The organism is Pontibacter russatus (assembly GCF_009931655.1).
Classification (GTDB): domain Bacteria; phylum Bacteroidota; class Bacteroidia; order Cytophagales; family Hymenobacteraceae; genus Pontibacter; species Pontibacter russatus.
In genome coordinates, this window is the sequence record NZ_CP047984.1 from 2,665,196 (window position 1) to 2,895,881 (window position 230,686).

Below are 230,686 nucleotides of genomic sequence, written 5' to 3' on the forward strand. Positions count from 1 at the left end.
CACTTCGTCTACAAATGGCTTTCTGTCGCTGAGGGCGCGCAAGGCGTACTCCCGCATGTCCTCCTCCTGCGTCAGCTGCACGAGTTTGTCAGTGGCGTCTTCTCCGGCGGCCTGCGCATAGGCATACATCCCCGCTATACGGGCATAGAGCGGCAGGCTTTTGTCGGCGGCCACTTTCCAGGCTGCTTTCGAGGCCTTCTTCACCGGGCGGGTAATCAGCTCCTGCTGGGCGTGCAGGCGCGCCACGGCACTCTCTGACTTCAGCAGGTTCGCCAGTTTCTTTTCTGAGAGTTTGTCGAGGTCGGGGAATGGCTTATACGCCCAGTTCTCCGGCACCACCCGCACCACGAAGCCCTTGTCCGGGTTGCCTGAGTAGCCCGCTCCGTCCCAGGCCGACATATAGAGCCTGCCGGAGGCGTCCACATCCAGGTCCGTGATCTGCGGCAGCTCAATAAACTCCTCCTCTTTCTGCTTGAAGCTCGCGCCGTCCGGCGTTACCCGGTGTATATATAACTGGCTTCTTCCCCAGTCGGCCATCATCGGCACCTTGTTGTACTTCTCCGGCCAGGTGGGCTCGTCCATATATAAGGAACCGGTGCCGGAGCCGCCGCCCACGTCTATCAGGGCAGGGATGATCTCATCCGTGAAGTTCTTGAACAGGACAGGGTAGCCGTACTCGCCGGACTGGATCTGGTGGCTGAAGCGGATGTTCCAGCCGCCCCCGTCGTTGGTGTTTCCGCGCGTGAAGATGTTCATGTAGGGGTCGATGGCCACATCATATATGTTGCGCATGCCGTGCGTGTACACTTCCATCTCGGTGCCGTCGGGCCGCACCCGCACGATTCCGCCCCCGAGCATGGTCAGCTTTTTTCCGGAGCGGTCCACCGCGTTGTGGAAGCCAAAGTCGCCCACGGCTATATATACCCAGCCGTCGATGCCCATCCGGATGCCGTTGGTCGCGTGGTCGGTGCCCCGGCTCTGCAGAAACTTGGGGGAGCTGATGTTCTGGATGAGCGGCTTGGAAGGGCCGTCCGCCACGCCGTCCTGGTCTGCATCCTCAAACACGACGAGATCCATGCCTGACGCTGCCCCGGTTTCCTCGGAGAAGGTGGTGTGCAGCACGAAAACCTGGTCGCCGAGCGAGATGATACCGCGCGGGTTGTCGACCCTGGCAAATACCGTGTGCTGGTCTGCCTTGCCGTCGTTGTCTGTGTCCACCAGCTTCACGATGCTTCCTTTCCCCGGTTCTTTTCCCAGCGAGCCCATCATGTCGACCCCCACATACACCTCCCCGGTTGGGGCAACGGCGAGGGCGGCCGGGCTAGGCACAATATCAGGCCCGGCGAAGGTGGTCATTTTCAGTCCGTCCGGCACCTGCTGGGCCATGGCTTTCCTGGCTTGCCGTATCTCAGGACTGTGCGGCTCTGGCAGCATGCCGCTCAGCATCAGAAACACGAAGAACAGGCTTAGTTGTATTTTCAGCATTTTAATTGATGTTAATTGTTACTCTTTCTGTGACCTATATATGATGACGGCTTAAACCCCTAAGGCTCCGGGCTTACCCACGGTGTGCCTGAACTGCTTCAGAGCCGCGCAGGGCGGGCCAATTATATCTCCTGGCGCACTTCGCGCGGATAGCCTCAAAATAAAGCCCTAATGTAGGTAATTTTCTTCTTTTCTGCTGGCTTGCCGCAATTTTATGCCCGATAAAGGCCTGCCCTGTTTTGCCCGGCCCACGTGTGCAGGCTGTGCGGCATGCTCTGGTTTAGGCTGTTACCGGGGATTCGGGGAGCAGGCAGACACGATAGCTTCTTGCCGCGCCATCGCGCAACAGGTTAGGGCAGACCCGTGCTGCTGCTGGGCAGTCGCTGACTCAAGGTTTGAGATGCGACAGCACGGGCTACCTATGTTACTTACAAGCCCTGTTGAACCCGTATTTTCTCATTTGAGGTTGACATATACCCTTAAGCGGACTTATATATTCCCTTTATCGCGGCCTTACGATGTTACTTTTCTGGATTTTCATTATATATCAATTTGCTTATATATGCAGATATCACAATATCAACCGCGAAAAGTAAGCTTGGAACGCGTTTTTAATTCAATGTATATATCATAGTTAATACAAAAATTGCTGTCGTTTACTAAATATTAATGTTACTCTACCCATATATATTTCCTGTTTTCTTGTATAGCTCGGGCGTATCATTGTACCATATAAAACCTACACACCCTGTCATATGAACATCTCAGCCACCTCTCTTCGCCCTGCTGCCCTGGATAGTTTTGGAGGAAATTTTGCTATGGCCTCTTTCCCATCAAAGCCGGATAATGCCTTCGATGACAGCCATTTCAACTTCACGACCATAGATGGCAACATGATGCCTTACAACGCAGGCACAAATGCCGTAAGCAGCGGGGCAGGGATATTCATCGGCGACTATTTCGTGGGCCTCACGGACGACAGCATGTTCTCCGGCAACAGCATGCCCTGTATCAAATACTAACTGCGGCTACGCAACGCTTCTGCAACCAATACCCCCGCGAATAAAGTAGCTGCTGGTTTTGCAGGGCACCAATCTGGCGTCCGTTTATATAGGTGGCTCTGGCAGCAGCATACCTATATGGCACCTGCCACGGCTTCTGTTTACTTCTCCGGAGAAGCACGCTGTTTTCCTGACATCCTTCTCCTGCTCGCCCTCGGGCACAGGACCATGTTCCTGGTGCAGGCTGAGCAGGTCAGCATCTTTACCGGGGCGCTGCGCTTATGAACGCGGCCGGCTTCTGCAGCAAAGCTGGTCGTAGCAAGCCATGCCACTCACGCCGCCTTGCCTACCTCCCTGCAGCGGCAATTGTCTCTTATATAATGTTTCGCCCCGCTGCCTTATATACTCCCCTATCCTGCATTGCAGGCCATCTCCGCTTTTCATATTTTTGCCGGGTATCTGATTTTCGTGATGAGCAGCGACACCCTCAACCGTTTCGACCGCATCGTGGCCATGCTCGTTCACCTGCAATCGGGGCGGGTGGTAAAGGCACAGGATATGGCTGCCCGTTTTCAGGTGAGCCAGCGCACCATCTATCGGGACATCCGCACCCTAGAAGCCTCCGGCGTGCCCATAGCCGGAGAGGCTGGCGTGGGCTATTCCCTGATGGAAGGGTACCGCCTGCCCCCGGTCATGTTTACCCGGGAAGAGGCTGCCAGCTTTGTTGCCGCCGAAAAACTGATGCAGAAGTTCAGCGACAAAGCCCTGGGCGCCCACTACGAATCGGCGATGTATAAAGTGAAGTCTGTGCTTAGAGGCAGCGCGAAGGACTGGGTAGCCGCCCTGGAGTCGCAGATATGGATAAACTCCTCCCAGGAGATCTTTAGCGAGCAGGCACCCGATGCCCTGAACGTGCTGCTCGACAGCATCGCAGCAAAAAGGCGGGTCGCCCTGCAGTATCAATCCCTCCAATCAGATGAGCCCACCAACCGTATCATTGAGCCTGTGGGGCTGTTCAACGAAAACAACTACTGGTATGTGATGGCCTACTGCCACCTGCGGGAGGATTACCGCCAGTTCCGCACCGACAGGATGCAGGCGATAACGCGGACAAGCCTCCCCTTCACAAAAGAGCACGGCAACACAGACGACTACAGAAACACAGGCGGGCCAGCCCAAAAAACCAGGGTGGTGATACGGGTGGACAAAGCAGTGGCCAGGTACATCAAAACCGGGCGCAAGTACTATGGGTTTGTGTCGGAAAGAACGGTAGGCGACATGGTGGAAATGGTATTTCTGGCCCCGGACGTGCTGCATGGCTTCGCCCGCTGGTTTATGATGTTTGGCGACTGCGCCAGGGTAGTAGAGCCCGAGAGCCTACGGGAGCGGGTGGGCGAACTGCTGGAAAAAACGAGGGCCAACCTGAAGCCGGGAGGCTAAGCCAGCGTTTTTCAGTCTTCCAGCTCGACACAGGCAAAGCCGGCGCGCCGCATGTTTTTGATGATGGCAGCGGGCTGCACCGAAACGGCCTCGACCCGGAGGATGTGGTCGCAATCCTCCAGGTCAAAGTTCCATTTCTCGCTTTCATCCATCAGCCTGTCCAGCAGGGGCCTCACCTTGCTGACGCTGCGGTTTGTCGTGACCGATGTTTTGAATACAAGCACTGTTCCCATGATACATGCTTCGTTTTTTACCTTTCCCAAAAATAAGGCGGTTCTATACCCAGCGACCGCAGATACACATAGCCCTGCGCCCTGTGGTGAATTTCGTTGTCGATAAAATAAAAGACGGTTGACCACACCGTTCCCTCGTATTTCCCGAAGGCGACGATGTGCTCCTGGAACCTTTCGTCGGGAACCTGCGCCCAGTACCGGTTGATTTCAGCTGTGGCCTCATCCCAAAGGGCAAGTATTTTCGCTTTGCTGTCAGCCTGACCGAGCTGTTCATTCAGTTCCTCCGCTGCCCCGCCAGCAATCTCCCGTACGCCCGGGGCGGCAATAGCCAGAAGTTCCTTTGCCATGGCAGCGAAAGGCCGCATGCCGGCCACAGCATATCCGAAGAGCTCCTTTTCCGGGAAAGCCTCGATGACCTTTCGGGTAAGGCGCCTGTGTCCCTGCCAGTGCTGCAGCAGGTCGGCTGAGGTGATAAGCGGGGCAGTCTGCATTTTTGTTTCTTTCAAGTCCATAGTCTATTTTTTTATGGTGAACTGATTGTACAGGCAAAACTAAGCCCCCGGTATGACAACAGCTTGTCAGTAGGAATCAGAAATTTTTCAGTTCAGCTCAAAAATTATGCTGCCATATATGGCAGCGCGAAAATGGGAGTAGTAGGTTACCCGTTCAAAGCTGCGGCAATCAGGCCTCACCTCCCGGCGGCCACATGGCCCATTGTTTGGTGGAACAGAACAAAGATACTGCCTTACACTGAGCGCTATGGTAGGCAAAAGCGACAATTAGGAGGGGCGTTTGCGGCGTTTGGCGCGAAGCAGGGAGCGCGGGGAATTAAAAACCCGGCGCATCGGATATACAGGCGCCTGAGAAACAGCAAAATAACACAATCCGTTCACCCACAACATTCTACATCAACCTAAGGCAGGCCAAAGCCTCCCGACATCCACTAATATCTTTGATGACTTAGCCGCCACCGCTGAGTTCTTTAGGTTTTACCAGAGCAATACTTTCCCATTCAGAAGGATTGCTACTGTAGATCCTGTTTTGTTAGAGTAGTGTTGGCCGGTAAGCATGCTTTGAAACCATAACCCACCCGCTGCTTTTTATACTGCAAGCTCAGGTGAGCACCTTCCAAACGCCTGCCCCATCATACAGGCAAGTAAAAAACAAAGCAGCTCCACACCCGGTGGAACTGCTTTGTTGTTAGCCAGCTTTTCGACCTTTACAGCAGGTTGGACAGGCTTGCCACAAAGATCTCGTGCAACTCCTGCGGCGACATGATATGACCCTGCTTCTGGGCCTGGTTGGCTGTCTCGTAACCCAACTGGGCGGCGGCCATACGCTGTAATGGCGTGCCATGGTGCCCATCACTGTCGAAGCCACAGTCCCCGATCTGGAAGAAGAGGGTGAAGAACTGCTCCACGCGTTTCCAGTTATAGGTAGCGCCCCGCTTGTGGGTCATGTAGTAGGCAGCCATAAAGTCCGCCTCCAGCTCTGTGTAGCGGGTGGATTCAGCAGGGTCCTCGGCGGCCCCATTCGGGTACCAGGCAGTATAGTTGTCGAACTGGATCTGATGCGCCCACTCGTGGGCCAGCACGCCTGTCCAGACGATGCCTGGCTCTACCCCGGCCTCTGACACCATCTGCACCAGGCCGTCACCGATCACGATCAGGTCGCCGCTGGTGGCGAAACCATCCACGGAAAAGAATGGGGACTCCGGAAGCGTTGAAAAAGCTTCATTCAGCGACATCAGATAGTCCGTGTAAGCGTATGCGTCCTCCAGGGTTGGGAGACCAGAGAAATAGGTATATAAGATATAAGCCACCTTATCCCGGTCATTTAGCGTAGCGCTGTGTTGCCCGTTTACCCGGATTTGCCCCGGCATGTCCCAGAACTTCTCGAGTTCGCGCTGGCGCTTGGTCATGAAGTTAGTGTACTCTCCTTTCTCACCGAAATACTGCTGCTCCGACTCATCCACATAGGCTGCTACAAAATTTATATCCATATACAACCCAAACAGGTAATTGGCATTACTCCCCCCAAGGGCTGGCACAAGCTCCTGTCCGAGCAGACTGATATACTTGTTCTGTACGGCCACAAACTCGGTAGGCCCGCACTCGCTTTCCTCCACAGCGTTCTTAGTCACCAGGTAATTCCGAAGGTTCTCACCTATGAGTTTCAGGTCCGAGGGCGCTTTGAGGGTTATAAGCGTGTCCGGCATGGCAGGCTGCAGCGCGACCGCCGCGTTCTGGGTGACAGCACTCACTGCCATGTCCATCTCCTCCATCTCCTTCTCGCAGGACACAGTTATGATCCCCAATGCGAGGCAGCTCAAGGCTATTTTCAATGACTTCATGTAAAATGAGTTTAAAAGGTTTGTAAAAATTTTCGAATAGGCATATAAATAAATACATGATAAGGTAGGAGGAAATAGTGACAATCCCTAACATGATTCTCCTGCAAAGCTTCCACTCAGAAGAGATGGAATGGGAGCAGGCGGCACAGTTAAGAAAGGAGAGGGGTTCAGGATCTAATGAGGCTGAATATCAGTTTAAATATGAGCCTTATATAGCTTTTCATGGCTGAGAGCACACTGTAGAAAGGCACAACGCACAACAGCGCTGCCGGTTAAATAGCCAAAGGTTTTATTACGTTTAGATAGGAGCGAATGGAGTGAGCGCCTCCATCCAGGCAGTGAATCTTAGCTGGTGATACGCAGTGACTTCCGCCGGCAAGGCAACTTTAACAGGCAGCATGCAAAAGGCGCTGGCCTTTACTTGATAAGTGCTATATATAACCGGTTTATTTCTTATTCCGGGACAATCTGCGGTTACCCTTGGGCAAGTTGGAGTCCTTACACTCCCGGATGGTGACCTTCCTGCGGGAGCAGGATGCCTTAAAGAGATATACACGGAAAAAGAATGCAGGGCAATCACCCGAATCACCTAAAAGCAGTAAAAGGCTTTATAGCCCTACCGCTATTAAACAGTAAACACAAAATCAAATTCTATATATGACAACCAAAACTCTACTTTCCGCTTTCCTGTCCTTGTTCTTGCTAAGCGCCTTCAACCCTGGCTATGCGCAGCGGCCGTCTACCTCCGCATTAACTGCGTCAAGAGTAGTGGAAGACGGTGGAACTGGGCCATATAGCACCATCATGCTCACCGAAAGCACCCTGCCCACGCATACCGTCTTCCGCCCCAAGGACCTGAGCGCTTTCAGTAAAAAGAACAAGCTGCCCATTATTGCCTGGGGTAACGGTGCCTGCGCCAATTCTCCCTGGGAACACGTAAACTTTTTGTCCGAGGTTTCTTCTTATGGTTTTTTAGTGGTCGCTATTGGCCCCATGCCGCAGGAAGGTGAAAAAGGAACCGGGAAATCATCCTCCTCCCAGCTTCTTGATGCCATTGACTGGGCGGTTGCTCAGAATAACGACAAGAAGAGCCCTTATTACAATAAAATTGATGTAACCAAGGTGGCGGTAAGCGGCATGTCTTGTGGCGGTTTACAAACGCTTGAGGTGGCCTCTGACCCACGCGTAAGCACCGTAGTGGTTTGTAACAGCGGTATTTTTAATACCCCCGGAAACGGCAGGAGTGCCATGCCGAACCTTACGAAAGAAAACCTAAAGCAAATTCATACACCGACGCTCTATATGCTTGGAGGTGAGAAGGACATTGCCTACGCCAATGGCATGGACGATTACGGGCGGATTAACCATGTGCCGGTTTTTATGGCTAACATGGATGTTGGACATGGCGGAACTTACGGCCAGCCGCATGGCGGGGAGTTTGCGAAGGTGGCCACTGCCTGGTACCAATGGCAACTGAAGGGCGACAAAGCGGCAGGCAAAATGTTTACAGGTGAACCTGCCGGTCTTTCGAAGAACCCCATCTGGAGGGTTGAGAAAAAGAACATGCCTTAAAGGGAGGCAGTGAGGGCGGAGGGGTGAACAGCGGCTCAAAGCTCAGACAGAATCTTTCAAAAATCCATGTTTAAGCGGTATAACCGTTGTTATGGCACAAGGCAGACTCTCCTACATGGGAGCCTGCCTTTATTTGTAGCCAATAAGCCAGGCTAGGTCAATACTGTAGGACAGAAGCCTGTATAGCAACTATTCCCTCCGATTAAAAACGCCTGCCAAACAACGCCCTGCTGTTCTTACGGTTTTTGGAAGCTGCCTTCAAGGGAAGGATCAACCCTGAAAAAGTCAAAGTCCGCGTAGCCGCCAGGCGTTTCAGTTGCATAGTTGAACAGCCCAAAGCGGTATCCCATGAAGTGTGGCAAGGTGTAAGCCATCTTCAGCTGTGAGCCTATCTTCTTCCACGTTTTGCCATCAAGGCTATAAAAGAAAGTAGCCACATCCCTGCGGTCATTGAAGTCTGCTTCTGCTTTCAGGTATACCTTTTTCTGTTTAAGGGGCACACTTTCCGCTACAACCGGACTACCCGATTCGGCATTTACCATCACAATGGATTTAGCGCCGTTCGAATATCTGACCCCAACCAGGCCGTACTGTCGCTGCAGAAGGGCAAGACCGGCAAAATCACCCGCTTTCATGTTCGATACATCGATAGCTGTTGACCCAGCGCTTTCCGGCCCAAGTGTTCGCTGCGTTAAGGTGTTCCTGGCCTGCAAAAAGTCCTTGTCGACGCGCCCGGTTTTCAGTCGCAGATAGCCTTTCCGCTGGGTAACCGACCAAAGCTCATTGACAGGATTGTGGTTCCACTGCCATACCAGCGGCAATGCGGGTTCTCCTTTTTTGCGTGTAAATTCATCGGATGCCACAATACCAGGTATTAGGCCCTTGCTGGCCGGAAGGTTTAATTCATCGGGCACCTTGCCGTCAATACCCAACACGGGCCAGCCGTCCTCCCATTTTACCGGAACCAGGTAGGGGATGCGGCCTACTGCTCCATAATCGCGGAACAGGTATGCATACCAGTCGCCATCCGGTGTATCGATTAGCCCTCCCTGCGCCACACCTTTATCCTGAAAGGCCACTCTGCCTTCGTAAGGGCCTGTTATCCTGTCCGCCCGGTGAACGATAACGGTGCGCATGCCGCCTTTGGGCCAGGCAATGTTGAACAGGTAGTATTTGCCGTTTACCTTAAAAAGCTGGGAACCTTCGGCAGGCAGCCCTACATTGGGCCCGGCAGGTGCGGTTGCGTTTCCTATCAGCACGCTTTCCGTACCGGGCTTTATACCTGAAAGATCGTCCTTCAACTCAACCATCTTTAGCTGCCCGCCACCCCAGATCATATATACCTTTCCGTCATCATCGAAAAACAGCGTATGGTCATGCAGGGAGGGCTCGAAGGATTGAGCTTTCCAGGGGCCATGTTCTATATCTTTCGTCGAAAAAATGTAGGTCTTCCCGGTCGTTTGAGCGAAGGTGGTTACGTAATAGGTGCCGTCGTGAAACCGAAGGCTACTGGCCCAGGAGCCCTTCCCATAGGCATTTTTCCCATTAGCCAAATTCAAGGCGTCCACGTCGCCCAGCGTGTCGTAGGCATAGTTAACGAGTTGCCAGTTCACCAGGTCCTTTGATTTCATGATGGGCAGCCCCGGGCTCATGTGCATGGTGGTGCTGCTCATATAGTACGTGTCACCCACGCGTATCATGGCCATGTCGGGGACATCGGCATGAATGAGAGGGTTTTGTGCGCCCTGCCCTTGCGAAGTAAGTGCAATGAACAGGCAGACAAGGGTAAGAAAAACTGATTGCAAAAGCTTTTTTATCATTGGTGTTATTCGCTTTCTTTAAAGTAAGACCCCTTAAAGAAATGTCGTTCTCTTTACGGCAGCCTGAATGTGTTTAATGGTGTCAGGTTATTGGTTATTCCATTGGCCCGATGAGTTCTACAAAAGTACCGTCAGGGTCCTGCACCAAAACGAAGGAGGCGTCCTTATTCAATGGTACAGGCGTACTCCCCAGGAAAGGGACGTTCATCTTCTTCAGTCTCTCGATTACCGGCTTTAGTGCTTTTACATTGATGGTAATGTATTGCACCCCTGTATCATCCTGGATAAACTTTTGTTTGGGGTGAGAGGCTTTTTTGCCAAAGCTCATAAGCTTCCATTCATTGGCCTCAGGACTATTCTCCAATTTCAGAACTGTCACAGCAGTCGGAACACCATTCGAAAGGCCGGAACGCTTTGAAAAATCGCCTTCGATTGTGAATCCATAGGCTTTCACCATACCAATCCCATTCATATAGAAATCCAGCGAACGGTCCATGTCAGACACCACCACACCCAGGCCGATTAACTTGCTGCTAAAGTTGGATTGCGCATGAGAAGCAAAAGCCATCAACAGTGCGGCAATCAGGAAAGAGTATTTTGTTAGAGATTTTTTCATGTAAGTTGATTTATAAAAGATTCAAGAGGCTATATAGCTAACAAACATCATCTTACCTGCCCTTCCCGTTTGTCTGCAGCAGAGAATAAAATGACTTACGCTGAAAGCCTGCACACATCACCTGAACAGCAGTTGGGAAAACTGGTACAAGTCGTTTTTCCATACATTGAAGTCGTGCCCGCCAGGCTCCACGTAAAAGACATGGTCAACGCCGTTGCTTTCCAGATAATCGTGCGTGCGCTTACTGAAGTTCATGAGGCGGTCCTCAGTGCCACAGGAAATCCATAGCAACTTTAGTTTCTTTTTTGCTTCTTCCGGGTCGGGGAGCAGTTTCTCCGGCTCCCTTGTATTTGGCGCAGACGAGAAGCCTCCCACCCAGGCGAAGGTATCCAGGTTGCCCAAGCCAAAGTTTAGAGACTGGCCACCCCCCATGGATAAACCGGCGAGGGCCCGGCTTTCCCGGTCTTTTCGTACCGGATACTTTTTCTCTACATAAGGAATCAAATCGTGCAGCAGGTCTTTCTCAAAAGTCGCGAACGCCTGTACCTTCACGCTGTCAAAGACGTTTCCCGTTGCCCGGTCGTCTTTCATGGCCCGGCCGTTCGGCATGACCACAATCATGGGCTGTGCTTTTTTCCGGGCATACAAATTATCCAGAATTACCTGAGGTTGGCCGCCATTCAGCCATTCTTTCTCGTCGCCGCCAATGCCGTGCAACAGGTACAGCACCGGGTATTTCTTACTTTTGGAAAAACCGGGAGGAGTATATACCAAAGCGCGGCGTTTGGTGCCAACGGTTTTGGAATCATATATAATGGTATCTATCTTGCCATGCGCTATATTGGGCTGCACCACATCGAACCCTTCGGGGGCTTCTTTTTCAATGTCCTGGGCTTTGGCCGCCACATTAATCAGCATAAACGCTGCGAATAGTATATACAACTGTTTCATATGCTGCTATTCATTAATCTTTCAGAGGTAGTTGGGAAAAGAATTGATGCACTGGAATACTGCTTACCTATATATGCTGCGTTAGTTCCTGAAGAGCAGTGGGGCAAGTTCCCGGAGGCTGCGGCGCCAGGTTTGAAACTCGTGTGCAGTACCCTCCGAAACATAAGAAACAGCATTGAATCCGGCTGCTTTGAGGTCTGCCGCGGCTTTTTTCACCCTGTCCGGATTCTCCTTGCTGCCGCTGCTCAGGAAAATGAGTTTCACTTTGGACTTGTCCTTGATTTCCTCAGGCGTATATACGCCTCCGCTCATCAGGCCATAGTAACCAAAAACATCAGGCTTGTTAAGCGTGATAGCGTGTGTTTCAAACCCACCCATCGAAAGGCCAGCCATGGCACGGTTGGACGGATTAGCGAGTGTGCGGAAGTTGGCGTCAATGTAAGGTATCAGTTCATCTACCAGCACGGTTTGAAAGGGCTCGATTTTAAAACTTTTCAAACCGCCCGGCGCGCCTGGCTTGATATCGTTGGTCATGCCGTAGGTCATCACGATGATAAAAGGCTTTGTCTTGCCTTCGGCAATCATATTATCCATAATCAGATTGGCGCGGCCCTGGTTACTCCAGGCGGTTTCATCCTCGCCCCAACCATGCTGCAGATACAATACAGGATATTTGGTCTTTGTGTTTTTCTCGTAACCCGGTGGCGTATAGACATATGCGCGGCGTGAGGTATTGGTGCTTTTGGAAGGGAACAGCACTTGCTGCACATGGCCATGCGGCACATTTTTCAGCGCGTAAAAGTCCTGGTCTTGGGCAGGTATCTCGATGCCGCTCTCCCAGCGGGTCGAGCCATAATAATTCAGGGTGCCGGGGTCATTGAATTTCCCGCCGTCCACGGTAAGATGGTAATAATGAAAGCCCTCATCCATTGGCCCGGCGGTGGTGCCGGTGAAGAAACCGTCCGCCGATTTAGTAAGCAATGTTCCCCCTCTTCCACCCAAGCCCAGGCTCACCCTGACGCTGTCTGCCTGTGGCGCCTCTATCCGAAACCGCGCATACCCCTGCGAATTGACCTGCGGGTATTCCTGACCCGGCTGATTTAGTACGGAGGGCTTGAAATCCTCCACTACGGCAGGCTGGTTCGCTTGCGCTAACGCAATACCGCTCGTTAAAGCAGCGGCAAACAGGGTTGCTAAAAACTTCGTTTTCATTGGCTTATATGTTATGGTGAAAGGTTTCTAATTCCATCAATCAGGCAGGTATCCTTAAAAAAGGATTTGCGCTTTGCTAAGGCCGTATGTCATTGGCGGAGGTGGCATATAAGCCGATCAGTGCTCCGGTAAAACCACCTGCCACGTTGGTAGAGAGAATGTCACCGGAAACAGTTCCGCCAATGTTTTTAAAGTTCTGGTTATCGGTTGCGTAATTGAACCTGTAGTCGTCTCCCTGCGCTGCAACTTGTAACTGCACAGGCTTACGGGCATCTATTTTCTCACTGGCTAAAATCTTAGTGTCGCCTTTTTCTGTTCTGGCCAGCACCAGGTAGCTGTCTTTTCCTTTTTTTGTTATCCCAAACACGTAATTAAACTTTTCGCTCTGGTAACACGCAATGCCTGCCAGGTCCTTTTCTGATTTCGGCATATAGCTTAGGGTAACGGTGGCAGCAAAGGAGTTGTGCTGCTGCCGGTGGAACAAGGCAGATATGGGCGCTACCTCTTTGATGTTTTTTGAAAAAGGCGTGATTTGCAGGCCTTTTTTGTCTGTGCTGATGAACTCTTCACGCGGCCCTCTCATCCCCATCCACCGGTAATCCAAAGTCTTTGCGGTAAAGTCGTCGGTGAAGGTGAAGTTGCCGTTCGGGAAGAAACCGTTCTGGCCGGTTTGGTTTTTCACGCCGTCTGGGGTTTTCAGCTTAGGCTTCAGGGGCACAAGTCCGTTTTCAAATACCGGGATCTCCCCGCTCCAATCCACCGGCAGTATAAATGTTTCGCGCCCGGTGTTTACGCGGTCCTTCTCGTTGGGGCGGATACCTAAAAACACGGCGTAGTATTTACCGTCAGGGCCTTCCGTTAAATCCGCATGCCCGGTCCAGTCCATTTTATTGGGCCTGTCCTCAGGAAAATACCGCTGGGTCAGAATCGGGTTGTTATTAGCGGGTATATAGGGCCCCGTCGCCTTGTCGCTGACAAAAATCACTTCACTGTGATTGTCGCCGGTGCCGCCTTCGGCGCACATCAGGTAGTAGCGCCCGTCTTTCTTATATATATGCGGGGCCTCAATCCAGATGGGCTTTTGCGAAATGTCGGTGCCCCCATTCACAATGATTTCGTCGGTACCTGGCACCACTTTGTCGTTCTGAACGTCATACTCCCAGATTTTAATTACCCGATGCCCCTCGTAAAGTGCCTTGCCTTCTGGCGGTGCATCATTGTGTACCACATAGGCTTTCCCGTTGTCATCGAAAAACAGCGACGGGTCTATGCCGTTGAACTGCAGTTTTATCGGATCGCTCCACCCCTTGGCCGGGTCTTTCGTCTTCACCACGATATTACCCATCCCCCCGGAAAACTGGGTGGTAATCATATAGAAGGTGTCATTATTTTTGTTGTATTCAATGGCAGGTGCATAAACGCCAGCCGATATACCTGAGTCCTGCACCTTCAACTGGGAAGGTCTGTCCAGCACATGCCCGATTTGTTTCCAGTTCACCAGATCGTTGGAGTGGAAAATCGGCACTCCCGGAAACATGGCAAAGGAAGAGTTTACCAGATAATAATCATTGCCCTTGCGCGTAATGCTGGGGTCAGGATAGCAGCCTTGCAGAATGGGTGTATAGAACTCGCCTGGTTGTAGTGGATTCTCCTTATATATACGATCATCGCCCTGATAACTGAACCGGGTAAAAGCCGGGGCGTCTTTCGATGGCTTTTTTGCCCCTTGCGCCCATGTGTAAGAAGAGAGCAGCACGGTGACAAGGGCCAGCAATACGTGTCGCTTTGGCAGCAAAGAGAAATTGAACTTGTGTTTTTTCATTATTTAGTTTTGGCTGATACTCTATGAATGCAGTTAATATAATCAAAGCACAGGGTTGACCTACGAGATTTTACAAGTCAGTTGTACCACCCATGCCGGCGAAGCCTATATGCCTTGCTTGTGCTTTAGCTTTACAACGCAGCAAGATAGATGCACTCCGCTTATGCTTCCGGCGCCACAAAGCACCCGCTCCCTCCACGGCTGCTCACGCTGGCGGCCGAGAGTATTTTACTGAAGCCGGAAATATGATATCCATGAAGCAGTGATTCCAACTTGTTTATAACTGTACGAAATACACTTTTAAACTTAAATAAAATAGCGTATATAGCAAACATTTGCCTCTTAAAATTTTATTATATGTTTCTTCGCGCTTCTTGAGCAACTGTGTTTTGTGGGGGGCTTCCTTCCTGTAGCAGAAGTGCCTTGGCTTTTCCCTATAATGTGCTCCGGAGTGGGCAAAATGTGGATTCTGGGGATCACCACACGAAGCAAAAGCTGTAAAAATCAGCCTTTCTTAAGGGTTTGGCTATGACAAGGAAAACAACGATTACTGAACTGAAAAAGCAAATCCTGTATTCTGTCTAATTTACTCGTTTCAAGCACCTGGCGTAACTAAAAGCAAAAGGCTGATTAGCAGAAAAGCTAATCAGCCCGGCTCGGTAGACCAAAGCCCTCAATACCCGGACAAACCTTTCGATGTTTTAACTGCCACCGCTAATTTTTACCGCACCCATCAATAGTATGTGGATTCAGGAGGAGGAGCTACAGTTCAGTTACTACAGCCCCTATTTATATTAGCCTGTATTTGGTTGATCAGTAGGCTTATGCATAGTAGGGAGAGCAGAATAAGATATAATATTTCTCCTCCGTCTGTGTCCACTCTAAGCAAGCATTTAGAGTGGACACAGACGGAGGGGCACCTCAATTTCATTGTACCCTAATTATTTTTTCCTGCATTCCATACATTTTAAAATACAGTACGTATAAATAAACACGTAATCATCTGCACTTTAATTAGTTGGAACAGCCTCAATTGTGGTTCACTGACTTTTTTACGCCTCACAATATAAAGTTATTTCCCTAAGCTGTTTTTAATATGAACTTCTCAAAAATTTAAGGAAGAGGCCGTAGCATATGCGGTGAACATACAATTTCTGGGGGAGCCGGTCAGAGGGTGAGCCGCGCTTAAATGGACATATGCATTCTCAAGCTAATCCGTCCCGTGTGCAACGGGTGAAGTCTACATTAATTTTCTTATGTAGGAACAGACAGACCAGCCATTGTAATCTATTGAGGCTATTCAATGATCGTCTGGTAGAGTTGCTGTAAAGGTATAAACTAAAATTACCTTATTCGCTTGAGCCAGAGTTTCAGCTATTGGAAGAGCTTCTGTTATTGCATTCCTCTAAAAGTACCACTATGAATGTATCTTTCTTTCTATCTGCTACTTACAGGCTTAATTCTCAAAACAGAGTAAGGATTGGCATATATATTCTATTTCTGTTTTGTAGCTTCTTTTCTCCTGTAGCAGAAGGTCAGACTAAACTTTGGGATGTAACCTTGGGGGGTACTAAGTATGATCAGCTTTCAGCTTTGATTAGTACGACGGATGGGGGATGTCTACTCGGAGGAAGATCCTACTCAGGTATAGGAGGAAATAAAAGTGCAGCTAGTAAAGGGTGGCAGGATTACTGGGTGGTGAAAGTCGATAAGAATGGTACGAAGGTGTGGGACAAGACATTGGGAGGAAATGCCGGAGACTATCTACAGGATGTTGTGGCCACAACAGATGGTGGTTATCTTTTAGGAGGCTTTTCCTTATCGGGTACGGGGAAGGATAAGACTGCGCCTAATCGGGGAGGGAATGACTATTGGGTCGTAAAATTAGATCGTAATGGCGTTAAACTTTGGGATAAAACTTTTGGCGGCACGTCTGATGACAGGCTTTATACCCTCGTTGCTACAGCGGATGGAGGCTTCCTGCTGGGAGGCTATTCCAATTCAGGTAAAAATGGCGATAAAAGCGTAGTCGGTAAAGGGGGCTATGACTTTTGGATAATTAAGATTAATGGGAATGGGGATAAGCAATGGGATAAAGTGTTTGGCGGTACTAGCAATGATCAGTTTCAGGCTTTGATTTCTACAGTGGATGGCGGCTTCCTGTTAGGAGGCACTTCCAGTTCCAGTATTGGAGGTGACAAGAGCCAAGCCAGCAGGCAACAAGACTATTGGATAGTCAAAATAAGCAGCAGTGGGGCGAAGCAGTGGGACAAAACCTTTAGCGGAAACAAAAATGACGCCCTTACAGCTCTTGTTGCTACGCAGGACGGAGGTTATCTGGTAGGAGGCTCTTCCGACTCCAATTCCGGATATGATAAGAGCGCAGCTAACAGAGGAAATCTTACTACTGATTATTGGGTACTAAAGGTCAATCGCAGTGGTGTGAAGCAATGGGACAAGACCTTAGGTGGAAGTGAACATGATTTCCTGAGTAGTATCCTGACGACTCCGGATGGTGGTTACCTATTGGGAGGTTATTCCTATTCGGGTAAGGGAGGCGATAAAAGTGAAGCCAGTAAAGGTAAAACCGACTTCTGGTTAATAAAAATCAATAGCAGTGGAAGTAAGGGTTGGGATAAAACCTGGGGAGGCAATAATTATGACTATAACACAGCTATGGTGGCTGCTACAAACAGCAGTTATCTTCTTGGGGGTTTCTCCTTTTCAGGTAGAGGATTTGATAAGAGTGAAGCCATTAAGGGCGGTGCGGATTATTGGCTAATGAACGTGGCAGTTAGCGCCGGTCCCCAAACCATCACGCGCCTTAATGCAGGCGGCCCCACATACACCGACAGCCAGGCAGGCATGTGGAGTGCAGACGCCCACTTCACCAGTGGAGTCACCTCATCTAAGTCTTTTGATGTGGCAGGCACCGCGGATGACGGGCTGTACCTCACCTACAGGTACGCCGCTTCGGGGGCACCCTTCAGCTACAGCGTCCCCCTGGGCGGGAGCGGCACCTACCGGGTGCGGCTCCATTTCCTGGAACCGTACTTTGGGGTTCCGGGCGGCGCTGCAGGAGGTGCTGGCAAGCGCGTTTTCCATGTGACGCTGGAGGGAGGGCGGGTGCTGAGCAACTTTGACATCTACGGGCAACATGGGGCGGGAAATGCTGTGGTGAAGACATTCGAGAATGTGTCGGTGACGGATGGCACCCTGGATGTCGGCTTTACGTCTGTGGCCAATAATGCGATTATATCGGCCATAGAAATACTAAAGGTTTCTGCGCAAGCAATGTCCATGAAAGGTTTAGAGGAGGATGCAAGTAGCGCACGGCAGCTGATTGTGTATCCTAACCCGGGCACAGGAGACAGGTTTTATGTGGAGGCAAGGAACTTCGGCAAGAACGAGACTGTCGCCCTCACCATGTCTGATGGACTAGGTCGCCTTATCAAATCCATCACACTTGCCACCGACGGCCAGGGAGCCTTCAGCACGGAGGTGCTATTAGGTGGCCTTGTGAGCCGCGGTGTATATATCCTCAAAGCCAGCGCCGCGTCAGGCGCCGTACAGTCGAGGCTGGTAATCGAGTAAAAGGGCTTCATAAAGAAACAAAAGCTCAATTGCCTGCAATAAGCTCTCAAGAATTTCCGGGTATATAAATTTTATCATAAGTAACTCCGACTACTTGATTAGAATAACCATATTAAATAATAGAGATGAAGTTTATATTGATAATCTTGTTGTCCTGTCTTGCGCTGGGCTCTGATGCCCAGACACCAGATGCAATTCCTGCGCAGAAAGTAATCAAACTGGCCGAACTGCAATATCAGGCGTATATCGAAAAGTATACTAACAGCAATCAGTATCCCCGAAGCACAAATCCCGATGGGTCTTTATACACCACTGGTTCAGGTCAATGGACTAGTGGGTTCTTCCCGGGCAGTTTATGGTACTTATACCGGATCACCAATAAAACGCAATGGCGGCAGGCGGCTGAAAAATGGACCCAAGGCATTGAATCGCAAAAAAGCAACACCAGCACCCACGACTTGGGTTTCATGCTGTACAACTCTTTTGGGAATGGATTAAAGCTTACTAATAACCAGACATATAAAAATATTCTGTTGCAGGGAGCCAACTCATTAGCTACTCGCTTTCATCCGGAAGTCGGCGCTATCAAGTCCTGGGATTTCGGATCATACTCTTACCCGGTAATTGTTGATAATTTAATGAACCTGGAGTACTTGTTCTGGGCCGCAAAAGCCAGTGGTAATGCTGCATTTTATAAGATAGCCGAAGCCCATGCTAATACTGATTTGAAAGACCGTTTCCGGGCAGACAATAGCAGCTATCATGTGCTGGATTATGACCCGGTAGCAGGTATAGTGTTAAGGAAGCTAACGGCCCAAGGGTATGCTAACTCCTCGTGCTGGGCAAGAGGCCAGGCATGGGGTATTTACGGGTATACGGTTCTGTATCGGGAAACTAAAAACATAAAATATTTGGAACAGGCAAAAAAAGCTGCGGATTACTTTCTGAGCCAGACTGACAAAATAGCTGACCATATTCCATATTGGGATTTTCAGGCACCGGATATTCCCAGCGCTCCACGGGATGCCTCTTCAGCAGCCATTGCGGCATCGGCCTTAATTGAGTTGAGTAAATACGCCGGAACAAATAACCCATACCTGAGTAAAGCCGCCCAATTGATCAATAGTCTTTGCTCCGATAAATATTTAGCCAAGGCTGGCGCCAATAACTACTTCCTTTTAATGCACAGTACCGGCAATATGCCTAGTAAATCAGAAGTAGATGTACCGGAAGTGTATGCTGATTACTATTTACTGGAGGCAATTTGGCGTTATCAGAACTATGCTACTTTATCATTTTAAGATTTCCAGGTTAGCTTAACGTGAACTCGGTAAGTATTCTAATATCCACTAAGAGACTATTTTAAAACCAGTTCAATCGGAAAATTTTAATTTTGTAAAAGTGGTTAAATGCTGTAAAAATGGCCTCTATGGCTATAGCCTCTGTTCGTTAATAGCTCTTTAGGTTTTAAAACAGCTACTAAACTCTATCCCACCTAATAGTTTTTATTTCTCCAGCTAAAGGACAGCTTAAAACAGCGAACTATAGTACGCAAGGGAATTGGTCACCTCAGATTAAGATAAAGGCCTGCAAGTCATTTATTTTAATCTGAGGTGACCAATTCCCTCAATTATCGAACAATCTCTTTGATGATTTAACTGCCATCGCTGATTTTTGTCGTAATTAATAAGTGACTGAGGAATTAGTAAAAGAGGGGCTATAGTCAACTAAACTGTAGCTCCTCTTTTACTAGTTTAGCCTTGGCCGATAAGTAATTTTATGTTCGGTAAGCAGGAACTTGCGGCATGCTATAGCTTATTATAAAAACTGCGATAAGTCAAACAACAGATTTTATATCCGAGTTCTGTTTTGGCCCAAGCCACTTCGCCCCGGCACTAAGAATGATGGCACCCGCCCTCTTGAATTGCAACGTTTTACCGGAGGCTCTCCCAGGCAGTAACCGCTGTAAAGAAGTAAAGCACCCTGTGCTGGCCAGGCGTTTGCGACCGTCTTTAGCCCACCTTGGCCTGTGCTTCGGGTAAGCGAAGGTGGCCGGTGTTTGCGGCTATTTCATCCAACCTTTATGCAGTGCAGCGCCTTTTCTTATATTTATCATATGATAGACTTAAAAAGGGCCTTGCTGCTGCTGTTGCACGCTTCCATGCTGGTGCTCTCCGGCTCTTCACAGGGTGTGGCGCAGGGCAAAGAGCCAAAGCCGAACGTGCTGATAATATTGACAGACGACCAGGGCTGGGGGGATTTAGGCTCTCATGGAAACAAGCTCCTGGAAACGCCCCATCTGGACGGGCTGGCCAAAATTTCAACGGAGCTCGAAAGATTCTACGTATCACCTGTCTGTGCGCCCAGTAGGGCCAGCCTGCTCACAGGGCGGTACAACCTTAGAACCGGCACAAGCTGGGTAACCCACCGGAAGGAGGTGATGAGAAGCCGGGAGGTCACCATCGCAGAACTCCTTGGTTCCCACAACTACAGAACCGGCTACTATGGAAAATGGCACAACGGCCAGCAGTACCCCACTGACCCGATAGGGCAGGGGTTTGAGCGGTTCTTCGGATTCAAAGAAGGGCATTTGAACAACTACTTCAACACCAGTCTGACAAGTGGTTTTCAGGAGGTGGAGACAAGCGGTTATGTTCCGGACTTGCTGGCCGACAGCGCTATCTCATTCATCAGGAAGGAAGCGCCTTTTTTCTGCTACCTGGCGTTCAACACGCCCCACAGCCCTTTTCAGGTGCCGGAGGCGTATTTCAGGAAATACAAGGCCAAAGGGCTCGACGATAGAAACGCGGCGGTGTATGCCATGGTGGAGAACATCGACATGAACGTGGGGAGAGTCCTGCGGGCCCTCAGGGAATCCGGGAAGGAGGAGGAGACCATTCTCATATTTCTTTCCGACAATGGCCCCAATGGGCGGCGCTACAATGGAGGATTGAAAGGGATCAAGGGCTATGTAGACGAAGGGGGAGTGCGGGTCCCTTTCTTTATCCGGTACCCGGCAGGTGGAATAGAGAGCGGGAGGGTCAGCCGGCAGTTTGGCGCCCATATAGATATTCTGCCGACCATCGCCGAACTCACTGGCATAAAGGTGCCCGACAGCCTGCAAATAGACGGCAGAAGCCTGTTGCCCATCATCAAAGGGAAGGGAGTCGCCTATCCGGGACGCGCGTTCTACACCCACCATGTTGACCGGGAGTTCGATGCCATACCGGGTGCGGTAAGAACACACCAATACCTGCTTACGCTGATGCCGGAGGACACCTCCTTCTATGACCTCCTCAAGGACCCTTCCCAGGAGCATGACCTGGCGGACCGGCATCCGGAGCTGGTAAGGGAGTACATCCGGAAGTACCGGGCATGGTTTGGCGAGGTAACCGGAATGGGAGTGGAGCCTCCTCTTGTTCAGCTGGGAGATTCCCCGGCCCCGCTCACCTGGCTTCCGGCACCCGAGGCCAGCATATATGGGCGGGTGGATTTCAAGGGGGGAGAAGGCTGGGCGAACGACTGGCTTGTTAACTGGATAGGCCCTGCCGATTCAGCTGTGTGGGAGGTGGTGGCGAAGCGGCCGGGACAATACAGGGTAAGTGTGCAGCTCTCATCGGAAAAGCCGCTTGTGATTGCCTTGGAGCTGGATGGCAAGACCCACTATACAAAAATTGAAAGCCCGCAACAGGCGGTGCAGGTGCCTAACCGAGACCGCGTGCCAAGAGGCGAAGTGGAGGAAATGCGGTGGCCTGAAGTGACCCTGGCGACTGTTCAGATTCCGGCAGGTGTTCACCGGCTGAAAATAAGCCCGGCAGGGGAGGTGGAGGGGGAACTGGCCATCAAAGCATTGAAATTAACCACGCTGTAAGGGTGCCTCGTCCTGAAATAGATTGACACTTTTTCTACCCTAATCCTCTGCCGATAGCACTACGACCCTTGGGGACTGAATTTAGTGGGCATCGAAAAGCAAGGTTTGCCGGACCATAGGTTCCAGTACAACGGCAAGGAGAAGCAGACCGAGCTGGGGCTGGGTTGGATGGACTACGGGGCCAGGATGTACGACGCGCAGATCGGCAGGTGGCACGTGGTGGACCCGATGGCGGATAATCATCATGGCTTTGCTCCTTATATCTACACCTTAAATAACCCGCTCAGATTCACGGATCCCTTTGGGATGGACACGCTCAGCGCCAATACATCGCAGCTTCCCAAGAAGAGTGATGTAATGTTCACTGATGATGGGTCTACTGCCACTATGAGCTTTGATGCTCCAGAGATAACTACTCAGGGACAAACTGAAGTAACTCAAGACCAGGAATCAGGTGTCGATAAGGTTGAAGTAGTCGGAGATGCTAATGACTATATTGGGGGTGTTATTGCTTTGTTCGATCAAGCAGCAAAAATTGGGTTAAAGGAGGTTCAGACTCTGAAAGGTATAAATGCTGCTAACATGCTTAGTCAGGCTAAACAATGGACAAAGTATACAGGGAGAGCTGGTATGGTAAGTAATTTTGTCGCTGTTACGGTAAGTGGCGCAGAAATGTATAATAGTGGGATGACAGTAGAAAGTACCGTAGAATTTGGAGTTGATGTAAGTATATTAGCTGTAGGCGCTATACCTTATGTCGGGCCTATAGCTTCAACAGCATTAGGTGCTATGAATTCAGGTGGGGCTTTTAATAATTACAAAAAGGATTTTTCTAATTATATCAAAGAAAAAATAGAATAGATATGTTGAACTATAAATTTATGTATTATAAATTTTATATTTCCTTCTTAAAAATAGGTAAAGGAGATAATCCAGAGTTTAAAGCTTTAATATTTTTTACATTTTGGATATTTCTGTATATATTAAATATATATGGTATCATAGTGTATTATTTTGATAATATTCATGTTCCTGGATGGATAGGCGGAGCTTTAGGTTTGTTACTTCTTATTTGTGAGATCAAGTCAATTTAAAGATAATATTGACCAAAGTCATAAAATTCAGAGGAGGGGCAGCGTTTTAAATTTGGTAATTACTATAATGTTTTTATCAGCTCCATTCATAGGGATGGCTGTTATGTTTCTTCTATATAATTAGTGCTATATTGAAGAATATATCCTCTTAAGAGGCTGCTCTGCTTTTATACACAATGGCGCTAGCTTGCAGCCCGTGCTTTTATTATTAGCTGCCTAGTATTACGACATGTTATATAAGAACCGCTGGGGTTGCAAGTAGAGTTATTGAGTTGAAAATAAGAGGTCCGTCTGTTAAGGACGGACTTCTATTATTTAATAGAATTAACGAAAAATCCTTATATTTCATTAGTATAATATTTGCAAAACCTGTCTTACTGTTTTGTCCTGATATAGCTTGACACCAGCCGTCCCATAAACCCCCCGTTTTACGGGATCCGCGGACGCCCGGAGGAGCAGAGTGCACCGGCCGATTCCCGAATTGCCGTCTCACAAATCAAAAGGGATTTGGTATAATTGAGACGAGTAAATGAGACATAGCATGAAGATAGGATACGCCCGGGTCTCGGCTCAGGACCAGCGGCTGGAGCTGCAGACCGACGCCCTCGCCCAGTGCGGCTGCCAGCAGATCTACAAAGAGAGAAAGTTGTGCAAGATCAGGGAGCGCCCGGAGCTGGAGAATATGATAAGCCAGCTCCGCCCCGGTGACACGGTGGTGGTATGGAAGCTCGACCGGCTGGGCCGCTCGCTCCGGGACCTAATAGAGCTGGTGGCCGAGTTCAGGGAGCGGGGGGTGGAGTTCGTGAGCCTGCAGGACGGCATCAACACGGCCACGCCCACCGGCCGCTTCACCTTCAACGTCTTCGCCTCCCTGGCCGAGTTCGAGCTCATCCGCGAGCGCACCAACGCCGGGCTGACCTCGGCCAGGGCCAGGGGGAAAAAGGGCGGCAGACCGGCTGGGCTTTCCAAGACTGCGATGGAGAAGGCCAGGTCGGCCAGGATTCTCTATAACTCCAAGACCAAGACGGTGGAGGAGATAGCCAGCATCCTGGGCATCGGCCGGGCCACCTGCTACCGCTACCTCAGCCAAACGGCCTCCCTGGGCTGAGCTACTCCGCGTCCCCTGTCCCTGCTGTCCCACCCGGAGTGGTTTTGTGTGGTCGGGCACCAGGAGAATAAGATAAGATGGCAGCAAATGACACCACATGACAGCGGCGACCGAAGCGGGCGTCTGGCACCCAGCCGGTATAGAACCAGTAAAAAGCCGCCTTTCCAACCGGCAACAAACCGGCAAAAGTCACCTCTTGTAGACAGCCCCAAGCCGGTGCCTTTGACAAAAAAACTGTCATTGTAGCAAATAAGGCTGTTCCAAGGGCTTCTCCTGTGAAAAAGGCCTCTGAGACAGCCTTCGCTGCCGGGTCCGGAAACAACCGCGCCTGGCCCAGGCGGTGCAAATAAAAGAGAGAAGCGTTTGCGTACCATATATTATTATATATATTTACATATATAATAACAGATTGTTAAACAGTCAATTCCTACAACATGGTGGTAGCTGTCATCTTAACCGGCGTAATATTGCTGCTGGGTATCGCTTGCAGCGCCCTGGCGCTGCTTATGAGCAATGGAGAAGAGACGGGAGTAAAGCGCAGGGTGAGGTCAAGTCCTAACCCTGAGCCCTGCAGCCCTTCTGTCCCTGTGCCGGGCGCGCCGCGGCGGGTCAGACACCAGCCCCACCGCCTTTTCCCGGAGCCTGTTGCCATGGAGGCAGCAGCGGAAAAACCGGAAAGAAAGTTAGCGGTGTGAGCCCTGTTCCGGGCGATTTGGGATTTCATCTCTCCGCGTATCAGAATTCGGCCGATTTAAGGGATGAGTACAGGACTGACCCGTCCTGGAAAAGTTGACGATTTTGAGTTGATAATAAATTTAAAGAATTAATACGGCTATAGCTTGTCAACTGTATTGATTTTGTCTTCGAATGTCTAGTTGAGTACTCAACTAGCTTGACGCTTTTTTATTCGGCAACCACTGTTATCGTAGCAGTGGACTTGTGGGTAACTCTGCAGGCGTTACCCACAAGTCCACTGCTTTTTTAGCTTATATGGCATCCCCCTCACTCACGGAAGACTTATTCTTCCACTGCTTCGCCAAAGGCTCTTCCTCCTGGTGAGCTTGTGAGGGAGTCAAGCAACTACAGCTCATGTGAGGGCGAAGCGTGTTGTAATTGCGGATACCCTTTTCTACAGCCCATAGAGCCTCCACATGTGTCTTGAACACCTGGTTGACCCTGGACTCATGCTTTAAGATACCATTCACCCTTTCGGCTATCTGATCCTCGTGCGCCTCTCCACTGTCTGTCATGCTGATGGCAATATCTGCTGCTTTTAGCTTCTTCACATATCCAAAGCTGCAGTACTGCACGCCCCGGTCAGAGTGGTGAATAAGCTTGCCGCCTTGTTTCCTGCGTGTGGCGAGCGCCATTTCTAAAGCTTTCAGACAACCTTCTGTGCTTAGAAACTGATGCAGGCAGTAGCCTACGATCTTCTTGGAATAAGCATCAGAACCAGAGACAGGTAGTTGAAGTCAAAGCCCGCATAGATGTAGGTCATGTCACACACCCAGACTTGCTCGGTCTCCAGAACTGGAAGCTGTTTGATCAGGTTAGGATACTCTCTTAAACGATGGTTAGAATGTGTGGTCTTGGGCGCAGATCTTTTATGGCGGATGAGCAGACGGTGTCCCCGGAGCAACTCATGCAGCCGGTCCCTGCCCATGGCAATCCCGCTTTTCTGCAGGGGTTCCCGCAGCAGTAGACACAGCCTCTTTGTCCCCAGCCCAGGAATCTCCCTCCTGATGGCAGTGACCAGATCCAACGCCAGCATAGCCTGGGCTGCGCGTTGATCCAGGAATACCCTTCGCTGATGAAACGCTTGACGGCTTTTACCAAACAGTCGGCAAAGGTTACCGACACCTACCTTTGCTGTTCCCTTATACTGTAGGGTCAGGACCGTTTGGCGCCAGGCTTTTTTCGAATCGAAATCTTGGGGCCCTTTTCCGCCACCCCAATCATCGTGTGCAGGGCCAAAATCATGAGATTAGCCTCCTCCAGGGCTTTCTCCAGCTGTTTGTTTCGCTGCTTTAGGGCTTCCAGGTTTTGCCTTTGCTTCTCAGTCATGGGAGGTAAAGATATAAGCCCCTGCTCAATTTTTTGCTGGTAGCCAGCCACCCAATGATGGATAGTTTTGACACTGTCAATGCCAAGTTCCTGCATAATTTGCCTGGCATCTTCGCCGCCGAAAAGCACGCGAAAGGCAGCGGCCTCTTTGACTTCCTCGCCATACTGATAGCGGTAAAGTAGTTCTCGACTGTGTTCTTCCATAGGGATAGTTCGTTTGAAAAACTGTCAACCTATAGCAGGATAAGACCAAGTGGGCATGGATAGCTACCTGGCCAACGTGCTGCCCCACCAAAAACAGGAAAAGGTGAAGGAACTGCAGGCCAAAGGGGAGTTTGTGGCCATGACGGGCGACGGCGTGAACGACGCCCCTGCCCTGGCCCAGGCCGATGTGGGTATCGCCGTGGGCTCCGGCACGGACGTGGCCGCCGAGACAGCCGACATCATCCTGGTCAACAGCAACCCGCAGGATATCGCCTCCCTCATCCTCTTCGGCAAGGCCACCTACCGCAAGATGATCCAGAACCTGGTCTGGGCCACCGCCTACAACGTCATCGCGCTCCCGCTGGCTGCTGGTGTGCTTTACCAGCAGGGCATCATGGCCCCCCCCCGCCGTGGGTGCCGCTTTGATGAGCCTGAGCACCGTGATCGTGGCCATCAATGCGCAACTGCTGCGCAGGCAGCTCAAATAACTCATCGCTCACATGGTAGCTGCTCATGGAGAAAAGGCACACTTCCGGTTTTCGGGGCACCCAACGGGTAAGTGGCCTTGTGTATGTCGTTGGGTTTCTGCCGAACCTGATCTGGGAGAATGCGCAGACCCCGCTGTACTTCGGGTACAATGGGTTTTACAGCCATTTTACAGCATGCCTTGTTGCCGCTGTGGTGGATGCGCTGGCCATCCTGCAGCTTTACCTGCTGCTGGCGGTTTACCACCGGAGCCTGTACTGGCCAATGGGCGCCGGGCCGTGGCAGTACTTATTCCTCGCGTTTCTCGGCGGGCTGCTGGCCGCTTGGTTTGAGAAATGGGCATTACACGTGGGCCATGCCCCTTGTACCTGTTCTCCGTGTCGGGCTTCTCCCCCTGCTGCAACTCATGGTGCTCCCGCTTATTGCCTGCTGGGTTAGCTCCTTTGTTGCCCGGAGGGCACGCACCTAAAAACTGTTTCTGTTACATCGCTGAAAATCTAACGTACAAACACATACGATCTTGAAGAAAACAAATTTATATTTTGAGCTATGAAAAACTTTATGTCAGTAGTTGCCGCACTCTTCCTGTTTACAACAGCCGGCTGCCAGCGCGAGGCAACCGTGCAGGAGGTAATGAACACGGAGGAGCGGCGCAAGGAAGTATACGCCATGATCATGGACAACCCTGAAATGCGACAGGAAATGATGCAGACCATGCGCCAACACCCAGAGGGAGGCATGATGATGGGCCGGGGACGTATGATGTCGGAGGATACCACAGGCATGATGATGGGTGACACGGCCATGATGGGTGGCATGAACCGCGAAAAAATGCATCAAATGGTGCAACAGATGATGGCCGCCTGCGCCCAGGACTCCGCCAACTGTAGCATGATGTCGCGGATGATCATGAACCACCGCCAGATGATGCAGGGCATGATGCGGCAGATGCGCCAGAGAGGCATGATGGATGAGGCCTGCTACCAACAGATGAGGCGCAGGATAAACCCGTAACGCCCTATAGTTTCCAGCGGCCTCCAACAAGGTCAGGTTTCATTTGTTCTATCATGACCCACGGCATTTTAAACTATAGCTATGAAACATAACTTTTACCTATTGTGGCTGCTTCTAACGGCTGCAACAGCGTCGCCCGCCGCCGCACAGCACGAGCAGCACCAAAAGCAGAAACAAGTACAGGACACCACCCGCCAGATGCAGCACATGCAACACCAGCAGCAGGGCATGCAGCAGATGGATCATCAGGCGCATATGCAGCACACGGGCATGCAGCATGAAAGCACGCCCATGTCGCATGCTTTCTCCCGCAACCTGCCCATGACCCGCAACGCCTCGGGCACAGGCTGGCTGCCCGATGAGTCGCCGATGTACGGCAACATGTACCACCGCGGCAACTGGATGCTGATGCTGCACTACAACCTGTTTTTGCGCTACAACAGGCAGGATGTCTTTGAAGCCGGCAACCGTGGTGACAGCCAGTTTGATGCGCCCAATTGGCTGATGCTCATGGGTCAGCGGCCGGTGGGCGAAAAAGGCCTCTTCCGGTTCAGTGGCATGATCTCCCTAGACCCACTGACGGTAGGCGGCAATGGCTACCCGCTGCTCTTCCAGACAGGCGAGACGTACAATGATCAGCCGCTGATTGACCGCCAGCACCCCCACGACCTGTTCAGCGAGCTCTCTATCGGGTACACGCACATGCTCTCAGAAGAGGCCGATGTGTTTGCTTACCTGGGTTATCCCGGTGAGCCTGCCCTGAGCAACGTTGCCTTTATGCACCGCCCTTCGGCGCTCAACAACCCCGATTCGCCGCTGGGCCACCACTGGCAGGACGCGACCCACATTACTTTTGGGGTGGCTACGCTGGGCTTCCGTTACCGGAACATCAAACTGGAGGGATCGTCTTTTACCGGCCGTGAGCCGGATGAGGCACGTTATGGTTTCGACAAGCCCCGCTTCGACTCCCGTGCCGTGCGCTTTACCTATAACCCAACCGCCAACTGGAGCCTGCAGGCATCGCATGCCTATGTCAAAAGCCCGGAAGTGGGAGAGCCGGAGGAGGACGTCTACCGCACCACCGCATCCGCCCTTTATGGCAGGGAACTACCCGGCCATAACCGCTTCCTTACCACCACTCTGAACTGGGGATATAATTACGTGGATGCGCACCATAAGGAGCATTCGGTGCTGCTGGAGTCGAACCTGCAGAACGACAGGTTCGCCGTGTACGGGCGCTATGAATATATTCAGAAATCGGCAGAAGAACTGGGTTTCGAAGAGGATGAGTTTGGCCATGATGCGCTGTTCGGCGTCAATGCCCTGACAGTGGGGGCGAACAGGCAACTGGTGGAATTGGGAACGGTGAACCTGCACCTGGGGGCGCAGGCCAGCGTGTTCCGGGGCAGCAGCGAGCTGCATGCTGAATATGGGGAACTGCCAGTAAGCGCACAGGTCTATCTGCGCGTGTTCCCGAAGGTGATGGTGCCGTAGTGTCCGGGGCCGCAAGTGAGGGCTCTTAAACCGGAGCGGCCTGTGAGATTCACAGGCCGCTCCGGTTTAAAGTGTAGACAGGTGCTTTTAGGCGGGCTGGTACTGCTCACAGGCCTCCGCGCACTTGAAGCAGGCCTCCGCGCACTCTTTGCAGTGCTGTGCCTCGTGCTTCTGGCACTCCTGGCCGCAGTCCCTGCAGATCCTGGCGCACTGCTGCAGGATATCCCCGGCGTAGCGTGAGTCGCGGGAGACATAGTCCAGAGCCTCTTTACAGATGGCAGCGCAATCCAGGTCCATCCGGATGCAGGACACCATCATCTTAATATCATCCTCCTGCAGGCAGGAAACAGCGCAGTGGTTACAGGCGGCGGCGCACTCGGCCAGTGTTCTGATCAAGTCCTTGTTCATAGTCTTTGGTTTTGCAGTGTGATAAAATACTTGAGCTCTTGAGCTATAGTTATACCTGACCAGGGGCCGGGGGTTTTATACAATTTATGATAAAGGTTACATAATTTCTGCCCAGGCTACGGCTAAAGGCTCTCAGCGCCTGCTCCTGCCACATTCCCGTCAGCGGCCTTAACCCATCTATTCCTATTCCGTTTAGCAGACAGGGTTAATGCTGATACATCCACCTTATGAAGGTTTTTTACTTGTGCCTTGGCGTTTTTCTTTATGCGGTCACCGCCCTGGATATCATCAAGACCACGTTTTCCTCTAACGGAGGCGGCATGGTCACCAATGCAGTGTCCCGGACCGTGTGGAGCGCCTTTTTATCAGCGGCAGGAAAGAGCGGCAGGTCCAGGTTGCTGTCCTATGCCGGACCTGCCGTCCTCGTCTCTGTTCTTTTGACTTGGATCCTGGGGCTTTGGTCCGGCTTGTTTTTGCTGCTGATGAGTGAGGCTAACTCCGTTGTGAACAGTAAGGACATGGCCAGTGCCAGCGCCCTGGAGAAACTCTACTACGCGGGCTTTTCCCTCTCTACCCTGGGCGTGGGAGATTTTATTGCATCTGATAGCCTTTGGCGCATTGTCACGAGTGTCGCCGCTTTCTCCGGCTTGGTCTTCATCACTGCCTCCATCACCTACTTTGTGCCGGTGCTTTCGGCGGTGAACCTGCAGAGCAGGCTGAGCCTCTACATCAGCAGCATGGGGAAGACACCTCAGGAAATCCTCTCCAAAAGCTGGAACGGGAAGGACTTCTCCGCCTTTTTCGACAACGTCTCTGATATTTGCCAGATGCTGATGCAGCATACCCTCAACCACCACTCCTACCCTGTGGTCCACTACTTTCACAACAACCAGCCAAAACTGTCCATCGCCCCGGCCATCGTTTTGCTGCACGAGGCGCTCCTGCTTCTCAAGCATGCCGTGCCAAAGGAGGCCAGAGGAAACAAGATGAAAACGGCCATGCTCCAAACGGCACTTGACTCTTACCTGGAAATGGTAAGAGGGAACTTCCTCAAAAATCCTTCACCAAAAGAGAAAGCCCCTGTACCTGACGTGGGATTACTCGAAGAGCAGCATATACCGCTTCTGGACAAAGAAGAGATAAGGCAGGCGTTCTGTCATACGCTCCATGACCGGCGTATGCTGCTGACTGCAGCCTTAGAAATGGATGGTTGGTCGTGGCGGGAAGTGTATGGTTCATAAGGGAGCACCAGCTCTTACTCCCAGGTGGGACCCTTGTCTTTTTCCTGTTGCCGGTTTATCATGTCCATCACCAGCCCGGACCAGGTAAAATCCTCGCCCCCATTCCCCTTGCCTGTGAAAGGGTTGTAGTACTCCCGGAAGCCGTTCTGGGTGATGAGCCGCTTAACGCTGAGCAGCAGCTTGCTTGCCTCCTCCCGGTTCCCCTTTTCCAGCAGGTAGCCCTGCATGAACCAGTTGAACACCACCCAGGTGGGGCCGCGCCAGATGTAGAGGGAACCGTCCGGGTTGAAGGCAGGCTCGTCTGTGGCCAGTGAGTGAACCGAGTAGGGTACATGAAAGCCATCCTTCTGCAGCAGGTGCCTCTCGAGCACTTCCCTGCAAACCCCGTCCGGCACGCTTTGGAGCGTCACCGGAAAAAAATGGTAGCCGTTCGCACACGCAGCTTTTCAAAATAATACCCCTGTGCTCTGAAATGAGTAAAATGTGGGTTTCGGGGGATTTTCACGCCAAGCAAAAACTGCAGAAATTCGTGTTCCCGGAGGGAGTGGCTTATGACAAGGAAAACAACGATTATCGAACCGAAAAAGTCAACTCCGTATTCGACCTAATTAGCTATTTTTCAGCCTCTTGTGGGCCTAAAAACAAAAGACCGATTAGCGTTTCTGCTAATCGGTCCGGTTTGGTAGCGGGGACAGGACTCGAACCTGTGACCTTTGGGTTATGAGCCCAACGAGCTACCAACTGCTCCACCCCGCACTGTTATGTTGATGCAAAAGTATACTATTAATGTTTACCATGCAAGCTATACCTACCTAAAACCCATAAAAAAGTTACTCCCGGCTAAAATTTACTTGTTACCCCAAAGTGTATCTTCGAATACTTAAACGACAGCGGCTGCTGCTCTGACTTCCCCAGCGAGTATACCAACTGAAAGATGCCCGCCCCGGTGCTGAAACTGATGCCGCCGCCCACGCCAAAAGGGAAATCCGTCTCCCTGGACTGCTCCAGGTTGCTGCGGTAATAGCCTTGGTCATAGAAGAGCAGCACGTACGAATCGGCAGCGGTGAATAGGCGGTACTCCAGCGTGCCGACGGCATAGGAGGAGGCGTAGAAGAAGAAATCGTCGAAGCCGCGCAGCGAGGAGAGGCCACCCAGTCGGTACATGTCGTTCAGGAAAATCTGGTCGTTGAGCAGGGCCTCGCCCCGCAGGCGCGCAAGCAGCGCACTGTTCCTGCCTACCCTGAAAAAGTTTTCCAGCCGCAGCGCCAGGCCCAGTTGGGTCGTTTTTATATCTACCGTGTCGTAAAAGCTTTTCTCCAAGCTGGGATTGCGGAGCAGCTTCTTCGCGCCTGCCGACAGTTGCATCTCCACCAGGCGGCCCCGCCTCGGAAAGTAAAAATCGTCGAGGTTGTTCCAGAGGTAGTTCAGTCCGTAGGTAGTGGTTTGGGCGTCGGCCAGGTTTAGTTGCCGCAGGCTTTGAGTGCTGACGTCGGAGAGGATGCGGGAGTTGCGCCACTCCGTGAACACGCTGAACTTGCCGTACTTCAGGGTATAATACGCCAGTTGCAGGCGCGGCTGCACGGTTATAAAAGAAGAGTCCTGCTTGAGCAGGTTAAACTTAGCGCCCACCTCGAAAGGCGTCCCGAACAGGTTGGGGTGCAGGTACTCGCCGTCCAGTATCACAGAGCCTTTGTTCACGCGCCGCCACTGCAGGCCCAGTTGCTTGCCGGAGCCTTTTATGTTCCGGATATGCAGGTTGGCCTCGCCCGTTATCAGCAGCTTGTCCGGCCGCGTCGGGTCCGGCAGAAAGCCAACCACGCCGTCTACTTGGTTTGCCTGCCTGTCGTCTATAAAATAATATACCTTGGCTTTGTCGCGGGCGAAGCGCACCTGCGGCGGCTTGGACACCTTTATATACGGCAGCGCCGAGAGCATGCGCTGCGAGGCGTTTATCTGGTCCTGGTTGTAGGGCTGGCCCGGCAACAGTTGCAGGTAGCGCATCAGGAACTTCGGCTGCGTCTTCGTATCGCCCACTATGGCCAGCGTGTCATAGGTCACCACAAAAGCCTTCTCCACCATCAGCGCCGCTTCCACCTTGTTTCCTTCTATATGAATGGAGTCGAGCCAGACGGAGGCGAAAGGGTAGCCGTTGCGCTCGGCATAATCGAGGATGCGTTGCTGCAACTTCACATACTCGGCAGGCTTGAAAGGGGCGTTGTGATAAAACTTCTCCCGGAAGCCGGACTCCACCAGGATCCCTTCGCTCAGGTTGCCGTTGCGCAGCTGCGCCCACGTAAAGGGTTGGCCTATATATAGTTTCACGTGGAGCGTGTCGTGGCGGATATAGGACGTGTCGGCGGAGGCCAGCAGGTACGCATCCTGCTGCAGCCTATATACCAGTTCCCTCACTTCCTTGCGGGCTTCCACCGAGTCTGGGAGAGCGTTGCGGTAATTGTACTGCCGCAGCACCTGTCTGCCCTGCGGTCCGGACGCCTTCACTGAAAGGAAAACCTTCGGCTGCACCTTTACCAACTTCGGCTGTGGGGCCTGCTGCTGCACTGGCGGCTGCACCTTCGGAGGCGTCTGCCCGCTCTGCGCCTGCGCCAGCGGCAGCCACAGCACGAAGCAGAAGAGTAAGGCCGCTATTTTGTACATTTGTAACGTGAACTGCTAAATGGTTGAATTGTTAAATGGTTAGCTTTATAAACTCCTCCTAATTATATATGGAGGGATATGGCAGCCCTGGCACCAAGCTCCAAACAATTAAACCATGCAGCAATTTAACAATTAAACAATTAAACCTTGTCCGGCATATACCTTCACATACCGTTCTGCAGGCAGGCCTGCCATTACTGCGATTTCCACTTCAGTACCTCCATGGGGCTAAAGGAGCAGACTGTGCAGGCCATTGCCCGCGAACTGGAACTGCGCCAGGAATATCTGCAGGGGCAGCCGGTACACACCATTTACTTCGGCGGCGGCACGCCTTCACTGCTGAACCAACAGGAACTGCAACTGCTGCTGGCAACAATCAAAAAGCTCTATATAGTTTCGGAGGATACTGAAATTACATTGGAGGCCAACCCCGACGACCTGACGCCAGCCAAGCTACAGGAACTGCGCGCAGCAGGCATGAACCGGCTGAGCATCGGCCTGCAGTCGTTTCATGAGCCGCACCTGCGTCTGATGAACCGCGCCCACAGCGCCACAGAAAGTCTGCAGTGCGTGAAAGACGCCCAGGCCGCCGGCTTCGACAGCATCACCGTGGACCTCATATATGGCATCCCGGCGACTGACCACCATATATGGCAACAGGATTTAGAGACGCTGTTTGCGTTGCGGGTGCCCCACGTTTCCTGCTACGCCCTCACCATCGAGCCGGACACGGCCCTGGGGCGCTGGAGCAAAAAAGGGAAATTCAAGCCCGCGGAGGACGACTTTACGGCGCAGCAATTTGAAATACTGCTCGCGCAGATGGCGAAGCATGGCTATATCCAGTACGAGATTTCCAACTTCTGCCTGCCCGGCCACGAGTCGAGGCACAACAGCAATTACTGGCGCGGCGTGCATTACCTCGGCGTCGGCCCCAGCGCCCATTCCTTCAATGGCCGCTCGCGGCAGCACAATGTGGCGCACAACAAAAAATATGTCGACGCCGTCATGCAGGGCCATATACCTTTTGAGCTGGAGGAACTCACCATGGCCGACCAGGTCAACGACTACCTGCTCACCAGCCTCCGCACCATCTGGGGCTGCGACCTCCGGAAAATCAACCACGATTACGGCTACAATCTCCGCGTGAGCCATGCCGGATACCTGCAGCAACTACAGGACAAGGGCCTGGCCAGCATAGCGGAAGAAGTGCTGTACCTGACAGATAAAGGCAAGCTGCTGGCCGACCAGATAACACTGGATTTACTTATCGAATAGCCTCAGCCTACCTGCTGAGGCGCAGCGGGTTGTACCCGCCAAAATACAAAATGAACTAATTGGGCATATCTTCCGGTTAAGCAGCAGGCTCCCTTATATCTGCCAGAAATCAATGCGCCCATCGGTTATATATAAAATACTTGATAATGAGTATTCTATATATAAATATAAACACTCATATTTGATAAATCTTATTATATGAAAGCACTTTTTACACTTGTCTTACTCACAGTCACTCTAAACTTATTTGCCCAAACGGTGGGTACCAAGGCAGGCCCGCCACAGGCAGCCGCCGTGGCATTACCGGACACTGCCGGGCAGGAGGCCTTCCGGGAGAACATTGTCAAGATGAACCTTTCCTCCCTGGCCTTTAACAATTACAGCCTCAGCTACGAGCGCTCCCTTACCCGCAAGATTTCGTTTGTGGCCGGATACCGGTTTATGCCAGAAACCAGTGTTTCCTCCTTTCCTTTGGCAGAAAGTACAATAGACAGGTTCCTGACAGACGAGGAGGATGTGGTGGACGTGATGGACCGGGCTACCCTGGCGAACAACACCTATACCGGCGAAATCAGGTTTTATACCGGCCGCAAGCCGGGGGCCAGCGGCTTTTACCTGTCGTTGTATGGGCGCTATATGAACATGAGGCCCGCCTACACGCATGACTATGACACAGGCAGCAGAACCTATACCCTTCCCTTCGACGGCACGCTGAGAGGGCTCGGGGGTGGCGTGATGATTGGCTCCCAGTGGCTGATTGCCAAAAGAGTAGCACTTGATTGGTATATACTTGGCGGCCATTATGGCAAGCTGAAAGGCAATTTGTCTGCCACAGCGGACCTTAGCACCATGACGGAGACTGAAAAAAGGGGCCTGCAAGAGGATATAGAATTAGCGAATAATAAACTGAATGGCAATGTGGATGTAGAGGCCACGGTTACAGACAGGGGAGTGGATGTGAAGGGAACGGCACCCTTTGCAGGCATCCGGGGCCTTGGCCTTAGCCTGGGCATCGCCTTCTGATAGCGTCCTGTTGCCGCGCCTGTGTATACTGGCTGCATAAACAGGAGCGCCACCGCTGTTCAGGCGGTGGCGCTCCTGTGATACAACTCTATATGTTCTCGCTTCTAAAACAACGCCTCCGCCACTTTTCTAACTGAGCCTGACTTGCCCATGGAGTAGTAGTGCAGGCACGGCACCCCAAACTGCATCAGTTCCTTCGACTGCTTGATGGCCCACTCCACGCCCACCTGCGCAGCAGCCTTGTTGTCGGCACAGTTTTCTATCGCATCCGCCAGGTCGCTGGGGATATCGATGTGGAAGATGCTGGGCAGAATGGTGAGCTGTGCTTTCGTTGTCAGGGGTTTCAGACCGGGTATAATCGGCACGTTGATGCCTTCCTCGCGGCAAAGCCGCACAAAATCGAAATACTTCTGGTTGTCGAAAAACATCTGCGTCACGACATAATCCGCCCCCAGGTCAATCTTTTTCTTCAGCCAGCGCACATCTGCCTTCATGTTCGGTGCCTCGGAGTGCTTCTCGGGGTAGCCGGCCACCCCAATGCAGAAGTCTGTCCCGCTGGTGTTCAGTTGCTCATCATCCAGGTAGCACCCGTTGTTCATGCCCACCACCTGCTGTATCAGTTCGGTGGCATAATGATGCCCTCCCGGCTCCGGCACAAACCGCGACTCGTTTTTCACGCAGTCGCCGCGCAGCACCAGTACGTTGTCGATGCCCAAGAAGTGCAGGTCGATGAGGGCGTTCTCTGTTTCCTCCTTGTTGAAGCCGCCGCAGATCAGGTGCGGCACCGTGTCCACCTTGTAATGGTTCTGGATGGCGGCGCATATGCCTACCGTGCCTGGGCGCTTGCGTGTGCTGATTTTCTCGAGCAGGCCGTTCTCCCGCTGCTTGTACACATACTCCTCCCGGTGGTAGGTCACGTCGATGAACGGCGGCTTGAACTCCATGAGCGGATCGATGTGCTCGTACAGCATCTGCAGGTTCTCTCCCTTCAGGGGCGGCAGTATTTCAAAGGTAAACTGGGTCTTGTCTGTATTGCTGAAATGCTCTGTTACTTTCAACTTGTATATTGTTAAATGGCTTTATTGTTAAATGGTTACCTCGCACCAGCCCTCTCCTAAAAACAGGAGAGAGCTGGGGTGAGGTAAATCTACACCGCCTGCTGTGCCAGCGGCGTCGGCTCGTAGTTGAGGTTCGGGGAGAGCCAGCGCTCCAGTTCCTCCTGCGGCATGCCCTTGCGGCGGGCCATATCGGCCACCTGGTCTTCCCCTATCTTGCCGAGGCCGAAGTAGCGCGACTCCGGGTGTGAGAAGTACAGGCCGCTTACTGCCGCCGTCGGGTACATGGCCAGGTTCTCCGTCAGGGTTACGCCAGACTGCTCCTCCGCATTCAGCAGGTTGAACAGCGTGATTTTCTCGGTGTGGTCGGGGCAGCCGGGGTAGCCCGGCGCCGGACGGATGCCCTGATACTGCTCCTTGATGAGCTCCTCGTTGCCCAGGTTCTCCTGCGGTGCATACCCCCACAGCTCTTTGCGCACTTTGGCGTGCATCAGCTCCGCAAAGGCCTCGGCCAAGCGGTCGGCCAGCGCTTTCACCATAATGGAATGGTAGTCGTCGTGATCCGCCTCGTACTTTTCGATGAGTTTCTCGATGCCAAAGCCTGTGGACACCACAAAGCCACCTATATAATCGGGTATGCCTGTTTCCTTCGGAGCCACAAAATCGGAGAAAGCCATGTTCGGTACGTTGCCGCCTTTCTTGCCCTGCTGCCGCAGCGTGTGGAACTCTGTTAGCACGTTGGCACGGGCATCGTCGCTATATACTTCAATGGTATCATCGTCCTCCACATTGGCCGGGTATAAACCCACCACCGCACGCGCCTCCAGCAATTGGTTATTTACAATCTCCTGCAGCATTTGCTGCGCGTCGGCAAATAGCTTGCGCGCCTCCACGCCCAGATCCGCATCCTCCAGAATCTTCGGATACTGGCGCTTCAGTTCCCAGGTATGGAAGAAAGGCGTCCAGTCGATATAGGGCACAATCTCGGAAAGCGGGTAATTATTGAAAGCCTTGCTGCCCAGGAAGCTAGGTTTGACAGGCTGCGTGGCCGCCCAGTCTACCTTAAACTTGTTGGCGCGCGCCTCTTCGATGGTGGCAAAAGCGCGGTCTTTGGTACGGCTCAGGTGATCTTCGCGCAGCTTCTGGTACTCTGCTTTTATCTCGGCTATATAGGCATCGCGGTTGCTGCCCAGCAGGCTGCCCACCACCGTCACGCTGCGGGAGGCGTCGTGTACGTGTACCACCGGCCCGCTATACTGCGGCGCTATTTTCACGGCCGTGTGTACGCGGGAGGTTGTAGCGCCGCCAATCAGAAGCGGAATCTTCAGCCCGCGCCGCTCCATCTCCTGCGCCACATAGGTCATCTCATCCAGCGAGGGCGTAATCAGTCCGCTCAGGCCAATCATATCCACTTTCTGCGCCTCGGCCTCCGCCAGAATCTTGTCCAGCGGCACCATCACACCCAGGTCTATCACCTCATAATTGTTACAGGCCAGCACCACGCCCACAATGTTTTTGCCGATGTCGTGCACGTCGCCTTTCACGGTGGCCATCAGAATGGTGCCCGCCGTTGACTTGGACGTGTCGGAGGCCAGTTTCTCCTTCTCCATAAAGGGCAGCAGGTACGCCACCGACTTCTTCATCACGCGCGCGCTCTTCACCACCTGCGGCAGGAACATTTTGCCCGCACCGAACAAGTCTCCCACCACCGTCATACCGGCCATCAGCGGCCCTTCAATCACATCCAGCGTTTTTACGGCTCTCTGGCGGGCTTCCTCGGTGTCTTCCTCGATGTAATCTACAATACCCTTTACGAGCGCGTGCTTCAGGCGCTCTTCCACCGGGGCCTCGCGCCAGGCAGTATCAGCCTGCGCCGCCGCTTTTCCTTTGCCCTTGATGGTATCGGCATAGTTAACCAGCCGCTCCGTGGCATCCGGGTGGCGGTTAAAAATCACATCTTCAATCAGGTCGCGCAGGTCTTTGGGAATCTCGTCATATACGCCCATCATACCGGCGTTCACGATGCCCATATCCATCCCGGCCTGCACCGCATAGTACAGGAACACCGTGTGCATGGCTTCGCGCACCAGGTCGTTGCCCCGGAACGAGAACGACAGGTTGCTCACGCCACCGCTCACCAGGGCGTGCGGCAGGTTGGCCTTTATCCACTTCACTGCCTCCAGGTACTCTACCGCATAGTTGTTGTGCTCTTCTATACCAGTGGCAATGGCCAGTATATTCGGGTCGAAGATGATGTCCTGGGGCGGGAAACCCAGTTCCTCCGTTAAAATGCGGTAGGCGCGCCCGCATATCTCTATTCTGCGCTCGAGGGTGTCGGCCTGGCCTTCCTCGTCAAAGGCCATCACCACGGCGGCGGCACCGTACTGGCGCACTTTGCGGGCCTGTGCTTTAAAGTTCTCTTCGCCCTCTTTCAGGCTGATGGAGTTGACGATGGACTTGCCCTGCACACATTTCAGGCCCGCTTCCAGCACCGTCCACTTCGAGGAGTCGATCATGATGGGCAGCTTGGCGATGTCCGGCTCGGAGGCGATCAGGTGCAGGAAGTTGGTCATGGCCTCCTCGGAGTCCAACATGCCCTCGTCCATGTTCACGTCAATGATCTGGGCACCGCCCTCTACCTGCTGCCGTGCCACCGACAGGGCCTCTTCGAACTTGCTATCTACGATCAAGCGCGCGAATTTCTTGGAGCCGGTTACATTGGTGCGTTCCCCCACATTCACGAACAGCGTTTCTGGTGTGATGGTAAGTGGCTCCAGGCCGCTGAAGCGCGAATAAGCCGGCAGTTCCGGAACGACACGCGGTTTGTGCTGGGCAGAAAGCTCCGCGATGCGGCGGATATGATCGGGTGTGGTGCCGCAACAGCCACCCAGTATGTTCACCAAACCCTCCTGCAGGTATTCTTCCACCACAGCCCCCATTTCATCCGCAGACTCATCGTAGCCGCCAAAGGCGTTCGGCAAACCGGCATTTGGGTAGGCGCTGATGTGGACATCCGCGATGCGGGAAAGTTCCTGGATATGGGTTTTCAACTGACGCGCTCCCAAGGCACAGTTAAACCCGATGCTGATGATGGGCGCGTGGGAGATGGAATTCCAGAAGGCCTCCACCGTCTGGCCGGATAAGGTGCGGCCGCTGGCATCGGTAATCGTGCCGGATACCATGATGGGCAGTTCCTTGCCGCCGTACTGCACATATTGCTGCGCGGCATAAAGGGCGGCTTTGCAGTTCAGCGTGTCAAACACGGTTTCTATCAGCAGCACGTCGCAGCCGCCGTCTACCAAGCCCTTCACCTGCTCGTAATATGCCTCCACCAACTGGTCGAAGGTGATGGCGCGGTAACCGGGGTTGTTCACGTCCGGCGAGAGCGAGGCGGTGCGGTTGGTCGGGCCGATGGCGCCGGCCACGAAACGCGGTTTATCCGGGTTCTGCGCCGTGATTTCATCGGCCGCCTCGCGCGCCAGCCTCGCCGATTCGTAGTTCATCTCATATACCAGGTCCTCCAGGTGATAGTCGGCCATGGCGATGCGGGTGCCGCTGAAGGTGTTGGTTTCCACGATGTCGGCACCGGCCTCCAGGTACTCTTTGTGTATGGCCTTGATGATGTCGGGGCGGGTGATGGAAAGCAGGTCGTTGTTGCCTTTCAGGTCGCTGGGGTGGTCGGCAAAGCGCTCACCCCGGAAATCGGCCTCTGAAAGCTGGTAACGCTGAATCATGGTGCCCATCGCGCCGTCCAGCACGAGCACACGCTCCTTCAGTAATGTATGAATGGGATGGTTGGTCATGGTTGGTGTCGTCTTGCTTCTCATAAGTCTGCTGCGTTAGGCTTATCAAGAAGGACACCGGGGAGGAGTACATTCTTATCTTTTCCGGCACGCCGTGTCCGGAAGGGAATTAGCACCAAGCACTTACATGGTTGCTAAGACGTCGTAGGGCCCTGTCCCTCGGTCTTTCTTGATAAGAGGTTGCAAGTTAAGCATATATAGGCAGTATATAAAAATTTTGTTTCGCTAAATTATTCTGCGGGCTCCTTCAGCTATATATGAGTACGCTCCAGGCACTGCCCACCGCCTGGTTTGAATGCCCGCTTCGTGATAAAACTGCCCGTTTCGGGCGATGGTCTACAGAATGCGCCTGTTTATATAGTTTGCCCGCATGTTTCTAACGGAAAGGGTAACTTACTTACCGAGGCTCCGGAATTCCAACACTTAAATTTTAAGCTCAACCCAGCTTACAGGGCCGCTACCAAACCCGAACGCGATGCACTTTAAGACGATTTTCCTGAACGGCACCAGCGTGTTCCTGGGCCTTATCTTTTTCACCTCGGGCATGGCCAAGCTGTATTTCGAGCACAAATTTCCGGGGCTCATCGGGCCGGTGTGGCTGGAGGACAGGCTGGCGCAATATGGCCTGGGCCTCTTCGCCCGCTTCATCGCCTACTCGCAAATCACGGTTGGCTTTCTTCTGCTGACGCTGCGCTACCGCACCCTGGGAGCAATTGCCCTGCTGCCTATGGTCCTCAACATCCTGCTCATCACCATATCCCAAAACTGGCGGGGCACCCCGTACGTGCTCGCGTTCTTCCTGCTGCTGAACCTGGTGCTGCTCGCGGCGGAGGCACCCAAGCTGCTGCACCTGGCAGGCTTCAAAACAGCTTATATACCACCGGTTCCGGCAAGCTCGCCAGCTGTCTTCGGCCTGCTGTGGCTGGCAGGCTATTGCATTGTGCTCATCAGCATTCCCGTATCCTTTTACAGCCTGCCCAGCGGCTATATGCTCTCGGCGGCTGGCGTAGCGACCGGGCTCGTCTCCTACTTTAAAGGCGGCAGAGCTGGCAAGGCTGCCACAGCACGCAAAAGCAAACCCGTGGAATTTACTGCCCTCTGACACAAAAAAGAAAGGGTTGCCATATATGGCAACCCTTTCCCGCTAACGCTACTGCCGAGGCAGTTTGCTGCTGTACCTACGCTTCCGCCTCTACTTTGGGGAGCACAGAAACGTAAGAACGGTTTTTCTTACCCTTCTTGAACTGCACCACGCCGTCAGTCAGCGCGAACAGGGTGTGGTCTTTACCGATACCCACGTTAACGCTTGGGTGATGGGCAGTACCTCTTTGTCTTACAATAATGTTCCCGGCGATGATATTCTGTCCGCCGTAAATTTTAACACCAAGTCGTTTGGAATGCGACTCGCGGCCGTTATTAGAACTACCTGCTCCTTTTTTGTGTGCCATGTTTCTTTAACTTTAACCCAGGTCAGCGAAGCGGGCCCGGAAAGATTTCACGATAAATTTCTTCTTACTGCTTATCCAATGCTCTCGATCAGGACTTTAGTGAAGTGCTGGCGGTGGCCGTTCTTCTTCTTATATCCCTTTCTTCTCTTCTTTTTGAAAACGATCACTTTGTCGCCTTTCACGTTGCCAAGGATTTTACCAACCACTTTAACACCGCTCACGAAAGGAGCGCCCAACGTAACAGTTCCGTTATCATCAGTAAGAAGAACATTGGCGAACTCAACGGCGTCACCATCATTGCCGGAAAGCTTGTTAGCGTAGATGAACTTGCCGCTCTCTACTTTGGTCTGTTGACCTGCGATTTCTACAATTGCGTACATCAGCTTCAATGTATATTTAAAAAGATTTAGAGCGCAAAGGTACGGTTCATATTTTATATATACAATGGCTTGTGCCACAATTTGTTTGCCTCTTGCACCCGCCCCGCACACATTTTTGTGGATAACCTTGTTCACATCTGCGCCAGCACTTGGACAGCCTGTCTAAAACAACTCCAACCTCCTGCGCAGCAAACAATTACACCGCCAGTCGGCTGCCAAACTTATCCACAAATTGCACTAAAACCCGCATAACCTGTGCGCAGCAACGGCATCCTGCCGCATCCGCCACCTGCCTGGCTCCGTACATGCACACCAAACCTGCCGCAGCAAGGCCGCTGCGTTTGCATAGGCGCCTGAGCGCGCGCTATATACATACATTTCAATATTTTAGCAAGTTTATATATGGCTTTCAGGTGTCAGCCGCAGTGTGGATAACCCTGTGCATTACCCCCTAAAATAGCCTTCCCCCGCATCTGGGAGGGTGTGCATAAATTGAACAACTTTCAACCGGACTTTCAAGTTCAATTCTATATATTTGAACTCCTGATACAGCAGCCTCCGCTTGACAAGCGCTAAACATATCCGGCTGCCGGGAGTTTCGAGAACGAACGTTCTTCATCAAACCTTTTAAGTTATTACGATATGCATGATATGGAGCCGATACTGAAAGAGAACCCCAACCGCTTCGTCCTGTTCCCGATTCAGAATGACGCGGTGTGGCAGATGTACAAGAAGGCCGAAGCCAGCTTCTGGACAGCCGAAGAGATCGACCTGGGCCAGGACCTGAAAGACTGGGAGAGCCTGAACGACGGCGAGCGCCACTTCATCAGCCACGTGCTGGCGTTCTTCGCGGCTTCCGACGGCATCGTGAACGAGAACCTGGCCATCAACTTTATGCAGGAGGTGCAGATGCCGGAGGCCCGTTGCTTCTACGGCTTCCAGATCATGATGGAGAACATCCACGCCGAAACTTACTCGCTCCTGATAGACACCTATATAAAGAAGCAGGCAGAGAAAGACTACCTCTTCAATGCCCTGGAGACAGTGCCCGCCGTGAAGAAAAAGGGGGAGTGGGCGCTAAGGTGGATCAACAGCGAGAATTTCACGGAGCGCCTGATCGCGTTTGCCGCGGTGGAGGGCATCTTCTTCTCGGGCTCCTTCTGCTCTATTTTCTGGATGAAGAAGCGCGGCCTGATGCCGGGCCTGACCTTCTCCAACGAGCTGATCAGCCGCGACGAGGGCCTGCACTGCGACTTTGCCTGCCTGCTGTACTCGATGCTGGTGAACAAGCTGCCGGAGGAGCGGGTGCAGGAGATCATCCGCGACGCCGTAACCATTGAGCAGGAGTTTGTGACAGACGCCCTGCCGGTGGACCTGATCGGGATGAACGCCAAGCTGATGAGCCAGTATATCGAGTTTGTGGCCGACCGCCTGCTGGTGGAGTTGGGCTGCAAAAAGATATATAACTCCGCCAACCCGTTCGACTTTATGGAGATGATTTCGCTGCAGGGCAAGACAAACTTCTTTGAGAAGCGCGTGGGCGAGTACCAGAAAGCAGGCGTTGGCGGCGACAAAGACAAAAAAGTGTTCTCCCTCGACGAGGACTTTTAATTGTTAAATTGCTGAATGGTTAAATGGTTGAAAAGCCGAAGTATAAACTTCCTTAAAAGGAGAGTCTATCGGCAGGAGTATGAATTCGGATTACGCTGAAGCTGCTTTACACCGCCTCCCCGACCAGTTAACCATTCAGCAATTTAACCCATCAGCAATCAGCAACCCCTTCCTGCTGCCCCGACAGCACGATCCTATATACCTGTACCTATTTAATAACCCGGGCCTTTAGAACCCGCAAATTTTATAAGCCTATGTTAGTAGTTAAACGAGACGGCAGACGCGAATCCGTAAAGTTCGATAAGATTACGGCGCGCATCGAGAAGTTGTGCTATGGCCTGCACATGGATTATGTGTCGCCGATTGAGGTGGCCAAAAAGGTGATTGACGGCATATATGATGGCGTGACCACCGTGGAGCTGGACAACCTGGCTGCCGAGACGGCGGCCTCCCTCACCACCAAGCACCCCGACTATGCGGTGCTGGCGGCCCGCATCGCCATATCCAACCTGCACAAGGTGACGAGCAAGTCGTTCTCCAACACCATGAAGCGCCTCTACACATACGAGGACCCGAAGACAGGAGAGAACGCCTCGCTCATTGCCCGCGATGTATATGAGATTGTGCGCAAGCACGCCGCCCTGCTGGACTCCACCATCATCTACGACCGCGACTACAACTACGACTACTTCGGATACAAGACACTGGAGCGCTCTTACCTGCTTCGCCTGGACGGCAAGATCGTGGAGCGCCCGCAGCATATGTTGATGCGTGTAGCCGTGGGTATCCACAAGGAGGACATCGAATCTGCCATTGAAACTTACAACCTGATGTCTGAGAAGTGGTTCACCCACGCCACGCCAACATTGTTCAACGCTGGCACGCCAAAGCCGCAGCTGTCGTCGTGCTTCCTGCTCACGATGAAGAACGACAGCATACCGGGCATATATGACACGCTGAAGAACTGCGCGCAGATATCGCAGAGCGCCGGGGGCATTGGCCTGAGCATCCACAACGTGCGCGCCACGGGCTCCTATATAAAGGGAACCAACGGCACCAGCAACGGCATCATCCCAATGCTGAAGGTATTTAACGACACGGCCCGCTACGTGGACCAGGGCGGCGGCAAGCGCAAAGGGGCCTTCGCCATATACCTGGAGCCATGGCATGCCGATATATTCGAGTTCCTGGACCTGAAGAAGAACCACGGCAAGGAAGAGAACCGCGCCCGCGACCTGTTCTACGCCCTCTGGACGCCAGACCTGTTTATGAAGCGCGTGGAGGAGAACGGCGACTGGAGCCTGTTCTGCCCGAATGAGGCTCCTGGCCTGGCCGAGTGCTGGGGCAAGGATTTTGAGCGCCTCTACGAGAAGTACGAGCGCGAGGGGCGCGCCCGCAAAACCGTGAAGGCGCAGGAGCTTTGGTTTGCCGTGCTGGAGTCGCAGGTGGAGACGGGTACGCCTTATATGCTGTACAAGGACCACGCGAACCGCAAGAGCAACCAGCAGAACCTGGGCACCATCAAGAGCTCGAACCTGTGTACCGAGATTATGGAGTACACCGCCGAGGATGAGATAGCGGTTTGTAACCTCGCCTCGCTGGCCCTGCCGCGCTTCGTGAAGGAGGAGAACGGCCACAAGGTGTTCGACCACCAGAAGCTGTTTGACGTGACATACCACGCCACCGTGAACCTGAACAAGGTGATCGACATCAACTACTACCCTGTGCCGGAGGCGCGCAAGTCTAACATGCGCCACCGCCCGATTGGTTTGGGCGTGCAGGGCCTGGCCGATACGTTTATTCACCTGCGCATGCCGTTCGAGAGCGACGAGGCGAAAGGGCTGAACAAAGACATCTTTGAGACACTCTATTTTGCGGCCATGACGGCCTCAAAAGACCTGGCCAAGAAGCACGGCGCTTACGAGACGTTTAAAGGCTCTCCGCTGTCGGAAGGCAAGTTCCAGTTTGATTTGTGGGGCGTGACGCCGGAGAGCGGCCGCTGGGACTGGGAAGAGCTGCGCCAGGAGGTGATGGCGCACGGCGTGCGCAACTCGCTGCTGGTGGCGCCAATGCCAACCGCCTCTACCGCGCAGATACTGGGCAACAACGAGTCGTTCGAGCCCTATACCTCCAACATCTACCTGCGCCGCGTGCTGTCCGGCGAGTTTATGGTGGTGAACAAGCACCTGCTCAAAGACCTGATTGCGCTTGGCATCTGGAACGACAAGATGAAGAACCAGATCATCGCGGCCAACGGTTCGGTGCAGGACATCCCGAACATCCCGCAGCACATCAAGGACCTGTACAAGACGGTGTGGGAGATAAGCCAGCGCACCATTATAGACATGAGCGCCGACCGCGGGGCTTATATATGCCAGAGCCAGTCGCTGAACCTGCACGTGCAAAACGTGAACTTCGGCAAGCTGACTTCGATGCACTTCCACGCCTGGAAGCAGGGCCTGAAGACGGGCATGTACTACCTGCGCACCAAGTCTGCGGTAGACGCTATCAAGTTTACGGTGGAGAAACAGGCTGCCGAGACGCTCTCGCCGGTATATAGCCAGCAGGAGCAAAACCGCAGCGACATGAGCTGCAGCTTAGATAACCCTGACGCTTGCGAAGCTTGTGGATCGTAAGGGAGTAGATCTGATAATAGTAAAAAGGAGGCCTATTCGGCCTCCTTTTTGTTTTAATATGGCTTAAAAATGGTTTGTGAGTTTTCAGATTTTAACCTTGCATAAAATTCTAAAGCATAGCGATCTGTCATACCACAAATATAGTCACAAATTACTCTCCTTTGCAGGAGTTCATCTCCTTCTGCTTTTGCATATAATGCCCTATAGTCTTCAGGCAATAAATCGCTACCGTTACCTTTTAACAGAGTCTCAAAAATAGTTGTTACTATCTCTTTCCCCCTATACTCTACTACTTTAAGCTTAGGTGATGATATCTGATACTGATAAGTAAAAGCTTTAAGTACTTCTATCTGTTGCCGAATTTTAGAGTCTATTTTTATTGTAGATAATGCAGGTATACTCTCATTTATCTTATCGATTGAAACAGCCCTAACAAATCTTCCAACCAGTTTTGAAGTGAAATTTGATCTATAATAAGAGTCGTTTGAAATGTTATTTGATGTATCAACGGCGACTTGTATACCTAAGAAATGGAGCTCCTGAAGGTCTTCCTTATTGAGCTTACGAGCGATACCATTACTGCCGAAGTCAAAAGGGACTTCAAAAACTTCTGCAAGAATTTCTCTTATGATTGATTTTACATCATTTGCAGATAAGTTGCCACCGTCTTGCTCATTGAGTTTCTTAGCAACGTATTCTATTACCTCTGTTGGAGCAGCCAACAAATCAATTGGTTTTATAAAGCCCCCTTTGAATGAATCCTCTAAATCATATGTAGAATATGCTATATCATCTGCAATATCCATTATATGGCATTCTACTGTTTTGAATTTCCCTTCATAAGAATTACCATTGGTCACTGCCAACTTAAATTTGTTAACAATTTCAAGCTCACTTGTATAAAAACCTTTAACAGGCACTAATTTACTTATTATTCCTTGCTCAAGAAGAACCTCTCTCTCTTTAAAGCTAATAGGAATAGGCAAATCGTACTTAAGTATAGAAGCTAAAGATCTGTAGGTCAAATTAAGGCCAACTCTATTGTCAGAGCACACCGCATCTTTGACAGGAGATATTACTTCATCTAAAAGATGTTTTTTCTCGAGCCTTGTTAGCAAACGTAAAGTTTGAGCGTTTCCTTCAAAACCTCCATAATCCTTCATCATTTCATCAAGAGCTTCCTCTCCTAAATGCCCAAACGGAGGATGTCCTAAGTCATGAGCAAGAGCGGCAAATTCTACAATATCAGGCTCAATGGCATAAAGTTTACCATTGCTGCTCTTCTGATTATTGACAATGAACTCATAGTTTAATTTAGAGACTATGGATTTCGCAACCTGCGCAACTTCAATTGAATGTGTAAGTCGATTTCTAAAAAAGTCATTTTCTTGTCCCGGAAAAAGCTGCGTTTTTCCCTGTAACCTTCTAAAAGCAGGTGAATGAACTAAACGTGCATAGTCTCTTCTCCACGAGCTTCTATATGGCTCATCATCCTGTTGAAGAGGGATTAACCTTTCACTGTCTTTGTCTCGATATAGCATAAATAAAAAATGGCTAACTTTGAAATAAAGTTAGCCATTTTTTATGATTATTTTGTTATTGTTCTACTTAACTGAGATAACAATTTTACCTGATTTGACATCCTTTATAACATTAAATTTGCCATTGAATCTTTCAGAAATATAGGCTTTTTCCACTGCTTTCCCTCTTGCAGTGGTAGCCTTAACTTCTGATGCTTTAAGAGTTGCCTTTGCAGTATTCATCATTTATAGTCTTATAGGTTAACTTTTCCTAATGTATATATTATACTTACTTATGTGCGTCCAGGTTTGGGTCTACAATAGTATATATTTTTTGATTCATTACAATCTATATATGAAAAGTATTTTAGCCTAGGCTATCACCCCACGGAGCAACAGCCTATCCTTCCCCCAGACGCTCGCAGGAGCCCCCGAAATGCTTCGGGGCAGGCGCGCACGCTGCGAGGTCTTTTTAGGTTTACGCTTCATCTTCTTCTATAAGCGGGGCGATGGGGGTGAAGTCGGCGGCATTTTCTTCGTGGAACTTCCTGTACCAATCTCTTCCGCCAAACCACTCCAGCACCTCGTCCCGCTGCAGGGCCGTTTTGCTCTTCGAGAGCATGCTGTGGTACGAGGAGTAGGGCCAGTCGCGGAAATCATCTAGCAGGCCGTGGTGCTGCGGGTTGAAATGGATGTAGTAAATGAGCCTGGTGAAGTAGGCTTCTGAGGTCACCTCCTTTCTCCCGAACCGGTGCTGGAACAGCCGCCCCACGCGGTCATAGCGGTAGTTGATGGTCTTGGCGTAGGCGTTGAGCAGGTGGCCTAACTGGCGCTCCACGCTTATCAGCTTTGCCGGGTCTTGTGTCAGCCATCTCGGCTTCAGCGCCTCCTCGTCCTTTACCCGCACCAGGAAGTGCGTGTGGTTAGGCAGCAGGCAGTAGGCAAACGTATCGGCGTAAGGCGCTATATACTTTTGGTAGAGTTGCAGGAAAAGCGTGTAGTTGTCCGGGTGCCGGAACAACGTCTCCTTGTTGTTGCCCCGGGTGTAGAGGTGGTAATACTTCCCCGGCTCCAGCGCAATCGTCTTCTGCATCTCAACTTATACGATCCGGTAACAAGAAGTATGCAGAAGACCTCGCAGCGTGCGCAGGCCCTATAAATTTCCAGAGCTATCGTTCGCCCAGACGCTCGCGGGACCTGCGGACACCGCGAGGTCTTTAAAAGTCGCCGTTGTTGGTGTATCTGACAGCAACAACGGCGGTTATATATACCTTAAGGGAGCAGCAATTACTTCGCCCCGGCAGGAGAGAAATCCACGACAAAGGCATCTTCCAGCACACCCACCTCGCCCAGCAGCGCGCCGAACTTCTTGTGCTCCGGGTGCGGCAAATAGGCATCGCGCGCCGCGGCGTCTTCAAACGTCACCATATATACGTGCGTGAAGCCGAGGTTCTTGTTTTCGGGGCTGTCGTTCACCCCGTGCTCAAAGGCCACAATGCCGGGTATCTTGTCTTTCAGGTCGGCGAAGGCCTGGGTGATGGTGTCTATCTGCGCGGGGGTGGCGCTGGGCTTGTACTTAAATACTACGATATGGCGCATTTGTTCTTCGTTTGAGTTTTGACATCCTGCAAGAAACAGCAGCGCAGAGAATGCCGCTGCCAAAGTGATACCCGTTATCCTTTTCATGTTTTAAATTGTTGTGTGAGTTGAGTATGGTTAAAATTCCTTCTATTATAGCCATAATAAACAAGACGCACAACAACAGGGGGCAATTCCGCGCGTGGCCCGGCGGACAAGACGAAAAGAGCCGCACCGGCATATATAGCAGTTAGCTGCAGAGCTTATATATAGCCAGTATATGCAGCCAGCGCAGCCATTGCGGGAAAAGCGGGAGCCTATATATAGTTTTCTTCCCTGATGGGCCGTTTCAGCCACTCCATGGCGTCTTCCTCCCTGTCGAAGTCGCGGAGGGCAATGCCGCCGAGGCCGCCGCTGCGCGTCAGCATCTGCTCTATCGCCATCTGGTTGAAGATGTCTTTAGAGACAATGGTGGCCATGCGGCAAAGCGGGCTCTCCAGCAGTTTAGGGATGAACACATCCACCGTCCACTGCTGGTCCTGCTGCCGGATGGCCTTCATTTTCCGCCGGTCGGCGAGCCAGCGGGTAATCCCGTGCTCATTCACCAACTTCAGGGAGCGGAGCGCCACCTCCTTCATGTCGTTGCTGCTCACAAAGCCCTTCCATTCGCCCACGGCCAGTTGCAGTTCCTCGTCGTAGCTAATCCGCATTGCATCGGTGTCATAGTATAGTTTCATCATAATCAGCCCTGGTTAAGTTGCCGCCATGGCAGGCACACACCCTGTAGGTTGTGCGTAAGCAGGACAAATATATTAACTTTAAAGGCATGGGCAACAGCGCCACCGCTACGGCTTCGCTGGTAGCTCAGGAAATGGATGTTCAGTATATATAAATGGGAAAGCGGGCCCGCTGAAGTGGATTTAACGCATTATGGACGTGTACAGGGTGTTCTGTTTCTCCGTCCTTGATGGTCTTTGCATGGCACAAGCGCCAGACTCGAAAAGAAGCTCTGAACAGCGCCTATATATGGATGAAAAAGAAATGGTATTTATATATAGGACTGATTGCCGCTGCCCGGTTTTAAATAGTATTCTGTAGCCACGCCAGCGCTTCTTCCTCCGTCACGAAATCGCGAATGGTCAGTTCCTCCGAGTCGCTTTTTTTAGCATACAATACCTCCACCGCCGCCCGGTTGTCATCGTCGTGCGAGGGGATGTTTGCCAGGCGCTCGAGCGAGCCCTCCAGCAGTTGCGGCAGGAAGTGCTGGAGGCTCCACTCCAGATCGACGGGGCGGATGGACTTCATCCTGCGGTTGTCGCCCAGCCAGCCCACCAGGCTGTGCCTGTCTATCAGGTCCAGGCACAGCAGCACCGCCTCCCGGAACTCGGAGCCCACCAGGTCTCCCTGCCAGACAGCCTTTCCTATCCGGAGATCTCTATCGAAATGGATGCTTACGAAGTCGTTCTTGAAGTAGATGTTGTGCATATATAAAGGCTGTGCTTAAGCCGGGAAGACGGTTCATGCATCATATAAAAAGCACCGGTAACGCAGTGCCTGGTGAGGCTCAGAAAAAAGAAGGGAAGCACAGAAGCCCCTCGTTTCCGGAAAGATACGCATTTCTGATCACAGCCGGAGCAGCATATAGCCTTTGGTTTTACTGGTCTGGTTTGTCGACCACCACAATCTCTACACGGCGGTTCTGCTGGCGGCCCTCCGGTGTTTCGTTGGATGCCTCCGGATAATGCTCTCCCAGGGACACTATTTTGATGCGGTTCAGGTCGAATTTGCTGTTTTCGAGCAGCCAGTTCTGCACGGCCTCGGCGCGCTCCATGCCCAGTTCTTTGTTATATGCCTCGCTGGCCCGCGCATCCGTGAAGCCATATACCCGGATAGTGCCTTCTATGCCCCGCCCTTTAATGTCTTCCACAACGCTCTGCAGCTTCTCGATGCCGCTGTCGCGCAGGGTGGCCTTGTCGGTGTCGAACATCACGTCCTCGCCAAATGAGTAGATGCGGAAATTGTCGGCCCCGCGCAGCTCCACCCCGGCTTTGTTTAGTTCTGCATCCTCTATCTCGGGCGCGTTGAAATCTACAACTTTAAACTCTTCCTCGTCCGCTTCCAGCACAGTGCCCGCCATTAGGTTGTCTTCCTCATACAGCACGGCAGTGTCTTCAGAGGCTATCTCGCGCACATCCCCGGCATTGTCTATTTCTTTGCTGGTTTCGTTGCAGCCCACCAGCAGGCCGGCAGCCAACAATACAGCAGTTGTCAGTTTTGTTTTCATAGTTCCTCGTCATTGGTTGTATTAATTTGTACGGAACTGTGGCAGCAGCGTTATCGGGCGCTGCGCTGCCAGCGAAGGGGGCGCAGCCTATTGCTTGATGAAGCGCCGCGTTTCGCGCTGATGGCCGTTTGTAACAGTCACGAAGTATATCCCCCTGTTCAGGTGCTGCACCGGCACCACCAGCTCGCCGCCGGTCACGTCGGCAAATTGCGCCACTGCGTTGCCAGCCGCGTTCATCACCACAATGGCTGCGCTGCCGCTTGTGTGCAGGCGGATGGTCACGTCGGAAGAGGCGGCTGTCGGGAAAACCGTGGATAGCGCGGTGGCAGCCACTCCTGGCCGCTGCGCAACTTCAAGCGCCACCACCTGCGAGAAGTCTTCGGTCCCGTCAAAGTCTACCTGGCGCAGGCGGTAATAGTTCAAGCCATCGGCAGGGTTGGTGTCGGTGAAGCTGTAGTTGCTGGCAATGCTGCTGGTGCCCCTGCCTTTTACCTCGCCCACCTGGACAAAAGTTTTGCCGTCCTGGCTGCGCTCCACCACAAACTTCTCGTTGTTCTGCTCAGAGGCGGTAACCCAATAAAGTGTCGCATTCCCATTTTGGGACGAGGCTTTGAAAGAAGCCAGTTCTACGGGCAGGGTGCCCACAGGCAAGTCAGGCATTCCCCATGTCAGGTCCCCGATGGCGATGCCCTGCCTTGCTGCGGCGGCATCGTTGTTGTAATACCGGATAAGCACCTTATCCACGTCGCCCACAAAGCTGATGGTCACGTCGCCCCTGCCGGAAGTGGGCTGGGCATCCACACCGTTCACTTTGGCCTGAATGAACCCGCTGCTGTACTCGTTCGCTATCCTGGGCAAAATGTTGTTTTTGGTGACAGGCACTCTCTGGGTGCCGTTGTAGCCCACTACCTCCAGCTTATCTGTGTACTGCCCGGCCAGGCGGTCCACATCGTGTACCGTGAAGGTAAGGCCGGAAACGATATGGCTCAGTTGCAGGCTCACTTCCGTGCCCGTGTTTGCCTGCGCTCCGGCCTGGAACAGGGCCAGCGTCTTTTTCTTCTGAAAGTCTGTTGTGACAGCGGCCGTCTGCCCGGTCAGCCCTGTTCCGATGGTGGTCTGCTGCCAAGTGAGCGCTACGCCGTCTACTTTATATGGATTGCCCGCAGTAGTTGCATAAGGGTTCTCGTTCAGCGGTCTGCTGTCCCAGCTAAAGGTGGAAGTGCCCAGCACAGGCGTGCCTTTAATCATGATGTCGTCGATGGCGTAGAAGTCGGTGTTGGTGTTGTTCACCCTGATTTTCCAGCGGAAGCGCACGTTTGGCTGGTTTTCAACTGCGGCGGGAAGCGCAATGGCAACGCCCCCGTTTACGGTACCCCAGGCAAAGAAGGCGGCGCTCGCGGTGTACTCTCCTACCTTCACATAGGGGCCGCCGTTCACGCTGTATTCCAGGCTTACGGGGGCGGTGTTGTCAACCTTTGTGAAGTTGCTGTTGACTCCACTGGGTCCGGTCGAGGAGATTTCGTATTTCCCGCCGCTGGTCTTTCTCCAGTACTGTGTCCGGTAGTCCTTCCAGGTGATGGTGATGTTTCTGAGCTTGTAGGTGGAGATGTAGTTGTTTATCTCCAGTTCGCTGGCAAGGGCATTCGCCTGCATGTTGCTGCCGGCGGTATACAGGGTATCCGTGTAGGCGGCTGCGGAGGTTTGTGTAAAATTGCCTGAAACACCCGCGATGGTGTTGTTAAAGTTTTCGTGGTAAACGATTACCTGCGCCTCGGCGGCAAGTGCGAAACCCAAAACAGCTAAAAGAAGTAGGTAAAAGTTTTTCATGATGTGTGCTCGTATGCCTGCTCCTAAGGAAAGAAATATGCCAGCGCATGCAGGCCGAATCTTAACACAGGATGCCCGCTCATTCCAAGGTTGCATCTCCCAGCACATCAAACTGCTAACTATTCATAGTCAGCGGTTTACATTACATAAATCAGCAATAAATATTTTCTGAAGAATTCTCGGGCGGGAGGAAGCGGCTGGGGAGTTTTCCCATATATGGAAAAACAGAGGCTCCGGAGCAGCGCATTTCCCAAATCTGGAATTGCCTTTGAGTGCAGCGCAGGCACACCCTGTAGCTGCTGTTACGCACGGCTACAGGGTGTGCCTGCGAAAGCTGGGCGGCACGTTGCCGCTATATGAAACCTATATACTCTCCGCTTCCATATACGTGGTCGAACCCTTCCTTGCGATCGGATTTATCAGCGCCACACCCATGACCATATATAGCCTTTCGGTTACGCTGTACCTGATGGGTAGCTTCGTCCGCTGCACCGCAAAAAGTGACAATGTGGCTCCCTGTGGCATATATAGCCAAGGAGGCTAAGCCATTTTGACACCAAAGCAGCTCCTGCTTGCCAGCCAGGCCGGCCCCGCTAGTTGGCACTGCTTTTGCATTGTTCCTCCCGAACACGAAAGAGGAGAAAGAAAATGAAGTTGATAAAAGACAAAGAATTCCTGAAGAATATAGCACAGCAGATCGACTTGCTGAACACGCTGGGTGGCGGCGTGAGTGAGACTTATGTAGATATAAAAAAATACAAGAAGGGCGCTGTTATCAATGTCTGGGCGGCGAGCGTAGACCCCGAGGCGTTTAAAGTAGTGCTGAACAACAACCAGCTAAGCGTTTTTTCGGTGCTGCAAAGCAGGGAGAACCCGGCCATGGCGGCCCCGCTGTTTAACCGCACGTTCATGCTGCCCCCGCAGGTAGACCTGGGCCGCGTGGAAGCTGTCTATAAAGAAGGTCAGTTGATGGTGAAGCTGCCTTACCACGAGAGCACCGGCCAGCCCCGCGAAATCGAAATAAAACAGCTATAAGAGAATAAAACGAAGCAGGCTGCCTTAACGGGCAGCCTGCTTCGTTTTGGGGCTTTCTATACAAATTTCGCTTTAATGATGGATGTCAGGAAATCATATACCTCCACCGTCTCTTTGTCGAAATCGAAGGTTTTGTAGGCGTCTGCCGATGATATGGCCACGCGGCAGCCGTTTTCTATCATCATAAACACCAGCTCGCGGAGGCGGTACGGGTGCCCGGCGATATTCAGCATGCAAACGGCGTCGCTGCTTTCCACATGCAGGAACATGTGCTGCACATGGTGCTCGTTGTTCATCACATTCTCTTCAGACATAGGCGCTTTAATTACTCTCCTGTGCATAAGTAAGGCAAGGCAACAAAATGCTTGCTCTGCCATATATGCCACCTGCTGCGCTGGCTGCCGGTATTTTGCCGCAACCGCGAAGGTAGCAGAGGGGCAGGAATTTAACCCACAGGCCCTGGTTCTACAACACAGCTGAATTAAAAAATGTTTATGCGGGGGAGGAGTGGCAGGAACTAGCGGCGCGGATGCTCCTTTCGCCAGCCCACCACAAAAAGTATAATCCAGACGGAGTACAAAGGAGACAGGATAGAGGCAAAGTACGGACCGACGGCGAAAAACAACACCGCCTGCAATACTATTTGCAGCGCCAGTCCTATAAGGGCAATTCTGTAATAGCGGTTTCGGGTGTGCATGGGCGGGGCGAGTGGAGAAAGGCGTGGCTTACACAAAAAACCCGCCTGTGTCAGGGGCGGGTGTTCATCAGGCGGAAAGCTTCCGCGCGCGTAATATCCTTCTCAATCACGATCGGAGGGTCATCCTTGGCCACTACCAGCTTAAAGATGTTTTTGCCATCCTGGTAGAAGATAAGGGTTTTCAAGTCCTCATACCCCACGCTGAAAATCTTACGCACAGTGCCGTCGCTATAGAATTTATAATTATCCAATGTTATGTTACGAATTAGCTTCATATCCCCGCTTCCTCCTGGTATTATAATGGTATCATAACTTTTATTACTCCTTCTAACGGTTAATACGTACGGTTTTGTTTCAAAAAGCTCTAAAGGTGCAATAAGAATCCTGACAAAGTAATACTTCTGAGAAAACTACTGTTGAGTTTCCGCAACTGCTTTTTAATTTCAGAAGCTTATATTTGCCTGTAAACCGACGCGCAGGACACCAGACGATGCCCAACCTCCCGATAGATGCTCCTATATATACTGTGCAGGAACTGCATGGGTTGGAGCAAATGCTGGCGCAGCACCCCCTCATCCTGCAGTTGAACCCGGATATGCCCCTGTCCCGCTACCGCGAGTTGCTGCAACTTATGCTGCCGAAGGGCTACCGCATGGTGGCCGCTTTCAACGCCGGGGGCCGTTGCATCGGCCTCTCGGGCTTCTGGATTAGCGCCAAGCTTTATAGCGGGAAATACCTGGAACCGGATAACTTTGTAGTGGATGCGGCGCACCGCGCTGCGGGGGTGGGCAAACTGCTGTGGGACTGGATGCTGCAGGAGGCGCAGCGCCACCAATGCGATACGGTGATGCTGGACGCGTACGTCACCAACGCGGCTGCCCACCGGTTTTACTTCCGCGAGGACTTCCATGTAAAGAGTTTCCACTTCTTCAAAAGCCTGTAATGGATAAGAACTCTGTCAAATACAGCTGGCTGCTTTGGCTCTTCTACTTTGTTGTTTTTGAGGTGGTTGTGTTTTTTGGGCTGCAGTGGCTGCTGTCGGATATGGGGCTCAGCAACCAGTACCAGGCCGAGAATACTATTGTCCCGAACTGGGTAAAAGCGGTTACGTTTATACTCCTGTACCTGCTTTGTCTCTTGTTTGTGGTGATGCTGATCAGCAACATGGTGCCAGCCAAGCACCGCCGGCACCTGATGCGCTGGGTGTACCTGGCCCTGCTGGGCATGGCCGTGATGCTTTTCCTGATCTTTTAGGGTGGAGGCTGCGGCCAAACCAGCACAATATTTGTGGCTTATTTAAGTTAAATAACATGATGAAAAACAGCTTCTTACTCCTGATACTCTGCCTGGCGGCTGGCTACAGCAGCCTGGCCCAGACCGACAACGGCCGCCCGGCCAGGTACTTCCTGCAACTCCAGAATGGGGAGGTTATATATGGCAACAGAATCCAGTACAAATCCCCCATCTTCAAGTCAAGCCATTTCCTGGTGGACGACTCGCTGAAATACAACCCCAGCATGGTGGCCGCCTTCCAGAACGATGAGGGCTTCTTTGCCCGCGTGGAGGCAGGCAACAGCTACGACGACTTCGCCAAGCGCGTCCTGGACGGCCCGCGCATCGACCGGTACTATACCAGCCGCACCACCTACGACTATGGCTATTCGCCCTACAGCTATGGTTACGGCTACGGTGGCCCGCGCACCAGCCGCAAGCGCATCTACTTTTTCTCGAAAGACAACGGCCCGCTCTACCTCGTGGACTACCAGAACCTGGAGCAGGCCCTGGCCGACAACGCCTCCAGCATGAACCTGCTCCGCAGATACAGAAAAGACAAGTGGATTAACACGGGGGTTACCATACTCGGGGGCGGTCTGCTGGCTGCAGGGGCCATATCCTCTTTCGGGAACTCGCAGGACGTGAACAACGGCGGCAGCATCAGCGTGTCGCCGCTGGTATATGCGGGGGCGGGCATCCTGGGGGCGCAGTTCGTGATCAACCTCTTCCAGAAAGACAAGCTGACACAGGCTATGGAGGTATATAATTATCAGCTAAAGCAGTAGCCTCAACATATATAAAGAGAAAGCCGTGGCCGCACCGGATGCAGCCACGGCTTTTTGCTTATAAGCAGGAAACAAGTACCAAGGCACAAGACTTCTTAAGCTGTATTTAATTGCGGCCAACAGCTTGCGGTGTCCAATCCATTTATGAATAGCGCAAGTTAATTTTGTCCGGGTGGAGGTGGGGCATATAAGTTCCCGCCGGGTTGCATGGTTGCCCCGGCAGGCCTTACCTTTGGCAGTAGCCGCCAATATCACCCGATGGTATAATCTGCCACACGGACTGCCGTTTACCTAAGAAGACGCTATGCACATGCCACACCCCTTGCTCCGCCTCACCCCACTTATATCCCTCGTAGCTTTCTGGGCGAAACGCGCCGTGGCTGTCGGCTGCATGGCTGCCTGCCTTAGCTCCTGCGCCAGCTCGGCCCCGGCTTTTGGGGAGCGGGGCTACACCGAGTCGGGCAAGGCGTCTTATTATGCCCGCAAGTTTCAGGGGCGCACGATGGCCAACGGCGAGAAGTACCGCCGCGGCAGGCTCACGGCCGCGCACAAAACCCTGCCCCTCGGCACCAAGGTAAAAGTCACGAACACGCGGAACAACAGGAGCGTGAAGCTCCGCATCACAGACCGGGGGCCCTTCGTCAGGGGCCGCATCATCGATTTATCGGAGAAAGCAGCCCGGCGGCTCGACTTCATCAAGGCGGGCGTCGTGCCCGTTACGCTGAAGGTAATTCAGCCGGCCCCGGCCAAGTAAAAAGAAAGTTGCCACACAGACCGTCAGCGCTTTACGCCACAGGCATGAAAATACCTGTTCAACAAATTACCCTGTAAACTCTTTTATTTGCCTGGCTTTATTTCTATTTTTGTGCATGAAAAAACGGTGGCAACAAGTACGCGTGTTTATCCCGATGGCAGCCCTTGTGGTGCTGTGCCTCGTAAGCGTGCCTTTTGCCCTGGCAAGCATCAACAATAACAACAGCGCCAGCACTACAGCTGCCACCCAACAGACCCAAACCGCCGCCGCTGCGGACAGCACCAAGCCAGGCGGGGCGAAACCCAAGCCAGCCAACCGGTCTGTGCTGGATGACGAAATGCTGGACAGCCCCGTTGCTTACTTCAGAGAGGCTTTTTCCTCCGAAGAAAAGGAGGATGCGGGCAGCTCCCCCGGCCCTGACGCCGTAACGGTGACGGTGAAGGCGCTGTTCGCCGCGCTGCTCGCCACTATCCTATAAGAATGCCTTTTGCGCCACGCGTGCTTGTCCTAACGACGCCCCGGCAGCGATGCAAACCAAAGCTTAGCTAATTGCTAAACATATGCCCGGCCGAAGCCTTCCCGCTTCGGCCTTTCCTTTGCATAAGCGGCCATATATAAACCAGGCAGCGCAACAGGACCTGACGCCTATATAAAATCGCTGGCGAGGGCCAGAGTCAGACCAAAGAGGGTGGCGATGAGCTTGGTGCGGTTAAAGCGATGGTCGGGGCTTGTCTCGAAAAGGATGGTGGTGGAGATATGCAGAAAGTTGCCAGCCACCAGGCCCGTCAGGGCGGTATATAACAGGCCGTCCGGCGCCTGTTGCGGTAGCACCACGTTGCTGAAGAAAATGCCCAGCGGCGAGCCCACCGCGAATATCAGCAGCCACAGAAATGCCTTCCGGAAGTTCTCGAGCCGCGACAGCAGCACCGACATCAGCGCGAAGGCGGCCGGTACGTGGTGCAGCGCCACCCCCAGCAGCACCAGGTAAAAATTGTCGCTGGTGGTGTGGGCGTGGCCGGCGTGGGCATGCCCGCCATACTCCACCAGAATGCTCCCCTCCAGAAAAGAATGCACAAACAGCGAGCCCAACAGCAGGAAAGGCATCGAGCCTATGCGGCCCTGGTGATGGTGTATATGGCCGTGCTCCACGCCCTGCGAGAAAAGTTCCAGCACCAGTTGCAGGAAAAAGCCCGCCAGCACCCAGTAGCCGACGCCGTAGGATTGGGTGTTGCCGTTCCGGAGCACATCGGGGAGCAGGTGGATGATGGTAATGGTGAAGAGATAGGCCCCGCTGAAAGACAGCGCTATCTTCAGCCACCTGCCGTTGTGGGGAGGAAACACCTTCACCAGAAAACCTGATAGTACTACCGTGAAAAACAGGACGAGTATGGCTATAATCATCTGCGGTTATCTCTTTAGCGCGAATATCATCCGGGCGGCTACTGTCTTCGCGCACGAACGGGTTAAGGTTATAGTAGCAGAACACTGCTGCAAGGCGCAATCGCGCCATCTTGAAATACTTTGTAGCGCCCTCTTCCCGCAAGGCCCGCCCGGCTCCAGGCTGCTGCCCATGGCCGCTAGGGCCGCCACATTCCCGGTCCCGTTGTTGAAGTGGGCGAGGCTGGCGAAAAGGCTCAGGAAAAAATCAGGATAAGCCGGTATATATAGATGGCGCATGCCGTACGCATCGGAATGCAGGCGTGCGCTGCTGAACTGCCTGGCGTGCGCATTGCGCCTCGCCGGGGCAATGCCTATCAGGCTTGTGTAAAGGGAGTGGCGGCCCCGCCCGCAGGCAAGGCTCGGGATGCGTTTGTGCGGATTTGGTGGGTGGAGGTGGCCCAGCAGTCTGCCCGCAGACAGGTGCGCCTCGTGCAGGTCGCGGTTGCGATACAGTATATGGTAATACGGAGAGTCGGACCACATACTGAACCACTCGTCTTCCTGTTGCGCCATGGAGGTCTAAAGGCAATTGTGTTGCAAATATAAGTTTTTTATCTGAACGTGTGCACCTGCAGCCATATATCGGTGACAGGCAGGGATGCGGCAGGGGCAAAAAAAAGCCTGCCGCTGCAGGTAAAGCAGCGGCAGGCTATAAGGCGCAGGCCCTTTACTATTCTTTGGTCGAGTCGGCGTTCGTCTCCGTCGCCTCACTGATGCTGTCTCCTTTCATAAGGGAGTTCCCGCCCAGGTCGTGGTCAGGCATAATCTCCTCATCATGGGCTGGCGGGTACACTTCGTTTACCTTGCCTACGTTGTAGGTGCTGCGCGTGCCGGGCTCCACAAAATCCACCGATACTTTTTCCTCCGGTCTCAGGTCCTTGGGCGTGTCGCAGGAGGCCATAGACAAGCCACACACGGCGGCAAATACTGCTATTACGTTTTTATTCATTTCTGTACGTTTATATATCCTTTTATATATACCCGGCTGCCTGCTGTGCTGGCAAAGCCGTTGTTGTTAATTTACGGCGATACCTTAGGATGGGGTTGTGGGTGCGGCCGGCAGCAGGTTTTTGCGGCGCAGTATGTTTTCCATCAGCCTTATGTCGTTGGCGCTGTTAAAGATGCGGAAAGGAAGGTGAATGAAAACCGGCGTCTCGAAATTGCGGGCCACCCAGCCCTTCCAGCCGGTTGGCAGCTGGGCGTCGGCGGCGGGCTGCAGCCACAGCAGGTAAGCGTCCGACTTCACCTGGGCCTTCCGGATCATGTCCCAGTTCATGGCCATGCCCTCACGCTCGTTGCGCTTCATCAGTATCTGGCGGTTGTCAATCTCGTAGGTCAGCTTCTCAAACAGCGGGTTTCCCTGCTCTATCTGCGTCACGCCCATCACCTGCGCCGAGCGCAGCAGCACAAACAGGATGGTCACCACCACGGCGGCGGCCACCCACCACCACGAGAAACTGAATACAGCGGGCAGCAACAGCAGCACCAGCGGAACGAGCGCGTACCACCAGTCGTGCCGCCACACCTTCACCAGGGCCATCTTGGTATACTTCTCTTTGTCTAGCTGGTACTTCTTGGTGCGGATGCCTCCCGGGGGTGGCCCCTGTACGGTCCGGAAACCTCTTTGATTCGGTCGCTGCATATAAGTTTAAAGTCGAAATTCTGTTCTCGTCCGGCGCCACCCGCAGGGCGGATGCGCTTTATTTATAAATCACCTGTGCTGGCGCTCGCAAAGGTAAGGCGAAATTATTTATAAGCCTTCAGGCTGATGTCGAGGCTGGTGCTGGAGTGGGTGAGCGCGCCCACCGATATATAATCCACGCCCGTCTCGGCCACGGCCCGTATTGTTTCCGCTGTAATGCCGCCCGAAGCCTCTGTCTCGTACCGGCCCCCAATCAGTTGCACCGCCTCGCGCATTAAGGCAGGGGCCATGTTGTCGAGCATGATGCGGTGGATGCCGCCTGTCTCCAGCGCCTCCCGCACCTCCTCCAGGTTACGCGTCTCCACCTCAATCTGCAGGTTCTTGCCTTTCTCCCGCAGGTAGCGCTGCGTGGCGGTGATGGCTTCGCGGATACCGCCGGCATAGTCCACGTGGTTGTCCTTCAGCATCACCATGTCGTACAGCCCGAAGCGGTGGTTGTAGCCGCCGCCAATCACCACGGCCCACTTCTCCATCATCCGGAAGTTGGGGGTGGTTTTGCGGGTGTCCAGCAGTTTGGCGCCGGTTCCCGCAATCAGTTGCACCAGAGAGTGAGTGTAGGTGGCGATGCCGCTCATGCGCTGCATGCAGTTCAGCACGAGGCGTTCCGCCGTCAGGATGGACTGCGCCCTGCCTTTTACCGTCAGGCCGATGTCTCCGTACTTCACAGGGCTTCCGTCCTGCAGCAGCACTGCCACCTGCAGGTTGGGGTCCACCGCCCGGAAGATATAGGTGGCCAGCTCTACGCCCGCCAGTATGCCGTCTCCTTTTATCAGCAGGCGCGCCTGGTTCTGCGCGTCCGCCGGAATGGCCGCCAGCGAGGAGTGGTCTCCGTCGCCGACGTCCTCGGCCAGGGCGCTTGCGATGAACGCGCTGATGCTTTGTTCGGTTAGGTAAGTCGGCTTCACGGGGCAAAAATAAAAAAAGCCCGGCATATATACCGGGCCTTCCTGAAAATCTTATTTTTATCTGCTTAATCTTTTATAAAGTTCATCGAGTGGATCAGGTATTTGCCGTTCGCCGACTTCATCCGGATGAGCACCGTGTAGGAGTCTCCTTTGGAGGCATAAGTGCCGATGGCGTAGAGCTGCCCTTTGTCGGAGGCGCCGTTGTGGTTCACACTGAAGTCCACGGGGGCGTTTTTGGCGAAGAAGTTCTTCATCACGAACTCGGCCTGCGTGCTGCTGTAGTTGGTCGCCTCGCCGCCGTCCAGCGTAATTTCCACCATGCTGCCGAAGTTCCGCGACAGTTCTTTGGCGGAGCCCGCCTTCATGGCCGACGTCACGCTGCTCATTGCCTCGCCCTGCGCCACGGCCTGCCCTGCCGTGAAAAGCACGGCCACCATCACTAAAGAAAATGCTACTACAAGGTGTTTAAAGTTTTTCATATCACTGTTTGATATCCCATGCTGCTATCATCCAAAATTATGCCAGGAAAGCGCCTGCTGTTCGTGTCCCTAAGTTAAGGCTTATCTTCTGAATATAAAATATAAAATCTACTATATAATGAGGCTTGTGGCCTGTGTTAAAACCTTCCGGCCCCGAAGACAGTAGCCGCTATAAGAGGCCTGCTCCGGAGCGTCTCCACATTTAAAGATTATAGCTATATTTGCACCATGGATAAAAAGGTTCTCTTAATGATATTGGATGGGTGGGGCATCGCCACGCATCCGGAAGTTTCAGCTATCGCGAAGGCCAACACGCCTTTTGTTGACTCCATCCTTGCGAAGTATCCGAACACCAGGCTGCAGGCCTCCGGTGAGGCGGTGGGCCTGCCCGAAGGGCAGATGGGCAACTCGGAAGTGGGCCATATGAACATCGGCGCCGGGCGCGTGGTGTACCAGGACCTGGTGCGCATCAACAAGGCCATCGCCGAGCGCAAGCTGGCCACCATGCCGGTGCTTGCCAGCGCCTACGCTTACGCCAAAGAAAACAAAAAGCCCGTGCACCTAATCGGGCTGCTCTCCGACGGGGGCGTACACTCGCACATCGACCACCTGAAGGCGCTCTGCTCGGTGGCCGCCGACCAGGGCCTGCGCGAGGTATATATCCATGCCTTTACCGATGGCCGCGACACCGATCCGAAAGGGGGCGTGAAGTATATAAACGAACTGGAGCAGCACCTGGAGCAGACAACGGGCACCATTGCCTCTGTGGTGGGCCGCTACTACGCCATGGACCGCGACAACCGCTGGGAGCGCGTGAAGCTTGCCTACGACCTGATGGTACACGGCACCGGCACGCCGTCCCAAAACCTGATTCAGTCGGTGCTGGAGTCTTATAACGCCGGCGTGACCGACGAGTTTATCCAGCCGATTGTGAAAGTGAACGACCAGCAGCAGCCCATAGCCACCATCCAGGACGGCGACGTGGTGATCTGCTTTAACTTCCGCACTGACAGGGGCCGGGAGATTACGCAGGCGCTGACGCAGCGCGACTTCCCGGAGCAAAACATGCACAAGCTCAACCTGCACTATGTGATGATGACCAACTACGACGAGAGCTTCCTGGACGTAGCAGCCATCTTCGAGAAAGACAACCTGAACAACACCCTGGGCGAGGTGTTGGCCAAGGCGGGCAGAACGCAGATCCGCATCGCCGAGACGGAGAAATACCCGCACGTCACGTTCTTCTTCTCCGGAGGCCGCGAAACGGCTTTTGAGGGCGAGAGCCGCCTGCTGTGCCCGTCGCCAAAGGTGGCCACGTATGACCTGCAGCCGGAGATGAGCGCCTACGACATCCGCGACGCCATCGTGCCGGAGCTGGAGAAAAAGAGCGCTGACTTTATCTGCCTGAACTTCGCCAACCCCGACATGGTGGGCCATACCGGCGTGTTTGAGGCGGCCGTCAGGGCCTGCGAGGTAGTGGACCAGTGTGCGGCAAGAGTGATTACGACAGCGCTGGAGAACGGCTATGACACCATTGTGATTGCAGACCACGGCAACGCCGACTATATGATTAACGAGGATGGCACGCCCAACACGGCCCACACCACCAACCTGGTGCCCTGCATCCTGGTGAGCAACGACTTTAAGGGAACGCTGCACGAAGGAAAGCTCGGAGACCTGGCGCCCACCATTCTGGAGCTGATGGGCATCCCGCAGCCTGCCGAGATGGATGGCACATCACTGATCAATAAGTAGCAACCTGTGGCCAGCCGTATTTCCGTCTTGTTTCTGGGCCTGCTGCTGGCCGCCGCTGCCTGTGAGCGCCCTGCCCCGCCTGTAATTGCCGACGGGGCAGAGGCACCTTACAACCTGACAGCCTACCTGGAACAGCAGCAGCAGCGCCTGCAGGAAGAGCAGCCGATGGTGCTGAAGTCGGTGACGACGGAGGAAAAGCCCACAGAGACCGTCCAAACCTCAGAGATAGACTGGGAAGATGAACTGTCAGTGTTTCTGGAGGCGGACCTGAACCGCCCGGCGCTGCGGGAATATTATACCCGGCAGGAGCAGATGCTGGCTGACGGCGGCCTTGTGGTGGAATATAATAAAGTGGAGGATGCCGAGCCGCTAGTGCATTCCCTGCGCCTCGAGCTGACCCCGGACAGGCAACTTCGCCAACTCAACGCCCTCATCCAGGACCAGAACATCCTGTTTTTCTCGCGCCGTAACATCCAGCTCACCACCGAGCCCTCCAGTGGCAACATCTCCGGCTACCGCGTGCAGGGGGTACAGAAACTGGTGTTCTCCGACTCGCTGCACTACCGGGTGGATGTAAACCTATAGCCGCATCCTCTTAAAAACCAGCCTGTAGCAGCGGCAAGTTCTCTGCAATTCGTTATATTGCATCTACAACACGTCCCCTTGTGGGGAGGTGTGTTTTATTCCTGCCGCATGCGCACGTTTACCCTAACGGCAACGCTTTGTATGAGCCTTGCCATCGCCAGCTTTGCCCGGCAGCCGGATGCTGTTGCCAGTGCCCGTGGCCGCACCTGCGCCACGGAGGCTTACACGGTGGTGCAGCAGGCGCAGGCCCCCGGCCTGAAGGCAAGGCAACAGGCGTTGCAGCAGGAAGTGCAGCAGGCGCTGGCGCAACAGGGGCGGGGACAGGCCTTGCAGGCGGATGTCGTCGTCACGGTTCCGGTGGTTTTCCATGTGGTTTATAATGATGCCGCAGAGAATATCCCGGACGCCGCCCTGCTCTCGCAGCTCGAGGTGCTGAACGCCGATTTCCGGCGGCTGAACGCCGACACCCTGAACACACCGGATTATTTCAGGTCTTTTGCCGCCGACACCAAAATCCAGTTCTGCCTGGCCTCTGTGGACCCGGAGGGCGACCTGACCACGGGCATCACCCGCACCTCCACCTCCAGCACCTTCGAGTACATCTCCGACAACGTGAAATACACTAGCAAGGGAGGGGTGGATGCCTGGGACCGGGACCAGTACCTGAATATATGGGTCTGCAAGATCAAGGGAGAAATCCTAGGCTACGCCTCGCAGCCCGGCGGACCGGCAGCCACTGACGGCGTGGTGCTGCACTACGAGGTGGTGGGGGCGGCACCGGCCAACACCTTTGCCACGAATTATAACAGGGGCCGCACCGCTACCCATGAGGTGGGCCACTGGCTGGGCCTGGGGCACGTGTGGGGCAGCGGCTATACCTGCTCCGACTCAGACGGCATAGACGACACCCCCAACCAGATGGCCGAGAACACCGGGTGCAACACCGGCATCAAATCGTCCTGCGACGACAGCCCCTTCGGCGACATGTACCAGAACTACATGGACTACAGCGACGATGCCTGTATGAACCTCTTCACCAGGGGCCAGGCCAGCTACATGCAAACGGTGCTGGCCACCTCCCGCAGCAGCCTTCTCAACTCGCTTGCCTGCAGCGGCACGCTCCGCTCCGACTTCAAGACAACCTCCGCCAACGACACCCTGACGATGGCGGGCAAGCGCGTTAAATTTTCGGATGCCTCGGTGGGCATTCGCCCGACGGCGTGGCTGTGGGAGTTTGAGGGTGGCGTGCCGGCCGCCTCTGCCGAGCAGCACCCGGTTGTGCTGTATCCGCAGCCGGGCAGGTACAGCGTGAAGCTCACCATCACGAACGGCGACCAGCGCAGCACCGCGGTAAAGGAAAACCTGGTGCATATAACGGTGAGCGACCTGGTAGTATACCCAAACCCGGCCACTGACTTTATCACCATCGAGCAGCCCGCCCGCGTAACGGTGCGCCACGTGGAACTCTTGAACCAAATGGGCCAGGTGCTGGTGAGCGAGGAAACAAAAGACCGTGTGCTGCGCCTCGACGTGCGCCACCTGCCGCAGGGGGTTTATATCCTCCGTATCAAGAGTTCCAGCGGTTTGGAACGAAGGAAGGTGAGCGTGCTTCGGTAAGCGTTGAACAGACACAAACATCAGCACACAAGACTTTTATATATGCCGGTATTAGATGGCTGTTATAGCTGCTGATCTGTGCCTGTTCCTTTCAGCGCCCATATATACCGATTCGGAATTATTAATTCGGAATTCCTCCTAAAAGCCCTCTCCCTGCAGCGTGACCACGATGGTGCGTTTTGAGGCATGGTTGCGGTGCTCGCAGAGGTAAATGCCTTGCCAGGTGCCCATGTTCAACTTGCCGTTGGTGATGGGGATGGTAACAGAACTCCCGAGCAGCGCCGCCTTCAGGTGCGCGGGCATGTCATCTGGCCCTTCGAGGGTGTGGCGATAATAAGGTTGGTCCTCGGGCACCAGCTGGTTGAAGTGGCTCTCAAAGTCCTGGCGCACGGTAGGGTCGGCGTCCTCGTTGATGGCGAGGCTGGCAGAGGTATGCTTGATGAAGACATGCGCCAGCCCGGTCTTTATATCCTCCAGCTCCGGCAAATGCGCCTCCAGCAGGTCTGTGATAAGATGAAAGCCCCTTTTAACGGCAGGCAGCCGTATTTCTCGCTGAAACCACTTCATAGTTAATTTTGAATGAGTGAATGCCGTCCGGCATATATAAAATGCGCCGGAAGCTTCCTTATACGCGCTAATCTGTGGTTCGCTCCAGAGCGCCCATATCGGGTAGCGTGGTGCTGCGGGTTTCGCCTTTCAGGTCGGTAGGTAAATCAGGCAGGTACTGCGCCGCACCGCTGGCGGGGGAGAGCGTGTCCAGGCTGAAATCAAATTTGGCGGGCTCCCCGAACTTCGGCTCCACGTTCAGTTTATTTTCCTTGTCCTGCAACTGATCCATATATACCGATGTCCGGAGCAGGTTGTGGCTTACCTCAGTCGCGGCGCTCAACGGAGACAGCAGCACCTCGTCCACCATCGCATGGCTGTCGGAGTAGACGATGGAATTGGAGAGGCGCAGCGTTGTGGGCTGGTTGGCTATATCTGTGCCGGGGATAAAATCGGTGACGACGAAAAGCGGCGTCTCGCGCACCAGTTGGTTGTTGTAGCTCACGATGGTGGAGTACAGCACCTCGTAATTGCCGCCGCCCAATCCCCCGAAGCCATACTGGCCGCAGTTATATATCAGGGTGTTCCGCACCTGCACCTCCGAGGTAAATGCCACGATGCCGTCTAGAAAAGCATGCGCCACCATACAACCCTCTACCAACGTGCCAGGCTTGCCTGGGTTGCCGATGCGCAGGCCATATACCGTGTTCATGATATCGGCGTACCGGATTTCGTTGCCGCCGCTCCTGGTCAGTATCCGGATGCCTTCCCACTGGCCGGGCGCGGTCTGGTAAGCCTCTTCGCGCCGGTAGCCGCTGAAGGTCACGCGCTCCTCCGGCGTGCCCTCTACCAGCAGTTGCCCGTTCACCAGCAGCACGGCCTTGCTGCTGCCGTATATATGGCTGCCCTTTTGGATGGTGAGCGTGGCCCCCTCCCGCACCAGCACAGAGTCGAGGAGCACGTGCGGCTTGTCGTTTTCCCATACCGTGGTGCCAATGGCTCCCTTCCGGTGAAAATAGGCGTTCTGCCCGTATGCCACCAGTTTCACGTTTTGCTGCTGCCCGTTGGTCCGGAACAGGATGGAATCGGACACCAGGAAAGGCAGGTTTTCGTCGGTTGGGTTGATGTTCACCTTCACCAGCACATACAGGCTGTCGCCGCCACGGAGTTCCAGGTTGTTTGCCCGCGGGCTCTGTACCCCGTTGATGGTGAGTTGGAAGGGCGAGGCGGCGGCTCCGCCCAATGCAATCTCGCTGATGCGCACGGCCTTCTCGTTGCGGTTATATACCCTCAGGCGCTTCGTGATGCTGCCCCGGCTCACAAACACGGTGTCGAACAGCACCGTGTCGCCAGAGAACTCCAGCATGGCCGAAGGGTCGGAGGTGATGACCTCGTCCCGGGGCTCGCAGGAAAACAGGCCCAGCAGCAGGAGCAATGGCAGTAAGACAAGCAGGTGTTTCAATTTGGTTGCTGGTTGTTGAATGGCTAAATTGTTATGGTTAAATGCTTGGCTGTTGATTACTGTATAGCCTTTATATATCCTCACGCATACTCAACTTCTACACCCATCTAGCAATTTAACCATTAAGCCATACAAAAGAAAAAGGATGCAGCGGCTATATGTGCCGGGCTGCATCCTCTTATATATGGCTTAACGCACAGCAGGGGTATTATGCTGCGGCGCCTTCTTTCAGTCTCTCGGCGTTCTCCGCGATGCGCAGTTCCTCCACAAAATCCTCGATGCCGCCATCCATCACGCTGGGCAGGTTATACACGGTATAGCCAATGCGGTGGTCAGTCACGCGGCCCTGGGGATAGTTGTAGGTGCGGATTTTGTCGGAGCGGTCGCCGCCACCCACCATGCTCTTGCGCTGGGCGCCTTCCTCTTCCTGCTTCTTGGCCAGTTCCTGCTCATATATGCGCGAGCGGAGCACCGCCAGCGCCTTGTCGAAGTTCTTGAGCTGCGATTTCTGGTCCTGGCACTGCGCCACAAGGCCCGTGGGGATGTGTGTGAGGCGCACGGCAGAATACGTCGTGTTTACCGACTGCCCGCCGGGGCCCGAAGAGCAGAACAGGTCTTTGCGGATGTCGTTCATGTCGAGCTCGATGTCGAACTCCTCCACCTCGGGCAGCACCACCACCGACGCCACCGACGTGTGGATGCGGCCCTGCGTTTCGGTGGCCGGCACCCGCTGCACGCGGTGTACGCCCGACTCGAACTTGAGCTTGCCATATACGTCTTCGCCTGACATGCCCACGATGATTTCTTTGTAGCCACCAGATGTGCCTTCCTGCGCATCGATCAGCTCCACGCGCCAGCCCATCTTCTCAGCGAAGCGGCTGTACATGCGGTACAGGTCGCCGGCAAAGATGGAGGCTTCGTCGCCACCCGCGCCCGCGCGGATCTCCATGATGATGTCCTTGCTGTCGTTGGGGTCTTTCGGGATCAGGAGCTCCTTCAGGAAATCCTCCATCTGCTCGCGCTGCGGCAGCAGCTCGTCCAGCTCTTCCTTGGCCATCTCCCGGAAATCCTCGTCCTTCTCGGTGGCAATTACCTGCTTGGCGTTGTCGATGTTGCTCAGGATGTTGAGGTACTTCTTATATTCAACTACTATTTTCTCCAGGTCCTTGTACTCCTTGTTCAGCGCCTTGTATTTCTTCATGTCGCTGGCCACATCGGGCTGGATAAGCAACTGGCTTACCTCCTCGAACCGCTGATTAATGGCTTTTAACTTGTCTAACATTTTTCTTCTCCGATTTCAGACTGCAAAGATACGAAATTGCAGTGTAGTTTCTTTCATACAATTCCGGCGAAGAAGTTGTTCAATCGCCGTAAATCATTCTTTCTTATAACCTTGCCGCCCCCGTTTCTAGTTTCAGTTGGCGCGGCTTCCGCCCTAAATCCGGCCCCTTCCCGGCAAAGCAGCCTTAAACTTGCGCCATTTTGCTGCATGTCTCGCCTGAAACGATTAATTTTGCACCCGGAAACCAAAAGGATTTCCCGTAACAGATTTTCAACGCTAAAGAACGTATTTATATATGGCCGTTATACAAGCAACCGACACAGATTTTAACGAGATACTCACCTCAAACCAGAAAGTGGTGGTGAAATACTACGCTGACTGGTGCGGCAACTGCCGCCTGTTCGCCCCCAAGTTCAAGCGCATGTCCGACGACGAGCAGCTCGCAGGCGTCGCTTTCGTGGACGTGAACGCCGAAAAGAGCCCGGAGGCCCGCAAGAAGGCCGGCGTGACCAACCTGCCGTTCTTCGCCGTTTTCAAAGACGGGCAACTGGTAGACACCGTGGCCGCCAGCAAGGAAGAGGCCGTTCGTAACCTGGTACAGAAATTAAACGCATAGCCCCATCATGAAAATACCTGCCATAAAAAAACTTGTTGAGAACAACACCCTGGAAGAGCTGATGGCCGCCGAGGCCGCCATCGTGGACGAGCAGCAGCCCGCCATAGAGGTAGAGGGCGAGGACGAAGGCGAGCAACTGACGCACGTGCTGGCCGCCGTCTGGATACTGAACGAGATGGGAGACAACGGCACCGACTTTAAATCCGCCCTGCGCATGTACACTCAGAAAGTGCGCGTTTCCATCAGCTAAAAGCTACCCCTATATATAAAGCAGCAGGCCCGGAGTTATATATGGCTCCGGGCCTGCTGTATATATAGATAAAGTCTGTGGCTGCCAAAGTTTAAAAATTCTGCATAGCACTTTTAACCACACATTAGGTTTATAGTCGGATTTGATTTCAAGCAGACCCATTTATATTGAGATCAAAAAGCTCCTTGGTTGTGAGATTAGCTTTTATCTCCCAATAGTAACTACAGCCATCCAGCGTCATTTCTCGTTGTCTTTTCCAGTTAACATCGTCCGGCTCTTCATATCCCTTCAACCTGTCGATAATCGTGTACCTGTCCCAGCTTAAATTGATATAAATGATTTGCTCCCCAGCTTCATTTATATAGCCAAAATATTGACGCCTGTAGTTGCCAAGATTCTTGTGAAGGATAGGGCAACCCCCACCTTGGTTCAGCATAGGGTTATTCTCTTTCTTTATTTCAGACCGCAGAATCTTTTCTGCTGCGGAAATATCTTCAATCGAAGGAGTAAATCGAATTCTTTCGAAGCTACATAAAAAGCACGGTGCGTTCTCCTTGAAGATTATGCCCCTGTATTTCCCGTTACTTATCAATATTGTTCCATCGGTGGGCTTCTCTATAACTTCCAAGCTGCCTGTACAGGAAAACAGCAAGAGCATGAGGATATATGACAGATTCCTATTCATTCAATTTACTACAAACAAACTTAAGGAGGGGCAACTTTCAGGCAGCATCCCAAGAGTTAAGGCATCATATTCTCATATCTCCTTCTCCTTTACATTACAGGTTGTTCTTGGCGAAGTACTCCTCGGCCATTTTACCGCCCTGCTCGGTGCAGATGCCCCGCACGTAGTAGAGGTAGATGCTCCGGAACACCTCCGGCAGGCTGTACTTGGCAGGCGGGAAAATGAGGGGGTTGATCATCATGAAAAACTGCTCCAGGATAATTTTGGTGACCAGTTGCAGGTTGATGTCCCGCCGGAAGTAGCCCTGCAAAATGCCCCGGTTGAGAATTTCGGTGTTCAGGTGCTGCGAGTAGTTGCTCAGGTAATCCAGCGTCAGCGCCCATGCCTCGGGGTAGTGCTGCTGCATATCGCTTATAAAGAGCGGGTTTATCGTCTGCATCTGGGCGATGCCGTTCCGCAGCAGGAGCATGATTTCCTCCACCGGGTTGCTGGCAGTTGCCAGCAGCAGCCGCTGCTCCTCCTTCTGCTTTGCTATGTCAAAAAGCGTCACCCGCTTCACCAGGTCTGCCTTGCTGCGGAACAACTCGTGGTAGGTCGACTTGCGGATGTCCAGTTTCCGGATGAGGTCTTCCTCCGCGTTCGCCTCTATTCCTTCTGCCCTGAAGATGCGCAGCGTCTCCCCCAAGATTGTTTCTGATAAAGTCATATATAGCTGCTCTGCCCTGTGAAATGCGGGATGCCCTGTGGCGCTACAAAAATATCCGCGCAAAGCTATCCTATCCCGAAGTTAAAGAAATCCGGCAAATATAAAAGCAATCAATCACTTACAGAATTGCTATTCTCCGCTTTACACAGGAACCGTCATAACAGGCTGAAGAGGCATATAAAAAAGATCAGCTGCACAAGGTACACGTACGGGGCCAGCCTGTTCTGCTTAAAAATATTTGCCCTCTGGAAGTACAGTTGCAGCAACAGCGCCACTCCAAACCAGCCGATGAAGTTGGAGACAGGGATATGGTTGCCCTGCCAGCTCCAGAAATCGTAGCGCATGGCGACGGGCTCGATAAAATAATCCAGCAGCACCATCAGTAGCGCCCCTACCAGCGCCTTTGCCAGCCAGGGCAGCCCGGTATAGTTGCTGATGTGGCCGGTGGCGTAGACCAGCATCAGCCAGTTGAGCCCGATGAGCAGCGGCACCTCCCACAGCTTCGCGCCCAGCGCCGCTCCGTAGCTGTAGTCCCCGAAGAGCAGGCCCGTATGCACCCCCACTACCTCCGACAAAAAGCCCACCGCAAACACCGCCGCCGCAAAAAGCGCGAAGGCGCCGTTCCAGTGCCGGTGGAAGCTGAAAAGCAGCGCATTCGTGAGCAGCAGGTTCATCGGCGTCAGCTGCTGAAAATACTCCGGGTCGCCGCTCCACAGCAGGCCCCACAAGCCTACGCCATGGAAGATGAGGAGCACCGCCAGCGCAAGGGGCAGGGCATATCGTTTGTATCGCTGCAAGGCACTTGGGAAGGCAGAAATTCGCTGTGTGGTTTCGGGCATATACAAAGCAACACAAATTGCAAAACAAAATGTTTTTGGCGGCTCCCGGATTATGACGGCAGCCGGGTTTGTATGCTGCTATACTTCTTCTATCGGTAACACGGCGGGTACCAAATCCCCCACTATTTTGGCTGAAAGCAGGCACAGGGGGATACCGCCGCCCGGGTGTACGCTGCCGCCGCAGAAATAAAGCCCCTCTATCTGCGAACTGAAGTTCGGGTGGCGCAGGAAGGCGGCCATCCTGTTGTTGGAACTGCTGCCATACAGGGAACCGGCAAAAGACGAGGTGCGGTGCCCGATCAGCAGCGGGTCCAGCACCTGTTCCTGCTCAATCAGCGGCTCTATGTCTGTGTGCAGCATCCGGCTCAGTTTCCCTAAGACGCTTGCTCTGGTGGCGGCGATCAGTTGCTGCCAGTCCTGGCCCTGGTCGTGCGGCACGTTCACCATCACAAACCAGTTCTCGCAGCCGGGCGGGGCATCGCCCGGCTCCAGCTTGGAAGTAATGTTTATATATACCGTGGGGTCTGGGCTGATGGTCTTTCGCCGGAAAATGTGCTCAAACTCCTCCTTGTAGTCTTTGCTGAAGAAGATATTGTGCAGGTGCAGGTCCCGGAACTGTCGCCGGATGCCCCAGTAATAGACAAGCGCCGAGCTGGAGCGCGGTTGCTGCAGCGTTTTCTCCGGGGCCGGGTGGTCGGGGAGGAGCCTGCGGTAGGTGGGCACCACGTCCATGTTGCTCACCACCACATCCGCGTTAAAATTGCCGTGCTTCGTTTGCACGCTCATCACCTTGCCCGCCAGCGTCACAATCTGCCCCACCGGTTCGCCATACCGGAACTCCACGCCCAGTTCCTCCGCCAGCTTCACCAGGCTGGCCGCAATGGCATACATGCCGCCCTCCGGGTAAAAAGCCCCGAGGTTGTGCTCGAGGTGCGGAATGATGTTGAGCGTGCCCGGCGCCTGGTAAGGGTCGGAGCCGTTGTAGGTGGCGAAGCGGTCCAGGAGCTGCACGAAGCGCTGGTCTTTGAACTTCCTGGCGTTGGCGTCGTGCATCGAGGTGGTCAGGCCGAGATCGGAGAGGCAGCCGAGCGCCTTCAGCACATCCGGGCTCAGGTAGGTGCGCGCCTTGTGCAGCGATTTGCCCAGGAAAGTGTCGGCGGTGCCGTTATACAGCCGCCTGCTGCGGGCCAGCACCGCCAACACGTCCTGCGCCGGCACCCCGAGTTGCCGCTCCGCCTCCCGGGCAAATTCCTGCTGGTCAGCGTAGGCTTTCAGGCGGCTGCCGTCGGGCCAGAAGTAGTGCGTAATCGGGTTGAGGCGGGTGTAGGAGAAGGAATCCGTTGGGTTGCGCCCTGCCAACTCAAAAAGCTCATCCACGAGGTGGGGCAGCGTGAACAGCGAAGGGCCGGCATCGAAGCGGTAGCCGCCCAGCCAGAACTCCTGCATCTTGCCGCCAAAGCTGTCGTTGGCCTCGTACACCGTCACCTGGTAGCCCTTCACAGCCAGCCGGATGGACGCCGCGATTCCCCCGATTCCTGCTCCGACGATGGCTGCTTTCTTCATGCTTTTATGTACGGAATTTGCTCTCTTGTACAGCTAACTGCACGGGCCGGAAAAGGTTTTGCCGGGATGTGGCAACACCTCCCGGCGTGTGACGGACTTATATAAAAAGCCCGTTAATGGGCCTTCCCGAACACCTTCCGGTACATAGGCTTGCGCATGGAGAACTGCCCCAGCATAAGCGGGTAGAGCAGCAGGTCCAGGGCTTTGATACCGGTGCTGTAGGTGATGATGTCGTGGATAACGGCGCCGCTGCCGTTTCGGGTGACGAGGTGCCTGTGGTGCCAGTAGCGCAGGGGAGGAGGCAGTTGCTGGCCCTGGTCCACAAACCAGGCTTCCGTTTCTGTTACTTCGCGTTCGGTGATCAGGCTGGTCCAGCGGAAGGATTTTAGGCCCGTTTGCAGTTCCACCCCCACCACGTCGCCGGGCATGCTGCCGTCGAAGCGCAGCAGCTTCAGGCGCGGGTAGGGCGGCGACAGCCTCCGGAACAGCTGCTCATCAAACGCGTTGAACACGGTCATATAGTCCTGTGCTACCGCTGTTTTCAGGTGGATTTGCATATATGCTTGCTGATTGTCTCAGACGCTCGCAGGAGCTGCGCACACTGCGAGGTCTTTCTGCTTAAACTTACTCCTGAAGCGAAAGTTAGTCTATATGCTTTTGAATCTCCTTTAATGCCTGATGCTTTAGTTCGTGAAATCTCTTCAATATTTTATTGATATCATTATGCCATTCCATGCGCAAAAGATTATCACGGACAGGATTATATATATTCCCCTGCATACTTTTCCTTGTTTCTTCTATCTTATCAAGTTCAGCCCTGTACTTATCTGTTCTTACTCCTAAATCCTCTACTATATATAATGTCTCCTTCAGGACGTTATTTTCTTTGATACCATCGAACAGATAGGTGTCATTACTAAGAATGAAACTGATGACCTCATTCTTTTTGTTTAAAAGAGCACTTACTAAACCTTCAACATTAGGCTCACTAACCATTTCATTGATTAGCAGTTCCGAAATGCTGTTTAGCAATTTTTGAAAGTCTTTGTACTCATTATGTCTTAGTGCTGTTTTATTTCTAACAGCTTGAATCTTGATGTTCAACACTACCTGAAAAACGGCAAATACTAACCCTAAAGATGATAACAAGAAAGTAATAGACTTTTCTTTATCCCACTGAAAACCGAAGTTAAAATATGCAACAAGTGATATAATGAAAATACCCCCTACTAAAATTGATGTAGGAAGAATGTATGGCGTAATTTTTTTCACAAGCTAGCAGCTATTAACTTAACAGGTTGTCGATGTCGGCTTTCGTGAGGCTCTTGATGATGGTTTCGTCGGTGCTGATGAGGTCTGTCACCAGTTGGATTTTGCGGTTCTGCAGCGCCAGTATCTTTTCCTCCACGGAGTCTTTGGTGATGAACTTGTAGGTGAACACCTTGTTCTGTTGCCCGATGCGGTGGGCGCGGTCCACGGCCTGCGCCTCTACGGCCGGGTTCCACCACGGGTCCAGGATAAACACATAGTCTGCAGCGGTCAGGTTCAGGCCCACGCCGCCAGCTTTGAGCGAAATCAGAAAAACCCGTATGCTCTCGTCCTGTTGAAATCGCTCCACCTGCTCCTGCCGGTTCCGGGTGTTGCCATCCAGGTAGGCGTAGGTGATGTGCCGCTCGTTCAGCACTTTCCGGATAATTTCGAGGTGCTTCACAAACTGGCTGAAGATAAGCACTTTGTGCCCCTTTGCCACCACGCTCCGGGTCATGCGCACCACCTCCTTCATCTTGCCCGATTCGCCTTCGTAGCCGGGGTCCGTCATCAGCGGGTGGTTCGCAATCTGGCGCAGCTTGGTGAGGCCCTGCAAGAGCATGAACTGCGTGTTCCCCGGCCCGTGCTCCTCCAGGTTCGTCAGAATCTTGTTGCGGTAGTAGGATTTTGTCTCCTCGTAGGCCTGCTCCTGCTCCTCTGTCATTTTGCAGAAGGTGGTGTGCTCTATCTTCTCGGGCAGCTCTTTGGCCACCTGCGACTTGTGCCGGCGCAGGATAAACGGCTTGATGAGCGCGTGCAGGCGGCGCGTCTTGTGCTCGTCCTTCTGTTTCTCAATCGGCTTCAGAAACTCCTTCCGGAAAAAGTGCTGGTTGCCCAGCAGGCCGGGGTTGATGAACGACATCTGCGCCCACAAGTCCATGGTGCTGTTCTCCACCGGCGTACCCGTCAGAATCAGCCGGTGCCGCGACTTTAGCGAGCGCACGGCGCGGGAGGTGCTGGAATCCGGGTTTTTGATGGCCTGCGACTCGTCGAGGATGATATAGTCGAAGTAGTAGGTCTTGAGCAGCTCCGCATCGAGGCGCACAATGCCGTAGGAAGTCAGGATAACGTCATAGTCCTGGAACTGCGCCACGTTTTTGTCGCGGTAAGTGCCGGTGTAGGTCAGGATGCGGAGGCTGGGGGTGAACTTCTGCGCCTCGTTCAGCCAGTTATATACCAACGAGGTGGGCATGGCCAGCAACGAGGCGGTTCCGGCGCCGCTCTCCTTGCGCTGCAGCAGCATGGCGAGCGTCTGCACAGTCTTTCCCAGGCCCATGTCGTCGGCCAGGCAGCCCCCGAACTTGTAGTTCTGCACAAAGTGCAGCCAGTTGTAGCCCGCTTTCTGGTACGGCCGCAGCTCACCCACAAAACCCTCCGGCATCGGCTGGTCCTCAATCGTTTCGAACTCGCGCAGTTTCTCCAGCTTCCTTGACATCACCACGGTAGCCAGGTTGCCCTCCTGCAGGTCGTTTACCAGCGCCATGTGGTGCTTCCGCAGCGTCAGGTGGTCTTCGCCCTCCGAAAAGGCAAATAGTTCGATATACTGCGTGAACCACTCTTCCGGGATGATGGCCACCTGCCCGTTCGGCAGCAGGAACTCATTATTTTTGGTGAGGATATGGTTTTTGAGGCGGATAAACGGAATCTCGAACTCCCCGAAGCGCACGGTGCCATATATATCGAACCAGTCGTTTTTTTCGGTGATGCCTACATCCAGCGTAATCTCCCCGATAAAGTAGTTTTTGCCGCTCTTCTCCGACTGCCGCACCGTAAAGCCCAACTCTTCCAACTCCGCCAGGTTGTTGCTCAGCCACGCGAAGGCATCGCTCTTGTCCAGTACCGCCTGCCCGTTCTTCACCTCCAGCGCGCGCTTGTTCAGCTCTTTGGTAAAGGTCTTCTCGTGGCTGAGGTCGCGGATAAGCTTGTGGAATATATAGGACTCCGCTGTTTTCTCCATGCTCACGCTGATGCGCTTGCCCGCCGTTTGGGTATGCACCATATACTCGCCGTACTTAAACGACAGGTCGAAAAGTATCTTGCTCGTAAGCACGGTTCCGCGCTCAGCCCGGCCATCGCCGTTGCCGCCGTTGGCTTTGGCAACAGGTGCCTCGGCGGCGGCTATCTCCGAAAAGGTAAGGTAAGGGCTTGGCGTGTATTTCTCCGCCCTGATGTCGAAGCCCTTGGCATGCACGTCGAACAACTCCACCAGCGGCGCCACAAACTTGCTGTAGTAATTTTCCTCCACCGAGCGGGGCACCACAATAAACTTCTTGTTGAGAAAGGGCTGCAGCTTTTTCCCGTCCACCTCCTTCTCGAAGCTATAGATCACATCGTTCAGCATCAGCCAGGCAGGCTCATAGCATATAAGCGCGGCGTTGCGGTACTGGAACTCAAGCTTCTGCCCGGCGTATTTCAGGGTGGGGAAGTAATGGGTGTTGTCGGGGTTGCGCATGAAGTGAAACAGCACCGTCGCCTTCTCTGGTGCTATGCGAACGCGCCTCCAGGTGGGCTCTCCGTCCTTGCCCATGATGAAGGTCATCTTGTTGCGGAGCAGCTCCAGTATTTTGCCCATGCGCCCCTGTACATAGTGGCCGATGGTTTCCTGCAGCGCCTTGTCGCCCTTCTCCGGGTCATATACCTTCAGGAAGAAGTCAACGGTTGTCATGCGCTTGGGAGAGAAGCGCTTCAGCACTGCCTCCTGCTGCACCTGGTCTATCAGCGTGATAAGTTTGAAATCGTCGGCGTCGAGGCGCGCGGAGAACTCGTCCGCATTTTTGGCGGAGATGTTCTGGTGCTGCAACGTAAGGTGCCCTTTTGAGTTGACCTGCACCACGAAGGATTCAAACAGGTACCCCAGGTACTCATGCTCGAAGAGCGAGTAAATCACCTGAAAAGGCTGCGTGGTGTAGACTTCCATGCCACAAATCAGTTTTTGGGACACCAAATTTAACCTCCACGCGCCTCATTTCCTACCAAAAAAGCACCTTTTCACCACCCCTGCAGCGCCTTTCACCAATTATAGGGCTTTTTACTGTATATTATCTCTACCAGCCAGCTATAGCCGCCACAGGTATGATTTTCCGGGAAAGGAGGGGAGTTATAAGTTCTCTGTGACCGACATGGCGGCGGCTTTGCGGGCGGGCCGGATGGAAACCAGGAGCGTGATGACGATGATGGCCAGTCCCGTCATCACAAAGTCTTCCACCTCCATCTTCACCGGGTAGGCCTCCACCACCGAGGTGGCCATGCCCATGCTCACCAGCCCGAACGTCTGCTGCAGGTTGCATATCAGCATGCCTGTGGACAGGCCGTAGGCGGCCCCGATAAAGGCCACCAGCGCGCCCTCAAACAAAAAGATATTGCGGATGGTGCTGGCGGTGGCTCCCATCGAGGCGAGAATGGCGATGTCTTTCTTCTTGTCGATGACCAGCATGGAGAGGGAGAAGAAGATGTTGAGCGAGGCTATTCCCAAGATGAAGGCAAAGGTGATGAACACGAACAGCTTCTCCACCTTCACGGCGCGCAGCAGGCTGGTGTGCTGCTCGTCGCTGTTCTGTATCTTAAACGCATCGCCCAGCACCTGCTGCAGGGCGGCTTTTACCTCCTCTACCTGCGCCGTCTCCTCCACCTTTATCTCCAGGGCGGTGCGGCGGCGGCCATACTCCAGCAACTCGGCGGCGAAGTTGAGCGGCACAAACACGTAAGCGTCGTCGTACTGCCGCTCGATGGCAAAGATGCCGCCGACCGCGATGTTCAGGCTGTTGAAGGCCCCCTCGGGGTTCAGCGGGTTGAACTTGACGTTGCGCGGGTACATAAACTGCAGCGGCACAAACTGGTTGCTGGGCCTGATGGAGAGCTGGTACTGCACGCCGCGCCCCACCAGCGCATGGTACGCGTTGTTGTATATCAGCTCGCTGCGGCCTTCCACCACCGCCGAGTCGATTTCGTTCTGCTCAAAGAAATTCTCGCTCACGCCTTTTACCTTCACCACCATCTGCCGCTCGTTGTAGCGCAAGAGGGCGTTGTCCTCTATCACCTCCGACACCACCGCCACCCCCGGCGTTTGCCGGATGCGGTTCATAAACTCGGTGTCCGTCTCGAAGGACTTGCCCTCCACGGCGGTGATCTTCAGGTCGGGGTCAAAGCTGGAGTAGATTTCGCGGATAAGGTCCTCGAGGCCGTTGAACACAGACAGCACGATGATGAGCGCCGCCGTGCCCACCGCCACCCCTATCATGGCGATGTTGGAGATAATGCTGATGATGTTCCTCTTCTTCCTGGAGAAAAAATATCGCTTCGCTATCAGAAAAGGGACGTTCATTTGGTTCGTTGCTCGTGTTTCGTTGTTGGTTGTTTTTGCTGATTGCTATATGGCTACATTGTTAAATGGCTAAACTGTTAAATGGTCGGGGTATGGCCTTAAGGCAGAAATCAAAAAACAACAGTTTAACCATTCAGCCATATACCATTAGGCGCTTTAACAATTTACAACCAGCAATCAAATCACTTCCAGGCTTTCACAATCAGGCCGGTGCCGGAGGCGTGGTTGCCGTTCACGTCCACCCAGTTCAGCACAAAGCTTACCGGGAAGGTGATGAGGTAATAGAACGGCAGCAGCAGGAAGAAAAGCTTTGAGGTGTTCAGCAGCAGCATCGGGTACTTCATCGACAGGCGCCACGAAACCTGCCCCGGCTTGCCGTATGAGTAGCGCGCCTGCACCTTGCTGAAGCCCGCCAGTTTCAGTTTGTCCTGTATCTCCTGTATGTTGTAGCCGTCGCGTACGTGCTCTTCTATAAACGAGGTCTCGTCGTTGCCATGTACATCGGAGCCGCCCTGGTCGGATGGCGTGGAGATAAGCAGCATGCCGCCGGGCCGCAGCGACGCCTGAAAATTACGGAACACCTCCACATCCTCCAGTATATGCTCCATCACGTCCACCGACAGGATGAGGTTGTAGCTGTTCGGCTGCCGGTACTTCACCAGGTCTGCGATGCGGAACTGCACGTTGTGCCTGCCAATGGCCCGGATAAAGCGGTTGCTGTCCGATATCTGCTCCTCTTTCACGTCCACGGCCAGTATGCTCCACTTGCGGCTCATGCCCGACAGGTAATAAGTATACTGGCCAAATCCGGAGCCCGCGTCCAATATATGCTGCTCTTTGTCGCGGCGGTTTGCCGCCCACGCGCGCAGCTCTTTGTGTATGTGCCAGGTGCGCAGCAGGAGCAGGTCCAGGAGCTTGAAAAACACACGGCGCAGGAAAGGTGTCTTGTTGAACACATCGCCCAGCACTCGCTTTATGGGGTCGTACTGCATAAGGGAGGGAAGCGGCTATGGCTATTTGTTAGGATATGTCTCCTCGTCGTCCTCCTGCGCGGGCGGGATCTCGAGGTTGTCGAACAGCTTGTCGATGCGGGCGGCGTACTCGGCGCTGTCGTCGAGGAAGAAGGCCAGCTCCGGCACAATGCGCACCTGGTTTTTGATGCGCTGGGCCAGCAGGTGGCGGATGGTTTTGGTGTTGGCGCGCACCTCCAGCAGGAGCCCCTCGGCATTCTGCGCCCGCAGCACGCTTATATATACCCTAGCCAGGCCCAGGTCCGGCGACACCCGCACCACGCTCACCGAGATGAAGGCGCCCCCGAACAGGTGCGGCACCTCCCGCTGGAAGATGTCGGCCAACTCTTTCTGAATCAGGCGGGAGAACTTCTGTTGTCTTTTACTTTCCATATGAAGCTGCAAATATCATATTAATTTCGCATTTTTACCCCAAAAGCGCCTCACTCATTTCGGGTGAAGGGGCTTTGTATTGTTTTCAGGCAAAGGCAATTGCCGGTGGCGCGGGCGGCAATTGCCTTTGCCTCCCGCCAACTGCTCGGCCATATCCTTAGTTGTTATCGTTCCTTCTAACTCAGTCTCTCCTTGATTAGTTACTTCCGAAGCATACTGCCTTCCCGACTGATCCTGCTGGTCCTGCTTTTTGTCGCCATTCAGCTTCCGCTTATTTTGTGGGGCATTCCGGGCACTGCGCCGGAGTTGCTGCACATGCTGGTGGGGGAGCGCCTGGCCGACGGCTTTACCATGTACCACGACATATATGACAACACCGCCCCCTTCTCAACGCTGGTGTACTGGCTGATGGACGTGCTGGCGGGGCGCTCTTTCCTGGCTTACCGGCTGGCGGCGCTGGCCCTGCTGCTGGTGCAGGCGCTGCTGCTCAACGCCACCCTGAACCGGCATAACGTATATGCCTCCAAAGATTACCTGCCGGCGCTGGTCTACCTGATTCTGGGCAGCATCTCGTTCGAGCTGAACATGCTCACGCCCCTGCTCATCGGCAACACGTTCATCATCTTGTCGCTGCCCTATATCATCACGCTGTCGAAGGAGGGCTTTGACAACAACCGGCTGTTTGTGGGGGGCTTTATGCTGGGCATGGCCGCCCTAAGCTACCTGCCGCTGGCGGTGTTTCTGCTGGTGGGGATTTTCGCCGTCGTCTTTTTCGCCTCCAGCACCTTCCGCAGCATGCTGCTGATGCTGTGCGGCTTCCTTTTCCCGTACGCGGTGCTGCTCACCTACTATCTATATACCAACACCACGCAGGAGTTTCTGGAGATGCACCTGCTGCGCCCCTGGCACCTGAGAGTGGCCTTCCTGCGGCCTCCGGCCGATGTGGCCAAACTCATGGCCATACCGGTTGCTGTGCTGCTGCTGTCGTTGATGAGCGTGGCCTCGCTGCCGCAGCGCCTCGTGTTCCAGGTAAAGTTTCAGCAGCTGATGTGGGTGTGGCTCTTCACCAGCCTGCTGGTCATTTTCACGCGCCCGGAGATTTCCGTCGCCACATTCGTGCTGTTGCTGCCGCCTATCGCCTACTTCAGCCAGTTCTTCTTTACCTCCAGGCAAAAGCCGTGGGTGCTCAACCTGGTGATGCTGGTGATGCTGGTGTCAGTGCTGGTGCTGCGCTACAGGCAGGTGCTGGGCATCAACCGGTTCCTGCTGCTCGACGAGTCGCCGCTGCTGCTGCCGGAGCAGGCGCTGCCCATGCAGGATGCCACGGTGCTGGTGCTGGGGAACGATGTGCGCTACTACATGCAGAACAAACCCGTTACGCCCTACCTGAACTGGGAACTGGCACAGCGCCACTTCGGCAGGCTGGACGAGTACCAGGCCGTGTTTGAGATTTACCAGAACCTGAGCAAGGAGATGCCTGCCTATATAGTGGACAAAGCGGGCCTGATGCCTGAGCTGCAGTACAAGCTGCCCGCCGTCTTCGGGAAGTACCGTGCCACCGGCGATGAGGCTATATATAGGTTGGAGGATTCTATATGAGGTAAGAGAGGCGCAGACGAAACTTGCTCATGTATAGGTTAGAACAGATTTTTATCTTCTTATATTCCACGTCAGGCAGTTGATTATTCCATTGTCCCGGGCAGGTTCATTGCTCTTGACTGGCACAATCTTTTTGCCTGGAAAAGTCTCTTTTGCTCTCCTGACTGCCTCATCATCTGTTAAAAGTCCGAAAATCGGTAAAAATAAAATTTTCTCCATTTCAAGGTAGTTCAGGTAAACTCCTGTTGCGTCATCAGGCTCCGTGTTTTTATAAGGATTGAAAGGAAATGCTTTCCACTGAAATTTAGAATTATAAAGGGCAGTCAGAAAATTAATGTAGCCTGACTTCTCTTCATTCTGATAGTTATTTACCAAAACAGTTTGACTATCGATAAATCTCGCCATCCCATCAATGTGCCCCAGCCAATCGCCTTTTTCAACAGGAACAAAATATATTTCATTGATTTCGAGCAGTTCCTTCAATTCCTGGATGAGTTGAAGTTCTGGCATTTTCTTATTTTCTATAAAGACCTTTGTGGTCATTAATATTTTGTCATCCCATCTTGAAATGTTTCCGCCATCAATGACTATGTCAGATTTTATGGTTCTAATACCAATCTTCTCGCAGATGGCATCTACATCCGAGATTGTTCTTGCCCACTTCTTGTATTGAATTAAGTAGTCTGGCTTGTAGCTGAACCTTACAAACTTCTTTTCAGAAACCTGAATTGGCATATAGTCTACTGCCCAAACGTCCTTAGTGTTAGGAAGAATACCATGCCCAATCGCATTTTCATTTAGTTTGGAAACAAATTCTTTTGAGAAATTGGGGTATTTGTTCTGGAGTGTGTCTGCTATATAAACAAAGTTCGTCTGGTTGTCTCTTATCATTTTTACTCTATTAGTTTGCGTAGGTAGCCAACACGATTAGCCTGAAATTCTTTGTAATCGATCCCATGAAAAATATCACTTTTATCGTTGTTGCAGAAATAGCAGCAGAGAACACAATTTGCAAGTGAATAATTTTCCTTTGGTAGAAGCCGGTCAACCTCCAACCACATACCACGGCTTCGCCCACGCCCAAGAACCCCATTCTGGGGGAATCGGTTAGATTTCAGGAGACCTGTCATTACAATTTTCTGACATTCTTCTTCCTTCAGCCCGCAGTAATGGCAAGCTTTTTCTCTTGAGTCGTACCAGCTTTTAAATTCCTGAAAGTCTAAAAAGCCACATAGCCCTTTTTGCCTTCTTCTTAGGAAATCTGCTTTTAACTTTTCTTCTGGCTTTGGTCTGTATTCTAAGTCCATTCTTATTTTGTTAAATTTGTATTACTGAGAGTATATATACTTTTAACATCATATATAAACAAGTCGGGGCTGCACTATATAATGCAGCCCCGACTTGTTTATATATGGTTTTAGCCTTTAGCAGCCAGAAATCTTGTCCACGCGGGTCTGGTGGCGGCCGCCCTCAAAGCCGGTGCTGAGGAAAAGGCGCACCATCTCGCGGGCCACCTCCTCCGACACGAAGCGGGCCGGGATGCACAGCACGTTGGCGTCGTTGTGCTCGCGCGCCAGTTGCGCCAACTCGGGCAGCCAGCAAAGCGCCGCCCGTATGCCGCGGTGCTTGTTGGCGGTGATCGCCACGCCGTTGCCGCTGCCGCATATCAGAATGCCAAAGTCCGCCTCCTTCTTTTCCACGGCTTCGGCCAGCGGGTGTACATGGTCGGGGTAGTCAACAGAGGCGCCGGAGTGCGGGCCGAAATCCTGCACCCGGTGGCCAAGCTCTTCCAGCACGGCCTTCAGCATGTCTTTGTAGGTATAGCCAGCGTGGTCGCCGCCAATTGCAATGTTCAGTGCCATTAGATGGTATTGTTTTCGTTCAGTTTCTTCAGATCCTTTTTGCGGATGGACTGGGAGATATAAATGCTCACCTCATACAGCAGCATCAGCGGCATCGAGATCAGCAGCTGGCTCACCACGTCCGGAGGAGTGATGATGGCGCCCACAATCAGGATCACGATCAGCGCGTGGCGCCGGTACAGTTTCATGGTCTCCGCCGAAACCAAACCTGCCTTGGTCAGGAAGAACACGATGACCGGCATCTCAAACATAATGGCGCAGGCCAGGCACAGTGTGGTGAGGGTGGAGATGTAGGAGGACAGGTCGAACTCGTTCAGAATCGTGGGGTCGACCTGATAGCCCGCCAGGAAGTTGATGGAGATAGGCGACACCACATAGTAGCCGAACAGCAGCCCCATGATAAACAAGACGGACACAAAGAAGACGGCCCCCTGCGAGTTGCTGCGCTCCTGCGGGTACAGGCCCGGCTTCACGAAACGCCATATCTCCCAGAAAGCGTAGGGGAAAGCGCAGGCAAGGCCCAGGATGGCGGACACGAGCAGGTGCATCGTGAACTGCCCGCTCATCTGCCGGCTCTGGATGGTGAAGCCCATCTCGTCGAAGCAAAGCCCCTCCGAACCCAGGTACTGCCCCACCTGGCACATGACCCGGTAGCTCAGGAAATCGGGGCGGGAGGGAGCCAGGATGATGTCGTGAAACACGAAGTTCTTTGCCAGGAACGCGATAGTCCCGAAAATAAAGATAGAGGCGAACGCCCGGATGATGTGCCATCTCAGCTCCTCCAGGTGGTCCACGAAGGACATTTCCTGCGGCTCCTCTTTTTCTTCTCCTATATATGGTTGATCCATCAAAACTGTGGCCCCTGTTCTTAAGTGTTAGTAAGCAAAAAGCGGATACTGCTGCATCCAGCTGTTGATATCCTTGCGCGCCGCGCTGATTTTGCCGTCGTTGTCGTGGTGGGTGAGCACATCGTCTATCAATTCCACGATGCGCACCATGTCATTTTCTTTCAGGCCGCGGGTGGTGACGGCGGCCGTGCCCACGCGCATGCCCGAGGTTACGAACGGCGATTTGTCGTCGAAGGGCACCATGTTCTTGTTGATGGTGATATCGGCTTTCACGAGTGTGTTCTCGGCCAGCTTGCCTGTCAGCCCTTTCGAGCGCAGGTCTATCAGCATCATGTGGTTGTCGGTGCCGCCGGAGATGATGTCATAGCCCCGCTCCAGGAAAGCCTTGGCCATGGCCTGTGCATTTTGCTGCACCTGCTTTACATAGGCCAGGTAGTCGTCAGACAGCGCCTCGAAATAGGCAACGGCCTTAGCCGCGATGACATGCTCCAGGGGGCCGCCCTGCGTACCGGGGAAAACGGCACCGTCCAGCAGCGACGACATCATGCGCGTCTCGCCTTTCGGTGTCTTCAGCCCAAAAGGATTCTCAAAGTCTTTGCCCAGCATGATCATGCCGCCCCGCGGGCCGCGCAGCGTTTTGTGCGTGGTGGTGGTCACGATATGGCAGTGCGCAAACGGGTCGCTCAGCAGGCCACGGGCAATGAGGCCGGAAGGGTGGGAGATGTCGGCCAGCAGCAGGGCGCCCACTTCATCGGCGGCGGCGCGCAGCTTTCTGTAATCCCAGTCGCGGCTGTAGGCCGAGGCCCCGCATATAATCAACTTTGGCTGCTCGCGGCGGGCCGTCTCCACCACTTTGTCGAAGTCAATCAGGCCGGTTTCCTGCTCCACCCCATAAAAGGAGGGGGTATATAGCTTGCCCGAGAAGTTTACCGGCGAGCCGTGCGTCAGGTGCCCGCCGTGCGAGAGGTCGAAACCCAGTATCTTGTCGCCCGGCTGCAGCACGGCCAGCATCACGGCCGCGTTTGCCTGCGCCCCCGAGTGCGGCTGCACGTTCACCCACTCTACCCCGAAAAGCTCCTTTGCCCGGTCGATGGCCAGTTGCTCCGACTGGTCCACCACTTCGCAGCCGCCGTAGTAGCGCTTGCCCGGCAGGCCCTCGGCATACTTGTTTGTCATCACGCTGCCCATGGCCTGCATCACCTGCTCGGAGACAAAGTTCTCGGAGGCGATAAGTTCAAGGCCGTGCGTCTGGCGTGCTTTTTCCTGGGCTATCAGGTCGAATATGGCGGTGTCTCTTTGCATTGCTTCGTTTGGTTTATAAGCCTTCAAAATTAAAGTATGCGACGGAATAAACCAATGTTTCAGAAGTTTATATACGGTGCGGCACCCGGCATCAGATTCAGGGGCGGCGGCATAAAGCGCCATAAACGCAACAGCCCGGCGCCAAAGGCTGCCGGGCTGTTGCGTTGTCTGCTTATGTATGTGTTTATATATGGGCTTACTGCTTCACTACCTTTACCTGGTAGCGCTGGCCCTGCAACTCCACCGTCAGGATGTACAAGCCGTTCTGCAGTTGGTCGTAAAGCGGCAGTTGCACCTCGTTTTGCCCCTTGCTTACCGCTACCGTTTTCTGGTAAAGTTGCTTGCCAGCCATGCTCTGCAGCACCAGGCTCGCTTTGCCGTCCGCATCGGCCGCGATAACTACTTTAGAGTTGTAGTTGAGCGGGTTGGGCGCCACAACCACTGTAGCCCCTGCCAGGGTGCCCTCGGTTTCTACGGCCACCACCTTGCTGTAGGTAGCGGTGCCGTCGAGGTCTACCTGCTTCAGGCGGAAGTAATGCGTACCGGCGCTGGTCAGGTTGTACTTCAGCAGGTAGTTTGTCGTCACGGAGCTGGTGCCTGCTTTGCTGTGTACCTTGCCGATTCTGGTAAAGCCGGCCTCAGGGTTTGCGGCCATCTCCACCTCAAAGTGCGAGTTGTCTTTTTCAGAGGCGGTCGCCCACAGCAGGGTCACCTCGTTGGCGTTGCTCCTGGCTTGGAAGGAGATGAGTTCTACCGGGAGGCTGCTTTTGGATGTGCTGCCGTTTGCCGCAAGGGTTACAGCCGTCGCATTAGGCGATGACTGGGTGATGGTTGCGCTATGCGGACCTGCTTCTGCAGGCTCGTACCGCACATATATGGTTGTTTCCCCAATGCTGGTGGCACCAGCAGCCAAAGGCACGGATAGTGTACGGTAGAAGTTGGTGTTATCTAACGATACCTTAAACTCAAGCGTTGCTGGTCCGGCTACGGTGATGCCCCCCTCCAGATTAGTCCCGCTCACGGTGTAGGTCTGCGAAGCGGAAGGAGTGTTGACGTCTGTTGAGAACTCTGTAAGCGCTCCGGTTACGGTGATGGTCGGATCTATGGTGGCCCCTTCAACGGCGATAGTTTGTGTTGCTGCGTTGGTTGAACTCATGGATATCTCGCCGCTATGGCTTCCGCTGCTTACAGGCAGATATCTTACATAGACAGTAGCTGCTACATCTCCATTGGTAGGAGTTAGTGCCACACTATTACTATATGCAGAACCATCAAGAGACACCTCGAAAGCGGCAGGTGCTGTCACTGTCAGATTACTCTCTAAGTTTATTCCTGACACCTGATAGCTCTGCGAAGCAGAGGCTGTATTAGTCTTTGTTGTAAATGGAGTAAGAGTTCCAGTAACGGTGATGGCCGGGTCTAAGGTGGAGCCTTCAACGGCGATCAGTTCCGTGAGGCCTGCGGAGGTGTTGTTTATGTTGCCGGAATGCGAGCCTTTTGCAGCTGGGTTATACCTGACTAAAATATTTTTTTGTGTGACAGTTCCGCTGGCATCCGGTATATAGGATAATCCCCCGGTAGTCCAGGTGGCACCTTCATCACCAGACACTTCAAATTGGCTTGGCAATGCAATATTTAAACTTCCCTCAAGGTTACTTCCTGCGATAGTATAAAATTGCGGCTCAGATGGCACCCCTACTTTTGCTGTAAAAGGGTCGAGGGGCGTGTTTTGTACAATAAAGGTCGGTTTAACCACTGAAAAGGAACTAGCAGTAACTGCAGTACCTTCTGCGGTAGTGACGGTTACTACACCTGACGCTGCTCCGCTGGGCACGGTTACGGCCAGTTGAGTTAAGCTGCTTGAAGTTACAGTTGCCGTTGCTCCGCCTCCGAACGTGACTGAGAATGGAGCCACATTCAACCTATCCCCGGTAATATAAATCGTCTCCCCTACTTTTCCGTTGTTTTTGCTCAAACCTATGATTTTTGGTTTGAGCACTGTAAAGGCTGTGCTGGAAGTAGCAGTTCCCTTAGGAGTTACTACACTTATAGTTCCTGTCTCAGCATTGTCCGGCACGTATACACGGATGCTTGTTTCGCTTGTAAAATGAGGAACCGCGCTACCTGCTCCACCAAATACAACTGAACTGGCGGTTGATAAATAATTACCTGTAATAGTAATCTCATCTCCCTGCACACCTGCAGGTTTAGGGCTACCCTGTGATGGAGTGAATCCTGCAATTGCAGGGACTAAAACTGTAAAATTATTAGACACATCTGTTGTAGCGGATCCATATGAAGTTAACACCTGAATCGCACCCGATTCAGCCGTTGCAGGCACTACAGCATGAATCTCACCCCCATCGATAACTATTGCGGCGGCGCTGCCTCCTCCTCCAAATGTAACAGATGAGGCTGTACTTAAATTGGTACCGTAAATCTTAACCGTGTCTCCGACAAAACCTTCCTTAGGAGCAATGTCGGTAATTGTGGGAGCAATGACTGTTAGAGCGTCATCACTGATAACCAAAATTTCGCCAAATTGATCCCAAAGTTCAAGCCTAGATGTTTTAGCTCCGGTAGGTACAATAAATTTGAATGATGTTTTAGTTACATCATATGCCTCAGTATCACGAAAGCTATCATCTGTAAAATATACATATGCTGTATTCTGCAAATTATTACCTGTAACTGTTACCTCAGCACCTACAGCGGCAGAGATCGGAGAAAAGCTATAAATAGTTGGCGTTGGGGCTGTATATATGCCAGAAAGCTCAACATCATCTATGCCGATAATTGCTCTAGTTCCGGTATGCCTAAATCTTAGACTGAGATTAGATGATTCCGGAATAACTACTTGTCCAGCATCACTTACTAAACCCCAACTATTAGAAGCAGGTAGAGCACCTAAAGCGATTTGAGTCCATGAAGTTCCATTATTAACAGAGAAGTCAACCACTAAGCTGGAAAACCTTCCGTTAAACATACCAAAGGATAAGTTAATGGATGAGTAATCTGTTGTGTTTATTCCAGCTATTACGAATTCTTTCTGAGTAGTCGGACCATTCGCCTCTATATAACTGCCGCCAGATGCTCCTGTATAATTACTTGGAGTTGCATTACTGACTAATGCTGTACCCGACATTGTCAGATTATCATTATCAAAATAATTACCTGACTCATAAGAAGCAATTGTGCCAGTACTCGCACCCATTGTCTCTTTAAAAATCTGCGTCTGCGCCTGCACCACAACAGGGGACAGCAGGATAACTGTCAGGACAAAAGCTTTAAGCCAAGTCCGGAAGTTAAAAATTAAGGGTGTAGAAGTTTTCTCCATACGTTTGGCTTCACTAAACATTAAACTATTTATATATTGTTTTGTTGCTATTGTGCCACAAAGTAAATTATAAAAACTTGATATCTTACCTTTTTCTGTTCTATCAGGAAAAAAATTTTTCTTTAACCCACTCTCTTCAAAGCATCAATTTTAGCTGATATTTAATTGCTGCGCAAGGCTTTATACCATATATGAGAAATAATTTTAGTGCAAAACCATTAAATATAGCTTTGCGCATATATAATCCAAGTATAGTACCAATCCTTAATTGAGCAGGAGCATTTGCTTATTACATAAAGAAGATTCATCCACCTTCTAACATACACAGAATTACTTCTTTAGCGATATATGCTTGAGGCTTACGCTTACTCTTTTCTTAACATCCCTACAATTGCGTCCGAATATTAACATTACACAACATCTATTATATAGTACATAAGTAAGAATATTACAATTCTTAATATATTATTTGTTTTATATATATTTAATGTAATACATTTATACCGGCAAAAACCCATACATCAATATATAAGGGTTACAAAATACTAAACAAATACAATTAACAACGATTTAGATCACAGGCCCATGAAAAACATTTTACAAGCGAGTGCCGCACCTAAGCGTGCGGCAACAAATGGTCTGCTGAGGAGGCTCCTGTGCCTCCTCCTTATAACCGGCGTCTCCCTGGCAGCGGGTGCCAGCGCCTTTGCACAGCAGTTTAAAGGGGGGCAGATAACTTATAAGTACCTTGGGGGAGGTAGTTATGAGATGCTCATTAAAGGCTATTGGGACAAGGATGGCGTAGGATATATCTACCCCTACTATGAGGGATCGCCTAAGCTAAACTCTCTTGCTTCCACAGTTTCCAGAACCCTTTTGCCGGATGGCGTCACTGTCGAGCACATTCAGAAGCAACGAGTGACATGGTCCACCCCTGGCCTGCACAAAATTACCTGGACAAGCTGCTGCCGGGGCAGAGGCTCAAACTTTGTTGACAATGAGGCAGGGCTTTTTGCCGCGCTGTATTACAACCCGCAGCAGCCAAGTTCTTCGCCGCAATTCTACGACCTGCCAGTTTTTAACTTCCCGGTAGACAAGCCCATCAGCTACAACTTCAACGTGGAAGACCCGGACGGGCAGGAGTTGGAGTACTCGCTGGAAAAACCGTATGGCATGTTTGAAGATCCTTATGCCTCCATGACCCAGAAGGGCTTCAAATTAACGAACGACGGCAAGATTGTTTGGGACAAGCCGGTGCAGGGTCTCTGGCTGGTAAATGTAAAAGTAAAGGAGAAGGCAAACGGCGCGTACACCGGAGCCTATGTGCTACGGGAGTTCATCCTCAACATTGGCTCCTTTACCAACGAGGCACCCCAGTTCGCCCCCCTGGCACAGAAATTTGTGAAAGAAGGCGAGGCGGTGTCGTTTGATGTAGAGGCATCCGACAGCCAGAACATCACCATCAATGCCTCGGGCTCGGTGTTTGAGAAAGGCGCGAGCTTTAAGCAGACAGTGCAGGGCGCTGCCGCCAAAGGCACCTTCTCCTGGACACCCGCCCTGGGCACTTCTGGTAAGTTTGTCGTGCAGTTTACCGCCACCGATGCGCATATAATGCCTCTCACCTCCCAGGCGGCGGTAACGGTGACGGTGGTGCCCGCCAACTGCGGCGTGCTTGCCGCACCTGCTATTAAGTCACAGCCTTGCGAAGGCAGCAGCAACGGGCAGGTAACTGTGGCCGGAAGCAATGGCCTGGAGCCCTTCCTGTACTCGCTGGACGGTGGAACCACCTTCAAAACAGAAGCCCTTTTCACAAACCTGGCTGCAGGCACTTACCAGGCTGTGGTGAAGGATGCGAGCGGCTGCCTGAGCGCTCCAGTTCCTGTTACACTGCAGGGGCAAGCCGCACTGAGCGTGAGCTTTACAACCGCCTTTAAGAGTGTCTGCGCAAGCGGCAACCCGATCCGGTTAACAGGGGGCTCCCCGGTTGGCGGCAGCTATTCCGGGACGGGCGTGAAGGACGGCGTATTTAACCCGGCCACTGCGGGCCCAGGCGCACATACGATATCTTATACCTACACCAACGGCAACGGCTGCACCAACACAGCCACCACAACCCTAACCGTAGCTGCAGCGCCCACTGCCTCCGCCGGAACAGACCAGACCGTGTATTACGGTTATGCCGAAGCTGGTTGCGCCACCCTATCGGCCACGGCAACAGGTGGCAGCTCAAATTATACTTACTCTTGGAGCACTGGCGCCGCTACACAAGCCATTTCGGTTTGCCCAACGGCCACCACTACCTATACTGTTACGGTGACAGATGCCTCCGGCTGCTCCAGCACCGATGACGTAACCGTTTTTGTGACGGACGTAAGGTGCGGCAATAAGCTTGACAAAGTTTCGGTGTGCCACAACGGCAATGAAATCTGCATTGCGCCGGAGGCCGTGGCGGCGCACCTGGCGCACGGCGACGTGCTCGGCAGCTGCGCGACGGGCGGCAACCTGAAGGCACAGAGTGCAGGCAATATGGAAGCCTCTGCCGCGACGCAGGAACTTAGCGTGTATCCTAACCCGATGGGCGCAAAGGCACAGGTTACCCTTAAGTTGAAGGAGCAGGACTACGTAACCCTGGAGATACTCGACAACAATGGGAAGGTGGTGAAGAAGCTTTACGAAGGCACCGCAGCCGCGAACCAGGAACAAAGTTTCGAGATAAGAAGGAGCATCGGGAACCAGCCACTGTACATCGCCAGGCTCACCACGTCAAAAGGCACGCAGTTCATCAGGATAATGCTGGCAGACTAACTGCAGCAACCTAAAACAAAATAGGGCAGGACATCCTGCCCTATTTTGTTTTAGGAGCATCTATTATACATATGGATATCTCAGCTCTTCCGGGCCACCGGGTAAGGCCGGTCCTGGTTGGGTTGGATGAACAGTTGCTGCGTGTCCATATCCAGCGCGACGAGGTTTCCGAGGGCGGCGTTACGGTAGTAGACGCAGCCGGCGTCCAGGTTCAGCTTCCTATCTTTGTGCGCGATGGCTTTTTTGATGCTGTGGAGGGCGGTGGGGGTATGGCCGTGCAGCAGCATCTTGCTGTCCAGCCGCTGCCAGTCCACCTCGTAGCCCCGCAGGTTCAGCATGGCGTCCTTATCCGAGAAAATGTCTTCCTTCGCGAAGTTGAAGCCCGCATGCACCAGGTAGTAATCGGGCAGCACCAGGTAGTACGGCAGGCGTTTCAGGAACTTCCTGTACTTTTTGGGCAGGTCCTCAAACTGCGCTATCCCGAAGCTCTGGAGCACCAGACTCTTCTCGGTGTCTGTTAAGTTCAGGTTCTTCGGGCCTTTCTTGGCGGCTTTCAGCAGCATCTGGTCGTGGTTGCCGCGCAGGCAGTGTACCTGGTATTTTTGCGCCTGCAGCTCTAATACAAAGTCAATCACGCCTTTGCTGTCGGGCCCTTTGTTCACGAGGTCGCCCAGTATATAGAGCTCGTCATTGGGCTGAAGCTTCAGTTGCTCCAGCACGAGCGCTTTAAACGTACGGGCACAGCCGTGGATGTCGGTTACAGCGTAGCGGGCCATATAGGTTCTGATGTTTCGGTTAGTGTCTACCGCTTTACACAAAAATAGCACCCGCTGTTGCAGGTGCTATCTTCTGTAGAAATGTTAGGCAATGCTATTAATTGTACTTGTTGTTGTCGATTTCCGGCTTGTCCAGGTTGCGGTTCGGGTTGTTGGTCTTGGTGTTCTGCCCTGCCTCATCCGGCCCGTCCGTATACTTTTTCTTCAGTTCCTCGTGTTCTGCCCGGGTCTGTCCGGGGTCTGCTGGTTTTACACCGGCTTTCGGTTGTCCCTTTCCGCTTGGGTCTCCCTGGTTTTCAGCGCTTGGCTGCGTGTGCTTATATGATGGCATAATTTCCTCCTTCTAAATTAAATGAAACATGAGGCGCTTTATATGTAGACAGCCTCAGCGCCTGTACTTTAAGCTTTGAGCGGCTCAGGTGCCGCGTCCTTCCTCTTCGGTGCGCATGTTGTCAGGCGGCGGCGTGCCGTCGTCGGCGTAATCGTTTACCCCGGTGGCCGACGGCCCTTCGGAAGCGGTGTCGCTGCCGAAGCCCTCCTTTCCGTCGCGGTTGCCGAAGCCACCGCGCTGGTGCTCGTTCTTGGGCGGGTCTGCGCCCGGAATGATATGCCCGGCCTGCATCTCCTGCTCGCTGGTGTCATCTTCTATCACGCGCACGGGCCTGCCGTTCGGCGACTGCCCCTGCAGTTTACTTTTGTCTTTATCTTCAGCCATAATGGTATGCGTTAGGTATATAGATGCCTGTTCTGGAAGCGCATCTGATAATAGGTTTTACTCTTTTCCGGCCTCCAGGGTTTAGCTTCTGTCAGGATCCGATCTGCTCTCCGCCGTTCACGTGTATCACCTGCCCGGTTATATAGGAGCCGTCGTCGGAGGCCAGGAACACGTAGGCCGGTGCCACCTCCGAGGGCTGCCCGGGGCGTTTCAGCGGCACGTTCTGCCCGAATTCCTTCACTTTCTCCTCGCTGAACGTAGCCGGAATCAGGGGCGTCCAGATAGGCCCGGGAGCCACGGCGTTCACGCGGATGTTCTGCTCCGCCAGGTTGGAGGAAAGGGAACGGGTAAAGGCCGTGATGGCGCCTTTGGTGGAGGCGTAGTCCATGAGGTGGTGGCTGCCCCGGTAGGAGGTGATGGAGGTGGTGTTGATAATGCAACTGCCCTTCTTCAGATGCTCCAGCGCCGCCTTCGTCACATAAAACATCCCGAAGATATTGGTTTGGAACGTGCGCTGTAGTTGTTCTTTGGTGATGTCTTTCAGGTCCTGCTGCTCGTGCTGCTCAGCGGCGTTGTTCACGAGTATGTCCAGCTTGCCGAGTTCCTTCACGGCGCGCTGCACGGCTTTCTGGCAAAATTCCTCCTCGCCCACGTCACCGGCAAGGATGATGCACTTGCGGCCTTCTTTTTCCACCATCTTCTTTGTGTCCTTCGCGTCCTTGTCCTCGTTCAGGTACACAATGGCCACATCAGCGCCCTCGCGGGCAAAATGCACGGCCACGGCACGGCCGATGCCGCTGTCTCCGCCCGTAATCAGGGCCGCTTTGCCCTGCAGTTTGTCGCTGCCCTTGTAAGTGTCGCGTATTACCTCCGGCTCCGGTTTCATTTTATACTCATCGCCCGGCTGCTTCTTCTGCTTCTGCGGCGGCAGAGATTCTGGTTTGTTTTTCATAGATATCGTCAGGTTAAATTGCGTAACAATCTATAGCTATACGCCTGCCCCTTTGGCTGGTTTCTGCGACAGGCGGAGGAGGCGCTGTGGCTGATTTATATATAAAACCGAAAAATGATGTGGAAGGAAGAAAAAGACAAGTTAACGTGCAGCCTTACGTTTAAGGATTTCAGGCAGGCAATGGCGTTCATGAACGAAGTGGCCGACGTGGCCGAGGAGATGGACCACCACCCGTGGTGGAGCAACGTGTACAACAAGGTAGACATCGAGCTTTACACGCACGATGCCGGCAACACCGTCACCAAACGCGACCACCAGCTGGCAAAGCGGATTGAGGAAATCTACAGGAGTTACGAGGTCTGAGTTACGGATTCCGGGTTTGGCGTGCTGGGAAACATATATGGTTCGGACTACAGTAAAAGCGCATATTGTCCGCCGGGCGCCAGATGTAGCCAAGCCATATATAACTCGGAACTCATCACGCTAAATGCTATCTTTGGGCCTATGCAGGAACAGGAAAAGACAAACCTTTATCTCGTGCCCACGCCCATCGGCAACCTGGAGGATATCACGCTGCGCGCCATCCGGGTACTGAAGGAGGTGGACGTGATTCTGGCCGAGGACACCCGCACCAGCGGTAAGCTGCTGCAGCACCTCGGCATCGAGAAGCGCATGCACAGCCACCACCTGCACAACGAGCACAAAGCCTCCGCGCACCTCATTGACCGCCTGAAGGCGGGGGAGGTGATGGCGCTGATTTCGGACGCGGGCACGCCCGGTATCTCGGACCCCGGCTTTTACCTGGTGCGCGAATGCCTGAAAAACGGCCTGAAGGTGGAGTGCCTGCCGGGGCCTACGGCTTTTGTGCCCGCGCTAGTGAAATCAGGGTTCAGCACCGACCGTTTTACGTTTGAGGGATTCCTGCCCGTGAAGAAAGGGCGCCAGACGCGCCTGCAGAGCCTGGCGGAGGAGGAGCGCACCATGATTTTTTACGAGTCACCGCACCGCCTGCTGAAAACGCTGACACAGTTTAAGGAGTTTTTCGGCGGGGAGCGTGAAGCCTCTGTTTCACGTGAAATCTCAAAAATGTTTGAAGAGACCCTCAACGGCACCTTAGATGAGCTCATTCATATCTTCACGACTAAGGCCATCAAAGGCGAGTTTGTGGTGGTGGTGGCGGGCGCCGCAAAAGGAAGCAAAACCGACAAAGAGTAACATGAAAGCATATATAAAGCACGTCGGGCTGGTGCTGGCCTTCTGCCTGTTCTCGCTCCAGGGCTGGGCGCAGTTCGAGAATTCCCAGTTGTCGCCACAGGCCAAAATCAGCCTCATCACCTGCTCCAGCGGCAGCGATTTATATGCCATCTTCGGCCACAGCGCCGTGCGCGTACACGACCCCGTGAACGGTTTCGACATCGTGTTCAACTACGGCACCTTCGACTTCGACGAGCCGAACTTCTACCTGAAGTTTATCCGGGGCAAGCTGCGCTACAAGCTCTCCATCGCCGATTTCCGGCAGTTTGTGTACAGCTACACCATGGACAACCGCTCTGTATATGAGCAGGAGATGAACCTGACCGAGGCGCAACGGCAGCAGTACTGGGCCTTTCTGACTCACAATTACCTGCCGGCCAACCGCTTTTACCTCTACGACTTCTTCTTCGACAACTGCGCCACCCGCATCCGCGACGGCGTGGAGGCGACTTTCCCCAACCAGGTCCGGTTCAACATCAGCGATTTTGATGAGGACATGAGTTTCCGGAACCTGATTGACCTGTACCTGGTGCCGCAGCCCTGGTCCGACTTCGGGATTGACCTTGCGCTCGGCGCTCCCATCGACCGGGAGGCGGCGCCCTATGAGTATATGTTCCTGCCCGACTTCCTGGCCAAAGGCTTTGCGAACGCCACCCTCACCGCCGATGGCCAGACAAAACCGCTGGTGGGCAAGATGAAGGTGCTGTTTGAGCGTGAGCCCATCCCGTATGAGCGCGGCCTCTTTACCCCCATGCTGGTGTGGTGGCTGTTCTTTGCCGGGGTGCTCGCCCTTACCGTGGCAGACGTGATTCAGCGGCGACGGAGCCGCGCGTTTGATATGGCGTTCTTCTTCATAACAGGTTTTATGGGTGTGGTGCTGCTCCTGCTGTGGTTCGCCACCGACCACGAGGCCACCGCCTACAACTTCAACCTGCTCTGGGCCTTGCCTACCCATATCGTGGTGGCTGGCTTCCTCGGGCGCTATGCGCTGCGGCCGTGGGTGAGCAGGTATATGCTGTGTACCGCCATACTGGCCGGGGTGCTGCTCCTGTTCTGGCCGTGGTGGCCCCAGATGCTCCATCAGGCCTTTGTGCCCGTCACGCTGGCCCTGGGCCTGCGGGCCGCGTATACCGTATGGTTTTCCAGGAAGACCCGAAAAGAAATCATCACCCCCAAAATAGAGCAAGCCATATGAACCTGAGCCAATTGTCACAGAACCTGAACATCATTGCCCGCAGCGTGGGCGCTTTTATCCGGAAGGAGGGAGACAACTTTGACCGCTCCAAGGTGGAGATGAAGGGCTTCAACGATTTGGTGTCTTACGTAGACAAGCAGGCAGAGCAGCAACTGGTGGAGGAACTCCGCAAGCTGCTGCCCGAAGCGGGCTTTATCACCGAAGAAGGCACCGACACGACGAAGGGCGACCGCTTCAACTGGGTAATCGACCCGCTGGACGGCACCACCAACTTCACCCACGGCATGCCTATATACTGCGTGAGCGTGGGCCTGCTGGACGGCGACGAGGTGGTGGCCGGGGTGGTATATGACCCCAACCGCGACGAGTGCTTCTCGGCCTACAAAGGCGGCGGCGCCTTCTGCAACGACAAACCCATCAAAGTGTCGGATGCCCCGGCCCTGAAAGACGCGCTCATCATCACCGGCTTCCCTTACTACGACTTCGGCCTGACGCAGCAGTACCTGCAGGTGCTGGGGGCCTTTATGTCCAGGTCGCATGGCATACGCCGGCTGGGCTCTGCCGCCCTGGACCTGGTATATGTGGCGTGCGGCCGCGGCGAGGGCTTCTTTGAATATAACCTGAACCCCTGGGATGTGGCAGGCGGAACCATTATTGTGCAGGAGGCGGGCGGCAGGCTCAGCAAGTTCCTGGAAGACGGTGACTATGTGTTTGGGCGGGAGATTGTGGCCAGCAACGGCAACGTCCACGCCGAGATGCAGGAAACCATCAGGGAGTTCTGGAAGAAAGGAATGGAGTAAACTTTTTGTAGCCCAACGCAGTTGTAAAAGCATGATACAGGAACTGATCATTCTCGTCGTTTTCTTGGCGGCCGCTTTCTATATGGGCCGCATGTTGTACCGCAGCTTTGCCGCCAAAAGCGGCTGCGCCAAGGGCTGCGGAAGCTGCGGCGCCATCGACTTCAGGAAAATCCAGCAGGAGCTCGAGAAAAAGAGGGCAGCCGCGCAATAGGCAACAAGCTGCTCTGGCCGCCACTTTATTAGGATTTCAGGCTCCCCATCTTTTCCTGCAGTGCTGCCACAGGTGGGTGCTTCTGCTATTAATCCGCTTGTTTTCGTATCTAATGCCTGTTTTTGCGTATAGTGCTATACGGAGATACAGAACCTAAAAAACCAGAAGCTATGCAAGATAAAGTTGAAGAAAGATCTTTAGTGAATGTGCTGAACCGCCTGCAGAAAGACGGCTACAAGCAGGATTTTAAAGTATCGGAAGAGGGAAGGCTGTGCTCTATGGACGGAAAGGATAGCTTCGGGCCGGAGCAGGTGCGCATCGTGGACCACTACCGCTTTGAGGGAGAAAGCAACCCGGACGATATGTCTATTTTATATGCCGTGGAAACAGCCACCGGCCTGAAGGGCACCATCTCCAACTCTTACGGCCCCTATGCCGACGAGAATGTGGACACGTTCCTGAAGCAGGTAGAGGACATGGGCAAGAACCTCGACAAGAAAGACAAATAAACTAACTGCGCCTGAGGCAAGAGGAGCTGGCACAGGTGTGCCGGCTCCTCTTGTTTATATATAGAGCCATATATGGCTTGCCTCAGTCCTGCTGCTGCCCGTTTTCCCCGAGCCGCTGCCCGCCCTTGGCGGAAACGTTCAGCGGCTTCAGTTGCTGCGTCAGCGTCTCGCCTCCTTTGATGGCGAAATCCAGCGTGCGGACTGGGAACGGAATGAGAATGTTGTTTGCGTCGAAGGCCTTCTTGATGCGGATGATGGCGTCGCTTTTAGCACTCACGAAATCTACCTGCCGCTTGTAGGTTATCCAAAAGCGCGCCTTAAAGTTGATGGAACTGTCGCCGAAGGCATCGTACATCACCTCCACCTCCTTGGTCTTGACGCGGTTTTTCACATCTTCCAGCGCCTCAGTCACTACCTGCTGCACCTGCTCCAGGTCTTCGGCGTAAGACACACCCACTTCCAGGTCGATCCGGCGGGTGCCCTTGATGGAAAAGTTCGTGACCGGGTTCTCAAACACCATCTTGTTCGGCAGCCACACCATTTCTCCCGTCGGCTGCCTAATGTCGATGGTGCGCAGCGTGATGCGCTCAATGATGCCGAAATAGTCGTTCGTCTCAATCATATCCCCCACTTTGAAAGGCTTCTGCACGGCTATAATCACACCGGAGATGAAGTTGGCGGCAATGTCCTGGAAGGCAAAGCCCAGCGCCAGGCCAATGATACCCACACCAGCCAGCATGGAAATCACCACCCTGTCAAGGTTGAGTATACTGAGCACGAAGAAAAAGCCCAACACCAGCATGCCGATGTACAGGAGCGTCAGGACGAGGTTGTTGAGCGCGGAGCTGTGCGAAAACCTGTCAACCACCTTCCCAAGCGATTTCCGGATGAACCCGGCCACGTAAAAGGTGGCGAAGAGCAGCACCAGCGCGACAAATAAATTTGGCAGCATCAGCACAACCTGCGCCCCCCAGGCCTCCAGCTTGCTCCACAGCAGCTCTAGTGCGTCGTTCATGTCTTTCATACCGTACTTCTTCTCTTTAGAGCAAGCCCTGTCAGGCCCACACTCTGGTGCCCTCCGTGCAGTTGCGGCACATGTCTATATTGGCCCTGGAGCCCAGGAGCGTTTGCCTGAACTGGCTGTAGGCCGGCCCGCGCCATATCTTCCCGAAATCAGCTTCCTTCAGATCGCCCATGCGGTACTCCGCGTCCTTGTCGAAGCAGCAGGGCACCAGCAGCCCGTCCCAGGTAATGACGCAGGAGTGCCACATCTTCCAGCAGTGGTTCAGCAGCTTGTTTTTGATGGTATAGCTGCCGTCGCCGTTGTTCCTGTACCGCGAGTAATAGTCGATGGTGGGGATAAGCGGGGAGCCGTGGGCATGGTCGTAGATCTGGGCCGTCTTGAAAACCACCTCATCCACGCCTAACTCCCGCGCCATCTTCTTTACGTCTTCCAGCTGATGCTCGTTGGGCCGCACAACCAGAAACTGGAACATGACATGCGGTGTTTTCGATTTCAGCTTTTTTTTCCACTTCACCACGTTGCGGGTCCCCTCCAGCACCTTCTCCAGCTTGCCGCCCACCCTGTAGGCGGCATAGGTCTCCTGCGTGGTGCCGTCAATAGATACGATCAACCTGTCCAGTCCGGATTCCACGGTTTTGCGGGCCGTGTCATCATCCAGGAAATGGGCGTTGGTGGAGGTGGCGGTATAGATGCCTTTGTCTGAGGCGTACCTCACCAGTTGCAGGAAATTCTTGTGCAGGTAAGGCTCCCCCTGGAAATAGAAGATGAGGTAGAGCAGGCGCCGGTGCAGCTGGTCGATGGTTTGCCGGAAAAGCTCGTCCTGCAGCATGCCGGTGGGGCGCGTGAAGGAGCGCAGCCCGCTGGGGCACTCAGGGCAGCGCAGGTTGCAGGACGTGGTGGGTTCCAGCGAGATACTGACCGGGTAGCCCCAGTGCCTGGCCCTGCGCGTCAGCTTAGAGAGCATGTAGCTGCCCACCACCTGCAGCGCATTCAGGGCCCGCAGCGGCGTCAGTTTCGATATAAAGTTAAGCCCGTCGGCCAGGTGCAGCTTCATATATAAGGAGGTTAAGGCAGCGGAAAGGCTTTGCCGCTGCACGTAAAAGGGCAGCCACGGCGGCTGCCCTCTAAGGTATGGTTTCTGGCGCGAAAGGCCAAGTTCCCGGCTTCTAGTAGCGGAACAGCGCCTTTACGTTCGCCCGCCCGCCGGTGGTGGCGTTCTCCTGTGTGCCGTTGTTGCTGGCCACAAATACCTTTCCGCCCTGTGCCATGGTTTTGATGGCCGCCATGTTTATCAGGTCATCGTCGCCGCGCTGGTACTCGTCGTGTACCTCGGCGGTGGCGCTCGCGGCGTTGTAGCTGCCCCAGACCGGCTGGCCCGGTGCTATAAACAGCGTGTCTACCCGGCCGTGTACCGCCTCGGCCGCCACGGTGGCGATGTCTTCGGAGGTAGCGCCGGTGCCGGCCACGTTCTGGTAGCGCGCCATGGAGTCGTTGTGCCCCTGCTGCAGCAGCGGTTTCACCACAGTCAGGGCCTTCTCATGCAGCACATTCATGTCATCCACGCCCTCGTTCACGTTGATGTTCTGCGCCACGATGTGCCTGTACTTGCTGATGTTGCGGTATATGCTGCAGTAATGGTCTACGCCCGCCAGCACGAGCGGCTCGGTGGCATTGTGGAGTATCTGCTGCAGGCTGTTGTCTATCTCCAGCATAAACTCGCGCACGCGCGCATGCTCCTCGTCGCCTTTCGTGCTTCCGGCCCCATGCACAATGTTGCTGCCGTTTACCGTGGTGGTGGAGTTTGTGAAGTCCTGGTCGTTGCCTTTTATATCAAACCTGAGGGCCTGGTTAAAGCTCTCCGGCACAAAAGAACTGATGTCTATCGGTCTGATCCTGTCGATGGTCGCTTCATAGAAAGCAACTTTCTCACGGTACAGGTTCAGGATAAAGAAACGCCCGTTCTGGCTCAGGAGAGGCAAGATGGGGGTAAAGTAAAACTGGTCGAGCACATATACCTCGTTCGGCAGCGTGATCGGCAGCGTGAAATGCGCCGCGTAGCCCTTCGTGATGAACAGGGCCAGACCCTCGCCCTGGTGGCGCCAGAAGTTGTTGTCGTGCAGCAAATCTTCGGCGGGTTTCAGGTACTGCGCTATCTCCGCTTCCGGCACATCGTGCCTCTCCAGCAGTTCCTTCGCCTTCTTCACCTGGTTCTTGAAGCTGATGCTGTCTGCCCCATTCAGGGTTTGCTGGCCCGCGCGGTGCGTAGGCAGGTAGAAGGAAAGGCACAGGGCATTTTGGTTGTTGCTCTGTACATTTATCAACTTCTCGATGTCGCTTTTATTGATTAATGCCATATAAATTTGTTTTAAAATAGCGTAAGAAATCCTTCCGGTTGGCCTCCGTTTATATAGCGGAGATTAAGTAAAGGTACGCAGCAGAACAGCCAACGGTTATTTTGAGAAATGGTATATAGGGCACTCTGAGGCGGGATGATAGGAAACGGCAAGTTGCCGGGGAAAGCGACAGCGGATGGGCTGCACCATATGTAAATACAAAGGGAATAGGTAAATACAACCGTCACGCCCCCCTCTATCTGCGATCCTGAAGAGGGGCAAGAGTAAGCATGCTTTGCTCTGGGTTGTATATGACACCCTAAAGCCTGGCTCCGGAGCATTTATCTACAGCCCGAGCCCGGATTCCTAACGCTGACAGCTGATAACCCACCCCCTCCGGGTGGGTTATCAGCTGTGAAAAACTACCCCATTTATATATCGCAACTTGAGTTATGTATAGCTCCTTTAACTCACACCCGCAATGAAATGGCTCCAGAGAGGGGGCCTTTAGCCGAACAAGCTGCCGAAGACTTCCTCCAGTCTGCCGAAGGCGTGTATGTTGATGCTGAACTTGCTGAAGTCAAGGCCCTTCTTGTTATACTTTGATATATAAATATCCTTGAAACCCAGCTTTTCGGCCTCCGTGATTCTGTTCTCGACCCGGTTTACGGCGCGCACTTCGCCGCCCAGCCCCACCTCTGCAGCAAACGCCGCCGTGCTCGGTATGGCCATATCCTCGAAAGAGGAGAGGATGGAGGCACACACGGCCAGGTCCAGCGCCGGGTCCTCCACTTTCAGGCCGCCAGCGATGTTCAGGAACACGTCCTGCGCCCCGAGGCGGTAGCCGCCGCGCTTCTCCAGCACCGCCAGCAGCATGTTCAGGCGCTTGCCGTCGAAGCCGGTGCTGGTGCGCTGCGGCGTGCCGTAGGTGGCGGGCGTCACCAGGCTCTGCACCTCGATCAGCAGCGGGCGGTTGCCTTCCAGCGTAGCCCCGATGGCGATGCCGCTGAAAGCGTCCTCGCGCTGCGAGATCAGGATCTCCGACGGGTTGCTCACCTCGCGCAGCCCCGACCCGAGCATTTCATATATACCCAGCTCCGAGGTAGACCCGAAGCGGTTTTTGGTGGTGCGCAGGATGCGGTAGGTCATATGCCGGTCGCCCTCAAACTGCAGCACCGTGTCCACCATGTGCTCCAGTATCTTCGGCCCGGCCAGGTTGCCCTCTTTGGTGATATGGCCAATCAGGAAAACCGGCGTGCCGCTCTCTTTGGCGAATTTCAGCAGCTCGGCGGTACACTCGCGCACCTGGCTCACGCTGCCGGCCCCCGACTCGATGAAAGAGGAGTGGAGCGTCTGGATGGAGTCGATGATGAGCACCTGCGGGCGCACCAGTTCTATCTGCTTGAAGATGTTCTGCGTGCCGGTTTCTGTCAGGATAAAGCAGTCGGAAGTCTGGGCGCTGAGGCGCTCGGCCCGCATCTTTATCTGCTGCTCGCTCTCCTCGCCGCTCACGTACAGCACCCGCAGCCCACGCAGGCTCAGGGCGATCTGCAGCATCAGCGTGCTTTTGCCGATGCCCGGCTCGCCGCCTATCAGCACCATCGAGCCCGACACGATGCCGCCGCCCAGCACCCGGTTCAGCTCCTGGTCCTGCGTCACGACGCGCTGCTGCTCCTGGTAACTGATGTCGGCTATGGGCTTGGGTTTGTTGGACACCTGCGCGCTGCTGCTGCCCACTTTCCAGGCGGAGGTGGGGGTTACTTCCTCGCGCTGCACCACTTCTTCCACGTAGGTGTTCCACTCGCCGCAGGCGGGGCACTTGCCAATCCACTTGGCCGACTGCGCGCCGCAGTTCTGACAGAAATAGGAGGTTTTTATCTTTGCCATTGGTGTCGCTGTTCGTGTTTCGTTGCTCAGCTATGTTGTTAACCTATGAGTTGTCCCACCTATGTGGTCTACTACTGTTCATCCCTGCGGCCTCACTTCTTTTAAATCTTTTTGCTTGTATTGGAGCTCTCAGGCCGAGGGGGAAAACTGGAAAAGCTTTCACTCCGTGCCACTAAACAGACTCTCTTGACATAGTCCAGAAGACTATTCTCTTTAGGGCATTTACACCAGGTATAATTCCCAAGCACACGTTAAGAAAACAACTTTTTGGCGCAGCCCTTCCCCATTTTACACCTCGGCAGGCACGGCCGCCTGTTTGAAGTACACCCGGAAGGTAGAGCCTTTGCCAAGCTCGCTCTCCACCTCAATCTTGCCGCCGTTGTTCTCGATAATGCGCTTTACGATATACAGGCCGATGCCGGTGCCCTCTACGTGGCTGTGCAGGCGCTTGAACATGGTGAACAGCTTGTGCTGCTGCTCTTTTTTGATGCCAAGCCCGTTGTCCTGCACCTGCAGCACCAGATAGCCTCCTCCGTCGTAACAGGTGGCGATATGCACCTCCGGCGCCCGCTCCGGCGATTTGTACTTGATGGCGTTCGACACCAGGTTATATATGATGCTGCGCAGGTTCTTGCGGGCATATAAGATGTCCTTCACCTCAAAGTCGGTGGTGATGGTGGCGCCAGACTCCTTTATCAGGCTGCCAATGTCGTTGGTGATGCCTTCCAGCATGGTGTCGAACGAGAGCGGCTCCACCGCCGACTGCAGTTCCTTCTGCACCTTTGTGATTTCAGCCAGGTCGGCGATGGTGCCTTTCAGCTTGTTTACGGCGTGCTGCATCATATCGAGCACCTGCTCGTCCTCCCTGTTCAGCTTGCCCTGCAGCACATCGCGCAGCAGCGTAGCCAGGCCCTCCATGTTGGCGATAGGGGATTTAAGGTCGTGTGAGGCGGTATACACAAAGCTGTCGAGGTCGTTGTTGATGCGCAGCAGCTCGTCGTTTTTGTCGCTCAGTTCGTCGTTGGCCCCCACCAGTTCCTTCCGGGCCCGCACCAGTTCCGTCACCTCCACGGCAAACACTAGCACCGCCTCCACCTGTCCGTTGCCGTCGAGGAGTGGCTGGTACACCAGGTTGAAGTAGCCGTGCGCCAGCTGCCCGTTGTTGCTCCGGTCGAAAGTGGCGGGCATCTCGTTCCCTACAAAGGGCTGCCCCGTCCTCAGCACACGCTCCATACGCTTAAAGAAGCCTTTGCCTTCCTCCTTGGTGTGCGCCTCATATATGGTTTTGCCTACCAGCGGGCGGTTGCCGTACAGCCGGCGGTACTGCGGGTTGGCCAGCACGTACTGCATATCGGGGGCCCGCACCAGGCCTACCACGGCTGGTACCTCCAGGAACAGCTTTTGCAGCAGTTCGGCGTTCTGCTTTACTTTCCGCTCCGCCTCCTTTATGTCCGTGATGTCGATGATGGAACCGATGTGGCCCAGGAACTCCCCGTTGATGCCATAGCGCGGCATGGCCGTGTTCATCACCCAGCGTAATACGCCGTCGCGGCGGCGCATGCGCATTTCCATTTTAAAGGAGTCCGATTCTTTGGCAGCCTTCCGGAATGTTTCGGTATATTCCTGCGTATGCTCCGTCCCCAGCGCCCTGCGCCAACCCATGCTGATGCTCTCCTCAAAGGTGAGGCCGGTAAAGTCGAGCCACTGCTTGTTCACATACATGCAGTTTCCGGTGGGGTCGCCCACCCATATCATCACCGGGGCGTTGTCGGCCATGGTCCTGAAGCGGGCCTCGCTTTCTACAATCGCCTGCTGTATGCGCTTCTCGTCCGTAATATCGCGCACCTCGATGATGGTGGCCGTCGGAACGCCGTTTTCGATGATGGGACGCGCCGCGCAGGTAACATCGAAGAAGGTGCCGTCTTTCCGGATAAACACGTCTTCGTAGGCCCGCATGCTGTTGTTGGTGGGCAGCGCCCTGTCGATGGGGCACTCGTGCTGCGGGAAAGGCGTGCCGTCGGGCCGCGTATGGTGGATCATGTTGTGCAGCGGCTGTCTGGAGATCTCCTCAAACGTATAGCCCGTCATTTCCTCGGCTGCCGGGTTCATAAAGGTGCAGTAGCCCCGGGCATCCATCATGAAGAGTGCGGCGGTGGCGTTGTCGGTAATCGTCTGCTTCAGGCGGTTGGAGCGGCGCGTGTTGGAGAGCGACCAGATAATGAACGCCATCAGCAGGCTGATGATACCACCCCCCATCAGTATAAAATAGGGTAGCCCCGAGTCGGCGGTGCGCCCGTACTCCGAAGGTGCCGTGATGTAGAGGCGCCAGGTGTGGTTGCCAATGGTGATGGTGTTGACCTGGTTGAATTCCCTGCCATTCCTGGCCCTGTAGTGAAGCGTGGAGTCGGTGCTGAAGAGCAGGGCCTCCTCCGTAAAGCCAGTGCCGTCATATACTTCTATGTCGATGTCCTGGTAATTCTGCTGCAGGATGGAGGTCATCAGGTCATTGGCCCGGAAGGGGCTGTACACAAACCCCTTGATCAGGCGCTGCCGGTCCTGGATGGACTTCGGGTCGGCGTTGTCTTTGAACACCGGCAGGTAAATCAGGAAGCCCGCCTGCTCATCCCTGCCGTTCTCCTGCACCAGGCGCACCTTGCCCGACATGGCAGGCTGCTTGGTGTCGCGGGCAATGCGCATAGCCGACTGGCGCACGCGCTCACTGAACATATCGAACCCCAGAGCCCGCAGGTTGCGGCCAGCGAAAGGCTCTAAGTACATAATGGGCGTATAGGAGTAGCGCCTGCCCTCCGGGGTGACCTTGTAGCCGCTAAAGCCCTCGTCATGCAGTTTCTGCTCATGTGCCGCTACCTCCGAAGGTTTGTGCAGAAAATGGGCATACCCGATGCCCTGTATGCCCGGGTAATTCTCCTCGATCCCCAGAGAATTGTAATATGACTGCCAGGCGCTCCGCTCTACGGTGTCGGAGGCCACGAAAAAAGCCTTTGCCCCGATAAGCACCTGGATGTAATTGTGCATGCGCCGCTCCACAGCCGCCGTAGCCTGGTTGGCGCGCATGGAAAACGCCTTCTGGCTGCGCTCCTCCGCCTTTTTCTTGGTCTCGGAGTATATAAACAGCGTGAGCAGAAAAATGAGCAGGAAAGAGAAGACCGCGATGTAATGATCTCTTAAAAACCGGGCTAGCCTGGCTACTTTCATCTGAGTCGGTATCATGTTGAGGCCCTGGGGCAAGAGCAAAAGGCAACCTCGGCCTTTAATAGTTCCTCTACAGGCAGTTTAATGTTGTCTATCAAATTTAGAGAAAAATGCCGGATACCAGCATAATATGAAATCCGTGGCCGCAGAAAAATTATATTCTGCTCACAAACCCGGCTTGCAAAGGTAAGGCAAAACGAGTATATTCCTTCTTTATTGCACCTCCAGGGCCCAGTTAGCTAAATACTTCATTTCCAAGAGCCAGCCATATGAAAACAATGCAGCAGAGGTTTCACGAGTATGGCCTGAGCCACCAGAACCCCACCAATAAGCTGATCCACTGGATATGCGTTCCGCTGATATTTTTCAGCATCACGGGGCTGCTGGCCAGCATCCCCAGCGGGGCCTTGCAGCAGTTGTTCCCGCCGCCGGTGCGGCCCTATATACATTTTGGCACTTTACTCCTCCTGCTTGGGCTGCTGTTTTACCTGCGCCTGTCGGTTGCCATGTTTCTGGGGATGGCCCTGGTGAGCGCGGTGGTGCTGTGGGCGGTGCATGCCGTGGAGGCCGCTTCCGGTACGCCCCTGTGGCTTATATGCCTGGTGGTGTTTGTGCTGGCCTGGGTCGGGCAGTTTTACGGGCACAGGTTGGAGGGGAAGAAGCCGTCTTTCCTGAAAGACCTCCAGTTCCTGCTGGTGGGGCCGGGCTGGCTGCTTGGCTTTATTTATCGGAAATTGGGGATACCGTATTAACTTTGCGGCACCAAAACGTATCCGATGCTGGAAATCATCAAGAGTTTGCTTATTGCCTTTTTTGCGGTGGCGGTGCTGTTGCCTGTGGTGCGTTACGCGCTGGTGAGGCTGTCGCCGGCGAAAGGCGCTGCTGCCTTGTCCGCCGACGAGCTAAAGTATATACAGAGGCAGGAACTGAAGCTCACGGTCGCCTATTTCTTTTTTGCGAGTGTGCTGGCGGTGTTCGGTGCGGGCATGCTGGCGCTCATCTCCAGCATCCTGCACGCCTCCACCGCCTATATGCACGTGCTGACGCCCAACTTCAGGGCCTTTTTTGCGCCGGGCTTGCTGCTGGGCCTCACGCTGGCCGTGCTGCCCCTGCGGCTGGTGCAGCGCACGCTGCTGCACCACGACTACGACCTCTACAAAACCTACACCCGCCAGGTGGAGGGCGAGCGCTCGAACCGCGTCTACAACCTGCTGCTGCTCGTGATGCTGGCGCTGTCGGGTATCGTGATATGGTATGCGCTGCGCTGGCACGTCAACATCAGCGAAGACAAAATTGAAGTCACCACCGTGCTGCTGGACCAGCGCGCGTACGACATGCGCGACATCCAGAGCATCCGTTTGCTGGGCGTGGAGGGCGAGTACCTGATTACTTTCTCCGACCAGACCAACATCAACACCACCTATCTCAAACCCATCACGCTGGAAATGATCGCCCTGCTGTCGGCGAAGTCGGGCAAGCGGGTAATCCGGTAGGGGCGGGGCGCCTGCCCGATGCACGGTCTTATATACAGGGAAGCCATTCCCGCTGATGCCCGTATGCATATAAAAGGGGCCAGTAACCGGTTTATATATAAACGGCGACTAAACGAGCAGGTAGAAATGAAAGACACAGCCAGGATGGCTTCCGCTCTACAGGGTGTTCAGGAAGCCCCTGTCCCTAAAGCGAAAAGTCCTGGGTTTTATGCCTTGATACTTTTGCCGCATTCCTTAGCTTTGCCCTATATACTTACTTCTAACATCCTAAACAGATAAAGCTATATGCAGTTTCGTGTAGAAAAAGACACCATGGGCCCGGTAGAGGTGCCCGCAGAAAGATACTGGGGCGCACAGACACAGCGCTCGAAAGACAATTTCACCATCGGCGGGCAAACCATGCCGAAGGAGGTGATCCAGGCCTTTGCCATCCTGAAAAAATCCGCTGCCCAGGCCAACGCGCAGTTGGGCGTGCTGGCCCAGGACAAGGCCGATATCATCAGCGAAGTGTGCGACGAGATACTGGCCGGTTCCCTGGACGGGGAGTTTCCGCTGGTGGTGTGGCAGACGGGCTCCGGCACGCAGTCTAACATGAACGTGAACGAGGTGGTGGCCAACCGCGCGCACGTATTGCTGGGCGGCAACCTGCTGGACGAGAAAAAGAAAATCCACCCGAACGACGACGTGAACAAGTCGCAGTCGTCGAACGACACGTTTCCGACGGCCATGCACATCGCCGCCTACAAGAAAGTGGTGGAGCACACGCTGCCCCTGGTCCAAAAGCTGCGCGACACGCTGCACGGCAAGTCGGAGGAGTATATGGATGTGGTGAAGATCGGCCGCACGCACCTGATGGACGCCACGCCGCTGACGCTGGGCCAGGAACTGTCGGGCTATGTGGCGCAGTTGGACTACGGCATGAAGGCGCTACGCAACACGCTGGCCCACCTGAGCACGCTGGCTTTGGGCGGCTCTGCCGTAGGCACCGGCCTCAACACGCCGGAAGGCTATGCCGAGCTAGTGGCCCGGAAGATATCGGAGTACGCCGGCCACGAGTTCATCACAGCACCCAACAAGTTTGAGGCGCTTGCCGCCCACGATGCCATTGTGGAAACATCCGGTGCGCTGAAGCAGCTGGCCGTGAGCCTGATGAAGATCGCCAACGACATCCGTTTGCTGGCCTCCGGCCCCCGTTCCGGCATCGCCGAGATCCTGATCCCCGAGAACGAGCCGGGCTCCTCCATCATGCCGGGCAAGGTAAACCCGACGCAGGCCGAGGCCATGACGATGGTATGCGCCCAGGTAATCGGCAACGACGTGGCCATATCGGTAGGAGGCATGAACGGCCATTTCGAGCTGAACGTGTTCAAGCCGGTGATGATCTACAACCTGCTGATGAGCGCCCAACTGATCGGCGACGCCTGCGACTCGTTCGACAAGCACTGCGCCGTGGGCATCGAGCCGAACACGGCCCGCATCAAAGAGAACCTGGAGAACTCGCTGATGCTGGTGACCGCCCTGAACCCGCACATCGGCTACGACAACGCCGCCAAAATCGCGAAGAAAGCACACAAGGAGGGCACCACGCTCCGCAAAGCCGCCATCGACCTCGGCCTGCTCACCTCCGAGCAGTACGACGAGTGGGTGCGCCCGGAGGATATGATTGGCAGTTTGAAAAAGTAGAGCCGCCATATTTTGCGTCTCATGCATTCCGATGGCAAAACAGAGAAGCAGCTCCGGTTGGGGCTGCTTCTCTGTTTTCAATACCCATATCCCGCAAGTTTAGCGGCAGCGCAACCTGTGGTTGCACGTTGCACCCAGCTTGTAACCGGCTTTTTTCCATATCTATACTTTCTCACCCTGAAAGCTGGTTGTCATACTTCCCCACATTTACCGCTGCGCTAAAATTTGCGGGACGATTTGACAATTTTCTAAATCCTTCTCCAGGGCACAAAGCCGTTGGCTTTACAGCAAATCCACCTGCCATCCTAAATACCATACTTATACCTGTGCTATAGTTAAAGTATGAGCAGTTGCTGTTTAGGCTGCTTTTCGTGTTTTCTATCTTGATTTAAGGCTTATCGTTAAAACAAGCTGTGCTTAGAGCCCGATCTGATTAATTTTGTAAACAAAACAGGTTTGCTTACAACAATCCCTTTACAAGACTTATAACTTAATCAAACTAAAAACTGATGGAAGTAAATGCCACTTTCTGGATAGGGTTCAACTTATTTGTGCTTCTAATGCTCGCGCTCGACTTAGGAGTCTTCAACCGGAAAGCGCACGTCGTCTCTGTGAAAGAAGCACTGACCTGGACGGGTGTCTGGATCAGCCTTTCCTTGATTTTCAACGGGCTTGTTTACTACTGGTTTGGCGAGACCAAAGCTATAGAGTTCCTGACCGGTTACCTGATCGAGAAGTCATTGAGCATAGACAATATCTTCGTGTTTGTGCTTGTTTTCGGTTACTTCCAGATCCCCGCCATCTATCAGCACAAAATCCTGTTCTGGGGTATCCTCGGGGCGCTGGTCATGCGGGTGATCTTTATCTTTGCCGGCGTTGCCCTCATCCAGCAATTCCACTGGACAATTTACATTTTTGGCCTCTTCCTGATCTACACCGGCTACAAAATGTTTACGGAGAAGGACAAGAAGATGGAGCCGGAAAATAACCCGGTCATCAAGTTCTTCAGGAGAATCATGCCGGTTACAAACCAACTGCATGGCGATAAATTCTTCGTTAAGCTGGACGGGAAGAAATATGCAACCCCGCTGTTCCTTGTACTTATCCTCATCGAAACCACCGACCTGATCTTTGCCGTTGACAGTATCCCGGCCATACTTGCCATCACGCAGGACCAGTTCATCGTCTATACGTCTAACGTTTTTGCTATCCTGGGCCTGCGCTCTATGTATTTTGCCCTCGCCCATGTGGTTGACCGCTTTGTTTACCTGTCCTACGGGCTCGCCATCATACTCGTGTTTGTCGGCTTGAAAATGGTAATGGTTGATATTTTCAAGATACCCACTTTTATATCCTTGCTTGTCATTGCTCTGATCCTGACAGTCAGTGTTGTGCTGTCCTTTATAAAAACCAGAAACGCAAATAATGCAGCTGACCATGAGAGTTAGGCAAGTCCTGTTTCAGACAGGTTTTTGAAGAAAGAACCTGCAGCTGTACCCTTCCCGGTCTTCTCCTTTTATTGGAAACCGAACGGAAAAGCAGCTCTCGGTCGGGCTGCCCCGTTCCGTAAGTTTAAGCGGCAGCGCAGTTTGTGGCTCTGTTTCGCAGCCTTTTGCAGCTGGCGTTCACCACAATTACGCTTTCACAAGTTGAAAGCTTGCTGCCGTACATCCCTCAAGTTATTGCTTTGCAAAAAACCTGCGGGATAAAGCATAAAGGAAGGTGAGGGCGGCTTTTTCGAACGGCAGAGCTATCCTGTCCTTTGGCTACAGACTTTGCGCCTATATACCCACAGCGGCTATGCTATAGCTTGCAGTAGCGCTATGGCATAGCCGCTGTGAATTTTAACCTGCAGAAACACGCAGCACCAAAAAGTGACCGCTTCTGATCAGGCTATTTTATATAGGAGAGTTTGTAAGCCAGCGGGATTTATATATAAACACTAGCTATAAACTCAACAAATCATATATACTACCAGCGATACAGTTCAGAGGGGGCGGCCTCCCAGGTGGTTTCCTCGGTTGCCTTCACCTGCATGGTGCCGTTGGAGGTCAAGGTCACGTTCTTCAGGTTGTAGATGCCTTCCTTCAGGTTTGCAGGCGTGGTCAGCCCTTCTACTATCGCCTGCGCCGGCAGGCTTCCTCCGTCTCCGGCAGCAACCGTACCCAGCACCTCAATGGACTTCATGGGGCAGAAGTAGAGCACCATCCTGCCGCGGCTTTTCTCCAGCCGCACGGGAGACAGGTTTGCCATCACGGTTTCGCCGTGCGAGAGCTTCTCCTCCTGCATTCTTTTCTGCAAAACCTCCGGCTGCGAAGAGGAGGTGATAATAACCTGCTTTGGTCCGCCACCAGAGGTCTGGTCGGTGGCGCCAAACAAATTTCGGATAAAGGTTGTGAAGGTGTTCATGATGCTAAACTTTTAGGTTATCAATTAATAAGAAAGGATCAATTGTCTAAGTCAGCAGGTTTATGTATTTACTTGCCAGCTCCGCGAACGGCTCATTAAGTTGAGAACGAGTCGCTCCCGGCTCTTGTTTTTCCTGGGCGCATATAAGTGTCTATGTACCAGTTTTTTGATGTGAACGTAATAAAAACAAATGCAAAATTCACCCTGTGTTATATAGTCTGCCAGCAGCCCTGTGTTGTGGCGCCGGTAAGTCAGGGGTTTTACCCGTTTCACCCCCACATAAAGTTCAGGGGCAGGCCATCACTCCGCGCTTCCAGAAGCTTTTTCCCAGTTTCATATAGAGCAGTCCCTATATAAATCCCGTTGGCATTGTAAATCCTTTTTGCCTTTTGATTGTTCTGGAGAGTACGCGTATATAAGAACCAACAAAAGAAGCAGATACCATGAAAGTAGCGAAAGACCCATCAGAGTATAACACGCTTACACCGGAGGAGGCGCGCATCATTGTACATAAAGGCACCGAGTACCCCGGCACGGGAGAGTACGAGCGCAACAAAGCCGAGGGCGTGTACTTGTGCAGGCGCTGCAACAACCCGCTCTACACCTCCGAGTACAAATTCGAGTCGCACTGCGGCTGGCCGAGCTTTGACGATGAGATAACCGGGGCGGTGAAGCGCGTGCCGGACGCCGACGGGCGCCGCACCGAGATTGTGTGCGCCAACTGCGGGGCGCACCTGGGCCACGTGTTCGAGGGCGAGTACCTGACACCCAAGAACGTGCGCCACTGCGTCAACTCCATCTCGATGAAATTTGTGCCGGCAGAGGACTTATGATAGCAACGGAAGACTAGAAAGCAGGGGCGGAAACACATCTGCTTTCTGCTTTCCATAGGCCTGCATTTATTCAAAGGCAGAATAACCTTGTGCCATCGGTTCAAGTAAAATCCGTTCATATAGCTTTAACACGTCCCGAAAAGACCCTATGGACAGACCATCCTTCTTCAGCACCCGCTACAACAGCTTTAAATTTGCCTTCAAGGGAATGACCGCTGTTTTCCGCAGCGAACCGAACATGCACCTGCACGTGCTGGCCAGCATCGTGGTATTTGTGATGGCTTACCGTTTTGAGGTGACGCGCACGGAGTGGTGCCTGCTGGTGTTCTGCGTGGGCGTGGTGTGGATGGCGGAGATCTTCAACACCTCCATCGAAACGCTGACCGACCTGGTGTCGCCGGAGCAGCATGTGCTGGCGGGCAAAACCAAAGACCTGGCGGCAGGGGCGGTGCTGATGGCCGCCATTACGGCCGTGGTTATCGGGCTGATCATCTTTGTGCCCTACTGGTCGGCGTATCTAAACAGTTAGCCCTGCAGGCTTATATATAAGAAGGGGTTTATTACCTTTGCCCCGCAACAGGAACAGGCGCTATGGCGAAAGCAGGCATTACAGCATGGGCATATGTACTGGCGGCCGCATTGGCGGTGGCCGGCTGCAAGCCGGGCATATCACCCATGATTCCGGAAGGCGCCACCGCCAATGCCATGGGCGCCCCTTGGCTGAACGAGCTGATACAGCAATTGCAGGAGGAGAAACCTGCCAACCCGCCCGCCAAAATCTACCGCTACACTTACCACGACCAGGAAGTATACTACCTGACCAGCCGCTGCTGCGATGTGCCCTCCAAGCTATGTGACATGTACGGCAACGTGCTGTGCCAACCCGACGGCGGCATAACGGGGAAGGGTGACGGCCGCTGCCCCGACTTTTTTGAGGCGCGCGAACACGAGACTTTAATTTGGGAAGATAAACGAGAACAATAAGGAACCATGACTGGAAACGACGTACTGAAAAACCTATCGGAATACAACATCTGGGCAAACCAGACCATGCTGGACGTGTTCAGCAGCCTGCCGGAGGTACCTGCCAACGCTGCCCGCCTGTTCAGCCACGCCCTGAACGCCCAGGCCATTTGGATTGCCCGCATCACCGGCACCGAAAGCCCGGTAAAGGTGTGGCAGGAGCACGACCTGGAGGAGCTGAAGAAGCTGCACCAGTATTCTTCGTATAAGATAGCGGAACTGGCGCAAAATGCCGATGAGGCCGAGTTTAACCGCCTGATAGACTACAGCAACAGCCTGGGCAACCAGTACAGCACCCGCGTGCTCGACATCCTGACGCACGCCTTCAACCACGCCACCTACCACCGCGCCCAGACCGCCACCGACCTGCGCAAGAACGGCCACACCCCGCCCAACACCGACTACGTGACCTACGTGCGGGAACTGATGGGGCAGGTGTTTTAGGACGTCGGATTTTAGACGTTAGACACAGGATTCCATATATAAAAAGGAGCGCTTTCATCGGAAGCGCTCCTTTTTATATATGGGACAGTTACAGTTCTTACTCCTGCGGCAGTTCAATGGTGCCGAGGTCTTTTATCTGGTCTTTCGTTACACTCACGTTTTCGACGGTTGTGTCGTGTGCAGCATCTTCGGTATAGAATTTAACGGTATAGGCTCCTGCCTCCACGCCTTTGATGAGGAAGTCGCCGTTATCGTTGGCAAAGCCCCCGATGGTATCATTGGCCGCTGAAATAACATAGATGCCCGGCTTGTATTCGGCGGGCGTTACCTTGCCCCGGATGCCGCCCGCAATGGCCTGCGTGATGGTGCGCACCACCGGCTTTAGGTTATATTGTCCGTTACCCCTTGCCACCACCGACTTGGCCGCGTCGAAGTCCAGCAGCACCATATAGGTCACGTCGCTCTCGAGGTCGGCATTTAGCTGAAGTTTTACCCCGGAGGTCTGGCCGCTTGGCGTTTTCAGGTCTACCACTGAGCCGTCTTTCAGCTTAAGCGTGTTGTCGTCGCCCAGTATCAGCCTGATCTGGGAGATATGGCCTGCCGGGAGGTTGGCGCTGGCCAGCAACGTGTCGCGGCCGTTCGCGAAATCCAGCAGGTTATATATGCCCGGGTGAATCTCATCGAGTGTAATCCAGCCGCTTTCGTTGTCTTCGTCCTCCTTGTGCACCTGCACCGACTCAATCTCCACGTTTACCTCCTCATAATCGCCGGGGGCGTCGGTGAGTCGGACTTCCATCCGGGAGGTGCCGGTGCTGTCGTCTGTGTCACTGTCGCATGCGCTGAAACCAAGCAGCAGGGCGCTGAGCAGGAAGGGAATGATGTGCTTTCTTTTCATATATAAATTGTATTAAGTTAAACCCTTATTCGGGCAAAATCGCATCCGTTATACGGCAAAACGAGAAATAGTTGCATTACAATATATAGAAAGGCAAAAATAAAAGCCAGCAGACGAGTTGATCTGCTGGCTTTTATATATGGAATCATATATAAGCAGGCATCAACCTGCTTCGCTGTTCCTATTGGTTGGCCCCTGCCTTTGTGGTGTCGGGGGTGGCTGCCGGCTTGGAAAGCTGCCGCAGGAAGCCGCCCACCTTGTCGGTGGCCTGCTTCTTAAGCTGCTGCTGCGCCTCCAGGCGCTTTTTCTCCAGTTCCTGCTGCGCCTTCAGCTCCAGCTCGGCTCTCCTGCGCGCCAGCTCGTTCTCCAAGCTGTCCTGCAACTGCTGCTTGCGCTGGTCCACCCGTTGCTTGGCCTCTTCCAACTTGTTCTGCACCACGCTCTGCACTACATCGGCTGCCTTCTCTTTCACGGAGCCGCCCGCCAGCGAAACCCGCGGATCGGAGTAAGTGCCGCCCACGTTCAGCTTCAGTGTGACGCGCTCCGAGCTTGCCAGGCTCTCGTTGCCGAGCAGGCTCGCGAGGCGGGTGTTCAGCTCGCGGCCCACTTTGCCGGCGGGCACATCCAGCGCGGTCACGTAGTCAATGCTGCCGTCGGCGCCGGTGCTGCCGCCCACCGACATGCCAATGTTGCCGACATCCAGCTTAAAGGGCTTCACCACCAGCTTACCGTCCACAATCTGGGCATTGATCACCTTGTTCTCGATCACAAAGTTCTTCAGCTCCTCGAAGTGCGTCAGGTTGCTGATCTTGTCTACAATCGGCACATTGTTTATCGCCGCCCGCAGCACCTTGATCACGCCAGTGCCATCCAGCGTCTTGAACACCGGCACCATGTCCTGGCCAAGCTCACCCGCAAACGCGAAGTTGGTGGAGAACTTGCCCTCCAGCACCTTGGCGATCGGGGCGAAGGCCTGCACCGTGTTGAAAGAATTAAACGCTTCTTTGAAGCCCAGGTCCTGTATATCCAGTTTCATATCGAACAGGGGCTGCTGCAGGCTCTGGGTGTTGTAGCTGCCGCTGGTGGCGAAGGTCGCGCCCAGCGTGTTGAACGTTATGTCGTTCAGCTTCGCCACCTTGTCCTTCACCTGCACCTGCCCTTTCATGTTGGCCAGCTTCAGGTTGTCGTACAGCACTTGCTTCGCGCTGATGTTCAGGGCCACGTCGAGGTTGGCGGGCACTTCCACCACGCCTGCCGCGGCTTCCTCCACAGGCTCTCCGGTATCCTCATCCACCATCCACTCGTTCACGTCAAAGCGGTTCGAGCTGATGTTGAAGGTGCCGCGCAGGGGCTGGTTGTCTTCCAGGGCATAGCCTATATAGTTCGAGAGGCTGCCGCTGGCCTGTATATCGCTCTTGCCCAGGCTGCCGCTCATGCTCTGCAGGTTGATGCGCTCGTTGTTGAACGTGGCGTTGGCCTTGTCTATCTTCATGCCCTGCGGCAGGTCGGTGCTCACAAAAGTCAGGTTGTTGACAGCCATGGTGCCGTTGGCGGTGATGTTGTTGTACTTCTCGGCCTCAATGTCGCTCATCTTGCCTTTGGCAGCCACGTCCGCGTTGATGCGGCCGGCAAGCGTCATGTTCTCGAGCGGGAATATCTTGGTGAGTTTGGTCAGGTCGAGGATGCCTTTGATGCGGCCATCGAACGCGGGCTGGTCTATGCCCTCCACCAGCATCCGGCCCTCCAGCGGCTCCCCGTCGAGGTTCATGTTAAAGCGCTCGATGTTGATGCGGGTATCGTCGGTGTTGCCGGTGGTGTTGCGGATGTTCGTCACCATGTTCAGGTCCTGGATGGGCGCCGGGAAATCCTTTGACTTCACGTAGCCGTTGGTCAGGTTCAGGTCGGCGTCTATCACGGGCATGCTGGTCTCGGAGTAGGTGCCTTTGGCGTCGGCATCCACTTTCAGCAGGCCGCGCAGCGTCATATCCTCCACCGGAAATACTTTTGTCATCTCCGCCAGGTCCACGTTCGCCTTCACGTTGCCATCCACCTGCATCGTCTCCAGGCCCTTTATTGTCATTTTCGCATCCACGGGGTTCTTGCCGAGGTCGAGGTGGAACTGGCGCACGTCGATGTTGGTGTTGGCCATTTCGCCGTCGCGGCTGTCCACGCTCATGTCCACGTTGATGTTGCGGGCGGCCTCCGGCAGGTCCGGGTACTTGAACATGCCGTCTATTATTTTCAGGTCCACGCCGTAACCGGGCATGAGGGTGTCGAGCATGCGGCCTTTCAGGTAGCCTTCAAAGCTCAGCTTTCCCTCCGTTTTGATATCCTCGAACTGCTCGCTGTACATGCCCGGCACCACCGACAGCACGTTGCGGAAATCCGTTTCGGTGGCGGTAAAGGTCAGGTCCATGTCAATCGCCTCGTCTGGCATCAGGATGGTTCCGGCAAACTTGAACGGAAATTCATTCACCCGGATGTTGTTGTCCTTGAACGTGTACAGCGACTTATCCAGGTCCATGGCCATGGTTACGTCGGCATCGAGTTTGGCATTCTCCAGGTAATTCACCCCGTCGTAAGTCATGATGAAGCGCTCGGCGGTGGTCTGCGACACCATATCAAACACATTCTGCTCAAAGTCGCCGCTGCCGGTGTGGTTCACGTTATAGCCCGCCATGCCGAACGGGATGCTCAGGTCGTCGTAATAGAGCGTGCCGTTGTTCACCTCCCAGCCTTTGATGGCCATTTTGAAGTCGCTGGCAGCCGTGTCGGCGGGCGTCTCGGCGGCAGAATCGGCGAGCATGATGTCCCAGTTGGCTTTGCCGCTCTTGAGCACAATAAGTCGTATCACCGGTTCGTCTAAGGTAATGGAGTTCACCTTCAGCTCGTCGCCCGAAATCACGCTCATCAGGTTCAGCCCCATCCGGAAGGAGGGGATTTGGGCCAGCGTGTCGGTGGCGAAGGAGTCTTTGCCGATCACGGACAGGTTCTCCACGCCCAGCGACAGGTTCGGGAAGTTGCGGAAGAGCGAGAGGCTCACGTCGTCTGTTTCGTAGACCACCCGGGCGTTAATGTTCCGGGCAATCTCTTGGTCCAGGGCCAGCTTGATTTTATCTTTGAAAAAAAGAGGCACTAACGCCGCTGCGGCAAACAGCAGGGCCAGGAAGACAAAAAAGCCGATGGCTACTTTTTTCATATATAAAACGGGTCTTTTCGTGGTGGATTTTGCTCTAAATAACGTTACAGTAAGGCTGATTAGCTAAAACCGTGCTAATTTATATATACGTTCCGCAGGAACATATTCTTCCTATTACAGCGCTGCAGCGAGTTTGTTTGGTATACGCATGGGTATAAAAAAGACTTTGATAATGTGCGTGTGCTGTCTGTGCGCCTATATGGCCGCGGCGCAGGACGTACACCTTACCCAGCAGTACGCCAACCGCCTGTCCCTCAACCCTGCTTTCGCTGGCATAAACAGCCCCTGGAGCGTGGCGCTCGCGCACCGCAACCAATGGCCTGCGCTCAACGGCTCCTTCGTCACCAACCAGCTTGCCGCCGACTTCAGGCTGCCAGAAACCAAGAGCGCCCTCAGCCTGCTGGTGCAGCAGGACCGCGCCGGGGTGGGCGGCCTGCAGAAATGGCAGCTCTCGGGCGGCTATGCTTACCACACCAACCTCTCCTCCAAATGGGCCATGTCGGCGGGCCTGCAGGCGTCGGCGGCCTCATTGCGCGTCAATTACGATAACCTGGTGTTCGGCGACCAGCTCACTGACAACGGAAAAGTGGCCGTGTCGTCGGCGGAGGCCAGCACGTTTGAGCCCAGCTTCTATATGGACTTTACGGTAGGCGGGCTTCTGTATACGGACCAGTTCTGGGTCGGGCTTACCGCGGCCCACCTCAACCGGCCCGACTACGGCTTTAACCAGGAAACCGCGCTGCCCCTGCGGTTCACTGCCATCGCCGGATATAAATTTTATGCTAAATCGTATGAGGAGCAGGGCCAGTTGTTCGAGCTGAGTTTTTCCCCGGCGGTTACATTTATCCACCAGCAAAATTTAAACCGCTTGGACTTAGGCATATATACTATTTACACGCCCCTCACGTTAGGACTCATATACAAAGGTGTGCCGGTGACGGGTGGAACTATACAGGACCAGACGGTGTCCATCATAGCGGGCCTGCAGCTGCGGAACGTGCGCGTTGGCTACAGCCACGACCTTGGATTGCAGGGTTTTAGCGCAGAGGCCGGCGGCGCAAACGAAATTTCACTCGTTTTTGAACCGTCCGGCATTAACAAATTGTTTGAAAGCCGCTTAGGCCGCAAATTAAACCGAAACATTGTTTGTCCGGCATTCTGATTTTATTTATAATTGCACATTAAATTCCGTTACAAGAACCTTATCTTAATTGGGTACTATTTTATGAAGTTAATTAAGTATTTATCAGCCGCGGTGATGGGAGGATTCCTCCTGGCCTCCTGCTCCAAGGGAGGGCAACCGACCAGTACTGACCCTGGCGACTACAGTAGCGCCACCGGTATTGAGTACGGGGAGGATGAAGAGGCTTTCGCGGTGCCGGATTACGCTGAGTTCCCGCAGGGGCCCGGCCTGGTGTTCATCGAGGGCGGCCGCACGGTGCTCGGCTCGATGGAGGAGGACATCGCCATGACGCGCGACAACGTGGAGCGCACGGTAACGGTGGCCTCTTTCTATATGGACGAAACGGAGGTGGCGAACATTCACTGGCTGGAGTACCTGCACTACCTGAAAAAGGACTCGCTGCCGGAAGTATACCAGGCGGCCCTGCCAGACACTACGGTCTGGTCGCGGCAGCTTTCCTTCAACGACCCTTATGTAACCTATTACCTGCGTTACCCGGGCTTCCGCTTTTTCCCGGTGGTGGGCGTAAGCTGGCTGCAGGCAAATGATTTTTGTATCTGGCGCACAGCCAAAGTGAATGAGAACTTCGCGGCCCAGGAATCTGGCGGCGGCGGAGGAGGCGGCTTCCTGGGCATCGGCGGAGGAGGCGGAGACGAGCCGGTGGCTGAGGGCGAGGCCCCGGGCATTGAGTCCGGGCTGGTGCTGCCGAACTACCGCCTCCCGACAGAGGCCGAGTGGGAGTATGCCGCGCAGGCCATGATCGGTACGCAGTACAACGAGGACGAAAACCAGAACAACCGGCGCCTTTACCCTTGGGATGGCCACCAGGTGCGCAACCCTTACGGCAAGGAGATGGGCAAGTTTATGGCTAACTTCAAGCGTGGCCGCGGCGACTATGCTGGTATCGCGGGCTCTCTCAACGACGGCGCCATGATCACGGACTATATCTACAGCTACCCGCCAAACGACTTCGGCTTGTACAACATGGCCGGAAACGTGAACGAGTGGGTGCAGGACATATACCGCCCGCTCTCTTACCAGGATGTAGAGGACCTGAACCCTTTCCGCAGAGACGGCTACCTGGATGAGGCGGAGAACTACGATTCAAGCGAGGGATACCACTCCCTGATCAACGACGAGGTTCGCGTGTTCAAGGGCGGCTCCTGGAAAGACGTGGCTTACTGGCTGTCTCCCGGCACACGCCGCTTCATGGCCCAGGACTCCGCCACCGCTACCATCGGTTTCCGATGCGCCATGATCAACGCCGGATCAAACAAGTAAGCGCTTTAACCCTTACCCTATATAAAAAGCCCGGAAGCAGTTCCGGGCTTTTTGCTTTATATCGATCGTAACACCTTATGTATGAGCGAGCAGGAAAAAACACATAAAATCATCTTCCGCTTTCACAGCAGCCTTTTCGGGAGAGAGATGGTGGAGACGCTCTGGGCACTGGAAGTAGATACAGCCCAAGGCCTATATAAAATAGACAGCATTCCGTACTACGTGCCGCTCATTGCCACGGAAGATGTGGTGCGGGCCATATATAACCAGATGGAGGAGGGCCTGCTGTACCAGGAAACCGTCACGCCATCCGGCAACTCTACAATTCAGGTGATCCGCCAAAGCGAGGAAACGCCGCTGCTGGACCTGCGTAAGGCGTTCGCAGCGTTAGGGTGCCTGTCGGTGGAAGTGAATGAGGATTTCTTTGTGCTGGAGGTGTCAGCTAATGTGAATTATGCCGTAGTGAAGGAAAAACTAGACGAGTTGGAGCAGCAGGGGGAAGTAGAGTATGCGGAGCCGTGTTTGTCGGACATCCACCGGGAGCAGACGAGCGCGTAAAATTAGTAACCTGGGCTGTTTATATATAGCTCTATATATAGAAGAGGAATAGTTAAGAGCGGCACACCTTACTTAACATTCAAATTTCTCTACGCTGCCGCAATCGTCGCCACGCTTACCTCGGCGGCGCCCGCCGCCAGCAGTGCCACCGCACAGGCCTCTAACGTCGCGCCGGTCGTCATCACATCGTCTACCAGCAGCACGCGCTTGCCCTGCACCAACTCCGGCTGCGGCACCTGAAACACCTGCTCCACGTTCTGCCACCTGTCGAAGCGGCTCTTGCTTGTCTGGGTAGAGGTATCGATAGCCCTATATAGGGCCTTGCCGTTGTGCGGGAGTTGCAGGGCGTCGGCCAGCCCTTTGGCAAAGCTCTCGGCCTGGTTATAGCCGCGCCGGCGCAGTTTGTGCCTGTGCAGCGGCACCGGCACTACGAGGTCAAACTGTTCGGAATACTGGTAGTCGGAGAGGAGGGAGCCGTAGCGCTGCCCCAGGTGCTCGCCCAGTTCCTTCGCCCCCTTATATTTGAGCCTGTGCAGCAGCCGTTGCACCCGGCCCTTGGGCATAAAGTGCAGGTAGGCAAACGCAAAGCGCACCGGCACCTTGCCCCAGAACCTGCGCTGCAGCGGGTTTAGCTCCGTTGCTCCATGTACATGCGTGTCGGTGTAAGGGAGTTTCACGCTGCACTTGGTGCAGATGTATTTCTCACCTCGGGCCATGGACCCGTCGCAGGCGTAGCAGCTCTGCGGGAACAGCAGCGAAAGCAGGTCGTCGAACATGGGCAGGGAACCGCGGTTTAAGGGATTATGGTTAACTTTGCGAAATCATATATACCTTTCATAGCTTACGGGCAACAGCATATAATATATAACAATGAGCTTAGTAGAAGAATTTAACGACTACCGCACGCGCATGAACGAGCGCATCATGTCTTACGACAATAAAGTGATCAAACGTTTCTTCAACCTCGACACCAACACCTATGCCGAAGGCGCCCTGGATGTGAAAACAAAGGAGATGCTTGGGCTGGTGGCCTCGATGGTGCTGCGCTGCGACGACTGCATCAAGTACCACGTGGGCAAATGCCACGAAGAGGGCATCACCGACGAGCAGATCATGGAGGTGTTCTCCATCGCCAACCTCGTGGGCGGCTCCATCGTCATTCCGCACTTCAGGAGGGCCGTCGAGTACTGGGAAGAGCTGAAAGCGCGCGGCTCAGCCGAATAAGCTACTGCTAATTGTTAGTTGTTGATTGTTTATATAGGAGAACAGACAATTAACAACTACTAATCAACAATCAAAGATGATGAAATTCGATTCCGACAACTTAGAACATAACTGGACACAGCTGCGGGCCATGCTGATGAAGCAGTTCGGCAAGAAGCCGGATATGAATGCCATCCTGTTCCTGATAGGCATACAGGAGTTGGGCAGGGGCATCCGGGAATTTACCAAGGAAGAGAAGCAGGACCTGATGCACATCGCCACCTGCAAAGTCTTCAGCCTCTCCGGCTACTACGCCTACACCGGCACCGACGAAGAGGGCTGGCCACACTACCAGGCCGTCAAACCCATCCCCTTCGCCAACCTGCGCGAGCAGGAAAACATGCTGAAATGGCACGTCATCGAGTACTTTAACCAATCTGAGGAAGCTTAAATAGACGCTGGATTTAAGACATTAGATTGTAGACTTTTTATTCACTAAAGGAGATCAAGTCTAAAATCTAACGTCTAACATCCTATGTCTCCAAAAACATGAAAATCATTACCTACAACGTCAACGGCATCCGTGCCGCGCTTACCAAGGGCTTCGGCGACTGGCTGAGAGCCGCGAACCCTGATGTGCTGTGCCTGCAGGAGATCAAGGCCGATGAGTCCAAGTTTGATAAGGCTTTTTTTGAGGCAATCGGCTACCACGTGTACCTGCACCCGGCTATCAAGAAAGGCTACAGCGGCGTGGCTATCCTATCCAAAGAGAAACCGAAGCACGTGCAGGTGGGCTGCGGCATCGAGTGTTATGATATAGAGGGCCGGGTGCTGCGGGCGGATTATGAGGACGTGTCGGTGATGAGCGTTTACATGCCCTCCGGCTCCAGCTGCGAGGAGCGCCAGGGCTTCAAGTTCAGGTGGCTCGACGACTTCCACGGCTATATCAGCGAATTGAAGCACCAGTTGCCCGGTTTAATAATCAGCGGCGACTATAACATCTGCCACCAGGCCATTGACATCCATAATCCGAAATCGAACGCCAACAGTTCGGGCTTTTTGCCGGAGGAGCGCAGCTGGATGTGCCAGTTCATTGGCAGCGGCTTCATTGACTCGTTCCGGCACCTGAACCCGGAGCCGCACAACTACACCTGGTGGAGTTACCGGGCAGGGGCACGTAACAAAAATCTTGGCTGGCGTATTGATTATAACATGGCTACCGAAAACCTGCGCCACCGGATAAAGCGCGCCGCCATTCTGACAGAAGCCAGGCACTCAGACCATTGCCCGGTGCTGCTGGAACTGGCGTAGGGGGATATACTAAAATACTCGCTGGTTGAGTTATTTATATATGGCTTTTTAGCAGCACATTTCGTACTTAACAGCAATACTTTAGCAGTATTTGGTTAACTTACCACTATAGCCGCCACGCGATAATTTCATTAGGACTATCAACATGAAACATCACGATGCACTCGACCAGTTGCTGCATCAGCTGCAGGAGTTCAAGCAGAAGTTCTACCTCAACATGCTGTTGCGGGGCAGCATCTTCGCGGCTGGGCTCCTGCTGTCTATATATATCATATATAGCCTGCTGGAGTATATGTTCTATTTCCCGGAGGCGGTGCGCGGTTTCCTGCTCTTCTCTTTCGTGGCGCTCGTCATCTACGTGTTCGTTCGTTGGATTGCACAGCCCATCTCGGCGCTGGCCCGGCTCAAAAAGATACTCTCCGACGAGCAGGCGGCGCAGCGGGTCGGGTCGCACTACCCCGAGATCCGGGACAAGCTGCTCAACGCCATCCAACTCAGGAACCTGGACCGCACCAATGCCCTGATCGCGGCCAGCATTGAGCAGCGCACGGGCCAGTTGGGTTCTTTCCGCTTTACGGATGCAGTGACCTACCGGGAGAACAGGCCCCTGCTGAAGTACATCGCCTTGCCAGCCCTTATTGCGCTGCTCATCGCGCTGGTGTACCCCACTATTTTTGTGCAGGGCACAGAGCGCATCCTCAACTACAAACGCCATTACGAGCCGCTGGCCCCATTTGAGTTTGTGGTGCAGAACGACCAACTGCAGACATATAGGGGAGAGGACTTTGAACTGAAGGTGGACGTGGAAGGCAAAGCCGTGCCCAGCGAGGTGTTCATCAACTACAACGGGCGGCGCCAGAAGCTGAACCCGAATGCCGACGGCACCTACACCTATACCTTTAAGCAACTGCAGAAGCCGGTGGAGTTCCAGCTGGAAGGCTCCGGTTTCATGTCGGATGATTACACGCTGCAACTGCTCTCGCGTCCCATCCTCAAGGACTTCCGGATGCTGGTGCAGTACCCTGACTACCTGAAGCGCAAGCCGGAGGAGATACAGAACACAGGCAACGCCAACATACCGGAAGGCAGCACCGTTACCTGGGATTTCGCCGCCGCTGAGACTGACTCCATTGCCTTAGCCTTCGCAGAGCCTGTTGAAGTCATATCCGCCGGAAAAGACGGCAACAGCTTTAGCGCCAGCAAAAAATTCAACAAGAGTCGCAACTATAGCATCAAGCTGCGCAACAGGCACAGCAGCAATAAGGAGGAGATAAACTACCAGATCACCACCATCCCCGACCGCAACCCGCAAATCAGCATGGAGCAGTTTCAGGACACAGTGCTATATGCCTATACCGTGCTGGGCGGCGATGTGTCCGACGATTATGGATTGACGCGCCTCGCGCTGCACTACCGCATCAGCAATGGCGAAAACCCGGACGCCAAATACAAGAGCCAGCCGCTTGCCCTGAACACGCAGCAGCTCAGCCAAACCTATTACTACCAGTGGAACACCGCCGCGCTGAACATGCAGCCGGGCGATAAGTTGGAGTACTTCGTGCAGGTATGGGACAATGACGGCCTGCAGGGGCCTAAATCTGCCCGCACCCGCACCTTCGAGCTGAAAGTGCCGGACAAACGCGAACTGCAGCAGGAACTGGACAACAACTCCCAGTCGATAGCCAGCCAGATGAGCCAGACCCTGAACAAAGCCGCGCAGTTGCAGGAAGAGCTTGAGCGGTCGGGGGAGAAGATGAAGACCAAGCGTGAGATGGACTGGCAGGACAAAAAGCAGCTTGAGAACCTGATGGCGAAGAAGAAGCAGTTGGAGCAGGATATATCTTCCATGAAGGAGTTGTTTGGCGAGCTCAACAAAAAGCAGAACATGCTGAGCGAGCAGGACAAGCAACTGGCAGAAAAAGCGCAGGAGCTACAGAAGCTCATGAACGACCTGCTGGACCCGGAGACAAAGAAGCTATACGAAGAGTTGGAGAAACTGCTGCAGCAACAACGCCCGAACGATGCCGAAATGCAGCAACTCCTCAGCAAGCTCGACAACAAAGAGCGGAACCTGGAGCGGGAGCTAGAGCGGGCGCTAGAGCTTTTCAAGCAACTTCAGTTCGAGCAGAAGCTGGATAACATTGCCGAGAAACTGCAGGAAATGGCCAAGGAGCAGCAGCAACTGGCCGAAAAGACTGAGCAGAAGCAGGAGGAAAACCCCCAATTGCAGGAGGAACAGAAAAAGCTGCAGGAGGAATTTGAGAATGTGAAGGAGGAGATGAAGGAACTGGGCGAACTGAACGAAAAGATGGACCAGCCCAACCAGATGGACGAGCAACAGCAGGAGCAGGACCAGCAGGATGTGGAGCAGGACATGCAGCAGAGCCAGGAGCAACTACAGAAAGAGCAGAACAAGAAAGCCAGCGAGTCGCAGCAGAAGGCAGGGCAGAAGATGGAGCAGATGGCCAAGCAGATGGAGCAGATGAGCAGTTCGATGAGCATGGAAAGCATGTCGCAGAACCTCGATAATCTCCGCGACATCTTGGAGAACCTGATCAAGCTCTCCTTCGACCAGGAAGACCTGATGAAGCAGTTCCGCGGCGTGAACCAGAGCGACCCGCGGTTTATCACTCTCTCCGAGCAGCAGCTAAGCCTGCGAGACAATGCCCAGGTAATCGAAGACAGCCTCTATGCCCTGGCCAAGAAAGTGTTCCAGATAGAGTCGTTCGTGACGCGCGAGGTTTCGGCCATGAACCAGAGCATGGACAATAGCGTGCAGGAACTCCGCGACCGCAACGTGGGCAAAGCCAATGCGCAGCAGCAACTGGCCATGACGAGCATGAACAACCTGGCGCTGATGCTGAGTGATGCCATGAAGCAGATGCAGCAGGCCATGCAGCAGATGGGCAATATGGCGGGCAAGCAAAAAGGCAACAAACCAAAGCCGGGGGAGTTGGGGGATATGCAGCAGCAATTGAACAAAAAAATCGAGGAATTGAAAAAAGGAGGCAAGTCGGGTAAGGCACTTTCTGAAGAATTAGCTAAATTGGCTGCGGAGCAGGAGGCGCTTCGCCAGGCGCTGAAAGAATTGGAGAAGCAGGGCCAAAAACCCGGCGAAAAGGGGCAGAACGGCGATATGGGAAATATCAGTAAGATGATGGAACAAAGCGAGGTTGATCTCGTTAATAAACGTTTGACTGAACAAACCCTGATGCGGCAGCGGGAAATACTCACCCGGTTGCTCGAAGCGGAGAAGGCTGCCAAGGAGCGGGAATTGGACAATAAACGAGAGGCTAAGACGGCGCAGGACATGGCACGCACCATTCCTCCCTCGTTTGATAAATACATCAAGGCAAAAGAAAAACAGACGGAGTTGCTCAAGACCGTACCACCTGCCCTTACACCTTATTACAAGCAGAAGGTAAATGAGTATTTCCAGAACATCAGTAAATAAGACGCACCTATTTTACACTTAACGATTAATATGAATCAGGTTAAAATTCAGATTCCTTCCCTAATCGAGAACATCAGAGTAATAGAAAGCTTTATTGATAACTCAAAAGATGAATTTGAGTTTGAAGATGACATCTATGGCAATATAATGGTTGCTGTTACGGAGTCTGTGAATAACGCTATCCGTCACGGGAACAAGTTTGACAAGGATAAGAACGTATACCTGACACTGCAGGTAGAGGACAACAAGCTGCTTTTTGAAGTAGAGGACGAAGGACCGGGGTTTGATTACGAGAACTTGCCGGACCCGACTGCACCCGAGAACCTGGAGAGCCCCGGCGGCCGGGGCATTTTCCTGATGCGCAACCTCTGCGATGAAGTTTCCTTTGACAACAACGGCAAGAAAGTACGGCTCATCTTTAATGTCTTACCCGCAACCAATGGAACATCCTATTGAGTTCTTTAGCGAAGACATCGCGTTTGAGCTAGATGAACCGGATCAGGTTTCAGATTGGATTGCAACAGTTATCGCACAGCACGGGCAGGAGTTAAGTGGCCTCACCTACGTCTTCTGTTCTGACGATTATCTCCACCAGATAAACGTGGAGTACCTCGACCACGATACCCTCACCGACATCATCACCTTCAACAATGCCGATACAGAGGGCACCGTTGAAGGTGATGTTTTTATTAGCGTAGACCGCGTGCGCGACAACTCCAGCGACCTTGGCACTTCTTTCAGGGACGAACTGCACCGCGTAATCATTCACGGTGTGCTGCACCTGCTCGGCTTCACCGATAAGTCAGAAGAGGAAGAGGCACTTATGCGCAAACAAGAAGATTCTTCCTTATCTTTGCGAAAGTTTTAAAGGCAAAAAGGAATTCCCAATCTCCCGCAGATGTTTCACGTGAAACGTCTCTAAATCCAGAATACATGTTTCCAGAATATGATGTAATAGTTGTTGGTGCCGGACACGCGGGCTGTGAGGCCGCCGCGGCTGCCGCCAAGATGGGTTCAAAGGTGCTGCTGGCAACTATGAACATGAATACCATTGCGCAAATGTCATGCAACCCGGCTATGGGTGGTGTGGCCAAAGGACAGATAGTTCGGGAGGTGGATGCCCTGGGAGGAATGAGCGGCATCATCACCGACCAGACCATGATCCAATTCCGCATGCTGAACAAGTCGAAAGGGCCAGCCATGTGGAGCCCGCGCGCACAAAGCGACCGTATGCGGTTTGCAGAAGCGTGGCGCCTGAGCCTGGAGCAAACAGAGAACATTGACTTCTGGCAGGAGATGGTGACAGGCATCGAAGTAGAGGGTGGTAGAGTCGCTGGCATACGCACAAGCCTGGGGATAACTATCAGAGGAAAGGCGGTAGTACTCACGAATGGCACCTTTTTGAATGGTATTATCCACATCGGAGAAAAGCAATTGGGTGGTGGACGCGCCGCTGAAAAAGCAGCCAAAGGCATCACGGAGCAATTGGCAGAACTGGGTTTTGAAGCAGGCCGCATGAAGACCGGAACGCCTCCGCGGGTAGACGGCCGCTCCCTCGACTACAGCCGAATGGAAGAACAATTCGGAGACGAGGAGCCATCAAAGTTTTCTTATACCGACACAGAGCCATTGCAGCAGCAAAGAAGTTGCTATATCACCTACACCAATTCGGAGGTGCATGATATCCTGAAAACAGGATTTGAAAAATCACCGATGTTCCAGGGCCGCATCCAGGGACTAGGGCCACGCTACTGTCCATCCATTGAAGACAAGATTAATCGTTTTGCTGACCGTGACAGGCACCAGATATTTGTGGAGCCGGAAGGATGGAACACGGTGGAGGTATATGTAAACGGCTTCTCCAGTTCCTTGCCAGAGGATGTACAGCTAAAAGCGCTGCGTAAAATCGAAGGGTTTGAGAACGCGAAGATGTTCCGGCCGGGCTACGCCATCGAGTACGACTTCTTCCCGCCCACACAACTGAACCTGACACTGGAAACAAAGCTAGTGGAGAATCTGTACTTCGCTGGCCAGATAAACGGCACCACCGGCTACGAAGAGGCGGCTTGCCAGGGACTGATGGCGGGTATCAACGCGCACAACAAAGTCAATAAAAAAGCTCCATTTGTGCTGAAGCGCTCGGAGGCATATATAGGCGTATTGATAGACGACCTCGTGAACAAAGGGACCAACGAGCCTTACCGCATGTTTACTTCCCGCGCCGAGCACCGCATTCTGCTGCGCCAGGACAACGCCGATATCCGCCTTACCAAGCTTGGCTACGAGCTTGGCCTGGCAGACGAAACCCGCAAAAAGAATGTGGATAAGAAGATAGAGGAAACAGGTGAAATCATCGCCTACTTGAATAATAAGCCGATTGAGCCAGGAGAAATCAACAGCCTGCTGGAGGAAATGGGCTCTGCCCCAATCGTAGAAAAGCAGCGGGCCGGACAACTCATCAAGCGGCCGAATATCGAGATAGAGCATATAGCAGCGGCAGTGCCCGCAGTAGCTGACTACCTGAGCAAGTTTAGGGCTGACAGCGTGGAGCAGGCGGGCATACAGGTGAAATACGAAAGCTATATCGTGAAGGAGTACAGCATGGCCGCCAAAATGAGCGAGCTCGAGAACTACATCATCAAAGAAAGAATAGACTACCGTAACATACCTGCCCTGTCGGCGGAGGCGAAGGAGAAGCTGCTGAAGATAAACCCTGAAACAATTGGGCAAGCCTCCAGAATAAGCGGCGTAACGCCAGCCGACATATCAGTGCTTATGGTATACCTGGGAAAATAAATGAGCTACGAAAGACTGGAACATTGCCCGATTTGCGGCAAAACAGAGTTTAAAAATTTTATAGTAGTAACAGACAACGCGGTATCAAAAGAGAGCTTTGTGATTGTGGAATGCGAGAACTGCACCTTCAAGTTCACAAACCCGAGGCCGGACATGCAGAGCATCGGGCAATACTACGAGTCGGAGGAGTATATCTCGCACAGCAACACCAAGACAGGCATTATCAACAGGGCCTACCATGTGGTGCGCTCCATCACCACAAAGCAGAAAGTAGAACTCATTAATAGACACGCGCCAGCAAAGGGCAGCGTCATGGACTATGGCTGCGGCACGGGCGTGTTCCTGGCGGCCTGTAAAAAAGATGGCTGGGAAGTACGGGGCATAGAGCCGAACGCAAAGGCACGGGAGGCGGCATCGGCAGAAACAGGCGAGATAATAGCCTCGAGCCTGCAGGATGTGCAGGGCGAAAAGTTCGAGGTGATTACGCTGTGGCACGTGCTGGAGCATATCCACAAGCTGAATGAAACCATGAGCCAGTTGCTGGAGAACCTGCAGGAAGACGGCACGCTGATCATTGCTGTGCCCAACGCCGACTCGCATGACGCGAAGGAGTACAAGGAGAACTGGGCCGCCTACGACGTGCCACGCCACCTGTACCATTTCACGCAGGCCACCATGAAGCGCTTCCTGAAGAAGCATAAAATGAAGCTGGAGGAAGTACTGCCGATGAAGTTTGACGCCTATTATGTGAGCCTGCTCAGCGAGAAACACAAGGACGGCAAAACCCATATGCTCAACAGCGTGCTGAACGGCTATAAGTCCAACAGCTACGCTGAGAAGCACGGGAACGATTACTCCAGCTTGATTTTTGTGGCAAAAAGAAAATAAAACACGCCGCAAGACGTGTGATACCTGATAGGCAAGCGAAAGTTTGCCTATTTTGATTTTGAGACATGATGCAAATGAAATTGACAAGAGCAGCCGTAGTGGCAGGGATACTGGCAGGGATAACGGCCTGCGCCACCATCAACGCGCCGGAAGGCGGGCCAAAGGACCTGACACCACCCACGCTGCAATCGAGCAGCCCGCAGGACCAGCAACTGAACGTGCAGACAAAGACCATCCGCCTGGTGTTTGATGAGGAAGTGCAGCAGGACAACCTGCTGAAGGAACTGCTGATTACGCCGACCATGAACAACAGGTACGAGGTAAGGTCTGACAAGACCGAACTTACGCTGGAGTTTGAGGAACCGCTGCCGGACAGCACCACCTTCACGTTCAACTTCCGGGAGGGCATCGTGGACATCACCGAGAAGAATGTGGCACAAGGCCTAAAAATTTCCTTCAGCACCGGCTCGTTCATAGACTCCAGCAGCGTGAGCGGAAAAGTGGTGAACCTGCTGAAGCAGACGCCGGAGAAAGGCGCTGTAGTTGCCCTATATCAGGCAGAGGACACCATGAATTTCCGTAAGCACAGGCCTTACTACCTCGCTAACACCGACTCAGCGGGCAGTTTTGAGATAGAGAATATAAAGGAAGGCAGCTACCGCATATATGCGCTGGTGGACAAGAACAGCAATTCGTTCTATGACAACGAAGACGAAAGAGTCGCTTACCTGACAGAGCCGATCCGGATATTGCCCGGCACAGATTCGGTGCTGCTGCAAACCGTGCGGATAGACACTAAGAAGCCTATCCTGCTGCAGCGGGAAAAATTCCTGGACCGGTTTATCGCCAACTACAACGAAGGCATCCAGCAGTTCGTTTCGACACCTGCGTCCAGCAAAGCCGACACCATTGTGCATCGAGTCAGCGCCGACGGGAAGGCTGTAGAGATGTTTAAAACCGCAGGCTTCGGTGGTGGAAAAGCCATTCTTGCTGCTGTTGACTCTGCTGGCAATATCACCGCAGACACTATTGATATAGCCTTTGAAGGGAAGCGGGCACAGCGGGTAAAGGGCGCGCAGCTCAAAGTTATGAACACCGCTTCAGGCAGCGGCTACAGGGCCGGGCAACCGGTGACGCTGGTGCTTGAGACGCCCGTGAAAATCACAGGCAATGCCCCGGTTACCCTGATGGCAGACACTGTGGTGTTCCAGCAGCTGACGTATCCGGAACAACTCAGCCTGGACAAGACGGGAACAGAGTTGAGGTTTACCCTGCCTAAAGTAGGGGATCGCGTCACGCAATTAGAGATCGTGCTCGATAGCACTGCAATTGTGCCATTGGTGGGAGACCCGCTTTCATTCAGCCCCATCAGCCTGCCAGTAGCAGAGGCGGGCGGAACCGGATCAATTACTGGCGCTGTCATCACAGAAAATGAATCTTATATAGTACAACTCCTCAACAGCGAGTACAAAGTGGTGGAGGAGCGGAAAAACCCTCAACAAATAGTATTCAAAGACCTGGAGCCCGGGCCGTACAGGATAAGGGTAATGGTGGATGAGAACAACAATGGGAAATTCGAAAAAGGCGACCCGGAGATGAAGCGGCTGCCGGAGAAAGTATATATATACCCCGAGGTGGTTGACGTGCGCGCGGGATGGGAGAGAGAAGACATCAACCTGGAGTTCTAACCGCAAGCAGGAACCATATATGTAAAGGAGGCCATGGCGCCTCCTTTTTTATGAGGTATAACCGCCAGCCATATATAGCGTACATCAAAGCTGTATACCTGCAGCCATCTGTATTGACCAAGGGCCCACAGCAATGGCTATATAAACCACATGGCAAAAGGCCCAACGGGACTTCAGCGCTGTCCGAATGCGCGGCTGCTTATATATGGCTTGCGTTATACAAGCTTCAGTTCATACTACTTTGAAGACAGGGCATATATGGTGCGGGCGTCCCAGCTCAAGCCTACTGTCAAAGGGCCTCTGGCCTGCATTTATCCATAGGCTTAGCAGCTATATATAGCTGCTGTCAATCCGGATTAATCTCAAAAAACACAGCACTTAACAAAAGCCAGCGGGGTAAGACATCCTACCCATGGATGCACCTGCACAAGGCCGCGCCTGAACAAATCCGTAAAGCACGTGTTTCGGACAGTATCCTGCTGTTTTAGCCATATATGGGAAATCCACAACAGGGGTGGTAAATGTGTGGATAAGCGTGGGTAAGTGTAAGGATAAGTTACACGACCCACCCCGGCACAGGAAATACACACGTGTGTAAGAGGGCAAAAGTGGAAACGGGTGTATAACCGAAGGCTGTAAATTACATTGTCCACGCATATGTGAAAGGTGCATAAAGAAATACACATTACCCGTGCAAAAGTGGATAAAGGAGACAATCCCTTGCTTATCTGGCATATATAAATCCAATACGTGTGGAGGAGTTGGTGAAAAGAGCGCAGGCTGTACACAAGTTACCCTCCGTACACAGAACTGGGTAAAGTTGTCAACTTATGAACACACCTGATAATGAAAGAAGAATATTTAAGAAATCATTTCATAAAAAATTATTAGGTGACAGAAGTTGTGGAAAGGTGAAGAAACAGACTTGTATAAGAGGGCAGGGGAAGTTACATCAGAACTATACAAAGGAAAAATCGATATATTTAAAACGGGAAGACACACTTCCAGAAATTAAAGACAACGCATGCTATTAAACATAGACCTTTCACTACCGTTCAAAGAGCCGGTAATCATATTTATGGTGGTGCTGCTAATCATCCTGATAGCACCGATAATACTCGAGAAAATAAAAGTTCCGGGTATTGTGGGGATGATATTGGCTGGTGTGCTGGTTGGGCCAAATGGACTGGGGGTACTGCAGCGCGATGAAAGCATCATACTGTTCGGGACCGTAGGAATATTGTACATCATGTTTCTGGCGGGGCTGGAGATTGATATGATAGACTTCAAGAAAAACCAGAAGAGGAGCCTGGTTTTTGGTGCGTTAACCTTCATAATCCCAATCAGCATCGGTACGCTGGTGTTTTACTACCTGATGGGGTATGAACTGATACAGGCAGTTTTGTTGTCGAGCATGTTCTCGTCGCATACGCTTATAGCTTATCCGATAGCGAGCAGGCTTGGCCTCAGCAAGAATGAGGCAGTAACCATAACTATTGGGGGTACCATAGTAACAGATACGGCTGTGCTCCTGGTGCTGGCAGTGGTAGCCGGATCCACAGAGGGCAACCTGGATATTTTCTACTGGGTAAAGCTGGCGGTGTCGCTGAGCATATTTGTGGCCATCATTGCTTTTGTGTTTCCACGCATTGCAAAATGGTTTTTCAAGCAGGTGGAGAACGAGAAGGGAGCACAATACATATTCGTGCTGACCATGGTTTTTGCCGCGGCTGTGCTGGCTGAGATAGCGGGGGTGGAAGCCATCATCGGAGCCTTCCTGGCTGGCTTGGCCCTGAACCAGCTTATCCCGCACACATCCGCCCTGATGAACAGGATTGAGTTTGTAGGCAACAATATCTTCATTCCTTTCTTCCTGATAAGCGTGGGCATGCTGGTGGATCTGAGTGTGCTGTTCAGGGGAACTGACGCCTTGATAATTGCGGGGGCCATCGTGGTTATCGCCATCGTCACGAAATACCTGGCAGCCTATGCAACGCAGAAGCTGTTTAAATACTCGGTGTTGCAGCGAAACCTCATTTTCGGACTTAGCAGCTCACATGCGGCGGCAACGCTTGCAGTAGTATTAGTGGGGTTTGATTTAGGAATCATAAATGAAGATGCACTGAACGGTACCATTGTGCTGATATTGGTGACCTGCCTCCTGAGCTCATTCATCACTGAGAAGGCTGGCAGGAAACTAGCCATACTGGAGAGCCGCAAAAAACCGAATCTAAGCGACAAGCCTGATAGAATACTTGTTCCGATTGCAAACCCGGCAAACATAGAGAGCCTGCTGGATTTGTCCATCATGCTGAAGAATCCGGAATACAACGAGCCTATATACCCGCTGGCCGTGGTGATAGACAACGAGCATGCAGAGGAGGAAATCTACAAGAAAAACAAGATGCTGCAGGAGGCTATAAAACATGCCTCGGCCACCGACAACGACGTGCAACTGGTTTCCAAAATAGACATAAACATAGCCAGCGGTATATTAAGGGCAATAAAGGAACTGATGATAACCGAAGTCGTGCTCGGGTGGAACGGCAAGATCACCACCCGCGACCGCATCTTCGGCACCGTACTGGACAACCTGCTGGACAGTACCGACGAGATGGTGCTGGTATGTAAAATCATCCAGCCGCTCAATACCACCACCCGCCTTGTAGTGATAGTGCCGACAAATGCAGAACTGGAAAGAGGCTTTATGCGCTGGATCAGGAGCGTGAAGCTATTGTCGCAGCAGTTGGGTGCCCCAGTGGTGTTCCGGGGCCGTAAGCGCACGCTAAACAAGCTTAAAAGTGTAGTATCGGAAAGCAAGCCTGCCGTGGAGGCGCAATACGTGCCCTACAACAACCTGAACGAGATAGCCACCATGAAATCGGAACTGAAAGTGGACGATATGGTCGTGGTGATCTCGGCCAGGAAAGGAACCATGTCCTACAACAGCAACCTCGACTACGTGCCGCGCGTGCTGTCCAGAGACTACAAAGACAACAGCTTCATCGTTATATACCCCGAGCAGTATCCGGTTCACCAGAATGGCCTTACATCCACAGTCTCCTATGCCAGCAAAACCAACGAGGAAGAAAGCTTTTGACTACGATCTGGATTTTTCCTCCATTGACTTCAGAGAGAGGCCGGAGTTGTACCGCATTGGCAAAGGCGAGCAGGGCGTGCTGCTGGTAGAGCCCTATAAATCAGAGATACTGCCGCACTGGCGCTTCAAGACGCCGGAGCTTGCCCGGGAGTCGTCTGAAAAGATATATAAACTGTTTGAGGGGTACCTGCAGCAAAACGATTTTGTGGGGGCTGACATGGCGCGAAAGTTTCTGCAGATGGGCTATACCCGCAGCCGGCGCTACGCCAACCACAAATCAGGGAGAAAATACAAAGGGCCGGTGCCGGATGATAAGAAGGGGCAAAGCGGGGCGCACGGCCGTCAGCAGCTGCCAACTGAGCCGGACCCGGTGAAAGCAGCCTCAGCGGTTATCTTCAGGGAGAAGTGGGACCAGGCGAAGCAGCACCCGCTTTACCGGCAGTTGAGCCAGCACTTTAAAGCTACATATGAGGAGGCACCTCCCGAAAAATCTGTAAGAAAGTTAAATCAATAGAAGGGTAAATCGCGTATCTTTGCCCATATAAACCTTTAATTCAACATGATCAACAAAGACATCAGGTTAGGCAAGGGCCTTGGCAAAATCAAGTTTGGCCTGACAATGGAAGAAGTAGAAGAACTTATTGGCGAGCCGGAAGAGGTAGAAGAGTCCGATGAAGAGGATGAGTTTGAGCACCAGGCATGGAACTACTGGGAAGAGGGCTACTCGCTGTACTTCGACAAAGAGGACGACTACCGCCTGAGCTGCATCGAGACGGCCAACCGCGAGGTGCAGATATGGGGGGAGCGTGTTTTTGAGATGAGCAAGGCGCAGATCCTGCAGTTGTTCGCCGACAACGATATAACCGGCTCCGAGGAGGAAGAAACAGAAACAGGCGAAACCCGGGTGTCTTTCGAACGGGAAATGATTGACATGTATTTCGACGAAGACCAACTGATCGCCATCAACTTCGGCGTCTTCATCAACGATAACCTGGAAGTGCTGTGGCCTGAGAAATAGGCGCTATATACTAAGCTATATATAAAACCCCGGCAGATCCTTCTGCCGGGGTTTTTGTTTGTGCCATCTCCATATATGGCTGCCGATACGCTCGTGTGTAGGATGCCCTGGTAAATTTCCAAACATATATTGTTTCTCCTCTCTCTGTTCACTGCAAAAGGAGCAAGCTCATTCTGACAAGGTCACATATAAATGATGCTTTTGCTGACGCGAGATGCAACTCGCTCCAGTTGTATATGGTGATGCGAAAAGTCATACAGGCAAGCTGTATATAGACCTGAAGCAAACTGAAGCCAGGCAACAGCCTGTGGAGAAAAGCCAGCAAAGCAGGCCAGAGTAGCTTTGAAGGCATTTTTCAGAAAGATTTCCACATCCCGCACCAAGGTGCTATATAGGCTTTGGCGGTAGCACCATATACAAAGCAAAAGGCCCGATTCTTATCGGGCCTTTTGCTTTGTATTAAAGGAGAGCGCTTACTTGAAGAAAAAATCTATCAGTTCTTCCTGCATGACCGGGTTGATGGCGATGGCCAGGATAACCGAAATGATCAAACCAATGGTAACAGAGAGAATATCGCGCCAGATTAGTTTGAAGGTTTTTCCCAGCTTCGATGTTCCGCCGGAGTAGCGGATGCGCATGCCCAACTCCCTTCCGGCCAGCAGGCCCACAAACACCCAGGTGGTGCTCATCGGGATGTTGTTCACCTCCTTGAAGTAGTACAGGATAACGGCATATACCAGGTCGATGATGGTGGCGCTGCGCACGTCGCGCACCTCAGACTTTTCGTTGATGATGTTCTGAATCCTGTCGCCTTTCTTGTAAAACAGGAAGCCCAGCCCCAGGAAGATGAACAGCGTGAAGGCAAGGAACTGGTACACGTTCAGCTCGCGGGGCAGGTAAACGGCAATGTTGGCCAGGTCCTGCGCCAGCCACGTGTACCACAAAAAGCCGCTGATCAGCCACTGCGCCACCGTCCAGGCAACATGGGCCTCGCCTTTTATAAAGCGCTTTATTACGTTGGTGAGCAACAGATAAATGAGGAGGGCCGAGATAAAAGCTACCACATAGCCTTTCAAACTCTTATCTAGCATGCTCATGATGGTGCCGGTGGTAGCCGTGAACACGCTGAGCAGCATGAAGGTGGTGGAAACCGGGATGCGGAAGCGGGTAAGCAGGAGCAGGATGATGGGAGAGGCCAGTTGCAAGTACACGAAACTGGTGGGCGTCTCGTCGAGACCGGGCGTGGCGAGGCGCTGGTAAGACACATCGCCATCAAACACAATCCAACTATAAGTGACTGTATATATGAAGATGCCCCCCATAAAGAGCCACTGCCAGTACCACTTCTTGTCCTCGTTGGAGCCAATGAACGTGCCGATAGTCTGGATGCTGTCGTTGGCGATGGCGGAGTAGCCGGCAAAGGCAAAACCCACCCACATGGCGATGGACGGATAGGGATATATGGCCCCCGCCAGAATCAGGGAAAAAGCGATGAAGTACAGGAATTTTTTCTCTTTCCGCAGGATAACGTCAACCAGGCTGTACCTTTTGGTGAACTTATGCGGTTGAGCCGGTACCACATGCTTTGGGCTTTTCTTAGTCTTGGCCATCTTTAGATATGGGTGGGAAACAAAAAACGGTGCAAGTTACGGTAAAATGGAGTTATGGGGTAAACGAACGGCAGGAAAATATGAAAGAGGCCATAAAATGCGGCATAGCGTGCGCTAAAAGAAGCAAGGAATACCGAAAAACAATAGCGATTACCGTGCATTATCATCCGGTAAAAATTATCTTTGCGCCATGGCAACACAAGAGAAAACCCCTGTAGAAAACGCACAACTGAAAGATATCATCTCGCACGCGAAGGAATATGGCTTTATCTTCCCCTCCAGCGAGATATATGACGGCCTGCAGGCCGTGTACGACTACGGCCAGATGGGCGTGGAACTCAAGAACAACATCAAGAGCCTGTGGTGGAAGTGCATGACACAGCTGAACCAGAACGTGGTGGGCCTGGACGCGGCCATCTTTATGCACCCGCTCACCTGGAAAGCCTCCGGCCACGTCGACAGCTTCAACGACCCGATGATCGACAACAAAGACTCGAAGAAGCGCTACCGGGCCGATGTGCTGCTGGAAGAAAAAGCCGCCGAATATGAAAACGCCGGAGATGCGGAGCGGGGCAAGGCGCTGACAGCCGAAATGGGCAGGCTGCTGGAGGTGGAGGACCTGGATGGTGTGCGTAACCTGATTATCCGGGAGAATATAAAATGCCCGGTTTCGGGTACAGCCAACTGGACGGAGGTACGCCAGTTCAACCTGATGTTCTCGACGCAGGTAGGCTCGGTGGCCGAAGAGTCACAGACCATCTACCTGCGCCCGGAAACGGCACAGGGCATTTTCGTGAACTTCCTGAACGTGCAGAAGACAGGCCGCATGAAAGTGCCTTTCGGTATCGCCCAGATCGGGAAAGCCTTCCGCAACGAGATCGTGGCGCGCCAGTTCATTTTCCGTATGCGCGAGTTTGAGCAGATGGAGATGCAGTTTTTCGTGCGCCCCGGCACCGAGATGGAGTGGTATGAGCAGTGGAAGGAAACGCGCAAGAAGTGGCACGAGGCCATGGGCATCCCTGCCGATAAGCTCCGTTTCCACGACCACGACAAGCTGGCGCACTATGCCAACGCCGCCGTGGATATAGAATTCCAGTTCCCGTTTGGCTTCAAGGAAGTGGAGGGAATCCACTCCCGCACCGACTTTGACCTGACCCAGCACCAGGAGCTGAGCCGCAAGAAGCTCCAGTACTTCGACAACGACCTGAACGAGGAAGGCAAGCCATATGGCAACTATATACCTTACGTGATCGAGACGTCAGCCGGTGCCGACCGCCTGTTCCTGATGACGTTGTGCAACGCGTACCAGGAGGAGGAAATCACGGAAGGCGACGCCACCAAGACACGCACATTCCTGAAGCTGCATCCGGCGCTGGCCCCGGTGAAGGCGGCTATTCTGCCGCTCACGAAAAAAGACGGCCTGCCGGAAAAAGCAATGGAGGTGTTCGATGCGCTGAAGTACGATTTCAATATGATTTACGAGGAGCGCGACAGCATCGGCAAGCGCTATACCCGCCAGGACCTGATCGGGACGCCGTTCTGCATTGCCATCGACCACCAGACGCTGGAGGACGACACCGTGACCGTGCGCGACCGCGACAGCCGCGAGCAGGTGCGGATGCCAATCAGCGAACTGAACAGCTATATTGACAAAGCTGTTAACTTCAAGAGCATTCTGAAAAAGCTGGCTTAGCCATATATAAATCCGCTAAAATCAAAAGCCGAGGGACCTGTGCCTTCGGCTTTTGATTTTAGCGCACTTCCGGCTCTAAACCCATCAGGCACATCAATCCATAGGGGTACAACTTCTCATCAGCGTACCAGTTGGCGTACCGAAAATGCAGTGTTAGCATCATTTATATACACTCCACAGAGCACACGTCCCATGAAGTTACAATAATCTATTAGCCCAAGTTCTGAATAAGCCTATATATAAGCCTTGGATTTGCCGTATAGTGTATAAATTATGTTAAGCACCAATACGATAAATAGATCAACAGTATCCAATTTTTGTGGAAAAATAATGTGTAATCTCCTGTTAAATGGAACAGGAGTGTTAAATGGTAAATTTATTAACAGCAATATACAGTAATACAGAGGCAGGCACATAAAAAGGAAACAATGTAGGGTAGGTCTGCAACAGCTGTGGAAAATGCAGAAATAGGGCATGGTTTTATATATGAAATCAGTTTGCAAACAATTGATATCCAACTGTGAAGGTGTAGCTGAACAGAACATTTTTCCACAGGTTACATTATAGCTGCATCCACAGCAAAAGCAGGGGGTACAAAGGGGAAGTACTGAGTAGCAGCGGCTTTTAATAATCAAAAAAGAGCAGAATTGCTTACCTTTGCCGGATTAAAAGTTCCGGATCCCGCTATTTTGGTCTGAAGCTAACGGAATGAATGAAAAGCATGAAAGCAGACCGAAGTGTAAGGCGGTTCAGGTAAAGAATGCCTGGTCTTGCTTATATTTGTTTTGCCGGATGCGGCGAATACCTCTTAATCTGGCACGCTGAGCATAATAGAAAAAGATAAACAACCTGAAAACGGTGAAGTACAACGAGTATAAAAACCTGAATTACGCCAAAGTAGGCGAGGAAGTACTGGCGTTCTGGAAGCAGAACAACATCTTTGAGAAATCTGTGGCAACCCGCGAAGGCAACGAAAACTTCGTGTTTTACGAAGGCCCGCCTTCTGCCAACGGAAAGCCGGGCATTCACCACGTGATGGCCCGCGCCGTGAAGGACATTTTCTGCCGCTACAAAACCCTCAAAGGTTTCCAGGTGAACCGCAAAGGCGGCTGGGACACGCACGGCCTGCCCATCGAGCTGCAGGTGGAGAAAGAACTGGGCATCACGAAAGAGGATATCGGCAAAACCATTTCGGTAGCGGAATATAACGAGCGCTGCCGCGAAACGGTGATGCGCTACAAGCACCAGTGGGACGACCTGACTGAGAAGATGGGCTACTGGGTAGACCTGAACAACCCGTACATCACCTTCGAGAACGAGTACATCGAGTCTTGCTGGGCGCTGCTGAAGCGCCTCTACGACAAAGGCTACCTATACAAAGGCTATACTATCCAGCCCTACTCGCCGGGAGCCGGCACGGGGTTGAGCTCGCATGAGCTGAACCAGCCGGGCTGCTACCAGATGGTGAAGGATACGACCATCGTGGCGCAGTTCGAGGTGAAGAGAATCACCCGCAACATGTTTTTGTTCGAGCACGAGGAGGAGAAGGTGTACTTCCTTGCCTGGACGACCACGCCCTGGACGCTTCCGGCCAACACCGCGCTGGCCGTTGGCAAGGGCATCAAATACGTAAAGGTCCAGACATATAACCCCTATACCTTTGAGCCGGTATCGGTAGTGCTGGCCAAAGACCTGGTGAGCCGCTACTTCAATCCGAAAGCCGCCGACCTGGCGCTAACAGACTACAGCTCCGGCGACAAGCTGATCCCATATAAAGTGGTGGAAGAGTTTACCGGCGCTGATCTGGCCGGCGTGGAATACCACCAGTTGATGCCGTACGTGCAGCCGGAGAAACCCGCTTTCAGAGTGGTAGTGGGCGACTTCGTAACCACAGAGGATGGTACCGGTATCGTGCACATCGCGCCAACCTTTGGTGCCGATGACTTTAGAGTAGCCGCTCAGAACAATATTCCGGCACTGCTGGTGATGGATGAGAACGGCAAGCCAATGCCTATCGTGGACAGGCAGGGCCGCTTTGTGAAGGAGATAACCGACTTTGCCGGCATGTATGTGAAAAACTACACCGGCGAAGACGAAAGCGCACCGGACTACAGGCCAACGGATGTAAAAATTGCCATCAAGCTCAAAGAAGAGAACAAAGCCTTCAAGGTAGAGAAATACGAGCACACCTACCCGCACTGCTGGCGTACGGACAAGCCCGTTTTGTATTACCCGCTGGACAGCTGGTTCATCAAAACCACGGCGGTAAAAGACAGGTTGATAGAACTAAACAAGACCATCAACTGGAAACCGGAGTCTACCGGCACCGGCCGCTTTGGTAACTGGCTCGAGAACCTCGTAGACTGGAACCTGTCGCGCTCGCGCTACTGGGGCACGCCGCTGCCTATATGGCGCACCGAAGACGGGGAGGAGGAAATCTGCATCGGCTCTATCGCGCAACTCAGCGAGGAGATAGACAGAGCCGTGGACGCCGGGGTGATGGATGCCTCCGTAGAAATAAATGACCTGCACCGCCCTTACGTGGATGACGTTGTGCTGGTGAGCCACTCCGGAAAACCCATGTACAGAGAGCCGGACCTGATTGACGTGTGGTTCGACTCCGGCGCAATGCCTTACGCACAGTGGCATTACCCGATAGAGAACAAGGAGAAGTTTGAGGAGAACTTCCCGGCCGACTATATAGCCGAGGGAGTGGACCAGACCCGCGGCTGGTTCTTTACGCTGCACGCGCTGGCCGTGATGCTGGAAGACAGCGTCGCCTACAAGAACGTGATCGCGAACGGGCTAGTGCTGGACAAGAACGGAAACAAGATGAGCAAGCGCCTCGGCAACGCCATCGATCCGTTCGAGATGATCGGTACCTATGGGCCGGATGCCGTGCGCTGGTATATGATCGCGAACGCGCCGCCGTGGGACAACCTGAAGTTTAACCCGGAGGGCGTGGTGGAGACGCAGCGCCGTTTCTTCGGCACGCTGCAGAACACGTACTCCTTCTTCGCGCTATATGCCAACCTCGACAACTTTACGTACGCCGAGGCCGATGTGCCGCTGGAGAGAAGAACAGAGAGCGACCGCTGGATTATCTCCAGGCTGAACACGCTGGCGCAGGAAGTGGATAGCTACCTGGCCGACTACGACCCGACCAAAGCGGCCCGCGCCATCCAGGATTTTGTGGTGGACGACCTGAGTAACTGGTACGTGCGCCTGAACCGCAAACGCTTCTGGAAGGGCGAGTACAACGAAGACAAGATGGCTGCTTACCAGACGCTATATACCTGCCTGGAAACCGTTGCCAAACTTATCTCGCCCATCGCGCCGTTCTATGCCGAGCAGCTGTTCCGCGACCTGAACAGCGTGAGCGGCAGAAACAAGGTGGAGTCGGTGCATCTGGCGGATTTCCCGGTGGTGGCCAAAGGCGCGATCGACAAAGACCTGGAGGAGCGGATGCAGCTGGCACAGTCGGTCTCTTCGCTGGTGCACTCGCTGCGCAAGAAGGAGATGATTAAAGTGCGCCAGCCCTTGCAGCGCATCCTGATTCCGGTCCTGAGTGAGCATACGAAACAGCAGATACAGGCGGTGGAAGACCTCATTATGAGTGAGGTGAACGTGAAGCACGTCGAGTATATAGACGACACCTCCGGCATTCTGGTGAAGAAGATCAAGCCGAACTTCAAGAAGCTGGGGCAGGTGTTCGGGCCGAAGATGAAGCTGGTGGCCGCCGCCGTGCAGCAGATGAACCAGGAGGAGATCGCCCAACTGGAGCGGGAAGGCGGCTTCGAGATCCTGCTGAACGACGACGAAACCGCCGTGCTGACGCCGGATGATGTGGAGATCTCGTCGGAGGACATACCGGGCTGGCTGGTGGCCAGCGAAGGCAAGCTCACCGTCGCCCTCGACATCACCCTCACCGAGGAACTGAGGCAGGAAGGCATCGCCCGCGACCTGGTGAACCGCATCCAGAACCTGCGAAAAGACAGTGATCTGGAGGTGCAGGACAAGATCCACATCACGATGCAGCACGCAGCACCGGAGGTGAACGCCGCCGTGGAGAACTACAGCGCCTATATATGCGCCGAAACGCAGGCCCTGACGCTGGACCTGGTAGACGGGGAACTGCAGGACGCGACGCTGCTGGACATTGACGATTACAAAGTGTACATCCATATACAGACAGTGGGCAGCACTGTCCTCTAACACCACTAAAGCACCGGCAATCATTGCCGGTGCTTTCTATGCTTCAACGCGTGTACTTGCAGCGGCGACGGTACTGACGGCCCTGTTTAAAAAACATATATGAACTACTGGAAATATTACCTTGCCGCGCTTGCCGTTATCCTCGTGGACCAGGCCGTGAAGCTGATCGTACACTACAACATGGAGATGGGCATGCCCGGTGAGATCCACCTGATCGGCGACTGGCTGAAGCTGCACTATACCCTGAACCCCGGCATGGCCTTCGGGGTGGAGTTGGGCTCTGAATACGGCAAACTGCTCCTGACGCTCTTCCGGCTGGTGGCCATGTTCGGCATCGGCTACTACCTGTATTACCTCGTGCGCCACCACGCGCCGAAAGGGCTCATCTGGTGCATCGCCCTCATCCTGGGCGGTGCCGTCGGCAACCTGATCGACAGCACGTTTTACGGTGTCTGGTTTGATAACGCCGCCTATGGCGCTTCCACACCCTGGTTTCACGGGCAGGTCATCGACATGTTTTACATTGATATATGGGAAGGCATCGTGCCGAACTGGGTACCGATTCTAGGCGGGCAGCCCATGTCGCTGTGGCCTATCTTCAACGTAGCCGACTCCGCGATCTTCATCGGCGTGCTGCTGATCCTGTTCAACCAGAAGCGCTTTTTCGGTGAGCACGACACAACGCCCGAGCATAAAAGCATGCTGGAGCGGGAGCAGGGTTTGTAGCTTCTCACTTATTATATATAAAATGGGCTGTTCCTGATGGAGCAGCCCATTTTATATATAAGTCGGCACAAGACCTCGCGGTGTCTGAAGGTCCCGCAAGCGTCTGGTCTACGCAGCTATATATAAACCAGACGTTCGCAGGAGCCCCCGAAACGCTTCGGGGCAGGTGAGCACGCTGCGAGGTCTACAAAACTCCTTTTTCCCGCAAAGCCTCCCGTAGCGCCTCCGGTGAGGTAAAATGAATGGACGAGATGCCGAGTTGCTCCGCTGCTTTGATGTTGCGCAGGTTATCGTCGATAAAAAGCGCCTCCGAGGGGTGTACACCGTACCTGTTCAGCAGCGTGTGGTAGAACGTCGCGAAGGGCTTGCGGTCTTTCTCCGTGCCGGATACCACGATGCCGTCGAACCACCCCAGGAAATCATACCGCTCCTGCGCCACCGGAAACGTCTCCGCCGACCAGTTGGTCAGGGCGTACAGGTTGTACTTCCCGCTTTCCTTTAGCTCCCGGAATACCTCAACCGTGCCCTCTATGGCACCGCCCAGCATTTCGTCCCAGCGGCCGTAAAAGGCACTGATGTTTTCGGCATGCTCCGGGTGCCGGGCCACCAGCAGTTCGGTCGCCTCCTGTAAAGGCCGCCCCCCGTCCTGCTCTTCGTTCCATTCCGGGGTGCAGATATTCTCCAGGAAGTGCAGCATCTCAGCTTCCTCACTGAATATCTTGCGGTACAGGTAATGCGGGTTCCAGTCAATCAGCACAGCGCCGAGGTCAAAGATGATGGTTTTGATCATGGTTCATGTCTATATAAGAAGCATAAAAGTAGTACCCGCCGTTTAGCTTCACAAGCCGGTTTATATATAACTATTCGGCACAATCAGAGATAAACGCTCGGGTATTGCGCCAAAAGCCCTATTTTTACCTGAAACACCAAAACGGGTTATCCTTGTCTGCACGCACTCCCTTACTTCAAATTGAAGATCTGGAAACACTTTTCTCCACCCACTACGGCGTCACCAAGGCCGTGGACAAGATATCCTTTGAGATATATCCCGGTGAGACAGTGGCCATCGTAGGGGAGTCGGGCTCAGGCAAGTCGGTGACGGCGCTGTCGTTGATGCAACTGATTGACAGGCCGGGAAGGATAGCAGGAGGGAAGGCTGCGTTTCAGTCTGAGAAACTGGGGCAGGTAGACCTGTTCCGGCTGCCTGAAAAGCAGATGCGGCAACTGCGCGGCAGCGAGATCAGCATGATTTTCCAGGAGCCGATGTCGTCGCTGAACCCCGTAACCACCTGTGGAAAACAAGTGGCCGAAGCGCTGCTGCTACACACGCCTCTATCAAAAAAAGCAGCCAGAGAACGCACTATCCTGCTTTTTGAAAAGGTAAAGTTGCCTCGGCCGGAGGCTATATATAACGCTTATCCACATGAAATTTCTGGTGGGCAGAAGCAGCGCGTGATGGTTGCCATGGCTATGGCCTGCGGGCCAACCCTCCTTATTGCCGACGAGCCCACCACGGCGCTGGACGTAACGGTGCAGGCGCGGATGCTGCAGCTGATAGACGAACTGCGCGTGAGGGAGAACACGGCCGTGCTGTTCATCACCCACGATCTCGGTGTGGTAGCCGGGGTAGCCGACCGCATTCTGGTGATGTACAGGGGCAAACTGGTGGAGCAGGGCAGGGTGTTGGACATCTTCACCAACCCGCAGCACCCGTACACGAAGGGCCTGTTGGCCTGCAGGCCCAGTCTTTCGGCTCAACCCCAGGCTGTGCTCCCTACCGTGGCTGATTTTATGGAGGAGGATGCCTTGGGAAACATCACAGAAAAGAAGAAGCTTATATATGCCCCGCCGCTGGAAGATGGGATGAACAGCTATATAGATAGAGGCACCGCGGCAAGCCAAAGGCAGCAACAGGAAAACAAACAAAAGCCGCTGCTGCGGGTAAAGGATTTGAAAGTGTATTTCCCGATCAGGAAAGGCCTCTTCGGGCGCACCACCGACTATATAAAGGCCGTAGACGGCGTAAGCTTTGAGGTGCAGTCTGGCGAGACAATCGGGTTGGTGGGCGAATCGGGCTGCGGCAAAACAACGCTGGGCCGGGCGCTCCTGCGCCTGGTTGAACCGACAGCAGGCAGCATCCAGTTTGGCGGCCGCGACATCGCCCAACTCAGTGCAGAAGAGTTGCGTCGAAGCCGCCGGAATTTACAGATGATTTTCCAGGACCCGTATGCGTCGCTCAACCCCATGCACACCATAGGCGAGGCCATTATGGAACCGATGCAGGTGCATAACCTATATGGCGGCAGCAGCGAACGCCGTGGAAAAGCTATGGAACTGCTTGAGAAAGTGAAGCTTGTGCCGGAGCACTTCCAGCGTTATCCACACGAGTTCTCGGGCGGGCAGCGGCAGCGCATCAGCATCGCGCGGGCGCTGGCGCTGCAGCCAAAGTGCCTCATCTGCGACGAGCCGGTCTCTTCCCTGGACGTGTCGGTGCAGGCGCAGGTGCTGAATCTGCTGAACAGGCTGAAGCAGGAACTTGGCATCACCTATATCTTCATCACCCACGACCTCTCCGTGGCCCGACACATGGCTGACCGCATTCTGGTGATGCGCCAAGGCCGGATTATCGAGAGCGGCACACCTGCTCAACTCTTTCAAAACCCGCAGCAGGAGTATACCCGCGCCCTGCTCAGCGCCATCCCGAAAGGCGAACCGGAAGATATTATGGCGGCACAGCAGCGGCGCGAGGCGATGAAGGCGGGGCTTTAGTCTCCATACAGAATTATTCTGTTGCGGCAGCCCAGCATGCGTTTTATATAGGCTGCGACCTGTGTCGCCCCATCTTGAATAGGTTTTTTAGCTATAGCATCAAAGGAATCCAGTTGCAGCACCACTGCCTGATAAGTAAGGCCATATATAAGTTACGCCACACTACAGGCGGGCATTTTCCCGGCCAATAGCTTATATAAAATATTATATATAAATTGAGGGAAAATAGCCCGCACCTTAGCCATACAGTCCCATCCGGCGTATAGTCAGTAAACTATTTAATCAGAAGTTTGTAAGATAGAAGCGGTTGCTGTTTTGGCGGCCGCCAGATGCATTAGAAGATACATGAGAAGCAAAAAGAATAAAGGCGGCGAAGGCCGCGACGATCGCAACAGCTCCAGAGGACGGGGCGATTCATCATCCAGAGGGAAAGACTCATCCGGCCGCAGATCATCCGACAGGGGAGGCTCCTCCCGGCGCAGCGGCGGCTCGGACCGCAAAGGAAGCCCCAAATCAGCAAAGGCACTTGTACTGGAGGCCTTTTCTAACAGCCCCGACACCGTATATACCGAACGCTCGCTGTGCCGCCGCCTCGGCGTGACGGACAAGAAAGGCCGCGACCAGGTAAACAGCATCCTGCATGCCCTGGTAAAAGAAAACAAGCTGCTGCCGATTGACGACGACAAGTATATGATGAACCTGAAGGTGGACATCATTACCGGCCGCGTGGACCTGGCGAACAGCAAATACGCTTACATTGTATCAGAGGGGCGCGAAGACGATGTGCGCGTGTACCGGGAGCACCTGAAGTACGCCATGGACGGTGATACCGTAAAGGTTGAAGTGTCGCCTACCGTGCGCGGTGGCCGGCAGGAGGGCGTGGTGATAGAAGTGCTGGAGCGCTCCCGCACCGAGCTGGTGGGTATCATGCAACTGTCGAAGAACTTCGGCTTCGTGGTGCCCGACTTCAAGAAGCTTTATTTTGACGTGTTTGTGGGGGAGCGTGGCCTGAACGGCGCGACCTCTGGCGACAAAGTGCTGGTGAAGATCGTGGAGTGGCCCAGCAAACCCGACAAGAACCCTACCGGCGAGGTAATCCGCGTGTTCGGTCCGGCCGGAGAGAACGAGGCCGAGATTCACTCCATCATGGCGGAGTTCGGTTTGCCGTTTGAGTTCGACGAGGCAGTAGAGGAAGAGGCGGAAAGCATCTCCGACAAGATTACGGAAGCCGAGATTGCCAAGCGCCGCGATTTCCGCGACGTCACTACCTTCACCATCGACCCGGCCGACGCCAAGGACTTCGACGATGCCCTGTCTATCCAAAAGCTGGAGAACGGCCATTACGAGATAGGCGTGCATATTGCCGACGTGACGCACTACGTGCAGCCAAAAACCATATTGGAGAAAGAGGCCTTCCACAGGGCCACCTCGGTATACCTCGTGGACAGGACCATCCCGATGCTGCCCGAGCGCCTTTCCAACGGTCTCTGCTCGCTCAGGCCCAACGAGGAGAAACTGACGTTCTCAGCGGTGTTTGAGCTGGATGAGAACGGCAAGCTGTATGAGTCGTGGTTTGGCCGCACCATCATCTACTCCGACCGCCGCTTCTCCTATGAGGAGGCGCAGGAACGCATCGAAACCGGCGAAGGCGACTTTGTGGAAGAAATCAACATTCTGAACGGCATCGCCAAAAAGCTCAAAGACAAGCGCTTCAAGAACGGCGCCATCAGCTTTGAGACGGTGGAGGTGAAGTTTAAGCTGGATGAGAAAGGCCGCCCGCTGTCGGTGTATGTGAAGGAGCGCAAGGACGCGCACAAGTTGATTGAGGAGTTCATGCTGCTGGCCAACAAAAAGGTGGCCGAGTATGTCTTTAACCTGGGCAGAGGCAAAAAACGCCCGACCATGGTGTACCGCACGCACGGCCAGCCCGACCCCGAAAAACTGAGTACTTTCTCGCTGTTTGCCCGCAAGTTCGGCTACAAAGTAGACCCGGACGGCGATATATCCGAAGAACTGAACAACCTGACGGAGGAAATTGAAGGCAAGCCGGAGCAGAGCGTACTACAGAACCTGGCCATCCGAACGATGGCCAAGGCCAAGTACAGCACCGAGCCCGAAGGTCACTTCGGCCTGGCCTTCGAACACTACTCGCACTTCACCTCGCCCATCCGCCGCTACCCCGACATGATGGCGCACCGCCTGCTGCAGCACTACCTCGACGGCGGCAAGTCAGAGGACAAGGAGGCATATGAGGAGCGCTGCCGCCACTCTTCCGAGATGGAGAAGCGCGCCGCCGACGCCGAGCGCGCCTCTATCAAGTACAAGCAGGTGGAGTTTATGAAAGACACCATCGGCAACCAGTATAAAGGCATTGTGTCTGGTGTCACAGAATGGGGTATATTTGTGGAGATCGAGGAGAACAAATGCGAGGGCATGGTGCGGCTGTCGGACCTGAACGACGACTACTACGAACTCGACTCGGCCAACTACCGCATCATCGGCCGCCAGAACAAGCGCATCATCTCGTTTGGCGACGAGGTGCTGGTGGAGGTGAAAAGCGCCAACCTGGCCGACCGCACCATCGATCTGGAGCTTGTGCAAACCCTGAAAAAATAGTTGGCAAAAGGCCGCCTCGCGCGCTTCTTACGGTAACGGCATGTATATATCCTCACCTTTGAACAAGGCGGGATGATGGTTGTTGGAAGCCCTGAAAGCGCGCATGAAACGCCTGCTTATCACTGACCAGTTACATAGAAATTCTGTGGATATCAGTACCCTTTCCGGAAAGATACACCATACCTTGTCCACGCTGCGCTATGGCGAGCACCCGGTGGAACTATATGAGCCGATCCGCTATATCATGGCGCTGGGCGGCAAGCGCATCAGGCCCATGCTGGTGCTGCTGGCTGCCAAGATGTACGACGAGGATGTAGAAAAGGCCCTTTTGCCGGCGGCGGCGGTAGAGGTTTTCCACAACTTCACGCTCATGCACGACGACATCATGGACAAGGCCCCGCTGCGCCGGGGTGAGCAGACCGTACACGAGAAGTGGAATGCCAACACGGCCATCCTGTCGGGCGACGTGATGGTGGTGCGGGCCTACCAGCTGCTGCTGGGGGTGGAGCAAACCAAGCTGGCGCAGGTGCTGGAACTGTTCAGCGAAACAGCCGCGCAGGTTTGCGAGGGCCAGCAGCTGGACATGAACTTTGAGCGCCGGGAGCAGGTGAGCATCCAGGAGTACATCCATATGATCACGCTGAAGACGGCGGTGCTCCTGGGCTTCAGCCTGGAGATGGGCGCTATTCTCCAGAACGCGCCTATTGCCGATGCAGAGCACCTGAAAGACTTCGGCATTAACGTGGGCATCGCGTTCCAGCTCCGCGACGACCTGCTGGATGTATATGGCGACAAGGCCAAGTTCGGCAAGCAGGTGGGCGGCGACATTCTGTCAGACAAGAAGACCTTTCTGATGCTGACGGCGCTGGAGCAGGCCAATGCGGCGCAGCGGCAAACCATCATCGGCTGGCGCGACAAAACGGATAGCAGCATAGCCTTGGAGAAAGTGGACGCCATCACCGCCATATATAACCAACTCCACATCCGGCACCAGACAGAGCAGCAGATAGATTCCTATTTCCGGAAAGCGCTGCACCACCTCGATGCCGTGCAACTGCCGGAGGAGCGCAAAAGCACGATCCGGGGCCTGGCCCTGCAACTGATGGAGCGGGATAATTAATGGTTAAATGGCTATATGGCTTAATAGTTGGACCGCAGGTGTGATTTTTTGTTGGGTTGCTGATTGCTGATTATCGCTTCGCAGGTATCAAAAAAGCATATATAAAGCGTGCTACATCCATTCAACAATTCAACCATTTAAGTATTCAGTCATTCACTCAGTCACTCATTCAAAATTCAACTAATGAGCGTTACCCTTATATTGATTATTATCACCGTTGGAATATCCCTGTATGCGTGGCAGAACGAAAGCCTGATGCACAAATGGATTTTCCAGCCATACGCCGTGCAGCGTGACAACTCCTGGTACCGCTTCCTGACCTCCGGCTTCCTGCACGCCGACATGATGCACCTGTTCTTCAACATGTTCACGCTGTTCTTTTTCGGGCAGGCCGTGGAGCAGACGTTCATGGTTATATTTGGGGCGGAGACGGGCATCCTGCTGTACCTGCTGCTCTACCTGGGCGGCATCATTATCTCCGATATCCCCACTTACTTCAAGCACCGCAACGACCCGCCTTACCGCGCGCTAGGCGCTTCGGGCGGCGTGGCTTCGGTAGTGTTCTCCAGCATCCTGTTTTACCCCACCAACGACATCTGCCTGTACGGGCTGCTGTGCATTCCCGGGTTTATCCTGGGGGTGCTGTACGTGCTGTACTCCTACTACTCCGGCAAGCGCATGGGCGACAACATCAACCACGATGCGCACCTGTACGGCGCGGTATATGGCTTTGTGCTGAGCCTGGTGCTGGTGCCGCAGGCGCTGCCGAGCTTCTTTGAGCAAATCGGCAACTGGCGCCTGTTCTGAGGGAGCTTAAAACCTTGCAGCCCTGGCACTTCTCTGGGGAACGATGTGTAGCCTTATTATATATATCTTCGTATATATAATAAGTATCAACGCCTTGTACCATGAGGGAACTGTATCACCGGTTGTATAGGAAGCTTGCCGTGCTGGCGCTGCTGCTGGCACTGGGGCAGCCCCTGCTGGCACAGGAGGCGGCAAAGCGCATAACCCTGATGCAGTATGTGATGCAGGAAAGGCCGGTGCTGGCGGAGCTCGTTACCAAAGCGGGTCTCACCCCCGTTCTTTCAGGCGATGCGCCATATACCATTCTCGCCCCGCCCGAAGCAGAACTTGCGAAACTAAAGGATCTGCCCCCTGTGCGGATAAGGGCGGTGCTGTTGGGCCATATACTGGAAGGGGTGTTTCAGGAGAAAGATTTTAAAGATGGGGCCACTCTCGAGACGCTCGCGCACACCAGCATAACCGTCTGCCGCAAAAAAGACTACACCCTCATAGACGGCCTGCGCATCAGCGGCGACAAGGCGCAGGCAAAAAACGGCGTGGTGCACAGCCTCTCCGGCAAACTGAACCTATAGCAGCAGAGTTTCTGAAGTAATTTGAGTGCAGATTTTCCTGTATGGGCCAGGCAGCAGGGAGTTTCCGGATATGATGAGCCAAAAGGGAACAGCGTATCTTTATAAAGCTTAACAGAAACTAAGCATTATGATACGCAGCGGTGGCAGAAGTACGTAGAACAACTAAGACCTTATGCACCCTGAAAACCTACATACCGCCCCCGACAAGTCCAAAATAGTAGTGGCCCGGAATGATTGTTACGAGTTTATATACGATAATAGCAGAAATAGGATATACCACGTTGTGAAGGGTTTCTGGAAGAACAGGGAAGCCGTGCCTGACTTTCTGGATGATCTGCAGAAAACGATCCGGATGGCGAAGCCGGGCTTCAGCCTGTTGATAGACCTGCGCACCATGCTGACGCACCCGCAGCCGCTCAGCAGCCTGCACCTGGAGGCGCACAACCTGATACAGGGAGGCGGGTTGGCGAAGGCCGCCTTTGTGGTACCCACAGACCGCATTGCCACCCTGCAGGTAGAGGAGATAAACGGAAAAAGCCAGATGCCTTCAGAAAGCTTTTCTTCGCTTGATGAGGCAGAAGTATGGCTAGGGGCCTGATTTTTTCTGGACAGCCCGCACCTTATCAATAAAATATAGAGCCTTTTAGAGGTTTAGCCGTAACAGGCATATAAAAATTCTCAATCCGGACTTTGCCTGCTGCTGATTTTACCGCGATACGCTGTATTTGCAACACTTAGCACTCAAACGCAGGTGGCTAAAGCATCGCCTTCGCGCCTATGACCTATGAGATAGCCTTAGTGCTTGGGATCATCACACTGGCAGTTGTCCTGTTTGTGTCCGAGCGCCTGTCTATCGACACCGTGGCCATCCTCATCATGGTGCTGTTCATGCTCACTGGCGTGCTGACGCCGGCAGAGGGCTTCGCGGGCTTCAGCAACCCCGCCACCCTGACCGTGGCCGCCATGTTCATCGTCAGTTCGGCCATCTTCAAGTCCGGGGCCCTGAACAGTATCGGCATTATCCTGACGCGCGTCGGCCGCAAGAACTACCTCCTTTGCCTGCTTTTTGTCATGCTCATTTCCGGTGCCCTGTCGGCGTTCATCAACGACACAGCGGTGGTGGCGCTGCTCATGCCCATGGTCATTCAGGTGAGCAAAGACATCCGCGTCAGTCCCTCCAAACTGCTTATCCCGCTGTCGTTCAGCGCGCTGCTGGGCGGTGTCTGCACCCTTATCGGCACCTCCACCAACATCCTGGTCAGTGGTATTGCGCAGGCGCAGGGCGAGGAGCCGCTTGGGATGTTTGAGTTTACGCCCGCTGGCATATGTTTTCTGCTGGTGGGCATTGCCTATATGTTTTTTGTGGGGAGGCACCTGCTGCCCAACCGCAAATTAGCCGAAGACCTTTCCGAGGACTTTAACCTGGGGCAGTACCTGACCGAGGTGGTGCTGCTGCCCGACTCACCCTCGGTGGGGATGCCGCTGGAAAAGACAGGGCTGGTGCAGAACCTGGATGTGATTGTGATGCAGGTAACGCGGCGGAAAAAGAGTGTCCCCGTCAGCCCCTCGCTTGTGCTGGAGGCAAACGATGTGCTGAAGGTGCGCTGCGGCGTGGAGAAGCTGAAAATGCTGAAGGAGGAGAAGGGCATAAAACTGAAGTCGGAGCGGAAGTTCCACGACGACAGCCTGCACCTCAACGACAGCAAGCTCTACGAGGCCATCATCACCCCCAACTCCTATATGGAGGGCAAGTCGCTGAAGGAACTGGATTTCCGGGCCTATAACCACGGCGCCTCCGTGCTGGCCATCCGCCACCGCGATGCGATTGTGAACGAGAAGCCGGGGCACATCAAACTCTCCGCCGGCGACGTGCTGCTCATTGCCGCCAGCCAGAGCCAGGCAGAGAAGTTGCGCAAAAACGACGATTTGCTCATTATCTCCCAAACCGAGCACCGGCCTTTCAACTACGGCAAGATTATACCGGTGCTCACTGTCAGTGTGGCGGTGGTGGCTGCGGCGGCAACAGGGCTGATACCGATTGTGCTGAGTGCCATGACGGGCGTAATGGTGCTGATTCTCCTCAAGTGCATCCGGATGGATGAGGCGTACAAGGCGATTGACTGGAAAGTGATTTTCATGCTGGCGGGTGTGCTCTCGATGGGCACCGCTCTCGAAAAAACCGGTGCCGCCAAGCTGCTGGCCGACTTCCTGATAGCTGGTGTGGGCGACCATGGGCCGCACGCGCTCATGTCCGTCTTTTTCTTCATCACTTTTATGAGCACCAACTTCATGTCGAACAATGCCACGGCGGCGCTGCTGGCCCCCATTGCCATCGTGACGGCACACGAAATGGGGGTGAGCGTGCGGCCTTTCCTGATGGCGGTGACCTATGGGGCCTCCCTTAGCTTCATGACGCCGATGGGCTACCAGACCAACACCATGATATATGGCCCCGGCAACTACCGCTTCACTGACTACCTGAAAGTGGGCACACCGCTCAACCTCCTCTTCTGGCTGCTCGCCTCAATCATCCTGCCCTACTTTTTCCCGTTTTAAGCTGCGGGATATATAAACGGATGTTCCACGTGGAGAAGGCGCTGGCGGATATATAGGGTTAATTTACCCGAAGCTTCCTATATTAGTACGGGCAAGGCCGTCAGGGCATGCGCGAAGCTTATCATCGTAAACTTTCATACAGTATCACTGAAACGACTATGTCAATAAGAATCACCCTTCAGAAGCATGCGTCTATTTATGGCCCATGGATTTTTGCCTTTTTGCTGCTGGCCTGCACCTCGTCTGCGCCGGAGCAAAACATTGCCGAAGCCGAAGAAACCAAAGCAGCCGAAAAAGGAGAGTGGGTGTCGCTTTTCAACGGGAAGGATATAGAGGACTGGATTGTGAAGATACACCACCACGAGGTGGACGAGAACTTCGGCAACACCTTCCGGGTGGAGGATGGCATGATTAAAGTGCGCTACGACCAGTACGGCGACTTCAACGAGCAGTACGGGCACCTGTATTACAAGCGGCCGTTCTCCAGTTACCACCTGGTGGTGGAGTACCGCTTCGCCGATGAGTGGCATCCGGGCGCGCCGGACTATACCATCCGGAACAGCGGCGTGATGTTCCACTCCCAGGACCCGCGAACGATGCCGAAGGAGCAGGATTGGCCCATCTCGGTGGAGATGCAGTTTCTGGCGAGCCTAGGTGACGGCAAGCCGCGCCCCACCGGCAACATGTGCTCGCCGGGCACTGACGTAGTGTATGAAGGCAAAATTGACCCCCGGCATTGCATCGATTCCAGCTCTAAAACTTATGACATAGACGAGTGGGTGCGGGCGGAGCTTATCGTTCTGGGGGATTCCCTGGTGAAGCATATCATTAACGGCGACACAGTGCTGCAGTACACGAAGCCGCAGATCGGCGGCGGTGTGGTCAACAATTTTGACCCGGCCCTAAAGCAGGACGGCAAGCTGCTGAGCGAAGGATATATAGCCCTGCAAAGCGAAGGCCAGGCCATCGACTTCCGTAAAGTCGAAATCAAAGAACTGGATGCATCCGGTGCGGCTAAAAGCTCAAAGTAAGTTCCTACTATTTCATTAATGAGTAATGTATCGCTCATAGGCATCGCAAAAAGAGAGAAGAGGCAGGGGCTCCTGCTATATGGTAGTTATACAGTATTATAATTCCCCCAACACATAATAAAGGATTGAAAATACCCATCAAAAAGACAGAAACGACCATTATAGACAGGGTCGTATGGAATTGGGTTTTTATCCATTACTGTGGGCAGATTATAGGGCAATGGCAAAAGAAATACGTTTATAATGGCTTGGCTAATGTTCTCGCTTCTCAAGTTTCAATATCAACATCAGCAATACCAGTATTCATCTTCTTGCTGCTTGGAGGCAAATCTCATTTTTGGGGTGCTATTTTGGTAATGGGATATATCTTATCACTTCAAGTGCTGTTAAAGAAGCCTTTAATGCAACTGGTTGACCTGAAGGAGTTAGAAAGAGCATATCAGCAGATTTCAAGACAGCAGAGAATAAGGAAGTTTATCTTAGCTGTTGTTATGTTTGTGTTTTCTTTCTTTATATCAATTGCATCATATAAAGTTGTAGGTGCTATTCTATAAGTGAAAAGGATAATGAATGGAAGAAAAACGTTGCATGACCAAGTATATAAGCTAAACTCTGCTATGCCTCGCTCACCTCATATACCAGCACGCAGGCAAAAGGAAAAAATCAATGATGTATAAATGCCGTATATTATTGGTAGGAATTAAGCAGAGCACCATGAGTACGAGAGCCATAAGCGATATTTTAAGCCAGATAAAGCAGCTGAACCATTTGGACAGAATCAGCATACTGGAGAAAGTAGTGTCCCTGATAAAAAAGGAAAGTGTAGAAAAAAAACATGTCAGCCTGTCTTCCATCGGCGGGCTTGGCTCCGAAATATGGAAAGAAACGGACATAGATAAGTATATTGAAAACGAAAGGCAATGGGATTGAGAAAACTAAAGTCCCAAACCATTTTTCTGGATACTGCCCGCTCATTTACTTTATTGAAGGTAATACGGCTTATCAGGCTGGCCTTAAGAATTTCTTTGCCGCTTTTGACAAAGGTGATTTTGCCATTATTACTTCAACCTTGACACTCCTCGAAGTCCTGGTCCAACCTATGAAGTTGAACCGTCAGGATTTAGTAGAGCAATACAAGCGAATACTGTCTTCCGCATCGGGAATAGAGATACTTGAAATAACTTCTGCTGTTGCATGCAGGGCGGCTGAATTAAGAGCAAAGTATAAGTTGAAAACACCTGACTCCATTCAGGTTGGAACTGCTTTGGAATATGAAGCCAAATATTTCCTGACTAACGACGTCAGACTGAGTATTATCAAGGAAATAAAAACAATCACTCCGCAAGAACTTTAACAAGAAGTGCTTTGCTTAAATGTAAGTTGGGTTTCTTCCCCGGATGATGTTTAATGCTTCCTGCAACCGCCGTCTTGTCCAACATTTTCCTACAGATAAGTCTCCCAGCCGCTAATTAGTAAAACCAAAATAAAAAGCGCTACATATACCCCTTTGCCTGCAGCAGGAACAGCTCGGCATATTTGCCGTTGCGCGCCAGCAGTTCCTCGTGCGTGCCCAATTCCTTTAGCTGGCCCTGCTCCAGGAACAGGATGCGGTCGGCCATGCGCACCGTGGAGAAGCGGTGGGAGATGAGGACGGCGGTGCGGCCTTCAATCAGTTCGGAGAAGCGCAGGAAAACCTCGTGCTCGGCGCGGGCATCCAGAGCGGAGGTGGGTTCGTCGAGTATCAGGAGCTGCGCGTCGCGCATATAGGCGCGGGCCAGCGCCACCTTCTGCCACTCACCGCCCGAAAGCTCCACGCCCTTCTCGAAACGCTTGCCCAGCACCTGGTCGTACTTGTCCGGCAGCCGCTGGATCACAAGGTCGGCGAGGCTCTTTTGGGCGGACCCCTGGATGCGCTCCTTATCCAGGATATTGCTGATCTGGCCGATGGCGATGTTGTCGGAGGCGGTCATCTGGAAGCGCACGTAGTCCTGGAAAATAATGCCAACCTGGTGGCGAAGATCGTTCAGGTCATACTCGCGCAGGTCCACGCCGTCCAGCAGAATACGGCCTTCGGAGGGTTCATATAGCCGTGCCAGCAGCTTCACGAGCGTGGTTTTGCCAGCGCCGTTCTCGCCCACCAGTGCCATTTTCTCCCCAGCCTTCAAATGAAACGACAGGTGCCGCACCGCCCACCTTTCGCTGTTGTGGTACTTAAAGCCGACATTCTCGAAAGTAAAGCCCTGCCGGATGGGGCGCGGCAGCGGCAGCGGGTTGGCGGGCGGCGTGATCTGCGGTTTCAGCTCCAGGAAATCAAAAAGGTCCTGCAGGTAAAGCGAACTCTCGGCAATTTGGGAGAAGCGCGTCATGATGCCCTGTAGCAGACCGCGCATGCTGCTGAAAGAGCCTGCCAGGAACGTGAGGCTACCAATGGTTATCACGCCCATCACCGTCTGAAACAAAATGAATATATAGGCACCATAGTAAGCCAGCGTGCCGATGGCCGAGAGGGCGCTGCCCCACACGGCCCGTTTCACGGTGATGCTTTTGTTCAGGGCATAGTACCTGTCGGAGAGTTCTTTGAAGCGGCTGGCCAGGAAGCCCGAGAGGTTGAAGGTCTTGATTTCTTTGGCGGTTTCGTCGGAGGCGCCTATATAGCGCAGGTAGTCCAGCTCACGGCGCTCGGGCGTCCAGGAGCGGGAGAGGGAGTAGGTGCGCTCGTTGAAGTGGCTTTCCCCCAGAAAAGACGGCACCACGGCAATCAGCAGAATCAGGATGAGCCAGGGGTTGAATGCTATCAAACCGGCCGCCAGGAAGCCGATGGTGACAATGTCCTGCACCTGCGAGAGCACCTGCGACATAAGCACCACGCGCGTGACCGTTTGCCGCCGGGCCCGCTCCAGCTTGTCATAAAAAGTAGCATCTTCGAACTGCGCCAGGTCCAGCGTGGCGGCGTGCTCTATCAGCGTGACGGAAGTGCGGTTCGAGAAGAGGTCGCCCAGCAGGCTGTCCATCAGCGTGATGCCCCGGTTTATCAGGTCCGACAGCACGGCCAGCCCCAGTTCCAGCGCCACCAGCACCCACAGGTAGGTCAGGTCGCGGTCGCCCGCCACATCCGTCAGCCGCACCACCTCGTCTATGATCAGCTTGCCTATATAGAGCAGCGTAATCGGCAGCGCAGATTTGAACAGGCGCAGCAGCACGTTGGCAACTGTCATGCGCGGGCTCGTCTCCCAGATGAGCCGGAAGAACTTGGGCAGATTCTTCAGAGCGCCCAGTTGCTCCCGAAAGCTTTTCTTCTCCGTGTCTGATTGGCTGGCGCCTCTGGTGCCTTTCCTGTTGTTGTCCATATATACATCTCTCCCTGCTTTCGCCACCCCGGTCTATATATACAGCACAGCGGGTTATATGTTTGGCGGCAGGTACCGGCGGGAAATAAAATAAAAAAGTTTTACGGAATAGTTTTATATCTTGATAACATAAAATATACTATATTTAAGAGCCTATATATTTTATTTTATCATGAACACTTTTCCTGAAAACAAACCTAAGCATGTCAGGTTGCTGCTCTTGCTGCTGCTTCTGGCCTTGTGGCAACCGGTCACCTTTGCTTCTCCCCGCAACGTATCGGTAACGCCCGAGCCGGCCTGGATCAAAAAACTCCCCACCCGCACCCAGACCAGCATCAGCCCGGGCGATGTGAACGGCGGTTTCCATTACCTGCAGATGAGCATACAGTTTGAGGTGGCGCGGCAGGAGCGGTATTACCAGTATGTGTACAAACTCACGACAGAGGAGGGCGTGCAGAACCTTTCGGAGCTGAACATCTCCTTCGACCCCCACTACGAGCAATTGCAACTGCACCAGGTGGTGGTGTGGCGCAACGGGGAGCCCATCAACCAACTGGACCTGGACAGGGTGAAGGTGCTGCAGCGCGAGCAAGGCATGGAACAGGGCATCTATGACGAAAGCCTGACGGCCGTGCTGGTGCTGGAGGATGTGCGCGTGGGGGATGTGGTGGCGTATTCCTTCACCATTAAAGGCGGCAACCCGGTGTTCGGCGGCAAGTTCTTCAGCTCCTTCAACCTGCAGGGCTACGACCCGATGGACGAACTGCTGGTGCGCCTGGTGGCCCCGCAGGACCGCACCATCCACTACAAGCTGTACCGCACCGACAAGAAACCGGGAGTGGCCACGGCCAACGGCCACACCACCTACACCTGGCACCTGAAAGACCTGCCCGCCACCCCCGTCGACGATGAGACACCGTCGTGGTTCGACCCGTACCCTGGCGTCTACCTGTCGGAGTACAGCTCGTGGGAGGAGGTGGCGCAGTGGGCGCTGCCGCTGTATGAGGGGCATGAGAAGCCAGGCAAGGCGCTGCAGGCGAAGATAGACAGCATCAGCAGCGCCTACGGCAGCGACGAGGCCCGGCTGGAGGCGGCGCTGCGCTTTGTGCAGGACGAGGTGCGCTACCTGGGCTTTGAGGCGGGCATCGGCGGCTTCAAGCCCCGCTCCCCGTCGGCGGTATATGCGCAGCGCTTCGGCGACTGCAAAGACAAGGCCCTGCTGCTGTGTACCATGCTGCGCCAGATGAACATCAGGGCCAGCCCGGCGCTGGTCAATTCCACGTCGGCGCATATACACAACCAGTTGCCCTCGCCGCAGGCCTTCAACCACTGCATTGTGCGGGTCGAGCTGCTGGGCGGGCAGGCCTACTGGTACGACGCCACCATCAGCAAGCAGCGCGGCGACTACAAAAGCATTCACCTGCCCAACTACGGCAAAGCGCTCGTTATCGCCCCGCACACGAAAGACCTGGCCGATGTTGCACCGCCCGCCACAGACGAGCCGCACGTCAGCGCGCAGGAGATATACTATATGGACGGCACAGAAAGCCCCGTGACGCTGGAGGTGCGCACCGCCTACACCGGCTCGGAGGCCGATTACCAGCGGAGCTACTTCGCCACCACCAGCCTGAAGGACATCGAGAAGAGCTACCTGAACTTCTACGCCAGCCAGTACCCGGAGATTGAGAAAGCCGCCGACCTGGCGTTCGAGGACATGGAGGCCAGCAATACCTTCACCGTTATCGAGAAGTACAGCATCAGCAATTTCTGGGCGGAACAGGAAGAAAACGGGGAGGTGCTGGAGGCGTGGTTCTCGCCCCAGGTGCTGCGCGGCTATATACGCCAGCCCAAAACGAGCAAGCGAACCATGCCGCTCGCGCTGAGCCACCCCTTATATATAGAGCAGAAGATAACGGTGCTGCTGCCGGAGAGCTGGCCCATCGCCAACGCGGAAAAGGAGATAGCCGACGATGCCTTCTTCTTCCGGAAAACAGTGGACTACGGCCCGGGCGGAAAAGAACTCACGCTGCACTACTCGTATCAGTCGCACCAGGATTATGTGGAGGCCGAAGCCACCGCCGGCTACCTGCGCAACCAGAAAGCCCTGCTGGAGGAACTGAGCTACGGCCTGACCTATAACAAGGCGCTTGCCGCTGGCGCTGAGACCGACTTTAGCTGGGCGGTGCTGCTCCTGGTGCTGGTGCTGACGGGCGGCTTCGCTTTCGGGGCATATAAATTGTATTTCTGGGATCCTGTGCCAGCCTACGGAAACGACATCTGGAGCAGCAGGGAGAGCATCGGCGGCTGGCTGGTGCTGCCTCTCATCGGGCTGTTCTTCACGCCGGTGCGCGTGCTGAATTTCCTGGTATCGAACGAGTATTTTAACCAGAAGGTGTGGGACGAGCTGCTGAATGCCTCCTCCAACGTGTACTCGCCCGCGCTGGTGGGAGTGTCCATGGCCGAGCTCGCCGTGAACGTGGCATTTATGGTATATAGCGTGCTGTTGATCTTCCTGTTCATCCGGCGGCGCAGCAGCGTCCCGAAGCTGATGGTGATTTTTTATACCGCTAACGCCTGTTTCGTGCTGTCCGACTATATGCTGGTGCGGGCCCTGAACCTGCCGACCGCAAGCGCCACGGAAGGCATCAGCACGATTGTGGGCGCCCTGGTGGGCGCCGCCATCTGGATTCCGTATTTCAACCTGTCCGAAAGAGTGAAGGCGACCTTCGTGGAGCAACTGCAGCCAGCACCGGTTTATGAGGAGGAGGTAGAGGCGCTGAATGAGGATGAACAGATTGAGGCGTAGGGGCTGCTGCATGGTATATAACAGGAGCGCTAAAACTTATCTATCCTGCATTACATATAGCATCTATAGCAGCGGGACAGCCTCCTTTTTTAGAAGCAGTATCTGAAACAGCCTTTTTGCAGTATGGTATCTATATATGACGAGATACCTGCTGTACTTCCTGACGGGCGTGGCCGTGGCCACCTTTATCCTTTTTTTCAGGGGCTATGCCGGCGTGGGGCACTCGGCGTATGCCGATGTTGCGCTGCGGGCGGCCATGGTGTTGTTCGGGGTGGTGTCGTGGCTCACGCTTTTCCGGATGAGGGTAGGGGCTTTGCTGGCGCTGGGGTGCCTGCTGGCTATGGTGCCCTGGGCGGTGCGGCTGTGGGGAGTTATTCCGGAGCGGGAGTCGGATTTAACCCACTATATACTGCTGGCGCATGCGGTGCTGTCGGGTTTGCTGCTGCTTTCGCTTCTCGTGAGCGCCCGCTATGCCTTCAGCCGTCACTCCTGGCGGCTGGGCACCGCCACACCGGGGCTTCTCGTCAAAATCCTCCTTTCGCTGATTCCGCTCGCCGTGGCGGCAGCCTGGTTTGCAGTGATGCCGAAACTGTAATACCCGCACAAAACGAGATGCACCGCATCGATTCCTGACAGGCAGGTTTAGCCATGCCCACTATCGGGATATAGGAATTGATTTACATATGATAGCATGTTCATATATATCCCGCTTCTGGCAGGCACCCGCCTGGTTTAAGCAGGGGCTATATATAACTTGCCTGCCAGAGCAGTAGTGCCGGGTTTGGGATATAAAAATGGCTAAGCCGCCGGTTTTGCCCACCGCTGACTTAGCCATATATAAGAAGAGGAGTTGTGGCTCCTCTGTGTCAAATCATCGCCACGGTCTTGTTGTCAACCTGCGTGCCGTAGGTTTTTTTGTAATGCACTTTCCGCTCCAGCGCCGCAATCACGGGCTCCGAGAAGTCCACGCCCTCCAGCTCGCTGGCGTCCGGCAAGGCACCGGGGCTGAACACGTTGATCTCCATCAGCTTACTTCCCACAATATCCAGGCCCACCAGGAACATCCCGTCCTGTATCAGTTTCGGGCGCACCAGCTCCACCAGGTCCAGCATGCGCTGGTCTACCTTGGCCGCCACAGCCGAGCCGCCCGCGTGCATGTTGCTCCGGATGTCGTCCTTGCTGTTGACGCGGCGAATGGCGCAGTACTTGCCTTTGTGCTGCAGCGCCTCGCCGTTCATCACAAACAGGCGCACGTCGCCCTCGGTGGCCTCCGGCAGGTATTCCTGGGCTATCACGTAGCCGTCGCGGCTGATGGCCTCCACAATCTGGTTCAGGTTGGTGGCGTCTTCTTTCTTCACCATAAATACGCCCGAGCCGCCGGAGCCCTGCAGCGGCTTCAGGATGATGTTGTTCTTCTGCTCACTGAAGAACTCCTTGATCTCATTCTTGTCGCGCGTGATGAGGGTGCGCGGGCGCACGGCCTCCGGGAAATGCTGGAAGTACATCTTGTTCACGGCATCGGAGAGCGAGGTGGGGTCGTTGAGCACAATCACGCCATGGCGCATGGCCAGCTGCCCGAAAATAATGCCCGCGTTCTGTGCCCAGGCGCGGCCCTCGCCCTCAGCGGAAGGGTCGTTGCGGAGCATGATGATGTCCAGGTCCGGGGCGGTGATGCGCGTACGGGTGGCCTTCTCGCCTTGTACGGCCTCTATATAGGTAGCCGGGGATTTGTACTTGTGCTTTGGGTCGGCCTGCACGGCGGTGGCGCCCATATAGCCGTCGGGGTAATAGGCCAGGTCGCCCACGCCGGTCAGGTACACGTTGTGCCCCTGGTTGTGCATGCGCTGCGCCAGGAAAATGGTGGTATAGGAGGCTTTCTCGGTGCTGATGTCGTTTACTACAAATGCTATATTCATGTGTTGGTTGCGGATTATATATGGTTCTGGTGTGAAGAATACTGATTTTACAATAGGTTAAATACTGATATGCCCGCCTTTAGTTGTTCCAGTTTTGGTTTGATGGCCGGATCGAGCAGGTAGCGGGGCTTGATGGGCACCGGCCGCAGCACGTTTCGATATATGAGCTCCTGCACAATCGGTATATAGTCCTGCCGGATTTTGCCGATCAGCAGCGGCTCCAACTCGTGGCCCTGCTTCAGGTAGTCGAGCAGGTGTACGAGGCCGCGCAGGTACACGGCGTCCTTGGTGAGGCCGCCGCCGCGGTGTACGCGCATGGCAATGTCGAAAGCGGTTTCCTCATCGAAATGATACGCGTCTTTCAGGCGGTGGAAATTGTCGGTGAAGCTGCAGCCCTTGGTAAGATGGTAGACCGTTACCACGCGCGCCGCCAGTATGCGCATCCTGTCCTGGTCGAGGCCGCCCACCAGGTATTCGCTCAGCACGGCCAGCCCCTCCTGCAACTCCTCGTAGCCGGGGCTGCCCACGTACAGTTGCTGCAGCGGCTGGGCCTTGCCGTTGAAATACGTCAGGATGTGCGTGCCTACCTCGTGCTGGATGAGCGCCTGCGCCCGGTGGCGCGGTATTTTGGCATCGGTGCCCACATTCAGCCTGCCCTTCGACACAATCAGGCCCACCACGTCGTCCCGCACGTCCACCCCCGAGTCCACGCCTTTGTACTGGGCCTTCAGAAAATCAATCTCCTGCCCGGCCAGCGCAGCGAATTCTGGAACAGGTATAATTTCCGCGTCAGCATCCCGGACAGGCTCCGGGATGGCCGCCAGAATGCCCTCCGCCACTTTCAGCAACTGGTCGTCCACCCCGCCGAAAAGCTGCATGCTGCTATATATAAAGTCGGGTGTGTTGCGGTCGGCGAGCATGGTCAGCATCTTGTCCAACTCGTGGCGCTTGTCCCGGAACAGGAAGCCCAGGGTGGGGTCGTCGATTTTCTCGATGGGGATGTTGTAGAGCGTGCGTTTCAGCTGGTCAGCATCCACGGGCATCAGGCGGTAATGGAACGTGGGCGCCTTGCTGAATTTTGCCTTCCGGAACTCCTCCCAGGCCTCGTTGTTGTTCACCGGCGTCACCAGCAGCAGAAACTGGAACTGGTCGCTGATGGCGGTCAGCTGCTTGTCGATGCGCCACACCACGCGGTTCACGGCCTGCCGCCCCAGCGCCTGGAAATGCACGGGCTTGGTGGCTGTCTGCACCGACAGGAAGTCAAAGACCGTTTTCTTGATGGCGTTGGAGAGCTTCTCGCGGAGCGTGCGGAGCAGCAGGGGGTAAGCCCTACCGGTCTTGCTGTCGGAGTAAACGGGCTTCATCTCCAGCCCGAGCATCAGGTAGCTGTGCTTTTTGAGTTCTTCTTCCGGCATCAGGCGCAGCGGGCCTTCCAGCAGCGCCTTGTTCGAGGCCGTCTCCACGGAAGTGTGGATGCCGCTGATTTTGATTTGCTCCAGCTCCTGGGTCAGCGTGCTGATGGTGGCGGGCAGCTGCTTCTCCGGCCCCAGCACCCTGAACAGTGGCGTATCCGAGTCTGCGGAGGGGGCAGCCAGCAACTCCAGTATCATAAAAGCGCCAAACTGATCGGCCATCTCTTCCGCCACCGCCCTTATCAGCTCCTGCAAAGCGGGCATCTGCTCCTCATGCGAGATGATATAGGAAGCCGTGGCCTTCGCAAAGTCGGCGGTGGCGTGGTCGGGGTTTCCGGCGGGGTGGCGGAAAAGCACCAGGAAGGGCAGGGGCCGGTCTATATAGACGAGCCCGCCCTGCGGCAGCCGCCGGTGTACCTGCTTGCCGCGCTTCAGGCTTTTGCGCACCTTCTTTATGAAGCTGTCGGATATATCTTCCATCATTTCTAGGGTGTGCGGAGCAGCACCTAAAATTTATATATGGGGCGGCTATATAATTTAATTGTTAAATGGCTTTCATAAGATTGCCTGATACTTGTGTGCTTTTTAACCATATAGTTAAAAGGACACAAGTATCAGGTAGCAAGACACAAGACTTATGTGCTTTGTCCTAATCACTGCCAACTGCTCACGGTTTGTCATGTCACTATATAGCGTGATATATAACGTGCGGGTTAATTGAGTCCGGACACCGAGGAGTTCGACAACTGACAATCAACAACCAGCAACCAAACAGCAGCGGCGAAACTGCAATGGCCTTAGGTTACGGCTGGCACACCTGCGCCAGCGCCTCCAGTACCGGCCGGGTCGTATGCTCCAGTGCCCTCTTTATCTCCTGCACCTGCTCCTCGTCCGGCTCGCCCGTCCACTCATCCATGAAAAACTTCTTGAACTCAATGCTCAGCACGCAGGCCTTGTCGCCGAAGGTGTCGTGAATCCAGCGCATGAAATGGCCGCCTTTGAACTTCACGTTCTCGCGCACGTCCAGGTGGCGGCCCTGGTAGTTGTAGGCGTGCAGGCTGTGTGTGAATGCCTCCACCACCGGGGCCCATTTCTCGCGGTTCATGTTGCCGGTGCCGATGTTCACTTCCGGGTTTTCGTCGGGGTTGGCGGCGGGGGCTGAGGCGCCGTCGCGCTTGTGGTTGTAGGTGTGCAGGTCATATACCACAAAGCAGCCGTGCTGTTCCTTTATTTCCGTCAGCAGCTGTTTTACATCGGCATAAAACCGGTCGTAGCGGCTCATGGATTCCTTTGCCAGCGTCTCCGGCAAATCCTGCTTCCACACGTCCAGGCCCCAGGCGTCCTCGGGCTGGCGGTAGATGGCTTTCTCGGGCGGCCGGTTCAGGTCCAGCTCAAAGCGGGAGTTGTGGCCGATGATCTGGTTGTCGGCCACGGCCACCCATATATCCGTGAAGGGGTCCTCCTCGCGCAGGCGCTCCGCCGCCGCCAGCGCAAACAGGTTGCTGATGTTCTGGCGCACGTTGTGCCCGCTGTGGATGGCCGTGGCCACCAATGGGCTCTCGCCGCGCTTCAGGGTATAGTAAACGGTGTCTACTTTTGTCTGTGTCATGGCTTGGTGTTTGGTAAGAATGTACCCGCTAACGCGGCCGAAGGTTATGCTGCGGGCCGGTTGCTGCTGAACCTGACTGCCGGAAGGAAGTATAGAAAGCAGGAGAACTTTCTTAATTTGACTACAAACCTGCTGCTGCCATGACCGCCCCTGATGAGAAGAAAACCAAAACCTGCCCCAACTGCGGGGAAGAGGTGCCTCTCCGCACAAAGCAGTGCCCCAACTGCGGCCAATTGCTGGGGGGCAGCTCCAGGCAGAGCCGGCACTGGCTCAGGACCCTCACACCCACCGAGATTTTCCTGCTGGTGCTGGGCAGCCTGATGCTGACGGTTTTCCTGGTGGCTTTATAAGGAGATGATGATGCAAACCCTGCGGCACCCGCTCTTCCTGCTATGCCTTGCGCTGTTCTGCCTGAACCAGGCGCTGGAGCGGGCGCAGGTGTATATATGGCCGCTGCACACGCACCTCGACGACCTGCTGTGCCTGCCCCTCACGCTCCGGATGGTGCTGGCGGTGCAGCACCTGTACTTCCGGGACGGCGGCATGGTGCTGCCGGTGCGGCATGTTGTGTTTGCGGTGGCGGCTTACAGTGTGTGTTTTGAGCTGCTCCTGCCGCGCTACAAGCCTATATATACCGCTGATGCGTTGGACGTGCTGGCCTATATGCTGGGCGGCGTGCTGTTTCATCTATACCTGAACAAGCCAGCCGGGAAGTCTGCACCAGCATTATGACAGCAACTGCCGCATCCATCCGCTTCTTTATATATAAGGGCAGGCACTGCCAGCCCCAACTGAAATTTTTTCTCACCCCAAAGCAACCTTCTGCTGAGATTTGCATCTTTTATTCAGATACCAAAGCGGGGGCAGCCTGCCTTGCCTGAAATAACCACTAACCACATAAAACAGAAATATGAAGACGATCAAATATTACATGACCGCCCTTGCCGTATTCACCCTCGCGCTGCTGCTGGCAGACGCGCCCCTGATGGCCCAGCAACTGCGCGGCAATGGCAACATGCAGACGCAGGACCGCAAGGTGTCCGGGTTTGAGGGAATCAACGTGGGTGGCGGCTTTACCGTGGAGCTGACCCAGGGCAACAAGGAGAGCCTGCGCCTGGAGGCAGAGGAAAACCTGCTGAGTAATATCAAAACGGAGGTGCGCAATGGCGTGCTCCACATCTACAACGAGGACGGCGTGACAACCAGCAAAGGCATGAAAGCCTACATCACCATACAGGAGCTGAACAGCATGGAGATCAGCGGCGGCGTGAAAGTGATCGGAAAATCACCCTTCCGATCGGATGCGCTGAAACTGGAACTGAGCGGGGCCTCCAACGTGAAACTTGACATCGACACCAAGGAGCTGAAGGCAGATATGAGCGGCGCAAGCAAAGCCGAACTGACAGGCAAGGCCGGTGAAGTGGATATGAGCCTGTCGGGAGCCTCGAAGGTGGAGGCGGCTGACCTGCAGGCAAAAAATGTGAAGGTAGAGGCCAGCGGTGCCAGCAAAGTGAAGCTATATGCCACCGAGTCGCTGGACATAGATGCCTCCGGCGCTTCTTTCGTTTATTACAAAGGCAGCCCGAGCATCACCGCCGAAACATCGTCGGCCGCCAAAGTGTCCAGGCTCTGACGCGTCAGCGGATTCAATATATAAAAGCAGCCTTGCCCTGGGCTGCTTTTTTTTGTGCGGTGGCAGGCGCTTATCCTTTGGCGGCGGCACCCCGTATAGGAAAAGCAGCATCAGAACCACAAACCTATAGACCTATGAGCGAAGCTAAGAAAACAACCGACCACAAAGAGATTCAGAAATGGGCCGAGCAGCACGGCGGCAAGCCGTCCATCATCAAAGGCACCGAAAAAGACGGCAGCGGCGAGGGTGTGCTCCGCATCCACTTCCCCAAAAAGAGCGACAGCAACGACAGTTTTGAGGGAGTAAGCTGGGAGGAGTTCTTCAAGGAGTTTGAGCACAGCAAACTGGCCCTGCTCCACGACCCGAACGGCAATTTCAACAAACTTGTTAAAAGAGACTGAGGGCTATATATAACCAGACAAAAAAGCGTCGGCCGGAGCTATACAGTTCCGGCCGACGCTTTTCCATGTGAGCTGAGCTATATATGACCGCTAACCCGGGACCTACCGTACCGGGACCGGCAGCACCGGCAGGCTGGCGTGGCCCTCCGCGTCCACGGCCTGCACCGCGAAAAAGTAATTGTCTTTGGAGTAGTTGAGGTCGGCCTTCGTGTCCTTCACGAAGAACTTCTTTTCCCAGGCCGGGCTGCTGGTCCCGCGCATCAGCACAAAATAGCCTGCCGGTTTTTCGCCTTTGGCCGGTGCCTCCCACTGCAGTTGCGTGGTGTTGGTGAGGTCGGCGGTGAGCACGCTTGCTTGCTGGGGGGAGGCGGGCGCCCAGGCCAGGCTGGCCATCGTCGCCAGGTTCACACCGGTGTTTTTGCGCAAATACTCAAAGTCCATATATTCGATCAGGTCGCCGTACTGCTTGCCGTTTTCCTTGCGGATGTCCTGGTGCTGGTGGTCAAAGTCCTCGTTGGTTTCGCTCATGCGCACTGCCGCAAAGCCGTTCTGGTTGAAAGGCGTGTGGTCGCCGCCCCGCAGGAAGCGGTCAGCGCGGTACACCAGTATCACATCCAGCTGGTCGACATACTTCTCGCCCACGTTCTCCATATAGCGGGCGAGGCTGCGGCTCGGGCTGTCGTTCTCAGTGCCCATGGTTCTGCGCAGGCGCGCCTGCTCTTCAGTTTCGTTCGCGGGAGTGCCCTCGCTGAAAACGCGCACGGTGGTGTTGTTGTGCAGGCCGGTTTCGGCGGAGTAGGAGTTGCCCACCACGTCATTGTTGAGCATCGCCACCAGGTTCCAGTTCTCTTTCTTGGCGCGCTCTGCCAGGTGCCTGGAGCCATATAGCCCCTGCTCCTCGCCCTGAAAAGCCACGAACACCAGCGTTGCCGGGAACTGCCTGGAGGCCATGATACGGGCCATCTCCATCACCATGGCCACCCCCGAGGCATCGTCGTTCGCGCCGGGCGCTTTGCTTTTGGCGTCCATCACGTCCGTCACGCGCGAGTCCAGGTGGCCGCCCACAATAATCACGCGGTCATCGCTCGAGTCGGTGCCTTTCAGGGTGGCCATCACATTGGCCATCTCCACGTCCTGCGGAATGCGCCGCCCGTCGGCCTTCACTGTATAGCGGTCCATCTCCACGGTCATGCGGCCGCCGGAGGCCTGGGCATATTTCTCAAACTCCGACTTCACCCACTCGCGGGCGGCCCCGATACCTTCTTTCTTGCTGGTGGTGCTGCTGAGGGAGTGGCGGGTGCCAAAATCCACCATCTTCTGCACCAGTTGCTCCAGGCGCTGCGCCGACACCTGCTTCACCATCTGCTTTATCTCGTCGTCCTGGCGCACGGGCTCCTGGGCAAAGGTTTGGAAGGAAAGGAGAAGGCCTGCCACCAGTGCAGGCGCCAGCACCCGCCGGGTAAGGTTCAGTTTAAAGGTCATATAGGTCTGGGTATAGGAACAGGAAACCCTAAGATACAAAGGAGATTTAGATTACCGTTGCCGGGGCAGGAGCGAAGCGGATTGTTATATATAGCGGAGGTGTGTCAGAAGGCAATCTGGCAGCGCTCGTGCTGCAGCAGGTGCAGGCCGTCCTCCACCTGCAGGATGGTTTTGGCGTTGGCAAGCTCGGTCTGGTAGCGGCGGGAGAGTTCGCGGCGCCTGATAGCCTCCAGAAAGCGGCGCGCGTCTTCCCTGCTCTCCAGTACAAGGCCGGGCACCTGCGTGGGCTTGTCGTCGTCGCCTTTGGCCACCATCGTGAAGTAGGAGGTGTTGGTATGCTTCACAAAGCCGGACTTCACATTCTCCGAAATCACTTTGATGCCCACCATCAGCGAGGTGTTGCCCACATAGTTGATGGAGGCCAGCAGCGACACCAGTTCGCCCACCTCCACCGGCTGCAGAAAGTTCACCCCGTCCACCGACACCGTGACGCAGTAGTTGCCGGCGTGCTTGGCGGCACAGGCATAGGCCACCTTGTCCATCAGCGAGAGCAGGATGCCACCGTGTATCTTGCCGCCAAAGTTGGCATAGCTCGGTATCATCAGCTCGGTGAGGGTGGTTTGGGAATAGGCGACGGTGCGAAAGGCAGGCTGGGCCATATAGGCAGGTTTATATATAAAAGGGATATATAAACGCTATACTCTTTTAAAGCGGCGGCTGTTGCGCCTACAGAAACACCACATCCTTCACGGCGTCGGTGCCTGCCTCGCGGTTCAGCAGCTCGATTACCTTACTCTTCGACATGTTGAGCTCGTGCTTGAGCGGGGCGGAGGTGAGCCGCACAAAGAGTTTGTGGTCCTTGAAGTACAGCTGCTGCGTTTTCAGGGCAATGGGCTTGCCCATGATTTTCTCCCAACTCTGCACAATGTTTACCTCGCTCAGCTTGCCGTCCAGCCGGTACGCCTGCATCAGCGCCTTCAGGCTCTCGCCAATGGGCTGTATATCGGCCTTCCGCCTGTCAATCTCCTCTTTCTTCTTATAGTAGCGCACGGCGGTTTAATTTTGAGTAATTGAGTTTTGAATGAGGTAAAAATGCCGGGTATTCTTCAGGTGCCTTGCTGCAGCATTTGTTCTACCTGTGCTTTCAATCTGGGCAGGTGGTTGATAACGGTTGATCAAATTAAATTATCTGAGATAGAATCATACCCGTGGATGATTCTGTTTCTTGTGCCTATTACTGCTTAGCATCTATTAATGAAAAGCCAGGGTGCTTTTTCAAAATCCTATTGGCTGCCTCCCCGATAATTTCTAAGTTTCTTTCTACTGCCCGCTTTGTTTTGATGTCTTTCCGATATAATTCGAGTTCTTTCGGCATACCCTCAAAATAACTCTCAACCTCAACGATGGATTGCAAAATATCATATAGCCATACCTGCACTTCCTCATCCATATATCAGTTTCTTCTTTGTGTCGATAGCTTTCCTGAAAAACGGGTTGTTGATCGCTTTCTCTTCCAGCAAATCCACTTTCCGGTTAAATAGAGCCTCTAAGGAATACTTTAAATCAAAGAAGTTACTGGCATAATCGTACAAATCAACCGCTTCAAAATTAACTACCAAATCAATGTCGCTGTCTTTATTGAACCTATCGGTCACGATAGAGCCGAAGGCAAACAACTTGGCTACCTTGTGTTTTTTACACAAGGCCACAAGCTTGTCGATGTTGGCCTCAATCGGATTCATAGTTTAAAGATAAGCATAAATTGCGCGATTGTGTCATTCCGGAGGCCACGGGCCAATTTTTATATCCGGGAAGCCTTCTCACTCTTCCCGATAAATGATTTTTGTCAGTTTTTTGGCTGATTTAAGTCATTCTTTTGGGGAAACACGCACTTTACCTTTATTCCTGAACGGAGGCGGGTATGTTCAGAGCCAGCTGTAGCGTCCCAGACAAAAGCAACACCTGTGAAAATGAAGCTTCTAAAATCAGGAAGAAAAGGGACAAGCAATTATGCCTGCAGGCTGCAGGGGCTTTTTTTATCCTCCTATTTAAGATAAAGTTGTCCTTTATAGAATCTATAGCAGCATCCTAAACAGCAAATCCCAATTAAGCAAAACGCATGAAAGCAGTTTCTCTCCCCCGGATCAAACCATCTCTCCCCTTTTTGCTCCGGGGCCTGTTTGTGGCGGTGCTAAGCTTTGCCTCCACAGCCGTGTTTGCGCAGGAAGGCAGCGCAGCCGCCAGCGAAAGCCTGATTACGTTGCCGGGCATTGTCATCACCATCACCCTGCTGCTCATACCGCTTGTGGCGGCCCTGCTGCTGGTGGTGGTAAAGGCGAACGCGCTTTTCAAGAGCATCAGGTCCAGGAAAGACACCGAGGAGGCCGCGCGCTTTTCCGAGTACCTGAAGACGCTGAACGTGGAGCAGCTGAACGCGCTGCAGAAAGACAGGGAACACCAGGACTACCATCTCAACAACCGGGAGCTTGCCGGGCCTTTTTCTCCTGAAGACAGCAGGGGGCTGCTGAGCAGCATCAGCGAGCGGGCCAACATCCGTTTTATAGAGGCCAAGCGCAGGGCGCTGAAGCGGCCGGGCATAGACCCCGCGCTCTCCAGGCTGATACTCTGGTTCCTGGGCACCGCCACGTTCTGGCTCGTCTTCGGCACGTCGGTGGGCGAGTATGTGGGCATCAAGTTTGTGGCGCCCGATGTGGACCAGGTGAGTTGGCTGAGCTTCGGGAGGCTGCGGCCGGTGCACACCAACGCTGTGTTCTGGGGCTGGTCGTCGCTGGCCATGCTGGGGCTGGGCTATTACGTGGTGCCCCGGGTCGGCAACATCCAGATACACAGCCTGAGAGCCGGCTGGTGGACGCTTGTCCTTATAAATGCCTCGGTCGTGTTCGGGACCATCTCCCTGATGGCGGGCATCAACAACGGCGGCGGCGAGTACCGCGAGTATATATGGCCTATCCAGTTGCTGTTCGGCATCGGCCTGGTGATTACGCTGTACAACTACGTGAAGACGGTGGCCAACCGCAAAACGACCGAGATCTATGTCTCGAACTGGTACATTGTGGCGGCGGTGATGTTCGCCATCGTCATCTCCATTGTGGCCTACGTGCCCAACTACCAGAACGGCCTCGGCGAAACCATCATCCAGGGCTACTACATGCACCAGGGGGTGGGCATGTGGTTTATGCTCTTCACGCTGGGGCTGGTGTACTACTATCTGCCACAGCAGCTCAACAAGCCCATATACTCCTACAGCCTGGGCATTCTCGCCTTCTGGTCACAGATATTCTTTTACACCCTCATCGGCACGCACCACTTCGTGTTCAGCGCCATTCCGTGGTCGCTGCAGACGGTGGCCATTGTGGGCAGCGCCGGTATGATTATCCCCGTCGTGTCGGGCACCACCAACTTCGTGATGACCTTTCGGGGGGCGTGGCACAAGGTGGCGGGCAGCTACACCCTGCCTTTCTTCATCGTGGGCATCATCTTCTACTTCACGGGCTCGCTGCAGGGCACGGCGGAGGCCTTCCGGAGCACCAACCTCATCTGGCACTTCACCGACTTCACGGTGGCGCACTCGCACCTGACCATGTACGGCATCATCGCCTTCTTCCTGTGGGGCGGCATCTATGCCATCGTGCCGCGGCTCACGCAGCAGGAGCCGCCGCAACTCACCGTGGGCATGCACTTCTGGATGGCCTTTATCGGGATGATGTTCTATACCGTGCCGCTGATGTGGGGCGGCACCATGCGCGGCCTGATGTGGATGGAAGGCGCACCCTTTATCGAGAGCGTGGTGATGATGGCCCCGTACTGGCTGTGGCGCGCCATCGGTGGCTCCCTGATGTGGGCCTCGCACCTGGTGTTTGCCTACAACATGTACCGCATGATTAACCCGCGCCACACCGTGAATATAAATGATGCCGCCATCGAAAGGCTGAACACGAAGGACTATGAACTGGTGGATATAAAATAGGGCGGCGGATTTCTGAACCATATATAAACCATAAAAACTAACAGATGCTTTCAGCACACCTGGCATATGATGGAATTTTTTAACGACTACCGGAAACTGTACCTCTCGGCGCTCGGCCTGTTTGTCTTCCTCACCATACTGGTGGCCATCATGCCCGCCGTCAGTAACCAGAACAACAACGCCCCACTACCAAACGAGGAAGCTCTGAGCGATGCCGCCCTGGCGGGCAAGGCCCTTTATGTGGCCAACGGCTGCGTGGCCTGCCACACCCAGCAGGTGCGCAACCTGGAGATGGACGCCGTGTGGGGCGAGCGCCCCAGCATCGCCGCCGACTACGCCGATGAGCACCGCACCGATTTCTGGCGCAACACCGCCACCCTGATGGGCACCGAGCGCACCGGCCCTGACCTGGCCAACGTGGGCAACCGCCAGCCGAGCGCCGAGTGGAACCTGCTGCACCTGTACCAGCCGCGCGCGGTGGTGGAGCAATCCATTATGCCTGCCTATCCGTGGCTGTTTGAGGTGAAGGAAGAACTGGAGGAAGGAGATGTGGAAATTCCCGTACCCGATGGCTTCCGTACCGGCGTGAAGGGCAGGATAGTGGCCTCCGAGGACGCGCTGAACCTGGTGGCCTACCTGCAGTCGCTGAAGCAGGTGGAGTTGCCGGGGACCATGGCGGCTCCCGAGTTCCTGTACAAGCGAGAGGCGCTGCCGGACAAGGTGACAGGTGACGGCGAAGACATGGGGCTGGATGGCGCGGCGCTTTACGCGGCCAACTGCCAGAGCTGCCACCAGGCCAACGGCGAGGGCCTGAAAGGCGCTTTCCCGCCGCTGAAGGACAGCCCCATCGTGCAGGACGATAACCCGGAAGTGCTGATAGATGTGGTGATGAACGGCTACGACGCGCGGCCGGAGTTCGCGGTGATGCCGGCCGTGGGGGACAACTCGAACCTGACGGCGGCGGAAGTGGCTGCCATCATCAACCACGAGCGCACCAGCTGGGGCAACAATGCCCGCAAAGTGCCGGTGGAGGAAGTGCAGAAAATCATGGACATGCTGGAACTGGAGGCAAAGAAGCAGTAAGAAAGCAGGCAGGATAAGCCTGCACCAGCGGAGGACGGGGAAAAGAAGGAGTAAGGAACTATAAAGCAACATCATTTATATATGCAAAACCAGGAAGAGAACTACCTGCCGAGCCTCATCACGGCCACACCCTTTGAAGGACGCCAGCTGGCCATAAAGCTTGCCCGCAAGTCCATCGGCGCCATCCAGCCGGATGCAGGTGTTCGCCAGCAACTACGGGCCGCTTATGCAACGGACACCGCGCAGCTCATTGCCTCTGCGCAGGTAGTGGCCGTCGAGTTCCAGACGATAGCGCAGGCGAACAACTACTGGAAAACAAAAGACTGAGCCTATGAAAAAATTACTCTTAACCCTATTCGCCGCATTCCTGAGCCTGGCTGCCTTTGCCTGCCCGGTGTGCGAGAAGCAGCAGCCCAAGGTGCTTCAGGGCATAAGCCACGGTGCGGGCCCGCAAAGCAACTGGGACTATATAATTGTATGGGCTACCGTAGCCGTGGTGCTACTTTGCCTGTTTTTCAGCGTGAAGTGGCTGGCGAGGCCTGGCGAGAAAAGCAGCGACCACATCAAAAGAACGGTATTAGATTTCTGATAAAATGGAAGACAAAAGCTCTGTTATAATTTTCGTAGATGACGACCCGCAGCCCATTGGCTCCTTTCAATCGCCCATCAACTTTGAGCTGGACACCCGCAAACTGGTAGACGGGGAGCATCTGCTGCGCATCGTCAGCAAGGACCCCTCCGGCAAGGAAGGCATTCGCAAAATTCCGTTTATTGTGCGCAACGGGCCCGATATAAACGTGGAGGGCATCTCTGAGAACGAGGTGGTGGATGGCGTGCTGCCCATTATGGTGAGCGCCTACGGCAAAGGCGACCAGAAGATATTCCTGATAGAGGGCAGCGAAACGCCGCGCAGCATCCCCAACTGGGTGTGGATCCTGCACATCGTGTTCGGCGGCTGGGCCATTTACTATTTAATCACACAATACGCTATTGCCACATGACAACGAAAAAGGATATAACCGGCCTGGAGGATATAAAGCTGTTGGTGGACGAGTTTTATACCCTGGTGCGCCACGACGAACTGCTGTCGCCCATTTTCTTTTACCGGCTGAACTTGTACTGGGAGCCGCATCTCGAGAAAATGTACACCTTCTGGAACGCCGCGCTTTTCGGCGTGCGTGGCTACACCGGCAACCCCTTCGCCAAGCACGCCACCATGCCCGTAGAGGGCGAGCACTTCACGCGCTGGCTCGCCCTCTTCAACACCACCGTGGACACTTACTTTGAGGGACCGGTGGCCGAGGACGCGAAGAAGCGAGCTCTGATAATGGCCACAAACTTTGAGCGGCGGATAAGCGGCCTGAAGGGGCAGGACAAGGTAACGCTGGTATAAGCAAAAGACACGAGACATAAGACTTTGGTGTCGCATCTGTCAAATTACAAATACATGGGATAGGTGATGCTTCTAAAGAGAGTGCTTATATGTAAGGCAGCGGCCTGGGGCCCGCTATATATAAAAAGGAACTGGGGATGAGGCCGGACAAGATGGAGATGAAAGAAATTTACGGCAACGGGGCTTACAGGGTGCTGAAGCTGAGCCTGGCCAGCGGCGAAACCATGCCGCGCCACTTTGCCGCCACAGACGCCTTTATCATCGCACAGGAAGGGAAGGCGGAAATCGTTTTCCCGGACAGGAGCATCATGCTGGCACCAGGCAGCACCCTGCCCATCCCGGTTCGGGAGCCGCACAGCCTGACGGCCTCAGAGGATTTCACGGCCTTCGTTATATTATAGCCCCTTGCATTTTCTCAGCGCTGCCAGGCCGGTATATATAGGAGGAAAGCGGGGCAGGGAAGCTATATAGAAGATAGCCGTTCCTGCGGGAGTAGGGGAAGCCTGACCGGAGGGAAGCGCCAGATCCTGCCCCGAACCATATATAACCATATATCAAAGCAGGCACTGAAATTACGCCGCATATATAAACCGCATATATCATAAGTACACGGACAAGATTAATTTACACTATCCAAAAAGGCACCACATATATAAGCCGCCTGAAAATCAACCATATATAGCATCAAAAGTCTTGTGTCTTGATACTTGTATCCTTTTACTTATATAGCAGAACTGTATGGAAATGAAAGAAATACACGCCAACGCTACCTTCAAGGTGCTGAAAGTGACCCTGGCCCGGGGAGAGGAAATGCCACGTCACTACGCCTCGTCCGACGCGTTCCTGATCCCGCAGAAAGGCAAAGGCCTGCTGCATCTCCCGGACAGGGAGGTGGTGCTGGAGCAGGGAGGCACCTGCCACATCCCGGACAGCGAGCCCCACACCCTGCGCGTGCTGGAAGATTTCAGCGCCTTCGTTATCATGGCGGCCGGGGCTGAGATTCAGTTCACCGATTATTAAACACCGGTAAAAAGCCGCCGGAGCGTGTCAGGCGCTGGCTTGTTTGCCGCCAGCATATCGGGGAGAGGTGGAGTACAAGCTGCAGTAATACCAGAAAGGAGTGGCTGTGAATCCTGTGGCTCATGGTGCGAAACTGGCCCTGAAGCCATCACGTAGAGTCCTAATTCAACTTATGCTTCATATAAACGGCGGACGAGATGATTTCCAAAGCGTGTAAATACGGTATCAGGGCCGCCGTTTATGTGGCCTCCAGGGCTGGCAAGGGCGCGAGGCTGAACGTGAAGGACATTGCAAAGGAGGTGGACGCGCCTGAGGCCTTCACCGCCAAAATTCTGCAGACACTGAACAAGCACCGCATCATCACCTCGCTGAAGGGGCCTTACGGCGGATTTTACATCGAGGATTACCAGTTGGAGCAGCCAGTCATCAACATCGTGAGCGCCATCGACGGCATGGCGGTGTTCTGGGAATGCGGCCTCGGCCTGAAAAAGTGCTCTGAGGCGCACCCCTGCCCAATGCACGACAAATTTAAGGTAGCCCGCGAGGCCATGCGGGATGTTTTCCAGAATACCACCATCCGGCAGCTGGCCCAGGAACTGAATGAAGGAACCTCCTTCATCAAGAACCCTATATATGGCCTCGGTCCGGGCAAAGAAAAAAGCGAACAACAGTCCGGCAGGGTGGGAGAGCTATAGCAGGCGCATGGAGAGAGACATAAAGATAAAGGTGCGCGTGTACGGCCAGGAGCATGTGCTGGAGACCTATGACGGAGAGTACCGCAACCTGATGGCGCTGCTATATGACAGAGTATATATAGACGATTTTGGCGAGTGCAAGGGGGTGGGGCGCTGCGGCACCTGCCACGTGTATGTGCTGAAGGCGCCAGCCAGCCTGGTTTTTCATGATGGGGTGGAGCACACGACGCTGAGCCGCCTGGACAACACAAACGACACCAGCCACCTGGCCTGCCAGATAATGATAGACAAAAACCTGGACGGCCTGGAAGTAGAGGTGGCGGAGGAGCGCGGGTACGGCTATTGACGTGCATAGGCAGGCCTGGGCTATATAGGCAATGGCACGGCTGCACGTAGAAGCGGCTTATATATGGGCGGGTATATATGGATGCGAGCGCGGCGCGTGATGCACCAGACAGATGCCGCGCCCCAATTGAAACGACCGGGGCCTATATCCCTTCCGGCAGAGGGCCGTAGAACTGAAGAGCGGGACTATAAAGCAAAGCAGCGCCGGGTGCGCCTTTACCACGTTGCTGTTCACGCCCTGCCCGGGGCCAGCAAATTGTTTTTCACCACAGAAAAGAACCTCCTATGGACACGATGACCACCGTTTCAGAAGTACTGAACAAGCTCAAGAAGGAAGGCTACACCGTCGATTTTAACCTGGACAACAACTGCCTGATTTGCCACGGCAACTCGCTGCAGATATACCCGGATGAGTTTCTGGTGGACAGGCATTTCCGCTTCGAGGGCATCTCAGACCCGGGCGATGAAGCAGTGATATATGCCATTTCCTCGACCAAGCACAACGTGAAAGGGACGCTGGTGGACGGCTACGGCATATACAGCGATGGCGTGAACAGCGACCTGATTAAGGCGCTGAAGGAGAAAGCGGGCTCCGGCTACGCAGGAAAAGGGAACGCTACGCCGGAAAGCAAATTTAACGAGGCCACGCCACAGCGCCCGGCAGGCGACCGGCCATTGGATGCGCCGCTGGTGGAGATGGACCTCAACGCCTTCAGGCAGCAGATAAAGCAGGAAAAGGCCTGGCAGAACAGCGACCGCAACGCCATCACCATCTACAAGACCAGCGGCATGCGCCTGGTGCTGGTGGCCCTGCACCAGGGCGCGGAGATGAAGACGCACACCGCCCCGGGCATCATCAGCGTGCAGGTGCTGGAAGGGAAGATAAGATTCACCATAGCGCAGCAGGTGGCAGAGATGGGCGCGGGGCAGATGCTGGCGCTTCACGCAGGTATTCCGCACAGCGTATTTGCCACCGAAGAAGCTGTTTTCCTGCTGACCCTTGCCGTTGGGCCACAGGGCAGATAGGGCCCCGGCGCTGCCGGGTTCGGGCCAGATAGACCATATGGAGGAATATCTCCGACTCAGAAAGCAGGGACACACTTAGCTTTATTACCATGAAAAGTGATCAACTTTACCCGCAGGCAAGCCGCGAGCTGTCTGAAAAAAGAAGTTCTCTGGCCCCGGAGATCGCAGACGCCTTCCGCAGTTTCAGCAAAGCCGTTTTTAAGGAGGGGCCCTGCCTGAAAAGACGAAGCAGCTAATCGCCGTGGCCGTCGCCCACGTAACGCAGTGCCCTTACTGCATCCGCAGCCACACCGCGCAGGCGGTAAGGAAAGGAGCCACCCAGCAGGAAATTATGGAGGCCATATGGGTGGCGGCCGAGATGCGCGCCGGTGGCGCCTTCGCGCACTCCAGCATAGCGCTGGACGAAATGGATTAAGCCGGCAGGGGCTAATGAACATTCTGACCCGTTGGCAGACACAGCACGACAGCTACCAGAACTATGAAGCACGAATTCAAAACAGGCGACCACGTCACGTGGAACTCGGAGGCAGGGCATGTCTCGGGCACGATCATCAAGGTGCATACCGCTGATTTTGACTACAAAGGCCACACGCGCCGCGCCAGCAAGGAAGATCCGCAGTACGAGATCAAAAGTGACAAAACCGATCACATTGCCGCGCACAAGGGCACCGCGCTTAGGAAAGTAAAGGATTAAGGGGATATGGCCCTCCCGGGAAAAGCGGCCCGCGATGGAAGGCAGCATATATATGGCAGAGAAAAACAACACCATCTGGACCTTCGGCCATTCTACCCGAAGCCCGGACGAATTCATTGCGGCGCTGAAATCTTTCGGGATAGAGGTGCTGGCCGACGTGCGCCGGTACCCCGGCTCCCGGAAGTACCCCCACTTCAACGTGGCCGCTATGGAGACTTACCTGCCCGAGGCGGGCATCCGCTATATGCCGGAGTTGGAACTGGGCGGCCGCCGCAAGCCAAAGCCCGACTCCGCCAACACCGTCTGGCGGAATGAGGCCTTCCGGGGCTATGCCGATTATGCGGAAACGCAGGAGTTTGAGGAGGCTTTAGCGAAACTGACAGAAGTGGCTGAGCGGAAGCGGGTAGCCTATATGTGCTCCGAGGCCGTGTGGTGGCGCTGCCACCGCGCCATCATCTCGGATTATCTGAAGGAAAGAGGCTGGACCGTAATGCACATCATGAGCGAAGGCGTCGCCAAAGAGCACCCCTTCACAGCGGCGTACCTGGAAACGCATCAGGGGTAGAACTTACCTTACTGCAGCGGTATTGACAATCGCAGTATTCATATACCACCAATAATTTAAATCACTCGTCCTGCTTTTGAGGCTGCAAGCTTCTTCTGACTGTTTCTCATCCTCCTCACCCCCTTCGAAAAGGGCTTTAGAAAGCGGCTGTACAGGATGAGGCCAAATATGATGAGTTATATATAACCTATATATAGACAACATTTAATAGAAGCTACATTTTTACTTCAGCACGGAGTGAAAGCTCTTCCAGTTTTTCCATGAGGCGCCTTGTAAGTGATGTGGTGCCGAACGAAGAGAGGCAGCCCGCAGCGGAGCGAATAGAGGGCCCCTCCCCCCGGCAACTTCACTTACACAGCGTCGAGAGGGAAACGAGGCCTCTCGGTCCGAGAGCACCAAACCTTGCTATAGAACTTAGGGTAAATTAGTACGGTGGGATGAACCGTCATTTTAGCAAAACAATTCCAGAAGGCAGCATTAAATTACCCAATCACCTTCACCGTCCCCTCCTTCACCTCAAACCGGCGGATGCTCTCCGAAAGCCCCTCCAAAATCTTATCAGTGCGCTCGAGGTGCGTGTCTGTCAGGAAAATCTGGCCGAAGGTGTGGGCGGCCACCATCTGCATGAGCTGCGTGATGCGCTTCTCGTCGAGGCGGTCGAAAATGTCGTCCAGCAGCAGGAGGGGCTTGTGGTGCTGCTTTTCGGCAATCACCTCGAAATGCGCCAATTTCAGGGCGATGACATAACTTTTCTGCTGCCCCTGTGAACCGAAGCTTTTCACCGGGTTGCCGTCCATCAGGAACACGAAATCGTCCTTGTGAGGCCCCACGGTGGTGCGCTGCAGCGCCAGGTCCTTGCGCTCGGCCTGGAGCAGCAGCTGGGTAAAATTTGCGCCCGGCAACTGGCTTTTGTAGGTCAGGCTCACCTCCTCGTGGCTGTCGGAGATATGGCGGTAGTGCTTCTGAAAAACCGGGACAAAGTCCGCCAGGAACCGCTGCCGCTCCTGCGCCAGTTGCTCGCCACAGGGCACCAGTTGCTCGTTCAGGATGTGCAGGTACTCGCGGTCGTAGTAGTTGCGCTCGGCAAACTGCTTCAGCAGCGAGTTGCGCTGCCGCAGGATATAGTTGTACTGGATCAGCTGCTCGAGGTAAGTATGGTCGAGCTGCGAGATGAGGCTGTCGAAGTACTTGCGCCGCTCCTCGCTGCCCTCTCGGATCAAGTCCGTGTCGTAGGGCGAGATGAGCACCACCGGGAAGCGGCCGATGTGGTCGCTCATTTTCTCGTAGAGCGCCTTGTTGTGCGTCACCGTCTTCTTCTGCCCCTGCCTAAGGCTCACCTGCACCGTGTGCTTCTCGCCCTCCACATTAAAGCGGCCCTTCACCATAAAGAAGTCCTCGCCCTGCTTGATGCTCTGCAGCTCGGTGCCCGGAAAGGCGCCTTTGGTGATGGAGAGGTAGTAGATAGCGTCCAGCAGGTTGGTTTTGCCGCTGCCGTTGTCGCCTATAAAACAGTTGATATGCTCCGAAAAGCTGAGGGCGGCTTCCTCATAATTCTTGAAAAACAGCAAACTGAGATTTTCGAGGAGCATTCGTTTCTAATTGATATCTTTTTCCTTAATTTCGCAAGCTAAATCCGGTAGTGGCTTATATATACAACGGTTTTATATATAAAACCTGCCAAAGGGCGGCGAACGGACAATCAAGATAACGCATAGACTAACACTTATGGCTGATACGAAAGAAAAGGCGAAAGGAAAGGCACCGAAGGCAAAGGTACAGGCTGCGCCAAAGTTTTCAAAGGAAACATACATGACGTGGTTTGAGCAGATGAAGCTCATGCGCCGTTTTGAGGAGAAAGCCGGTCAGCTATATGGCCAGCAGAAAATAAAGGGCTTCTGCCACCTCTACATCGGCCAGGAGGCCTGTGCCGCCGGGGCCGTGAGTGCGCTTACGAAAGACGACAAGTGGATTACCGCCTACCGCGACCACGCCCACCCGCTGGCGCTGGGCACTGACCCGGGCGCCGTGATGGCTGAGTTGTTCGCCAAGTCAACAGGCTGCTCCAAGGGCAAGGGCGGCTCGATGCACATCTTCGACAAGGAAGTGAACTTTATGGGAGGCCACGGGATTGTGGGCGCCCAGATTCCGCTTGGCGCGGGCATCGCCTTCGCCGAGAAATACAACAAGACCGGCAACCTGTGCGTGTGCTCCATGGGCGACGGCGCCGTGCGCCAGGGCGCGTTCCACGAGGCCCTGAACATGGCCATGCTCTGGAAACTGCCGGTAATTTTTGTGATCGAGAACAACGGCTACGCCATGGGCACGTCGGTGCAGCGCACCTCTAACGTAACGGACCTATATACCCTGGGCGAGGCCTATGACATGCCTTCGGAGCCGGTAAACGCAATGAGCGTGGAGGATGTGCACGAAGCCGTGGCAAGAGCCGCAGAGCGCGCGCGCGCTGGCGAGGGCCCGACCCTGCTGGAGTTCCGGACCTACCGCTACAAAGGCCACTCTATGTCGGACCCCGCCAAGTACAGAACGAAAGAGGAGCTGGAAGACTACAAGGGCAAAGACCCGATTGAGTCCGTGAAAGCCACTATCCTTCAGAACGGCTGGGCCACCGAGGAAGAACTGGAGGCGATTGATGATAAAATTAAAGAGCGCGTGGCCGAGGCCGTGCAGTTTGCCGAGGACTCTCCGTACCCGGACCCGTCAGAACTCTACACTGATATTTACGCAGAAAAGGACTATCCTTATATAATGGACTAAGCCACAAATATTTCGGGGTTAGGAATTAAAAATTAATATTTTGATGTTCAGGCATTAGGAATGTTGTCTAAAACAGTTTTTAATTCCTAATTTTGAATTTATTATTTCATTCATTCTAATGGCAAGAGAAAAAGTTAAGAAGCACAGCGAGTTTGAGGAGTTGGTGGAAAACCCGGATGCGTTGGCAGACCGCTTCGCGAATTCAGAGGATTTCGTCAAAAGAAACAAGTCGAAGGTACTCGGTGTGTTTGCCCTGATCGCTGCTATCGTAGTCGGGGGCTTCCTGTATTACAATTACCGCAGCACGCAGAACCAGGAAGCGCAGCAGGCCATGTTCCAGGCAATTTACTACTTCGAGGCCGACTCCCTGGGCAAGGCCCTGAACGGTGACGGGCAGTACGAGGGCCTCCTTCAGATTGCCGATAACTACAGCGGAACAGATGCCGGCAACCTTGCCAAGTTCTATGCCGGTGCGGCGCTGCTGAAGCAGGGCAAGTTTGCCGAAGCGGCCACTTATCTGCAGGATTTTGAGTCGGACGACTACCTGCTGCAGGCCCGCGCCTACAGTCTGGCCGGCGACGCGCTGCTGGAGCAGGGCAAGAACAAGGAGGCGGCTGACCTGTATGTGAAAGCGGCCAATTACAACCCGAATCCTTACTTCTCGCCACAGTACCTGATGAAGGCGGGCATTGCCTACGAGGCAGACAATAACTTTGCCTCCGCCGCCGAAATGTACGGCAATATCATTACCCAATACGTTGCCTCTGCCGAGGTGACGGATGCCAAGAAATACAAGGCCCGTGCCGAGATGCTGGCAGGCGGCACCGCCGCCGAGTAAGCACTAACAGGCCTAAGCCTATATAAAAGCGCTTTTGTGCTGGTCAGCCAGGCAGAAGCGCTTTTTAGTTATAAGCCATATATGGCTTTGGAGGCAGGGGCAGCAGCGTTCATGGCAGCCCGAAAAACGCGCAACGAAAAACGAATAACGATTGACCATGGCGACAGCATTAAAGAACCTGAGCGAGTACAGCAAAGACAGATTCACAGACATCTCCGATAAAAAATTTGGGATAGTGGTGGCCGAGTGGCACGAGGAAATAACCGGCGTCCTGTGCCAGGGAGCCATTGACACGCTGCTGCAGAACGGCGCCACGAAAGAGAACATCTTCGTGAACACGGTTCCCGGCAGCTTCGAGCTCACGCTGGGTTCCCAGTTCCTGGCGCAGCAGGAGGAGATAGATGCGGTGATTTGCCTCGGCATCGTCATCAAAGGTGACACCAAGCACGACGACTACATCAACCACGCTGTGGCGCAGGGCATCACGCATGTGTCTATGAAATACAACAAGCCGGTGTCCTTCGGGTTGGTCACCACCAACACCCTGCAGCAGGCGCTAGATAGGGCAGGCGGCAAGCACGGCAACAAAGGCGTGGAGGCGGCGGCGGCGGCCATCCGCATGCTGAGCTTTTAAGCTATATGTGGCTTGAGTTTATATATAAGCTCTGATATAAGTCTTGCTGGTGCGGCCCTTCGCTGATAGGATCTGCAAGCGCGCGCCAGCGGGGGAAGAGGAGAACCTATGTAAAAAGAGCGCCTTGTTCTATAATGGAACAAGGCGCTCTTTTTACAGATGCTATATATAGCTGCAACTTAAAAGCTATAGCCCACCGTCAGGCCGGGCCTGACCCTGAAGCCGCTCCCCAGGATGCCCAGTTTGTCGATGATGCCGCGGTCGAAGTCTTCGTTGGTGCCGGTTTTTATGTTCAGGCTGCCGCCGTTTACGCCAACGCCGAGAAACAGGTCGAGCGAGATGCCGTTGTTGAAGATGAATTGGTTACCCGCCGCCACACCGGCACCCACCGGCTTGTAGGTCGCCTCGTACGTCTCGCCTTTTTCCTTGTCCTCCACAGTCAGTTTGTAATTGAGGATACGGCCGTAGCCCGCTATATAGAAGCCGTCCGGCGCCTGCTCTGCCAGGTAGTAGCGTATCTCCGGCGTAAAGCCGTGGCCATCGAATTCAACGTCCTTCACGCTGGCGCCCGTCGTGAAAGCACCCAGTTGCGCGCTGATGCGGGGGCTGAAGGCGTGCTCCACAAAACCGGAAGCCGTGAGCACGAACGGGCTGAGCACGTTCACTTTCAATACAGTGTTTCGGTTGTTCGCGGCGTCTGCCCGGCGCTGGGCGCTGGCAGGCGCTGTCGCCACCAGGGCAAGCAGCAGGGGCACTAGCGCGAGTAAGGTAAATTTTTTCATATAGGTAGATTTCGTAAAAAGGCGCCGGTACCGGCTACACCTGCCTAAGCAACATCCGTTCCAATATAAACCCGAGGGAGAAGGCTTTCCGCACAGCGGCAGGCGGGGCAATTATACGCAAGATAAATTTGTTAAATTATCATTGCCGGTAGTAAAGTATGGATATAACTGCTATTTTTGCACGAAATTTAGACTTTATACTACAACGTGCAGGAATGTTGGCAAAAGATTTGAAGGGGAATATATAGTAGATTTAAACTTAAATTGCTTGGCGGCTGTTATGCGGCTACACCCTTAAAAACATATACTTTAGTTGGCCAATTACTTATAAAGAGGTTAAAACTATAACACGATCTAATTCAGTAGAATGAATACAAACGAAGAAAAGCAGCGATATTCCAAAGAGGAACTGGCAGAGTTTGAGGCAATTATCCGCGAGAAGCTGGTGAACGCACGCAAGGAGGTCGCCTTTATCAAGGAAACCCTGAGCCGCCGCAACGACTCAGGCACTGACAACACCGCCTCTCCTACCAAAGTGCTGGAGGATGGCGCAGACACGGCAGAGAAGGAAAGCCTGAACCAGCTGGCTTCCCGGCAGATGAAATTTATCCAACAGTTGGAGAATGCCCTGATCCGCATCAAGAACGGCTCTTACGGTGTTTGCATTGTCACGGACAAGCTTATCCCAAAAGAGAGGCTGCGTGCCGTGCCGCACACCCAGCACTCCATCGAGGCCAAGCTGCAGCGCAACGACTAGTACCCGTACCTTTACTTTTACCACTTGAATATTCTGCAAAACCATATTCAGGCACTCGTTTTCTGTGCCCAGTCGCCTATCAGCATCGAGGAGATACAGCGCTGCCTGCAGGAGTCGCTGGGGATGGAGGAGGTGCTGGTGAGCGATGTGCTGGAGGCGGTAGAGGCGATAAACGGGCAGCTGGCCGAGAGCGGGTTCGCTTTCCAGATATATGCCATCGGCGGGGGCTACCAGTTCCTGACCAAGCCGGAGTATCAGGACACGGTCAGCACTTACCTGAAACACAAATCAAGGAAAAAATTGTCGGCGTCTTCGCTGGAGACGCTGGCAATTATTGCCTACAAGCAGCCGGTTACCCGCTCGGCGGTGGAGCAGATACGCGGCGTGGGCTGCGACTATGCCATCCACAAACTGCTGGAGAAAGAACTGATCGAGATAAAAGGCAAGGCCGAGACCATCGGCAGGCCCGTGCTGTACGGCACGTCTCAGAAGTTCATGGACTACTTCGGCATCAACCACATCAAGGACCTCCCGCAACTGAAAGACTTCGCCACCGAAGAGAACACCATCGGCCAGTCCGCCGAGTAGCCGGCGCAGCGCCCTCATTGAACTATATAGCACCCTGATTCCTTAATACTGCACACACCAAGAGGTACAGTAGCGATACTGCATCCATAACTATATTACCATGGCAAAAGAAAATGAAAGACCTGACCGCGACAGCGCGGGAGCAGGCAGAAGAGGCGCTGACAGAAACGCTTCAGGCAGGCCAGTGAACAACGACCGCGACGGCAAGAAAATATTCAACAGGCGGGACAAAGACGACCGGCCGGGCGGCTTCGGCGAACGCCGTTCCTTCGGGCCTGACAGAAGAGATAACGACAGAAGAGAATCCGGCGAGCGACGCCCTTATGGTGCAGACCGCCCGAACAGGGAAGGTGGCGAGCGCCGCCCTTACAATGCGGACAGGCGCGAAGGCGGAGAACGAAAGCCTTACAACAGCGACAGGCTGGAAAGAAGAGATGGCGGCGAAAAACGCACCTACGGCGACAGGAGAGAGGGTGGTGAAAAACGCTCTTTCGGAGACAGAAAAGAAGGCGGCGAGCGACACTCTTTCAGTTCCGACTGGCCAGACAGGCGCAGCAACGACCGGGGAGGATATAACGCTGACAGGAGAGATGACCGCAGCAGCGGCGAGCGAAGCGAGCGCCGTTATTTCGGCGATGACCGGCCGGATAGAAGAGAGGGTGGCGAAAGACGCTCCTTTGGTGCGGCCCGATCTGACAGACGAGACAGTGGTGAACGCCGCTCGTACGGCAGCGACAGGCCACGACGCGACGATGGCGAGCGCAAACCATATAACAGCGACAGGAGAGAGGGCGGCGAGCGCCGTTCCTACAGTGATAAGCGCGAAGGCGGAGACAGAAAGTCCTATAGCGCCGGGCGCAGCGGCGACAGCGACCGTGGCTACAGCCGCGACAGCAGGCCCTCGTTCGGGGAGAAGCGCGGCTTTGGCGGCGACAGAGACGCTAAAGGGAAAAGCTACGGCGACCGTGGCCGCTCCACGGACAGGCCTGGGGAGAACTCCGGCGAAGAGCCGAAGGCACCAACCTATAACCTGAGCCGCTACAACGACAACCCGCGCATCAAGAAAAGCAACCGCAGGGACGAAGACGAAAATGACGGCTCCATCCGCCTGAACCGCTATATTGCCAATGCCGGCATCTGCTCGCGCCGCGAGGCCGATCTGCTGATCGAGTCCGGGGAGATTAAGGTGAACGGTGAGGTGGTGAAGGAAATGGGCTTTAAGGTGCAGCCCTCCGACACGGTGCAGTACGGCAAGAAAATCCTGAACCGCGAAAAGCTGGTCTATGTGCTGCTCAACAAGCCGAAGGACTTCCTGACGACAACGGATGACCCGGAAGGAAGAAAAACGGTGATGGACCTGGTGGCGAAAGCCTCTACGGAGCGCATCTTCCCGGTGGGCCGCCTGGACCGCAACACCACGGGCCTGCTGCTGTTCACCAACGACGGCGAGCTGGCGCAGAAGCTCACGCACCCTTCCAACGAAATCAAGAAGATATACCAGGTAGAACTGGACAAGCCGATCACCAAAGACGACTTCAAGAAGATATCCGAGGGCGTGGAACTGGAGGATGGCAAAGCCGTGGTGGACGATGTGGCGCTCCTGGGGGAGTCCAACAAGTTCCTGGGGCTGGAGATACACATTGGCCGCAACCGTATTGTGCGCCGTATTTTCGAGCACCTGGGCTACGACGTGGTGACGCTGGACCGGGTGCAGTACGCGGGCCTGATAAAGAAAGACCTGCCGCGCGGCAACTGGCGCTACCTCACCGAGAAAGAAGTCGTGCGGCTGAAGTATTTTATGTAAAGAGCCATGCGCAGCGTCGCCATCGACATAGGGAACTCCGGCACAAAGTACGGCGTCTTCGAAGGGGATGCCCTGGTGGAGCAAGGTTACTTTGAAGGACAGGAGCAGTTGCCTGAGGTGCTGCTACACCAGACTTTTGACCATGCCATTGTCGCCTCGGTGGCACAGAGCGCACAGTATATACAGCAAAGGCTGTCTGTAACCGGCAAGCTCCTGGAGCTGACCGCGCAGACAGCCTTGCCTGTTTCCAACCTCTATAAAACGCCCCATACGCTGGGTGCCGACAGGATAGCGGCCGCAGCGGGAGCGAATTATTTTTTCACGGGCCGCAACTGCCTGGTGTTCGACGCCGGCACCAGCATCACGCACGAGTATATAGACAGCGGCGGCAATTACCACGGCGGCGGGATATCCCCGGGCCTGGCCATGAAATTCAAAGCCTTGCATACTTTTACCCAGCGGCTGCCGTTAGTACAGCGGATTGAGGAAGGGTTTCCGCTGACGGGGCAAACCACCGAAGAATCTATCCGCAGCGGCGTGCTGGCCGGCACCGTGGCCGAATTAAACGGCTTTATCCAGGCATATACCGAAAAAGCTGCCGATCTGGTGGTTATACTTTGCGGGGGGGATGCAGGATTTTTTGAAAGTCACCTAAAAGGTCGCATCTTTGTAATTCCCGAACTGGTCTTAATCGGGCTTCACAGAATATTGATACATAATGTATAAGACATTCCGAGTACTGGTAGGCTTTGCCGCGCTGTGTCTGGCGCACACCACACAGGCACAGCTTATCAGCAATACCCCGTACTCCCGCTACGGCATAGGCGAAATCAACGAAAACTACGGCAACATCCGCACGGCCGGTATGGCGGGCGTGGGCGTGAGCGCCGCCAACAGCTTTCAGGCAAACACCTCCAACCCAGCCCTGCTGTATTACAACAGTATCACCAACTTCGATATGGGCATTGCGGGGCAGTTCAAGCGCGTGAGCACCGAGACCGGCTCCTATACAGACGGCAACGCGAACCTGCACAACCTGTCGCTGGCCGTGCCCATCATGAAGCGCTGGAGTTCTGCGGTGGGCCTGCGCCCGTTCTCCACTGTCAACTACCAGGTGGCGGTGTCGAACCCGGTGGAGGGCAATCCGGAGGCAACTATTTCCCGGGAATATGTGGGCAGCGGCGGCCTGTCGGAGGTTTACTTCGGGCATGGTGTGAAAGTGGTGGGCGGCCTTACCGTGGGCGGAAGCGCCTCTTATATCTTCGGGAATATCGCCAGCGAAGCCGCCAGCACCCTGAGCGACCCGGAGCAGGAACTGGTGGGGCAGGAGCGTGTGTCCATCGTGAACCGCACAACCTACAACGGCTTTCTCTTCAGGGCCGGTGCCAATTACCGCCAGAAACTGAAAGACAAGCTTTTCCTGAGCGCAGGTGGGGTATATAGCCTCAATGCTGAGCTTGATGCCGAGCGCAAACAGGCCTATGAGCGGCGCACGCAGGCAAATCCGGTGCCGGGCGATAGCACAGAGGGCAACGTGACGCTGCCTTCCAACTACAGAGTCGGCCTCAGCCTCGACAACGGCTCCAACCTGACGGTGGCCGCAGATTTCGCCAGCTACAAGTGGTCTGATTTTAAGGGCTTCGAGGGGCAGAACGACAACCTGCGCGACAGCTACCGGGTGGCTATCGGCGGCGAGTACACCCCCGATGCCAACGCCATCGACAGTTACTTCAAGCGCATCATGTACCGCGGCGGAGCGTACTACAGCCAGACGCCCTATGAACTCAACGGTAAGGAAATCACAGACAAGGGCGTGACGGTGGGGGCCATGTTCCCAATCGGCATCTCCACCATATATGATTTGTATCAGTTGAACGTCTCGCTGGGCTACGGACAGCGCGGCACCACTGAGAGCGGCCTTGTAAAGGAAGACTACCTTCAGTTTGGCATTGGCTTCACGGTCAACAGCAGGTGGTTCATCAAGCGCCGGGTCGAGTAGCAGCAACGCCCCCTTTTCTGACAACACCAGAGGCCGTTCTTGAAGCGGCCTTTTTGTATAGTGGGGATGCCAATGCTGCAAAGCGTCATATTCAGCACAGAATTTGCTAAATTCACACCAAACAGCACAAAGCACAGCGATGCGGAAAGCATGGATAGCCGCCCTGATGGCCCTCATGGCCATCATCGGGTTCGGCTGCAAGGAAGACCTGAAAGACCCGGACAAAGAGCAGAAGTACACGGGCCCGACCATGGAGAACCGCGACGTGGTGACACTCTACAGCGACTCGGCCAGGCTGCTCATAAAACTGCAGGCGCCCTTGCAACAGGAGTTTGAGGGCGGCGACGGCGTGTTCCCGGACGGGCTTTACGTGGAGTTCTACGAGGAGGGCGACAAGGTGACCTCCACCCTGAAGGCCAACTACGGCAAGCAGGACCGCAACAAAAGCCTTTTTGAGGCGCGGGGCAACGTGGTGGTGCAAAACCTGGTGAAGAAAGAGAAACTGGAGACGGAACAGCTGTTCTGGGACAAGCGCAGGGCAAAGATATACACCGACAAGTTTGTGCGCATCACCACACCGGAGCAGGTCATCATGGGGAACGGCCTGCAGGCTGACCAGGATTTCTCGAACTACAGGATCCGTGATGTCACGGGAATCATCGATCTGGAAGAATAATGAACCCAAAGCTTATCAATAGTATTTTACTGGCGCTGTCGTTTGTGGCGATGGTGATTGGCGCGCACCGCAGCCTGGTGGAGGAAGACATTCTCGGCAACTACTGGCTCTACATGATTGGCCTGGTGCTGTTTATGCTCTACTATTACCGCAAGAAGAAGAACAGCGCCTGAATGTTTCCGGCCTTAACCCATATATGGAAGACACGAGTCAAATCATCGTCTTAGTTGTTGCCCTTCTGTTCTCTGCCTTTTTCTCCGGCATCGAGATGGCCTTTCTGGCCGCGAACAAGATTCAGATTGAGCTGGACGAGAAAAACGGGGTGCTGTCGGGGCGCATCCTGGGCTTCCTGCTAAAGCGGCCCGCCCGCCTTATGGGTACCACCCTGATCGGCAACACATTGGCGCTGGTGCTATATGGCCTGGCCATTGCCAGCGTGCTGCACCAGTTGCTTTATGCTTACCTGCCCGAGGCGCTCCAGTGGAGCCTGCTCATCCTCCTGCTGCAGATAGCCGTGGCGGCGGTGGTGGTGCTGCTTACGGCCGAGTTCCTGCCCCGCAGCCTCTTTGCCATCAACCCTAACCGCATGCTGCAGGTGCTGGCGGTGCCCATACTGCTAGTGTATTATCTGCTGTACCCTGTGGTGTACCTGATTGTGGGGCTGAGCAAGTGGGTGGCCGAGAAGTTCTTCAGGATAGAGTTCTCCGAAGAGAAGCCAGTGTTCGGCTTCACCGACCTGAACGCCTTCACCAAAAGCCGCCTGTACCACCCCGAGCACCAGGACGCCCCGGAGGTGGACCCGCTCATCTTCCACAACGCCCTCGACTTCAAGACCGTGAAGGTGCGGGAGTGCATGGTGCCCCGCACCGAGATAAAGGCCGTGGAGGCAGACGCCCCCATCGGGCAATTGGGGCAGGCCTTCGTGGAAACAGGCCACTCCAAGATAATTGTCTATAAAGAGACCATCGACAACATCATCGGCTACTGCCACCAGCTGGCGATGTTCAAGCAGCCAAAGAGCATCGCGGAGATTCTGGCCCCGGTGAGCCTGGTGCCCGAGAGCATGCTGGCCAGCGAGTTGTTCATCAGGTTTGTGTCGGAGCACCGCAGCGTGGCGGTGGTGGTCGACGAGTTTGGCGGCACCTCGGGCATTGTGACGGTGGAGGACGTGATTGAGGAGATTTTCGGGGAGATAGAAGACGAGTACGATGTGGACCAGGCGCTGCTGGAGCAGGTGCTGCCCGACAGGGGCATCTATATCCTGAGCGGCCGCCACGAGATTGACTACCTGAACGAGAAATATGAACTGAACCTGCCCGAGGGCGACTATGAAACCTTAGGCGGCCTGGTTTTGTCTGAATTCGGGGAGATACCGCTGCCGGGCGATGAAGTAAGGGTGCCGCCTTATACCATCAGCGTCCTGACCATGGATGACAACCGCATCGCGGCTGTGAAGCTGGTAAAAAGCGCAGACGCTCAGGCAGATGCTGCAAGCTAAACACGGAGATAAAAATTTTGAATTTAAGCGTGATTAACCTTATTTTGCACAATCCTTTTTACATTTAAATAAAGAATGGCATTAATTAACAAGATTAGAGAGAAGTCTGGTTGGGCTGTAGGCGCCATTGCCATAGGACTTGGCGTGTTTGTGGTGGGCGGCGACCTGCTGGGGCCTAACTCCAGGCTTCTGGGCAACGATGCAACCACTGTCGGCGAGATTGCCGGCGAAGAAATAGACTACCAGGAGTTTGACGCTGTGCTGCAGCAGGCAAAAGCCGACTACGAGAGCCGCACCGGCCGTGCCGCCAACGAGGGGGAACTGGCCATGTTGCGCGAGCAGGCCTGGAACCAGCTAATCTTTAAGATTGCGCTTCAGAAGGAATACGACCGCCTGGGCATCACCGTGACCGACGAAGAACTGGCGGACATGGTGCAGGGCAACAACATACACCCGGCCGTGAAGCAGGCCTTCACCAACCCGCAGACCGGCGAGTTTGACCGCAACCAGATTGTGCAGTACCTGCAGAACCTGGACCAGATGGGACCCAACGCCCGCCCGATGTGGGTAAGCTTTGAGCAGAGCATCCTGAATGACCGCCTGCAGTCGAAGTACATGAACCTGTTTACCAAGACGGTATATATCACCGCGGCAGAGGCCAAAGACTATTACCAGGCGCAGAACAGCACCGCCGGCATGAAGGTGCTGTACGTGCCATACGTAAGCGTGTCAGACTCTGCCGTGCAGGTGACAGACGCCCAACTGCAGGATTATTACGACCGCAACAAAGAACTCTATAAGGTAGAGGAAGGCCGTTCAATCGAGTTTGTGACCGTTCCGGTAACCGCCTCCCCCGAAGACAGTTCCTTCCTGAGCCAGGAGATCAGCACGCTGGCGCAGCAGTTTGCCACTGCCTCCAACGACTCCGCTTTTGTGAACACCAACTCTGATGCGCCTTTCAACGGTGCTTACCGCAACCCCGGCGAGCTGCCGCAGCAACTGGCCAGCCAGCTGCCGCTGGAGGAGGGCAAGGTATATGGCCCCTACACCGAGAACGGCGTGCTGTCGCTCTTCAAAGTATCGGATGTGAAAGAGGGAAGCCCGGCTGTGAAGGCGAGCCATATCCTCATCAGACCTGAGAGTGACACCCCCGAGGCAAAGGCGGCGGCCCGCGCCAAAGCACAGGACGTGCTGACACAGATACAGAAAGGCGCCGACTTCGCCCAGATGGCGGCGCAGTACGGCACAGACGGCACGGCCTCTACCGGTGGCGACCTCGGCTGGTTCGCGGAGGGCCGCATGGTGCCTGAATTCGACAAGGCTGTGTTTGCAGCCTCCGGCCCCGGCCTGTTGCCCAACCTGGTGGAGACGGAGTATGGCTACCATATCGTGAAAATCACCGCGCCTAAAACCACGCAGACTTACCAGATTGCCGCCGTGCAGCGCCCAATCGAGGCGAGCGAGGGCACGCGCGATGCGGCGTACGCCGTTGCCGACGAACTGGCCGGCACCAGCGGAAGCGCCGATGAGTTCAGAGAGAATGCCGCCAAAAACCCTTCGTTGGTGAAAGAAGAAGCTATCGCGATTGGTAAAAACAACATCGTGGTGAACAACCTGAACAACGCCCGCGAGCTAGTGCGCTGGGCATATGCCGAGGACACCGAAATAGGCGATGTGTCGCCTGTGTTCGAGATAGAGAATCAGTTTGTGGTGGCGACGCTCACTGGCAAGCGCGAGAAAGGCTATGCCGCCGTGGGGGATATCCGCGATGAACTGACCGCCGCCGTACGCAACGAGGTAAAAGGCCAGCAGATTATAGAGAAACTGAAAGGCCAGAAAGGCTCGCTCGACGAGATGGCCGCCAATTATGGCGCCGATGCGGTGGTGAGAACCGCTGATAACGTCACCTTTGCCTCTGCTACCATCCCTGGCATAGGCGTGGAACCGGTAGCCGTGGGCAAAGCCTTCGGCATGAAGCCTGGGGCCCGCACCGCTCCGTTTGAAGGACAGGGCGGCGTGCTGGTGGTAGAACTGACGCAGCTGAACCCGGCGCCTGAAATCAGCGACCTCTCTAACGTAAAAGAGCAGATGCGCACCGCGCGCAGCAGCCAGGTGGAGAACAATGTGTTTGAGGCCGTCAAGGAGAAAGCCGACATCAAGGACAACCGCGTCAGGTTCTTCTAAGACGAACAAAATCATATATGAAACATGAGTCATCCCGGAGTTTGCAGGGATAGATAGAGTAGATTCCAGAGGTTGGCCAGTGCCAGCCGGATACGGTAAAGCGGTGTAGGAGTTTTCCTGCACCGCTTTCCTGTTCTATGGCAGCCCTGCCTAAGGAGATGGGAGACCGCCTCCCGCAGCTCTTTATCCAGCAGCGAGAGCAGAAAAGCATACACCAGGGTGACCACCTGCAAGAGCTTCATGCGGCTCGACCAGAACCAAAGCCGGCACGACTCCATGCCCATTTCTGATTTGTTGAAGCGGAAGGCCTGCTCCACCTGCCACCTTCTGGCGTAAGCAAAGACCAGGCGCCAGGCCTGGCGATCACTCCTGACTTCTTCACTGGTGAGCAAATACCAGGGTTGGCGGCCTTTCTTACCTGGCCGGCAGATCAGGAGCGTGAGCGGCTGGTCATAGTCCGGGTGCAGGCAGGGCTGCCACAAGAGGCTGCGCCGGTAAGTGATCTTTCGGACCATGTCCCTTACTACTCTTGAGGAGGTGGCTTTGCGGCCGACCGAAAAGCGGTAGGCATTCTTTAGAAGCCCACGCCCATCCACGAGCTTATACCTGGAGGGCCAGCGCAAGAGGAAGCGGTCGTGGCGGCCTAAAAGCAGCCCCAGCCACTTAGAGGAGGCATAGCCGCGGTCAAAGACGTGCAGCACGGCCTGGCCGAAGGTCTGGCGGGCCCACAAGAGCAGCGTGAGCTTCACCTGCTCCAGGGAGGTGGCCTCTTTGCCCCGGCTACTCCACCAGGCAAAGCGGGCGATGCGTGGAGCCTGCCACAGGCCGCAGCACAAGAGGCCCACCCACCGAAAGCCTGGCACGTGCACCGGCTCCCGGGTGGGGGGATCATAATAGCCCTTCTTGATTCTGAGTTGCCGTTTAGCTTTGACGCTGCGCACGGCGCATAAGCCCTCGCTTTGGAGGCTTTCGCACTTTTCCTGCACGCTCTCGTCCCACAAAAGCAGGGGCAGCTCACGTTCCGCTTCCAGCAGCTGCTCTACGTATGTTTGGGCCTCTTGACTCAGGTAGTCGGTGATGAGTTGGGCAGACCACTTCTTACTGCGCAGCAGGTTAGACAGGCGCTTGGTGCCCGCCGGGGCTTTGTCGGGCGAGAGCACAACCCCACCCAGCTCGCTTAGAAGCAGACCGGTGGAGCGGCTGCGGTGGCGCACCAGCGCCCGGCATAGGTTCTGGAAAGTGTAGACCAGGCGGCGGTCCAGCAGCTCATCGAGCCTGGCAAGGAAAGGAGAAAGAAATCCTTCGAGGCGGTAGGAGAAAAACAGAGCCTGGGAGAGAACCTCGGCTTGGCGTGCTGCGTTTTTGAAAGTAGTAAACATAAGAACCTCCCGTCTTTGGTGATACATAGACTGTACCACTAAAACAGGAGGTTCTCCTTTTTTATCCCAGTCCTAAACTCCGGGATGACTCATGTTTCTTTGGCCATGCAGGAGCACCGTTTTAGCGGACCTGGGGGAGGATGTACGCTAATTCTGCGCGTGCATTCAAAAAATTAAACTGAATCGGTATATTCATAGTTAAAAGAATGTGGCAGAACCAGGCGGGAGCAGCGGGTATATAGCACCCATATATTGGCCGCAGCCCTGCCTTAGCCGTCTTAGCGGCGAAGGCATATATCAACAGGCGTCACCTCATCGTTTTAAGAAGACTATGCACTCAAAATTATATTACCTGCTCCTCCTGCTGCTTCTGCTGCTGGCATCCCCGGCGGCGCGGGCACAGCAGCAGGACCTGGAGCTTGCCCGCCAGTATATGAGCCAGGGCGACTACGACAAGGCGGGGGCGCTATATAGCAAGCTGATAGACGAGCAGCGGCTTTTCGGGGCGGTGTACCCGGATTACCTGAAGGTGCTGCTGGCGCAGCGCAACTACAAGGAGGCCGAGAAACTGGTGAAGAAAACGCTCAAGCGCCACCCTGGCAACCCTAACTATGGGGTAGACCTGGGCGTGGTGTACCAGGCCGCTGGCGACAAGGGCGCGGCCGCAAAGCAGTTCGACAGGCTGGTCGCGGATGCCACGCCTGAAATGGTGACGGCGGTGGCCAACGCGTTTATGCAGAACGAGCTATATGACTACGCCGAGAAAGCATACCTGCGCGGCCGCCAGCTGGCCAACGATCCCATGGCCTATAACCGCCCGCTGATGGCGCTGTACAGGTATCGGCAGAAAACAGACAGCCTGGTGGCCGAGGCACTGAACCTGCTGCTGGCCGATGAGAACGAACTGGGGTACGTGCAGAACATACTGCAGAGCAGCATGCGCGAGGAGGAGAATTTCGATGCGCTGGAGAAGGAGCTCATCCTGAAGGTGCAGCAGAACCCCGACAAGCTGTCGTTCAACGAGCTGCTGATCTGGCTCTACGTACAGCGCCGCGACTTCTACAGCGCCCTGCTGCAGGCGCGCGCTGTGGACAAACGCACCCGGAGCGGCGGCTCCCGCGTGATGGAACTGGGCGCCATCAGCCTGAAGAACGAAGACTACCAAGGGGCCATAGAGGCATTTGAATACATTGTGGAAGAGTACCCGGAGGGGCCTTATTACCTGGTGGCGCGGCAACGCCTGATAAACGCCCGCGAAGAGCAGGTGCAGAATACCTTTCCCGTGAGCCAGGAGAAAATACAGGCCCTGCTGGCGGATTATGAGGCCCTGCTGAACGAAGTGGGCCGGAGGCCGGAAACCATGGAAGTGCTGCAGCACATGGCCGCCCTATATGCCTTCTACCTCGACGACAAAGACAAGGCCATCGCGCTGCTGCAGGAGGCCATCAGCATGCCGCGGGCGGACGCCAACCTGGTGGCAGACAGCAAGCTGACGCTGGGCGATATATACCTGCTGAAGGGGGAGCCCTGGGAGAGCACGCTGTTGTACTCGCAGGTGGAGAAGTCGCACAAGGAGACGCCGATCGGGCACGAGGCCAAACTGCGCAACGCCCGCCTCAATTACTACAAAGGCGATTTTGAACTGGCCCAGGCACACCTCGACATCCTGAAACTGGCCACCAGCCGCGAGATAGCCAACGACGCCATGGACCTGAGCCTGCTGATTACGGACAACACCGGCCTCGACACCTCCACCGCAGCCATGCAGGACTATGCCGCCATCGACCTGCTCGTGTTCCAGAACAAGCTGCCGGAGGCGCTTGCCGCCCTGGACAGCATGTTGCAGAAGTATCCGGGGCACAGCCTCACCGACGAGATATACTTCCAGAAAGCCAACATATACGAGCGCACCGGGAATTTTGAGAAGGCAGTGGAGAACCTGCAGCAGATCGTCAGCAACCCGCAGTACGACATCCTGAGCGACGACGCGCTGTACCGCATGGCCTTTATATATGAGGAGAGCCTTCACGACAAGGCAAAGGCGCAGCAGCTATATAACGACCTGCTGGTAAAGCACCAAGGCAGCATCTATGCCGCCGAGGCCCGGAAGCGTTTCCGGAAGCTGCGCGGCGATACGGTAAATTAAGCCAAGGCAGATTATGCTATATAGGCAAACGAACAAAATTAACTTGCGCTACCCATAAAATCACCACATATATAAGCCATCCGAAGATCAACAATATATAGTATATAAAGTCTTGTGGCTGATGTCTTGATACTTGTGTCCTTTTACTTAAAAGGTTAAGATCCTGGTGCTTCACATCGTGATGCGTGTGTAGTGATATATAATACAAGGCTCTCTTGCCCTTTAGCTGAAGAAGAGGAACAGGATGAGAATAAAGAGGAGGAAGAACCCGTACATGATCAAGTCGAGAGAGTAGTTCTTATATTTTTCGAAAAGATCTTTGAATCGTTTCATGGACTGCCCTGTTGTATCGTTGCAAAAGTACGAAATTCAGGAGGAGGGTCACAGCGCCACCAGGCGCCTTGGCTCAAAAATCTTTTAAAATAGCTACCTTTGCAGCCGAACGTTTGTAGTGTAGCAGCAGCATATATGGAGAAGAGGTGGGTATATAACCAGGAGGCGCCGGCAGAGGTGGTAGAGCAACTCGCGGAAAACCTCAAAATAAGCTCCACCCTGGCTGGCATCCTCTGTCAGCGCGGCATCTGCACCTATCAGGAAGCCAAGCATTATTTCCGCCCCTCCCTCTCCGACCTGCACGACCCCTTCCTGATGAAGGGCATGGACAAGGCCGTGAACCGGCTGAACGAGGCGCTGCACAAAAGCGAGAAGATACTTATATATGGCGACTACGACGTAGACGGCACCACCTCCGTGGCCCTGATGTACGGCTTCCTGCGCGGCTACACCCACCAGATTGACTTTTATATCCCGGACAGGTATACGGAAGGCTATGGCGTGTCGCAGCAGGGCGTGGACTGGGCGGCGGAGCACGGCTTCACGCTCATCATCTGCCTCGACTGCGGCATCAAATCGGCAGACAAAGTAACCTACGCCATCGAAAAAGGCATTGATTTTATCATATGCGACCACCACCTGCCCGACGAGGACGTGCCGCAGGCCGTGGCCGTGCTCGACCCGAAGCAGGTAGACTGCCCCTATCCATTTAAGGAATTGTCGGGGTGCGGTGTGGGCTTTAAGCTGATTCAGGCCTTCTGTATGCAGAACGATATCGACCAGGAGGAGGCCTATAAACTGCTGGACCTGGTGGTGGTGAGCATTGCGGCCGATATCGTGCCCATCACGGGCGAGAACCGGATTCTGGCGCACTTCGGCCTGCGCCACCTGAACGGCCCGCAGCCGATGCGGCCAGGCCTGGAGGCGCTGAAGGAACTGGCTGCCATCAATTACGACATGGATATCTCTAGCATCGTGTTCGGCTTTGCGCCCCGCATCAATGCCGCAGGCCGCATGGGAGACGCCAAAAACTCGGTGCGCATGCTGCTGGCCCAGACCAAGGAAGATGCCTTCCGGATGGCCGACATCATCAACGAATCGAACAAGGCGCGCCGCACCAAAGACACCGACATCACCAAAGAGGCCCTGCAGATGATCGAGGAGGATGATTTCCTGAAGTCGGCCAACTCCACGGTGCTTTTTAAGAAAGACTGGCACAAGGGCGTGATTGGCATTGTGGCCTCGCGCTGCATCGAAAAATACTACCGCCCCACCATCATCCTCACCCAGTCCAACGGCAAGGCGTCCGGCTCTGCACGCTCGGTGCACGGTTTTAACGTACACAACGCCATCGAGAGCTGCTCCGATTTGCTGGAGCAGTTTGGTGGGCATATGTATGCCGCCGGGCTTACAATGCCCGTGGAGAACGTTCCGGCGTTCCGGGAGCGGTTTGAGGAGGTCGTGTCCAATACTATCACTGAGGAGCAGAAAATCCCGCAGATACAGATAGACGGAAAGATCAAGCTGAACCAGATCACGCGCAACTTCTACAACATCATCCGGCAGATGGAGCCCTTCGGGCCCGGCAACATGGGGCCGGTGTTTGTGTCGGAGTGCGTATATGACACGGGCAGCGTGCGCGTGGTCGGCGATTCGCACCTGAAACTGCGCCTGACGCAGGACGGTTTCTACAGCATCGACGCCATCGGCTTCGGCCTCAGCGATTACTACCACACCATCTCCAAGGGCATCCCGTTTGACGTGTGCTACACCGTGGAGGAAAATATATATAGGGGCGCCATCTCGCTGCAGTTGCGCATCAGGGATATCCGGGTGAAGTAATCAGTCCGAAATCATATATAGATAGAAGCTGTTTAGAGTTTGTATTTGTGTCTGGCACAAGCGGGCACTTGCGCCAGACAAAGCTTCAAGGACGGAGAAATGCAAAACTCGAAATAGGGTTATATATAATTTGGGGCTGCTATAGCTAATAGCTTAGACCAATCTCAACTGAATACTGCGCACTGAGGTATTTATTCTACAGAAAGTGTAGTGCCCACCAACCAACTGGTAGTATATATAACTCCTCCCCCGAAAAACGATTAACGAAAAACGAGCAACAAAACTACGGCAGCGGGTACATGTGCTTCAGTTGCTTCAGCGGGCTTGGCTGCGTCTCCTGGGCCATCAGATCGGGGATGCACAGCTGGCTCAGCATGTCGCTGTCGCCTACAAAGAAGTTGACATCCACGGCAGTGTTGATGCCCATGATCCGGCCCCTGTCGGTGTGCTGCCAGAACATCCAGCTGTCAGTCTGGTGTACCTCCGGGTGGTTGTCGCTGTAGCGGGCAATCCAGAAATGGTAGTCGTTGAAGTGGCCCTGCAGGTAGCGGCGGTAGTAGTTCTGGCTGGTGTAGATGATGGGCTTCACGCCGTAGTGCGCCGTTACGCCCTCCAGCCAGGTTCTGATGCCAGCACGCAATTGCACGGGGCTCACCTTGGGGTCCGATATCTCCACGTCCAGCACAGGCGGCAGATCACCGGCCTCCAGCACCACTGAGTTCGTGAAAAGCTCTATCTGGCACTGCACGGGCGCCTCCGGCTTGTAGAAGTGGTAAGCCCCGCGCTTGATGCCGTGGCGCTTCGTCTCCTCCCAGTTGCGCGTAAAAAAGGGGTCCTGCCTGAAATCGCCCTGCGTGGCCTTCACAAAGGCAAAAGCCACCTCCGACTCACTCACCAGCGCCCAGTCCACATGCTTCTGCCACCGCGACACATCGATGCCTTTGATGGCCGTGGCCGTGGTGAACGTTTTGGCAGTGGCTTTCTCCTCTTCGTCGTTGGGTGTAGCAGCAGGGGCGTTTGACGGCGCACCGGTGTAGCCTGCCAGCAAGAGCAGACCTGAGAAAGCAAGCTTCTGAAAAGCCGAAAGAAACAAGGGCAAAAGCATAATAAGCAAGGTTGAGATGAAGCGAGTTTTAAGTTAAATATTAAAAGCCGCTTATACAATACCCCGCCCGGATGTTTATATAGATTATTGCCTAAGTCTTAATAGCAGGCGGGCCATATATGCCGTTAGGGGAGTGAGGGAAGCGCTGTGTTTGCGCCTCGTTGCAGGATGCCGCCATTATGCGTAATTTAGCCACGATGATACTAAGAGCTGAAAGCCTGATAAAGAAGTACAAGTCGCGCACGGTGGTGAACGATGTGAGCGTGGAGGTGAACCAGGGGGAGATCGTGGGGCTGCTGGGCCCGAACGGCGCCGGCAAAACCACTTCGTTCTATATGATTGTGGGGCTGGTGAAGCCAAACGCAGGCAAGATATACCTCGACAAGGAGGACATCACCAACCTGCCCATGTACAAGCGCGCCAAGCGCGGGGTGGGCTACCTGGCGCAGGAGGCCTCGGTGTTCCGGCAACTGACGGTGGAGGAGAACATCATGGCCGTGCTGGAAATGACGAACCTGCCCAAGCGGGAGCAGCACGAGAAGGTGGAGGCGCTGCTGGAGGAATTCTCGCTCACGCACGTGCGCAAAAACAAAGGCATCGTGCTATCGGGCGGGGAGCGCCGCCGCACCGAGATTGCCCGCGCTCTGGCTGTGGACCCCAAGTTCGTGCTGCTGGATGAGCCCTTCGCGGGGGTGGACCCCATCGCCGTGGAGGAGATACAGAGCATCGTGGCCAAGCTCAAAAGCAAAAACATCGGCATCCTCATCACCGACCACAACGTAAACGAAACCCTTTCCATCACCGACCGCGCCTACCTGCTCTTCGAAGGCAAAATCCTGAAATCGGGCACCGCAGAAGAGCTGGCCGCCGATGAGCAGGTGCGCCGCGTCTACCTCGGCAAGCACTTCGAACTGAAGCGGAAAATCTGAACAGGTAACAATTACCAGTAAACAGTAATCAATCGCACAACTTTCCGCTGTTTATACCGATAAGTATAGCTTATCATAAATGGGTATGGACAATAACAACCTTTATAAAAAGTGTTATGCTTTTGCTATTAGAATCGTAAAGGCCCATCAGCACCTTAGTACAGAGAAAAGAGAATATACGCTTTCAAAGCAACTCTTGCGTAGTGGTACATCCATTGGGGCCAATGTGGCAGAAGCAAATGGGGGAATATCTGTTGCGGACTTTTCATCAAAAATATCATTAGCTTACAAAGAGAGTCTCGAAACAAAGTACTGGTTAAGCTTACTGAAAGATACTGGTTATCTGGGGGCTACGATTGCCGAAAGTATGATAGTAGACGCCGATGAACTCAGTAAGATTTTATTCTCTATATTGAAATCTACAAGAATTAGCCCGAAAGATGGTGCGAAGTAGACTTAGGATCTGTTTACTGTTTAGTTTTAGCTGTTAACTGCAAAAGTGGAAATAATCAACTCTATAGTGACGTGGGTGATGAAGAAGCGGATCCACGACATTGATTTGTTTCGGAAGTACCCGCACGAGGTGCAGGCAGAGCTGTTCCGGAACCTGCTGGATACGGCCAAAGACACCGAGTGGGGCAAAAAGTACGGCTACAGCGACAAGCTGTCGGTGCGGGAGTTTCAGGAGCGGGTGCCGGTCAGCGATTACGAGGCGCTCTACCCCTATATAGAGCGCGTGATGATGGGGGAGCAGAACCTGCTGTGGCCGAGCAAAGTCGAGTGGTTCGCCAAATCGTCGGGCACCACCAACGCCCGCAGCAAGTACATACCCGTCAGCCCCGAGTCGCTGGAGGACTGCCATTACAAGGGCGGCAAAGACATGCTCTCCATCTACGTGAACCTGTACCCTGACACGAAGCTCTTCTCGGGCAAGGGGCTTTCCATCGGCGGCAGCCACCGGCCCAGCGAAATCAATGCGAAGGTGTCGTGCGGCGACGTGTCGGCGGTGATCATGCAGAACCTGCCAATGTGGGCCGAGGCCATGCGCACGCCCCCACTCAAAGTGGCCCTGATGGACAAGTGGGAGGAGAAGATAGAGAAGATGGTGGAGGTGACGGTGCCGGAGAACGTGACCAGCATGAGCGGCGTGCCCACCTGGACCTACGTGCTGCTGAAGCGCATCCTGGAGGTAACGGGCAAGAGCAACATCCTGGAGGTGTGGCCCAACCTCGAGCTGTTCACCCACGGTGCGGTGGCCTTTGGCCCGTATCGTCAGCTGTTCCGCGACATCATCCCTTCTGACCAGATGCATTACCTGGAGGTATACAACGCCTCGGAGGGATTCTTCGGGATACAGGACCAGGTGGGCACTGAGGATGAGATGCTGCTGATGCTGGACTACGGCGTGTACTACGAATTCATCCCGCTGGACCAGTTTGAGGAGGAGCAACCCAAAACGCTGACGCTGGACCAGGTAGAGGTGGGGAAGAATTACGCCATCGTTATCTCGACCAATGCGGGCCTGTGGCGCTACAAGATAGGCGACACGGTGCGCTTCACCAGCCTGAACCCCTACCGCATCAAAATCTCAGGCCGTACGAAGCACTTTATCAACGCCTTCGGCGAAGAGGTGATTGTGGAGAACGCCGAGGAGGCCATCACCAAAGCGTGCGGGGCGACGGGCGCTGTCATCTCCAACTTTACGGCGGCTCCCTTATATATGGAGAGCGGCAAGCGCGGCGGCCACGAGTGGGTGATTGAGTTTGTGCAGGAGCCGGACAGCCTGCCGCGTTTCACGCAGGTGCTGGACGAGACGCTGCGCGAGGTTAACTCCGACTACGATGCCAAGCGCCAGAACGACATCGCCCTGCAGGAACCTATCGTGCATATGGCTCCCAAAGGCACTTTCCTGAACTGGCTGCGCCATAAAGGCAAACTGGGCGGCCAGAACAAAGTGCCCCGCCTCAGCAACACCCGCGAGTACCTGGAGGAGATCATGCAGGTGAATGGGATGTAGTAGATTTGAAGATATGAAGATGTGGAGATATGAAGATGGGTAGAGATGCCTGTTGCTACCCGTAAAGCTGCTGTTCCAACCACCCCTGCCCCTCCTCGTCTAAGGAGGGGCAGGGGTGGTTGGATAATGTCCCATCATATATAAAACGCAACAGCCCCGGCCATATATAGCCAAGGCTGCAGCAATTCAAAATTATCTCCCGGTAATCAGACTCGTAATTCGAAACTCGTAATTCGGAATTGGGAGCGAAGCGACCGCTATTCCAGGAAACTGCTGAACATGCCGCCTTCTTTTCGGGCGTTCTGGCCGTGCGGCATCAGCGCCTCAATCAGCTTCTTCACCGGCATCGACTGCAGCCACACGCGACCGGTGCCGCGCAGCGTGGCCAGGAAAATACCCTCGCCGCCAAAGATCATCGACTTGAGCCCGCCCGCCTGCTGCACACTGAAATCGATGCCCTCCTCGAACGCCACCACGCAGCCGGTGTCCACGCGCAGCGTCTGGTTGTTCAGCTGTTTCTCTACCACGGTACCGCCAGCATGAATGAACGCCATGCCGTCGCCCTGCATCCGCTGCAGGATGAAGCCCTCGCCGCCGAAGAAGCCCGAGCCCAGGCGCTGGTTGAAGTGGATGCTGAGTTTGGTACCCAGTGCCGCCGCCAGGAAAGCATCTTTTTGCGTAATGAGGCTGCTGTTGCGCATCTGGCGCAGGTCGATGGGCAGAATGGTGCCGGGGTAGGGGGCGGAGAAAGCCACGCGGCTTTTGCCGTAGCCGCGGTGCGTGAAGTGCGTCATGAACAGCGACTCGCCCGTAATCAGGCGGGAGCCTGCCGACACCAGCTTACCGAAAAAGCCCTGGCTGGGGTTGGAGCCGTCGCCCATCTTGGCCTCGAACTCAATGCCCTCCTCCATATATACCATCGCGCCCGCCTCGGCAATCACCGTTTCCTGCTGGTCCAGTTCCACTTCCAGCACCTGAATGTCGTTGCCGAAAATTTTGTAATCGATCTCGTGTGAATTTATCATAGTTATATATAAGGTTGGTTAAAAGATGCGGTCTGAGTTGATAGAACGCAATATGCCCCTGTTTCTATATATGGCGCAAAACTTTACCAGCCAAGCCGGGGCTATATGGCTTTCAGAATGGAATGACTACCCCTCATCATCCTCTTCCTCCTCGTCATCTTCTGCTTTCCCTTTCTTGCCACGGCGGGCTTTGGGCAGGTCCTTGTCGTCCTCGTCGTCGGTCACGGCATTGGTGTTGCGCACAAAATCCTCGTCCGTTTCCTCCACTTCCTCGCCTTCCTCTATATGGTAGGCCTCCTCCTCTTCGCGCTTGGCCTTCTCGGCGGCGTCGCGCTTCACCAACTTCTTGTCCTCCACGTTGTTGTTCAGGAACTCGTTTATCCTGTCGATGCTGTAGTTCGAGATGATCTCCCCGTGCTCGTTCACCTTTATCTCGAAGCCCTCCAGGTCCTTGTGTACCTTGGATTTCTTCTTGCTGCTCTTGTTCTCTTTTTTATTCTTGGCCATGCTCGTTCAGGTTTGTACTCCTGTTGTATAAGCTAAGCGGCCACAATTTGTTGCAAACAGAGCCAAAGCCATATATAAAAAAGGCTAACCTCATCGGTTAGCCTTCCTGATTATGTATCCTTTTTTTGATTCCTATATATGCTTTATATAGAGCCGTTGCGGTTACGCCGCTGCATATGGGCGCAGCTTTTCGATGGCTGTGCCAAGGCGCTGAGCCGTTTCCTCGCGGCCGATTACCGCGATGATCTGCATCAGGTCGGGGCCAGCCTCGGCGCCGGTCACTGCCAGGCGCAGCGCCTGCATCACCTGGCCCAGCTTCATGCCGTGGCGCTCCAGGATGCTGTTCAGCAAATCTTTTACCGTGTCGGCGTTAAAGTTCTCCAGCGCCGGCAGCTCATTTTTGAAATCCTCAAAAACAGCAACGGATTGGCTGTTCCACTTCTTGGAGGCGACCTTCTCGCTGTACTCCGTGGGGGCTTCAAAGAAATACCTGGCCTCCTGCCAGAAGTCCTGCGGGAAGCTCACGCGCTCTTTCATCAGCCCGGCTATCTTCTCGGCCTTTTCCTGCGAGGTGGTGATGTTGTGCTCCTCCAGCGCCTGCAGCAGGTAAGCAGCCAGCTCGCTGTCGGGCTTGGCGCGCAGGTACTGCTCGTTGAACCAGCGGGCCTTCTGAATGTCGAAACGCGTGCCGGACTTGCCGATGCGCTCCACGGAGAACTCTTCTATCAGTTCCTGCATCGAGAAGATCTCCTGCTGCGTGCCGGGGTTCCAACCCAAAAAGGCCAGGAAGTTAATGAATGCCTCGGGTATATAGCCAGCCTCTCGGTACCCGGAAGATATTTCGCCTGAGAACGGGTCCTGCCAGCGCAGCGGGAACACCGGGAAGCCCAGCTTGTCGCCGTCGCGCTTGCTCAGTTTGCCGTTGCCGTCGGGCTTCAGCAGCAGGGGCAGGTGGGCAAACTCCGGCATGGTGTCTTCCCAGCCCAGGTAGCGGTACAGCAGCACGTGCAGCGGCGCCGACGGCAGCCACTCTTCGCCCCGTATCACGTGTGTGATCTGCATCAGGTGGTCGTCCACGATGTTGGCCAGGTGGTAGGTCGGCATCCCGTCCGACTTCATGAGCACTTTATCGTCGATGGCAGAAGAATGCACCATTACCCAGCCGCGGATCATATCCTTCAGGCGAACTTCCTCTTTGCGCGGCACTTTCAGGCGGATCACATATGGGTCGCCGGACTCTAGGCGCTTCTTTACCTCATCCTCGGGCAGGGTGAGCGAGTTCTTCATGGTGGCGCGGGTGATGGCGTTGTACTGGGGCGTGGCCACCTTGGCGGCCTTCAGGCGCTCGCGCATCTCCTCCAGTTCCTCGGCCGTATCGAAGGCGTAGTAGGCGTGGCCGCTCTCAATCAGCTGCAGCGCGTACTGCATGTACATGGGCTTGCGCTCCGACTGGCGGTACGGGGCGTAGGGGCCGCCGTTCCAGGGGCTCTCGTCCAGCTCAATGCCGCACCACGCCAGCGACTCCCGTATATAGTCCTCGGCGCCCGGCACGAAGCGGTTCTGGTCGGTGTCCTCGATGCGCAGGATCATTTTGCCGCCGGTTTTGCGGGCCAGCAGGTAGTTGTAAAGGGCCGTGCGCACACCGCCTATATGGAGAGGCCCGGTCGGGCTGGGGGCAAAGCGTACTCTAACTTCTCTTTCCATGTATCTATGTCTGATTCAGATCGTTCAATTTCGGCACAAAGGTACGAAATAAAGTTCGTTTCGGTAAGCACCACGGTGGCAAAGGGCAGGCGGGGCGAAACAAGCCGGGGCGATAGGGGTTCATCCAATACAAACATAATCAGGTAATTCCGTATCTGCATAATACAGAAATCTAACGCGATGCTATGGTAAAAAAGCGGTTGCATATGGCCTGGTGCCTGTTGAAAGAGACGTGGCTGGAGTTCATGGACAATAACTCCTGGCAGAAGGGCGCGGCACTGGCCTATTATACCATCTTCGCGCTGCCGCCCATGCTCATCATCATCATCAGCGCCGCCGGGTACTTCTTTGGGAAGCAGGCGGTGTCCGGGGAGATATACTACCAGATAAAGGGCGTGATCGGGACGGAGGGGCCTACTCGGTGCAGAAGATGGTGGAGAATGTGAATGCGTTCTCGGATGTGAGCCTGGCGGCGTTTGTGGGCGTTATCGCGCTTTTTATCGCCGCCACGGGCGTTTTTATATCCCTGCAGGACTCCCTGAACGAGATCTGGTACGTCAAGCCCAAGCCCAGGCACGGCTACCTCAAGCTGGTGCTCGACAGGTTCCTGTCCTTTGGGATGATTTTGGCCATTGCCATTATCCTGCTGCTCTCGCTGTTGGCCAACGCGGTGCTGGTGGCCATCGGCGGTTTCCTGGAGGCGCGTTTCTCGGGCTGGGTCGTTTACTTCATCCACTTTGCCAACCTGGCCTCCGCGCTGGTGCTCATGTCTTTCCTGTTCGCGTGTATATATAAGTTTCTGCCCGACGCCAAGATAAAGTGGCGCGACGTGTGGGTGGGGGCACTCGTGACGTCGCTGCTGTTCGTGCTGTTCCGGGGCCTCATCGGGTTTTACCTGGGCACGAACGACGTGGGCTCGGTATATGGCGCGGCGGGCTCTGTGGTTGTCATCCTCACGTGGGTTTTCTTCACCTCCCAGATTATCTTTTTCGGGGCGGTGTTCACGTTTGTGTACTCCCGCAAGTACGGCTACAACATTTACCCGGCGGAGTACGCAGTGCGCGTGATACGGAGGCAGGTGGAGGTGGGCAACTCCGCCGTGAACGCGGAGCCCGGCGTACACACCAAGGAGGTATATGGCGGGGTGGAGGCGGCAACGGAAGAAAGCGACGAAGGCGCCGCCGCGCAGGGCGAGAATATATAGATGAGTTAAGAGTTTTGAGTTAAGAGTTTAAAATTCAGGTAAAGGACACTGTGGCAAAGGGTTTATATATAGTTCTTCTGCCAAAATGCCTTCGCCTGAATCTTTCCGGATAAAGCCCTTGCCGGGGCTTACTTGGCGGCGATGCAGGATATCTCCACATTCACGTCTTTTGGCAGGCGGCTCACTTCCACGGTTTCGCGGGCTGGCGGGTTGCTGGTGAAATAGCTGCCGTACGTTTCGTTGATGCGGCCGAAGTTGTTGAGGTCCTTCACGAAGATGGAGCACTTGAGCACATGCTCGAAACCCATGCCCGCCTCCGACAGAATGGCCTGCAGGTTTTTCATGACCTGGTGCGTCTCCAGTTCGATGCTGTCGTTCACGAGGTTGCCGCTCTCCTGGTCCAGCGCAATCTGGCCGGATACGTAGAGGGTGCCGTTTGCCATCGTTGCCTGGCTGTAGGGGCCGATAGGGGCTGGCGCCAGAGAGGAAGTGATGATGCTGTGTGCCATATATGGATTCGGTTTATAGTGTATCTTTACTCTCAAAAGTACTTAAATTTTATGCACGTAGTTGTATTGGCGGGCCCTGAAATGGCTGCTGAGTTCAAACAGAAGTTCCCGGAGGGCACGGAAGGCGTGTCTTTTACCTTTCTGAGCAGCCTCAGCCTGCAGGACGAGCAGTTTCAATCCACCGATGTGGTGTTCGATTTCCTGCTGCACCAGCAGCCGCAGCGCCTGGAGCAGTATGCGCCCGGGCAGGTGGTGTTCTGCAACGCTGCCACCGTGCAGTTGGCAGCCCTGGCGAAGGCCGCGGAATTGGAGAAGCCCTGCGCCCTCATCGGCTTTAATGGCCTGCCTACCCTTTTTAACAGGCCGGTGCTGGAGGCGAGCCTGCTGCAGCCGGAGCACGAAGAAAAGCTAAGGGAGGTGTGCGAAAAACTGGGGACGGAGTACCTGCTGGTGGAGGACAGGGTGGGCATGGTGACGCCCCGCCTGATCTGCATGATCATCAACGAGGCCTGCTATACCCTGCAGGAGGAGACGGCCAGCATCGCTGACATAGATCTCGGAATGAAACTGGGCACTAACTATCCGAGAGGACCATTTGAGTGGGCCAACGAGATGGGCGTGGAGCAGGTGTACCGGGTGCTGGAGGCGGTATATGAAGACACAAAAGACGAGCGCTACAAAATCTGCCCGCTGCTGAAAACCAAGTACCTGAAAGGGGAGAAGTTCTGAAGGTGGGTTAGCCTATATATAAAAAAGGAGGCAGCCATATATGGCTGCCTCCTTTTTTATATATGTGTCAGGCAGGTTTTACTCCACCGTCACAGACTTTGCCAGGTTGCGGGGCTGGTCTACGTTGCAGCCGCGCATCACCGCAATGTGGTACGACAGCAGTTGCAGCGGAATCACAGACAGCAAAGGCATCAGCGGCTCGCTCGTCTCCGGAATCTCGATCACGTAATCCGCCATCGACGGAATGGTCGTGTCGCCTTCTGTCACAACGGCAATCACCTTGCCCTTGCGGGCCTTCACTTCCTGCACATTCGATACAATTTTCTCATACGAGCTGTCCTTTGTCGCGATAACCACCACCGGCATGTGCTCGTCGATCAGGGCGATTGGCCCGTGCTTCATCTCGGCGGCCGGATACCCTTCTGCGTGGATATAGGAGATTTCCTTCAGTTTCAGGGCACCTTCCAGCGCCACCGGGAAATTGTAGCCACGGCCCAGGTACAGGAAGTTGGTTGCGTCCTTGAACACCTCGGAGATTTCCATGATCTGATCGTTCAGCTGCAGGGCAATTTCAACTTTAGTCGGGATGCTCTCCAACTCCACCATCAGCTGGTGAAGCTTGCTCGTCTCTATCATGCCGCGCTTGCTGCCGATGATCATGGCAATCAGCGTGAGCACCGTTACCTGCGCTGTGAAGGCTTTTGTGCTGGCCACCCCAATCTCCGGCCCCGCGTGCGTATAAGCGCCCGCATCCGTGGCGCGGGCAATGGACGAGCCCACTACGTTGCATATACCGAAAATGGTGGCACCCTTCGATTTCGCCAGTTCAAGCGCGGCTAAGGTATCTGCCGTTTCCCCGGACTGGGAGATGGCGATCACGATGTCTTTCTCGGTGATGATCGGGTTGCGGTAGCGGAACTCGGAGGCATACTCCACTTCCACCGGGATGCGGGCGAAGTCCTCGATCAGGTACTCTGCCACCAGGCCCGCGTGCCACGACGTGCCACAGGCCACAATGATGATGCGCTTGGCTTTGACAAACTTGTTCTCATACTCCCGGATGCCGCCCATCATCAGGTGGTCGCTCTCGGCAATCATGCGGCCGCGCATGCTGTCGAGGATAGAGCGCGGCTGCTCGAAAATCTCCTTCAGCATGAAGTGCTCGTAGCCGCCTTTCTCAATCGACTCGAGGGCCATCTCCAGGCGCTGCACATAAGGCGTCTGCTTCACGTCCTCTTTCGTGCGGATGTCAAGTTCCCCGTTGTTGATTACCGCCAGTTCATAGTCATTCAGGTAAACCACCTCGTTGGTGTACTCGATGATAGGCGTGGCGTCGGAGGCCAGGAAAAACTCGCCTTCTCCGATGCCCACTACCAGCGGACTGCCCTTGCGGGCCGCTACCAGCTGGTTCGGGCTGTCCTGCGCCAATACCACAATGGCATAGGCGCCCACCACCTCGTGCAGGGCCAGCCGCACGGCCTCGGGCAGCGTACAGTGGCTGTTGGTGCGGATGTCTTCTATCAGGTTGATGAAGACCTCAGAGTCGGTGTCGGACTTAAAGGTATGGCCCTTCTCTATCAGGAGTTGCTTCAGCGCGGCATAGTTCTCGATGATGCCGTTGTGGATGATGGCGATGTTGCCTGAGGTAGAGTAGTGCGGGTGGGCGTTTATATCGTTCGGCTCTCCGTGCGTGGCCCAGCGGGTGTGGCCCATGCCAATATGCCCGTGCGTATCTATGCCCATGAGCGCGGCCTCGAGTTCAGCTACCTTTCCCTTTTTCTTGTAAATGTTCAGTGAGCCGTTCATTAGCGCGACTCCGGCGCTGTCATAGCCCCTGTATTCCAGCCGTTTTAGGCCTTTGATAATGACCGGGCAAGCTTCCCGGTGTCCTACGTATGCTACAATTCCACACATATTTTATTTTGTATATATAAAAAAATAATAGGTACCTCAAAGGTACCTATTTAAATAAAGTAAATATTATACTGTTTATATATACTTTTTGTTGTAGCTTTTAAATAATTTTTATTGTGAAGCGGTGGCGCTACTGCCCGAGCTGGTTGTACAACTCATAATAAGAGTCCAGCAGGGTTTCGTCGGCCCTGACGGTGCTGATGTTCTTCGTCTTCTTATATTCGTTGAAGGTGGCGTTCATGCTGTCGCCAAAGTCCTCGTTTGTTTTTATAACGGCGTCGGCGTACTTCATGCCGCACTTCACGAACCCGTCGCAGTCAGACGACTGCAGTTCTGTGAGCATGCTGTCGTCAATGTCCAGCATCTTTACCTTGTCGAGCAGGCCCTCGTCGAACTTCTGCGTGTAGTTGTGGTTATATACCGTGAACATCGACTTGGCATCTTTGAAAATAGGGTCTTTCTTGTAGGTGGTCTTCAGGTACATCGGGATCAGGCCCGTCATCCAGTCGTTGCAATGTACAATGTCGGGGGCCCAGCCTAGTTTCTTTACCGTTTCCAGCACGCCCTTGCAGAAGAAGATGGCGCGCTCGTCGTTGTCTGCGTGAAACTTGTTGTTCTTGTCAACAAACACTGACTTTCTGTGGAAATAGTCCTCATTGTCGATAAAATAAACCTGCAGCTTTGCATTTGGGATAGAAGCTACCTTAATTACCAGCGGTTTCTCATCTTCGCCCACGGCAATGTTAATGCCGGAAAGGCGCACCACTTCATGTAACCGGTTCTTGCGCTCGTTGATCAGGCCAAACCTTGGCACAAAGATGCGGATCTCCATTCCTCGCTCCTGCATCCCCTGTGGCAGCGTCTGCAAAAACTCGGCTACTTTAGTGGTCTGTAAGAAAGGATTGATCTCTGTGGCGGCGTATAAGATTCGCAATTTAGACATGGATATGTGGTTAAAATTAAAAAAGCAACAGTAATGGGACGTGCAAAATTAGTAATTTTTATTCTAATTTTCAATTTAAAACGTTATAACTTACATTTGCCGGCTTATCCCAATCCCACACTTAAACACCACCGGAGATGGAAATCATAAAGCAGGTTCACGCCATCCGGGAGCGGGTGCAGGCGCTGCGCTGTAGCGGCAAAACCATCGGCCTCGTGCCTACCATGGGCGCTTTGCACCAGGGCCACCTGCAGTTGCTGAAAGCCTCCGCGCAGGAGAACGATATAACCGTTTGCAGTATCTTCGTCAACCCCACGCAGTTCAACAACCCGGACGATTACAAGCTATACCCGCGTACCTTGGGTGAGGACACCGCCCTGCTGGAGCAGGTTAGCTGCAACATTCTTTTTGCCCCGGACCCGGAAGAGGTATATCCGCAACAACACACGCTGCTACAGTTTAGTTTCGGGGCGCTGGAGGCGGTGATGGAGGGAGCGCACCGGCCGGGGCATTTCAACGGGGTGGCCACCATTGTGAGCAAATTGTTCCACCTGGTGCAGCCGCACCGTGCCTACTTCGGCCAGAAGGATCTGCAGCAGGTGGCGATTGTACGGCAACTGGTGCAGAGCCTGAGCTTTGACGTAAAGCTGGTTTGCTTCCCGACGGTGCGTGAGGAGGACGGTTTGGCGATGTCGTCGCGGAACAAGCGCCTGGATGCCGCGCAGCGGCGGGCGGCACCGCATTTATATATGGCTTTGAAGAAAGCAGAGGCGCAGTTGCAGCAACGGCCAGTGGCAGCCATCAAGGCGGGCGTGGCGGCCTACCTGGGCCAGGTAGGCGGGGTAGAACTGGAGTACTTCGAGGTGGCGGACCCGGCCACGCTGCAGCCGGTGGCGGATGTGCGCGGAGTGCGGGAAGTGGCGCTGTGTCTGGCGGCTGTGGTGGGCCCCGTGCGCCTGATAGACAACATCCTGGTGAATTTAAACGGCTAACGGGTTGTTCCTTAGCAGAGACGCCCACAGGAGCAGGTAGCTAATCTGCCGCCGTTTCGCTACCTTTGCGCATTATTACAGAGATAAACCATGTATATCGAGGTTTTAAAATCCAAGATCCACCGTTGCAAGGTAACACAGGCCGAGCTGCACTATGTAGGCAGCATCACCATAGACGAGGACCTGATGGATGCCGCCAGCATCGTGGAGAATGAGAAGGTGCAGATCGTGAACGTGAACAACGGCGAACGCTTTGAGACCTATGTGATCCGGGGTGAGCGCGGCACAGGCACCGTGTGCCTCAACGGCCCCGCAGCCCGCCGGGTGCAGGTGGGGGACATCGTCATTGTCATCTCCTACTGCAGCATCAGATTCGAAGATGCGAAGAGCCACACCCCTACGCTGGTGTTCCCCGACCAGCACAACCGCCTGGTGTAATACGCTTTCATGAAAAAGCTGCTCTCTTTCCTGAAGCCAACCCTGCTGCTGGGCGTGTCCGCGTTTTTGATGTGGTACGCGCTGAAGGAGCTGGACTTCGAGAAGATGTGGGCTGAGTTCCTACGGGCAAACTATGCGTGGGTGCTGGTGTCGCTGGTGATGGGTGTGCTGGCCTATATAAGCCGCGCCATCCGCTGGCAGATGCAGCTAAAGCCCACCGGCTACCGCCCTTCGCTCCGGAACACCTACAACGCCATGATGACCGGCTACCTGGCCAACCTCGTGCTTCCCCGCGCAGGCGAGCTGGTGCGCTGCACTTTTCTTCGGCGCACAGACGACGTGCCGGTGAACACGGGCTTCGGCACCGTGATAGCGGAGCGGATTATCGATACAGTGATGCTGCTGTTCGCCGTCGGCCTCACCTTCCTGCTCGAGTTCGACCATATACGGGATTTCTTCCTCGGCCTTTTCTCCGACAAGTACACCCACATGGAGCACAGCATCAGTTCGCTCTATTGGCTGGGCTGGGTGCTGCTGGGTTCGGTGGTGGTGGTGCTTTTCGTGGCGCTGCGCTACCTGAGCCGCCTGCGCAAAAACGCGTACTTCCGGAAAGCAGTGGACTTTGTGAGAGGCATGCTGAAGGGTGTCTTCAGCATCACCAAATTGGACAACCAGGCCGCCTTCTGGGCCCACACCATCTTTGTGTGGGCCATGTACTACTCTATGAGCCTGGTGGTGTTCTATGCGCTGCCGGCCACCTCCGGCCTGTCTTGGGGCGCGGCCCTGTCGGTGCTGGTGGTGGGGAGCCTGGGCATGGCGGTGCCGGTGCAGGGCGGTATCGGCGTATATCATCTGCTGGTGCAGGCCACGCTGCTGCTATATGGCGTGCCCAAGGAGGCAGGCATGGCCTACGCCCTGCTGGCGCACACCTCACAGACGCTTTTGGTTGTTCTGATGGGAGTGCTTAGCTTTATGGGGAGTATGCTGCGGGGCCAGGGCACTGGCATGCAACTCACCCGGACAAACGCTGAGCACCATGAACTCAACCGATAAAATCTTCACGCTGCCGCAACTGCAGCAGCAGGTGAGCGCCTGGCGCAGCCAGGGAAAGAGAATTGTCTTCACCAACGGCTGCTTCGACCTGCTGCATCTCGGCCACGTCGACTACCTCGAGAAAGCCCGGCGACTTGGCGATAAACTCGTGCTGGGCCTGAATACGGACGCCTCCATCAGCCGCATAAAAGGCCCGACCCGGCCCTTACAGGACGAAGTGTCACGCGCCCGCATTATGGCATCCCTTTTGTTTGTAGATGCTGTAGTGCTGTTCGACCAGAATACGCCTCTGGAACTGATAGAGGCAGTGCAGCCGGATATACTTGTGAAAGGAGATGACTACACCGTAGAAAACATTGTGGGCCACGAAGTGGTTCTGGCCAGAGGAGGCGAGGTGAAGACCGTGCCGCTGGTAAAAGGCTACTCCACCACCAGCATCGTAAAGAAAATAGAAAAGCAGTTAAACAGTTAAATAAATCAGACAGTCATGCCAGGAATATATGTTATAGTGATAGTCTTTATGCTTGCCAGTTGGCTGGTGAGCTGGAGGCTGAAAAGCAAGTTTAAGCAATACTCCCAGACGCCGCTTAGCTCCGGGCTGAGCGGCCGCGAAATCGCAGAAATGATGCTGGCGGACAACGGCATAACCGATGTGCGCGTGATGTCGGTGGCGGGCCGCCTGACCGACCACTACAATCCCGCTGACAAGACCGTGAACCTGAGTGAGTACGTATATGAGGCGCGCAGCGCGGCGGCGGCGGCAGTGGCGGCGCACGAGTGTGGGCACGCGGTGCAGCACGCCAAAGCCTACAGCTTCCTGAAGTTCCGTTCGGCCATGGTACCGGCGCTCAGCATCGCCTCCCGCTATATGCAGTGGATCATCCTCATTGGTATCCTCATGCTGCAAACAACGCCTGTGCCGCTGACCATCGGCGTGGCACTTTTCGGCCTTACCACCATCTTCAGCTTCATCACCCTGCCGGTGGAGTTCGACGCCAGCAAGCGCGCCCTGGCCTGGATCGACAGGAGGGGGATCGTGACGGCGCAGGAGCACGACATGGCGAAGGATGCCCTGAAATGGGCCGCGTTAACGTATGTGGTGGCTGCGTTGGGCTCTTTGGCTACGCTGCTGTACTACGTGTCGCTGCTGATGGGGCGCCGCGACTAATTCAAATCTGCCAGACTGAGGAGCGCTGCTTGTGCCGTAAAAGGTACAGGCAGCGCTTTCTTTTTGAGCCTGTGCCGCAGGTTGAAACAGTTTAAGTACAAAATATAGGGTACAACACAACAATTATCCGAATATCGTGTTTAGGTAATGAAGCCAATTTCTTAGTTTTGTACCAGACAAACGAACCAAGCGCCTTCTATACACCAAATAAAACATGAATTTCCAATTCACAGAAGAACAACTGGCCGTGCAGGCGGCCGCCCGGGAATTTGCACAGACAGAACTGCTGCCGGGTGTGATAGAGCGCGATGAGCAGCAGCGGTTTCCGGCGGAGCAGGTGAAAAAGATGGGGGAGTTGGGTTTTCTGGGCATGATGGTGGACCCAAAGTACGGCGGCGGCGGCATGGATGCCGTGTCCTATGTGCTGGCCATGGAGGAGATCTCAAAGGTAGACGCCTCTGCTTCGGTGGTGATGTCGGTGAACAACTCGCTCGTGTGCTGGGGCCTCGAAAATTTCGGTACGGAGGAGCAGAAGCAAAAGTATCTGACTAAACTGGCATCAGGAGAGGTTATCGGGGCCTTTTGCCTGTCAGAGCCTGAGGCGGGTTCTGACGCCACCTCACAGCGCACCACAGCCGAAGACAAAGGCGATTATTACCTGCTCAACGGCACCAAAAACTGGATCACGAACGGCAGCACCGCCTCCGTTTACCTCGTGTTCGCGCAAACCCACCCGGAGAAGCGCCACCGCGGCATCAACGTGCTGATAGTGGAGCGCGGCACGGAAGGTTTTGTGGTGGGCCCGAAAGAGAATAAACTGGGCATCCGGGGCTCCGATACCCATTCGCTGATGTTCACGGATGTGAAGGTGCCGAAGGAGAACCGCATCGGGGACGACGGTTTTGGATTTAAGTTTGCGATGGCCACGCTGGCGGGGGGGCGCATCGGGATTGCCGCACAGGCGCTGGGCATTGCCTCCGGCGCCTATGAGCTGGCAGTGAAGTACGCGAAGGAGCGCAAGACTTTTGGAGTTGAAATAGCAAAGCACCAGGCCATTCAGTTCAAACTGGCAGATATGGCCACGAACATTGAGGCCGCCCGCCTGCTCTGCCTGCAGGCTGCCTACGACAAGGACACGCACCAGGACTATACGAAGTCCGCCGCCATGGCCAAGCTTTTTGCCTCCAAAGTGGCCATGGAAACCACAGTGGAGGCGGTGCAGGTGCATGGCGGGTATGGCTTCGTGAAAGAGTACCATGTGGAGCGAATGATGCGCGATGCTAAGATAACACAGATATACGAGGGTACTTCCGAGATACAGAAAATAGTAATATCAAGAGAATTGTTGAAGTAAATACAGGTGTAATCTCCTTTCGCTTAAATAGTTAGCTTCTTGATATGTTTTTCCTAATTAAAATTAAATTTTTAAATTTTTTGAATTTTATAAAGATAAGCCTTAGCTTTAGGCAAGCATTTAGGATTTATACTACAAAAGTTAGTTTATAACATACATGGAAGATTACAATAAAATTATTGAGTCGCTTGGGGTGCGGTTCATAAAAGCCAAAAATCTGGTGCTGCAACAGCCTTTCACGGTGCGCAATTACTATGATGTGGGGAACAACCTGATCCTGCTTCACAAGGGCAGCATCTTTTTCGGCAACGAGGAGCAAATGGTAGAAGAGGGGGAACTTCTATTCATCCCGGGGGGGCGAAGCACAAAAGTTACGTACGGGCCTTCGGGCGAAGGAAAGTCTATCACAAACGACGACCTGATTACAAACCGGGAGAAGTTCTTCAGGAGCAACAATGACCTTGACCTGATCGGCGACGCCGAGGAGAGCCACAGCTACGTGAGTTTCGAAGCCAAGGTGTTCGACTCCGTCAACTTTTTCGCCTCGCTGGACCTGCCAGCGTTCCTGATCTCCAACAACAGCAAACTGGCCAACCTGGTCATCAAAGTGGTGGAGGAGAACATGCAGGAACTGCCCGGGAAAGAGCGCCTGATAAGCCTGTACACGGAGCAGATTGTAGTGGAGATTGTGCGCCACATCCTGCGCAACAGGATGTTTGTGGAGCAGCTGGCCACCAACAGCACCTACTTCAAAGACCCGCGCCTCATCGATTTGTTCAACTACATCAAGGAGAACATCGGGGGCGACCTGTCGAACAAGGTGCTGTCGAACGTGGCCAACGTGTCGGAGGACTATGTGGGCCAGTACTTCAAGATGCTCACCGGCATTAACCCGCAGGACTACATCGAGTACCAGCGCATGGAGCGCGCCGTGTTCCTGCTGCGCACGACCAAGAAGAGCATCCGCGAGATCGGCAAAGAGGTGGGCTACAAAGACACCGCTTACTTCTGCCGCCGCTTCAAGATGATGTTTGGCATACCAGCCGGAAAGATGCGCCGCCGCGAATCAGCGATGAACATCTAAGGCAACATTGTAAGAAGAGACAAGTGCAGAAACCTCGGCCAGAAAGCCGGGGTTTTCTTCTATATGGTTGCCGATGACCAGCACATCGGCGCCCGCCTCCAGGGCCGCTTTGGCCTTGTCTGCCGTATTGATGCCCCCGCCCACCAGCAGCGGCACGTCCACGGCTGTGCGCACGGCGGCTATCATTTGCGGGTCAACCGGCATGTGAGCGCCGCTTCCACCGTCAAGGTATATATAGCGAAGGCCCAGCAACTCTCCGGCCATGGCGGTGCAGGCGGCAATCGAGGGCTTGTCGTAGGGAATGGGGGTGGTGCCGCTCACATAGGAGGCGGTGGTCTGGCGGCCGGTGTCTATGAGCATATAGCCCGTGGGGTATACCTGCAGGTTGCTGGCTTTCAGGACAGGGGCGGCAAGCACGTGCTGCCCGATCAGGAAATCCGGGTTACGGCCCGAGATAAGGGAAAGCAGCAGGATGCCGTCAGCCTGCCTGTCGATGTGCTGGCTGTTGCTCGGGAAAAGTATAACGGGTGTGGCCGTATTCTCCTTCAGAAGCCGGATGATGCCAGCCTGGTTGTCTGTCGTGATCAGGCTGCCGCCTACAAAGAAAAAATCTACTGGGTGAGACGCCGTCAGGGCGATCAGGTGCAGGCAGGAAGCTTCCGTCAGGTTGTCGGGGTCGAGCAGCACCGCGAAGTGCTTCCTGCCTGTGGGTTGGTGTGGTTGGCGAAGGTGGTTAAATGGCATCCTCTTTTGGAATGATATACTCGGTTGTCTCTAGCTCCGTAACCTCAACTACGGGCTTAGCCGCAATATCGTCATTTTCAGAGACACCGTGTAAGTATTCTTCCAGCTTTTTACCTGCGTACACCAGCAGGAACGCCACGGCCTGTTGCGTCAGCACCTTGGCCACCGGGGAGTCCAGTATTTTGTTTGCCGCGTCCTTTGCCGTAGTTTCTTCGTGCTGAGGCGCGTGGCTGCTGTCTGCGTGGTGCATCTGCTCAGACAGCAGCTGCTCAGAAGCAAGAGCATAGCTTTCTTCCTGCTCCTGTATGATGGCGTCGTAGTCTATCATGGGGGTGGATACCGGGGGCGTGGCAACAGACTGCTTGTGCCTGTTCTTTTTCTTCTTACGTTTCTTCTCCGCTTTTTCGGCCTTATCTTTTTTTTTGCCGCCGCTGAACATGCGCTTCAGCAGGTAGCCCGCCAGCAGTACACCGCCTGCCACGGCCGCTTTTTTGCCAATCTCCTGCCCCTGTGTCTTTATTTGATCCACATCGCCCTTCAGGGCATTCTTATATTCTTCTTTCTGCCGCTCCAAAAACTCCCGCTCATTGTCAAAAATAGGATTGGATAACTCGCTCATATGCTTTTTTCCCGTTTATCAGATTTGTAAATTGTGTTATCAAAAGTTTTGTCGGCAATGCCCTGAAATACTTTTTTATCCAGGCCCACAAGCAGCACCACCAGTATAATCACATAGAAGAGCGCTATAATGCCGAACCCCCAGAAAGAGCTGTCCAGCAGTTCATTCAGCAGCAGGCCCAGGAAGATGCTCACGAAGATAACGCTCATGAACGCCGCAAAACCCAGCAGGGCGACGTGTATCGCGCTCACAAAGGCTCCCTTGAGTTTCTCCTGTATCTCCAGCCGTATGATGTCAATCCGTGTGTCGATGTACCCCATCAGGTTCTCGATAAGGTTGGGGTTCCGTTCGCGTGTACCGTTGTCTTGTATTGCCATAGTTTGTTTAAGCTTTTGTAGCGTTTTACCTGTATACGAGGGTGTAAACAAAAATTTACGTAAAGTCTAAGAACTTAGAAGTGTAGTACGGAATTTGAGGTATATTGTCCGGATTTAGCTAAATTTAGCGTTGACTTTTTCAACTCTGCATCTGTTTGAATTACAATTTCTATAGCATTCTGGGAGTAAGCCCGACAGCCTCCGCCAAGGAGGTGAAGGGAGCTTATAAGCAGCTCGCGCTCAGGTACCACCCCGACAGGAACCCGGGGAACGCACGGGCCGAAGAGCTCTTTAAACTCGTGAACGCCGCCTACCAGACCCTGTCTAATCCGGCCAAGCGCGCCCGCTACGACATGCGGCTGCAGATGCAGCGCCAGCAGCAGCGGGCCGTGGCGGTTCACCAGCCGGCAAACGGGGAGACCCGTTACGCGCACACGCGCCAGCCGGCGGGGGTGTCGGAGCGCCACTACCGCAACATAAAGCGCGACGACAACCGCTTTTCGCGCAAAGACTGGTACATCACCCTCGGTTTTGTGGCGGGCCTGCTGTTTTTCAGCCTGCTGCTGAAACTGGGCATGGACCGCATCACCGGCGAGGATAAATACAAAACGGCTTTGGCATATATGGAAGACGGGAAATACAGCAGCGCGCACCGCCTGCTGTCAGACGCTATCCGCTTTATGCCGGAGCGCGTGGCGCCCTACGAGGCGCGGGCCAAGATAGAGTTAGACGTATTCGAGAACTACGCTGCCGCCCTGCGCGACCTGAACCAGGCGATAGCGCTGCGCGAGCAGCCCTCGGCGCAGGCCTACTACATGCGCGGGCGCACCTACCGGCAACTGGAGCAGTACCAGGAAGCCGAGCAGGACCTGACACGGGCCTTACGACTGAACAGCCAATTGTGGGGCGCCCACCTGGCGCGGGGGGCGGTGCGGCTCTTTTACCTGAAGGACTATGAGCAGGCGATAGAGGACCTGTCAGTTTTCCTAGCCAACAGCGGCAGGGGCCCCAACCGGGTGTCGGCGCTGACGTACCGGGGCTTCGGCTACTTTAAGATCGGCGATTACGTGCAGTCGGAGCAGGACTACCAGGCGGCATTGGCTCTGGACAGGGAGAACGGCCGGGTATACTACCTGCTGGGGCGCGTGGTGGCGGCGCAGCAACGGTCAGAGGAGGCCTGTGAATATTTCTCGCGGGCGCACCAGTTGGGCTACTCGGCGGCGCTGCTGGAGTTGCGGGCCAGGTGCCAGGAGTAGGGGAGGGTGGATTTTCCTTGAAAGCATATATAGCATGTATAAAGATGATAACTTAGATTGAAGTTTTGGAGGGTTGCGAGACACAGATTCAAATGCAACTTTGAACTTATATATTTCAGATGTATATTACTATATGGCATTAACCTCTCCGCTTCGTTATCCTGGAGGAAAATCACGTTTTACCGACTTTATCTGGAAAGCGCTTGCTGCGTCAGGTGAGAAAGCTGAAGTTTTCGTAGAGCCCTTTTGCGGTGGAGCTGGTGCCGCAATAAGGCTGCTTGAATCAGGTAGGGTAGAAAGAATTGCTCTTAATGATAAAGATCCTCTTGTTGCTAGCTTTTGGCAGGTGGTTTTTGGGAAGAGCCGCAAGAATACAAATGATGTTGATTGGTTAATTAGACAGATTGAGTCTGCAAAGTTATCTATTGCTGAATGGCGCAGGCAAAAAACGCTTAATCCTCTTGATGTGAGGACTGCTGCATGGAAATGCCTTTACCTTAACCGCACGAGTTTTAATGGTATTTTACACAAAGCTGGGCCTATTGGAGGTTGGGAACAAAAGAACCGAACGCTTGATGTACGATTCAATCCAGAGAGACTCATTGAGCAGGTGCAGAGTTTGTATGCCTTACGTGATCAGGTAGAGCGTGTAGATTGTGTAAGTTGGAAAAGGTATTGCATGCGCTACCAGCATACAAGAGGGGTTTATCTTTACCTAGACCCGCCTTACTACCACAAGGCTGACCAGCTGTACGGCTACTTTTTTGATAAAAAGACACATCTGTCAATGCGCAAGTATCTGGTCAATTTATCTACTCCTTGGATGCTGTCTTATGACGATGTGCCTGAGGTGCGTTCACTCTACGGTAATCTCGATGGGATCGATGGTCGCGTAGTTGATCAGACTTATTCAGCTCACCCTATGGGTGGCGCTAGTTTTGTCGGGCGTGAGCTTTTCTTCAGTAATCGCGCACTCCCAAGTCTGGATCTACGGGAGGGGCAAAGACCACACACTGGCATAACTGTGCTTGGCGCTCTCAAAAACATTGCACCGCATGCAATTGGCCCCTTGCGAACTCCAACTGCTCAACAGGCACCGATACTCACTATTGCTAATCAGGTATCGAATGAAAATAAGTCGGAGCTGCACTTATCATTAAAATTCAATACGCTATGAAAGACATCTACAACCAAATCGTAACAGCTGGTAGTGAGCTAGTTAAGCTTTTAGGAGATTTCAACAAATCGTTTGTAGGTTATGTCTACAGCATGCGCTACGATGAGGTGTTCGTGCTGACAAACGATGATTGGAAGCATGCAGTTAACGGGCTGCCCCACAACTCTTTTTTAGTGGCTGCTGGCTTCAATCCTTATAAAATGGCTGATGCCGATGTAATTGATCAAGAGGTAGTTTTGCTGCGAATACTTGAGCCTGTGAGTCTGCCACAAGACAGTGACTTTGTTCGCACCCGCATCGAGCACCATCAGCGTCGTACTTCAAGCGAAAAGCTGCCTGGGGACGTCAACGATGGAATGGATCCAATGACAGTCTCAGAGCTACAGGCAGGAGGATTACGATGTAGTATTCTCGGGACCTTCTATGTAGAAGATGGGCAGCTCCGCTTAGGGAGTGATATAGAGAACTTCATGACGCTGTCCCGCCTACGGGCGTACAAACCTACTGGTGAAGCCTTAGCAATGATTGTTAATCATGTCAATCCTGAGGTGCGTAAAAGTGCAGCTGAAGATGCTCAAAAAGCTGGATTCAAAAGCGTTCCATCACCAATCAAAATTGGTACTGTGCGTTTCACTTCCACAGCACGGATGCATAGGGCTAAGGAGAAGCTTGTTGACGTTATGATTCAGCCAACAGACTTTTTGGCTAGGAGAACAGCGATGTTTGGTATGACGCGCACTGGTAAATCTAACACTGTAAAAACTACAGTGTCGGCCGTTGCTCTTGCTGCATTGAAAGATGGGATCAAAGTTGGTCAACTTATTTTTGACATCAACGGAGAGTATGCTAATGCTAACCACCAAGACGACGGTAGTTCTATTGCAGATGTATTTCCTACATCGACAGTTCGATACCGTGCAATCGAAACGCATGGATTTGAGGATCTACGGACGAACTTCTATCAAGAGTCTGATCAGGCATTAAACTTAATACAATCCCTCTTCAAGAATGATAAATCACCATTCTCAGGACAGGATCTTGACGCGTTCATGTCATCTACGCTTGAGGAACCTAATATTTCTGCAAGATCAGAGCACACGCGCTGGGAGAGACATAAAGCAGTTTTTCAGTGCATTTTACACAGAGCTGGATACCCTGCTCCGGCAGGATTTCAGGTTAGAGTCCCAGTTGCTGCTGCGCTCACTCGTCAGCTAAATGCTTGGGCTAATGCCCAAACTCCACCGGTAACTGTAAGAGTTCCAGCATCGGAATATGTGGCTCTTGATGAAGCAAGTGCATGGTTTGAACAACTGCGGCAAATTAATTTGGCAATAAAGCAGGCTCAGGCCCAACAACAGCAGCCTACAATTGGCTTGGTATCATCGACGCCTGGGAACTCTTGGGTTGACCCTACTCTTGAGGCGTTTTTAAATATCCTTGCACGTGAAAATAGTAGAAGGCAGAGTTTCGGTGGTTGGCGTGCTATTCAGAAGTATACTCCTTACCATTCTCCTCGCCGCTCTGCTGATGTGACGGACGAAATATTAGGACATTTAGATGCTGGCAAAATCGTTATTCTGGATCTTTCGGCTGGTCCAGTTGAGATTCGGAAAGTTTTATCAAAGCGTATAGCCAGTCGCATTTTTGACCGTCAAACAACCATAATGAATGAGGGAAAGATGCCTCAAAACATGGTTATTTACGTTGAAGAAGCTCACAACCTGATCGGTAAAAATGCCGAGCTAACCGATACATGGCCACGCCTTGCTAAGGAGGGAGCTAAAGCACGCATTGCCTTTGTGTACGCGACACAGGAGCCGTCTTCGGTCCATCCGAACATACTGGCTAACACAGAAAACTGGTTTGTGACGCACCTGAACAACGATGATGAGCTTAAGACTCTTGGGAAGTTCTACGACTTTAGTCATTTCGTTAAATCACTGAAGGCTGCCCAGGATGTGGGTTTTGCACGCATCAAAACTCTGTCTTCACCGTTTGTCATCCCAACGCAGATCAATCGCTTCACACCGAGTGAGATCAAAGCTGAAATCGAACGTATCACCAAAGCGCAGCAGACTTTTAGTTTGCATTAATGAACCAATGCCATACAACCGAGAAACTGCTGGAAAGGGAGGGCACGCCGACTTTGTGCGTAATCCGGATGTGCAACGTTTCTTATCTGATTGTGACTATATGAAGCCACCCTCAGATGCTGAAGCAGAAGCGATTATTTCGACTTTTATAAATGCTCCTGCTGGGCATCCACCACGATTGCCAAACTTCGTTGTAGCATCAGATGCCAGCAAGAGCGACAATCCCATTAATGATAAATTGCCAAGTACACAGCTCGGGTTTATAAAAGTCAGCCATGTGCTAATTGCTATGGACAAATATGCTGAGCTGATTGATCCGCGTTCACGCTTTGTAGATCCATTTAAAGTGGCTGAAATGCACCGTAACGCGCAGCCAATTACATATGTGTTGCCCGGTAGCAATATTTTATATCGCGGTTCTGCTAATGTGCGTGATGGTTTCCGCCGGGCAGTATATGATCAGCTTACAGCTAACAGACGTGAGGGTGCTAATCGAATGGTGCTTACCGAAACTCTCCTTACATTGAATGATGACCTCATCACAATTAAAGCCTGTCCTTCAGCAGAGTGCAGTGAGCCAATAGAACATTTAGAATTTACTCAAAGCGCCCAAACCCACAGCTGCCCAGCCTGCAGGACAACTATATATGCAACAGACTGGCTACGCCTTCATGAGGGCATAAGTGATTTTGGCAACAATGCGAGTGCAATGACACGCATGATGAATGTAGTAGAGCATCTGCTGCTAGCAGCTTTCATACTTGAACTCTTAAGGGATACTGCGCATGTACAGGTTCTTGCAAGGATTGCCTTTGTGGTTGATGGCCCATTGGCTCTTTTCGGAGAACCTGCAAAGTTACACAAGCGAATAATGAGTTTGCTTTACAGAGCTAATCTTAAACTGGCAGGACTTGGGTTCGAGCCCTTGCTCGTGCTGGGGCTACAAAAAACGGGCGCCGTTATGGACCATGCACTTTTGCTCGAACGCTTTCTTCCGAAGGGTAAAGGCGTCTTGCGGTTAATAGATGATGACTACCGAAGCAAATACATTACTGGCAGTTCCACGCCATCTGCCAACTTTGGGCATGAAACCTATTATGGACAGGACTTCCTG

The 230,686-nt window shown here is 54.1% G+C and carries 212 protein-coding genes, 1 tRNA gene, 5 pseudogenes and 1 riboswitch (2 of these 219 cut by a window edge); of the genes and pseudogenes, 126 read left to right on the forward strand and 92 right to left on the reverse strand.

Annotation, left to right across the window (positions count from 1 at the left end):
• On the reverse strand, positions 1-1,485 hold the 5' portion of the coding sequence (locus GSQ62_RS10700; RefSeq protein WP_161889494.1) for a DUF7133 domain-containing protein. The gene continues 1,146 nt to the left of window position 1, outside the view; the window shows 1,485 of its 2,631 coding nt (coding positions 1-1,485); the start codon lies at positions 1,483-1,485; its stop codon lies off the left edge, out of view.
• Positions 1,486-2,240: 755 nt separating this feature from the next.
• On the opposite strand from GSQ62_RS10700, the gene GSQ62_RS10705 reads away from it, so the two are divergent.
• Both GSQ62_RS10705 and GSQ62_RS10710 read left to right on the forward strand, forming a co-directional pair.
• Positions 2,241-2,507 carry a hypothetical protein gene (locus GSQ62_RS10705; RefSeq protein ID WP_161889495.1) on the forward strand — a complete coding sequence of 89 codons (267 nt, stop codon included), beginning with the start codon at positions 2,241-2,243 and terminating at the stop codon, positions 2,505-2,507.
• 450 nt (positions 2,508-2,957) lie between these two features.
• Positions 2,958-3,926 carry a helix-turn-helix transcriptional regulator gene (locus tag GSQ62_RS10710; RefSeq protein ID WP_161889496.1) on the forward strand — a complete coding sequence of 323 codons (969 nt, stop codon included), beginning with the start codon at positions 2,958-2,960 and terminating at the stop codon, positions 3,924-3,926.
• An 11-nt stretch (positions 3,927-3,937) separates the two neighbouring features.
• Here GSQ62_RS10710 and GSQ62_RS10715 read toward each other — a convergent pair whose 3' ends face one another.
• From GSQ62_RS10715 to GSQ62_RS10725, 3 genes are all read right to left on the reverse strand, one after another.
• Positions 3,938-4,159, reverse strand: coding sequence for a hypothetical protein (locus GSQ62_RS10715; RefSeq protein ID WP_161889497.1), 222 nt, complete (start codon positions 4,157-4,159; stop codon positions 3,938-3,940).
• A 17-nt stretch (positions 4,160-4,176) separates the two neighbouring features.
• Complete coding sequence (locus GSQ62_RS10720) at positions 4,177-4,671, reverse strand: DinB family protein (RefSeq protein ID WP_161889498.1); 495 nt, start codon at positions 4,669-4,671, stop codon at positions 4,177-4,179.
• Between the two features lie 707 nt (positions 4,672-5,378).
• Positions 5,379-6,512: a M48 family metalloprotease gene (locus GSQ62_RS10725; RefSeq protein ID WP_161889499.1), complete on the reverse strand. Its 1,134-nt coding sequence runs from the start codon at positions 6,510-6,512 to the stop codon at positions 5,379-5,381.
• Positions 6,513-7,169: 657 nt separating this feature from the next.
• On the opposite strand from GSQ62_RS10725, the gene GSQ62_RS10730 reads away from it, so the two are divergent.
• A complete protein-coding gene (locus GSQ62_RS10730; protein ID WP_161889500.1) occupies positions 7,170-8,084 on the forward strand; it encodes a poly(ethylene terephthalate) hydrolase family protein in 915 nt (304 codons plus the stop codon).
• A gap of 236 nt (positions 8,085-8,320) precedes the next feature.
• Here the strand turns inward: GSQ62_RS10730 and GSQ62_RS10735 are convergent, their stop codons facing one another.
• The 5 genes and pseudogenes from GSQ62_RS10735 to GSQ62_RS10755 all read right to left on the reverse strand — a co-directional run bounded on the left by GSQ62_RS10735 (position 8,321) and on the right by GSQ62_RS10755 (position 14,505).
• The gene (locus tag GSQ62_RS10735; RefSeq protein WP_161889501.1) at positions 8,321-9,904 is read right to left on the reverse strand and encodes a glycoside hydrolase family 43 protein; all 1,584 of its coding nucleotides are present in this window, start codon (positions 9,902-9,904) and stop codon (positions 8,321-8,323) included.
• 94 nt (positions 9,905-9,998) lie between these two features.
• Positions 9,999-10,520: a VOC family protein gene (locus tag GSQ62_RS10740; protein WP_161889502.1), complete on the reverse strand. Its 522-nt coding sequence runs from the start codon at positions 10,518-10,520 to the stop codon at positions 9,999-10,001.
• A 120-nt stretch (positions 10,521-10,640) separates the two neighbouring features.
• Positions 10,641-11,471 (reverse strand): annotated as a pseudogene (locus tag GSQ62_RS10745) (alpha/beta hydrolase); the annotation flags it as partial.
• A gap of 81 nt (positions 11,472-11,552) precedes the next feature.
• Positions 11,553-12,683: an alpha/beta hydrolase gene (locus GSQ62_RS10750; protein ID WP_161889504.1), complete on the reverse strand. Its 1,131-nt coding sequence runs from the start codon at positions 12,681-12,683 to the stop codon at positions 11,553-11,555.
• Positions 12,684-12,759: 76 nt separating this feature from the next.
• Positions 12,760-14,505, reverse strand: a complete 1,746-nt coding sequence (locus GSQ62_RS10755) for a glycoside hydrolase family 43 protein (RefSeq protein WP_161889505.1) — start codon at positions 14,503-14,505, stop codon at positions 12,760-12,762.
• A 1,377-nt stretch (positions 14,506-15,882) separates the two neighbouring features.
• Here GSQ62_RS10755 and GSQ62_RS10760 point away from each other — a divergent pair.
• From GSQ62_RS10760 to GSQ62_RS10780, 5 genes and pseudogenes are all read left to right on the forward strand, one after another.
• Entirely contained in the window at positions 15,883-18,099 is a 2,217-nt protein-coding gene (locus GSQ62_RS10760) for a malectin domain-containing carbohydrate-binding protein (RefSeq protein ID WP_161889506.1), read from the forward strand.
• Positions 18,100-18,224: 125 nt separating this feature from the next.
• Complete coding sequence (locus GSQ62_RS10765; RefSeq protein ID WP_161889507.1) at positions 18,225-19,400, forward strand: glycoside hydrolase family 88 protein; 1,176 nt, start codon at positions 18,225-18,227, stop codon at positions 19,398-19,400.
• An 815-nt stretch (positions 19,401-20,215) separates the two neighbouring features.
• The gene (locus GSQ62_RS10770) at positions 20,216-21,970 is read left to right on the forward strand and encodes an arylsulfatase (protein WP_161889508.1); all 1,755 of its coding nucleotides are present in this window, start codon (positions 20,216-20,218) and stop codon (positions 21,968-21,970) included.
• Between the two features lie 72 nt (positions 21,971-22,042).
• A pseudogene (locus tag GSQ62_RS10775) lies at positions 22,043-22,831 on the forward strand (RHS repeat domain-containing protein); the annotation flags it as partial.
• A gap of 774 nt (positions 22,832-23,605) precedes the next feature.
• Positions 23,606-24,172, forward strand: coding sequence for a recombinase family protein (locus tag GSQ62_RS10780; RefSeq protein ID WP_161889509.1), 567 nt, complete (start codon positions 23,606-23,608; stop codon positions 24,170-24,172).
• A 986-nt stretch (positions 24,173-25,158) separates the two neighbouring features.
• Here the strand turns inward: GSQ62_RS10780 and GSQ62_RS10785 are convergent.
• Together GSQ62_RS10785 and GSQ62_RS10790 are read right to left on the reverse strand one after the other, a co-directional pair.
• Positions 25,159-25,608, reverse strand: a pseudogene (locus GSQ62_RS10785) (transposase); the annotation flags it as partial.
• Between the two features lie 454 nt (positions 25,609-26,062).
• Positions 26,063-26,440, reverse strand: a complete 378-nt coding sequence (locus GSQ62_RS10790; RefSeq protein WP_161888286.1) for a hypothetical protein — start codon at positions 26,438-26,440, stop codon at positions 26,063-26,065.
• A gap of 52 nt (positions 26,441-26,492) precedes the next feature.
• On the opposite strand from GSQ62_RS10790, the pseudogene GSQ62_RS10795 reads away from it, so the two are divergent.
• The 4 genes and pseudogenes from GSQ62_RS10795 to GSQ62_RS10810 form a co-directional block, all read left to right on the forward strand.
• A pseudogene (locus GSQ62_RS10795) lies at positions 26,493-26,928 on the forward strand (HAD-IC family P-type ATPase); the annotation flags it as partial.
• Between the two features lie 25 nt (positions 26,929-26,953).
• Positions 26,954-27,364 (forward strand): hypothetical protein, encoded by a 411-nt coding sequence (locus GSQ62_RS10800; protein ID WP_161889510.1) that lies wholly within the window; start codon positions 26,954-26,956, stop codon positions 27,362-27,364.
• Positions 27,365-27,475: 111 nt separating this feature from the next.
• Complete coding sequence (locus GSQ62_RS10805; protein WP_161889511.1) at positions 27,476-27,940, forward strand: hypothetical protein; 465 nt, start codon at positions 27,476-27,478, stop codon at positions 27,938-27,940.
• 81 nt (positions 27,941-28,021) lie between these two features.
• The gene (locus tag GSQ62_RS10810; RefSeq protein ID WP_161889512.1) at positions 28,022-29,434 is read left to right on the forward strand and encodes a hypothetical protein; all 1,413 of its coding nucleotides are present in this window, start codon (positions 28,022-28,024) and stop codon (positions 29,432-29,434) included.
• A gap of 87 nt (positions 29,435-29,521) precedes the next feature.
• On the opposite strand, the gene GSQ62_RS10815 is transcribed toward GSQ62_RS10810, so the two are convergent.
• Positions 29,522-29,842: a four-helix bundle copper-binding protein gene (locus GSQ62_RS10815; RefSeq protein ID WP_161889513.1), complete on the reverse strand. Its 321-nt coding sequence runs from the start codon at positions 29,840-29,842 to the stop codon at positions 29,522-29,524.
• Between the two features lie 227 nt (positions 29,843-30,069).
• Between GSQ62_RS10815 and GSQ62_RS10820 the strand changes: the two genes are divergently transcribed.
• Positions 30,070-31,083 (forward strand): potassium channel family protein, encoded by a 1,014-nt coding sequence (locus GSQ62_RS10820; protein ID WP_161889514.1) that lies wholly within the window; start codon positions 30,070-30,072, stop codon positions 31,081-31,083.
• A gap of 14 nt (positions 31,084-31,097) precedes the next feature.
• Here the strand turns inward: GSQ62_RS10820 and GSQ62_RS10825 are convergent.
• The 3 genes and pseudogenes from GSQ62_RS10825 to GSQ62_RS10835 form a co-directional block, all read right to left on the reverse strand.
• Positions 31,098-31,508 (reverse strand): annotated as a pseudogene (locus tag GSQ62_RS10825) (MGH1-like glycoside hydrolase domain-containing protein); the annotation flags it as partial.
• Positions 31,509-31,763: 255 nt separating this feature from the next.
• Positions 31,764-31,839: transfer RNA gene (locus tag GSQ62_RS10830), tRNA-Met, on the reverse strand.
• Positions 31,840-31,923: 84 nt separating this feature from the next.
• Entirely contained in the window at positions 31,924-33,738 is a 1,815-nt protein-coding gene (locus GSQ62_RS10835; RefSeq protein WP_237586589.1) for a BamA/TamA family outer membrane protein, read from the reverse strand.
• Positions 33,739-33,885: 147 nt separating this feature from the next.
• Between GSQ62_RS10835 and hemW the strand changes: the two genes are divergently transcribed.
• Together hemW and GSQ62_RS10845 are read left to right on the forward strand one after the other, a co-directional pair.
• A complete protein-coding gene (gene hemW, locus GSQ62_RS10840; RefSeq protein ID WP_161889516.1) occupies positions 33,886-35,013 on the forward strand; it encodes a radical SAM family heme chaperone HemW in 1,128 nt (375 codons plus the stop codon).
• Positions 35,014-35,271: 258 nt separating this feature from the next.
• On the forward strand, positions 35,272-36,036 hold the full coding sequence (locus tag GSQ62_RS10845; protein ID WP_237586590.1) for a DUF3575 domain-containing protein: 765 nt from the start codon (positions 35,272-35,274) through the stop codon (positions 36,034-36,036).
• A gap of 104 nt (positions 36,037-36,140) precedes the next feature.
• Here GSQ62_RS10845 and metF read toward each other — a convergent pair whose 3' ends face one another.
• Positions 36,141-37,094 (reverse strand): methylenetetrahydrofolate reductase [NAD(P)H], encoded by a 954-nt coding sequence (gene metF, locus GSQ62_RS10850; RefSeq protein WP_161889518.1) that lies wholly within the window; start codon positions 37,092-37,094, stop codon positions 36,141-36,143.
• A gap of 89 nt (positions 37,095-37,183) precedes the next feature.
• Entirely contained in the window at positions 37,184-40,918 is a 3,735-nt protein-coding gene (gene metH / locus GSQ62_RS10855) for a methionine synthase (RefSeq protein ID WP_237586591.1), read from the reverse strand.
• 48 nt (positions 40,919-40,966) lie between these two features.
• Positions 40,967-41,073: riboswitch (SAM riboswitch) on the reverse strand.
• A 296-nt stretch (positions 41,074-41,369) separates the two neighbouring features.
• Between metH and GSQ62_RS10860 the strand changes: the two genes are divergently transcribed.
• Positions 41,370-41,996 (forward strand): hypothetical protein, encoded by a 627-nt coding sequence (locus tag GSQ62_RS10860; RefSeq protein WP_161889519.1) that lies wholly within the window; start codon positions 41,370-41,372, stop codon positions 41,994-41,996.
• A gap of 76 nt (positions 41,997-42,072) precedes the next feature.
• Here GSQ62_RS10860 and rpmA read toward each other — a convergent pair whose 3' ends face one another.
• Both rpmA and rplU read right to left on the reverse strand, forming a co-directional pair.
• The gene (rpmA, locus tag GSQ62_RS10865) at positions 42,073-42,342 is read right to left on the reverse strand and encodes a 50S ribosomal protein L27 (RefSeq protein ID WP_161889520.1); all 270 of its coding nucleotides are present in this window, start codon (positions 42,340-42,342) and stop codon (positions 42,073-42,075) included.
• A gap of 71 nt (positions 42,343-42,413) precedes the next feature.
• Positions 42,414-42,722, reverse strand: coding sequence for a 50S ribosomal protein L21 (gene rplU / locus GSQ62_RS10870; RefSeq protein ID WP_161891411.1), 309 nt, complete (start codon positions 42,720-42,722; stop codon positions 42,414-42,416).
• Positions 42,723-43,364: 642 nt separating this feature from the next.
• Here rplU and GSQ62_RS10875 point away from each other — a divergent pair.
• Both GSQ62_RS10875 and GSQ62_RS10880 read left to right on the forward strand, forming a co-directional pair.
• A complete protein-coding gene (locus GSQ62_RS10875; protein WP_161889521.1) occupies positions 43,365-44,333 on the forward strand; it encodes a ribonucleoside-diphosphate reductase small subunit in 969 nt (322 codons plus the stop codon).
• 254 nt (positions 44,334-44,587) lie between these two features.
• On the forward strand, positions 44,588-46,969 hold the full coding sequence (locus GSQ62_RS10880) for a ribonucleoside-diphosphate reductase subunit alpha (RefSeq protein WP_161889522.1): 2,382 nt from the start codon (positions 44,588-44,590) through the stop codon (positions 46,967-46,969).
• Positions 46,970-47,022: 53 nt separating this feature from the next.
• Here GSQ62_RS10880 and dgt read toward each other — a convergent pair whose 3' ends face one another.
• From dgt to GSQ62_RS10920, 8 genes are all read right to left on the reverse strand, one after another.
• On the reverse strand, positions 47,023-48,510 hold the full coding sequence (gene dgt / locus GSQ62_RS10885; protein WP_161889523.1) for a dGTP triphosphohydrolase: 1,488 nt from the start codon (positions 48,508-48,510) through the stop codon (positions 47,023-47,025).
• A gap of 63 nt (positions 48,511-48,573) precedes the next feature.
• Positions 48,574-48,735, reverse strand: coding sequence for a hypothetical protein (locus GSQ62_RS10890; RefSeq protein ID WP_161889524.1), 162 nt, complete (start codon positions 48,733-48,735; stop codon positions 48,574-48,576).
• Between the two features lie 232 nt (positions 48,736-48,967).
• The gene (locus GSQ62_RS10895; protein WP_161889525.1) at positions 48,968-49,582 is read right to left on the reverse strand and encodes a hypothetical protein; all 615 of its coding nucleotides are present in this window, start codon (positions 49,580-49,582) and stop codon (positions 48,968-48,970) included.
• A 194-nt stretch (positions 49,583-49,776) separates the two neighbouring features.
• Positions 49,777-50,088 carry a Dabb family protein gene (locus tag GSQ62_RS10900; protein ID WP_161889526.1) on the reverse strand — a complete coding sequence of 104 codons (312 nt, stop codon included), beginning with the start codon at positions 50,086-50,088 and terminating at the stop codon, positions 49,777-49,779.
• A 296-nt stretch (positions 50,089-50,384) separates the two neighbouring features.
• Entirely contained in the window at positions 50,385-50,807 is a 423-nt protein-coding gene (locus tag GSQ62_RS10905) for a serpin family protein (RefSeq protein WP_161889527.1), read from the reverse strand.
• 340 nt (positions 50,808-51,147) lie between these two features.
• Positions 51,148-51,552 (reverse strand): hypothetical protein, encoded by a 405-nt coding sequence (locus GSQ62_RS10910; RefSeq protein ID WP_161889528.1) that lies wholly within the window; start codon positions 51,550-51,552, stop codon positions 51,148-51,150.
• Between the two features lie 169 nt (positions 51,553-51,721).
• Positions 51,722-52,351 (reverse strand): OmpA family protein, encoded by a 630-nt coding sequence (locus GSQ62_RS10915; protein ID WP_161889529.1) that lies wholly within the window; start codon positions 52,349-52,351, stop codon positions 51,722-51,724.
• Between the two features lie 87 nt (positions 52,352-52,438).
• Positions 52,439-54,178 (reverse strand): T9SS type A sorting domain-containing protein, encoded by a 1,740-nt coding sequence (locus GSQ62_RS10920; RefSeq protein ID WP_161889530.1) that lies wholly within the window; start codon positions 54,176-54,178, stop codon positions 52,439-52,441.
• 648 nt (positions 54,179-54,826) lie between these two features.
• Between GSQ62_RS10920 and GSQ62_RS10925 the strand changes: the two genes are divergently transcribed.
• Positions 54,827-55,213 (forward strand): Hsp20/alpha crystallin family protein, encoded by a 387-nt coding sequence (locus tag GSQ62_RS10925; RefSeq protein WP_161889531.1) that lies wholly within the window; start codon positions 54,827-54,829, stop codon positions 55,211-55,213.
• A gap of 56 nt (positions 55,214-55,269) precedes the next feature.
• Here GSQ62_RS10925 and GSQ62_RS10930 read toward each other — a convergent pair whose 3' ends face one another.
• The 3 genes from GSQ62_RS10930 to GSQ62_RS10940 all read right to left on the reverse strand — a co-directional run bounded on the left by GSQ62_RS10930 (position 55,270) and on the right by GSQ62_RS10940 (position 56,128).
• A complete protein-coding gene (locus GSQ62_RS10930) occupies positions 55,270-55,527 on the reverse strand; it encodes a hypothetical protein (protein ID WP_161889532.1) in 258 nt (85 codons plus the stop codon).
• Positions 55,528-55,730: 203 nt separating this feature from the next.
• On the reverse strand, positions 55,731-55,910 hold the full coding sequence (locus GSQ62_RS10935) for a hypothetical protein (protein ID WP_161889533.1): 180 nt from the start codon (positions 55,908-55,910) through the stop codon (positions 55,731-55,733).
• A gap of 50 nt (positions 55,911-55,960) precedes the next feature.
• Positions 55,961-56,128, reverse strand: coding sequence for a hypothetical protein (locus GSQ62_RS10940; protein WP_237586592.1), 168 nt, complete (start codon positions 56,126-56,128; stop codon positions 55,961-55,963).
• 239 nt (positions 56,129-56,367) lie between these two features.
• On the opposite strand from GSQ62_RS10940, the gene GSQ62_RS10945 reads away from it, so the two are divergent.
• From GSQ62_RS10945 to GSQ62_RS10965, 5 genes are all read left to right on the forward strand, one after another.
• Positions 56,368-56,853: a GNAT family N-acetyltransferase gene (locus GSQ62_RS10945; protein WP_161889535.1), complete on the forward strand. Its 486-nt coding sequence runs from the start codon at positions 56,368-56,370 to the stop codon at positions 56,851-56,853.
• On the forward strand, positions 56,853-57,164 hold the full coding sequence (locus GSQ62_RS10950) for a hypothetical protein (RefSeq protein ID WP_161889536.1): 312 nt from the start codon (positions 56,853-56,855) through the stop codon (positions 57,162-57,164). Before GSQ62_RS10945 ends, GSQ62_RS10950 begins: the two co-directional genes overlap by 1 nt.
• Before the next feature lie 56 nt (positions 57,165-57,220).
• A complete protein-coding gene (locus GSQ62_RS10955) occupies positions 57,221-57,970 on the forward strand; it encodes a hypothetical protein (RefSeq protein ID WP_161889537.1) in 750 nt (249 codons plus the stop codon).
• A 304-nt stretch (positions 57,971-58,274) separates the two neighbouring features.
• Positions 58,275-58,724, forward strand: coding sequence for a septal ring lytic transglycosylase RlpA family protein (locus tag GSQ62_RS10960; RefSeq protein WP_317164376.1), 450 nt, complete (start codon positions 58,275-58,277; stop codon positions 58,722-58,724).
• A 115-nt stretch (positions 58,725-58,839) separates the two neighbouring features.
• Entirely contained in the window at positions 58,840-59,202 is a 363-nt protein-coding gene (locus GSQ62_RS10965; protein ID WP_161889538.1) for a hypothetical protein, read from the forward strand.
• Positions 59,203-59,369: 167 nt separating this feature from the next.
• On the opposite strand, the gene GSQ62_RS10970 is transcribed toward GSQ62_RS10965, so the two are convergent.
• The 6 genes from GSQ62_RS10970 to GSQ62_RS10995 all read right to left on the reverse strand — a co-directional run bounded on the left by GSQ62_RS10970 (position 59,370) and on the right by GSQ62_RS10995 (position 63,250).
• On the reverse strand, positions 59,370-60,125 hold the full coding sequence (locus GSQ62_RS10970) for a ZIP family metal transporter (RefSeq protein WP_161889539.1): 756 nt from the start codon (positions 60,123-60,125) through the stop codon (positions 59,370-59,372).
• A gap of 6 nt (positions 60,126-60,131) precedes the next feature.
• A complete protein-coding gene (locus GSQ62_RS10975; protein WP_161889540.1) occupies positions 60,132-60,677 on the reverse strand; it encodes a hypothetical protein in 546 nt (181 codons plus the stop codon).
• A 157-nt stretch (positions 60,678-60,834) separates the two neighbouring features.
• Complete coding sequence (locus GSQ62_RS10980) at positions 60,835-61,113, reverse strand: hypothetical protein (RefSeq protein ID WP_161889541.1); 279 nt, start codon at positions 61,111-61,113, stop codon at positions 60,835-60,837.
• 84 nt (positions 61,114-61,197) lie between these two features.
• Complete coding sequence (locus GSQ62_RS10985; protein ID WP_161889542.1) at positions 61,198-61,806, reverse strand: hypothetical protein; 609 nt, start codon at positions 61,804-61,806, stop codon at positions 61,198-61,200.
• A gap of 104 nt (positions 61,807-61,910) precedes the next feature.
• Entirely contained in the window at positions 61,911-62,771 is an 861-nt protein-coding gene (gene nadC, locus GSQ62_RS10990; RefSeq protein WP_161889543.1) for a carboxylating nicotinate-nucleotide diphosphorylase, read from the reverse strand.
• A gap of 65 nt (positions 62,772-62,836) precedes the next feature.
• The gene (locus GSQ62_RS10995; RefSeq protein WP_161889544.1) at positions 62,837-63,250 is read right to left on the reverse strand and encodes a DUF4783 domain-containing protein; all 414 of its coding nucleotides are present in this window, start codon (positions 63,248-63,250) and stop codon (positions 62,837-62,839) included.
• Positions 63,251-63,478: 228 nt separating this feature from the next.
• Here GSQ62_RS10995 and gpmI point away from each other — a divergent pair, with 228 nt between their 5' ends.
• The 3 genes from gpmI to GSQ62_RS11010 all read left to right on the forward strand — a co-directional run bounded on the left by gpmI (position 63,479) and on the right by GSQ62_RS11010 (position 67,207).
• Positions 63,479-65,005, forward strand: a complete 1,527-nt coding sequence (gene gpmI, locus GSQ62_RS11000; RefSeq protein WP_161889545.1) for a 2,3-bisphosphoglycerate-independent phosphoglycerate mutase — start codon at positions 63,479-63,481, stop codon at positions 65,003-65,005.
• 6 nt (positions 65,006-65,011) lie between these two features.
• Positions 65,012-65,590, forward strand: a complete 579-nt coding sequence (locus GSQ62_RS11005; RefSeq protein ID WP_161889546.1) for a hypothetical protein — start codon at positions 65,012-65,014, stop codon at positions 65,588-65,590.
• Positions 65,591-65,731: 141 nt separating this feature from the next.
• Positions 65,732-67,207 (forward strand): M43 family zinc metalloprotease, encoded by a 1,476-nt coding sequence (locus tag GSQ62_RS11010; RefSeq protein ID WP_161889547.1) that lies wholly within the window; start codon positions 65,732-65,734, stop codon positions 67,205-67,207.
• A 138-nt stretch (positions 67,208-67,345) separates the two neighbouring features.
• On the opposite strand, the gene GSQ62_RS11015 is transcribed toward GSQ62_RS11010, so the two are convergent.
• The 3 genes from GSQ62_RS11015 to prfA all read right to left on the reverse strand — a co-directional run bounded on the left by GSQ62_RS11015 (position 67,346) and on the right by prfA (position 70,497).
• Positions 67,346-67,774 carry a secondary thiamine-phosphate synthase enzyme YjbQ gene (locus tag GSQ62_RS11015; protein WP_161889548.1) on the reverse strand — a complete coding sequence of 143 codons (429 nt, stop codon included), beginning with the start codon at positions 67,772-67,774 and terminating at the stop codon, positions 67,346-67,348.
• Positions 67,775-67,841: 67 nt separating this feature from the next.
• A complete protein-coding gene (locus GSQ62_RS11020) occupies positions 67,842-69,215 on the reverse strand; it encodes a hypothetical protein (RefSeq protein ID WP_161889549.1) in 1,374 nt (457 codons plus the stop codon).
• 208 nt (positions 69,216-69,423) lie between these two features.
• Entirely contained in the window at positions 69,424-70,497 is a 1,074-nt protein-coding gene (gene prfA / locus GSQ62_RS11025) for a peptide chain release factor 1 (RefSeq protein ID WP_161889550.1), read from the reverse strand.
• Positions 70,498-70,792: 295 nt separating this feature from the next.
• Between prfA and GSQ62_RS11030 the strand changes: the two genes are divergently transcribed.
• Both GSQ62_RS11030 and GSQ62_RS11035 read left to right on the forward strand, forming a co-directional pair.
• A complete protein-coding gene (locus tag GSQ62_RS11030; RefSeq protein ID WP_161889551.1) occupies positions 70,793-71,113 on the forward strand; it encodes a thioredoxin family protein in 321 nt (106 codons plus the stop codon).
• A gap of 7 nt (positions 71,114-71,120) precedes the next feature.
• A complete protein-coding gene (locus tag GSQ62_RS11035; protein ID WP_161889552.1) occupies positions 71,121-71,363 on the forward strand; it encodes a DUF6952 family protein in 243 nt (80 codons plus the stop codon).
• Between the two features lie 148 nt (positions 71,364-71,511).
• Here GSQ62_RS11035 and GSQ62_RS11040 read toward each other — a convergent pair whose 3' ends face one another.
• The 10 genes from GSQ62_RS11040 to rbfA all read right to left on the reverse strand — a co-directional run bounded on the left by GSQ62_RS11040 (position 71,512) and on the right by rbfA (position 82,188).
• Positions 71,512-71,991 (reverse strand): hypothetical protein, encoded by a 480-nt coding sequence (locus GSQ62_RS11040; RefSeq protein WP_161889553.1) that lies wholly within the window; start codon positions 71,989-71,991, stop codon positions 71,512-71,514.
• A gap of 151 nt (positions 71,992-72,142) precedes the next feature.
• Entirely contained in the window at positions 72,143-72,754 is a 612-nt protein-coding gene (locus GSQ62_RS11045; RefSeq protein WP_161889554.1) for a TetR/AcrR family transcriptional regulator, read from the reverse strand.
• Positions 72,755-72,909: 155 nt separating this feature from the next.
• Positions 72,910-73,551, reverse strand: a complete 642-nt coding sequence (locus GSQ62_RS11050; RefSeq protein WP_237586593.1) for a carotenoid biosynthesis protein — start codon at positions 73,549-73,551, stop codon at positions 72,910-72,912.
• A 120-nt stretch (positions 73,552-73,671) separates the two neighbouring features.
• Positions 73,672-75,156 (reverse strand): 1-hydroxycarotenoid 3,4-desaturase CrtD, encoded by a 1,485-nt coding sequence (crtD, locus tag GSQ62_RS11055; protein WP_161889556.1) that lies wholly within the window; start codon positions 75,154-75,156, stop codon positions 73,672-73,674.
• 113 nt (positions 75,157-75,269) lie between these two features.
• Positions 75,270-75,713: an SRPBCC family protein gene (locus GSQ62_RS11060; protein WP_161889557.1), complete on the reverse strand. Its 444-nt coding sequence runs from the start codon at positions 75,711-75,713 to the stop codon at positions 75,270-75,272.
• A gap of 85 nt (positions 75,714-75,798) precedes the next feature.
• Complete coding sequence (locus GSQ62_RS11065; RefSeq protein WP_161889558.1) at positions 75,799-76,428, reverse strand: hypothetical protein; 630 nt, start codon at positions 76,426-76,428, stop codon at positions 75,799-75,801.
• Positions 76,429-76,441: 13 nt separating this feature from the next.
• Positions 76,442-79,381 carry a DEAD/DEAH box helicase gene (locus GSQ62_RS11070; RefSeq protein ID WP_161889559.1) on the reverse strand — a complete coding sequence of 980 codons (2,940 nt, stop codon included), beginning with the start codon at positions 79,379-79,381 and terminating at the stop codon, positions 76,442-76,444.
• 180 nt (positions 79,382-79,561) lie between these two features.
• Positions 79,562-80,785, reverse strand: coding sequence for an ABC transporter permease (locus GSQ62_RS11075; RefSeq protein ID WP_161889560.1), 1,224 nt, complete (start codon positions 80,783-80,785; stop codon positions 79,562-79,564).
• A 182-nt stretch (positions 80,786-80,967) separates the two neighbouring features.
• Complete coding sequence (locus GSQ62_RS11080; RefSeq protein ID WP_161889561.1) at positions 80,968-81,777, reverse strand: class I SAM-dependent methyltransferase; 810 nt, start codon at positions 81,775-81,777, stop codon at positions 80,968-80,970.
• 21 nt (positions 81,778-81,798) lie between these two features.
• Positions 81,799-82,188, reverse strand: a complete 390-nt coding sequence (gene rbfA / locus GSQ62_RS11085; protein ID WP_161889562.1) for a 30S ribosome-binding factor RbfA — start codon at positions 82,186-82,188, stop codon at positions 81,799-81,801.
• 192 nt (positions 82,189-82,380) lie between these two features.
• On the opposite strand from rbfA, the gene GSQ62_RS11090 reads away from it, so the two are divergent.
• Complete coding sequence (locus GSQ62_RS11090) at positions 82,381-83,787, forward strand: hypothetical protein (protein ID WP_161889563.1); 1,407 nt, start codon at positions 82,381-82,383, stop codon at positions 83,785-83,787.
• A gap of 51 nt (positions 83,788-83,838) precedes the next feature.
• On the opposite strand, the gene GSQ62_RS11095 is transcribed toward GSQ62_RS11090, so the two are convergent.
• The 6 genes from GSQ62_RS11095 to GSQ62_RS11120 form a co-directional block, all read right to left on the reverse strand.
• Positions 83,839-84,678, reverse strand: a complete 840-nt coding sequence (locus GSQ62_RS11095; protein ID WP_161889564.1) for an agmatine deiminase family protein — start codon at positions 84,676-84,678, stop codon at positions 83,839-83,841.
• 2 nt (positions 84,679-84,680) lie between these two features.
• Complete coding sequence (locus GSQ62_RS11100; RefSeq protein WP_161889565.1) at positions 84,681-85,094, reverse strand: hypothetical protein; 414 nt, start codon at positions 85,092-85,094, stop codon at positions 84,681-84,683.
• Positions 85,095-85,211: 117 nt separating this feature from the next.
• Positions 85,212-85,649, reverse strand: coding sequence for a ribose 5-phosphate isomerase B (gene rpiB / locus GSQ62_RS11105; RefSeq protein ID WP_161889566.1), 438 nt, complete (start codon positions 85,647-85,649; stop codon positions 85,212-85,214).
• Positions 85,649-86,497, reverse strand: coding sequence for a twin-arginine translocase subunit TatC (gene tatC, locus GSQ62_RS11110; RefSeq protein WP_161889567.1), 849 nt, complete (start codon positions 86,495-86,497; stop codon positions 85,649-85,651). The genes rpiB and tatC overlap by 1 nt, the downstream gene beginning before the upstream one ends.
• Positions 86,498-86,524: 27 nt before the next feature.
• Positions 86,525-87,799, reverse strand: a complete 1,275-nt coding sequence (gene glyA / locus GSQ62_RS11115; protein ID WP_161889568.1) for a serine hydroxymethyltransferase — start codon at positions 87,797-87,799, stop codon at positions 86,525-86,527.
• A gap of 196 nt (positions 87,800-87,995) precedes the next feature.
• Complete coding sequence (locus GSQ62_RS11120; protein WP_161889569.1) at positions 87,996-91,136, reverse strand: IPT/TIG domain-containing protein; 3,141 nt, start codon at positions 91,134-91,136, stop codon at positions 87,996-87,998.
• 918 nt (positions 91,137-92,054) lie between these two features.
• Between GSQ62_RS11120 and GSQ62_RS11125 the strand changes: the two genes are divergently transcribed.
• Positions 92,055-93,941 (forward strand): T9SS type A sorting domain-containing protein, encoded by a 1,887-nt coding sequence (locus GSQ62_RS11125; RefSeq protein WP_161889570.1) that lies wholly within the window; start codon positions 92,055-92,057, stop codon positions 93,939-93,941.
• A gap of 80 nt (positions 93,942-94,021) precedes the next feature.
• On the opposite strand, the gene GSQ62_RS11130 is transcribed toward GSQ62_RS11125, so the two are convergent.
• From GSQ62_RS11130 to GSQ62_RS11145, 4 genes are all read right to left on the reverse strand, one after another.
• On the reverse strand, positions 94,022-94,717 hold the full coding sequence (locus GSQ62_RS11130; protein WP_161889571.1) for a metallophosphoesterase family protein: 696 nt from the start codon (positions 94,715-94,717) through the stop codon (positions 94,022-94,024).
• 97 nt (positions 94,718-94,814) lie between these two features.
• The gene (locus GSQ62_RS11135) at positions 94,815-95,048 is read right to left on the reverse strand and encodes a hypothetical protein (protein WP_161889572.1); all 234 of its coding nucleotides are present in this window, start codon (positions 95,046-95,048) and stop codon (positions 94,815-94,817) included.
• An 84-nt stretch (positions 95,049-95,132) separates the two neighbouring features.
• Entirely contained in the window at positions 95,133-95,432 is a 300-nt protein-coding gene (locus GSQ62_RS11140; RefSeq protein WP_161889573.1) for a hypothetical protein, read from the reverse strand.
• A 91-nt stretch (positions 95,433-95,523) separates the two neighbouring features.
• Positions 95,524-96,384 carry an SDR family oxidoreductase gene (locus GSQ62_RS11145; protein ID WP_161889574.1) on the reverse strand — a complete coding sequence of 287 codons (861 nt, stop codon included), beginning with the start codon at positions 96,382-96,384 and terminating at the stop codon, positions 95,524-95,526.
• 117 nt (positions 96,385-96,501) lie between these two features.
• Here GSQ62_RS11145 and GSQ62_RS11150 point away from each other — a divergent pair, with 117 nt between their 5' ends.
• The 6 genes from GSQ62_RS11150 (at position 96,502) to GSQ62_RS11175 (ending at position 100,353) form a co-directional block, all read left to right on the forward strand.
• Positions 96,502-96,747: a 4a-hydroxytetrahydrobiopterin dehydratase gene (locus GSQ62_RS11150; RefSeq protein WP_161891413.1), complete on the forward strand. Its 246-nt coding sequence runs from the start codon at positions 96,502-96,504 to the stop codon at positions 96,745-96,747.
• A 141-nt stretch (positions 96,748-96,888) separates the two neighbouring features.
• The gene (gene rsmI / locus GSQ62_RS11155; RefSeq protein WP_161889575.1) at positions 96,889-97,599 is read left to right on the forward strand and encodes a 16S rRNA (cytidine(1402)-2'-O)-methyltransferase; all 711 of its coding nucleotides are present in this window, start codon (positions 96,889-96,891) and stop codon (positions 97,597-97,599) included.
• Between the two features lies 1 nt (position 97,600).
• The gene (locus GSQ62_RS11160; protein ID WP_161889576.1) at positions 97,601-98,833 is read left to right on the forward strand and encodes an Lnb N-terminal periplasmic domain-containing protein; all 1,233 of its coding nucleotides are present in this window, start codon (positions 97,601-97,603) and stop codon (positions 98,831-98,833) included.
• A complete protein-coding gene (locus GSQ62_RS11165; protein WP_161889577.1) occupies positions 98,830-99,633 on the forward strand; it encodes an inositol monophosphatase family protein in 804 nt (267 codons plus the stop codon). Before GSQ62_RS11160 ends, GSQ62_RS11165 begins: the two co-directional genes overlap by 4 nt.
• 31 nt (positions 99,634-99,664) lie before the next feature.
• Positions 99,665-99,844, forward strand: a complete 180-nt coding sequence (locus GSQ62_RS11170) for a FeoB-associated Cys-rich membrane protein (RefSeq protein ID WP_237586594.1) — start codon at positions 99,665-99,667, stop codon at positions 99,842-99,844.
• A 170-nt stretch (positions 99,845-100,014) separates the two neighbouring features.
• On the forward strand, positions 100,015-100,353 hold the full coding sequence (locus GSQ62_RS11175) for a hypothetical protein (protein WP_161889578.1): 339 nt from the start codon (positions 100,015-100,017) through the stop codon (positions 100,351-100,353).
• 82 nt (positions 100,354-100,435) lie between these two features.
• Here GSQ62_RS11175 and GSQ62_RS11180 read toward each other — a convergent pair whose 3' ends face one another.
• The 5 genes from GSQ62_RS11180 to GSQ62_RS11200 all read right to left on the reverse strand — a co-directional run bounded on the left by GSQ62_RS11180 (position 100,436) and on the right by GSQ62_RS11200 (position 108,813).
• Positions 100,436-101,368 carry a mechanosensitive ion channel family protein gene (locus GSQ62_RS11180; protein WP_237586595.1) on the reverse strand — a complete coding sequence of 311 codons (933 nt, stop codon included), beginning with the start codon at positions 101,366-101,368 and terminating at the stop codon, positions 100,436-100,438.
• Positions 101,369-101,408: 40 nt separating this feature from the next.
• A complete protein-coding gene (locus tag GSQ62_RS11185; protein WP_161889580.1) occupies positions 101,409-102,431 on the reverse strand; it encodes an SPASM domain-containing protein in 1,023 nt (340 codons plus the stop codon).
• 112 nt (positions 102,432-102,543) lie between these two features.
• Positions 102,544-103,731, reverse strand: a complete 1,188-nt coding sequence (locus tag GSQ62_RS11190) for a baeRF7 domain-containing protein (RefSeq protein WP_161889581.1) — start codon at positions 103,729-103,731, stop codon at positions 102,544-102,546.
• A 486-nt stretch (positions 103,732-104,217) separates the two neighbouring features.
• Positions 104,218-105,597, reverse strand: a complete 1,380-nt coding sequence (radA, locus tag GSQ62_RS11195; RefSeq protein WP_161889582.1) for a DNA repair protein RadA — start codon at positions 105,595-105,597, stop codon at positions 104,218-104,220.
• A gap of 288 nt (positions 105,598-105,885) precedes the next feature.
• The gene (locus tag GSQ62_RS11200) at positions 105,886-108,813 is read right to left on the reverse strand and encodes a CHASE domain-containing protein (protein ID WP_161889583.1); all 2,928 of its coding nucleotides are present in this window, start codon (positions 108,811-108,813) and stop codon (positions 105,886-105,888) included.
• A 275-nt stretch (positions 108,814-109,088) separates the two neighbouring features.
• Between GSQ62_RS11200 and GSQ62_RS11205 the strand changes: the two genes are divergently transcribed.
• From GSQ62_RS11205 to GSQ62_RS11220, 4 genes are all read left to right on the forward strand, one after another.
• Positions 109,089-109,562, forward strand: coding sequence for an Mpo1 family 2-hydroxy fatty acid dioxygenase (locus tag GSQ62_RS11205; protein WP_317164377.1), 474 nt, complete (start codon positions 109,089-109,091; stop codon positions 109,560-109,562).
• 24 nt (positions 109,563-109,586) lie between these two features.
• Positions 109,587-110,303, forward strand: a complete 717-nt coding sequence (locus GSQ62_RS11210) for a hypothetical protein (protein WP_161889585.1) — start codon at positions 109,587-109,589, stop codon at positions 110,301-110,303.
• Positions 110,304-110,588: 285 nt separating this feature from the next.
• Positions 110,589-111,986, forward strand: coding sequence for a class II fumarate hydratase (gene fumC / locus GSQ62_RS11215; RefSeq protein WP_161889586.1), 1,398 nt, complete (start codon positions 110,589-110,591; stop codon positions 111,984-111,986).
• Positions 111,987-112,495: 509 nt separating this feature from the next.
• Positions 112,496-113,434 carry a TerC family protein gene (locus GSQ62_RS11220; protein WP_161889587.1) on the forward strand — a complete coding sequence of 313 codons (939 nt, stop codon included), beginning with the start codon at positions 112,496-112,498 and terminating at the stop codon, positions 113,432-113,434.
• Positions 113,435-113,957: 523 nt separating this feature from the next.
• On the opposite strand, the gene GSQ62_RS11225 is transcribed toward GSQ62_RS11220, so the two are convergent.
• Positions 113,958-114,395: a hypothetical protein gene (locus GSQ62_RS11225; protein WP_202621769.1), complete on the reverse strand. Its 438-nt coding sequence runs from the start codon at positions 114,393-114,395 to the stop codon at positions 113,958-113,960.
• A 443-nt stretch (positions 114,396-114,838) separates the two neighbouring features.
• On the opposite strand from GSQ62_RS11225, the gene GSQ62_RS11230 reads away from it, so the two are divergent.
• From GSQ62_RS11230 to GSQ62_RS11245, 4 genes are all read left to right on the forward strand, one after another.
• Entirely contained in the window at positions 114,839-115,228 is a 390-nt protein-coding gene (locus GSQ62_RS11230) for a methionine-R-sulfoxide reductase (RefSeq protein WP_161889588.1), read from the forward strand.
• A gap of 148 nt (positions 115,229-115,376) precedes the next feature.
• Entirely contained in the window at positions 115,377-115,757 is a 381-nt protein-coding gene (locus tag GSQ62_RS11235; RefSeq protein WP_161889589.1) for a diacylglycerol kinase family protein, read from the forward strand.
• A gap of 62 nt (positions 115,758-115,819) precedes the next feature.
• Positions 115,820-116,212, forward strand: a complete 393-nt coding sequence (locus GSQ62_RS11240) for a DUF6970 domain-containing protein (RefSeq protein ID WP_237586596.1) — start codon at positions 115,820-115,822, stop codon at positions 116,210-116,212.
• A gap of 6 nt (positions 116,213-116,218) precedes the next feature.
• Complete coding sequence (locus GSQ62_RS11245) at positions 116,219-116,695, forward strand: DinB family protein (RefSeq protein WP_161889590.1); 477 nt, start codon at positions 116,219-116,221, stop codon at positions 116,693-116,695.
• A 97-nt stretch (positions 116,696-116,792) separates the two neighbouring features.
• On the opposite strand, the gene GSQ62_RS11250 is transcribed toward GSQ62_RS11245, so the two are convergent.
• Both GSQ62_RS11250 and GSQ62_RS11255 read right to left on the reverse strand, forming a co-directional pair.
• Complete coding sequence (locus GSQ62_RS11250; protein WP_161889591.1) at positions 116,793-117,590, reverse strand: DUF4382 domain-containing protein; 798 nt, start codon at positions 117,588-117,590, stop codon at positions 116,793-116,795.
• A gap of 181 nt (positions 117,591-117,771) precedes the next feature.
• Positions 117,772-120,789, reverse strand: coding sequence for an AsmA family protein (locus GSQ62_RS11255; RefSeq protein WP_161889592.1), 3,018 nt, complete (start codon positions 120,787-120,789; stop codon positions 117,772-117,774).
• A gap of 148 nt (positions 120,790-120,937) precedes the next feature.
• Between GSQ62_RS11255 and GSQ62_RS11260 the strand changes: the two genes are divergently transcribed.
• The 3 genes from GSQ62_RS11260 (at position 120,938) to GSQ62_RS11270 (ending at position 123,811) form a co-directional block, all read left to right on the forward strand.
• The gene (locus tag GSQ62_RS11260; RefSeq protein ID WP_161889593.1) at positions 120,938-121,951 is read left to right on the forward strand and encodes a PorP/SprF family type IX secretion system membrane protein; all 1,014 of its coding nucleotides are present in this window, start codon (positions 120,938-120,940) and stop codon (positions 121,949-121,951) included.
• Positions 121,952-122,014: 63 nt separating this feature from the next.
• Positions 122,015-123,253: a gliding motility lipoprotein GldJ gene (gene gldJ, locus GSQ62_RS11265; RefSeq protein ID WP_161889594.1), complete on the forward strand. Its 1,239-nt coding sequence runs from the start codon at positions 122,015-122,017 to the stop codon at positions 123,251-123,253.
• 81 nt (positions 123,254-123,334) lie between these two features.
• The gene (locus GSQ62_RS11270) at positions 123,335-123,811 is read left to right on the forward strand and encodes a DUF4265 domain-containing protein (RefSeq protein ID WP_161889595.1); all 477 of its coding nucleotides are present in this window, start codon (positions 123,335-123,337) and stop codon (positions 123,809-123,811) included.
• 89 nt (positions 123,812-123,900) lie between these two features.
• Here the strand turns inward: GSQ62_RS11270 and GSQ62_RS11275 are convergent, their stop codons facing one another.
• On the reverse strand, positions 123,901-124,587 hold the full coding sequence (locus GSQ62_RS11275; protein WP_237586598.1) for a ComF family protein: 687 nt from the start codon (positions 124,585-124,587) through the stop codon (positions 123,901-123,903).
• A 94-nt stretch (positions 124,588-124,681) separates the two neighbouring features.
• On the opposite strand from GSQ62_RS11275, the gene GSQ62_RS11280 reads away from it, so the two are divergent.
• The 12 genes from GSQ62_RS11280 (at position 124,682) to GSQ62_RS11335 (ending at position 139,269) form a co-directional block, all read left to right on the forward strand.
• Entirely contained in the window at positions 124,682-125,035 is a 354-nt protein-coding gene (locus GSQ62_RS11280; protein ID WP_161889596.1) for a carboxymuconolactone decarboxylase family protein, read from the forward strand.
• Between the two features lie 76 nt (positions 125,036-125,111).
• The gene (locus GSQ62_RS11285; protein ID WP_317164378.1) at positions 125,112-125,465 is read left to right on the forward strand and encodes a hypothetical protein; all 354 of its coding nucleotides are present in this window, start codon (positions 125,112-125,114) and stop codon (positions 125,463-125,465) included.
• A gap of 98 nt (positions 125,466-125,563) precedes the next feature.
• Entirely contained in the window at positions 125,564-126,325 is a 762-nt protein-coding gene (locus GSQ62_RS11290) for an exodeoxyribonuclease III (RefSeq protein WP_161889597.1), read from the forward strand.
• 145 nt (positions 126,326-126,470) lie between these two features.
• Positions 126,471-129,779: a DUF4175 family protein gene (locus GSQ62_RS11295; RefSeq protein WP_161889598.1), complete on the forward strand. Its 3,309-nt coding sequence runs from the start codon at positions 126,471-126,473 to the stop codon at positions 129,777-129,779.
• Positions 129,780-129,809: 30 nt separating this feature from the next.
• Entirely contained in the window at positions 129,810-130,235 is a 426-nt protein-coding gene (locus GSQ62_RS11300) for an ATP-binding protein (protein ID WP_161889599.1), read from the forward strand.
• Positions 130,219-130,647, forward strand: a complete 429-nt coding sequence (gene ybeY / locus GSQ62_RS11305) for an rRNA maturation RNase YbeY (RefSeq protein WP_161889600.1) — start codon at positions 130,219-130,221, stop codon at positions 130,645-130,647. The genes GSQ62_RS11300 and ybeY overlap by 17 nt, the downstream gene beginning before the upstream one ends.
• A 65-nt stretch (positions 130,648-130,712) precedes the next feature.
• Positions 130,713-132,575, forward strand: a complete 1,863-nt coding sequence (gene mnmG, locus GSQ62_RS11310; protein ID WP_161889601.1) for a tRNA uridine-5-carboxymethylaminomethyl(34) synthesis enzyme MnmG — start codon at positions 130,713-130,715, stop codon at positions 132,573-132,575.
• Positions 132,576-133,463 carry a class I SAM-dependent methyltransferase gene (locus GSQ62_RS11315; protein WP_161889602.1) on the forward strand — a complete coding sequence of 296 codons (888 nt, stop codon included), beginning with the start codon at positions 132,576-132,578 and terminating at the stop codon, positions 133,461-133,463. It begins immediately after the preceding gene.
• 74 nt (positions 133,464-133,537) lie between these two features.
• Entirely contained in the window at positions 133,538-135,151 is a 1,614-nt protein-coding gene (locus GSQ62_RS11320) for an Ig-like domain-containing protein (RefSeq protein WP_161889603.1), read from the forward strand.
• Between the two features lie 1,024 nt (positions 135,152-136,175).
• Positions 136,176-138,251, forward strand: a complete 2,076-nt coding sequence (locus GSQ62_RS11325) for a cation:proton antiporter (RefSeq protein ID WP_161889604.1) — start codon at positions 136,176-136,178, stop codon at positions 138,249-138,251.
• A complete protein-coding gene (locus GSQ62_RS11330) occupies positions 138,217-138,765 on the forward strand; it encodes a DUF4385 domain-containing protein (RefSeq protein WP_202621770.1) in 549 nt (182 codons plus the stop codon). The genes GSQ62_RS11325 and GSQ62_RS11330 overlap by 35 nt, the downstream gene beginning before the upstream one ends.
• A gap of 45 nt (positions 138,766-138,810) precedes the next feature.
• On the forward strand, positions 138,811-139,269 hold the full coding sequence (locus GSQ62_RS11335; RefSeq protein ID WP_161889606.1) for a hypothetical protein: 459 nt from the start codon (positions 138,811-138,813) through the stop codon (positions 139,267-139,269).
• Between the two features lie 473 nt (positions 139,270-139,742).
• On the opposite strand, the gene GSQ62_RS11340 is transcribed toward GSQ62_RS11335, so the two are convergent.
• Positions 139,743-140,879, reverse strand: a complete 1,137-nt coding sequence (locus GSQ62_RS11340; protein ID WP_202621771.1) for a hypothetical protein — start codon at positions 140,877-140,879, stop codon at positions 139,743-139,745.
• Positions 140,880-141,069: 190 nt separating this feature from the next.
• Here GSQ62_RS11340 and GSQ62_RS11345 point away from each other — a divergent pair, with 190 nt between their 5' ends.
• From GSQ62_RS11345 to GSQ62_RS11355, 3 genes are all read left to right on the forward strand, one after another.
• Positions 141,070-142,572 carry a glycine--tRNA ligase gene (locus tag GSQ62_RS11345; protein ID WP_161889607.1) on the forward strand — a complete coding sequence of 501 codons (1,503 nt, stop codon included), beginning with the start codon at positions 141,070-141,072 and terminating at the stop codon, positions 142,570-142,572.
• An 858-nt stretch (positions 142,573-143,430) separates the two neighbouring features.
• Entirely contained in the window at positions 143,431-146,787 is a 3,357-nt protein-coding gene (ileS, locus tag GSQ62_RS11350) for an isoleucine--tRNA ligase (protein WP_161889608.1), read from the forward strand.
• Positions 146,788-146,886: 99 nt separating this feature from the next.
• Positions 146,887-147,513, forward strand: a complete 627-nt coding sequence (locus GSQ62_RS11355) for a lipoprotein signal peptidase (protein WP_161889609.1) — start codon at positions 146,887-146,889, stop codon at positions 147,511-147,513.
• A 184-nt stretch (positions 147,514-147,697) separates the two neighbouring features.
• On the opposite strand, the gene GSQ62_RS11360 is transcribed toward GSQ62_RS11355, so the two are convergent.
• On the reverse strand, positions 147,698-148,303 hold the full coding sequence (locus tag GSQ62_RS11360; RefSeq protein ID WP_161889610.1) for an HAD family hydrolase: 606 nt from the start codon (positions 148,301-148,303) through the stop codon (positions 147,698-147,700).
• Positions 148,304-148,455: 152 nt separating this feature from the next.
• Here GSQ62_RS11360 and GSQ62_RS11365 point away from each other — a divergent pair, with 152 nt between their 5' ends.
• The 11 genes from GSQ62_RS11365 (at position 148,456) to GSQ62_RS11415 (ending at position 160,338) form a co-directional block, all read left to right on the forward strand.
• Positions 148,456-150,282 (forward strand): ABC transporter ATP-binding protein, encoded by a 1,827-nt coding sequence (locus GSQ62_RS11365; RefSeq protein ID WP_161889611.1) that lies wholly within the window; start codon positions 148,456-148,458, stop codon positions 150,280-150,282.
• A 345-nt stretch (positions 150,283-150,627) separates the two neighbouring features.
• Positions 150,628-152,898 carry a ribonuclease R gene (gene rnr / locus GSQ62_RS11370; RefSeq protein WP_161889612.1) on the forward strand — a complete coding sequence of 757 codons (2,271 nt, stop codon included), beginning with the start codon at positions 150,628-150,630 and terminating at the stop codon, positions 152,896-152,898.
• 145 nt (positions 152,899-153,043) lie between these two features.
• Positions 153,044-154,018, forward strand: a complete 975-nt coding sequence (locus GSQ62_RS11375; RefSeq protein WP_161891419.1) for a polyprenyl synthetase family protein — start codon at positions 153,044-153,046, stop codon at positions 154,016-154,018.
• Positions 154,019-154,201: 183 nt separating this feature from the next.
• Positions 154,202-154,825: a rhomboid family intramembrane serine protease gene (locus tag GSQ62_RS11380; RefSeq protein ID WP_161889613.1), complete on the forward strand. Its 624-nt coding sequence runs from the start codon at positions 154,202-154,204 to the stop codon at positions 154,823-154,825.
• Between the two features lie 101 nt (positions 154,826-154,926).
• Positions 154,927-155,397, forward strand: a complete 471-nt coding sequence (locus tag GSQ62_RS11385) for a fasciclin domain-containing protein (protein ID WP_161889614.1) — start codon at positions 154,927-154,929, stop codon at positions 155,395-155,397.
• A 172-nt stretch (positions 155,398-155,569) separates the two neighbouring features.
• On the forward strand, positions 155,570-155,995 hold the full coding sequence (locus GSQ62_RS11390) for a hypothetical protein (protein WP_161889615.1): 426 nt from the start codon (positions 155,570-155,572) through the stop codon (positions 155,993-155,995).
• Positions 155,996-156,174: 179 nt separating this feature from the next.
• Complete coding sequence (locus tag GSQ62_RS11395; protein WP_161889616.1) at positions 156,175-157,953, forward strand: SLC13 family permease; 1,779 nt, start codon at positions 156,175-156,177, stop codon at positions 157,951-157,953.
• A 158-nt stretch (positions 157,954-158,111) separates the two neighbouring features.
• Entirely contained in the window at positions 158,112-158,984 is an 873-nt protein-coding gene (locus GSQ62_RS11400; protein WP_161889617.1) for a 3-keto-disaccharide hydrolase, read from the forward strand.
• A 125-nt stretch (positions 158,985-159,109) separates the two neighbouring features.
• Positions 159,110-159,538 (forward strand): hypothetical protein, encoded by a 429-nt coding sequence (locus GSQ62_RS11405; RefSeq protein WP_161889618.1) that lies wholly within the window; start codon positions 159,110-159,112, stop codon positions 159,536-159,538.
• Positions 159,539-159,698: 160 nt separating this feature from the next.
• Complete coding sequence (locus GSQ62_RS11410; RefSeq protein WP_161889619.1) at positions 159,699-159,914, forward strand: hypothetical protein; 216 nt, start codon at positions 159,699-159,701, stop codon at positions 159,912-159,914.
• Positions 159,889-160,338, forward strand: a complete 450-nt coding sequence (locus GSQ62_RS11415; protein ID WP_161889620.1) for a type II toxin-antitoxin system VapC family toxin — start codon at positions 159,889-159,891, stop codon at positions 160,336-160,338. The genes GSQ62_RS11410 and GSQ62_RS11415 overlap by 26 nt, the downstream gene beginning before the upstream one ends.
• A gap of 139 nt (positions 160,339-160,477) precedes the next feature.
• Here GSQ62_RS11415 and GSQ62_RS11420 read toward each other — a convergent pair whose 3' ends face one another.
• Positions 160,478-162,331: an ABC transporter ATP-binding protein gene (locus GSQ62_RS11420; RefSeq protein ID WP_161889621.1), complete on the reverse strand. Its 1,854-nt coding sequence runs from the start codon at positions 162,329-162,331 to the stop codon at positions 160,478-160,480.
• A 172-nt stretch (positions 162,332-162,503) separates the two neighbouring features.
• Here GSQ62_RS11420 and GSQ62_RS11425 point away from each other — a divergent pair, with 172 nt between their 5' ends.
• On the forward strand, positions 162,504-165,137 hold the full coding sequence (locus GSQ62_RS11425; RefSeq protein ID WP_161889622.1) for a DUF3857 domain-containing protein: 2,634 nt from the start codon (positions 162,504-162,506) through the stop codon (positions 165,135-165,137).
• Between the two features lie 136 nt (positions 165,138-165,273).
• Positions 165,274-165,732 carry a hypothetical protein gene (locus GSQ62_RS11430; protein WP_161889623.1) on the forward strand — a complete coding sequence of 153 codons (459 nt, stop codon included), beginning with the start codon at positions 165,274-165,276 and terminating at the stop codon, positions 165,730-165,732.
• A gap of 271 nt (positions 165,733-166,003) precedes the next feature.
• Here the strand turns inward: GSQ62_RS11430 and GSQ62_RS11435 are convergent, their stop codons facing one another.
• From GSQ62_RS11435 to GSQ62_RS11445, 3 genes are all read right to left on the reverse strand, one after another.
• Entirely contained in the window at positions 166,004-167,053 is a 1,050-nt protein-coding gene (locus tag GSQ62_RS11435) for a glutathione synthetase (protein ID WP_161889624.1), read from the reverse strand.
• Positions 167,054-167,100: 47 nt separating this feature from the next.
• Entirely contained in the window at positions 167,101-168,948 is a 1,848-nt protein-coding gene (locus GSQ62_RS11440) for a flavohemoglobin expression-modulating QEGLA motif protein (protein WP_161889625.1), read from the reverse strand.
• A 319-nt stretch (positions 168,949-169,267) separates the two neighbouring features.
• The gene (locus GSQ62_RS11445; RefSeq protein ID WP_161889626.1) at positions 169,268-170,074 is read right to left on the reverse strand and encodes an N-formylglutamate amidohydrolase; all 807 of its coding nucleotides are present in this window, start codon (positions 170,072-170,074) and stop codon (positions 169,268-169,270) included.
• Between the two features lie 140 nt (positions 170,075-170,214).
• Between GSQ62_RS11445 and GSQ62_RS11450 the strand changes: the two genes are divergently transcribed.
• The 4 genes from GSQ62_RS11450 to GSQ62_RS11465 all read left to right on the forward strand — a co-directional run bounded on the left by GSQ62_RS11450 (position 170,215) and on the right by GSQ62_RS11465 (position 172,108).
• Complete coding sequence (locus tag GSQ62_RS11450) at positions 170,215-170,424, forward strand: zinc-ribbon domain-containing protein (protein WP_161889627.1); 210 nt, start codon at positions 170,215-170,217, stop codon at positions 170,422-170,424.
• A gap of 4 nt (positions 170,425-170,428) precedes the next feature.
• Positions 170,429-170,806: a hypothetical protein gene (locus tag GSQ62_RS11455; RefSeq protein ID WP_161889628.1), complete on the forward strand. Its 378-nt coding sequence runs from the start codon at positions 170,429-170,431 to the stop codon at positions 170,804-170,806.
• Between the two features lie 178 nt (positions 170,807-170,984).
• A complete protein-coding gene (locus tag GSQ62_RS11460; RefSeq protein WP_161889629.1) occupies positions 170,985-171,707 on the forward strand; it encodes a head GIN domain-containing protein in 723 nt (240 codons plus the stop codon).
• Between the two features lie 134 nt (positions 171,708-171,841).
• Positions 171,842-172,108, forward strand: a complete 267-nt coding sequence (locus GSQ62_RS11465; protein ID WP_161889630.1) for a hypothetical protein — start codon at positions 171,842-171,844, stop codon at positions 172,106-172,108.
• Between the two features lie 102 nt (positions 172,109-172,210).
• On the opposite strand, the gene GSQ62_RS11470 is transcribed toward GSQ62_RS11465, so the two are convergent.
• The 5 genes from GSQ62_RS11470 to GSQ62_RS11490 form a co-directional block, all read right to left on the reverse strand.
• Positions 172,211-173,590: a M20/M25/M40 family metallo-hydrolase gene (locus GSQ62_RS11470; RefSeq protein ID WP_161889631.1), complete on the reverse strand. Its 1,380-nt coding sequence runs from the start codon at positions 173,588-173,590 to the stop codon at positions 172,211-172,213.
• A 104-nt stretch (positions 173,591-173,694) separates the two neighbouring features.
• Positions 173,695-174,249: an acyl-CoA thioesterase gene (locus tag GSQ62_RS11475; protein WP_161889632.1), complete on the reverse strand. Its 555-nt coding sequence runs from the start codon at positions 174,247-174,249 to the stop codon at positions 173,695-173,697.
• Between the two features lie 67 nt (positions 174,250-174,316).
• Complete coding sequence (locus tag GSQ62_RS11480) at positions 174,317-174,640, reverse strand: DUF721 domain-containing protein (RefSeq protein WP_161889633.1); 324 nt, start codon at positions 174,638-174,640, stop codon at positions 174,317-174,319.
• A gap of 184 nt (positions 174,641-174,824) precedes the next feature.
• Positions 174,825-175,040, reverse strand: a complete 216-nt coding sequence (locus tag GSQ62_RS20665; RefSeq protein WP_202621772.1) for a HepT-like ribonuclease domain-containing protein — start codon at positions 175,038-175,040, stop codon at positions 174,825-174,827.
• Entirely contained in the window at positions 175,033-175,332 is a 300-nt protein-coding gene (locus GSQ62_RS11490; RefSeq protein ID WP_161889634.1) for a nucleotidyltransferase family protein, read from the reverse strand. Before GSQ62_RS11490 ends, GSQ62_RS20665 begins: the two co-directional genes overlap by 8 nt.
• Before the next feature lie 377 nt (positions 175,333-175,709).
• Between GSQ62_RS11490 and GSQ62_RS11495 the strand changes: the two genes are divergently transcribed.
• From GSQ62_RS11495 to GSQ62_RS11560, 15 genes are all read left to right on the forward strand, one after another.
• Positions 175,710-177,578, forward strand: a complete 1,869-nt coding sequence (locus GSQ62_RS11495; protein ID WP_237586599.1) for a cbb3-type cytochrome c oxidase subunit I — start codon at positions 175,710-175,712, stop codon at positions 177,576-177,578.
• A gap of 66 nt (positions 177,579-177,644) precedes the next feature.
• Positions 177,645-178,661, forward strand: a complete 1,017-nt coding sequence (locus GSQ62_RS11500) for a cbb3-type cytochrome c oxidase subunit II (protein ID WP_202621773.1) — start codon at positions 177,645-177,647, stop codon at positions 178,659-178,661.
• 81 nt (positions 178,662-178,742) lie between these two features.
• Positions 178,743-178,988: a hexameric tyrosine-coordinated heme protein gene (locus GSQ62_RS11505; protein ID WP_161889635.1), complete on the forward strand. Its 246-nt coding sequence runs from the start codon at positions 178,743-178,745 to the stop codon at positions 178,986-178,988.
• A gap of 4 nt (positions 178,989-178,992) precedes the next feature.
• Positions 178,993-179,250, forward strand: coding sequence for a hypothetical protein (locus GSQ62_RS11510; RefSeq protein ID WP_161889636.1), 258 nt, complete (start codon positions 178,993-178,995; stop codon positions 179,248-179,250).
• A gap of 4 nt (positions 179,251-179,254) precedes the next feature.
• The gene (locus tag GSQ62_RS11515) at positions 179,255-179,662 is read left to right on the forward strand and encodes a cytochrome C (protein ID WP_161889637.1); all 408 of its coding nucleotides are present in this window, start codon (positions 179,255-179,257) and stop codon (positions 179,660-179,662) included.
• A complete protein-coding gene (locus GSQ62_RS11520) occupies positions 179,659-180,054 on the forward strand; it encodes a group III truncated hemoglobin (RefSeq protein ID WP_161889638.1) in 396 nt (131 codons plus the stop codon). Before GSQ62_RS11515 ends, GSQ62_RS11520 begins: the two co-directional genes overlap by 4 nt.
• Before the next feature lie 158 nt (positions 180,055-180,212).
• Positions 180,213-180,455 (forward strand): cupin domain-containing protein, encoded by a 243-nt coding sequence (locus GSQ62_RS11525; protein ID WP_237586600.1) that lies wholly within the window; start codon positions 180,213-180,215, stop codon positions 180,453-180,455.
• 337 nt (positions 180,456-180,792) lie between these two features.
• Entirely contained in the window at positions 180,793-181,074 is a 282-nt protein-coding gene (locus tag GSQ62_RS11530; protein ID WP_161889640.1) for a cupin domain-containing protein, read from the forward strand.
• A gap of 197 nt (positions 181,075-181,271) precedes the next feature.
• Positions 181,272-181,769: an RrF2 family transcriptional regulator gene (locus tag GSQ62_RS11535; protein WP_161889641.1), complete on the forward strand. Its 498-nt coding sequence runs from the start codon at positions 181,272-181,274 to the stop codon at positions 181,767-181,769.
• Between the two features lie 7 nt (positions 181,770-181,776).
• The gene (locus tag GSQ62_RS11540; RefSeq protein WP_161889642.1) at positions 181,777-182,115 is read left to right on the forward strand and encodes a 2Fe-2S iron-sulfur cluster-binding protein; all 339 of its coding nucleotides are present in this window, start codon (positions 181,777-181,779) and stop codon (positions 182,113-182,115) included.
• A 284-nt stretch (positions 182,116-182,399) separates the two neighbouring features.
• Positions 182,400-183,140, forward strand: a complete 741-nt coding sequence (locus GSQ62_RS11545) for a cupin domain-containing protein (protein WP_161889643.1) — start codon at positions 182,400-182,402, stop codon at positions 183,138-183,140.
• Positions 183,141-183,229: 89 nt separating this feature from the next.
• A complete protein-coding gene (locus GSQ62_RS20670) occupies positions 183,230-183,376 on the forward strand; it encodes a hypothetical protein (RefSeq protein ID WP_202621774.1) in 147 nt (48 codons plus the stop codon).
• A 5-nt stretch (positions 183,377-183,381) separates the two neighbouring features.
• Positions 183,382-183,555, forward strand: coding sequence for a carboxymuconolactone decarboxylase family protein (locus tag GSQ62_RS20675; protein WP_202621775.1), 174 nt, complete (start codon positions 183,382-183,384; stop codon positions 183,553-183,555).
• 63 nt (positions 183,556-183,618) lie between these two features.
• Positions 183,619-183,834 (forward strand): hypervirulence associated TUDOR domain-containing protein, encoded by a 216-nt coding sequence (locus GSQ62_RS11555; RefSeq protein ID WP_161889644.1) that lies wholly within the window; start codon positions 183,619-183,621, stop codon positions 183,832-183,834.
• A gap of 52 nt (positions 183,835-183,886) precedes the next feature.
• Positions 183,887-184,399 carry a DUF488 domain-containing protein gene (locus GSQ62_RS11560; RefSeq protein WP_161889645.1) on the forward strand — a complete coding sequence of 171 codons (513 nt, stop codon included), beginning with the start codon at positions 183,887-183,889 and terminating at the stop codon, positions 184,397-184,399.
• Positions 184,400-184,881: 482 nt separating this feature from the next.
• Here the strand turns inward: GSQ62_RS11560 and recF are convergent, their stop codons facing one another.
• Positions 184,882-185,988 carry a DNA replication/repair protein RecF gene (gene recF, locus GSQ62_RS11565; protein WP_161889646.1) on the reverse strand — a complete coding sequence of 369 codons (1,107 nt, stop codon included), beginning with the start codon at positions 185,986-185,988 and terminating at the stop codon, positions 184,882-184,884.
• A 136-nt stretch (positions 185,989-186,124) separates the two neighbouring features.
• Here recF and pdhA point away from each other — a divergent pair, with 136 nt between their 5' ends.
• The 3 genes from pdhA (at position 186,125) to ribH (ending at position 188,643) form a co-directional block, all read left to right on the forward strand.
• Complete coding sequence (gene pdhA, locus GSQ62_RS11570) at positions 186,125-187,171, forward strand: pyruvate dehydrogenase (acetyl-transferring) E1 component subunit alpha (RefSeq protein WP_161889647.1); 1,047 nt, start codon at positions 186,125-186,127, stop codon at positions 187,169-187,171.
• A gap of 118 nt (positions 187,172-187,289) precedes the next feature.
• Entirely contained in the window at positions 187,290-188,009 is a 720-nt protein-coding gene (locus GSQ62_RS11575; protein ID WP_161889648.1) for a tetratricopeptide repeat protein, read from the forward strand.
• 157 nt (positions 188,010-188,166) lie between these two features.
• On the forward strand, positions 188,167-188,643 hold the full coding sequence (ribH, locus tag GSQ62_RS11580; protein ID WP_161889649.1) for a 6,7-dimethyl-8-ribityllumazine synthase: 477 nt from the start codon (positions 188,167-188,169) through the stop codon (positions 188,641-188,643).
• A gap of 179 nt (positions 188,644-188,822) precedes the next feature.
• Here the strand turns inward: ribH and GSQ62_RS11585 are convergent, their stop codons facing one another.
• Positions 188,823-189,425 (reverse strand): DUF3575 domain-containing protein, encoded by a 603-nt coding sequence (locus GSQ62_RS11585; protein WP_161889650.1) that lies wholly within the window; start codon positions 189,423-189,425, stop codon positions 188,823-188,825.
• Positions 189,426-189,792: 367 nt separating this feature from the next.
• Here GSQ62_RS11585 and GSQ62_RS11590 point away from each other — a divergent pair, with 367 nt between their 5' ends.
• From GSQ62_RS11590 to GSQ62_RS11630, 9 genes are all read left to right on the forward strand, one after another.
• A complete protein-coding gene (locus GSQ62_RS11590; RefSeq protein ID WP_161889651.1) occupies positions 189,793-190,182 on the forward strand; it encodes a TraR/DksA family transcriptional regulator in 390 nt (129 codons plus the stop codon).
• Between the two features lie 24 nt (positions 190,183-190,206).
• Positions 190,207-190,770 (forward strand): SMC-Scp complex subunit ScpB, encoded by a 564-nt coding sequence (gene scpB / locus GSQ62_RS11595; RefSeq protein WP_161889652.1) that lies wholly within the window; start codon positions 190,207-190,209, stop codon positions 190,768-190,770.
• 100 nt (positions 190,771-190,870) lie between these two features.
• Complete coding sequence (locus tag GSQ62_RS11600) at positions 190,871-192,574, forward strand: pseudouridine synthase (protein ID WP_161889653.1); 1,704 nt, start codon at positions 190,871-190,873, stop codon at positions 192,572-192,574.
• Positions 192,575-192,580: 6 nt separating this feature from the next.
• Positions 192,581-193,300, forward strand: coding sequence for a type III pantothenate kinase (locus GSQ62_RS11605; RefSeq protein WP_161889654.1), 720 nt, complete (start codon positions 192,581-192,583; stop codon positions 193,298-193,300).
• The gene (locus tag GSQ62_RS11610; protein ID WP_161889655.1) at positions 193,293-194,573 is read left to right on the forward strand and encodes a PorV/PorQ family protein; all 1,281 of its coding nucleotides are present in this window, start codon (positions 193,293-193,295) and stop codon (positions 194,571-194,573) included. The genes GSQ62_RS11605 and GSQ62_RS11610 overlap by 8 nt, the downstream gene beginning before the upstream one ends.
• 139 nt (positions 194,574-194,712) lie before the next feature.
• Positions 194,713-195,249 (forward strand): LPS export ABC transporter periplasmic protein LptC, encoded by a 537-nt coding sequence (gene lptC, locus GSQ62_RS11615; protein ID WP_161889656.1) that lies wholly within the window; start codon positions 194,713-194,715, stop codon positions 195,247-195,249.
• The gene (locus tag GSQ62_RS11620) at positions 195,249-195,422 is read left to right on the forward strand and encodes a hypothetical protein (RefSeq protein ID WP_161889657.1); all 174 of its coding nucleotides are present in this window, start codon (positions 195,249-195,251) and stop codon (positions 195,420-195,422) included. Before lptC ends, GSQ62_RS11620 begins: the two co-directional genes overlap by 1 nt.
• A gap of 23 nt (positions 195,423-195,445) precedes the next feature.
• Positions 195,446-196,747: a hemolysin family protein gene (locus GSQ62_RS11625; protein WP_161889658.1), complete on the forward strand. Its 1,302-nt coding sequence runs from the start codon at positions 195,446-195,448 to the stop codon at positions 196,745-196,747.
• 75 nt (positions 196,748-196,822) lie between these two features.
• Positions 196,823-198,931 (forward strand): peptidylprolyl isomerase, encoded by a 2,109-nt coding sequence (locus GSQ62_RS11630; RefSeq protein ID WP_161889659.1) that lies wholly within the window; start codon positions 196,823-196,825, stop codon positions 198,929-198,931.
• A 29-nt stretch (positions 198,932-198,960) separates the two neighbouring features.
• Here GSQ62_RS11630 and GSQ62_RS11635 read toward each other — a convergent pair whose 3' ends face one another.
• Positions 198,961-200,310 carry a transposase gene (locus tag GSQ62_RS11635; RefSeq protein ID WP_161888298.1) on the reverse strand — a complete coding sequence of 450 codons (1,350 nt, stop codon included), beginning with the start codon at positions 200,308-200,310 and terminating at the stop codon, positions 198,961-198,963.
• 331 nt (positions 200,311-200,641) lie between these two features.
• On the opposite strand from GSQ62_RS11635, the gene GSQ62_RS11640 reads away from it, so the two are divergent.
• Both GSQ62_RS11640 and recJ read left to right on the forward strand, forming a co-directional pair.
• Positions 200,642-202,456 carry a tetratricopeptide repeat protein gene (locus GSQ62_RS11640; RefSeq protein ID WP_161889660.1) on the forward strand — a complete coding sequence of 605 codons (1,815 nt, stop codon included), beginning with the start codon at positions 200,642-200,644 and terminating at the stop codon, positions 202,454-202,456.
• A gap of 468 nt (positions 202,457-202,924) precedes the next feature.
• On the forward strand, positions 202,925-204,631 hold the full coding sequence (gene recJ, locus GSQ62_RS11645; RefSeq protein WP_161889661.1) for a single-stranded-DNA-specific exonuclease RecJ: 1,707 nt from the start codon (positions 202,925-202,927) through the stop codon (positions 204,629-204,631).
• A 283-nt stretch (positions 204,632-204,914) separates the two neighbouring features.
• Here recJ and GSQ62_RS11650 read toward each other — a convergent pair whose 3' ends face one another.
• Entirely contained in the window at positions 204,915-205,736 is an 822-nt protein-coding gene (locus GSQ62_RS11650; protein ID WP_161889662.1) for a glycoside hydrolase family 25 protein, read from the reverse strand.
• Positions 205,737-205,933: 197 nt separating this feature from the next.
• On the opposite strand from GSQ62_RS11650, the gene lptB reads away from it, so the two are divergent.
• The 3 genes from lptB (at position 205,934) to GSQ62_RS11665 (ending at position 208,682) form a co-directional block, all read left to right on the forward strand.
• Complete coding sequence (lptB, locus tag GSQ62_RS11655; protein ID WP_161889663.1) at positions 205,934-206,665, forward strand: LPS export ABC transporter ATP-binding protein; 732 nt, start codon at positions 205,934-205,936, stop codon at positions 206,663-206,665.
• A gap of 85 nt (positions 206,666-206,750) precedes the next feature.
• Positions 206,751-207,119, forward strand: coding sequence for a four helix bundle protein (locus GSQ62_RS11660; RefSeq protein ID WP_161889664.1), 369 nt, complete (start codon positions 206,751-206,753; stop codon positions 207,117-207,119).
• A 78-nt stretch (positions 207,120-207,197) separates the two neighbouring features.
• On the forward strand, positions 207,198-208,682 hold the full coding sequence (locus tag GSQ62_RS11665; protein WP_161891422.1) for a GH3 auxin-responsive promoter family protein: 1,485 nt from the start codon (positions 207,198-207,200) through the stop codon (positions 208,680-208,682).
• Between the two features lie 257 nt (positions 208,683-208,939).
• Here GSQ62_RS11665 and GSQ62_RS11670 read toward each other — a convergent pair whose 3' ends face one another.
• From GSQ62_RS11670 to gltX, 3 genes are all read right to left on the reverse strand, one after another.
• On the reverse strand, positions 208,940-209,707 hold the full coding sequence (locus GSQ62_RS11670; protein WP_161889665.1) for a TIGR00266 family protein: 768 nt from the start codon (positions 209,705-209,707) through the stop codon (positions 208,940-208,942).
• Between the two features lie 126 nt (positions 209,708-209,833).
• Complete coding sequence (locus tag GSQ62_RS11675) at positions 209,834-210,214, reverse strand: hypothetical protein (protein WP_161889666.1); 381 nt, start codon at positions 210,212-210,214, stop codon at positions 209,834-209,836.
• 162 nt (positions 210,215-210,376) lie between these two features.
• Positions 210,377-211,918, reverse strand: a complete 1,542-nt coding sequence (gene gltX, locus GSQ62_RS11680) for a glutamate--tRNA ligase (RefSeq protein WP_161889667.1) — start codon at positions 211,916-211,918, stop codon at positions 210,377-210,379.
• Positions 211,919-212,124: 206 nt separating this feature from the next.
• On the opposite strand from gltX, the gene GSQ62_RS20860 reads away from it, so the two are divergent.
• On the forward strand, positions 212,125-212,364 hold the full coding sequence (locus GSQ62_RS20860) for a YhjD/YihY/BrkB family envelope integrity protein (protein ID WP_237586601.1): 240 nt from the start codon (positions 212,125-212,127) through the stop codon (positions 212,362-212,364).
• Positions 212,349-213,122 (forward strand): YihY/virulence factor BrkB family protein, encoded by a 774-nt coding sequence (locus GSQ62_RS11685; RefSeq protein WP_237586602.1) that lies wholly within the window; start codon positions 212,349-212,351, stop codon positions 213,120-213,122. Before GSQ62_RS20860 ends, GSQ62_RS11685 begins: the two co-directional genes overlap by 16 nt.
• 128 nt (positions 213,123-213,250) lie before the next feature.
• Here the strand turns inward: GSQ62_RS11685 and GSQ62_RS11690 are convergent, their stop codons facing one another.
• Positions 213,251-213,631 carry a RidA family protein gene (locus GSQ62_RS11690; protein WP_161889668.1) on the reverse strand — a complete coding sequence of 127 codons (381 nt, stop codon included), beginning with the start codon at positions 213,629-213,631 and terminating at the stop codon, positions 213,251-213,253.
• A 51-nt stretch (positions 213,632-213,682) separates the two neighbouring features.
• On the opposite strand from GSQ62_RS11690, the gene GSQ62_RS11695 reads away from it, so the two are divergent.
• A complete protein-coding gene (locus tag GSQ62_RS11695; protein ID WP_161889669.1) occupies positions 213,683-214,360 on the forward strand; it encodes a 3-hydroxyacyl-CoA dehydrogenase family protein in 678 nt (225 codons plus the stop codon).
• A gap of 78 nt (positions 214,361-214,438) precedes the next feature.
• Here the strand turns inward: GSQ62_RS11695 and glmS are convergent, their stop codons facing one another.
• Positions 214,439-216,274: a glutamine--fructose-6-phosphate transaminase (isomerizing) gene (gene glmS / locus GSQ62_RS11700; RefSeq protein WP_161889670.1), complete on the reverse strand. Its 1,836-nt coding sequence runs from the start codon at positions 216,272-216,274 to the stop codon at positions 214,439-214,441.
• Positions 216,275-216,404: 130 nt separating this feature from the next.
• A complete protein-coding gene (locus tag GSQ62_RS11705) occupies positions 216,405-217,217 on the reverse strand; it encodes a glycogen/starch synthase (protein WP_161889671.1) in 813 nt (270 codons plus the stop codon).
• 137 nt (positions 217,218-217,354) lie between these two features.
• On the opposite strand from GSQ62_RS11705, the gene panC reads away from it, so the two are divergent.
• The 7 genes from panC to GSQ62_RS11740 all read left to right on the forward strand — a co-directional run bounded on the left by panC (position 217,355) and on the right by GSQ62_RS11740 (position 223,306).
• Positions 217,355-218,209 carry a pantoate--beta-alanine ligase gene (panC, locus tag GSQ62_RS11710; protein ID WP_161889672.1) on the forward strand — a complete coding sequence of 285 codons (855 nt, stop codon included), beginning with the start codon at positions 217,355-217,357 and terminating at the stop codon, positions 218,207-218,209.
• A 90-nt stretch (positions 218,210-218,299) separates the two neighbouring features.
• Positions 218,300-218,647, forward strand: coding sequence for an aspartate 1-decarboxylase (gene panD, locus GSQ62_RS11715; protein WP_161889673.1), 348 nt, complete (start codon positions 218,300-218,302; stop codon positions 218,645-218,647).
• Between the two features lie 9 nt (positions 218,648-218,656).
• Positions 218,657-219,700 (forward strand): lysylphosphatidylglycerol synthase transmembrane domain-containing protein, encoded by a 1,044-nt coding sequence (locus tag GSQ62_RS11720; protein ID WP_161889674.1) that lies wholly within the window; start codon positions 218,657-218,659, stop codon positions 219,698-219,700.
• On the forward strand, positions 219,684-220,172 hold the full coding sequence (gene rfaE2 / locus GSQ62_RS11725; protein ID WP_161889675.1) for a D-glycero-beta-D-manno-heptose 1-phosphate adenylyltransferase: 489 nt from the start codon (positions 219,684-219,686) through the stop codon (positions 220,170-220,172). The genes GSQ62_RS11720 and rfaE2 overlap by 17 nt, the downstream gene beginning before the upstream one ends.
• A gap of 15 nt (positions 220,173-220,187) precedes the next feature.
• Positions 220,188-220,868 (forward strand): zinc metallopeptidase, encoded by a 681-nt coding sequence (locus GSQ62_RS11730; protein WP_161889676.1) that lies wholly within the window; start codon positions 220,188-220,190, stop codon positions 220,866-220,868.
• A gap of 214 nt (positions 220,869-221,082) precedes the next feature.
• Positions 221,083-222,222: an acyl-CoA dehydrogenase gene (locus tag GSQ62_RS11735; protein WP_161889677.1), complete on the forward strand. Its 1,140-nt coding sequence runs from the start codon at positions 221,083-221,085 to the stop codon at positions 222,220-222,222.
• A 157-nt stretch (positions 222,223-222,379) separates the two neighbouring features.
• The gene (locus GSQ62_RS11740) at positions 222,380-223,306 is read left to right on the forward strand and encodes an AraC family transcriptional regulator (RefSeq protein WP_161889678.1); all 927 of its coding nucleotides are present in this window, start codon (positions 222,380-222,382) and stop codon (positions 223,304-223,306) included.
• Here GSQ62_RS11740 and GSQ62_RS11745 read toward each other — a convergent pair.
• Genes GSQ62_RS11745 through GSQ62_RS11755 form a run of 3 tightly spaced genes read right to left on the reverse strand, consistent with a single transcriptional unit; the run spans position 223,289 to position 225,046 of the window.
• Positions 223,289-224,050, reverse strand: coding sequence for a geranylgeranylglyceryl/heptaprenylglyceryl phosphate synthase (locus GSQ62_RS11745; RefSeq protein WP_161889679.1), 762 nt, complete (start codon positions 224,048-224,050; stop codon positions 223,289-223,291). The genes GSQ62_RS11740 and GSQ62_RS11745 overlap by 18 nt on opposite strands.
• On the reverse strand, positions 224,040-224,669 hold the full coding sequence (locus GSQ62_RS11750; protein WP_161889680.1) for a hypothetical protein: 630 nt from the start codon (positions 224,667-224,669) through the stop codon (positions 224,040-224,042). The genes GSQ62_RS11745 and GSQ62_RS11750 overlap by 11 nt, the downstream gene beginning before the upstream one ends.
• Positions 224,666-225,046 (reverse strand): phage holin family protein, encoded by a 381-nt coding sequence (locus tag GSQ62_RS11755; protein WP_161889681.1) that lies wholly within the window; start codon positions 225,044-225,046, stop codon positions 224,666-224,668. Before GSQ62_RS11755 ends, GSQ62_RS11750 begins: the two co-directional genes overlap by 4 nt.
• Before the next feature lie 155 nt (positions 225,047-225,201).
• Between GSQ62_RS11755 and GSQ62_RS11760 the strand changes: the two genes are divergently transcribed.
• From GSQ62_RS11760 to GSQ62_RS11775, 4 genes are all read left to right on the forward strand, one after another.
• Positions 225,202-226,302, forward strand: coding sequence for a J domain-containing protein (locus tag GSQ62_RS11760; protein ID WP_161889682.1), 1,101 nt, complete (start codon positions 225,202-225,204; stop codon positions 226,300-226,302).
• Between the two features lie 133 nt (positions 226,303-226,435).
• Positions 226,436-227,479, forward strand: a complete 1,044-nt coding sequence (locus GSQ62_RS11765) for a DNA adenine methylase (protein ID WP_161889683.1) — start codon at positions 226,436-226,438, stop codon at positions 227,477-227,479.
• A complete protein-coding gene (locus GSQ62_RS11770) occupies positions 227,476-229,572 on the forward strand; it encodes an ATP-binding protein (protein WP_161889684.1) in 2,097 nt (698 codons plus the stop codon). Before GSQ62_RS11765 ends, GSQ62_RS11770 begins: the two co-directional genes overlap by 4 nt.
• Positions 229,573-229,579: 7 nt before the next feature.
• Positions 229,580-230,686 carry the 5' portion of a hypothetical protein gene (locus tag GSQ62_RS11775; RefSeq protein WP_161889685.1) on the forward strand. 282 nt of this gene lie beyond the right edge of the window, so only the first 1,107 of its 1,389 coding nucleotides appear in the window; its start codon is at positions 229,580-229,582; its stop codon lies off the right edge, out of view.

Bases quoted from the DNA above. Each gene is read 5' to 3' on its own strand.
- GSQ62_RS11380 (WP_161889613.1), top strand. From the start codon at position 154,202: ATGAGCGTTACCCTTATATTGATTATTATCACCGTTGGAATATCCCTG.
- GSQ62_RS11510 (WP_161889636.1), top strand. From the start codon at position 178,993: ATGAAAAAATTACTCTTAACCCTATTCGCCGCATTCCTGAGCCTGGCT.
- GSQ62_RS11340 (WP_202621771.1), bottom strand. From the start codon at position 140,879: ATGGCCAAGACTAAGAAAAGCCCAAAGCATGTGGTACCGGCTCAACCG.
- GSQ62_RS10930 (WP_161889532.1), bottom strand. From the start codon at position 55,527: ATGTCTGAAGAGAATGTGATGAACAACGAGCACCATGTGCAGCACATG.
- GSQ62_RS11620 (WP_161889657.1), top strand. From the start codon at position 195,249: ATGAACCCAAAGCTTATCAATAGTATTTTACTGGCGCTGTCGTTTGTG.
- GSQ62_RS10750 (WP_161889504.1), bottom strand. From the start codon at position 12,683: ATGAAAACGAAGTTTTTAGCAACCCTGTTTGCCGCTGCTTTAACGAGC.
- GSQ62_RS11705 (WP_161889671.1), bottom strand. From the start codon at position 217,217: ATGTCTAAATTGCGAATCTTATACGCCGCCACAGAGATCAATCCTTTC.
- GSQ62_RS11325 (WP_161889604.1), top strand. From the start codon at position 136,176: ATGCTATTAAACATAGACCTTTCACTACCGTTCAAAGAGCCGGTAATC.
- GSQ62_RS11075 (WP_161889560.1), bottom strand. From the start codon at position 80,785: ATGAACGTCCCTTTTCTGATAGCGAAGCGATATTTTTTCTCCAGGAAG.
- GSQ62_RS11690 (WP_161889668.1), bottom strand. From the start codon at position 213,631: ATGGCACACAGCATCATCACTTCCTCTCTGGCGCCAGCCCCTATCGGC.
- GSQ62_RS11395 (WP_161889616.1), top strand. From the start codon at position 156,175: ATGACCTATGAGATAGCCTTAGTGCTTGGGATCATCACACTGGCAGTT.
- GSQ62_RS11420 (WP_161889621.1), bottom strand. From the start codon at position 162,331: ATGGACAACAACAGGAAAGGCACCAGAGGCGCCAGCCAATCAGACACG.
- tatC (WP_161889567.1), bottom strand. From the start codon at position 86,497: ATGGATCAACCATATATAGGAGAAGAAAAAGAGGAGCCGCAGGAAATG.
- GSQ62_RS11665 (WP_161891422.1), top strand. From the start codon at position 207,198: ATGAAGAAGCGGATCCACGACATTGATTTGTTTCGGAAGTACCCGCAC.
- rplU (WP_161891411.1), bottom strand. From the start codon at position 42,722: ATGTACGCAATTGTAGAAATCGCAGGTCAACAGACCAAAGTAGAGAGC.
- GSQ62_RS10950 (WP_161889536.1), top strand. From the start codon at position 56,853: ATGGATAAGAACTCTGTCAAATACAGCTGGCTGCTTTGGCTCTTCTAC.
- GSQ62_RS10915 (WP_161889529.1), bottom strand. From the start codon at position 52,351: ATGAAAACAAAACTGACAACTGCTGTATTGTTGGCTGCCGGCCTGCTG.
- GSQ62_RS11030 (WP_161889551.1), top strand. From the start codon at position 70,793: ATGGCCGTTATACAAGCAACCGACACAGATTTTAACGAGATACTCACC.
- GSQ62_RS11505 (WP_161889635.1), top strand. From the start codon at position 178,743: ATGCAAAACCAGGAAGAGAACTACCTGCCGAGCCTCATCACGGCCACA.
- GSQ62_RS11345 (WP_161889607.1), top strand. From the start codon at position 141,070: ATGGCAACACAAGAGAAAACCCCTGTAGAAAACGCACAACTGAAAGAT.
- GSQ62_RS11160 (WP_161889576.1), top strand. From the start codon at position 97,601: ATGAAAGCATATATAAAGCACGTCGGGCTGGTGCTGGCCTTCTGCCTG.
- GSQ62_RS11095 (WP_161889564.1), bottom strand. From the start codon at position 84,678: ATGATAAGAGACAACCAGACGAACTTTGTTTATATAGCAGACACACTC.
- GSQ62_RS11430 (WP_161889623.1), top strand. From the start codon at position 165,274: ATGACGAGATACCTGCTGTACTTCCTGACGGGCGTGGCCGTGGCCACC.
- GSQ62_RS11035 (WP_161889552.1), top strand. From the start codon at position 71,121: ATGAAAATACCTGCCATAAAAAAACTTGTTGAGAACAACACCCTGGAA.
- GSQ62_RS10810 (WP_161889512.1), top strand. From the start codon at position 28,022: ATGAAACATAACTTTTACCTATTGTGGCTGCTTCTAACGGCTGCAACA.
- GSQ62_RS11180 (WP_237586595.1), bottom strand. From the start codon at position 101,368: ATGAACGACGCACTAGAGCTGCTGTGGAGCAAGCTGGAGGCCTGGGGG.
- GSQ62_RS11250 (WP_161889591.1), bottom strand. From the start codon at position 117,590: ATGAAAAGAAAGCACATCATTCCCTTCCTGCTCAGCGCCCTGCTGCTT.
- GSQ62_RS10730 (WP_161889500.1), top strand. From the start codon at position 7,170: ATGACAACCAAAACTCTACTTTCCGCTTTCCTGTCCTTGTTCTTGCTA.
- GSQ62_RS10755 (WP_161889505.1), bottom strand. From the start codon at position 14,505: ATGAAAAAACACAAGTTCAATTTCTCTTTGCTGCCAAAGCGACACGTA.
- panC (WP_161889672.1), top strand. From the start codon at position 217,355: ATGGAAATCATAAAGCAGGTTCACGCCATCCGGGAGCGGGTGCAGGCG.
- GSQ62_RS11745 (WP_161889679.1), bottom strand. From the start codon at position 224,050: ATGCCATTTAACCACCTTCGCCAACCACACCAACCCACAGGCAGGAAG.
- GSQ62_RS10790 (WP_161888286.1), bottom strand. From the start codon at position 26,440: ATGGAAGAACACAGTCGAGAACTACTTTACCGCTATCAGTATGGCGAG.
- GSQ62_RS11130 (WP_161889571.1), bottom strand. From the start codon at position 94,717: ATGGCCCGCTACGCTGTAACCGACATCCACGGCTGTGCCCGTACGTTT.
- GSQ62_RS11605 (WP_161889654.1), top strand. From the start codon at position 192,581: ATGCGCAGCGTCGCCATCGACATAGGGAACTCCGGCACAAAGTACGGC.
- GSQ62_RS11260 (WP_161889593.1), top strand. From the start codon at position 120,938: ATGGGTATAAAAAAGACTTTGATAATGTGCGTGTGCTGTCTGTGCGCC.
- GSQ62_RS11135 (WP_161889572.1), bottom strand. From the start codon at position 95,048: ATGCCATCATATAAGCACACGCAGCCAAGCGCTGAAAACCAGGGAGAC.
- GSQ62_RS11150 (WP_161891413.1), top strand. From the start codon at position 96,502: ATGTGGAAGGAAGAAAAAGACAAGTTAACGTGCAGCCTTACGTTTAAG.
- GSQ62_RS10975 (WP_161889540.1), bottom strand. From the start codon at position 60,677: ATGGCGCAACAGGAAGACGAGTGGTTCAGTATGTGGTCCGACTCTCCG.
- GSQ62_RS10720 (WP_161889498.1), bottom strand. From the start codon at position 4,671: ATGGACTTGAAAGAAACAAAAATGCAGACTGCCCCGCTTATCACCTCA.
- GSQ62_RS11585 (WP_161889650.1), bottom strand. From the start codon at position 189,425: ATGAAAAAATTTACCTTACTCGCGCTAGTGCCCCTGCTGCTTGCCCTG.
- lptC (WP_161889656.1), top strand. From the start codon at position 194,713: ATGCGGAAAGCATGGATAGCCGCCCTGATGGCCCTCATGGCCATCATC.
- GSQ62_RS11465 (WP_161889630.1), top strand. From the start codon at position 171,842: ATGAGCGAAGCTAAGAAAACAACCGACCACAAAGAGATTCAGAAATGG.
- GSQ62_RS11610 (WP_161889655.1), top strand. From the start codon at position 193,293: ATGTATAAGACATTCCGAGTACTGGTAGGCTTTGCCGCGCTGTGTCTG.
- GSQ62_RS11440 (WP_161889625.1), bottom strand. From the start codon at position 168,948: ATGATGGAAGATATATCCGACAGCTTCATAAAGAAGGTGCGCAAAAGC.
- GSQ62_RS11295 (WP_161889598.1), top strand. From the start codon at position 126,471: ATGAAACATCACGATGCACTCGACCAGTTGCTGCATCAGCTGCAGGAG.
- GSQ62_RS11470 (WP_161889631.1), bottom strand. From the start codon at position 173,590: ATGACCTTTAAACTGAACCTTACCCGGCGGGTGCTGGCGCCTGCACTG.
- GSQ62_RS11385 (WP_161889614.1), top strand. From the start codon at position 154,927: ATGAGGGAACTGTATCACCGGTTGTATAGGAAGCTTGCCGTGCTGGCG.
- glmS (WP_161889670.1), bottom strand. From the start codon at position 216,274: ATGTGTGGAATTGTAGCATACGTAGGACACCGGGAAGCTTGCCCGGTC.
- GSQ62_RS20670 (WP_202621774.1), top strand. From the start codon at position 183,230: ATGAAAAGTGATCAACTTTACCCGCAGGCAAGCCGCGAGCTGTCTGAA.
- GSQ62_RS11225 (WP_202621769.1), bottom strand. From the start codon at position 114,395: ATGAACACCTTCACAACCTTTATCCGAAATTTGTTTGGCGCCACCGAC.
- GSQ62_RS11625 (WP_161889658.1), top strand. From the start codon at position 195,446: ATGGAAGACACGAGTCAAATCATCGTCTTAGTTGTTGCCCTTCTGTTC.
- ribH (WP_161889649.1), top strand. From the start codon at position 188,167: ATGGCGACAGCATTAAAGAACCTGAGCGAGTACAGCAAAGACAGATTC.
- GSQ62_RS11750 (WP_161889680.1), bottom strand. From the start codon at position 224,669: ATGAGCGAGTTATCCAATCCTATTTTTGACAATGAGCGGGAGTTTTTG.
- GSQ62_RS11640 (WP_161889660.1), top strand. From the start codon at position 200,642: ATGCACTCAAAATTATATTACCTGCTCCTCCTGCTGCTTCTGCTGCTG.
- GSQ62_RS10970 (WP_161889539.1), bottom strand. From the start codon at position 60,125: ATGATTATAGCCATACTCGTCCTGTTTTTCACGGTAGTACTATCAGGT.
- GSQ62_RS10765 (WP_161889507.1), top strand. From the start codon at position 18,225: ATGAAGTTTATATTGATAATCTTGTTGTCCTGTCTTGCGCTGGGCTCT.
- GSQ62_RS11320 (WP_161889603.1), top strand. From the start codon at position 133,538: ATGAAATTGACAAGAGCAGCCGTAGTGGCAGGGATACTGGCAGGGATA.
- GSQ62_RS11635 (WP_161888298.1), bottom strand. From the start codon at position 200,310: ATGTTTACTACTTTCAAAAACGCAGCACGCCAAGCCGAGGTTCTCTCC.
- GSQ62_RS11220 (WP_161889587.1), top strand. From the start codon at position 112,496: ATGGAAGTAAATGCCACTTTCTGGATAGGGTTCAACTTATTTGTGCTT.
- GSQ62_RS11290 (WP_161889597.1), top strand. From the start codon at position 125,564: ATGAAAATCATTACCTACAACGTCAACGGCATCCGTGCCGCGCTTACC.
- GSQ62_RS10955 (WP_161889537.1), top strand. From the start codon at position 57,221: ATGATGAAAAACAGCTTCTTACTCCTGATACTCTGCCTGGCGGCTGGC.
- prfA (WP_161889550.1), bottom strand. From the start codon at position 70,497: ATGTTAGACAAGTTAAAAGCCATTAATCAGCGGTTCGAGGAGGTAAGC.
- GSQ62_RS11275 (WP_237586598.1), bottom strand. From the start codon at position 124,587: ATGTTCGACGACCTGCTTTCGCTGCTGTTCCCGCAGAGCTGCTACGCC.
- GSQ62_RS10770 (WP_161889508.1), top strand. From the start codon at position 20,216: ATGATAGACTTAAAAAGGGCCTTGCTGCTGCTGTTGCACGCTTCCATG.
- GSQ62_RS20665 (WP_202621772.1), bottom strand. From the start codon at position 175,040: ATGGATGAGGAAGTGCAGGTATGGCTATATGATATTTTGCAATCCATC.
- GSQ62_RS11235 (WP_161889589.1), top strand. From the start codon at position 115,377: ATGGACAGACCATCCTTCTTCAGCACCCGCTACAACAGCTTTAAATTT.
- rsmI (WP_161889575.1), top strand. From the start codon at position 96,889: ATGCAGGAACAGGAAAAGACAAACCTTTATCTCGTGCCCACGCCCATC.
- metH (WP_237586591.1), bottom strand. From the start codon at position 40,918: ATGAGAAGCAAGACGACACCAACCATGACCAACCATCCCATTCATACA.
- GSQ62_RS11600 (WP_161889653.1), top strand. From the start codon at position 190,871: ATGGCAAAAGAAAATGAAAGACCTGACCGCGACAGCGCGGGAGCAGGC.
- GSQ62_RS10920 (WP_161889530.1), bottom strand. From the start codon at position 54,178: ATGAAAAACTTTTACCTACTTCTTTTAGCTGTTTTGGGTTTCGCACTT.
- GSQ62_RS11515 (WP_161889637.1), top strand. From the start codon at position 179,255: ATGGAAGACAAAAGCTCTGTTATAATTTTCGTAGATGACGACCCGCAG.
- GSQ62_RS11165 (WP_161889577.1), top strand. From the start codon at position 98,830: ATGAACCTGAGCCAATTGTCACAGAACCTGAACATCATTGCCCGCAGC.
- GSQ62_RS11660 (WP_161889664.1), top strand. From the start codon at position 206,751: ATGGACAATAACAACCTTTATAAAAAGTGTTATGCTTTTGCTATTAGA.
- pdhA (WP_161889647.1), top strand. From the start codon at position 186,125: ATGGCTGATACGAAAGAAAAGGCGAAAGGAAAGGCACCGAAGGCAAAG.
- GSQ62_RS11210 (WP_161889585.1), top strand. From the start codon at position 109,587: ATGCTGGAAATCATCAAGAGTTTGCTTATTGCCTTTTTTGCGGTGGCG.
- GSQ62_RS11575 (WP_161889648.1), top strand. From the start codon at position 187,290: ATGGCAAGAGAAAAAGTTAAGAAGCACAGCGAGTTTGAGGAGTTGGTG.
- GSQ62_RS11285 (WP_317164378.1), top strand. From the start codon at position 125,112: ATGATGAAATTCGATTCCGACAACTTAGAACATAACTGGACACAGCTG.
- glyA (WP_161889568.1), bottom strand. From the start codon at position 87,799: ATGCAAAGAGACACCGCCATATTCGACCTGATAGCCCAGGAAAAAGCA.
- GSQ62_RS11675 (WP_161889666.1), bottom strand. From the start codon at position 210,214: ATGGCCAAGAATAAAAAAGAGAACAAGAGCAGCAAGAAGAAATCCAAG.
- GSQ62_RS11300 (WP_161889599.1), top strand. From the start codon at position 129,810: ATGAATCAGGTTAAAATTCAGATTCCTTCCCTAATCGAGAACATCAGA.
- GSQ62_RS10820 (WP_161889514.1), top strand. From the start codon at position 30,070: ATGAAGGTTTTTTACTTGTGCCTTGGCGTTTTTCTTTATGCGGTCACC.
- GSQ62_RS11630 (WP_161889659.1), top strand. From the start codon at position 196,823: ATGGCATTAATTAACAAGATTAGAGAGAAGTCTGGTTGGGCTGTAGGC.
- rpiB (WP_161889566.1), bottom strand. From the start codon at position 85,649: ATGGCACTGAACATTGCAATTGGCGGCGACCACGCTGGCTATACCTAC.
- GSQ62_RS11435 (WP_161889624.1), bottom strand. From the start codon at position 167,053: ATGAATATAGCATTTGTAGTAAACGACATCAGCACCGAGAAAGCCTCC.
- GSQ62_RS10805 (WP_161889511.1), top strand. From the start codon at position 27,476: ATGAAAAACTTTATGTCAGTAGTTGCCGCACTCTTCCTGTTTACAACA.
- GSQ62_RS11335 (WP_161889606.1), top strand. From the start codon at position 138,811: ATGATCAACAAAGACATCAGGTTAGGCAAGGGCCTTGGCAAAATCAAG.
- GSQ62_RS11450 (WP_161889627.1), top strand. From the start codon at position 170,215: ATGACCGCCCCTGATGAGAAGAAAACCAAAACCTGCCCCAACTGCGGG.
- GSQ62_RS11145 (WP_161889574.1), bottom strand. From the start codon at position 96,384: ATGAAAAACAAACCAGAATCTCTGCCGCCGCAGAAGCAGAAGAAGCAG.
- GSQ62_RS10910 (WP_161889528.1), bottom strand. From the start codon at position 51,552: ATGCACAACATCTACTTCAAGAACGACTTCGTAAGCATCCATTTCGAT.
- GSQ62_RS10905 (WP_161889527.1), bottom strand. From the start codon at position 50,807: ATGATGAAACTATACTATGACACCGATGCAATGCGGATTAGCTACGAC.
- GSQ62_RS11205 (WP_317164377.1), top strand. From the start codon at position 109,089: ATGCAGCAGAGGTTTCACGAGTATGGCCTGAGCCACCAGAACCCCACC.
- GSQ62_RS11015 (WP_161889548.1), bottom strand. From the start codon at position 67,774: ATGAAGTGGTTTCAGCGAGAAATACGGCTGCCTGCCGTTAAAAGGGGC.
- GSQ62_RS10880 (WP_161889522.1), top strand. From the start codon at position 44,588: ATGTTAGTAGTTAAACGAGACGGCAGACGCGAATCCGTAAAGTTCGAT.
- rbfA (WP_161889562.1), bottom strand. From the start codon at position 82,188: ATGGAAAGTAAAAGACAACAGAAGTTCTCCCGCCTGATTCAGAAAGAG.
- GSQ62_RS10895 (WP_161889525.1), bottom strand. From the start codon at position 49,582: ATGCAGAAGACGATTGCGCTGGAGCCGGGGAAGTATTACCACCTCTAC.
- GSQ62_RS11590 (WP_161889651.1), top strand. From the start codon at position 189,793: ATGAATACAAACGAAGAAAAGCAGCGATATTCCAAAGAGGAACTGGCA.
- rpmA (WP_161889520.1), bottom strand. From the start codon at position 42,342: ATGGCACACAAAAAAGGAGCAGGTAGTTCTAATAACGGCCGCGAGTCG.
- GSQ62_RS10995 (WP_161889544.1), bottom strand. From the start codon at position 63,250: ATGAAAAACTTTAAACACCTTGTAGTAGCATTTTCTTTAGTGATGGTG.
- GSQ62_RS11560 (WP_161889645.1), top strand. From the start codon at position 183,887: ATGGCAGAGAAAAACAACACCATCTGGACCTTCGGCCATTCTACCCGA.
- GSQ62_RS11730 (WP_161889676.1), top strand. From the start codon at position 220,188: ATGCCAGGAATATATGTTATAGTGATAGTCTTTATGCTTGCCAGTTGG.
- GSQ62_RS11685 (WP_237586602.1), top strand. From the start codon at position 212,349: ATGGTGGAGAATGTGAATGCGTTCTCGGATGTGAGCCTGGCGGCGTTT.
- GSQ62_RS11740 (WP_161889678.1), top strand. From the start codon at position 222,380: ATGGAAGATTACAATAAAATTATTGAGTCGCTTGGGGTGCGGTTCATA.
- GSQ62_RS11200 (WP_161889583.1), bottom strand. From the start codon at position 108,813: ATGAAAGTAGCCAGGCTAGCCCGGTTTTTAAGAGATCATTACATCGCG.
- rnr (WP_161889612.1), top strand. From the start codon at position 150,628: ATGAGAAGCAAAAAGAATAAAGGCGGCGAAGGCCGCGACGATCGCAAC.
- GSQ62_RS10815 (WP_161889513.1), bottom strand. From the start codon at position 29,842: ATGAACAAGGACTTGATCAGAACACTGGCCGAGTGCGCCGCCGCCTGT.
- GSQ62_RS11520 (WP_161889638.1), top strand. From the start codon at position 179,659: ATGACAACGAAAAAGGATATAACCGGCCTGGAGGATATAAAGCTGTTG.
- GSQ62_RS11455 (WP_161889628.1), top strand. From the start codon at position 170,429: ATGATGATGCAAACCCTGCGGCACCCGCTCTTCCTGCTATGCCTTGCG.
- GSQ62_RS11170 (WP_237586594.1), top strand. From the start codon at position 99,665: ATGATACAGGAACTGATCATTCTCGTCGTTTTCTTGGCGGCCGCTTTC.
- GSQ62_RS10960 (WP_317164376.1), top strand. From the start codon at position 58,275: ATGCACATGCCACACCCCTTGCTCCGCCTCACCCCACTTATATCCCTC.
- GSQ62_RS10890 (WP_161889524.1), bottom strand. From the start codon at position 48,735: ATGATGAATACTGCAAAGGCAACTCTTAAAGCATCAGAAGTTAAGGCT.
- mnmG (WP_161889601.1), top strand. From the start codon at position 130,713: ATGTTTCCAGAATATGATGTAATAGTTGTTGGTGCCGGACACGCGGGC.
- ybeY (WP_161889600.1), top strand. From the start codon at position 130,219: ATGGAACATCCTATTGAGTTCTTTAGCGAAGACATCGCGTTTGAGCTA.
- GSQ62_RS11360 (WP_161889610.1), bottom strand. From the start codon at position 148,303: ATGATCAAAACCATCATCTTTGACCTCGGCGCTGTGCTGATTGACTGG.
- GSQ62_RS11010 (WP_161889547.1), top strand. From the start codon at position 65,732: ATGAGCCTTGCCATCGCCAGCTTTGCCCGGCAGCCGGATGCTGTTGCC.
- GSQ62_RS10860 (WP_161889519.1), top strand. From the start codon at position 41,370: ATGCACTTTAAGACGATTTTCCTGAACGGCACCAGCGTGTTCCTGGGC.
- GSQ62_RS10735 (WP_161889501.1), bottom strand. From the start codon at position 9,904: ATGATAAAAAAGCTTTTGCAATCAGTTTTTCTTACCCTTGTCTGCCTG.
- GSQ62_RS11475 (WP_161889632.1), bottom strand. From the start codon at position 174,249: ATGGCCCAGCCTGCCTTTCGCACCGTCGCCTATTCCCAAACCACCCTC.
- GSQ62_RS11755 (WP_161889681.1), bottom strand. From the start codon at position 225,046: ATGGCAATACAAGACAACGGTACACGCGAACGGAACCCCAACCTTATC.
- GSQ62_RS11695 (WP_161889669.1), top strand. From the start codon at position 213,683: ATGCACGTAGTTGTATTGGCGGGCCCTGAAATGGCTGCTGAGTTCAAA.
- GSQ62_RS10710 (WP_161889496.1), top strand. From the start codon at position 2,958: ATGAGCAGCGACACCCTCAACCGTTTCGACCGCATCGTGGCCATGCTC.
- GSQ62_RS11245 (WP_161889590.1), top strand. From the start codon at position 116,219: ATGACTGGAAACGACGTACTGAAAAACCTATCGGAATACAACATCTGG.
- GSQ62_RS11460 (WP_161889629.1), top strand. From the start codon at position 170,985: ATGAAGACGATCAAATATTACATGACCGCCCTTGCCGTATTCACCCTC.
- GSQ62_RS11720 (WP_161889674.1), top strand. From the start codon at position 218,657: ATGAAAAAGCTGCTCTCTTTCCTGAAGCCAACCCTGCTGCTGGGCGTG.
- GSQ62_RS11735 (WP_161889677.1), top strand. From the start codon at position 221,083: ATGAATTTCCAATTCACAGAAGAACAACTGGCCGTGCAGGCGGCCGCC.
- GSQ62_RS11190 (WP_161889581.1), bottom strand. From the start codon at position 103,731: ATGGCATTAATCAATAAAAGCGACATCGAGAAGTTGATAAATGTACAG.
- GSQ62_RS11500 (WP_202621773.1), top strand. From the start codon at position 177,645: ATGATGGAATTTTTTAACGACTACCGGAAACTGTACCTCTCGGCGCTC.
- GSQ62_RS11425 (WP_161889622.1), top strand. From the start codon at position 162,504: ATGAACACTTTTCCTGAAAACAAACCTAAGCATGTCAGGTTGCTGCTC.
- GSQ62_RS11315 (WP_161889602.1), top strand. From the start codon at position 132,576: ATGAGCTACGAAAGACTGGAACATTGCCCGATTTGCGGCAAAACAGAG.
- crtD (WP_161889556.1), bottom strand. From the start codon at position 75,156: ATGAAGAAAGCAGCCATCGTCGGAGCAGGAATCGGGGGAATCGCGGCG.
- GSQ62_RS10705 (WP_161889495.1), top strand. From the start codon at position 2,241: ATGAACATCTCAGCCACCTCTCTTCGCCCTGCTGCCCTGGATAGTTTT.
- GSQ62_RS10965 (WP_161889538.1), top strand. From the start codon at position 58,840: ATGAAAAAACGGTGGCAACAAGTACGCGTGTTTATCCCGATGGCAGCC.
- GSQ62_RS11555 (WP_161889644.1), top strand. From the start codon at position 183,619: ATGAAGCACGAATTCAAAACAGGCGACCACGTCACGTGGAACTCGGAG.
- GSQ62_RS10715 (WP_161889497.1), bottom strand. From the start codon at position 4,159: ATGGGAACAGTGCTTGTATTCAAAACATCGGTCACGACAAACCGCAGC.
- GSQ62_RS11230 (WP_161889588.1), top strand. From the start codon at position 114,839: ATGAAAGTAGCGAAAGACCCATCAGAGTATAACACGCTTACACCGGAG.
- lptB (WP_161889663.1), top strand. From the start codon at position 205,934: ATGATACTAAGAGCTGAAAGCCTGATAAAGAAGTACAAGTCGCGCACG.
- GSQ62_RS11270 (WP_161889595.1), top strand. From the start codon at position 123,335: ATGAGCGAGCAGGAAAAAACACATAAAATCATCTTCCGCTTTCACAGC.
- GSQ62_RS11445 (WP_161889626.1), bottom strand. From the start codon at position 170,074: ATGACACAGACAAAAGTAGACACCGTTTACTATACCCTGAAGCGCGGC.
- GSQ62_RS11390 (WP_161889615.1), top strand. From the start codon at position 155,570: ATGCACCCTGAAAACCTACATACCGCCCCCGACAAGTCCAAAATAGTA.
- GSQ62_RS11495 (WP_237586599.1), top strand. From the start codon at position 175,710: ATGAAAGCAGTTTCTCTCCCCCGGATCAAACCATCTCTCCCCTTTTTG.
- gldJ (WP_161889594.1), top strand. From the start codon at position 122,015: ATGAAGTTAATTAAGTATTTATCAGCCGCGGTGATGGGAGGATTCCTC.
- GSQ62_RS11255 (WP_161889592.1), bottom strand. From the start codon at position 120,789: ATGAAAAAAGTAGCCATCGGCTTTTTTGTCTTCCTGGCCCTGCTGTTT.
- GSQ62_RS11770 (WP_161889684.1), top strand. From the start codon at position 227,476: ATGAAAGACATCTACAACCAAATCGTAACAGCTGGTAGTGAGCTAGTT.
- GSQ62_RS11045 (WP_161889554.1), bottom strand. From the start codon at position 72,754: ATGACTTTATCAGAAACAATCTTGGGGGAGACGCTGCGCATCTTCAGG.
- GSQ62_RS10800 (WP_161889510.1), top strand. From the start codon at position 26,954: ATGGAGAAAAGGCACACTTCCGGTTTTCGGGGCACCCAACGGGTAAGT.
- GSQ62_RS11650 (WP_161889662.1), bottom strand. From the start codon at position 205,736: ATGCTTTTGCCCTTGTTTCTTTCGGCTTTTCAGAAGCTTGCTTTCTCA.
- dgt (WP_161889523.1), bottom strand. From the start codon at position 48,510: ATGCTATATCGAGACAAAGACAGTGAAAGGTTAATCCCTCTTCAACAG.
- GSQ62_RS11530 (WP_161889640.1), top strand. From the start codon at position 180,793: ATGGAAATGAAAGAAATACACGCCAACGCTACCTTCAAGGTGCTGAAA.
- GSQ62_RS11060 (WP_161889557.1), bottom strand. From the start codon at position 75,713: ATGCAAATCCACCTGAAAACAGCGGTAGCACAGGACTATATGACCGTG.
- rfaE2 (WP_161889675.1), top strand. From the start codon at position 219,684: ATGAACTCAACCGATAAAATCTTCACGCTGCCGCAACTGCAGCAGCAG.
- radA (WP_161889582.1), bottom strand. From the start codon at position 105,597: ATGGCAAAGATAAAAACCTCCTATTTCTGTCAGAACTGCGGCGCGCAG.
- GSQ62_RS10935 (WP_161889533.1), bottom strand. From the start codon at position 55,910: ATGCACACCCGAAACCGCTATTACAGAATTGCCCTTATAGGACTGGCG.
- GSQ62_RS10985 (WP_161889542.1), bottom strand. From the start codon at position 61,806: ATGCAGCGACCGAATCAAAGAGGTTTCCGGACCGTACAGGGGCCACCC.
- GSQ62_RS10740 (WP_161889502.1), bottom strand. From the start codon at position 10,520: ATGAAAAAATCTCTAACAAAATACTCTTTCCTGATTGCCGCACTGTTG.
- recJ (WP_161889661.1), top strand. From the start codon at position 202,925: ATGGAGAAGAGGTGGGTATATAACCAGGAGGCGCCGGCAGAGGTGGTA.
- GSQ62_RS11525 (WP_237586600.1), top strand. From the start codon at position 180,213: ATGAAAGAAATTTACGGCAACGGGGCTTACAGGGTGCTGAAGCTGAGC.
- GSQ62_RS20860 (WP_237586601.1), top strand. From the start codon at position 212,125: ATGGCCTGGTGCCTGTTGAAAGAGACGTGGCTGGAGTTCATGGACAAT.
- GSQ62_RS10980 (WP_161889541.1), bottom strand. From the start codon at position 61,113: ATGAATAAAAACGTAATAGCAGTATTTGCCGCCGTGTGTGGCTTGTCT.
- GSQ62_RS11670 (WP_161889665.1), bottom strand. From the start codon at position 209,707: ATGATAAATTCACACGAGATCGATTACAAAATTTTCGGCAACGACATT.
- gltX (WP_161889667.1), bottom strand. From the start codon at position 211,918: ATGGAAAGAGAAGTTAGAGTACGCTTTGCCCCCAGCCCGACCGGGCCT.
- GSQ62_RS10780 (WP_161889509.1), top strand. From the start codon at position 23,606: ATGAAGATAGGATACGCCCGGGTCTCGGCTCAGGACCAGCGGCTGGAG.
- GSQ62_RS11330 (WP_202621770.1), top strand. From the start codon at position 138,217: ATGCCAGCAAAACCAACGAGGAAGAAAGCTTTTGACTACGATCTGGAT.
- GSQ62_RS11240 (WP_237586596.1), top strand. From the start codon at position 115,820: ATGGCGAAAGCAGGCATTACAGCATGGGCATATGTACTGGCGGCCGCA.
- GSQ62_RS10925 (WP_161889531.1), top strand. From the start codon at position 54,827: ATGAAGTTGATAAAAGACAAAGAATTCCTGAAGAATATAGCACAGCAG.
- GSQ62_RS11535 (WP_161889641.1), top strand. From the start codon at position 181,272: ATGATTTCCAAAGCGTGTAAATACGGTATCAGGGCCGCCGTTTATGTG.
- GSQ62_RS11185 (WP_161889580.1), bottom strand. From the start codon at position 102,431: ATGAAGCTGCACCTGGCCGACGGGCTTAACTTTATATCGAAACTGACG.
- GSQ62_RS10900 (WP_161889526.1), bottom strand. From the start codon at position 50,088: ATGCGCCATATCGTAGTATTTAAGTACAAGCCCAGCGCCACCCCCGCG.
- GSQ62_RS11120 (WP_161889569.1), bottom strand. From the start codon at position 91,136: ATGGAGAAAACTTCTACACCCTTAATTTTTAACTTCCGGACTTGGCTT.
- GSQ62_RS11140 (WP_161889573.1), bottom strand. From the start codon at position 95,432: ATGGCTGAAGATAAAGACAAAAGTAAACTGCAGGGGCAGTCGCCGAAC.
- GSQ62_RS11400 (WP_161889617.1), top strand. From the start codon at position 158,112: ATGTCAATAAGAATCACCCTTCAGAAGCATGCGTCTATTTATGGCCCA.
- GSQ62_RS10875 (WP_161889521.1), top strand. From the start codon at position 43,365: ATGCATGATATGGAGCCGATACTGAAAGAGAACCCCAACCGCTTCGTC.
- GSQ62_RS10835 (WP_237586589.1), bottom strand. From the start codon at position 33,738: ATGTACAAAATAGCGGCCTTACTCTTCTGCTTCGTGCTGTGGCTGCCG.
- gpmI (WP_161889545.1), top strand. From the start codon at position 63,479: ATGGATAAAAAGGTTCTCTTAATGATATTGGATGGGTGGGGCATCGCC.
- GSQ62_RS11490 (WP_161889634.1), bottom strand. From the start codon at position 175,332: ATGAATCCGATTGAGGCCAACATCGACAAGCTTGTGGCCTTGTGTAAA.
- GSQ62_RS11545 (WP_161889643.1), top strand. From the start codon at position 182,400: ATGGACACGATGACCACCGTTTCAGAAGTACTGAACAAGCTCAAGAAG.
- GSQ62_RS11410 (WP_161889619.1), top strand. From the start codon at position 159,699: ATGAGTACGAGAGCCATAAGCGATATTTTAAGCCAGATAAAGCAGCTG.
- GSQ62_RS11100 (WP_161889565.1), bottom strand. From the start codon at position 85,094: ATGGACTTAGAATACAGACCAAAGCCAGAAGAAAAGTTAAAAGCAGAT.
- GSQ62_RS11280 (WP_161889596.1), top strand. From the start codon at position 124,682: ATGAGCTTAGTAGAAGAATTTAACGACTACCGCACGCGCATGAACGAG.
- GSQ62_RS11080 (WP_161889561.1), bottom strand. From the start codon at position 81,777: ATGCAGTACGACCCCATAAAGCGAGTGCTGGGCGATGTGTTCAACAAG.
- GSQ62_RS10725 (WP_161889499.1), bottom strand. From the start codon at position 6,512: ATGAAGTCATTGAAAATAGCCTTGAGCTGCCTCGCATTGGGGATCATA.
- GSQ62_RS11070 (WP_161889559.1), bottom strand. From the start codon at position 79,381: ATGGAAGTCTACACCACGCAGCCTTTTCAGGTGATTTACTCGCTCTTC.
- GSQ62_RS11540 (WP_161889642.1), top strand. From the start codon at position 181,777: ATGGAGAGAGACATAAAGATAAAGGTGCGCGTGTACGGCCAGGAGCAT.
- fumC (WP_161889586.1), top strand. From the start codon at position 110,589: ATGCAGTTTCGTGTAGAAAAAGACACCATGGGCCCGGTAGAGGTGCCC.
- panD (WP_161889673.1), top strand. From the start codon at position 218,300: ATGTATATCGAGGTTTTAAAATCCAAGATCCACCGTTGCAAGGTAACA.
- GSQ62_RS11765 (WP_161889683.1), top strand. From the start codon at position 226,436: ATGGCATTAACCTCTCCGCTTCGTTATCCTGGAGGAAAATCACGTTTT.
- GSQ62_RS11355 (WP_161889609.1), top strand. From the start codon at position 146,887: ATGAACTACTGGAAATATTACCTTGCCGCGCTTGCCGTTATCCTCGTG.
- recF (WP_161889646.1), bottom strand. From the start codon at position 185,988: ATGCTCCTCGAAAATCTCAGTTTGCTGTTTTTCAAGAATTATGAGGAA.
- GSQ62_RS11175 (WP_161889578.1), top strand. From the start codon at position 100,015: ATGCAAGATAAAGTTGAAGAAAGATCTTTAGTGAATGTGCTGAACCGC.